Origin of the sequence: Streptomyces sp. VRA16 Mangrove soil (genome assembly GCF_017377775.1) — a bacterium.
Classification (GTDB): domain Bacteria; phylum Actinomycetota; class Actinomycetes; order Streptomycetales; family Streptomycetaceae; genus Streptomyces.
In genome coordinates, this window is sequence record NZ_JAFVLN010000008.1 from 115,343 (window position 1) to 346,028 (window position 230,686).

At 72.4% G+C, this 230,686-nt stretch carries 184 protein-coding genes, 1 tRNA gene and 4 pseudogenes (2 of these 189 cut by a window edge); 100 read left to right on the forward strand and 89 right to left on the reverse strand.

Going from position 1 to position 230,686, the window contains the following annotated elements; all coding sequences use genetic code 11:
• A protein-coding gene (locus tag J3486_RS22505; protein WP_207823023.1) for an aspartate-semialdehyde dehydrogenase crosses the window boundary here: on the forward strand, positions 1-431 show its 3' end. It extends 589 nt beyond the left edge of the window; only the last 431 of its 1,020 coding nucleotides appear in the window; the start codon falls outside the window, past its left edge; the stop codon is at positions 429-431.
• A gap of 59 nt (positions 432-490) precedes the next feature.
• Here the strand turns inward: J3486_RS22505 and J3486_RS22510 are convergent, their stop codons facing one another.
• A complete protein-coding gene (locus J3486_RS22510; protein ID WP_207823025.1) occupies positions 491-994 on the reverse strand; it encodes a DUF1203 domain-containing protein in 504 nt (167 codons plus the stop codon).
• A 123-nt stretch (positions 995-1,117) separates the two neighbouring features.
• Between J3486_RS22510 and pepN the strand changes: the two genes are divergently transcribed.
• Positions 1,118-3,691 (forward strand): aminopeptidase N, encoded by a 2,574-nt coding sequence (pepN, locus tag J3486_RS22515; RefSeq protein ID WP_207823027.1) that lies wholly within the window; start codon positions 1,118-1,120, stop codon positions 3,689-3,691.
• Between the two features lie 154 nt (positions 3,692-3,845).
• Here pepN and alc read toward each other — a convergent pair whose 3' ends face one another.
• Positions 3,846-4,973 (reverse strand): allantoicase, encoded by a 1,128-nt coding sequence (gene alc / locus J3486_RS22520; RefSeq protein ID WP_207823029.1) that lies wholly within the window; start codon positions 4,971-4,973, stop codon positions 3,846-3,848.
• Between the two features lie 76 nt (positions 4,974-5,049).
• The gene (locus tag J3486_RS22525; RefSeq protein ID WP_207823031.1) at positions 5,050-5,976 is read right to left on the reverse strand and encodes a LysR family transcriptional regulator; all 927 of its coding nucleotides are present in this window, start codon (positions 5,974-5,976) and stop codon (positions 5,050-5,052) included.
• A gap of 102 nt (positions 5,977-6,078) precedes the next feature.
• Here J3486_RS22525 and J3486_RS22530 point away from each other — a divergent pair, with 102 nt between their 5' ends.
• A complete protein-coding gene (locus tag J3486_RS22530; RefSeq protein ID WP_229378425.1) occupies positions 6,079-7,389 on the forward strand; it encodes an MFS transporter in 1,311 nt (436 codons plus the stop codon).
• Here the strand turns inward: J3486_RS22530 and J3486_RS22535 are convergent.
• From J3486_RS22535 to J3486_RS22560, 6 genes are read right to left on the reverse strand one after another with little or no spacing between them, the layout of a single operon-like run.
• Positions 7,346-8,329 carry an alpha/beta fold hydrolase gene (locus tag J3486_RS22535; protein WP_207823033.1) on the reverse strand — a complete coding sequence of 328 codons (984 nt, stop codon included), beginning with the start codon at positions 8,327-8,329 and terminating at the stop codon, positions 7,346-7,348. The two genes, J3486_RS22530 and J3486_RS22535, sit on opposite strands and share 44 nt — an antisense overlap.
• Positions 8,330-8,363: 34 nt before the next feature.
• Positions 8,364-8,948 (reverse strand): histidine phosphatase family protein, encoded by a 585-nt coding sequence (locus J3486_RS22540; RefSeq protein ID WP_207823035.1) that lies wholly within the window; start codon positions 8,946-8,948, stop codon positions 8,364-8,366.
• Positions 8,948-11,050: a hypothetical protein gene (locus J3486_RS22545; protein WP_207823036.1), complete on the reverse strand. Its 2,103-nt coding sequence runs from the start codon at positions 11,048-11,050 to the stop codon at positions 8,948-8,950. The genes J3486_RS22540 and J3486_RS22545 overlap by 1 nt, the downstream gene beginning before the upstream one ends.
• A gap of 50 nt (positions 11,051-11,100) precedes the next feature.
• Complete coding sequence (locus J3486_RS22550) at positions 11,101-12,036, reverse strand: DMT family transporter (RefSeq protein ID WP_207823038.1); 936 nt, start codon at positions 12,034-12,036, stop codon at positions 11,101-11,103.
• Positions 12,037-12,077: 41 nt separating this feature from the next.
• Positions 12,078-12,998 (reverse strand): EamA family transporter, encoded by a 921-nt coding sequence (locus J3486_RS22555; RefSeq protein WP_207823040.1) that lies wholly within the window; start codon positions 12,996-12,998, stop codon positions 12,078-12,080.
• A complete protein-coding gene (locus tag J3486_RS22560; RefSeq protein WP_229378426.1) occupies positions 12,995-14,236 on the reverse strand; it encodes an MFS transporter in 1,242 nt (413 codons plus the stop codon). The genes J3486_RS22555 and J3486_RS22560 overlap by 4 nt, the downstream gene beginning before the upstream one ends.
• 154 nt (positions 14,237-14,390) lie before the next feature.
• On the opposite strand from J3486_RS22560, the gene J3486_RS22565 reads away from it, so the two are divergent.
• Complete coding sequence (locus J3486_RS22565; protein ID WP_207823045.1) at positions 14,391-14,894, forward strand: MarR family winged helix-turn-helix transcriptional regulator; 504 nt, start codon at positions 14,391-14,393, stop codon at positions 14,892-14,894.
• 1 nt (position 14,895) lies between these two features.
• On the opposite strand, the gene J3486_RS22570 is transcribed toward J3486_RS22565, so the two are convergent.
• Genes J3486_RS22570 through J3486_RS22580 form a run of 3 tightly spaced genes read right to left on the reverse strand, consistent with a single transcriptional unit; the run spans position 14,896 to position 18,357 of the window.
• Entirely contained in the window at positions 14,896-15,540 is a 645-nt protein-coding gene (locus tag J3486_RS22570; protein ID WP_207823046.1) for a response regulator transcription factor, read from the reverse strand.
• Entirely contained in the window at positions 15,504-16,778 is a 1,275-nt protein-coding gene (locus J3486_RS22575) for a histidine kinase (protein ID WP_229378427.1), read from the reverse strand. The genes J3486_RS22570 and J3486_RS22575 overlap by 37 nt, the downstream gene beginning before the upstream one ends.
• Before the next feature lie 37 nt (positions 16,779-16,815).
• A complete protein-coding gene (locus tag J3486_RS22580; RefSeq protein ID WP_207823048.1) occupies positions 16,816-18,357 on the reverse strand; it encodes an FAD-dependent monooxygenase in 1,542 nt (513 codons plus the stop codon).
• 106 nt (positions 18,358-18,463) lie between these two features.
• Between J3486_RS22580 and J3486_RS22585 the strand changes: the two genes are divergently transcribed.
• Entirely contained in the window at positions 18,464-19,042 is a 579-nt protein-coding gene (locus J3486_RS22585; RefSeq protein WP_207823050.1) for a TetR family transcriptional regulator, read from the forward strand.
• An 84-nt stretch (positions 19,043-19,126) separates the two neighbouring features.
• Here J3486_RS22585 and J3486_RS22590 read toward each other — a convergent pair whose 3' ends face one another.
• Genes J3486_RS22590 through J3486_RS22600 form a run of 3 tightly spaced genes read right to left on the reverse strand, consistent with a single transcriptional unit; the run spans position 19,127 to position 21,695 of the window.
• Complete coding sequence (locus J3486_RS22590; protein ID WP_207823053.1) at positions 19,127-19,366, reverse strand: hypothetical protein; 240 nt, start codon at positions 19,364-19,366, stop codon at positions 19,127-19,129.
• Between the two features lie 20 nt (positions 19,367-19,386).
• Positions 19,387-21,486, reverse strand: a complete 2,100-nt coding sequence (malQ, locus tag J3486_RS22595; RefSeq protein ID WP_207823055.1) for a 4-alpha-glucanotransferase — start codon at positions 21,484-21,486, stop codon at positions 19,387-19,389.
• The gene (locus tag J3486_RS22600) at positions 21,483-21,695 is read right to left on the reverse strand and encodes a hypothetical protein (RefSeq protein WP_207823057.1); all 213 of its coding nucleotides are present in this window, start codon (positions 21,693-21,695) and stop codon (positions 21,483-21,485) included. Before J3486_RS22600 ends, malQ begins: the two co-directional genes overlap by 4 nt.
• A 281-nt stretch (positions 21,696-21,976) precedes the next feature.
• Here J3486_RS22600 and J3486_RS22605 point away from each other — a divergent pair, with 281 nt between their 5' ends.
• The 6 genes from J3486_RS22605 to J3486_RS22630 all read left to right on the forward strand — a co-directional run bounded on the left by J3486_RS22605 (position 21,977) and on the right by J3486_RS22630 (position 29,286).
• Positions 21,977-24,973 (forward strand): beta-N-acetylglucosaminidase domain-containing protein, encoded by a 2,997-nt coding sequence (locus tag J3486_RS22605; RefSeq protein WP_207823058.1) that lies wholly within the window; start codon positions 21,977-21,979, stop codon positions 24,971-24,973.
• Positions 24,974-25,048: 75 nt separating this feature from the next.
• The gene (locus J3486_RS22610) at positions 25,049-25,624 is read left to right on the forward strand and encodes an RNA polymerase sigma factor (RefSeq protein ID WP_207823060.1); all 576 of its coding nucleotides are present in this window, start codon (positions 25,049-25,051) and stop codon (positions 25,622-25,624) included.
• On the forward strand, positions 25,621-26,493 hold the full coding sequence (locus tag J3486_RS22615) for a zf-HC2 domain-containing protein (protein ID WP_207823062.1): 873 nt from the start codon (positions 25,621-25,623) through the stop codon (positions 26,491-26,493). Before J3486_RS22610 ends, J3486_RS22615 begins: the two co-directional genes overlap by 4 nt.
• Positions 26,490-27,287, forward strand: a complete 798-nt coding sequence (locus J3486_RS22620) for an ATP-binding cassette domain-containing protein (protein ID WP_307804897.1) — start codon at positions 26,490-26,492, stop codon at positions 27,285-27,287. Before J3486_RS22615 ends, J3486_RS22620 begins: the two co-directional genes overlap by 4 nt.
• On the forward strand, positions 27,284-28,675 hold the full coding sequence (locus J3486_RS22625) for a hypothetical protein (protein ID WP_207823064.1): 1,392 nt from the start codon (positions 27,284-27,286) through the stop codon (positions 28,673-28,675). Before J3486_RS22620 ends, J3486_RS22625 begins: the two co-directional genes overlap by 4 nt.
• On the forward strand, positions 28,672-29,286 hold the full coding sequence (locus tag J3486_RS22630; RefSeq protein ID WP_207823065.1) for a hypothetical protein: 615 nt from the start codon (positions 28,672-28,674) through the stop codon (positions 29,284-29,286). Before J3486_RS22625 ends, J3486_RS22630 begins: the two co-directional genes overlap by 4 nt.
• Before the next feature lie 75 nt (positions 29,287-29,361).
• On the opposite strand, the gene J3486_RS22635 is transcribed toward J3486_RS22630, so the two are convergent.
• Entirely contained in the window at positions 29,362-30,414 is a 1,053-nt protein-coding gene (locus J3486_RS22635) for a mechanosensitive ion channel family protein (RefSeq protein WP_307804898.1), read from the reverse strand.
• Between the two features lie 298 nt (positions 30,415-30,712).
• Here J3486_RS22635 and J3486_RS22640 point away from each other — a divergent pair, with 298 nt between their 5' ends.
• The 3 genes from J3486_RS22640 to J3486_RS22650 all read left to right on the forward strand — a co-directional run bounded on the left by J3486_RS22640 (position 30,713) and on the right by J3486_RS22650 (position 32,434).
• Positions 30,713-31,249, forward strand: a complete 537-nt coding sequence (locus tag J3486_RS22640) for an HNH endonuclease (RefSeq protein WP_207823067.1) — start codon at positions 30,713-30,715, stop codon at positions 31,247-31,249.
• A gap of 242 nt (positions 31,250-31,491) precedes the next feature.
• On the forward strand, positions 31,492-31,650 hold the full coding sequence (locus tag J3486_RS22645) for a DUF397 domain-containing protein (protein ID WP_307804912.1): 159 nt from the start codon (positions 31,492-31,494) through the stop codon (positions 31,648-31,650).
• A 1-nt stretch (position 31,651) separates the two neighbouring features.
• Positions 31,652-32,434 (forward strand): class I SAM-dependent methyltransferase, encoded by a 783-nt coding sequence (locus J3486_RS22650; RefSeq protein ID WP_207823070.1) that lies wholly within the window; start codon positions 31,652-31,654, stop codon positions 32,432-32,434.
• A gap of 43 nt (positions 32,435-32,477) precedes the next feature.
• On the opposite strand, the gene J3486_RS22655 is transcribed toward J3486_RS22650, so the two are convergent.
• Positions 32,478-32,807, reverse strand: a complete 330-nt coding sequence (locus tag J3486_RS22655; protein ID WP_207823082.1) for a hypothetical protein — start codon at positions 32,805-32,807, stop codon at positions 32,478-32,480.
• 479 nt (positions 32,808-33,286) lie between these two features.
• Between J3486_RS22655 and J3486_RS22660 the strand changes: the two genes are divergently transcribed.
• The 16 genes from J3486_RS22660 (at position 33,287) to J3486_RS22735 (ending at position 52,458) form a co-directional block, all read left to right on the forward strand.
• Positions 33,287-34,453 (forward strand): ROK family transcriptional regulator, encoded by a 1,167-nt coding sequence (locus J3486_RS22660; protein WP_207823084.1) that lies wholly within the window; start codon positions 33,287-33,289, stop codon positions 34,451-34,453.
• A gap of 50 nt (positions 34,454-34,503) precedes the next feature.
• Positions 34,504-35,841: an extracellular solute-binding protein gene (locus J3486_RS22665; RefSeq protein ID WP_207823085.1), complete on the forward strand. Its 1,338-nt coding sequence runs from the start codon at positions 34,504-34,506 to the stop codon at positions 35,839-35,841.
• Positions 35,842-35,851: 10 nt separating this feature from the next.
• Positions 35,852-36,787: a carbohydrate ABC transporter permease gene (locus tag J3486_RS22670; protein ID WP_207823087.1), complete on the forward strand. Its 936-nt coding sequence runs from the start codon at positions 35,852-35,854 to the stop codon at positions 36,785-36,787.
• A gap of 3 nt (positions 36,788-36,790) precedes the next feature.
• A complete protein-coding gene (locus tag J3486_RS22675) occupies positions 36,791-37,693 on the forward strand; it encodes a carbohydrate ABC transporter permease (RefSeq protein WP_207823089.1) in 903 nt (300 codons plus the stop codon).
• Between the two features lie 31 nt (positions 37,694-37,724).
• Positions 37,725-38,990: a 6-phospho-beta-glucosidase gene (locus J3486_RS22680; RefSeq protein WP_207823091.1), complete on the forward strand. Its 1,266-nt coding sequence runs from the start codon at positions 37,725-37,727 to the stop codon at positions 38,988-38,990.
• Positions 38,981-39,967: an N-acetylglucosamine kinase gene (locus tag J3486_RS22685; protein ID WP_207823093.1), complete on the forward strand. Its 987-nt coding sequence runs from the start codon at positions 38,981-38,983 to the stop codon at positions 39,965-39,967. Before J3486_RS22680 ends, J3486_RS22685 begins: the two co-directional genes overlap by 10 nt.
• Before the next feature lie 287 nt (positions 39,968-40,254).
• On the forward strand, positions 40,255-40,704 hold the full coding sequence (locus J3486_RS22690) for a DUF3995 domain-containing protein (RefSeq protein WP_207823094.1): 450 nt from the start codon (positions 40,255-40,257) through the stop codon (positions 40,702-40,704).
• Complete coding sequence (locus J3486_RS22695) at positions 40,697-41,197, forward strand: RNA polymerase sigma factor (protein WP_374194756.1); 501 nt, start codon at positions 40,697-40,699, stop codon at positions 41,195-41,197. The genes J3486_RS22690 and J3486_RS22695 overlap by 8 nt, the downstream gene beginning before the upstream one ends.
• A complete protein-coding gene (locus tag J3486_RS22700; protein WP_207823098.1) occupies positions 41,194-41,658 on the forward strand; it encodes a hypothetical protein in 465 nt (154 codons plus the stop codon). Before J3486_RS22695 ends, J3486_RS22700 begins: the two co-directional genes overlap by 4 nt.
• A 198-nt stretch (positions 41,659-41,856) precedes the next feature.
• Positions 41,857-43,257: a hypothetical protein gene (locus J3486_RS22705; RefSeq protein WP_229378471.1), complete on the forward strand. Its 1,401-nt coding sequence runs from the start codon at positions 41,857-41,859 to the stop codon at positions 43,255-43,257.
• Positions 43,258-43,271: 14 nt separating this feature from the next.
• Positions 43,272-44,342 carry a glutamate ABC transporter substrate-binding protein gene (locus J3486_RS22710; protein ID WP_207823102.1) on the forward strand — a complete coding sequence of 357 codons (1,071 nt, stop codon included), beginning with the start codon at positions 43,272-43,274 and terminating at the stop codon, positions 44,340-44,342.
• Positions 44,343-44,382: 40 nt separating this feature from the next.
• Positions 44,383-45,681, forward strand: a complete 1,299-nt coding sequence (locus tag J3486_RS22715; protein ID WP_207823104.1) for a hypothetical protein — start codon at positions 44,383-44,385, stop codon at positions 45,679-45,681.
• A 188-nt stretch (positions 45,682-45,869) separates the two neighbouring features.
• Positions 45,870-48,392 (forward strand): serine/threonine-protein kinase, encoded by a 2,523-nt coding sequence (locus tag J3486_RS22720; RefSeq protein ID WP_229378472.1) that lies wholly within the window; start codon positions 45,870-45,872, stop codon positions 48,390-48,392.
• Between the two features lie 31 nt (positions 48,393-48,423).
• Positions 48,424-49,755 (forward strand): PP2C family serine/threonine-protein phosphatase, encoded by a 1,332-nt coding sequence (locus tag J3486_RS22725; protein WP_229378428.1) that lies wholly within the window; start codon positions 48,424-48,426, stop codon positions 49,753-49,755.
• Positions 49,756-49,837: 82 nt separating this feature from the next.
• Entirely contained in the window at positions 49,838-51,181 is a 1,344-nt protein-coding gene (locus tag J3486_RS22730) for a VWA domain-containing protein (RefSeq protein WP_207823108.1), read from the forward strand.
• Positions 51,182-51,273: 92 nt separating this feature from the next.
• Positions 51,274-52,458, forward strand: coding sequence for an FHA domain-containing protein (locus J3486_RS22735; protein WP_207823110.1), 1,185 nt, complete (start codon positions 51,274-51,276; stop codon positions 52,456-52,458).
• 84 nt (positions 52,459-52,542) lie between these two features.
• Here J3486_RS22735 and J3486_RS22740 read toward each other — a convergent pair whose 3' ends face one another.
• Positions 52,543-53,517 carry a methyltransferase domain-containing protein gene (locus tag J3486_RS22740; protein WP_207823112.1) on the reverse strand — a complete coding sequence of 325 codons (975 nt, stop codon included), beginning with the start codon at positions 53,515-53,517 and terminating at the stop codon, positions 52,543-52,545.
• An 83-nt stretch (positions 53,518-53,600) separates the two neighbouring features.
• On the opposite strand from J3486_RS22740, the gene J3486_RS22745 reads away from it, so the two are divergent.
• Entirely contained in the window at positions 53,601-54,005 is a 405-nt protein-coding gene (locus tag J3486_RS22745) for a globin (protein WP_207823114.1), read from the forward strand.
• A gap of 48 nt (positions 54,006-54,053) precedes the next feature.
• On the opposite strand, the gene J3486_RS22750 is transcribed toward J3486_RS22745, so the two are convergent.
• The 5 genes and pseudogenes from J3486_RS22750 to J3486_RS44250 all read right to left on the reverse strand — a co-directional run.
• The gene (locus tag J3486_RS22750) at positions 54,054-54,740 is read right to left on the reverse strand and encodes a hypothetical protein (RefSeq protein WP_207823558.1); all 687 of its coding nucleotides are present in this window, start codon (positions 54,738-54,740) and stop codon (positions 54,054-54,056) included.
• A 5-nt stretch (positions 54,741-54,745) separates the two neighbouring features.
• The gene (locus tag J3486_RS22755; protein ID WP_207823116.1) at positions 54,746-55,180 is read right to left on the reverse strand and encodes a thioesterase family protein; all 435 of its coding nucleotides are present in this window, start codon (positions 55,178-55,180) and stop codon (positions 54,746-54,748) included.
• A complete protein-coding gene (gene ettA, locus J3486_RS22760) occupies positions 55,180-56,844 on the reverse strand; it encodes an energy-dependent translational throttle protein EttA (protein ID WP_207823118.1) in 1,665 nt (554 codons plus the stop codon). Before ettA ends, J3486_RS22755 begins: the two co-directional genes overlap by 1 nt.
• Before the next feature lie 282 nt (positions 56,845-57,126).
• The gene (locus J3486_RS22765; RefSeq protein ID WP_207823120.1) at positions 57,127-57,375 is read right to left on the reverse strand and encodes a hypothetical protein; all 249 of its coding nucleotides are present in this window, start codon (positions 57,373-57,375) and stop codon (positions 57,127-57,129) included.
• Between the two features lie 35 nt (positions 57,376-57,410).
• Positions 57,411-57,527 (reverse strand): annotated as a pseudogene (locus tag J3486_RS44250) (GntR family transcriptional regulator); the annotation flags it as partial.
• A gap of 10 nt (positions 57,528-57,537) precedes the next feature.
• On the opposite strand from J3486_RS44250, the gene J3486_RS22770 reads away from it, so the two are divergent.
• Complete coding sequence (locus J3486_RS22770) at positions 57,538-57,765, forward strand: hypothetical protein (protein ID WP_207823122.1); 228 nt, start codon at positions 57,538-57,540, stop codon at positions 57,763-57,765.
• On the opposite strand, the gene J3486_RS22775 is transcribed toward J3486_RS22770, so the two are convergent.
• The 4 genes from J3486_RS22775 to J3486_RS22790 form a co-directional block, all read right to left on the reverse strand.
• On the reverse strand, positions 57,766-59,220 hold the full coding sequence (locus J3486_RS22775) for a Cys-Gln thioester bond-forming surface protein (RefSeq protein WP_207823124.1): 1,455 nt from the start codon (positions 59,218-59,220) through the stop codon (positions 57,766-57,768).
• A 339-nt stretch (positions 59,221-59,559) separates the two neighbouring features.
• Positions 59,560-60,015 (reverse strand): single-stranded DNA-binding protein, encoded by a 456-nt coding sequence (locus J3486_RS22780; RefSeq protein WP_207823126.1) that lies wholly within the window; start codon positions 60,013-60,015, stop codon positions 59,560-59,562.
• Between the two features lie 178 nt (positions 60,016-60,193).
• On the reverse strand, positions 60,194-62,005 hold the full coding sequence (locus J3486_RS22785) for a YfjP family GTPase (RefSeq protein WP_307804900.1): 1,812 nt from the start codon (positions 62,003-62,005) through the stop codon (positions 60,194-60,196).
• A gap of 5 nt (positions 62,006-62,010) precedes the next feature.
• On the reverse strand, positions 62,011-63,651 hold the full coding sequence (locus J3486_RS22790) for a dynamin family protein (protein ID WP_207823128.1): 1,641 nt from the start codon (positions 63,649-63,651) through the stop codon (positions 62,011-62,013).
• 378 nt (positions 63,652-64,029) lie between these two features.
• Between J3486_RS22790 and J3486_RS22795 the strand changes: the two genes are divergently transcribed.
• The 4 genes from J3486_RS22795 (at position 64,030) to J3486_RS22810 (ending at position 67,737) form a co-directional block, all read left to right on the forward strand.
• Positions 64,030-64,102 (forward strand) — tRNA-Arg (locus J3486_RS22795).
• A 473-nt stretch (positions 64,103-64,575) separates the two neighbouring features.
• Positions 64,576-64,839, forward strand: coding sequence for a CopG family transcriptional regulator (locus tag J3486_RS22800; protein WP_207823130.1), 264 nt, complete (start codon positions 64,576-64,578; stop codon positions 64,837-64,839).
• A complete protein-coding gene (locus tag J3486_RS22805; protein WP_207823132.1) occupies positions 64,836-65,249 on the forward strand; it encodes a DNA-binding protein in 414 nt (137 codons plus the stop codon). Before J3486_RS22800 ends, J3486_RS22805 begins: the two co-directional genes overlap by 4 nt.
• A 157-nt stretch (positions 65,250-65,406) precedes the next feature.
• Positions 65,407-67,737 carry a hypothetical protein gene (locus J3486_RS22810; RefSeq protein ID WP_207823134.1) on the forward strand — a complete coding sequence of 777 codons (2,331 nt, stop codon included), beginning with the start codon at positions 65,407-65,409 and terminating at the stop codon, positions 67,735-67,737.
• A gap of 149 nt (positions 67,738-67,886) precedes the next feature.
• Here J3486_RS22810 and J3486_RS22815 read toward each other — a convergent pair whose 3' ends face one another.
• From J3486_RS22815 to J3486_RS22860, 10 genes and pseudogenes are all read right to left on the reverse strand, one after another.
• Positions 67,887-68,549, reverse strand: coding sequence for a DedA family protein (locus tag J3486_RS22815; RefSeq protein ID WP_229378431.1), 663 nt, complete (start codon positions 68,547-68,549; stop codon positions 67,887-67,889).
• Positions 68,550-68,659: 110 nt separating this feature from the next.
• Positions 68,660-69,319 (reverse strand): EboA domain-containing protein, encoded by a 660-nt coding sequence (locus tag J3486_RS22820; protein ID WP_207823136.1) that lies wholly within the window; start codon positions 69,317-69,319, stop codon positions 68,660-68,662.
• A 427-nt stretch (positions 69,320-69,746) separates the two neighbouring features.
• Positions 69,747-70,301 (reverse strand): annotated as a pseudogene (locus J3486_RS44255) (aminodeoxychorismate/anthranilate synthase component II); the annotation flags it as partial.
• On the reverse strand, positions 70,298-71,806 hold the full coding sequence (locus tag J3486_RS22830; protein WP_207823141.1) for an anthranilate synthase component I family protein: 1,509 nt from the start codon (positions 71,804-71,806) through the stop codon (positions 70,298-70,300). The gene J3486_RS22830 and the pseudogene J3486_RS44255, both read right to left, overlap by 4 nt.
• Before the next feature lie 9 nt (positions 71,807-71,815).
• Entirely contained in the window at positions 71,816-72,355 is a 540-nt protein-coding gene (locus J3486_RS22835; RefSeq protein ID WP_207823143.1) for a YbaK/EbsC family protein, read from the reverse strand.
• 15 nt (positions 72,356-72,370) lie between these two features.
• Positions 72,371-73,408, reverse strand: coding sequence for a 2,3-diaminopropionate biosynthesis protein SbnB (gene sbnB / locus J3486_RS22840; RefSeq protein ID WP_207823145.1), 1,038 nt, complete (start codon positions 73,406-73,408; stop codon positions 72,371-72,373).
• A gap of 85 nt (positions 73,409-73,493) precedes the next feature.
• Positions 73,494-74,456 (reverse strand): zinc-binding dehydrogenase, encoded by a 963-nt coding sequence (locus J3486_RS22845; RefSeq protein ID WP_207823147.1) that lies wholly within the window; start codon positions 74,454-74,456, stop codon positions 73,494-73,496.
• 10 nt (positions 74,457-74,466) lie between these two features.
• Entirely contained in the window at positions 74,467-75,471 is a 1,005-nt protein-coding gene (locus J3486_RS22850) for a 3-oxoacyl-ACP synthase III family protein (protein ID WP_207823149.1), read from the reverse strand.
• A 34-nt stretch (positions 75,472-75,505) separates the two neighbouring features.
• Positions 75,506-76,282 carry an SDR family NAD(P)-dependent oxidoreductase gene (locus J3486_RS22855; RefSeq protein ID WP_207823153.1) on the reverse strand — a complete coding sequence of 259 codons (777 nt, stop codon included), beginning with the start codon at positions 76,280-76,282 and terminating at the stop codon, positions 75,506-75,508.
• Positions 76,279-80,268 (reverse strand): non-ribosomal peptide synthetase, encoded by a 3,990-nt coding sequence (locus tag J3486_RS22860; RefSeq protein WP_207823154.1) that lies wholly within the window; start codon positions 80,266-80,268, stop codon positions 76,279-76,281. The genes J3486_RS22855 and J3486_RS22860 overlap by 4 nt, the downstream gene beginning before the upstream one ends.
• Positions 80,269-80,421: 153 nt before the next feature.
• On the opposite strand from J3486_RS22860, the gene J3486_RS22865 reads away from it, so the two are divergent.
• From J3486_RS22865 to J3486_RS22875, 3 genes are all read left to right on the forward strand, one after another.
• The gene (locus J3486_RS22865; RefSeq protein ID WP_207823156.1) at positions 80,422-81,339 is read left to right on the forward strand and encodes a TauD/TfdA family dioxygenase; all 918 of its coding nucleotides are present in this window, start codon (positions 80,422-80,424) and stop codon (positions 81,337-81,339) included.
• A gap of 139 nt (positions 81,340-81,478) precedes the next feature.
• The gene (gene sbnA / locus J3486_RS22870) at positions 81,479-82,474 is read left to right on the forward strand and encodes a 2,3-diaminopropionate biosynthesis protein SbnA (RefSeq protein ID WP_207823158.1); all 996 of its coding nucleotides are present in this window, start codon (positions 81,479-81,481) and stop codon (positions 82,472-82,474) included.
• Positions 82,475-82,582: 108 nt separating this feature from the next.
• Entirely contained in the window at positions 82,583-92,071 is a 9,489-nt protein-coding gene (locus J3486_RS22875) for a non-ribosomal peptide synthetase (protein WP_207823160.1), read from the forward strand.
• Positions 92,072-92,414: 343 nt separating this feature from the next.
• On the opposite strand, the gene J3486_RS22880 is transcribed toward J3486_RS22875, so the two are convergent.
• The 3 genes from J3486_RS22880 to J3486_RS22890 are packed head-to-tail and all read right to left on the reverse strand — an operon-like array spanning position 92,415 to position 94,824.
• On the reverse strand, positions 92,415-93,650 hold the full coding sequence (locus J3486_RS22880; protein ID WP_207823162.1) for an MFS transporter: 1,236 nt from the start codon (positions 93,648-93,650) through the stop codon (positions 92,415-92,417).
• Positions 93,647-94,615, reverse strand: coding sequence for an ornithine carbamoyltransferase (locus tag J3486_RS22885; protein WP_207823164.1), 969 nt, complete (start codon positions 94,613-94,615; stop codon positions 93,647-93,649). The genes J3486_RS22880 and J3486_RS22885 overlap by 4 nt, the downstream gene beginning before the upstream one ends.
• Positions 94,612-94,824, reverse strand: coding sequence for an MbtH family protein (locus J3486_RS22890; RefSeq protein ID WP_207823166.1), 213 nt, complete (start codon positions 94,822-94,824; stop codon positions 94,612-94,614). The genes J3486_RS22885 and J3486_RS22890 overlap by 4 nt, the downstream gene beginning before the upstream one ends.
• A 160-nt stretch (positions 94,825-94,984) precedes the next feature.
• Between J3486_RS22890 and J3486_RS22895 the strand changes: the two genes are divergently transcribed.
• Together J3486_RS22895 and J3486_RS22900 are read left to right on the forward strand one after the other, a co-directional pair.
• Entirely contained in the window at positions 94,985-95,725 is a 741-nt protein-coding gene (locus J3486_RS22895; protein WP_207823168.1) for an ABC transporter ATP-binding protein, read from the forward strand.
• Positions 95,719-98,193 (forward strand): ABC transporter permease, encoded by a 2,475-nt coding sequence (locus J3486_RS22900; RefSeq protein ID WP_207823169.1) that lies wholly within the window; start codon positions 95,719-95,721, stop codon positions 98,191-98,193. Before J3486_RS22895 ends, J3486_RS22900 begins: the two co-directional genes overlap by 7 nt.
• 103 nt (positions 98,194-98,296) lie before the next feature.
• On the opposite strand, the gene J3486_RS22905 is transcribed toward J3486_RS22900, so the two are convergent.
• From J3486_RS22905 to J3486_RS22915, 3 genes are read right to left on the reverse strand one after another with little or no spacing between them, the layout of a single operon-like run.
• Positions 98,297-99,019 carry a thioesterase II family protein gene (locus tag J3486_RS22905; protein WP_207823172.1) on the reverse strand — a complete coding sequence of 241 codons (723 nt, stop codon included), beginning with the start codon at positions 99,017-99,019 and terminating at the stop codon, positions 98,297-98,299.
• Positions 99,016-99,963: a TauD/TfdA family dioxygenase gene (locus J3486_RS22910; protein WP_207823173.1), complete on the reverse strand. Its 948-nt coding sequence runs from the start codon at positions 99,961-99,963 to the stop codon at positions 99,016-99,018. The genes J3486_RS22905 and J3486_RS22910 overlap by 4 nt, the downstream gene beginning before the upstream one ends.
• A complete protein-coding gene (locus tag J3486_RS22915; protein ID WP_207823175.1) occupies positions 99,960-101,279 on the reverse strand; it encodes a cation:proton antiporter in 1,320 nt (439 codons plus the stop codon). The genes J3486_RS22910 and J3486_RS22915 overlap by 4 nt, the downstream gene beginning before the upstream one ends.
• Positions 101,280-101,398: 119 nt before the next feature.
• Between J3486_RS22915 and J3486_RS22920 the strand changes: the two genes are divergently transcribed.
• The 11 genes and pseudogenes from J3486_RS22920 to J3486_RS22970 all read left to right on the forward strand — a co-directional run bounded on the left by J3486_RS22920 (position 101,399) and on the right by J3486_RS22970 (position 120,456).
• A complete protein-coding gene (locus J3486_RS22920) occupies positions 101,399-107,152 on the forward strand; it encodes a non-ribosomal peptide synthetase (protein ID WP_207823177.1) in 5,754 nt (1,917 codons plus the stop codon).
• 16 nt (positions 107,153-107,168) lie between these two features.
• Positions 107,169-108,128, forward strand: a complete 960-nt coding sequence (locus J3486_RS22925; RefSeq protein WP_207823179.1) for a TauD/TfdA family dioxygenase — start codon at positions 107,169-107,171, stop codon at positions 108,126-108,128.
• Positions 108,125-109,198 (forward strand): asparaginase, encoded by a 1,074-nt coding sequence (locus tag J3486_RS22930; protein WP_207823181.1) that lies wholly within the window; start codon positions 108,125-108,127, stop codon positions 109,196-109,198. Before J3486_RS22925 ends, J3486_RS22930 begins: the two co-directional genes overlap by 4 nt.
• Positions 109,199-109,232: 34 nt before the next feature.
• Positions 109,233-114,167, forward strand: coding sequence for a non-ribosomal peptide synthetase (locus J3486_RS22935; protein ID WP_207823183.1), 4,935 nt, complete (start codon positions 109,233-109,235; stop codon positions 114,165-114,167).
• Positions 114,127-115,269, forward strand: coding sequence for an acyl-CoA dehydrogenase family protein (locus J3486_RS22940; protein WP_207823186.1), 1,143 nt, complete (start codon positions 114,127-114,129; stop codon positions 115,267-115,269). Before J3486_RS22935 ends, J3486_RS22940 begins: the two co-directional genes overlap by 41 nt.
• Positions 115,266-116,759 (forward strand): amino acid adenylation domain-containing protein, encoded by a 1,494-nt coding sequence (locus J3486_RS22945; protein WP_207823188.1) that lies wholly within the window; start codon positions 115,266-115,268, stop codon positions 116,757-116,759. Before J3486_RS22940 ends, J3486_RS22945 begins: the two co-directional genes overlap by 4 nt.
• Entirely contained in the window at positions 116,756-117,022 is a 267-nt protein-coding gene (locus J3486_RS22950) for an acyl carrier protein (protein WP_207823190.1), read from the forward strand. Before J3486_RS22945 ends, J3486_RS22950 begins: the two co-directional genes overlap by 4 nt.
• Positions 117,019-118,347: an NAD(P)/FAD-dependent oxidoreductase gene (locus J3486_RS22955; protein ID WP_207823192.1), complete on the forward strand. Its 1,329-nt coding sequence runs from the start codon at positions 117,019-117,021 to the stop codon at positions 118,345-118,347. Before J3486_RS22950 ends, J3486_RS22955 begins: the two co-directional genes overlap by 4 nt.
• A 149-nt stretch (positions 118,348-118,496) precedes the next feature.
• A pseudogene (locus J3486_RS22960) lies at positions 118,497-119,462 on the forward strand (hydroxyacid dehydrogenase); the annotation flags it as partial.
• A gap of 38 nt (positions 119,463-119,500) precedes the next feature.
• A complete protein-coding gene (locus J3486_RS22965; RefSeq protein ID WP_207823195.1) occupies positions 119,501-119,686 on the forward strand; it encodes a hypothetical protein in 186 nt (61 codons plus the stop codon).
• Complete coding sequence (locus J3486_RS22970) at positions 119,683-120,456, forward strand: 4'-phosphopantetheinyl transferase superfamily protein (protein ID WP_207823197.1); 774 nt, start codon at positions 119,683-119,685, stop codon at positions 120,454-120,456. Before J3486_RS22965 ends, J3486_RS22970 begins: the two co-directional genes overlap by 4 nt.
• A 41-nt stretch (positions 120,457-120,497) precedes the next feature.
• Here J3486_RS22970 and J3486_RS22975 read toward each other — a convergent pair whose 3' ends face one another.
• The gene (locus tag J3486_RS22975; RefSeq protein WP_307804901.1) at positions 120,498-121,226 is read right to left on the reverse strand and encodes an AfsR/SARP family transcriptional regulator; all 729 of its coding nucleotides are present in this window, start codon (positions 121,224-121,226) and stop codon (positions 120,498-120,500) included.
• Between the two features lie 340 nt (positions 121,227-121,566).
• Between J3486_RS22975 and J3486_RS22980 the strand changes: the two genes are divergently transcribed.
• From J3486_RS22980 to J3486_RS22995, 4 genes are all read left to right on the forward strand, one after another.
• Positions 121,567-121,737 carry a hypothetical protein gene (locus J3486_RS22980; RefSeq protein ID WP_207823202.1) on the forward strand — a complete coding sequence of 57 codons (171 nt, stop codon included), beginning with the start codon at positions 121,567-121,569 and terminating at the stop codon, positions 121,735-121,737.
• Positions 121,734-124,004, forward strand: a complete 2,271-nt coding sequence (locus J3486_RS22985) for a TOMM precursor leader peptide-binding protein (RefSeq protein ID WP_207823205.1) — start codon at positions 121,734-121,736, stop codon at positions 124,002-124,004. The genes J3486_RS22980 and J3486_RS22985 overlap by 4 nt, the downstream gene beginning before the upstream one ends.
• Before the next feature lie 246 nt (positions 124,005-124,250).
• The gene (locus J3486_RS22990; RefSeq protein ID WP_207823206.1) at positions 124,251-125,327 is read left to right on the forward strand and encodes a sensor histidine kinase; all 1,077 of its coding nucleotides are present in this window, start codon (positions 124,251-124,253) and stop codon (positions 125,325-125,327) included.
• Between the two features lie 32 nt (positions 125,328-125,359).
• Positions 125,360-125,971 (forward strand): response regulator transcription factor, encoded by a 612-nt coding sequence (locus J3486_RS22995; RefSeq protein WP_207823208.1) that lies wholly within the window; start codon positions 125,360-125,362, stop codon positions 125,969-125,971.
• A gap of 173 nt (positions 125,972-126,144) precedes the next feature.
• Here J3486_RS22995 and J3486_RS23000 read toward each other — a convergent pair whose 3' ends face one another.
• Positions 126,145-126,852: an NADH oxidase gene (locus tag J3486_RS23000; protein WP_207823210.1), complete on the reverse strand. Its 708-nt coding sequence runs from the start codon at positions 126,850-126,852 to the stop codon at positions 126,145-126,147.
• A gap of 372 nt (positions 126,853-127,224) precedes the next feature.
• Between J3486_RS23000 and J3486_RS23005 the strand changes: the two genes are divergently transcribed.
• Both J3486_RS23005 and J3486_RS23010 read left to right on the forward strand, forming a co-directional pair.
• Positions 127,225-127,833 carry a hypothetical protein gene (locus J3486_RS23005; RefSeq protein ID WP_229378433.1) on the forward strand — a complete coding sequence of 203 codons (609 nt, stop codon included), beginning with the start codon at positions 127,225-127,227 and terminating at the stop codon, positions 127,831-127,833.
• Between the two features lie 169 nt (positions 127,834-128,002).
• The gene (locus J3486_RS23010; RefSeq protein WP_207823215.1) at positions 128,003-128,446 is read left to right on the forward strand and encodes a phospholipase; all 444 of its coding nucleotides are present in this window, start codon (positions 128,003-128,005) and stop codon (positions 128,444-128,446) included.
• Between the two features lie 25 nt (positions 128,447-128,471).
• Here the strand turns inward: J3486_RS23010 and J3486_RS23015 are convergent, their stop codons facing one another.
• Both J3486_RS23015 and J3486_RS23020 read right to left on the reverse strand, forming a co-directional pair.
• Entirely contained in the window at positions 128,472-128,909 is a 438-nt protein-coding gene (locus J3486_RS23015) for a VOC family protein (protein WP_207823217.1), read from the reverse strand.
• A gap of 92 nt (positions 128,910-129,001) precedes the next feature.
• A complete protein-coding gene (locus tag J3486_RS23020) occupies positions 129,002-129,523 on the reverse strand; it encodes a hypothetical protein (RefSeq protein ID WP_207823218.1) in 522 nt (173 codons plus the stop codon).
• 47 nt (positions 129,524-129,570) lie between these two features.
• Here J3486_RS23020 and J3486_RS23025 point away from each other — a divergent pair, with 47 nt between their 5' ends.
• The 5 genes from J3486_RS23025 (at position 129,571) to J3486_RS23045 (ending at position 134,734) form a co-directional block, all read left to right on the forward strand.
• Complete coding sequence (locus tag J3486_RS23025) at positions 129,571-131,058, forward strand: carotenoid oxygenase family protein (RefSeq protein WP_229378434.1); 1,488 nt, start codon at positions 129,571-129,573, stop codon at positions 131,056-131,058.
• Between the two features lie 328 nt (positions 131,059-131,386).
• Entirely contained in the window at positions 131,387-131,902 is a 516-nt protein-coding gene (locus tag J3486_RS23030) for a toxin-antitoxin system HicB family antitoxin (RefSeq protein WP_207823220.1), read from the forward strand.
• 104 nt (positions 131,903-132,006) lie between these two features.
• The gene (locus J3486_RS23035) at positions 132,007-132,849 is read left to right on the forward strand and encodes a DUF4097 family beta strand repeat-containing protein (protein WP_207823221.1); all 843 of its coding nucleotides are present in this window, start codon (positions 132,007-132,009) and stop codon (positions 132,847-132,849) included.
• A 137-nt stretch (positions 132,850-132,986) separates the two neighbouring features.
• On the forward strand, positions 132,987-133,967 hold the full coding sequence (locus J3486_RS23040; protein WP_207823562.1) for an ATP-binding cassette domain-containing protein: 981 nt from the start codon (positions 132,987-132,989) through the stop codon (positions 133,965-133,967).
• Positions 133,964-134,734, forward strand: coding sequence for an ABC transporter permease (locus J3486_RS23045; protein WP_207823223.1), 771 nt, complete (start codon positions 133,964-133,966; stop codon positions 134,732-134,734). Before J3486_RS23040 ends, J3486_RS23045 begins: the two co-directional genes overlap by 4 nt.
• Positions 134,735-134,884: 150 nt before the next feature.
• Here the strand turns inward: J3486_RS23045 and J3486_RS23050 are convergent, their stop codons facing one another.
• Together J3486_RS23050 and J3486_RS23055 are read right to left on the reverse strand one after the other, a co-directional pair.
• Positions 134,885-136,822, reverse strand: coding sequence for a long-chain fatty acid--CoA ligase (locus J3486_RS23050; protein WP_207823225.1), 1,938 nt, complete (start codon positions 136,820-136,822; stop codon positions 134,885-134,887).
• Positions 136,823-136,967: 145 nt separating this feature from the next.
• Positions 136,968-137,591, reverse strand: coding sequence for a TetR/AcrR family transcriptional regulator (locus J3486_RS23055; RefSeq protein ID WP_207823564.1), 624 nt, complete (start codon positions 137,589-137,591; stop codon positions 136,968-136,970).
• Positions 137,592-137,729: 138 nt separating this feature from the next.
• Here J3486_RS23055 and J3486_RS23060 point away from each other — a divergent pair, with 138 nt between their 5' ends.
• Positions 137,730-138,197 carry an SCP2 sterol-binding domain-containing protein gene (locus tag J3486_RS23060; protein WP_207823227.1) on the forward strand — a complete coding sequence of 156 codons (468 nt, stop codon included), beginning with the start codon at positions 137,730-137,732 and terminating at the stop codon, positions 138,195-138,197.
• A gap of 4 nt (positions 138,198-138,201) precedes the next feature.
• On the forward strand, positions 138,202-139,413 hold the full coding sequence (locus J3486_RS23065) for an acyl-CoA dehydrogenase family protein (protein ID WP_207823229.1): 1,212 nt from the start codon (positions 138,202-138,204) through the stop codon (positions 139,411-139,413).
• Here J3486_RS23065 and J3486_RS23070 read toward each other — a convergent pair.
• On the reverse strand, positions 139,376-140,002 hold the full coding sequence (locus J3486_RS23070; protein ID WP_207823231.1) for a putative glycolipid-binding domain-containing protein: 627 nt from the start codon (positions 140,000-140,002) through the stop codon (positions 139,376-139,378). The genes J3486_RS23065 and J3486_RS23070 overlap by 38 nt on opposite strands.
• A gap of 65 nt (positions 140,003-140,067) precedes the next feature.
• A complete protein-coding gene (locus tag J3486_RS23075; protein ID WP_207823233.1) occupies positions 140,068-141,612 on the reverse strand; it encodes an MFS transporter in 1,545 nt (514 codons plus the stop codon).
• A 95-nt stretch (positions 141,613-141,707) separates the two neighbouring features.
• Here J3486_RS23075 and J3486_RS23080 point away from each other — a divergent pair, with 95 nt between their 5' ends.
• Together J3486_RS23080 and J3486_RS23085 are read left to right on the forward strand one after the other, a co-directional pair.
• The gene (locus J3486_RS23080; RefSeq protein WP_207823236.1) at positions 141,708-142,631 is read left to right on the forward strand and encodes a LysR family transcriptional regulator; all 924 of its coding nucleotides are present in this window, start codon (positions 141,708-141,710) and stop codon (positions 142,629-142,631) included.
• Positions 142,628-143,131, forward strand: a complete 504-nt coding sequence (locus tag J3486_RS23085) for a hypothetical protein (protein WP_207823238.1) — start codon at positions 142,628-142,630, stop codon at positions 143,129-143,131. Before J3486_RS23080 ends, J3486_RS23085 begins: the two co-directional genes overlap by 4 nt.
• A gap of 31 nt (positions 143,132-143,162) precedes the next feature.
• Here J3486_RS23085 and J3486_RS23090 read toward each other — a convergent pair whose 3' ends face one another.
• The 3 genes from J3486_RS23090 to J3486_RS23100 all read right to left on the reverse strand — a co-directional run bounded on the left by J3486_RS23090 (position 143,163) and on the right by J3486_RS23100 (position 148,996).
• On the reverse strand, positions 143,163-144,704 hold the full coding sequence (locus J3486_RS23090; RefSeq protein WP_229378436.1) for a von Willebrand factor type A domain-containing protein: 1,542 nt from the start codon (positions 144,702-144,704) through the stop codon (positions 143,163-143,165).
• A 175-nt stretch (positions 144,705-144,879) separates the two neighbouring features.
• A complete protein-coding gene (locus tag J3486_RS23095; protein ID WP_207823240.1) occupies positions 144,880-145,770 on the reverse strand; it encodes an ABC transporter permease in 891 nt (296 codons plus the stop codon).
• 484 nt (positions 145,771-146,254) lie between these two features.
• Positions 146,255-148,996: an alpha/beta fold hydrolase gene (locus tag J3486_RS23100; protein WP_207823242.1), complete on the reverse strand. Its 2,742-nt coding sequence runs from the start codon at positions 148,994-148,996 to the stop codon at positions 146,255-146,257.
• Positions 148,997-149,221: 225 nt separating this feature from the next.
• On the opposite strand from J3486_RS23100, the gene J3486_RS23105 reads away from it, so the two are divergent.
• Positions 149,222-149,836 carry a GNAT family N-acetyltransferase gene (locus J3486_RS23105; RefSeq protein ID WP_307804902.1) on the forward strand — a complete coding sequence of 205 codons (615 nt, stop codon included), beginning with the start codon at positions 149,222-149,224 and terminating at the stop codon, positions 149,834-149,836.
• A gap of 129 nt (positions 149,837-149,965) precedes the next feature.
• Here J3486_RS23105 and J3486_RS23110 read toward each other — a convergent pair whose 3' ends face one another.
• The 8 genes from J3486_RS23110 to J3486_RS23145 form a co-directional block, all read right to left on the reverse strand.
• Positions 149,966-150,496: a hypothetical protein gene (locus J3486_RS23110; RefSeq protein ID WP_207823244.1), complete on the reverse strand. Its 531-nt coding sequence runs from the start codon at positions 150,494-150,496 to the stop codon at positions 149,966-149,968.
• Positions 150,496-152,781: a hypothetical protein gene (locus J3486_RS23115; RefSeq protein WP_207823246.1), complete on the reverse strand. Its 2,286-nt coding sequence runs from the start codon at positions 152,779-152,781 to the stop codon at positions 150,496-150,498. Before J3486_RS23115 ends, J3486_RS23110 begins: the two co-directional genes overlap by 1 nt.
• Before the next feature lie 51 nt (positions 152,782-152,832).
• A complete protein-coding gene (locus J3486_RS23120) occupies positions 152,833-153,282 on the reverse strand; it encodes a hypothetical protein (RefSeq protein ID WP_207823248.1) in 450 nt (149 codons plus the stop codon).
• A gap of 2 nt (positions 153,283-153,284) precedes the next feature.
• Entirely contained in the window at positions 153,285-154,613 is a 1,329-nt protein-coding gene (gene mycP / locus J3486_RS23125) for a type VII secretion-associated serine protease mycosin (RefSeq protein WP_307804903.1), read from the reverse strand.
• A gap of 59 nt (positions 154,614-154,672) precedes the next feature.
• Complete coding sequence (locus J3486_RS23130) at positions 154,673-156,376, reverse strand: hypothetical protein (protein ID WP_207823252.1); 1,704 nt, start codon at positions 156,374-156,376, stop codon at positions 154,673-154,675.
• A 37-nt stretch (positions 156,377-156,413) separates the two neighbouring features.
• Complete coding sequence (locus J3486_RS44735) at positions 156,414-156,881, reverse strand: DUF2563 family protein (protein ID WP_207823254.1); 468 nt, start codon at positions 156,879-156,881, stop codon at positions 156,414-156,416.
• A gap of 191 nt (positions 156,882-157,072) precedes the next feature.
• Positions 157,073-157,270 (reverse strand): hypothetical protein, encoded by a 198-nt coding sequence (locus tag J3486_RS23140; RefSeq protein WP_207823256.1) that lies wholly within the window; start codon positions 157,268-157,270, stop codon positions 157,073-157,075.
• A gap of 11 nt (positions 157,271-157,281) precedes the next feature.
• Positions 157,282-158,133, reverse strand: coding sequence for a helix-turn-helix transcriptional regulator (locus J3486_RS23145; RefSeq protein ID WP_207823257.1), 852 nt, complete (start codon positions 158,131-158,133; stop codon positions 157,282-157,284).
• A 267-nt stretch (positions 158,134-158,400) separates the two neighbouring features.
• Between J3486_RS23145 and J3486_RS23150 the strand changes: the two genes are divergently transcribed.
• Complete coding sequence (locus tag J3486_RS23150) at positions 158,401-158,913, forward strand: ATP-binding protein (protein ID WP_207823259.1); 513 nt, start codon at positions 158,401-158,403, stop codon at positions 158,911-158,913.
• Positions 158,914-158,933: 20 nt separating this feature from the next.
• Here J3486_RS23150 and J3486_RS23155 read toward each other — a convergent pair whose 3' ends face one another.
• Entirely contained in the window at positions 158,934-160,346 is a 1,413-nt protein-coding gene (locus tag J3486_RS23155; protein WP_207823261.1) for an APC family permease, read from the reverse strand.
• A 509-nt stretch (positions 160,347-160,855) separates the two neighbouring features.
• On the opposite strand from J3486_RS23155, the gene J3486_RS23160 reads away from it, so the two are divergent.
• Positions 160,856-161,701 (forward strand): hypothetical protein, encoded by an 846-nt coding sequence (locus J3486_RS23160; protein WP_207823263.1) that lies wholly within the window; start codon positions 160,856-160,858, stop codon positions 161,699-161,701.
• Between the two features lie 81 nt (positions 161,702-161,782).
• Here the strand turns inward: J3486_RS23160 and mmsA are convergent, their stop codons facing one another.
• From mmsA to iolC, 5 genes and pseudogenes are all read right to left on the reverse strand, one after another.
• The gene (gene mmsA, locus J3486_RS23165) at positions 161,783-163,300 is read right to left on the reverse strand and encodes a CoA-acylating methylmalonate-semialdehyde dehydrogenase (RefSeq protein ID WP_207823265.1); all 1,518 of its coding nucleotides are present in this window, start codon (positions 163,298-163,300) and stop codon (positions 161,783-161,785) included.
• A 38-nt stretch (positions 163,301-163,338) separates the two neighbouring features.
• A complete protein-coding gene (gene iolD, locus J3486_RS23170) occupies positions 163,339-165,249 on the reverse strand; it encodes a 3D-(3,5/4)-trihydroxycyclohexane-1,2-dione acylhydrolase (decyclizing) (protein WP_207823267.1) in 1,911 nt (636 codons plus the stop codon).
• Complete coding sequence (gene iolB, locus J3486_RS23175) at positions 165,246-166,067, reverse strand: 5-deoxy-glucuronate isomerase (protein WP_207823269.1); 822 nt, start codon at positions 166,065-166,067, stop codon at positions 165,246-165,248. Before iolB ends, iolD begins: the two co-directional genes overlap by 4 nt.
• 41 nt (positions 166,068-166,108) lie before the next feature.
• Positions 166,109-166,888 carry a deoxyribose-phosphate aldolase gene (locus J3486_RS45240; protein ID WP_374194761.1) on the reverse strand — a complete coding sequence of 260 codons (780 nt, stop codon included), beginning with the start codon at positions 166,886-166,888 and terminating at the stop codon, positions 166,109-166,111.
• Between the two features lie 333 nt (positions 166,889-167,221).
• Positions 167,222-168,193 (reverse strand): annotated as a pseudogene (gene iolC / locus J3486_RS44265) (5-dehydro-2-deoxygluconokinase); the annotation flags it as partial.
• Positions 168,194-168,319: 126 nt separating this feature from the next.
• Between iolC and J3486_RS23185 the strand changes: the two are divergent.
• From J3486_RS23185 to J3486_RS23195, 3 genes are all read left to right on the forward strand, one after another.
• The gene (locus J3486_RS23185) at positions 168,320-169,222 is read left to right on the forward strand and encodes a sugar phosphate isomerase/epimerase (RefSeq protein WP_207823272.1); all 903 of its coding nucleotides are present in this window, start codon (positions 168,320-168,322) and stop codon (positions 169,220-169,222) included.
• Positions 169,223-169,234: 12 nt separating this feature from the next.
• On the forward strand, positions 169,235-170,272 hold the full coding sequence (locus J3486_RS23190; protein WP_207823274.1) for an AraC family transcriptional regulator: 1,038 nt from the start codon (positions 169,235-169,237) through the stop codon (positions 170,270-170,272).
• A 364-nt stretch (positions 170,273-170,636) separates the two neighbouring features.
• On the forward strand, positions 170,637-170,837 hold the full coding sequence (locus J3486_RS23195) for an AlpA family transcriptional regulator (protein WP_207823276.1): 201 nt from the start codon (positions 170,637-170,639) through the stop codon (positions 170,835-170,837).
• A gap of 30 nt (positions 170,838-170,867) precedes the next feature.
• Here J3486_RS23195 and J3486_RS23200 read toward each other — a convergent pair whose 3' ends face one another.
• From J3486_RS23200 to J3486_RS23210, 3 genes are all read right to left on the reverse strand, one after another.
• On the reverse strand, positions 170,868-174,461 hold the full coding sequence (locus J3486_RS23200) for an ABC transporter ATP-binding protein (protein ID WP_307804904.1): 3,594 nt from the start codon (positions 174,459-174,461) through the stop codon (positions 170,868-170,870).
• Between the two features lie 204 nt (positions 174,462-174,665).
• Positions 174,666-175,703, reverse strand: a complete 1,038-nt coding sequence (locus J3486_RS23205; RefSeq protein WP_207823278.1) for a zinc-dependent alcohol dehydrogenase family protein — start codon at positions 175,701-175,703, stop codon at positions 174,666-174,668.
• A 54-nt stretch (positions 175,704-175,757) separates the two neighbouring features.
• Complete coding sequence (locus J3486_RS23210) at positions 175,758-176,975, reverse strand: cation:proton antiporter (RefSeq protein ID WP_207823281.1); 1,218 nt, start codon at positions 176,973-176,975, stop codon at positions 175,758-175,760.
• A 59-nt stretch (positions 176,976-177,034) separates the two neighbouring features.
• On the opposite strand from J3486_RS23210, the gene J3486_RS23215 reads away from it, so the two are divergent.
• The 3 genes from J3486_RS23215 (at position 177,035) to J3486_RS23225 (ending at position 180,659) form a co-directional block, all read left to right on the forward strand.
• Positions 177,035-177,997: a PrsW family intramembrane metalloprotease gene (locus J3486_RS23215; protein WP_229378437.1), complete on the forward strand. Its 963-nt coding sequence runs from the start codon at positions 177,035-177,037 to the stop codon at positions 177,995-177,997.
• Between the two features lie 74 nt (positions 177,998-178,071).
• Positions 178,072-178,386, forward strand: coding sequence for a heavy-metal-associated domain-containing protein (locus J3486_RS23220; protein WP_207823285.1), 315 nt, complete (start codon positions 178,072-178,074; stop codon positions 178,384-178,386).
• A 65-nt stretch (positions 178,387-178,451) separates the two neighbouring features.
• Positions 178,452-180,659: a cation-translocating P-type ATPase gene (locus J3486_RS23225; RefSeq protein ID WP_207823287.1), complete on the forward strand. Its 2,208-nt coding sequence runs from the start codon at positions 178,452-178,454 to the stop codon at positions 180,657-180,659.
• A gap of 464 nt (positions 180,660-181,123) precedes the next feature.
• Here J3486_RS23225 and J3486_RS23230 read toward each other — a convergent pair whose 3' ends face one another.
• The 3 genes from J3486_RS23230 to J3486_RS23240 form a co-directional block, all read right to left on the reverse strand.
• Positions 181,124-182,392, reverse strand: a complete 1,269-nt coding sequence (locus J3486_RS23230) for a citrate synthase (RefSeq protein ID WP_229378481.1) — start codon at positions 182,390-182,392, stop codon at positions 181,124-181,126.
• A gap of 229 nt (positions 182,393-182,621) precedes the next feature.
• Entirely contained in the window at positions 182,622-184,889 is a 2,268-nt protein-coding gene (locus J3486_RS23235; RefSeq protein WP_207823291.1) for an ATP-dependent RecD-like DNA helicase, read from the reverse strand.
• Positions 184,890-184,947: 58 nt separating this feature from the next.
• A complete protein-coding gene (locus tag J3486_RS23240) occupies positions 184,948-185,346 on the reverse strand; it encodes an Imm7 family immunity protein (protein ID WP_207823293.1) in 399 nt (132 codons plus the stop codon).
• 32 nt (positions 185,347-185,378) lie between these two features.
• Here J3486_RS23240 and J3486_RS23245 point away from each other — a divergent pair, with 32 nt between their 5' ends.
• From J3486_RS23245 to J3486_RS23255, 3 genes are all read left to right on the forward strand, one after another.
• Positions 185,379-186,161, forward strand: coding sequence for a nucleotidyltransferase domain-containing protein (locus J3486_RS23245; RefSeq protein ID WP_207823295.1), 783 nt, complete (start codon positions 185,379-185,381; stop codon positions 186,159-186,161).
• Between the two features lie 105 nt (positions 186,162-186,266).
• Entirely contained in the window at positions 186,267-186,482 is a 216-nt protein-coding gene (locus J3486_RS23250) for a DUF4287 domain-containing protein (RefSeq protein WP_207823297.1), read from the forward strand.
• Between the two features lie 78 nt (positions 186,483-186,560).
• Positions 186,561-187,220: a DUF5701 family protein gene (locus J3486_RS23255; RefSeq protein WP_207823299.1), complete on the forward strand. Its 660-nt coding sequence runs from the start codon at positions 186,561-186,563 to the stop codon at positions 187,218-187,220.
• Positions 187,221-187,322: 102 nt separating this feature from the next.
• Here J3486_RS23255 and J3486_RS23260 read toward each other — a convergent pair whose 3' ends face one another.
• Positions 187,323-187,901, reverse strand: a complete 579-nt coding sequence (locus J3486_RS23260; protein WP_207823301.1) for a hypothetical protein — start codon at positions 187,899-187,901, stop codon at positions 187,323-187,325.
• A 263-nt stretch (positions 187,902-188,164) separates the two neighbouring features.
• Here J3486_RS23260 and J3486_RS23265 point away from each other — a divergent pair, with 263 nt between their 5' ends.
• Genes J3486_RS23265 through rbsD form a run of 5 tightly spaced genes read left to right on the forward strand, consistent with a single transcriptional unit; the run spans position 188,165 to position 194,127 of the window.
• A complete protein-coding gene (locus J3486_RS23265; RefSeq protein WP_207823303.1) occupies positions 188,165-189,178 on the forward strand; it encodes a LacI family DNA-binding transcriptional regulator in 1,014 nt (337 codons plus the stop codon).
• A 41-nt stretch (positions 189,179-189,219) separates the two neighbouring features.
• Positions 189,220-190,758 (forward strand): sugar ABC transporter ATP-binding protein, encoded by a 1,539-nt coding sequence (locus J3486_RS23270; RefSeq protein ID WP_207823305.1) that lies wholly within the window; start codon positions 189,220-189,222, stop codon positions 190,756-190,758.
• Positions 190,745-192,691: a substrate-binding domain-containing protein gene (locus J3486_RS23275; protein WP_207823307.1), complete on the forward strand. Its 1,947-nt coding sequence runs from the start codon at positions 190,745-190,747 to the stop codon at positions 192,689-192,691. Before J3486_RS23270 ends, J3486_RS23275 begins: the two co-directional genes overlap by 14 nt.
• Before the next feature lie 57 nt (positions 192,692-192,748).
• A complete protein-coding gene (locus J3486_RS23280; protein ID WP_207823309.1) occupies positions 192,749-193,741 on the forward strand; it encodes a ribokinase in 993 nt (330 codons plus the stop codon).
• On the forward strand, positions 193,738-194,127 hold the full coding sequence (rbsD, locus tag J3486_RS23285) for a D-ribose pyranase (RefSeq protein ID WP_207823311.1): 390 nt from the start codon (positions 193,738-193,740) through the stop codon (positions 194,125-194,127). The genes J3486_RS23280 and rbsD overlap by 4 nt, the downstream gene beginning before the upstream one ends.
• A gap of 261 nt (positions 194,128-194,388) precedes the next feature.
• On the opposite strand, the gene J3486_RS23290 is transcribed toward rbsD, so the two are convergent.
• The 3 genes from J3486_RS23290 to J3486_RS23300 are packed head-to-tail and all read right to left on the reverse strand — an operon-like array spanning position 194,389 to position 197,542.
• Positions 194,389-195,186 carry a sugar phosphate isomerase/epimerase gene (locus J3486_RS23290; protein WP_207823572.1) on the reverse strand — a complete coding sequence of 266 codons (798 nt, stop codon included), beginning with the start codon at positions 195,184-195,186 and terminating at the stop codon, positions 194,389-194,391.
• Positions 195,187-195,230: 44 nt separating this feature from the next.
• The gene (locus J3486_RS23295) at positions 195,231-196,388 is read right to left on the reverse strand and encodes a dihydrodipicolinate synthase family protein (RefSeq protein WP_207823314.1); all 1,158 of its coding nucleotides are present in this window, start codon (positions 196,386-196,388) and stop codon (positions 195,231-195,233) included.
• A complete protein-coding gene (locus tag J3486_RS23300) occupies positions 196,385-197,542 on the reverse strand; it encodes a Gfo/Idh/MocA family protein (RefSeq protein WP_207823317.1) in 1,158 nt (385 codons plus the stop codon). The genes J3486_RS23295 and J3486_RS23300 overlap by 4 nt, the downstream gene beginning before the upstream one ends.
• Positions 197,543-197,794: 252 nt before the next feature.
• Between J3486_RS23300 and J3486_RS23305 the strand changes: the two genes are divergently transcribed.
• The gene (locus J3486_RS23305) at positions 197,795-198,844 is read left to right on the forward strand and encodes a LacI family DNA-binding transcriptional regulator (RefSeq protein ID WP_207823319.1); all 1,050 of its coding nucleotides are present in this window, start codon (positions 197,795-197,797) and stop codon (positions 198,842-198,844) included.
• A 577-nt stretch (positions 198,845-199,421) separates the two neighbouring features.
• A complete protein-coding gene (locus J3486_RS23310; RefSeq protein ID WP_374194757.1) occupies positions 199,422-200,132 on the forward strand; it encodes a cyclopropane-fatty-acyl-phospholipid synthase family protein in 711 nt (236 codons plus the stop codon).
• 13 nt (positions 200,133-200,145) lie between these two features.
• Here the strand turns inward: J3486_RS23310 and J3486_RS23315 are convergent, their stop codons facing one another.
• On the reverse strand, positions 200,146-201,081 hold the full coding sequence (locus J3486_RS23315) for an ornithine cyclodeaminase family protein (RefSeq protein WP_207823323.1): 936 nt from the start codon (positions 201,079-201,081) through the stop codon (positions 200,146-200,148).
• 75 nt (positions 201,082-201,156) lie between these two features.
• On the opposite strand from J3486_RS23315, the gene J3486_RS23320 reads away from it, so the two are divergent.
• The 5 genes from J3486_RS23320 to J3486_RS23340 all read left to right on the forward strand — a co-directional run bounded on the left by J3486_RS23320 (position 201,157) and on the right by J3486_RS23340 (position 205,868).
• Complete coding sequence (locus J3486_RS23320; RefSeq protein ID WP_207823325.1) at positions 201,157-201,978, forward strand: inositol monophosphatase family protein; 822 nt, start codon at positions 201,157-201,159, stop codon at positions 201,976-201,978.
• Positions 201,979-202,047: 69 nt separating this feature from the next.
• The gene (locus tag J3486_RS23325; RefSeq protein ID WP_207823327.1) at positions 202,048-202,611 is read left to right on the forward strand and encodes a helix-turn-helix transcriptional regulator; all 564 of its coding nucleotides are present in this window, start codon (positions 202,048-202,050) and stop codon (positions 202,609-202,611) included.
• 20 nt (positions 202,612-202,631) lie between these two features.
• A complete protein-coding gene (locus J3486_RS23330; protein WP_207823329.1) occupies positions 202,632-203,858 on the forward strand; it encodes an MFS transporter in 1,227 nt (408 codons plus the stop codon).
• A 232-nt stretch (positions 203,859-204,090) separates the two neighbouring features.
• A complete protein-coding gene (locus tag J3486_RS23335; protein WP_207823574.1) occupies positions 204,091-205,047 on the forward strand; it encodes a helix-turn-helix domain-containing GNAT family N-acetyltransferase in 957 nt (318 codons plus the stop codon).
• A gap of 17 nt (positions 205,048-205,064) precedes the next feature.
• On the forward strand, positions 205,065-205,868 hold the full coding sequence (locus J3486_RS23340) for a sugar phosphate isomerase/epimerase (protein ID WP_207823331.1): 804 nt from the start codon (positions 205,065-205,067) through the stop codon (positions 205,866-205,868).
• Here J3486_RS23340 and J3486_RS23345 read toward each other — a convergent pair.
• Positions 205,852-206,769: an EamA family transporter gene (locus J3486_RS23345; protein WP_207823333.1), complete on the reverse strand. Its 918-nt coding sequence runs from the start codon at positions 206,767-206,769 to the stop codon at positions 205,852-205,854. The two genes, J3486_RS23340 and J3486_RS23345, sit on opposite strands and share 17 nt — an antisense overlap.
• 100 nt (positions 206,770-206,869) lie before the next feature.
• Between J3486_RS23345 and J3486_RS23350 the strand changes: the two genes are divergently transcribed.
• The 3 genes from J3486_RS23350 (at position 206,870) to J3486_RS23360 (ending at position 210,828) form a co-directional block, all read left to right on the forward strand.
• The gene (locus J3486_RS23350) at positions 206,870-207,778 is read left to right on the forward strand and encodes a LysR family transcriptional regulator (RefSeq protein WP_207823335.1); all 909 of its coding nucleotides are present in this window, start codon (positions 206,870-206,872) and stop codon (positions 207,776-207,778) included.
• Between the two features lie 494 nt (positions 207,779-208,272).
• A complete protein-coding gene (locus J3486_RS23355) occupies positions 208,273-210,078 on the forward strand; it encodes a glycoside hydrolase family 3 protein (RefSeq protein WP_207823337.1) in 1,806 nt (601 codons plus the stop codon).
• Between the two features lie 126 nt (positions 210,079-210,204).
• Positions 210,205-210,828, forward strand: a complete 624-nt coding sequence (locus tag J3486_RS23360; protein WP_207823339.1) for a hypothetical protein — start codon at positions 210,205-210,207, stop codon at positions 210,826-210,828.
• Between the two features lie 7 nt (positions 210,829-210,835).
• Here J3486_RS23360 and J3486_RS23365 read toward each other — a convergent pair whose 3' ends face one another.
• Complete coding sequence (locus tag J3486_RS23365) at positions 210,836-212,233, reverse strand: S28 family serine protease (protein WP_207823341.1); 1,398 nt, start codon at positions 212,231-212,233, stop codon at positions 210,836-210,838.
• A 90-nt stretch (positions 212,234-212,323) separates the two neighbouring features.
• Entirely contained in the window at positions 212,324-212,746 is a 423-nt protein-coding gene (locus J3486_RS23370; protein WP_374194758.1) for a hypothetical protein, read from the reverse strand.
• 177 nt (positions 212,747-212,923) lie between these two features.
• Between J3486_RS23370 and J3486_RS23375 the strand changes: the two genes are divergently transcribed.
• The gene (locus J3486_RS23375) at positions 212,924-213,409 is read left to right on the forward strand and encodes a hypothetical protein (protein ID WP_207823343.1); all 486 of its coding nucleotides are present in this window, start codon (positions 212,924-212,926) and stop codon (positions 213,407-213,409) included.
• Here J3486_RS23375 and J3486_RS23380 read toward each other — a convergent pair.
• Complete coding sequence (locus tag J3486_RS23380; RefSeq protein ID WP_207823345.1) at positions 213,393-217,163, reverse strand: ABC transporter ATP-binding protein; 3,771 nt, start codon at positions 217,161-217,163, stop codon at positions 213,393-213,395. The genes J3486_RS23375 and J3486_RS23380 overlap by 17 nt on opposite strands.
• Before the next feature lie 144 nt (positions 217,164-217,307).
• Between J3486_RS23380 and J3486_RS23385 the strand changes: the two genes are divergently transcribed.
• Positions 217,308-219,509, forward strand: coding sequence for a glycosyltransferase family 39 protein (locus tag J3486_RS23385; protein WP_207823347.1), 2,202 nt, complete (start codon positions 217,308-217,310; stop codon positions 219,507-219,509).
• Positions 219,510-219,671: 162 nt separating this feature from the next.
• A complete protein-coding gene (locus tag J3486_RS23390) occupies positions 219,672-220,472 on the forward strand; it encodes an endonuclease I family protein (RefSeq protein ID WP_207823349.1) in 801 nt (266 codons plus the stop codon).
• Positions 220,473-220,502: 30 nt separating this feature from the next.
• Here the strand turns inward: J3486_RS23390 and J3486_RS23395 are convergent, their stop codons facing one another.
• Positions 220,503-221,417, reverse strand: coding sequence for a LysR family transcriptional regulator (locus tag J3486_RS23395; protein WP_207823577.1), 915 nt, complete (start codon positions 221,415-221,417; stop codon positions 220,503-220,505).
• Between the two features lie 103 nt (positions 221,418-221,520).
• Here J3486_RS23395 and J3486_RS23400 point away from each other — a divergent pair, with 103 nt between their 5' ends.
• Entirely contained in the window at positions 221,521-222,294 is a 774-nt protein-coding gene (locus J3486_RS23400; RefSeq protein ID WP_207823351.1) for an alpha/beta fold hydrolase, read from the forward strand.
• 43 nt (positions 222,295-222,337) lie between these two features.
• Positions 222,338-223,147, forward strand: a complete 810-nt coding sequence (locus J3486_RS23405; RefSeq protein ID WP_207823353.1) for an alpha/beta fold hydrolase — start codon at positions 222,338-222,340, stop codon at positions 223,145-223,147.
• A 17-nt stretch (positions 223,148-223,164) separates the two neighbouring features.
• On the opposite strand, the gene J3486_RS23410 is transcribed toward J3486_RS23405, so the two are convergent.
• From J3486_RS23410 to J3486_RS23420, 3 genes are read right to left on the reverse strand one after another with little or no spacing between them, the layout of a single operon-like run.
• Positions 223,165-224,844: a thiamine pyrophosphate-binding protein gene (locus tag J3486_RS23410; protein ID WP_207823355.1), complete on the reverse strand. Its 1,680-nt coding sequence runs from the start codon at positions 224,842-224,844 to the stop codon at positions 223,165-223,167.
• A 32-nt stretch (positions 224,845-224,876) separates the two neighbouring features.
• Positions 224,877-225,872, reverse strand: a complete 996-nt coding sequence (gene speB / locus J3486_RS23415; RefSeq protein ID WP_207823579.1) for an agmatinase — start codon at positions 225,870-225,872, stop codon at positions 224,877-224,879.
• A 26-nt stretch (positions 225,873-225,898) separates the two neighbouring features.
• Positions 225,899-227,371: a sodium:solute symporter gene (locus tag J3486_RS23420; protein WP_207823357.1), complete on the reverse strand. Its 1,473-nt coding sequence runs from the start codon at positions 227,369-227,371 to the stop codon at positions 225,899-225,901.
• Between the two features lie 205 nt (positions 227,372-227,576).
• Between J3486_RS23420 and J3486_RS23425 the strand changes: the two genes are divergently transcribed.
• Positions 227,577-229,004: a PucR family transcriptional regulator gene (locus J3486_RS23425; RefSeq protein WP_207823359.1), complete on the forward strand. Its 1,428-nt coding sequence runs from the start codon at positions 227,577-227,579 to the stop codon at positions 229,002-229,004.
• Between the two features lie 157 nt (positions 229,005-229,161).
• On the opposite strand, the gene J3486_RS23430 is transcribed toward J3486_RS23425, so the two are convergent.
• Both J3486_RS23430 and J3486_RS23435 read right to left on the reverse strand, forming a co-directional pair.
• Positions 229,162-230,010 carry a nitrilase-related carbon-nitrogen hydrolase gene (locus tag J3486_RS23430; RefSeq protein WP_207823361.1) on the reverse strand — a complete coding sequence of 283 codons (849 nt, stop codon included), beginning with the start codon at positions 230,008-230,010 and terminating at the stop codon, positions 229,162-229,164.
• Positions 230,011-230,143: 133 nt separating this feature from the next.
• A protein-coding gene (locus J3486_RS23435; RefSeq protein WP_207823363.1) for a DMT family transporter crosses the window boundary here: on the reverse strand, positions 230,144-230,686 show its 3' portion. Its footprint extends 423 nt past the window's final position; the window shows 543 of its 966 coding nt (coding positions 424-966); its start codon lies beyond the right edge, outside the window — the gene reads right to left on this strand; it ends in the stop codon at positions 230,144-230,146.

Here is a 230,686-nt window from a genome sequence, read left to right on the forward strand (position 1 = left end):
CGTACAACGTGCTGCCGATGGCGGGCTCGATCGTCGACGACGGTCTGAACGAGACGGACGAGGAGCAGAAGCTCCGCAACGAGTCCCGCAAGATCCTGGAGATCCCCGAGCTGAAGGTCTCCGGCACCTGTGTGCGCGTCCCGGTCTTCACCGGCCACTCCCTCCAGGTCAACGCCCGCTTCGCGCGGCCGCTGAGCCCCGAGCGCGCCACCGAGATCCTCTCCTCGGCCGAGGGCGTCGTCGTCACGGACGTGCCCACGCCGCTGGTCGCCGCGGGCAAGGACGACTCGTTCGTCGGCCGGATCCGCAACGACGAGACGGTCGAGAACGGCCTGGCGTTCTTCATCTCCGACGACAACCTCCGCAAGGGCGCCGCGCTGAACGCGGTGCAGATCGCCGAGCTGGTCGCCGAGGAGCTGCGCGCCCGGTAGGCACCGGCCCGACGGCGCGACGCCCCCGAAGCCATGAACGGCTTCGGGGGCGTCGTGCGTCAGGGGCGACGCACCTCGAAGTGCCAGCAGCCGTACTCCAGGGCCCTGACGTGCACGAGCACCACCTCCGGGTCGGCGAACGCCGCGTCGAGGGCAGCGTCGATCCCCGCCGTGGCGTCGGCCGGGATCTCCAGCAGGGCGCCGCCCGCGATGCGGCCGCGGGCGTCGTAGCGGCGGACGGTGCGCCGGGCGCCGGGGCGGTCGAAGGGGTAGCGGTCCCCGGGGACGTACCCGCCGCACTCGTCGGCGTGCAGGAAGACGGGTCCCTGCTCGTCGTACGCGCCCGGGTCCGCGCCGGTCCCCGCGGCCCAGCGGCGCAGGGGCGCGTAGGAGACGAGGGCGATGCGCTCACCTGCCTCGACGGGCTTGAGGCAGCAGCGCAGCGGGGAGCCCGCTTCGTCGTCCGTGGCCGTGTACGGGACCGTGGGGCGGCCTGCGTCGTCGGCGGTGCGGAGCTCCTTGAGGGCGGTCGGCTCGATGGGGCGTGCGATGTACCTGGTCATGGCTCCAGCGTCGCGCCGCGGATGTGTGTTCACCGGCGGAAAACAGACATCGCGTTCACGCCGTCCCACGTGGAAGGATGACCGGAAACGTCACGAACGTAGACCGCATTAGGAGATGACCGCGTGCCTGGCACCAATCTGACCCGAGAAGAGGCGCAGCAGCGGGCGAAGCTGCTCACCGTTGACTCGTACGAGATCGATCTCGACCTCTCCGGCGCGCAGGAAGGCGGCACGTTCCGGTCGGCGACCACCGTGCGCTTCGACAGCGCCGAGGCGGGTGCGGAGACGTTCATCGACCTGATCGCCGACGCCGTCCACGAGGTGGTCCTGAACGGGCGCTCGCTGGATGTCGCCGCCGTCTTCCGCGACTCGCGGATCGCGCTCACGCGCCTGGAGGCCGGGCCGAACGAGCTGCGGATCGTCGCCGACTGCGCGTACACGAACACGGGCGAGGGCCTGCACCGGTTCGTCGACCCGGTCGACCAGCAGGCGTACCTCTACACCCAGTTCGAGGTGCCGGACGCGCGCCGCGTGTTCGCCACCTTCGAGCAGCCCGACCTCAAGGGCACCTTCCAGTTCACGGTGAAGGCGCCGACCGGCTGGACCGTCATCTCCAACTCGCCGACGCCCGAGCCGAAGGACGACGTCTGGCACTTCGAGCCGACGCCGCGCATCTCCTCGTACATCACGGCGCTGATCGTCGGCCCGTACCACTCGGTGCACTCGTCGTACGAGAACGCGGAGACGGGTCAGTCGGTCCCGCTGGGCATCTACTGCCGGCCGTCGCTCGCCGAGTTCCTCGACTCGGACGCGATCTTCGAGGTGACGCGGCAGGGCTTCGACTGGTTCCAGGAGAAGTTCGACTACGCGTACCCGTTCGCCAAGTACGACCAGCTCTTCGTGCCGGAGTTCAACGCGGGCGCGATGGAGAACGCGGGCGCGGTGACCATCCGTGACCAGTACGTGTTCCGGTCGAAGGTGACGGACGCCGCCTACGAGGTGCGCGCCGAGACGATCCTGCACGAGCTGGCCCACATGTGGTTCGGCGACCTCGTCACCATGGAGTGGTGGAACGACCTGTGGCTGAACGAGTCGTTCGCCACGTACACCTCCATCGCCTGCCAGGCGTACGCGCCGGGCTCGCGCTGGCCGCACTCGTGGACGACGTTCGCCAACTCCATGAAGACGTGGGCGTACCGGCAGGACCAGCTGCCGTCCACGCACCCGATCATGGCCGAGATCAACGATCTCGACGACGTGCTCGTGAACTTCGACGGCATCACGTACGCCAAGGGCGCTTCGGTCCTCAAGCAGCTCGTCGCGTACGTCGGCATGGACGAGTTCTTCCAGGGCGTTCAGGCGTACTTCAAGCGGCACGCGTTCGGGAACACCCGGCTCAGCGATCTGCTGGGGGCCCTGGAGGAGACCAGCGGCCGTGACCTGAAGGCCTGGTCGAAGGCGTGGCTGGAGACGGCCGGCATCAACGTCCTGCGGCCCGAGATCGAGACCGACGAGCACGGTGTCATCACCTCCTTCGCCATCCGGCAGGAGGCCCCGGCGCTGCCCGCCGGCGCGAAGGGCGAGCCGACGCTCCGTCCCCACCGCATCGCCGTCGGCTTCTACGACCTCGACGACGCCAGCGGCAAGCTGCTGCGCGGCGAGCGCGTCGAACTCGACGTCACCGCGGGCGAGTCGACACAGGTGCCGCAGCTGGTGGGCAAGCACCGTCCGGCCGTGGTGCTGCTCAACGACGACGACCTGTCGTACGCGAAGGTCCGCCTCGACGAGCAGTCGCTCGCGTTCGTCACCGAGCACCTCGGCGACTTCGAGGCGTCGCTGCCGCGCGCCCTGTGCTGGGCGTCGGCCTGGGACATGACGCGGGACGCCGAGCTGTCCGCCAGCGCCTATCTGGACCTGGTGCTCAGCGGCATCGCCAAGGAGTCCGACATCGGCGTGGTCCAGTCGCTGCACCGTCAGGTGAAGCTGGCCCTGGACCTGTACGCGGCCCCGTCGCACCGGGACACGCTCCTCACCCGCTGGACCGAGGCGACCCTCACGCACCTGCGCACCGCCGAGGCGGGCAGCGACCACCAGCTCGCGTGGGCCCGCGCCTTCGCGGCGACGGCCCGCACCCCGCTCCAGATCGATCTGCTGGTCGCCCTCCTGGAGGGCCGCGAGTCGATCGAGGGGCTCGCCGTCGACACGGAGCTGCGCTGGGCGTTCGTGCAGCGGCTCGCCGCGACCGGGCGCTACGACGAGGCGGAGATCTCCGCCGAGTACGAGCGGGACAGGACCGCCGCCGGTGAGCGGCACGCCGCCACGGCGCGGGCCGCGCGCCCGACCGCCGAGGCCAAGGCGGAGGCGTGGGCCTCGGTCGTCGAGTCCGACCAGCTGCCGAACGCGGTGCAGGAAGCGGTCATCGGCGGGTTCGTCCAGACCGACCAGCGCGAGCTGCTCGCCTCTTACACCGAGAAGTACTTCTCGGCGCTGAAGGATGTGTGGGAGTCCCGCTCGCACGAGATGGCGCAGCAGATCGCGGTGGGGCTGTACCCGGCGATCCAGGTGTCCCGGGAGACGCTGGACGCCACCGACGCGTGGCTCGGTTCGGCCGAGCCCAGCGCGGCACTGCGGCGCCTCGTCTCCGAGTCCCGCGCCGGGGTGGAGCGCGCCCTGAAGGCGCAGGGCGCGGACGCGTAGCCCACTCGTCTGCCGGCAGCCGTTTCATCGCGGCTGCCGGCCGGTGGGGGCTGGTCGCGCCCACGCGGCGGAGCCGCATATCGATACAGCCCCGCGCCCCTGAGAGGCACACTCCGTGTGCCCCCAGGGGAAGCCCCGCCGTCGCAACCGGCCATCACCCGCGGCGGAACCGCTCCTCCAGCGCCGCCCGGCCCTCCCCGGTCAGCACGCCGTGCACGCGCATCCGGGCCACGCCCCCGTCGGGGAACGCGTCAAGACGCACGTGTGTGGCGACCGCCTGCGCCGCGAGCGGGAAGCGGTGCAGGGTGTCGGGCTGCAGCTTGGTGCGGGGGATGATCTCGAACCACTCGCCGTTCTCCCCGTTGCGCCCGCTGAGCGCGATCCACCCGGCCGAGTTGCCCTTGAGGTACGCGGTGTCGATCTCTACGGCGCGGATCGCCCCCTGTGCGGCGAGCCGGAAGCGGACCCAGTCGTTGGTGCCGTGGACGCGCCGTCGCCGGTTCTCCCAGCCGTCGTCCATCTTCCGCGAGGTCCCGGGCAGGATGATCTGCGTCGGCGACGAGTAGAACTTGTCGGACGCGTCCTCGTACGTACCGCCGTTGAGCACGGACGCGAGGTCGAAGGTGCCGAGCAGGTCGAGCCACGCGGGGTCGGGCACGACCTCGCCGTGCACGCGCAGCCGGGCGATGCCGCCGTCGGGGTGCTGGCGGACGCGGACGTGCGTGAAGCGGCGCTCGGAGGTCACGGCGAAGTGGTTGGCGGCGTGCCCGCGGACCTGGCTGACCGGGACGATCTCCTCCCACTTCACGTCGGCGGCGAGCAGTTCCTCGGGGCTCGGCGAACCCGGCACCGAGGTCGCCTGGAGGCTGACGCGCTGCGGGTAGTTGCCGCGGAAGTGGGCGGTGTCGACGACCACGCCGCGGACGACGCCGGGCGCGCCGAGCCGCACGATCGCCCAGTCGTGGTCCTCGGGGGCGGGGAACGGCGCGTCGGCGGTGCCTCGGCGGCGCCGGGTCTCCCAGCCGTCCATGACCTTGCCCTTGTGCCCGAAGTGCTCGGGGTCGAAGACGGCGCGCTCGCGGACCAGGAGGTTCTCCCGCTCGGCGAAGAACTCGTCGTTGGCGGCGACGACTCCGGCGCCCAGCCGCCGGTCGGCGAGGTCGACGAGCTCGGTGAAGGCGTCGCCGTCACCGAAGGTGTGGTAGTCGGCGTACGGGTCGCCGCCTCCGTAGGGGGCGGCGTCGTTGGCGTGCGGGTCGTCGGTCACGGGAGTCGAAGTCATGGCTCAACTGTCCGGCGCGGCAAGGCAGCAGGTCCATCGAAAGTTTCCGGGGTGGCTTTTCGGTTCCCCTTAACAATCAGGCGTCGTCGGCGGTCAGCGCCTCCAGTACCCGCCGCACCGCCGCCCCTTCTTCCGCCCCGCGCCGCACGGCGGCCACGACGTGCCGTACGGGACGGTCGGGGCCCAGCGCGCACATGACGACCCCGTCGCGGCGGGCGGCGGCCATGCGCGGGACGAGGGCGACGCCCATGCCCGCCTCGACCATGGCGAGGATCGCGGTCCAGCCGGCGGCGCTGTGCGCCTGCTCGGGGACGAATCCGGCGGCCTCGCAGGCGGCGGTGGTGATCTCGGACCAGGGCCCGGAGCCGCCGAAGATCCAGGGTTCACCGGCGAGGTCGGCGAGCCGGAGCCCGGACGTCCCCGCGAGCGGATGCCCGACCGGCAGGGCGACGTCGAGCGGATCGGCGAGCAGCGGGACCCGGGTGAACTTGGGGTCGCGGGCGGTCGGCGCGTGCGCGGCGAGGGAGAGGGCCAGGTCGACCTCTCCGGCCGCGAGCAGCTCGTACGCCTGGGCGGCCTCGGCCTCCCGGACGCGGACGGTGATGCCGGGCCGCTCGGCGCGCAGTTTCCGTACGGCGGGGACGACGAGCGCGGGCACGGCGGTGGAGAAGGCGGCGACCCGTACGACGCCGCTCTCCCCGTGCCGGTAGGCCGCCAACTCCGCGTCGGCGCGCTCCAGTTGGGCGAAGACGGCCTCGGCGTGGCGGAGCACGAGGTGCGCGGCGTCGGTGAGCCGGACGCGCCGCCCGTGCGCTTCGAGGAGGGGTGTGCCGAGCTGCTTGGCGAGGTTGGTGAGCTGCTGCGAGACGGCCGACGGGGTCATCAGCAGCGCCTGGGCGGTCGCGGTGACGGTGCCGCGTTCGCGCAGGGTCCGCAGGATCACCAGCTTCTTGATGTCCCATCGTTCGCGGCGCAGTTCGCTCCGCCCGTCGTCCTCGCTCATGCGGCCAACGTAAAGGGTCACCCGCGAAAAAATACCTTGACATCAAGATTCTTGATGGCGAGACTTTCGGGGTTCGCGGACGACGGGGAGGCGGGTTCCAGGATGGGGACGACAGACGGGGACGGGCTGCTGGCAGGGCTGCGGCGGCCGCCCGGTGGGCGCGACGCGCGGCTGATGCTGCTCGGGCAGTTCCTCGACCGGGCCGGGACCGGGGTGTGGGCGGCGTCCAGCGTGCTGTACTTCACGTTCGTCGTCGGCATGGACGGCGACCGGCTCGGCCTGCTGCTCGGCGCGGCCGGGGTCGCGGGCATCGCCGGTTCCCCGCTCGGCGGGCGGCTGGCCCAGCGCTTCTCCGTGCGCGCGCTGCTGGTGTGGTGCCACGCCCTGCGCCTGGCCGCCGTCCTCGCGCTGCTCACGCTCACGGACTTCTGGGCACTGCTCGGCGTGGTGGCGCTGATCTGCGCCGGGGACCGGGCGGCCAAGACGCTGGAGATGATCTTCGCGACGGAGGCGGCGGGCGAGCGCCGGGCGACGTACCAGGCGCTGGCGCGCAGTGTGGCGAACGCCGCGTACGGGGCCGGGGCGGGGGTCGCGGCGATCGGGCTCGCGGTGGGCACGACGACGGCCTACCACGCGCTGATCCTGGCGAACGGGGTCTCGTACGTCGCGGCGGCCCTCCTCGTGCTCCGTACGCGGACGAAGGCGCCGCACCACGGCCGCCCGGCCGGCCGCCCGGCGGACCCGGCGACGGGACCGGGTCCGGCCCCCGCGCCCTGGCGCGACCGCGGCTACCTCCTCTTCGTGCTCCTCGACATCCCGATGACGATCGACGGCGCGATCCTCGACGTGGGGCTGCCGCTGTGGCTGGTGCACCACACGGACGCGCCGCACGCGCTGATCCCGGCGTTCCTGGTGATCAACACGCTGATGGTGGTGCTGCTCCAGCTCCGGGTGACCGCCCGCTTCACGGACGCGTCCGGCGCGCTGCGCGCCCTGCCCCGCTACGGCGCCCTGACCCTGCTGGCCTGCGCGCTCCTGGCGGTCTCGGGAACGGGCGGCGCCTGGACGGCGTCGGCGCTCCTCACCCTCTGCACGGTCCTGATCACCCTGGCCGAACTGATGCGCTCGGTCAGCTCCTGGGAACTCGCGGTCCGCCTGGCCCCCGAGCACGCCAGGCCCGCCTACCTCGGCGTGGCCGGCATGTCCCAGTCCATCGAGAAGTCGGTGGGCCCACCGGTGCTCACGTCCGGGGTGATGGCGGCGGGACCGCTCGGCTGGATCGCGCTGGGGGCGGGCATCGCGGGCCTGTCCCTTGTCCAACGGCGGCTGTGCGCGGCCCGGTTGAGGGCCCGGGCGGCCGCCGCCCCGCTCAGTCCGGCAGCCCGCGCAACCACTCCACAAGCAGCCGGTTGACCTCGTCGGGCCGCTCCTGCTGGAGCCAGTGCCCGGCCCCGTCGAGGAGGTGCGAACCGACGAGTCCCGGCAGCGTCTTGGGGTACGCCTCGACGGCATCGGCGAGCCACATCGTGGAGGCGTCGCGGCTGCCGCCGATGAACAGGGAGGGCTGCACGACCGGGGCGCCGTCGTAGGGGGCCAGGTCCTCCCAGTCGCGGTCCATGTTCCGGTACCGGGCGAGCGCGCCGCGCAGGCCGCTGCGCTCGAACTCACCGGCGTAGAAGTCGAGTTCGTCCTCGCCGAGCCAGCCGGGGCGGCCCGCGGGGAACCGGTCCACGAGCCGGCCCCCGCCCCGGGTGACGAAGTGCGGGTCGGGGGCGCCGGGGCCCGGCATGGTGTCGGCGGACAGCGCGGCGTAGAACCCGGCGAGCCAGCCCCGCACGTCCGGCTCGATCTCGGCCTCGGCGCGGCCCGGCTCCTGGAAGTACGAGACGTAGAACTCCTCGTCCCCGCCCGCCATGTGAGCGAACACCTCGCTGGGGCGCGGTCCGCCGCGGGGCGCGTACGGCACGCTCAACAGCCCCACGGCGCGGAACACTTCGGGATGCGCCAGGGCCGAGGTGGCGGCGATGTTGGCGCCCCAGTCGTGCCCGACGACCACGGCCCGCTCCTCGCCCAGGGCGCGCACCACCGCGACGTTGTCCTCGACGAGCTCCAGCATCCGGTACGCGTCGAGCGCCTCGGGCTTCGACGACCGCCCGTATCCGCGTACGTCGACGGCGACGGCCCGGTACCCGGCCTCGGCCAGTGCCGGAAGCTGACGCCGCCACGAGTACCAGGACTCGGGGAACCCGTGCAGCAGCAGGACCAGGGGGCCTTCGCCCTGCTCGACGAGGTGGGTACGTCCGGCGGGCGTCGGGACGAGGCGGTGCATCGCTTCCTCCAGGATCTGCGGCATCGTGCGGCACTTCGATCCTGCCTCCACCAGGCGGCTACGGGCTGGATTCGTTGCCGTTCCGGCAAAAAGGCCGGCCCCGCACGAGCAGATACTCCCAGCCGGGCCGCCACACGAAGGGAGCGTCCACCAGCGCCTCCAGCGGCGCCCCGGTGAACAGATGGGCCAGGGCCCAGCGGTTGGCGGCGTGGGCGATCAGGAGAACGTGGCGGGCCTCCGTCGCCGCCAGGTCGTTCAGGAACTCCCGTGTCCGGTCGACGACTTGGCGATAGCTCTCACCGCCGCCCGGGAACGGCACCGCGATCCGGCGGCCCCGCTCGGCGGCCACCGCCTCGACCGGGGCGCCGTTCAGCGCCCCGTAGTCGCACTCCCGCAGGCGCGCGTCCCGGTGGACCGGGACGCCCGTCCCCGCGAACGCGATCTCGGCCGTCTCGACGGCCCGGCGCAGGTCGGACGTGTGGACGGCGTCGAGCCCGGTCCCACGCCTGCGCTCCCCCAACTCGACGGCCAGCACACGTCCGCGCCCGGAGAGCCGGCCGGGGAGCCGGCCCGTCGCGATGCCGTTCTCGTTGTCCTCGGTGACGGCGTGGGTCTCGTAGACCAGGCGGATGCGGTCCGTCATCACGAGGGGCGGCGGCGGACCGCCGTGGTGAGGCCGACGATGAACAGGGTGGCGAACATCCAGGCGGCGACCTGGGCGACCCAGGTCGCGAGAATGTAGATCAGGCCCGCCGTGCCCGAACCGGTGGTGCAGCCCTCCAGCTGCTGCATGCGCAGCAACGGCAGGCTGGCCTCGACGGCGCGGCCGATGCGCTGCACCCCGTGGCAGCCGCCGCCGGTGAGCCCGCCGCCCCACAGGGCGATCAGGCTCATCATGACGAAGATCCCGACGAGGCCGAAGACCGCGCGCCAGGGCTGGTGCCCGAAGCCGATGGTCACCCCGGCCAGTTTCTGCCAGACCCGCAGCAGCGGCCCCTGCCGGTCGGACCGCTTCAGCTGGTCGCGGTACTGGGCCATGAGGATCTGCCGCGCCTCGCGCTCGTCCCCCTGGTCCCGATAGCGGCCGGCGAGGTGTTGATAGGGCTGTGAGGTGTACGCGGGGGTGTCCTCGGCGAGCACCTTGATCCAGTCCCTGACCGTGATCCTGGGATCCAGGACACCGAAGACCATGTCGTCGAGGGCGATGAGTTTGCGCCGGGTGGCGGCCCGGTTGTCCTCGATGGTCCGCGGTGAGATCGCCAGCCGGCCGCGGACGCTGGTGTTGCGCAGGTCGATCATGGGCGGGGAGACGGGGTCCCTCGCCGATCCCCTGGCCGTGACCGTGAAGGCGTCGGCCCGGAGGTCGGCGAGGACCTCCATCGACCGGGCGGACAGCGCCGGTCCGCGCGTCGCCTCGAAGTGGGACGCGGTGACGTCCAGCACTCCGCCGATCCTGGACGCGTGCAGCCGCACCACACCGTCGTTGCCGCCGCCGGACGCCATGAACCCCGCGTCGAGCCGGAGGTCACCGGCGACCTTGAGCTGGACGGCGAACAGCGCGGTGCCCAGCTCGTTCACGATCCGGGTGCTGGACAGGGACATGTAGCCGCCGACGCGCGCGCTGAACACGTTGACCGCGGCGGCCCGGTCGGTGCGGCTGGTGAACGTGGAGTGGTCGAGGCGGACGTCACCGTCGACGGCGGCCTGCTGGGCGTCCGTCACACAGCCGCCCGTGTTCCGGTGCTCCGCCCCCGCGACGGACAGCGTGCCCGCCACCGACGAGTTGAACAGATTCACGGTGGGCCGCTCCCCGGTGCCGGAGATCCGGGTCTCGTCGAGGTCGAGGTCGCCCTCGACCTTCAGCCTGCTCGCGACCAGGGCGGGCCCCGCCGAGTTCTCGATCCGCGTCTGCTTCAGGTCGACCTTGCCGCCGACCGCCGCGTCGACCAGCGAGACGATGCCGTACTTGGCCGAGGCGCCGGTCACCGTGGCACCGCGGATCCGCAGCCCGTTGGTGGCCCGCATCCGGTCGGCCTGGATCGCCTGGCCCTGCTCGTTGTTGAGCACGGTGCCCGTGAGGTACATCCGGCCGCCGATCCGGGCGCCGCGCAGGGTCAGCGCCGCGCCCGGGTGACGGCCGACGACGCAGCCCCGGTCGAGATGGAAGTCGCCCTTCACCACGAGGTTCGTCGCGTCCACCGCGGGGCCGTGGGCGTGCCTGATGGTGATGCCCCCGGCGAACACGCAGCCGGATATCTCCGCCCCGTGCAGCGAGAGGGCGACCTGCTGGGCGTTGCCGAGGACATGGGCGCGGTCCATCCGGAGGTCGAAACGCAGGACGAGGTTCTCCGCGGAGACGCACGGCCCGGACCCGTCCTCGAAGAGGCTGCCACTCAGATCGAGCGACGACAGCTGCGCGTTGCGCAGGGACAGACCGTCCCGGAAGTGGCAGTCGAGCAGCCGCACGTTCGCCTCGGTCGTCAGGTAGTCGAGATCGAGGTGCCCCTCGATCGTCAGCCCCTGCAGATGCACGCAGTGCGAGCCGTCGGCCCCCGCGGCACGGAGCCGGAACGCCTCCCGGAGCACCGAGGCGCGGACCGTGCGGTCCGCGCCCCAGGTCCGCATCGCCTCCGGGAGTTTGGTGTCGGAGCGCAGCACGACGGCGCCGCCGTCCCCGCAGATGTGGGTGTGTACCGAGCTCTCGAGATCTGTAGGAGATGTACCGCCAGTTGATGCCCCCGTCATCCATCCACCATACGAACGCCGGCCCACAGCAGACAGATGTCGGCGTCCGTCTAGTCGCCGCGCCCGACCGACGCCAGCACCACCCCGCCGAGGATCAGCACCATGCACCCCACCCGCATCCACCCCATCGACTCCCCCAGGACCGCGTACGACAGCAGCGCCACGCACACCGGCTGGAGGTAGTACACGACGCCGGCGCGGGCCGCGCCGACGAGGGCGATCGCCTTGTTCCAGGCGAAGAAGGCGATCGCGGACGAGACCACGCCCACGTACGACAAGGGCCCCACCGTGCCGGGGCGGACCTCGAAGCCGCCCTGGGTCCACACGCTCACCACGTACGCGGGGAGCAGCATCAGCGTGCCGAGGACGAACGTCGCGAACAGGAAGGGGACGCCGCCGAGCTCCGGCGGGCGGCGGCGCAGCAGGGCGCTGTACGAGCCGAAGCAGACGGCCGCGGCGACCACCCACAGGTCGCCCGGCGCGAAGTCGGGGGTCAGCGAGCCCTTGCTGACCAGGAGGACGACTCCCGCGCAGGCCAGCAGAGTTCCGGTCACCCGGCGTGCCCCGAGGCGGGCGCCGCCCGCTCGCTCGTACACCGCCATGAGGACCGGCGAGGCGGCCATGATCATGCCCATGTTGCCGGCGGACGTCGTCAGGCCGGCCTGGTTGACGAGGGTGTTGTAGACGGTGACGCCGAGCAGGGCGGCCAGCGTCACGAACGTCAAGTGGCTGCGCAGCAAGGCCCGTTCACGCCACGCCGCCCGGATCCCGAACGGTGCCAGCGCCACGATCGCGATCACCCAGCGCCAGAACGCGTGCTGGACCGGCGGGACGCTGTCGTGCAGGCCGCGTGCGGTGACGAAGCTGCCGGACCAGACGACCGTGGCGAGCGCGGCGAGGGCGAGGCCCGCGCCGAGGCCGCCCGCCGCACGGCCGGGGGCCGCGCTCGGCTCGACGGGGGTACGGGTACGGTCCAGGACTGCCATCGGGATCCGGTGCCTCTCACGCTCGGGATGCTGTCTCCCCGCTACCGTCGCAGCGCCCCACCGATCGCGTCCATCGAAAACTTCCGCTGATAATGTTCAGCTTTGCCGAACGGTTTGGGGGTGTGCTGGCCGAACACCGTCGCCCCCAACGCCAGTCCCGTTCCGGCCAGTTGGAGCGGGGTGAGCGCCTGGCCGAGGGCCGCCCAGCCGATCACCGCCGCCGTCACCGGGGACAGCGGGCCGAGCAGCGTGACCTGCGTGGCCGTGAGCCGGCCGATGCCGCGGAACCAGAGCCAGTACGCGACCGCCGTGTTGGCCAGCGCCAGATAGCCGTACCCGGCCAGGGCCGGGGCGTCGAGCGCGGGCGGCGCGCCCTCCAGCGCCGCGGCGAGCGGTGCGATCAGGAGGCCGCCCGCAGTGAGCTGCCAGGCGGTGAGGGCCAGCGGGCCCGCACCCTCGGGGCGCCCCCACTTCTTCGTCAGCACCGTGCCGGCCGACATCGACGCCGTCGAGGCGAGCGCCGCCGCCATCCCCAGCGGGGCCGGGGCACCGGCCGCCCGCAGCACCACGAGACTCACCCCGAGCGCGGCCGCCACGCCCGTCAACAGCTGCCGGGCGGTGGGGCGTTGACCGAGAAGCGGCACCGCGAGGCCCGCCACGAACAGCGGGCCGACCGAGCCGACCACCGCCGCAAGACCGCCCGGCAGGCGGTACGCGGCGAGGAAGAGGAGCGGGAAGAACGCCCCGATGTTCAGCGCGCCCAGCACGGCCGACCGCCACCACCACGCCCCCGCCGGGAGGCGCCGCGCGAGGGCCAGCAGCACCAGGCCGGCGGGCAGGGCGCGCAGCGCCGCCGTGAACAACGGCCGTTCCGGGGGCAGGAGTTCGGTCGTCACCGCGTACGTCGAACCCCACGAGACCGGGGCGAGCGCGGTCAGCAGGACCGTCGGGGTGCGCCTCATGCCGCCCTCACCACCTCGCGCGCGGGCTCCGCCGAGCGGGCCACGACCACGGACTCCACCGGCAGGCGCCGCTCGACCCGCAGCAGCAGCGCGGCCGCCACCAGCGACGTACCGATCAGGAAGAGCCACGGCACCCGGCCGTCGACCGCGAGCAGACCGGTGAACAGGGACGGCGCGAGCGCCTTCGCGAGGGACCAGGAGAGCTGGTACGTCGCCATGTACCGGCCGCGGACCGCCTCCGGCGCCGCCGAGACGGCGAGCACCTCGGCCGACGGGCTGTGGATCAGCTCGCCGAGCGTGTAGAGGACGACCAGGGCGACCAGGACCGCCCCGATCGCCCAGGTGACGGTCGGACGGACCGCGGCGAACACGGCCAGACCGGCGAACGCCGTCGCGAACAGCGTGCCGCCGAGCGCCGCCGAGCGGGTGCGGCGGGCGCCCGAGCCGCGCACCCGGGCCGCGACCCACATCCCGACCACGCCGCACAGCACGGTGTTGACGGTGAACGCGGTGCCGGTGAGCGCCGCGGGGGCCCGCAGCCACTGCACGACGAAGAGCGGGAAGAGCACCGAAAGGGCCGAGTAGGACAGGGCGTTGAGGAAGTTCGCCGAGGTCACGATCAGGAAGGGGCGGTCGGCGGCGACCAGCCGGTACCCGGCGCCGCGGCGTGCGCCCGGCACCGCCCCTGCCGCCGTCGCCACCGTCCGGATCGGGCGCAGGGGGCGCAGCGCGAGGGCCGCCACCGCGAACGACAGCGCGTTGCCCCACGCCGCGTACGTGTAGGCGCCGCTGCCCGCCACCCCGATCACCAGCGTCGCGAGCAGCGAGCCCGCGCCGAGGCCGCCGTTGGTCAGCGCGCGCAGCGCCGCCTGGAGCCGGTCGCGGTCGGCGCCGCGCGCCACCTCGCCGATCAGCGCGGACTGCACCGCGGGGAAGGCCCGGTCGGCGGCGGCCGTCACCATGACCACCGCCGCGAAGGCGGGCAGCGCGTGGGCCGCCGGGTAGAGGAGGAAGCCGACCGCGCGGGCCGCGTACAGGACGTACTGGACGGGGCGCGCCCCGAACCGGTCCACGGCCGCGCCGGCGAGCGGCAGCGCACCCATCCCGATCAGGCCGGTGACCGTGAGGACCGCGCCGACGACCGGGAAGGACAGGCCCGTCACGGAGTGGAAGAAGACCAGCGTGAACGGGATGTACATGCCGTTGCCGATGCCGTTCACGGCTGCGGCGAAGGTCATGGACCGCTCACCGGGTATGCGCTGCGTCCGCACGGGGACCCCCCTAAGTAGCTCGATGGAAAGTAGCTTAGTCGTAAGCTACTTTTTTGCAAGCTACTTTCTTGCCTGAGAGTGAGTGCGGGCCGATACTCGGCACATGGCCGATACTCGGGACATGACTGACCACGACGCCGTCGACGCGATCATCGAGCAGTGGGCCGCCGTCCGCCCCGACCTCGACACCACCGCCATGGAGGTCTTCGGCCGGGTCTACCGGCTGGCCCGCGCGATGGGCGACCGCGTCGAGACGGCGTACGCGCGGATCGGCATCTCGCGCGGCGAGTTCGACGTGCTGGCGACGCTGCGCCGCGCCGCCGCCCCGTACACACTCTCCCCCCGCCAGCTGTCGGCGACGCTGATGCTGACGACGGGCGGCATGACGGGGCGCCTGGACAAGCTGGAGCGGCGGGGCCTGGTGCGCCGCTCGCCCGATCCGCACGACCGGCGCGGCCTCCAGGTCACCCTCACCGAGGAGGGACTGGCTCTCGTGGACGAGGCGGTGGGCGCCGGTCTCGACGTGCAGAAGAAGGCGGTGGAGGCGGCGTTCGACGGCGAGCAGGCGGAGCAACTCACGGATCTGCTGCGGAAGTTGCTGGCCACCACCGCGACCGAACGGTAGTTCAGCCCTCCAGGTAGGCGAGGACGGCGAGCACCCGCCGGTTGTCGCTCTCGCCGGGATACAGGCCGAGCTTCGTGAAGATGTTGCCGATGTGCTTGGTCACGGCCTTCTCGGTGACGAACAGGGTCTCCGCCACCCCGGCGTTGGACCGGCCCTGCGCGAGGAGGCCGAGCACGTCCCGCTCGCGGGCCGTCAGGGAGCCGAGCCGTTCGTCGCGCACCTTGCGGGCCAGCAGCTTGGAGACGACCTCGGGGTCCATGGCCGTGCCGCCGCAGGCCACCTGTCCGATGGTGCGCAGGAACTCCGCGCCGTCGGTGACCCGGTCCTTGAGGACATAGCCGACCGCGCCCGCGCCGTCGGCCAGCAACTCCCGCGCGTACAGCGGCTCCACGTACTGCGAGAGCAGCAGCACCGGCAGCCCCGGGACCTGTTGGCGGGCCGCCACGGCCGCGCGCAGGCCCTCGTCGGCGAAGTCGGGCGGCAGGCGTACGTCGACGACCGCGACGTCCGGCCGCTCGGTGACGAGGGCGGCCAGCAGCTCCGGGCCGTTGTCGACGGCGGCGACGACCTCGTGGCCGTACGCCGCCAGGAGCCGCATGAGACCGTCCCTCAGCAGGAAGTGGTCTTCGGCGACGACAATGCGCACGGCACCTCCATCGAGATCTGGGTCGGTCCGCCGGCCGGGCTGTGGACCACCATGACACCGTCGAAGGTGGCGAGGCGGCGCTCGATGCCCGCGAGGCCGCTGCCGCGGGCCGGGTCGGCGCCGCCGCGGCCGTCGTCGGTGACACTGACCCGCAGCGCCGGGCGCGCGGGGTCGTAGCCGATGTCGATCCACAGCCGCTCGGCGCCGTCCGCGTGCTTGGCCGCGTTCGTGACCGTCTCGGCGACCGCGAAGTAGACGGCGGACTCGACGGGCGGCTCGGGGCGGGCCGGGAGGTCGACGGTGACCTCCGCGTCCAGCGGGCTCAGCAGGGCCAACGACCGCACGGCGTCGGCGAGTCCACGGTCGGCGAGGACCGGCGGGTGGATGCCGCGGACCAGGTCGCGCAGTTCCTTCAGAGCGGCCGACGAGGAGGCACGGGCCTCGGCGAGCAGCTTCGCCGCCTCCTCCGGATCGCGCCGCATCAGGTGCTCCGCCGCGTCCAGGGTCATGCCCATCGCCACCAGGCGCGCCTGCGCGCCGTCGTGCAGGTCGCGCTCGATACGCCGGAGTTCGGCGGCCGAGGTGTCCACGGCGTCGGAGCGGGTCGCGGCGAGATGGGCGATGCGGGCCGCCATCAGCTCCTGGTCGCTGGGGGTGAGGGCACTGCGCACGAGCCGGCTGTGCAGATCCATGACGGCGGGCGCCATGGCCAGGCCCGCCGCCCCGATCAGCGCCGCGCCGACGGCCGCGAGCCCGGCGGTCGTGCCGTCGGTGACCTCGAAGCCGGTGTACCAGAGGCTGCCCTCCCAGGACCGGCCGCCGCGCGCCGACAGGGCCGGGCCGAAGGCGGCGAGGAAGAGCCCGTACAGGCCGTAGAGGACGAAGGAGAGCGGGACGCAGGCCAGCAGGCCCGCCGGGAGGGAGTGCACCGCCGTCCAGCGCCAGCCCCGCACGTCCTGCGGGTCGTTCAGCAGCCACTTCCAGCGGGCGGCGAGCCCGATCGGCGGTTCCCCCTTCGGGCCCGGCGGCCGGGGCGGCGCCTCGACCGGGGTGCCGGACCAGGCGCCGGCCAGCGCCCGCTGCCGGCCGGTGAGCCGGCGCATGCCCGCCACCGACCAGCGCATCAGACTCGGGAGGGGGATGAAGGCGGCGGTGGCGACGGTCGTCGTCCAGTGCATGGCCGCCAGCCACAGCCACATCTGCTCATGGCACCGCCGGATCGCCCGGAATCCTCGCATGACCCTCAACTCCCCTGTTCGCCGCGGTATTCGACTGTTACCGCAAGGAGTATCCGGCGAACTCCCAGGGCACGTCGGTGGACTTAACTCCCCCTTCCGGGACCGAGTCCCGCGCCCACGCCCCGTATCCGTCGGGCCGCACGAGCAGCGCCGTACGCCGTGTGCCCGCCCAGTGCGCGACCCGTACGGTCTCGCTCTTGAGGGTCTCCCCCTGGGGCAGGATCAGCACGAACTCGCCCGCGCGCAAGGCTTCGTAGAGCCGGGTGCCGCCCTCCAGCCGGACGTCCGGGATGCGCTTGCCGACGAGGGCGTGGGAGCCCTTGGGCGCCGGGTAGCTAAAGTCGATGCCGGTGATCTGGCCGACGGCGCGGTCGCGGGCGGGGCGCACCCGGCCGAGGAGCGTGGTCAGTGCGGCGCGGGCCGCGAGCGTCCAGGGGCGGTTGGCCATCGCCATCCGCACGATGCCGCCGCTGCTGCGCAGCACGGCCCTGCCGACGGGGTGGCGCTCGGCCTCGTAGGTGTCCAACAGGGCTTCCGCGGCGCGGCCGTTGAGGACGGCGGCCAGCTTCCAGCCGAGATTGGCGGCGTCCTGGAGGCCGGTGTTCATGCCCTGGCCGCCGGCCGGGGTGTGCACGTGCGCGGCGTCTCCGGCGAGCAGGACGCGGCCGACGCGGTAGGCGGGCGCCTGGCGCTCGTCGCTGTGGAAGCGGGACATCCAGCGCGCCTCGTGCATGCCGTAGTCACGGCCGAGGGCGAGCTTCGCGGTCGCCCTGACCTCGTCGAGGTCGAGGGGGTCGGTGTCGGGGACGTCGTGGGCGCGGTTCCAGGCGATGACGCGGTAGTAGCCGTCGCCGAAGGGAGCGATGAAGGCGAAGGCGTCCCCCACCGCGTTCACGGTCAGCAGGTTCTCCGGCTGCTCCGCGAGCTTCACGTCGGCGAGCACGACGGAGCGGATGACCGACTTGCCGGGGAAGGGCAGGCCGAGCGCCTCGCGCACGGAGCTGCGCATGCCGTCGGTGCCGACGACGTACGCGGCGCTCAACTCGCCCGCCCCGCCGCCCTCCTGGAGGTGCCTGACCTGGAGGGTGACGCCGTCCGCGCCCTGCACCAGGCCCGTCACCTCGGTCTCGTACGAGAAGGTGACCCCGGCCTCGACGGCGCGCCGCTCCAGGGCCTTCTCGACCTCGTACTGCGGCACGACGAGGAGGTGGTTGAAGCGGGACGGCAGGCCGCTCAGGTCGACGGTGAGGTGCCCGAAGAGGCGGAGCCGGTCGAGCTGCTGCCCGCGGCCCTCGATCTCGTCGGCGAGGCTCCGCGGAAGAGGTGCGCCCGCGGGGCGTCCGTCGAGGGCGGTGGTGGGAGACGGGCGGGCGTCGAGCTGCTCCAGGGTGCGGGCGTGCACGACGAAGGCCCGGGAGAGGTTGCTGATCTGGTGCGGGCGGCGCTCGACGAGGGTGACGGGCACGCCCGCGGCGGCCAGGTCTCCCGCGAGCAGCAGGCCGGTCGGGCCGGAGCCGACGACGATCACGTTGTGCGCGGTGCCGTTGTGCGTGCCGTTCGCGCCGTTCATGTCGTTCATGAGGGCCTCCTCGGGCCATCTGCCAACGCTTGTTGGTCAACGCTTGTTGGCAAAAGTAGAGCGGCAGCTATGGACTGTCAACAGGTGTTGGCCTACGTTTGTTGGCATGACGGAGAAGCAGCAGGTGAAGGGCGCCAGGAGAGCGGACGCCACGCGCGCGACGATCCTGGCCGCGGCCCGCGAGCGGTTCGCCGCGGACGGGTACGAGCGGGCCACGATCCGCGCCATCGCGCGCGACGCCCGGATCGATCCGTCCATGGTGATGCGCTACTTCGGCAACAAGGAAGGGCTTTTCGCGGCGGCCGTCACGATCGAGCTGCGGCTGCCCGACCCGCGGGACGTGCCGCGCGAGGAGATCGGCCGGACCCTGGTGGCCCACTTCCTGGACCTGTGGGAGCGCGACGAGGTGCTGACCGCCCTGCTGCGGGTCGCGACCACCAACGCGGCCGCCGCCGAGCGGATGCGGGAGGTGCTGCGCGACCAGCTGGTCCCGATCGCCCGGGAGGTCTGCCCCGACCCGGAGCAGGCGCCGGTGCGGGCGGCGCTCAGCGCGTCACAGGTGCTCGGGTTCGCGCTGACCCGGTACGTGCTGGGGTTCCCGGCGAGCGCGGCGCTGGGGCGGGACGAGGTCGTGGACTGGCTCGGCCCGGCCGTGCAGCGGTACTTGACGGCGAAGACGCCCTGAGAGGCAGACGCCCCGAGAACGCGTCGAGGGCACCCGCCGCGGCTCGGCCGCGGCGGGTGCCCTCGATCAGCGGGAGTGCGGGGCTCAGCCCTGCTTCTGCTGCTTGCGCGACTTGTCGCCCAGGATCACCAGACCGGCGATGATCGCGAACAGGGCGAGCGGGGCCACGACGAACAGACCGACCGTGTCGATCACGCTCAGGCCGGATCCCGGGTCGTCGCCGTCGTCGCGCGTGAGCGCGAGCGCGGGGGACGACATGAGCAGCATCATCAGCGTCGTACCGGCAGCCAGGGCGCCGGCGCGCAGGGCGTTCTTCTTGTCCACGGTGCCAACGTAGCGAACGCCTAAACGAGCCGCGCGTCCGGGGGGCCTGTAAGAGGCACATCCGTCCCGTCGTCCGCCCTTCCGAATCCCCGGAACACGTCGAGCAACGCGTGTGCGCGCGGGGATGCGGCCAGGTCCTCCAGGGTGACGGGGTGCCCCGCGGCATCGGCGACCGGGAGCCGCCAGTTGGGGTACTCGTCCCAGGTCCCGGGCAGATTCTGCGGGCGCCGGTCGCCGACCAGGTCGGGCAGCCAGACGCCGATCATCCGGGCCGGGGTGCGCAGCAGGAACCGGTGGACGGCACGGACCGCCTCCTCCTCGTCCTGGCTCCCGCCGGGCAGCAGCCCGAGCCGCGCGAACAGGCCGAGCCAGTCGGCGACCTCCGCCGCCGCCTCGGCCGCCGTGCCGGTGGACAGGCCGAGCCGCTCGCGCAGCCGGACGTCGTCGCCGGTGAGCCGGGCCGCGGTGGACGGCAGGTCGTGGGTGGTGGCGGTGGCCACGCAGTCCGTACGCCACTGCTCCGCGGGCACGGCCGGCTGTCCCGGGGCCTCCCAGTCCCGCTCGAACCACAGGACGGACGTGCCGAGCACGCCGTGCTCGCGCAGCGTCTCGCGCACGCCCGGCTCGACGGTCCCCAGGTCCTCCCCGATGACGTACGTGCCCGAGCGCGCCGCCTCCAGGAGCAGCACGGCGAGCATCGCCTCGGCGTCGTAGTGGACGTAGCAGCCCTCGGTGGGGGCCTCGCCCGCCGGGACCCACCAGAGCCGGAACAGGCCCATCACATGGTCGATGCGGACGGCGCCCGCGTGCCGCATCAGGTGGCGCAGGAGGCCGCGGAACGGGGCGTACCCGGTCGCGGCGAGCCGGTCGGGGCGCCAGGGCGGCAGTCCCCAGTCCTGGCCGCGGGCGTTGAACGCGTCCGGGGGCGCGCCCACGCTCATGCCCTGCGCGAAGACGTCCCGCTGCGCCCAGGCGTCGGCGCCGCCCGGGTGCACGCCGACCGCGAGGTCGTGGACGAGCCCGATGGGCATGCCCGCCTCGCGCGCGGTGCGCTGGGCGGCGGCGAGCTGGGTGTCGGTGAGCCAGGCGAGGCGGCAGTGGAAGTCGACGCGGTCCATCGACTCCTGCCGGGCGCGGGCGGTCTCCGGCGAGTGCGGGTCCCGGAGCGGGGCGGGCCAGGTGTGCCACTCGGGGCCGTGGCGCTCGGCGAGTGCCTGGTAGGTGGCGTGGTCCTCCAGGGCCGCGCCCTGCTCGGCGAGGTAGTCGCAGTAGGCGGCGCGGCGTCCGGGCGTGAGCGGGACGTCCCGGACGAGCGTTTCGAGGACGTCGCGCTTGAGCGCCCATACGGCGTCCCGGTCGATCAACTCCCCCTTGCCGAGCACCTCTTCACGCAGCATGGCGGCCTCGCGGGTGCGGGCGGGCACGTACGCGTACTCGGGAATGTCCTCGATCCGCAGGTGCACCGGGTCGGGGAAGCGGCGGGAGGAGGGGCGGTACGGGGACGGGTCCGTGGTGCCGCCGGGTGCGGCGGGGACGGCCGCGTGCAGGGGGTTGACCTGGAGGAAGCCGGTGCCGTGGGTGCGCGCCGACCAGGCCGCCAGATCGGCCAGGTCCGCGAGGTCGCCCATGCCCCAGGAGCGGGTGGAGAGCAGGGAGTAGAGCTGGACCAGGAGGCCGTGGGTGCGGGCCGCCGGGCGCGGGGCCTTTCGCGGGGCCGCTACGAGGTGGGCTTCCGCCGTGCGGCCGTCCGGTGTTTCGGCGGTCAGCCTGTGCACGCCGGGCGGGGGTTCACGTCCGGGCGTCTCCCACCCACCCACCCGTTCACCCTGTGATTCGAGCGTCAGGAACAGGCGCACTCCCTCGGGCAGTTCCGCGAGCCATCCCGGCCGCGCCCGGTCCCCGTCCTCGTCCCCGCCCAGCCACCACACCACCGTCGGCGGCAGCAGCCGCCCGGCGAGTTCGGCCTCGCGCGCGGCGAGCGCGTCCGGGTCCGCCGCGTCCACGCCGAGCGCCGCGAGCGCGGCCGTCAGCGCCGCGTCCGACGCCCGGACGGTTTGTCCCGGCGCCGGTGAGTAGGAAGGGGCCACGCCGTACAGCTCGGCGAGGCGGGCCAGGCTCACCCCGCGGCCAGGCCGCTCGGGGTGGGCTCGGAGGTGAGCGGCAGCTCGTCGGCGAGCGGCGGCTCCGAGGTGAGGGGCGCGTAGTCGGCGAAGGGCGGTTCGCTGGTCAGCGGGGACTCGCTGGAGCTGGTCGTCGTGGTGTCGACGAGGTCGACAAGGTCGACGGGTTTGGAGAGGGCCGAGAGCAGAAGCTGAGCCGATGCGGCCACGGGGGCCTCCTTCGTCAGAGGGTTTCGTGAATCAAAGGGGGTCGTGAGTCCACAGCCCTACCCAGTGGGTGCCGCTCCAGACCTCCCCGGCCGGGCAACGTGTTACTGGTCACATTGTGTACAGCGGAAGGAAATTGACCAGAGGGCCGGGAAAACCGGAAGACTTTCAGCGGCCTCGCCGCGCCCGTCAGGGCAATTGCGGCACAACGGCCACGGGCGTTGACACCCTGCCCCGGCGAGTGGTGGGCTGATCGCTCCCCTATTGACTTTGAGGAGTAGCGGTGCAGCTCCGGCGCAGGAAGAGGGCGGCCGCCGTCGCGGTCGCCGTCATCGCGGGGACGCTGGGGGGAGCCACCGGCGCGCTGGCCGCCCCGCCGGTCGCGGGAACCTCGTCCGGCGATCAGGAGTCGCAGTCCGGGCTGCCGTCGGTGTGGCCGCGGCCGCAGTCGATGCGGGCCTCGGACCACGGGGTGACGGTCCCCGTCTCCGCCGACGCCGCTTCCGGCGTCGTGCTCGTGGCACCGCAGGGCACCGATCCGTACGCCGTGGACGCGCTGCGCACGCTGCTGCGCGAGGCCGGCGCGCGCCAGGTCCTGCGGGTCACCGACGAGGCCGCCGTGCCGTCCGGTTCCGGGCTCGTCGTGCGGATGGGCTCCGCGACCCCGGAGCGTGCGGCGGCTGCCTCCGCCACCCCCTCGTACCGGGCCGACTCCGCCGACAGCGGCGCCGCTTCGCTGGACGCCCTGCTGCGCTCGCTGGGCGCCGCGGCCCGCCGCGACCTGCCCTCCGGGGGCTACCGGCTCGCGGTCGGGCAGTCCGCGGGGCGGCCGACGGTGGCGCTGGAGGGCATCGGCGACGACGGCCTGTTCCACGCGGTGCAGACGCTGCGCCAGGTGGTCGAGGGGCGCCGGATCGCCGGGGTCGTGGTGCGCGACTGGCCCGGTACGGCGGTCCGTGGTCTGACCGAGGGTTTCTACGGCACCCCGTGGACGACCGAACAGCGGCTGGCGCAGCTGGACTTCATGGGCCGCACGAAGCAGAACCGCTATCTCTACGCCCCCGGTGACGATCTGTACCGGCAGGCCCGCTGGCGCGAGACGTATCCGGCGGCGCAGCGCGCCGACTTCCGCGAGCTGGCCGAGCGGGCCCGGGCCAACCATGTGACGCTCGCCTGGGCGGTCGCTCCCGGCCAGGCGATGTGCATGTCGTCGCAGGACGACGTCAAGGCGCTCACGCGCAAGCTGGACGCCATGTGGGCGCTGGGCGTGCGCGCCTTCCAGCTCCAGTTCCAGGACGTGTCGTACAGCGAATGGCACTGCGCGGCGGACGCCGAGGAGTTCGGCTCGGGCCCGAAGGCGGCGGCGAAGGCGCAGGCGAAGGTCGCGAACGCGGTGGCGCGGCACCTGGCCGCCCGGCACCCGGGCGCCGAACCGCTCTCCCTGATGCCGACCGAGTACTACCAGGACGGCAGGACGGCGTACCGCACGGCGCTCGCGGACGGCCTGGACGACCGGGTCCAGGTGGCGTGGACGGGTGTGGGCGTGGTCCCGCGGACCATCACCGGCGGTGAACTGGCGGGCGCGCGGCAGGCGTTCGGCTCGTCGGGCACGGCGCACAAGCTGCTCACCATGGACAACTACCCGGTCAACGACTACGCGCAGGACCGCATCTTCCTCGGCCCGTTCACCGGCCGCGAACCGGCGGTGGCCTCCGGCTCGGCGGCGCTCCTGTCGAACGCCATGGAGCAGCCTGCGGCCTCCCGCATCCCGCTGTTCACGGCCGCGGACTACGCGTGGAACCCGCGCGACTACCGCCCCCAGGAGTCCTGGAAGGCGGCGATCGACGACCTCGCGGACGGGAACGCCGCGCGCAGGGCGGCGCTCACCGCCCTCGCGGGCAACGACGCGTCCTCGGTGCTCGGCGCGGACGAGTCGGCGTATCTGACGCCGCTCATCTCCGCGTTCTGGCAGGCCCGTACGACGACGGACGCGGCCGGCAACGCCGAGGCGGCGAAGGCGCTGCGGGCCGCGTTCACCCAGATGCGGCGGACGCCCGGCGCGCTCGACGACACCGAGCTCGACTCCGAAGTGCGGCCCTGGAGTGACAAGTTGGGCCGCTACGGGCAGGCGGGCGAGGCCGCTGTCGACATGCTGGACGCGGCGCGGCGCGGCGACAGTGCGGCGGCGTGGCAGGCCGCGCGCCGTCTGGAGCAGCTGCGCGCCCGGCTCGGGTCGAACCAGGTGACGGTCGGCAAGGGGGTGCTCGACCCGTTCCTGGTGAAGGCCGAGAAGGCGTTCGCGGCGTGGGCGGGCGCCGACCGCGAGGATGCGGCGGCGGGCTCCACGGCCCAACTCCCGCGCGTGCGGGCCCTGTCCACGGTCACGGTGCTGAGCACCCCCGGCACGCAGGGCTCCGTGGAGGCGCACGTCCCCGGCGAGGGCTGGCGGCGCCTGGGCGGCCTCGCGGACGGCGGTTTCACGGAGCTGGACGCCGGCAACACGCGCGTGGACGCCCTGCGGGTCACGGGCGCGTCCGGCGCGGCGATCGACCACCTGGTCCCCTGGTACGCGGACGCCCCCAAGGCCGCCTTCTCGCTGACCCGCACCGAGGCCGACGCGGAGATCGGCGGCCCCGCGCAGACGGTGACGGCCCGGCTCACCTCGCGGCGCCCCGGCGACGTCAAGGGCGAGGTGACGGCGAAGGCCCCGCACGGCATCAAGGTCTCCGCGCCCAAGGAGTCCGAACTCCCGCGCGGCACCCGGGTGGACGTCCCGGTCGAGGTCACCGTCCCGGCCGGCACCCCCGCCGGGACCTACGAGATCCCCCTCGCCTTCGGCGCCGAGACCCGCACGGTCTCGGTCCGCGCCTACCCGCGCACCGCGGGCCCGGACCTGGGCCGCACCGGCACGGCGTCGTCCTCGGCGGACGAGACCCCCGACTTCCCCGCGAAGGCCGCCAACGACGGCGACAGCACGACCCGCTGGTCCTCCCCCGCCGAGGACGGCGCGTGGTGGCAGCTCGAACTCCCGAAGCCGGTCCGGCTGGGCCGGCTGATCCTCCACTGGCAGGACGCGTACGCCTCCTCGTACCGCATTCAGACCTCCGCGGACGGCCGCACCTGGCGCACGGCGGCGACCGTGCGGGACGGGCACGGCGGGCGCGAGTCGGTGCGCATGGACGCGAAGGACGTGCGGTTCGTACGGGTCGTCGGCGACAAGCGGGCGACCGAGTACGGGATCTCGCTGTGGTCGGTGGAGGCGTACGCGGTGGCGGACTGACCGCACCGGTCCCCGCCGCCGTGAACCGGTCGCCGCAGGCCGGTCGATAGACGGGGTGTGAGACTGTTCCGGCCCATGGGGGCTGATCAAGACACCGGCGACGGGGCGCTGCTGCGGGCCGTCGCACGGGGTGACGCGGACGCCCTGGCCGCGCTCTACGACCGGCACGCCGGCTGGCTGCACGCCCGGCTGAGCCGGCGCTGCGCGGATCCGGAAGCGGTGCGCGAGGTGCTTCAGGACACGTTCCTCGCGGTGTGGCGCTCGGCGAGCGCGCACCGCGGCGGCGAGGTCGGCGGCTGGCTGTGGACGATCGCCGCCCGCCGCCTGGTCGACCAGCAGCGGGTCCAGGCGCGCGCCGAGCGGTTCGACCCGCCCGCGGCCGACGCGGCGCCGTCCGCCGAGGAGCACGTGCTGGCCGGGCTCCGGTACGGCGACGTGGGCACCGCCCTCGACCGGATCTCCCCGGAGCTGCGCGATGTGCTCCGGGCCACCGTCGTGGACGGCCTGACCACCCGGGAGGCGGCGCGGCTGCTCGGCATACCCGAGGGCACCGTCAAGACCCGCGCGTCGCGCGCCCGCCGTGAACTGCGCGCCGCACTGGCCGCGCTGGCGGCCTCCGGACCCCTGGAACCCACGGGAGGCACCGCATGAGCGGCACCGGCACCGAGTGGCACGTGACCGAGAGCGCCGCCGCTCAGTACGTGGACGGCGTGCTCCCCGAGCCGGACTGCTGGTCCGTGGAGCGGCATCTGGAGGAGTGCGGGCGGTGTGCCGTACGGGTCTCGCGCGCGGCACGCGCAGGGGCGGCGGCGCCGGTGCTGGCCGGCGTGCGGGCCGAACTGCTCGCCGCCGTGCGGGAGTCGGAACCCGTCTCGGCGTCCCGGGTGCGGCGCCCGGCCCGGCTGCTGTGGAGCGTGGGTCCCGCGCTGCGCGGGCCGTGGCTGCTGGCGCTGCTCGTGGTGGCGGCGGGGGCGGTGGGGCTTGCGTACGGCGCCGGGTTCGACGGGGCGCTGCCGCTGCTGCTGGCCCTCGCGCCGGTGGTGCCCGTGGCCGGGGTCGCGATGTCGTTCGGGCGGCACGCCGACCCGCTGCACGAGATCGCCGCGTCGACGCCGTCGGGCGGGCTGCGCCTGATCCTGGTCCGCACCCTGGCCGTCCTCGCGGTGAGCCTGCCGCTGCTGACCGTGGCCGGGCTCCTGCTGCCCACGCCGCAGCACGCCCAGGCCCCCGCACCGGCGGCCTGGTTGCTCCCCGGTCTCGCCCTCACCCTGGCCGCGCTGGCGCTCGGCGGGTACGTGGGTCTGCGCGCCGCGACGGGCGCGGTCGGGGCCGGCTGGGCGGCCGCGGTGGCGGTGCCCGCGGCGGGGCCGCCCGCGCTCCTGTCCGCCCGGCTCGCCGAACAGCTCTCGCTCTACCTCGACGGACCCGTGGCGCAGACCGGCTGGGCGGCGGCACTCGTCGCGTGCGCCGCGCTGATCGCCGTACGCCGGTCCGCGTACGACCACCTGGAGACGATGTGACGACCACGACCACCACCCGCGCGGCAGCCGTGCGGGTGTCCGGGCTGACCGTCCGGCACCGCAGGACCACCGCCCTGGACGCCGTCGACCTGGACTTCGACAGCGGCGTGCACGGGCTGCTCGGTCCCAACGGCGCGGGCAAGACCTCCCTGATCCGTGTCCTCGCGACCGTGGCCACCCCCGCCTCGGGCCGGGTGGAGCTGTTCGGCGGCGACCTGGCGAGCTCCCGAGACCGGCGCGCGGCGCGCCGCCGGCTCGGGTATCTGCCGCAGGACTTCGGCTACTACCCGGGGTTCACCGTGCGCGAGTTCGTGGCGTACGTGGCCTGGCTGAAGGAGATGCCCGCGCAGGCGACCGGGGCGGCCGTGGAGCGGGCCGTCGAGCGCGTCGGTCTCGCGGACCGCATCGACGCGAAGATCAAGACGCTCTCCGGCGGCATGGTGCGCCGCGTCGGCATCGCGCAGGCCGTCGTCAACGATCCGCAGCTGCTTCTGCTCGACGAGCCGACCGCGGGTCTCGACCCCGAGCAGCGCGTCGAATTCCGTTCCCTGTTGCGGGAGCTGGGCGAGCAGACCACGGTCGTCGTCTCGACGCATCTCGTCGAGGACGTCGCCGCCGCCTGCACCGAGGTCACCTTGATCGAGCGCGGCACGGTCGCCTACCGGGGCACCCCCGCGGCGCTCGCCGCCCTCGGCCGCGACGGCGACGAGGCGGACGGCAACGCGATCGAGCGCGGGTACACCACGGCCCTGCGGGCGCACCGCGACGGCCCGGGCCGGGGGGTGCGGCGATGACTGCCCTCCTCGACGGCCGCGGACCGGCGACCGGGGCCCCGGCGCCACCGCCACGCCGGGCGCCGGGCGCCTTCCGCACGGAACTGCGGCGCGGCTTCGCACCATGGGCCGGTGCGGCACTGTTCCTCACCCTGGCGTGGGCGCTGGTCGCCAAGTCGGACGGCTGGCAGGGAAGCTGGGCACAGACGACCGAGACGCTGCGGCTGTCCGGGGTGATGCTCGGCGGGCCGCTCGCGCTCGGCGCGGGGTGCTGGCAGGGCGGCAGGGAGCGGCGCCGCGGCACCGCCGACCTGCGGGCGACGTCCGCCCGTGCGCCGCTGGCCCGCTTCGGCACGGCGGCCCTGCCGCTCGTCCTGTGGCTGATGGCGGGCTATGCGCTGGCGGTCGGCGGGGCACTGCTCGCCACCTGGCCGTACGCCCTTCAGGACAGCCCGTCGCCGACCGCGCCCCTCGGCGCCGCCGGAGTCGTCACGGCGTGCGCGCTGCTCGGGCATGTGGTGGGCGCGACGGTGCCGTGGCGGCTCGCGGCTCCGGTGCTCGCGGTCGCGGGGTACGGCGTCTTCGGCGTGCTGATCACCAAGCTGTCGTCGTCCGCGGTCCGTCACCTCGGCCCCGTTCCGTCCTACGCCGTCGGCCGCGAGCTGCTGGCCTGGTGGGCGCCGCTGCTGACGGCCGGGTGGTTCCTCGCGCTCGCCTGCACGGCGGTCCTCGCCCACGCGGCCCGCCGCCGCTGGACCGCGCTCGGCCCGCTCGCCGTGGCCCTGGCCGCGGCGCTCACCCTCGTGCATTCCGGCGCCGACATGGTGCGCCCCGACCCGCGCCGCCACCACCAGGTGTGCACCACGTCCACCACCCCGCAGATCTGTGTGAACGCCACCCGCGCCGCGCTGCTGCCCGAGGTGACGCGGGCCCTGACTCCGCTGCTGGCCAAGCTGAAGGGCGTACGGAACCTGCCGACACGCTTCGAGGACCTGCCGGGCCGCCCCGGCGCGGACGAGGCGAAACTGCCGATGGTCGACCTGGGCTGGCGGGTGGTCCGCGGGAGGATCACCGACCCCGCCCAGTTCGCGTGGGAGGCGCAGATGGCCCTGCACGGCTACGACTGCCCGGTCGAGTCGGTGCGGCCGACGGCGGCCATGACGAGGGCGGACCGGGCGGTGGAGCGCTGGCTCACACCCCGGGGGTACGACGTCGAGTCCGACCGGCAGCTCCTCGACGAGGCCCGCCGGCGGGGCGACACCGAACGGGTCGCCGAGCTCAAGGCGGAGAACGCCGCTTACACCCGGCTCGCCTCGATGCGCCCCGCCGAGCGCCGCGACTGGCTGAGCCGCTACTACGCCGCGACCCAGTCCTGCGAGCGTGACCCGGGCGAGGTGCCGGCCCTGTGAACCTCCCGACGCTCCCCTGCGCGCTGTACGCCCGCTCCCGGGCGGCCGCGTCGACGCTGGCCGCGATCGTGGGCGCCGCGCTGTTCACCCTGTGGGCGGCGACCCTGTCCTCGGCCTTCGTCGACCCGTACGAACGGGTGCCGCTGATCGCGCTCGCCCCGCTGATCGCCTCGTCCGCGATCGGGGTGAGCCTGCATCAGTACGCCCAGGAGCTGGACCGCGCCGCGGCCCGCCCCTGGCGCCCGCTGCGGCTCGCCCATCTGCTGGCCCTGACCGCGCTGGCGGCGGCGCTGCTCGCGCTCGCCGTACCCGGCCACGGTCAGGAGTACGGCGCCGCGGCCATGGTCCGCAATGTCCTCGGGGCCACCGGCATCACCGCGGGCGCGGCGGCCGTCATCGGCGCCCGGCTGAGCTGGCTGCCCACGGTGCTGTACTTCTGCGCCGTCTACCTGTCGTACTCGGCGCCGTATCTGCACAGCGCGACCCTGTGGACCTGGTCGATGCAGCCGGGCCCGCAGCCGGGGGCCTGGGCCGTGGCGCTGACGGCGTTCGTGCTCGGGGCGGGGGCGTACGTGGTGCGGGGCCTTCCGGCGCGGCGGGAACCGGCCTGACGGGCCGGTCCCGGCCCAGCGGAAGGGGGCGCCCGGAGACGGATCTCCGGGCGCCCCCTTCGGCGTGACGAGTGCCTACTTCTGCAACGGCGACGCCGCCAGCGACTGCGGCGACGTCGTCGACGCGTACGCCGAGGGCGCCGCCATCCCGGCCGTCGGGTCGGCCGCCGGCTCGTCGAGGGCGGCCGGGGCGCCGCCCACGATGCGGATGCCGGCCTCGTCGAAGGCGCGCTTGATGCGCCAGCGCAGTTCGCGCTCGACGGTGAGGGACTTGCCCGGCATCGTCTTGGCGCTGACCCGCACCACCATCGAGTCGAGCAGGACGCTGTCGAGGCCGAGGACCTCGACCGGGCCCCACAGCATCTCGTTCCACGGCTCGGCCTTGCTCATGGTCTCGCCGGTCTCGGACAGGACCGACTTCACCTTGTCGAGGTCCTCGTCGGCGCGGACGATGACGTCGACCCCGGCGGTGGCCCAGCCCTGGGAGAGGTTCCCTATCCGCTTGACCTCGCCGTTGCGCACGTACCAGATCTCGCCCTCGGCGCCGCGCAGCTTGGTGACGCGCAGGCCGACCTCGATGACCTCGCCGGAGGCGACGCCGGCGTCGACGGTGTCGCCGACGCCGTACTGGTCCTCAAGGATCATGAAGACGCCGGAGAGGAAGTCGGTGACCAGGTTGCGGGCGCCGAAACCGATGGCCACACCCGCGACACCGGCGGAGGCGAGCAGCGGGGCCAGATTGATCTCGAAGGCGCTGAGGATCATCAGGGCCGCTGTGCCGAGAATCACGAAGGACGCCACGGACCGCAGCACGCTGCCGATGGCCTGCGAGCGCTGCCGGCGCCGCTCGACGTTGACGAGCAGTCCGCCGAGCGCGGTGCCGTCGACGGCCTGCGCGGTGCGGTTCATGCGCTCGATCAGCTTGGTGATGGCGCGCCGGATGGCGACGCGCAGCACGGCGGCGACGACCACGATGAGCAGGACGCGCAGCCCGATCGCCAGCCAGGCGGACCAGTTCTCCTCGACCCAGCTGGCGGCCTGGCCGGCCTGCTCCTGGGCGTCCTTGAGCGTGGGCTGCTGACTGCTTCCGGTGTCTCCACCCGCGGCCGGCAGGACGGACAAGATCACGGCAGGTACCTCCAGGCGTTGCCTCTGCCCGCCGCAAGGCGGCACGACTCGGGGACGGGAGCGGGCAGGCCCACCACACTAACGGGGCATTGTGTGCGGATCGTTGTCATGTTCTAGGGAGAGACGGTGCTCACCCTGGTCTTCGCGGTTCCCGCGGTGGGCATGAAGGAGATGTGGTCGAAAACACTCCCAGCCCGTTACGCGGACATGGTGGCGCCACGACCAGCCATGAGGGGAGACTGACTACGAGATCGTCCCGGCGCGAGCCACGCGCCGCCGGCGTACAAGGAGGCATTCCGTGCCGCATGTCCTGGTCCTCAACGCGTCGTACGAGCCCCTCGGCGTCGTACCGCTCCGCCGCGCGCTCGTACTCGTACTCGAGAACAAGGCCACGTGCCTCGAGGAGTCCGGCGCCTTCATGCACAGCGCCACACGTACCGTCGCCGCGCCCAGCGTGGTCCGCCTCAAGCGGTTCGTAAAGGTCCCCTACCGGGGCCCTGTCCCCCTCACCCGACGTGCGCTGTTCGCCCGTGACGGCGGCCGGTGCATGTACTGCGGTGGCGTCGCAACCAGCGTCGACCACGTCATCCCGCGCAGTCGCGGGGGTCAGCACGTCTGGGACAACGTGGTGGCGTCGTGTCGCCGCTGCAATCACACGAAGGCCGACCGCCACCTGGTGGAGATCGGCTGGCGCCTGCGCCACAAGCCCGCACCTCCGACGGGCCTGGCCTGGCGGATCATCGGGACCGGGCATAGGGACCCGCGCTGGCTGCCGTACCTGCAGCCATTCGGCGCGGACGAGGCACTGGCCCGGATCGAAGGCATTTCCGCCTGAACATCGATCCGGGTCTTTGTCGTTTCGCGGCCGTCCGTCCCCGGATGGGACGGGCGGCTGTCAGCCGTTCCGGCTGACCTGCACCATGACGACACGCTCGCCACGGACATCCGTCCGATAGCCGAGCATGAGCATCCGGTTGTCCTCGTGGAGGCGGGCGTTGGGGAGTTTCGCCACGTTCCGCCATAGGGCTCGTCGAGCGCGTCCGTCAGGAGTGGTAGACCTTGCCCGATTTCCGATTCATGAAGTCCAGCCACAGCACCTCCAGCGGCGAGTGCGTCGAAGTCGCCCGCAGCGTTCCGGAAGTCGTGGCGATCCGCGACTCCGAGGTTCCCCACGTTCAGCCCGTCCTCCGTGTCTCGCCGCGGAGTCGGACCGCGTTCACCGACTCCCGGCGCTGACATGGACCACGTCGACGATTCCTCCCGGCACGCGTCGTCGTTCGGCGCGGCGGCCCGCGCCTACGCCGAGCACCGGCCGGACTACGCGCCGGACGCGGTGCGCTGGGCGCTGGGGCGTGCGCCCGGGGTGCGGGTGCTCGACCTCGGGGCGGGGACCGGGAAGCTGACCGCCGTGCTCGTGGGGATGGGGTTCGAGGTCGTCGCCGTCGAGCCCGACGCGGCCATGCTGGGCGAACTGCGCGCGGCGGTGCCGGGGGTGCGCGCGTTGCACGGGAGCGCCGAGCGGATTCCGTTGCCGGACGCCTCCGTCGACGCGGTGCTGGCGGGCAACGCCCTGCACTGGTTCGACATGGCCGTCGCGGGGCCGGAGCTCGCCCGGGTCCTTGCGCCGGGTGGGGTGCTGGCCGGGCTGTGGAACCTCATGGACGACGAGGTCGGGTGGGTGGCCGGGCTCGCGCGGGCCGGCGGGAGCGCGGCGGTCGGGCCCCGGGACACGCCTGCCGCCTGGCGGGCCGCGACGGCCCGGCTGCACCTTCCGGGAGGCGGCGGTGACGCCCGGTTCGGTTCGGCGGAGCAGGCCGACTTCGCGCACGGACAGCGCCGCACCGCCGACTCGCTCGTCGCGACCCTGGCCACACGCGCGGGGATCCTGGTCATGCCCGAGCCGGAACGGGAAGCCCTCCTGGGGCGGATCCGGGGCTTCCTCGCGGGCACGCCGGAGACGGCCCACGGAACCTTCACCCTGCCGCTGCGGACCGGGGTGCTGCGGGCGCGGCGGCTGTGATCCAAGCCGAAAAGGACCCCTGGCCGGGGCCCGCCCCGCCCCGTCACCGTGTCCGTCGGTGCCGGCTGCGGCGGCGTACCGGGCCCGCGAACAGGATCGCCACGGCGGACGCCAGGGCCAGCACCACGCGGGCAGTGAGCGCCCAGTCGTGCGCGGCGAACCAGTCGTGGAACACGGAGAGTTGGGTGAGCAGCAGCACCGCCCAGCACAGCGACCAGGCGCCCCACCAGCGGGGCCGGCGTATCTGACCGCGTAGCCACGGCACCGCCGTCCTTCCGGTGACCAGCGTCCGGACCCCCACCACCAGGCCCCCCGCCCCCAGGACGACGAACACGACGTCGAACGCCCGCGTCACGGCATCCGTCCCCGACATGGTTGCCCCCGTTCCCCGGGCCCCGATCCCCGACCCCCGTTGCCCGATCCCCGTTCCCGTCGCGCCCGCGCGCGAAGGTGGGCGCAGTACACAGTCCCACCCCGCGCACCGGATTCACATCCCCTTCACAGCTGCCACACCTGCGAAAACGACGTCCACGCTGACGCGCACCGCGGACGTGGTGTTCGCCGACGTGGGCGCGTGCGTCCTGCTCTACCGCGGCACCACGTTCGCCACCGCTTGCAAGGTGCTGGGCCCGTACGACGAGTCCACCTGCACCGCGACTCCCTTTCCCCGCAGTTCAAGGCCAAGGGCGCCACCTCGTGCACGACGGTGAAGTCCGTGATCTCCGGGCAGCACCGCATAACGACTTGGCCGTGAAGGGGGCGCCATCTCTTGACGCCCCCTTCACGTGCGTCTTAGGTTCCTCGCACCAATAGGAAACCTTCCTAACAGTGCTGCGAGGAGGCAGACCGACGATGGGCGTCACCCCCGGCACCCCCAGCGTGCTGCGCGCCATGAACGACCGCGCCGCGCTCGATCTGCTCGTCGCGCACGGACCGCTCACCCGGACCCGGATCGGTGAGCTCACCGGGCTCTCCAAGCCGACGACCTCGCAGATCCTCGGGCGGCTCGAAGCCGCCGGGCTCGTGCGCACCACCGGGAGCCAGACCGGGCGGCCGGGCCCGAACGCCCTGCTCTACGAGGTCGCCCCGGACGCCGCGCACGTCGCCGCGCTCTCCGCCGACCCGACCGGCATCACCGCGGTCGTCGCCGACATCACCGGCACCGAGCGCGGCCGCCGCCGGATCGAGGCCGTCGCCGTGGCGGAGGACGTGCGCCACCGCACCGCGCAGCTCGTCGCCGAGGCCGTCGAGGGCGCCCTCCAGCAGGCCGGGCTCGGGCACGACGACCTGACCGCCACCGTCATCGGCACCCCCGGCGCCATCGACCCGCACACCGGCCAGCTGCGCTACGCCCCGCACCTGCCGGGCTGGCACTCGCGCACCCTGCGCGCCGAACTCGCCGAGGTGCTCGGCACGCCCGTCTCCATCGAGAACGACGTCAACCTCGCCGCGCTCGCCGAGCAGTACGAGGGCGCCGCCCAGGACCACGACGACTTCGTGCTCGCCTACGTCGACGAGGGCGTCGGTGCCGCCATCGTGCTGGGCGGCATGCTGCTGCGCGGAGCCACCGGCGGCGCGGGCGAGATCGGCTACATGCCGCTGCCCGGCGCCCCGCTGGCCCGCGGCGACGACTCCGTGCACGCCCGCACCGACGCGGGCGGCGGCTTCCAGAGCCTGGTCGCCGCGCCCGCCGTGCGCCACCTCGCGGGCGGCGTCAAGAACCTCGGCGAGGCGCTGAGCAGCCCCGGGGTGCTCGACGAGGTCGCCCGGCGGCTCGCCACCGGACTCGCCGCCGTCGTCGCCGTCGTCGACCCCGAACTCGTCGTGCTGTCCGGGCAGGTCGCCCAGGCCGGCGGCGACGCCCTGCGCGAGCGCGTCGAGCGGGAGCTCACCGGGCTCGCGCTGCCCCGGCCGCTGCTGCGCATCAGCGAGCTGGCCGACGACCCGATCCTCACCGGCGCCCTGCGCACGGCCCTCACCCAGGCCCGCGACACCGTCTTCGACACCAGCAACGCCTGACCCCTCTCCCAGAGAAGCCCCGACTCCCCCTCCACGTAAGGACGTTCGCCATGCCGCGATGGCGCATACCCCTGCGCGCACCCGTGGTGCTCGCCGCGGCCGGACTGCTGCTCGCCGGCTGCGCCAATCCGAGTACCGGCAGCGCCGACGACGACCCGGCCAAGCCCGTCACGCTGAAGTTCTGGCACGGCTGGTCGGCGCCCGGCGAGGTGAAGGCGATCAACGACTCGATCGCCCGCTTCGAGAAGCTGCACCCGAACATCAAGGTCGAGGCCACCGGCAACGTCTCCGACGCCACCGTCAACCAGGCACTGCGCGCGGGCGGCGGCGAGGCCCCGGACGTCGTCTCGTCGTTCACCACCAACAACGTCGGCCAGTACTGCGACTCCGGCATGTGGGCCGACCTCGACCCGTTCATGAAGAAGACCGGGCTCGACAAGACCAAGGTATTCCCCAAGTCCCTTCTGGACTACACGAGTTATCACGGCAATCAGTGCGCGCTGCCGCTGCTCGCCGACGCCTTCGGCATGTACTACAACAAGGACGCCTTCAAGGAGGCGGGGATCGAACGGCCCCCGCACACCATGTCGGAGTTCATCGCCGACGCGAAGAAACTCACCAAGAGGAAGGGGAGTTCGTACCAGCGCGTCGGCTTCATGCCGAACTTCCGGCTCTACCAGAACAGCCCCGACCGGCTGTTCGCGCAGTGGGGACCGACCTACTTCGACAAGGACGGGAAGTCGCGGCTCGCCAAGGACCCGGCGACTTACGACTTCTTCAAGACCTCGAAGAAGCTGATGGACGCGCAGGGCGGATACAACGCCCTGGAGAAGTTCCGCACCTCGTTCGGCGACGAGATGTCGAACCAGAACGCCTTTCTCAGCGGCAAGCTGGCGATGCATCTCGACGGTGAGTGGCGCGGTCTGATGCTCGACGAGTCGAAGGCGAAGTTCGACTGGGGCGTCGCCCCGCTGCCCGTCCCCGACGACCAGGCCGAGACGTACGGCCGCGGCTATCTGACGGGCACCGTCGCCGGTATCGCGCACAGCAGCAAGCACCAGAACGCGGCCTGGGAACTGGTGAAGTTCCTGACCGCCGACACCGACCAGGTCGTCAGCTTCGCGAACGCCATCCACAACGTGCCGTCGACGTACGCCGCGCTCAAGTCGCCGAAGCTGGACGCCGATCCGTCGTTCCGCGCCTTCCTCGACATCGCGAAGAACAAGTACAGCCAGGTCATGCCGTCGTCGACGAACGGCGGCATGTACATCGTGCAGCTGCAGGACTTCTCGTACACCGAGGAGGCCGGAAGGGTCCCGGATCTCAGGGCCGGCCTGAAACGCCTCGACACACTCATCGACGCCGACACGCTGCAGTCGCAGAACTGAGGACCGCGCCATGGCAATCGCTCTCTCCCGGCCCGCGCGGCGCAGACTGCGCACGCTCGGGTTCCTCTCCCCCTGGCTCAGCGGGTTCAGCGTCTTCTTCGCGTATCCGCTGCTGGCCACCGTCTACTTCTCGTTCATGCACTACAACCAGATCAAGGCGCCCACCTTCGTGGGGCTGCGGAACTGGAAGTACGTGTTCCAGGACATGCCGCTGTTCGGTCCCGCCCTGTGGAACACGCTGTGGCTGGTCGTCGTGATGGTGGCGCTGCGGGTGGTCTTCGGGCTCTCGCTCGGACTGCTCGTCACGAAGATCAAGAGCGGCGTCGGCTTCTTCCGCACCGCCTTCTATCTCCCGTACCTCGCCCCGCCGGTGGCGGCCACCGTCGCCTTCGTCTTCCTCCTCAACCCGGCGACCGGGCCGGTCAACGAGGTGCTGGCGAAGATCGGCATCGAAGGACCGAACTGGTTCAACGACCCCTCCTGGGCCAAGCCGTCCCTCGTCCTGCTGTCCCTGTGGGGCATCGGTGACCTGATGGTCATCTTCATGGCCGCGCTGCTCGACGTACCGAAGGAGCAGTACGAGGCGGCGGAGCTGGACGGGGCGGGCGCCTGGAGCAAGTTCCGGTACGTGACCTGGCCCTCGATCACCCCGATCGTGATGTTCGCCGTGGTCACCGGGGTCGTCCAGACCATGCAGTACTACACGCAGGCCCTGGTCGCCGGAAAGATCGCGTCCGGCGTCTCGATCGGCCCCGGCTCCGTCATCCAGCCCGGCTACCCCGACCACTCGACCCTCACGGTCCCCCAGCTCGTCTACTCGATGGGCTTCCAGAACTTCAACACCGGTGCGGCGTGCGTGCTCTCGCTCGTGCTGTTCGTCATCGCCATGGCCGTGACCATGCTGCTCATGCGCAAGCGCTCGGGCCTGCTCTCGGCGGAGGACTGATCCATGACCACGACGACCCTGCGCCCGGCCCCCGCCGTCGCCCCCACCGAACTCGGCCGGCCCGCCCGGCAGCGCGCCCGCCGCAAGGAGATCCTCCACTGGATCGCCGTGCACAGCATCGCCATCGCCGTGGCCCTGCTGTTCATCCTCCCCTTCGTGTTCGTCTTCCTGACGTCCGTGATGAGCGACGACCAGGCGATGAGCGGCGACCTGTGGCCGAACTCCTGGCACTGGGAGAACTACAAGGCGGTCTTCGAGACGGACGGCTTCCTCGACTGGTGGAAGAACTCGATCTTCTACGCGGTCGTGGGCACCCTGTTCACGGTGTGCTCGGCGATCCCGGTCGCCTACGCGCTCGCCAAGTTCCGCTTCCGCGGCCGCCGCACGGCGATGATCCTCGTCATCTCGACGATGATGCTGCCGCCTCAGGTCATCGTGATCCCGATGTACCTGGTGTGGGCGCAGCAGTTCCATCTGTCGGGCACGCTGTGGCCGCTGATCATCCCGATGGCGTTCGGCGACGCGTACTCGATCTTCCTCCTTCGCCAGTTCCTGCTGACGATCCCGAAGGAGTACATCGAGTCGGCGAAGGTCGACGGCTGCGGTGAACTGCGCACGCTGCTGCGGATCGTGGTGCCGATGGCCAAGCCGGGCATCGCCGCGATCGCGCTGTTCCAGTTCTTCTACTGCTGGAACGACTACTTCGGGCCGCAGATCTACGCGGCCCAGAACCCGGCGTCGTGGACGCTGTCGTACGGCCTCGAATCCTTCAAGTCCGCGCACAGCGTGAACTGGAATCTGACGATGGCCGCGACGCTGCTCGTGATGGCGCCGGTCTGTCTCGTCTTCTTCTTCGCACAAAAGGCCTTCGTCGAAGGCGTCACCCTCACCGGGGTAAAGGGCTAAGGCCCCAAGGGCTAAGGACGGTCATTCAGTCATGAAGCTTGCAGTGGTCGGCGGCGGGTCGACCTACACACCCGAACTCATCGACGGTTTCGCGCGGTTGCGGGACACCCTGCCCATCGAGGAGCTGGTCCTCGTCGACCCGGCGGCGGACCGCCTGGAGCTGGTCGGCGGCCTCGCGCGCCGCATCTTCGCCAAGCAGGGGCACCCGGGCGTCATCCGCACCACGTCCGACGTGGACGCGGGCGTCGCGGACGCCGACGCCGTGCTGCTCCAGCTGCGCGTCGGCGGGCAGGCGGCCCGTAACCAGGACGAGACGTGGCCGCTGGAGTGCGGCTGCGTCGGGCAGGAGACGACGGGCGCCGGCGGTCTCGCCAAGGCGCTGCGGACCGTGCCGGTCGTGCTCGACATCGCCGAGCGCGTGCGCCGCGCCAACCCGAACGCCTGGATCATCGACTTCACCAACCCGGTCGGCATCGTGACCCGGGCCCTGCTGCAGGCCGGGCACAAGGCGGTCGGCCTGTGCAACGTCGCCATCGGCTTCCAGCGCAAGTTCGCAAAGCTGCTCGACGTGACGCCGTCGCAGGTGCACCTCGACCACGTCGGGCTCAACCACCTCACGTGGGAGCTGGGCGTCCGGCTCGGCGGCCCGGACGGCGAGAACGTGCTGCCGCGGCTGCTCGCCGAGCACGGCGACGCGGTCGCCGAGGACCTGCACATGCCGCGCGCGATCGTCGACCGCCTGGGGGTCGTGCCCTCGTACTACCTGCGCTACTACTACCAGCATGACGAGGTCGTACGAGAGCTGCGCACCAAGCCGTCCCGCGCCGCTCAAGTGGCGCAAATGGAACGGGAGTTGCTGACCATGTACGGGGACCCGTCGCTCGACGAGAAGCCTGCGCTGCTCGCGAAGCGGGGCGGCGCCTTCTACAGCGAGGCAGCGGTCGACCTGGCCGCCTCGCTGCTGGGCGGAGGGGGCTCGCCGTACCAGGTGGTGAACACGTACAACAACGGCACGCTGCCGTTCCTGCCGGACGACGCGGTCATCGAGGTGCAGGCGGCCGTGGACGGCAAGGGCGCCCGCCCGCTGCCGGTGGCCTCCCTGGACCCGCTGTACGCGGGGCTCATCGCGAACGTCACCGCGTACGAGGACCTGGCCCTGGAGGCGGCGCTGCGCGGCGGCCGCGACCGCGTCTTCAAGGCGCTCCTCTCGCACCCGCTGGTGGGCCAGTACGCGTACGCCGAGCAGCTCACCGACCAGCTGATCGCGCACAACCGGGAGCATCTCGCGTGGGCCTGACCACCACCCTGCTCGCCATCGACGCGGGCAACAGCAAGACCGACGTCGCGGTGGTCGCGGCCGACGGCACCGTCGTCGGCGCGGCCCGCGGCGGCGGGTTCCAACCGCCCCGGGTGGGCGTCGAGGCCGCCGTGGACGTGCTCGCGGACCCGGTCGGCCGGGCGCTCGCCGAGGCGGGGCTCGACACGGTGAGCCATGTGTCGGCCTGCCTGGCCAACGCCGATCTCCCGGTCGAGGAGAAGGAGTTGGCGCTCGCCCTGCGCGGCCGCGGGTGGGCGTCGAGCGGCAGTGTCGACGTCCGCAACGACACCTTCGCCGTGCTGCGCGCGGGCCTCCTGGAGGACGCCGAACCGCGCGGCGTCGCCGTCGTCTGCGGCGCGGGCATCAACTGCGTGGGCATGCTGCCCGACGGCCGCACCGCCCGCTTCCCCGCGATCGGCAAGCTGTCCGGCGACTGGGGCGGCGGCGGGGGCCTGGCGGAGGAGGCCCTCTGGTTCGCGGCCCGCGCCGAGGACGGCCGCGGCGACGCGACCGCCCTGATGCACGACCTCCCGGCCCACTTCGGGCTCGGCTCCATGTACGCCCTGATCGAGGCGTTGCACCTGGGCCGGATCCCAGAGGCGCGGCGCCACGAGTGCACTCCGGTGCTGTTCGCCACGGCGGCGGCCGGGGACGCGGTGGCCCGCGCGGTGGTGGACCGGATGGCCGACGAAGTGGTGGCCATGTCGACGGTCGCGCTGCGCCGGCTCGACCTGCTTCCGGAGGAGGTCCCCGTCCTCCTCGGTGGCAGCGTGCTCGCCGCACGCCACCCACAACTGGAAGCACGCATCCGCGAGTTGCTGGCGGCCCGCGCCCCGAAGGCGGCGGTGCGGGTGGTCTCGGAGCGTCCGGTACTCGGCGCCGCGCTGCTCGGTCTGGACGCGGTGGGGGCCGGCGCCGAGGCGTATGTCCGGGTGCGGGAGCACTACGCGCCGTAGCTCCGGTGGTGCGTTGCCGGGTGCGGGTCCGGTGGGGGCTGGTCGCGCAGTTCCCCGCGCCCCTGAAGGCATGCGCTGACGCGCAGCCTTCCCCTGGAGGTAGCGCACGCAGTGCGCACCTCCAGGGGCGCGGGGAACTGCGCGACCAGCCATGACGAAAGCCGCACCCGGCAACAAACCCACCCCCTACGGCGGGACTCCCCGAAATCCCCGGGAACCTTTCCGTCCCGCACCGCCTCCGGAGGGTGCCGCACGAACAAAGCCGTGCGCACCCTACGGAGGCCCGAATGACATCGCCCCGAACCGCCGCAACCCTCGTAGCCGCCACCCTCACCTTCGACGGCCTGCTCCACGTCTACTGGTCCACCGGCTCCACCTGGCCGGCGAGGACCGAACCGGCGCTCTCCCAGGCCGTGCTGGGCCTGGACGCCCCGTTCACGCCACCCGTGGTGCTCCCCCTGGCCGCCCTCCTGTTCACCGCGTCCGGCGTCGTCGTCACGTGCGCCCGCCGCCCCGGAGCACGGCTGCCGCGCCTCGGGACGGCCGCCGTGGCCGCGGGGCTGGCCCTGCGCGGCGCGGCCGGCCTGTACTGGATCGCGGCGAAGGACCCGGGCACCGCCTTCTACTGGCTCAACCTGGGCCTGTACACGCCCCTTTGCGGCGCGCTCGCCCTCGCCGCGGCCCGGGTCGCGCGGCAGGACCGCGGGGCGCTGCGCGAGGATGCCGTACGTGCCTGAGGACGTCGACGCCGAGACCGTACGGGCCGCCCAGCGGGGCGACACCCTCGCCATGGCGGCCCTGCTCGACCGGCTGGCCCCGTACGTCGGGCGGATCTGCGGCCCCATCGCGCTCGACGACGGCGCGGACGCGGCGCAGGAGACGCTGGTGGCCGTCTTCAGATCGCTGCGCACGCTCAAGGACCCGGCCGCCCTGCGCGGCTGGGCCCGCGCCATCGCCGTGCGCGAGGCGGTGCGCGTCGCCCGCAGGTCGGCGCGCGCCGTCCCGGTGGACCTGAGCACGCTGCCCGCGCGCGGGGACGCCCAACTCGGCGCCGACATCCGGGACGTGCTGGACCGGCTCTCCCCCGAGCACCGTGCCGTGCTCGTCCTGCGCGACGTGGAGGGCCTGGACGAACGGGCCGCGGCCGAGCTGCTCGGCGTCCGCGTCGGCACCGTCAAGTCCCGGCTGTCCCGGGCCCGCGAGACCTTCCGAAAGGCGTGGACGTCATGAGCGAACGCACCGAAGTGCCCTGGCCCCGTGCCGACCTCGACCCGGTGCGGCGGCTGCGGGTGCTGGCCGCCGCGATCCCCGGCGCCGCCGTCACCGAGGGCCTGATCGACGCGCCGTACGCGCGCGTGGCGGCTCTGCTGGCCGATCTGGAGGGCGAGTTCGGGCAGGTCGTCACCGATCTGCACCGGATGCGTCTCGTGCGGCGCAGCGGCGAACGGGTCGAGCTGCTGGCCCGCAGCAGGTACGGGATGCGGGCCAGGCTGCGCGGGGTGCAGCGGCCCGGCTGGTGCTGGCTGCAGAGCCGGTTCCTGCTCGTGGGGGTGGCCGCGGCCGAGGACGCGGGCGGCACCCGGGTCGCGTTCACCGGCGGGGTGCGGGTGCCGGGCCGTGCGGCACTCGTGCCGCTGGGGGTGCGGCGCGAGGGACGCCGGGCCGTCGCCCGGCTCGGCACCCTGGTCTGAGGGGCCGCACGGGGAACCGATCCCCCCTCCGACACGTGTTCAAAGGCAGGGCCCGCAAACAAGATCCAGTGAAGGCCTGTGCGGATGTCAGTCGCGGCAGCGATACTTACCGCCGACGCACGACCATGGGGGAGGGTCGAAGTGACATACCCGCCGAACGGGAGCACCGCGCCACCGGGGCACGGCGCCGTTCCCACGATGCCCACCGTGCCGCCGCAACAGACCCGCGGCGGCGCGCCGTCGGGTCAGCCGCCGGCCGCCCCGGCGACGGCCCCGCGCCGCACGGCCTGGGCCGAGGGCGTCGACCGGCTGAAGGCGGCGGCCACCACCGAGCCGGGCCGGCTGCGCATCATCGGCGCCGTCCTCGCGCTGCTCGTGGTCGCGTTCGGCGCGACGACGGCCTGGCAGATGACGGACCGTTCCGCCGCGGCCGACGACGTGCTGCACTCCAGCCAGCCGCTGAGCGCCGACGCCGCCGACATCTACCGCTCCCTCGCGGACGCCAACACGGCGGCGTCCAGCGGGTTCCTGGCGGGGGGCCAGGAGACCGCGGCCGTGCGCGAGCGGTACGAGAAGGACATCCGCACCGCCGCCGACAAGCTCGTGACCGCCGCGGCCAGCACCGACCCGGGCAGCGCATCGGCCGACACCATCGCGAAGCTGAACACGCTGCTGCCCGAGTACAAGGGCCTCATCGAGCGGGCCCGTGCCAACAACCGGCAGGGGTACCCGCTGGGCGGCGCGTATCTGCGGTACGCGAACGAGAAGATGCAGACCGAGATGCTCCCGGCCGCCGAGGACCTGTACACGAAGGAGAACCAGCGGCTGCGCGACGACTACGACGCGGCGACACCGTACCCGTGGATCGCCGTCGCGCTCGGTGTCGTCGCGCTCGGCGCTCTCGCGTGGGCGCAGCGCCGCAACTACCGTCGGACGAACCGGGTGTTCAACCACGGGCTGCTCGCGGCGACGGCCGCGTCGACGGTGGTGCTGCTGTGGCTGGTGGTCGGGCACACGGTGGCGCGCAGCGGGCTCAACGCCTCGTACGACCAGGGCGTCCGTTCGCTGAACGTGCTGCACGACGCGAGCATCGCCTCCCTGAAGGCCCGCGGCAGCGAGAACCTGACGCTGGTCAGCCGGGGCGCCGAGACGGTGAACGTGGGCAAGCAGGTCGAGGACAAGTACGACGTCGACTTCCAGAAGCAGATGAAGACGCTGGCAGGCAAGTTGAAGGCGGCGAACGTCCTCGCCTCCGGTGACGCGACCGGTGAGGCACCGCTGACCAAGGCGAACGGCGCCATGAAGGAGTGGCTGAGCCGCCACACGGACGCCCGCAAGCAGGACGACGCGGGCAACTACCAGGGCGCGCTCGACAAGATCATCGGTTCGAAGGACGACAAACCGACGGGTGAGTGCTTCGATGCGGTGGACCAGAGTCTCGACACGGCGCTGGCGCACGAGCAGGCGCAGTTCAAGGCCGACGCCACCGACGGCCGCGCCGCGATGACCGGTCTCGTGGTCGGCGCGGCGGTGCTGGCGGTGCTCGCGGCGGCGGGCGCGCTGCTCGGCATCGGGCGCAGGCTTTCGGAGTACCGGTGAGAGGGGGTGCGGTGATGGAGGAGCAGGACGCGCGCAGGGTGAGTCTGCGCGGCTGGGGCGGCGTGGCGGCGATGGCCGTCGCCGTCGTCTGCGCCCTCGTGGCGGTGTTCACGGTGCTCACGCCCCTGTCGCACTCGGCGGGCGGTGACGGCAGCACGGGCCTGGGCTCGGGCGGTGTCGCCGACGGCGTGCAGGCCAGGGCCGACGACTGCGCCCCGGACGTGAAGGGCGAGGAGCCGGAGCGCAGCCTCGACCCGGGCAAGGGCAGCCAGAACGGCGACGCGGTGAAGGCGATCAAGGACCGCGGCTATCTCCTGGTCGGCGTCGACCAGAACAGCTACCGCTGGGGCTACCGCGACCCGAACAAGGGCCTGGACAGCGACGGTTCGGTGGGCAAGGAGGCCACCAGCGAGCTGGAGGGCTTCGACATCGACCTCGCGCACGAGATCGCGGGCGAGATCCTCGGCGACCCCACCTCGGTGCACTTCCGCGCCATCCCCACCAACCAGCGCATCCCGGCGATCAAGAGCGGCCAGGTCGACATGGTGGTCCGCACGATGACCATCAGCTGCCAGCGCCTCAAGGACGTCGCGTTCTCCACCGCGTACTTCCAGACCGGCCAGCAGGTGCTCGCCCCGAAGGCCTCGGACATCGACGGGTACGACACGTCGCTGGGCGGCAAGCGGATCTGCTCGGCGAAGGGGTCGACGGCGGAGCTGGCGCTCACCCACGACCGCGAGAAGGGCACGATCCCGAACAGCGCCGACATCGCCACGACGGTCCCGAACCAGCTGGACTGCCTGGTGCGCCTCCAGCTCGGCGAGGTCGACGCGGTGGTCACGGACGGCGCGCTCGCCGCGAGCCAGGCCGCGCAGGACCCGACGGTGGAGCTCAAGGGGAAGCCTTTCACCAAGGAGTTCTACGGCGTCGCCATGAAGAAGGGCGCGGACGACCTGGTGCGCCGGGTCAACCAGGTCCTGGAGGACTACCGCAAGTCGGGCGGCGGCTGGCAGGCGTCGTACGACAAGTGGCTGGAGCCGGCGCTCGGCCCGTCGTCGGGGCCGCCCGCACCGAAGTACAAGTGACCGCACACAGCAGAGTGTCGAGGAAAGCGAGAGGTGATCGATGGGCGTCGCGGGACCCCCTGGTCCGGTGATGGACCGGGACGAGGTGGACCGTGCCCTGGCCCGTCTCGGCGCCGAGCACGAGGCGATCGAGACGTCGCTGCTCGCGCTCCAGGACCACGCGGGACGCCGCCTGCTCGAAGGCGCACAGCTGACCGGGACGACCCGGGACCGCTGGTCGTCGGCCGAGCAGGCGATCACGCTGTTGTGGGCCTACTTCGACGCGTACGCGGGCGCGCTGCGCACCGCCCGTGGGATCCGCTCCCAGCGCCGCTGGCCCAGCAGGGACGACCTGGTGGAGCTGACGGACCTGCTGCGCGGCGAGGCCGTCACGATCGCCTCGGGCGCGAGCTCCGCCGGCACGTCGCCGTCGATCACCGGTCCGGCCAGGCTCTCCGAGCGCTTCACGCTGGCCGCGCTCGTGGAGCGGATGAACGAGCTGTACGCGTCCTCGCTCGACATGGTCGTGGCCGCCGACGCGGTCTGGTCGGCGCTGCCCGCCCGGATCGACCTGCTCTCCGCCGAGCTGGCCCGCACCCGCCAGCTGGCGCACTCCGTCGGGGTCCGCCCCGGCGAGCACCCGGCCGGTGACGACCTGGAGCGGATCACCGCCGAGCTGACCCGGCTGCGCGCGGAAGTGGTCTCGGACCCGCTCGCGTACTGGCAGAAGGCGCCCGGGAGTTCGGCGCCGGGCGGTGGCCGCCCGGACACCACGGCGTACGACCGTGAGGCGCGGGCCATCGAGGACGTGCGCCGTGAGATCGAGGCCGTGCTCACGGTGCGGCAGGACGCGGAGGCGCGTCTGGGCAAGCTGCGTGACGTGCTCTCGCGCGCGGACCGCACGCTCGCCGAGGCGAGATCGGCGCGCGGCGAGGTGCTCGCGAAGATCGCCGCGTCGGAGGTGCCGGCCGTCTCCGGACCGCCGACGGTGCTCCAGGAGCAGCTGGCGACGGCGGCGGAGTACCGCAGGCACGGCCAGTGGCACCGGCTCTCCCCGCTTCTGGAGTCGCTGGAGACGAAGGCCGAGGACGAACTGCTGCGGGCCCGCGAGTCGTTGACCGCGGTGACCGCTCCGCTGGCCGTCCGCGCGGAGCTGCGCGGCCGCCTCGACGCGTACAAGGCGAAGGTGTCCCGGCTCGGTTTCGCCGAGGACCCGCTGCTCGTCGAGCGCTACGACGCGGCGCGCCGGATGCTGTGGAGCGCGCCCTGCGATCTGCGCGCGGCGGAGGCGGCGGTGCTGCGGTACCAACGGGCGGCGGCGGACGTGCTGTCCGCGCCCACGGACCAGAGGGAGTCGTAGTCGTGGCGGGGGCTCAGAAGTGCACGCGGCCCGGGTGTACGGGCAGTTACGAGGACATGGGCGGGGAGCTGTACTGCGACACCTGCGGGCTGAAGCCGCAGGGCGCCGCTCCGGCCGCGCCCGCACCGGCGGCCGGTCCTGCCGCGTCCGCCTGTCAGCGTCCCGGCTGCGGCGGCAGTTACGAGGACATGGGCGGCGGCGAGCTGTATTGCGACACGTGCGGCCTCGCCCCGGTGGTGTCGCCGAACGGGATGGTGTCGTCGCCGCCGACCGGCGTCGCGGCGGGTGGTTCCCGCGGCTCGCAGAGCTCGGGTTCGGCGAGTTCCCGGGCGTCGGCGCGCTCGTCGTCGCGGTCCTCGCAGTCGCGCCGGTCGGTCTCGGGCCGGCTGTCGCGTTCGCTGTCGGGGGCCTCGACGTCCCGCTCCGTCTCCGTGCGCAGTTCGGGGGCGAGCGCGAGCAGTTCGGGCCGGGCGCGGCTCGGTGCCGGGCTCGTGCGGGTGCCGGACGTGCCGCGCCCCGACCCGCGCGCGATGGTGCAGGAGAATCCCGAGGTCCCCGAGCGGAAGCGATTCTGCTCGCGGTCCGACTGCGGGGCGCCCGTCGGCCGCGCGCGCGGCGACCGGCCGGGCCGCACCGAGGGCTTCTGCACCAAGTGCGGCCACCCGTACTCCTTCGTGCCCAAGCTGGGCGCGGGCGACATCGTGCACGGCCAGTACGAGGTCGTGGGCTGTCTCGCGCACGGCGGCCTGGGCTGGGTCTATCTCGCCATCGACCGTGCCGTCTCGGACCGCTGGGTGGTCCTCAAGGGCCTGCTCGACACCGGTGACCAGGACGCGATGGCGGCGGCCATCTCGGAGCGCCGCTTCCTCGCGGAGATCGAGCACTCCAACATCGTCCGGATCTACAACTTCGTCGAGCACCTCGACCAGCGCACCGGCTCCATGGACGGCTACATCGTCATGGAGTACGTGGGCGGCAAGTCGCTGAAGGAGATCGCCAACGAGCGGCGCACGGTCGACGGCCGACGCGACCCGCTGCCGGTCGAGCAGGCGTGCGCGTACGGCATCGAGGCGCTGGAGGCCCTCGGCCATCTGCACAGCCGCAACCTCCTGTACTGCGACTTCAAGGTCGACAACGCGATACAGACCGAGGACCAGCTCAAGCTCATCGACATGGGCGCGGTCCGCAGGATGGACGACGACGAGTCCGCCATCTACGGGACGGTCGGCTACCAGGCGCCCGAGGTCGCCGAGCTCGGCCCGTCCGTCGCCTCCGACCTCTACACGGTGGCCCGCACCCTCGCGGTCCTCACCTTCGACTTCCAGGGCTACACGAACGTGTTCGTGGACTCCCTGCCCGACCCCGACAACATCGAGGTCTTCCGCCGCTACGAGTCGTTCTACCGGCTCCTGGTGCGGGCCACGGACCCGGACCCGGCCCGCCGGTTCGCCTCCGCGCAGGAGATGGCCGAGCAGCTGACGGGTGTGCTGCGCGAGGTCGTGGCGCTGCAGACCAGCAGGCCGCGGCCCGCCCTGTCCACGCTGTTCGGGCCCGAGGTGAAGGTCACGGACACCGAGCTGTTCGGCCGTCTCGACGGGGACGTGTCGCGGTTCGGGGTGCGGGAGATCCCCGTACGCGCGCGGGGCAGGAAGCAGGCCGCGCTGCCCGCGGTCCCGGCCCAGCCGGTGCTGCCGCCGTCGCCCTCGGCCCTGGTGAAGCCGTTGGAGGCGAGGATCACAGCGCTGGCCCTGCCGGTGCCCCGGGTGGACCCGAACGATCCGAACGCGGGGTTCCTCGCGGGCCTGATGGCCTCGGCGCCCGCCGAGCTGATCACGGCCCTGCACGCGGCTCCCACCGGCTCTCTGGAGCTGCGTCTGCGGGAGCTGCGCGCCCGCCTGGAGATGGGCGAACTCGACTCGGCGTCGCGGGGGTTGGCGGCGCTCGAGGCCGATCACCCGGACGACTGGCGGGTGGTCTGGTACCGGGGCGTGGCCGCGCTCGCCCTCGGCGACCACGCGAACGCGGCGCTGTCGTTCGACGCGATCTACGACGCGTTCCCCGGCGAGCCGGCCCCCAAGCTGGCGCTCGGCGTGTGCGCGGAGGTCCTGGGGCAGTTGGACAACGCGGCGGAGTACTACCGCCTCGTGTGGACGACGGACCCGAGCTACGTCAGCGCGGCGTTCGGCCTGTCCCGGGTACAGCTCGCGGCCGGCGACCGGGGCGGCGCGGTGCGCACCCTGGAGTCGGTGCCGGAGTCCTCGATCCACTACACGGCGGCCCGGGTCGCCGCGGTCCGGGCCCGGCTGCGCGGCCGCGTCGCCGAGACCCCGCTCGCCGTGAACGGCACGAACGGACCGAGCGGCTCAAGCGGCCCGAGCGCCAACGGCGACCCGCTGCTCGGCGATCTGACGGCCGCCGCGGGACAGGTCGAGGCGCTCGACGCCTTCGGTCTGGACGCCGTGCGCCGCGAGCAGTTGTCCACCGAGGTCCTCGGCACCGCACTCGACTGGGTACTCTCCGGTAGGCAGGGTTCCGGTCAGCCGACAGGATCCGTACGCACGGTGGTGCTCGGCAACGACCTGGACGAGCGCGGCCTGCGCCTGGGCCTCGAGCGCTCGTACCGGACACTGGCCAGGCTCGCTTCAAGGGGCGAGGAGAGGATCGAACTGGTGGAGCGGGCCAACCGCTACCGCCCCCGGACGTGGGTGTGAGTTGATGTCGCAGACGCACCAGTCGACAGCAATGTCCGTATGTCCCAGCTGCGAGGAGCCGCTCGAAGAGAGCGACCGCTTCTGCGGGGCGTGCGGATACGACCTTTCATCGGCACCGCTGGCGCCGGTGCCGGACGACCGTCCGGCGTCGGCGACGACGCCACCCGTGCCGGACGCCGGACCGGACGCCTCCGTGGAGTGGCCGGCCGCCGCGGGTCCTTCTTCGGGTGACAGTTCGGACACCCCCGCGCCGGTGCACCTGCCGACCGATCTGGAGGGCACCGACTCCGGCGGCGGCGAACTGCCCACGTCGGGCGTCCGCTTCGACGGCGTACCGGACGCACCGGGCACGCCGGACGAGGTGGCCGAGGGCGACTTCCCGCTGGCCGCGCCCGATCCCCGTACGGCGACGCCCGAGGAGATCGAGGCCGCCACCCCGCCGGCCGGCACCAAGCTGTGCGTGGCCTGCCGGGCCGGGCAGGTCGACGCGGACGGCTACTGCGAGAACTGCGGGCACGCCCAGCCGCGCGAACGCGACCACATGGAGCAGGAGTTGGGCGCGGTCGCCGCCGTCAGCGACCGCGGCCTGCGCCACCACCGCAACGAGGACGCGTTCGCGATCTCCTCGGCCGCGCTGCCCGACGGCTCCCCCGCGGTCGTCGCGGTGGTCTGCGACGGGGTCTCCTCCGCGACCCGCCCCGACGACGCGTCCCTCGCGGCGACCCGTGCGGCGAACGAGTCGCTGCACGAGTCCCTGCCGCGCGGCACCCACCCGCAGCAGGGCATGCACGAGGCGATCGTCGCGGCCGCCGAGGCGGTCAACGCGCTGGCCGAGGAGCCCGCGACGGCCCGCGAGCACAAGCCGCACCAGAACGCGCCGGCGTGCACCTTCGTCGGCTCGGTCGTCACGCGCGAACTGCTCGTGGTCGGCTGGGTCGGCGACTCGCGCGCCTACTGGATCCCCGACGACCGCAGCGCGCCCGCGGCCCGGCTCACCGAGGACGACTCGTGGGCCGCGCAGATGGTGGCGGCGGGTCTGATGAGCGAGGCGGAGGCGTACGCGGACGAGCGGGCCCACGCGATCACGGGCTGGCTCGGCGCGGACGCGTACGAACTGGAGCCGCACACCGCTTCCTTCAAGCCGGACCGGCCTGGTGTGGTGGTGGTGTGCACGGACGGACTGTGGAACTACGCGGAGGCGGCCGAGCAGATGGCGCAGGTCGTACCGGCCGACGCCGCGACACGTCCGCTGCACGCCGCGCAGGTCCTGGTCGGCCACGCCCTCGACGGCGGGGGCCACGACAACGTAACAGTGGCGGTGCTGCCGTTCCCGGGGGCGTGGCAGGGGGCAGGATCGGCCTAGGCCGTCGCCCTGTCGGCCGGGGGTCCGGGGGTTGCCCCCGGGAATTCGCAGCAGCGTGCTTGTCCAGGGGGGACTCGTCAGCATGGCCAATTTCTCGAAGTCGAACGTGCCGCAGTTCTCGGTGGAGGTGTACCAGAACGAGTACCTGCCGGAGGGCGGCCGCGAGGTCAACGCGATCGTCACCGTGACATCCACGGGCGGCGGCACCATCGGCGGCGCCGTCGGCGCTCCGCACCTCTACAACGCGGGCGGCGGACCGGACGCCGCGGTCGCGCTGATGGTCGACTGCTCCGGCTCGATGGACTACCCGCCCACCAAGATGCGCGGTGCCCGTGAGGCGTCGGCCGCCGCGATCGACACCCTGCGTGACGGGGTGCACTTCGCGGTGATCGCGGGCACGCACGTGGCCAAGGAGGTCTATCCCGGCGGCGGCCGGCTCGCGGTCGCCGACTCCCACACCCGCGGCCAGGCCAAGACGGCGCTGCGCAAGCTGTCCGCGGGCGGCGGCACGGCGATCGGCACCTGGCTGCGGCTTGCCGACCGGCTGCTGCAGTCGGCGGACGTCGCGATACGCCACGGCATCCTGCTGACCGACGGGCGCAACGAGCACGAGTCGCCGGAGGACCTGAGGACGACGCTCGACGCGTGCGCGGGCCGTTTCACCTGTGACGCCCGCGGTGTGGGCACCGACTGGGAAGTGAAGGAGGTCACAGGCGTCGCTTCGGCCCTGCTCGGCACCGCCGACATCGTCGCCGACCCGGCGCACCTGGCCGACGACTTCACGCAGATGATGGAGACGGCGATGGGCAAAGAGGTCGCCGACGTGGCGCTGCGCCTGTGGACCCCGCTCGGCTCCGAGATCAAGTTCGTCAAGCAAGTGGCGCCCACCGTCGAGGAGTTGACGGAGCGTCGCACCGAGGCGGGCCCGCGCGCCGGCGACTACCCCACCGGCTCCTGGGGCGACGAGTCCCGCGACTACCACGTCTGTGTCCAGGTGCCGAACGCCGAACTGGGCCAGGAGATGCTGGCGGCTCGGGTCTCCCTGGTGATCCCGCAGCAGGACGGCTCGGCGCAGACCCTCTCGCAGGGCCTGGTCCGCGCGGTCTGGACGGACGACATGGCCGCTTCTACGTCGATCAACCCACAGGTTGCCCACTACACGGGCCAGGCCGAACTGGCACAAGTCATCCAGCAGGGCCTGGACGCGCGCAAAGCGGGCGATGTCGACGGGGCCACGGCGAAACTCGGCCGTGCGGTGCAGCTCGCGGCACTCTCCGGAAACGCGGATACGGCGAAACTGCTTTCGAAGGTGGTGGACGTGGTGGACGCCGCGGAAGGTACTGTTCGATTGAAGGCGAAGGTCGCGGAGGCCGACGAGATGACACTCGAGACACGGTCCACCAAGACGGTTCGCGTGAAGAAGTAGCGGTGAAGCAGCTGACAAGCGGCTCCACGCGCAAGCAGCCACGTACTACCGCAAGCCCGGCTTGCACCTGAAGGAGAGGGGGAAGCGCCGACATGCCGACCTGCCCGAACGGACACCAGTCGGGTTCCGACGACTGGTGCGAGGTCTGCGGTCACCGCATGGCCGGTGCCGTGCCCCCGCCCCCTCCGCCGCCGCCTCCGGCCGCCGGTTACGGCTACCCCCAGCAGCCGCCCGCGCCCCAGGCGCCGCACGGCGGGGGCGGGGCGCCCGAGCTGTGCCCGCAGTGCCGTACGCCGCGTGAGGGCGGCGCCCCGTTCTGCGAGGAGTGCCGCTGGAACTTCCTCACGAACACGGCGACGTCGTACACCCCGGCGGCCCCGAACCCGCCGCTGCCCACGTCCGGCGGCGGCCCGCAGGGCCCGAACCCGGCGCTGCGCTTCCAGCAGCCGCCGCAGAGCCAGGACCCGTACGAGTACCAGGGCTCGCGCCCCTCGCAGGTCAACCGGCCCGCCGAGCCGATCCCGCCGAGCCCGTTCGGCAGCGAGCCCTCGGGGCCCGCGCCGTTCCCGCCGGGTCCTGGCGGCACGGGCGGCGGCGTCCCGCAGGCCTTCCAGCAGCAGCCGGCGGCTCCGGCCCCCGCGCCTCCGGGCCCGCCCGGACCGATGCAGCCGGGTCCGATGCAGCCGCCTCCGCCCCCGAACCCGTCGTTCGGCGGCCCCGGCACCAACGGCGACGACTGGATGATCTCCCCGCCGTCGACGCCGTCGGCGCCCTCGACCGCGCCCGAGGGCCCGCAGCAGGGCTACCAGCAGCAGCCCCCGCCGGCCGGCTACGGCTACCCGCCGCAGCAGCCCCAGCAGCCGCAGGGCCCGGTGACGTGGTCGGCGACGATCGGCCCGGACCGCGACTACTTCATGGCGATGATGCAGCGCAGCGGCCCCGAGGCGTCGGGGCTCAACCTGCCCGCGTACTCCCCGGAGCAGCAGCGCACGCTGGTCGGCAACCAGATCACGATCGGCCGCCGCCGCCACTCCACCGGTGACACCCCCGACATCGACCTGTCGGTGCCGCCGGAGGACCCGGGCGTCTCGCACCAGCACGCGGTCCTGGTCCAGCAGCCGGACGGCACGTGGGCGGTCGTCGACCAGAACTCGACGAACGGCACGACGGTCAACGGCGGTGAGGAACCGATCCAGCCGTTCGTCCCGATCCCGCTCCAGGACGGCGACAGGGTGCACGTCGGCGCCTGGACGACGATCACGATCCACCGGGGCTGACAGCCCGTTTCCCGCGCCCCGCGAAGGGCGCGGGAAACGGCGGCGAGCAGCTCCGAAGGTCCGCGGGCTCACCCCCCCACCCGCTCACGCCTCCCCCAGCCCCCACACATAGGGCCCGCCCGGATCATCCAGCCAGGCCCAGCCCCGCCCGTCACTGACGGTCACCCCGTACCGCTCCCGCACCGGCCGCTCCTCCCGCTCCCACAGCGCGAGCGCCTCACGGGGATCCATGCGCCCCGCGGTCAGGGTCAGCAGGAACCGGAACGACTCGTCCTGCACCACGCGCCGGGGCAGCCCCCCGGTGGGCACCGCCGCCCCACCACCGCCACTCCCGCGCAGCGCGACGAAGTACGCGGGCGTCCGCAGGAACCGCCCCTCGGCGACCCCGCCCTCCTGCACGTCGAGAGCGAGCAGCCCGGTCGACAGCGGCGTCAGGATCCGCGCCCCGGGCACGCACTGCTCAAGCCAGGCCCCCGGCACGGCCCGCAGCGCGCAGGTGGCCATGATCCGGTCGTAGGGCGCCCGCTCGGCGCACCCGCGGGCCCCGTCCCCGGTGACGACGGCGGGCCGGTACCCGGCGGCGGCCAGATGCGCGCGGGCGGACTCGGTGATCTCCGGTTCGAGGTCGACGGTCGTCACGTACCGGTCGCCCAGCCGGTGCGCCAGCAGCGCGGCGTTGTACCCGGTCCCGGCCCCGATCTCCAGCACCCGGTCCCCGTCGCGCACATCGAGGTCGACGAGCATCCGGGCCATCAGCGACGGCTGGCTGCTGGACGAGACGAGCTCCCCGTCCCGCAGCCGGGTGGCGAGCGGCTGATCCGCGTAGGCCCCGCGCAGCCACCGGTCGCGCCGCGACGGATCGGGGTCCTGCGCCCAGAGCCGTTCGTAGCCGCCGGGCACGCCCACGAAGTAGTACGGCACGAAGAGATGGCGCGGCACCCGCTCGAACGCCGCGCGCCAGCGCGGGTCCCCGGCCCAGATCCCGCTCTCGGCGATCTCCCGGACGAGCGCGGCCCGCGCCCGTGCGGCCAGTTCCTCGGCTCCCCGCTCTGCACCCATATGTCCACTGTGCTGCGCGCGCGCCGATTCAGCGAGGTCCTACGCCCCAAGTCCTGGACCGGTCCGTCTGAGACCATGGAGGGGTGACTGAGACCCCGCGCGACACACTCCAGGAGCAGACCTTCTACGAGCAGGTGGGTGGCGAGGAGACCTTCCGCCGCCTCGTGCACCGCTTCTACGAGGGCGTCGCCCAGGACCCGCTGCTCCGCCCGATGTACCCGGAGGAGGATCTGGGCCCGGCCGAGGAGCGGCTCGCCCTGTTCCTGATGCAGTACTGGGGCGGCCCGCGCACGTACAGCGACCACCGCGGGCACCCGCGGCTGCGGATGCGGCACGCCCCGTTCCAGGTCGACCGCGCGGCGCACGACGCGTGGCTGAAGCACATGCGGGACGCGGTCGACGAGCTCGGCCTCTCCGAGGAGCACGAGAGGACGCTGTGGAACTACCTGACGTACGCGGCGGCGTCGATGGTCAACACGGCGGGCTGAGACCAGGCCCCGGGCGGCCGGGGCTCAGGCGGGCACTCAGGCAGGCGCTCAGGCAGGTGTGACGGCGAGCCCGCCGAGCCCGGAGGCTCCGGCGGCACTGCGCCGGACCGCGACGGAACCGTAGGCCGTACGCAGCCGGACCCAGGGCCCCGAGGCGAGCAGGTCCACGGACGGCCCCCGCAGAAATCCGAGCGAGACCGCGGCGTGCGCGATGCGCACCGGTGCTCCGCTCGCCCCGATCTCGCGCGACCAGATGGTGCGGCCGATCCGGTCGAGCTCGGTGCGGGTGCGCGCCTCGGGCGCCAACTCCTCGACCCGCGCCCGGAATTCACCCACGGCGGCCTTCACGAGGCCGCGCAGCTCATCGGCGCCGGGGAAGTCCTCGACCCGCTCCCAGCCGCCGCGCGGGGGCAGCACCCCGGCCCACGGCGGACCGGTGACGGCGGCGGGGACCAGGGCACTGGCCGCGCTCTCGTCCACGGAGTCGAGCAGCTCCCCCGCGGACACGGTGACGTCCAGGGAGTCGTCGATCCCGTTCTCGTACGGCTTCAGCAGCCGGGCCGCACGGATCGCCAGCACCTCGAACGAAGGCGGCCGCCCGAACACCGCGAGCGCCTGCCCACCGGCCTGCGCCTGCAGCCGTACGGCGGCCGCCTTGTCGTAGTGCAGCAGCCGACCCAGGAAGGCGGCGAGGTCCGCCGCCTCCCCGGCATCGGCGAAATACAGCACGGGCACGCTGCTCATGCGGCGAGCGCCCCCGCGTCACCCTCGGCGTCGTCCTTCACGTCGTCCCGGTACTCCTCCAGGAACTCGCGCTCCTCGGCGGTGATCCGCCGGGGCCGCTGCGCCTCGAAGTCGAAGGGCACGATGACGGTGGACGCGCGCACGTACACCACGTCCTCGTCCTTCACCTCGTAGGTGAGGGTGAACGAGGCCGCCCGTATCTCGGTGACCCACAGCTCGATGGCCACCGGGCGGTGCCGGTGGACCAACTGCCGCTTGTAGTCGATCTCATGGCGCGCCACGACGGACCCCTGCTGGAAGTCCTTGTCCGGACGGAACAGGAAGTCGATGCGTGCTTCTTCGAGGTACCGAAGAAAGACCACATTGTTGACGTGGCCGTACGCGTCCATGTCCGCCCAGCGCAGGGGGCAGGCGTATACGTGGCGAGCCATCAGCCGCGGGTCAGCTTCTTGTAGGTGGCGCGGTGCGGACGGGCGGCGTCCGGGCCGAGCCGCTCGATCTTGTTCTTCTCGTACGACTCGAAGTTGCCCTCGAACCAGAACCACTTGGAGTCACCCTCGTACGCGAGGATGTGCGTGGCCACCCGGTCCAGGAACCAGCGGTCGTGGGAGACGACCACGGCCGCACCCGGGAACTCGAGAAGCGCGTTCTCCAGGCTGCTGAGGGTCTCGACGTCGAGGTCGTTGGTCGGCTCGTCGAGGAGCAGCAGGTTGCCGCCCTGCTTGAGGGTCAGCGCCAGGTTGAGGCGGTTGCGCTCACCACCGGAGAGCACCCCGGCCGGCTTCTGCTGGTCCGGGCCCTTGAAGCCGAAGGCGGAGACGTACGCCCGCGACGGCATCTCGACCTGCCCGACATTGATGTAGTCGAGCTCGTCGGAGACGACCGCCCACAGGGTCTTCTTCGGGTCGATGTTGGCGCGGCCCTGGTCGACGTAACTGATCTTGACGGTCTCGCCGACCTTGATGGAGCCGGAGTCCGGCGTCTCAAGGCCCTGGATCATCTTGAACAGGGTGGTCTTACCGGCACCGTTCGGACCGATGACGCCGACGATGCCGTTGCGCGGCAGCGTGAACGACAGGTCGTCGATGAGCACCTTCTCGCCGAAGGCCTTGCTGAGGTTCTGGACCTCGACCACGATGCTGCCCAGGCGCGGGCCCGGCGGGATCTGGATCTCCTCGAAGTCCAGCTTCCGCATCTTCTCGGCCTCGGCGGCCATTTCCTCGTAACGGGCCAGACGCGACTTGGACTTGGTCTGCCGCCCCTTGGCGTTGGACCGCACCCACTCCAGCTCTTCCTTGAGCCGCTTCTGCCGCTTCTCGTCCTTCTTGCCCTCGACCTTGAGGCGCTCGGACTTCTTCTCCAGGTACGTGGAGTAGTTGCCCTGGTAGGGAATGGCCCGCCCGCGGTCGAGCTCGAGGATCCACTCGGCGACGTTGTCGAGGAAGTACCGGTCGTGGGTGACGGCAACGACGGCGCCCTTGTACTGGGCGAGGTGCTGCTCCAGCCAGTTCACGGACTCGGCGTCGAGGTGGTTGGTGGGCTCGTCGAGGAGCAGCAGGTCGGGCGCCTCGATGAGGAGCTTGCAGAGCGCGACGCGGCGCTTCTCACCACCGGAGAGGTTGGTGACGGGCCAGTCGCCGGGCGGGCAGCCCAGGGCGTCCATGGCCTGCTCCAGCTGACCGTCGAGGTCCCACGCGTCGGCGTGGTCGAGGTCCTCCTGGAGCTTGCCCATCTCCTCCATGAGCTCATCGCTGTAGTCGGTCGCCATGAGCTCGGCGACCTCGTTGAAGCGCTTGAGCTTGCCCATGATCTCGGCGGCGCCGTCCTGCACGTTCTCCAGAACGGTCTTGGACTCGTCGAGCTTCGGCTCCTGCATGAGGATGCCGACGCTGAACCCGGGGGTGATGAACGCGTCACCGTTCGACGGGTGCTCAAGACCCGCCATGATCTTCAGGACCGTCGACTTACCGGCACCGTTCGGACCGACGACGCCGATCTTCGCTCCCGGCAGGAAGTTCAGGGTGACGTCATCGAGGATCACCTTGTCGCCGTGCGCCTTGCGCGTCTTGCGCATGGTGTAGATGAACTCAGCCAAGAGAAACCGTCCGGCAGTCGAAGTGTGGTCGCGTAAGGGGCCCGCGTACTGCGGTCTCCACCGCGTGAGGGCAGATACACCCCATCTTGCCGCATCGCCAGTGCCAGGCGAAAACGCGTATCGCCCTGTGGCCCTGAGCTGGGGGTTCGGGGCGAACGATCGTAGCGGGTCTGTCACTGACGGTCGCTGATTGTCGGCCTCGGCCAACGTCGCACGGCCCACGGACGGCCCAGGAACGATCTTCGTGACGCCAATCCGCACCCCTTCACCGCCGCCCCTGGATCACTCGTAGACGGTGGCCGCCCGCAGAGCTCGCGCGAAGAACCGCCAGTCACCATCGGCAGGCAGCTCGCGGCCGGCGTTGTCGTACCAACCGCCCGCGTCATCGATCCACGCGGCCAGAGCCTCCAGGAAGCTGGGGAGGTCCGCGTTCTCCCAAGCACTCCTCTCTTCGGCATGGCTGCGAAGCAGGGCGCGAACGAAGGCCGCCAGATCTTCACGGCTGTCGACGGATTCAGGCGTAGAGGTCACTCGCGAGAACCTACTTGGAGGGCGGACGCCCGTGCCTAGCGAGGATTCGGATTGACGAGGATCTCGTAAACGATCTCGCACAGGGCGGCAGGCACCACGATGTCCGCGGTCTCTACGGGCCTGCCCTGGTCGCTGTAGTACGTCCGCCGACTCTGCGGCTTCGTGGAGGAGGGCCGTCCCGAGCCTGACGACCTCGAAGCGGAGACGATCCCCCTGCACGGCTTCCGCGTGCGGGATGCAGGGGATGTACGGGACGCCCAGGGCTCCGCCCCCGAAATGACTCCGGCGGCGGTGGAAGCCCGGTTGCGCACAGCCCTGAAGGCCATGGGCCCGCCCCGCTGCTACTCCGTGGGGCCCGACGGCACCCTCATCGAGCGGGACGGCCCCTGATCACTCCTCGCCGGGGGTTCCGGCCGCCCCGTCCGCCGGTGTCTTCTTCCTGCGTACGAAGATCAGCGCGGCCCCGCCGAGCAGGACGAGGACGATGGCCGCGCCCGCGATCAGCGGGGTCGCGTTCGACGCGCCCGTCTCCGCCAGGTCCGTGCCGGAGGCGCCCGTGCCGCCGACCGATGCGGGGCTCGGCTGGGTCGTCGTCTGGGTTCTCAGGCCGTCGTCGGTGGTGGCCACCGCGGACGTCGTGCGGCAGTCGAGGATGCCGCGCAGCCGCTTCTCGAAGCCGTGCGGGCCCTCGATCGTGAAGTCGTAGGCCTGGTCCTCCTGCAGCGGTATGGTCACCGTCCGCGTCGCCTCGGCGGGGACGGTGTGCCGCGTGCCCATCAGGCGGAACGTGAACGGCTTGTCCCCCGTGTTCGCCACCGTGATGTCGATGCCGCTCTTGTCGCAGTTCTTGTGTGCGGACAGCGCGGGCACGGCGCCCTGCCGCGCCCAGGTCGCCGTCGCGCTCGCGGAGACCGTGGACTCGCTGGAGCCCGCGAGGATCTGCGTCTGGCTGCGGGTGTCGGAGGTGAAGGCGCGGCCAACCGGCACGGTCGTGGAGGCCTGCACGGCGAGTTCGGCCGAACCCGCGTCCGCGTCCTCGGGTATGTCGAAGTAGAGGCTGCTGCCGTCGACCGCGGCCGTGACCGGCTCACCCTTCTTGTCGACGATCCGCACGCCCTCCGCGGCGGCCTCGGCGGGCGGCGTCACCCCGACGGCGTCGGCGTTCGTGCGCACCCTGACCGGGCCGAGCCGCTCCCCCGGACGACCGGAGACCGCCTGCGGCGTCAGCGTCAGCGAGGCCCGCGGCTCGGCGAGGGGACGCGCGCTGTGCTGCAGATAGTCGGCGAGCTTCTCGGCGGCGGGACTGACGGCCTCGACGTCGGCGTCGTCCGAGTAGCGCCAGATGGCGACCTGGGTGCCGGCCGCGGCGTCCGCCTCGGTGAGGCTCCTGGCCCCGGCCTTGCGCGCCAGCGCGGCGAGATCGTTGACCTGCGGGTACGAGTTCTGCAGGATCCAGCGGATCCGGCCCGCGTCCTTGTTGCCGCTCAGCGAGGTGCCGCTCCAGGAGGTCTCCTGGTACCTGGCGTCCGTCTGCGTCGGGTTGTGGATGTCGATGCAGTACGTCTGGAGCATGCCGCCGCCGTCGACGGTCATCCGGAAGAGGCCTGCGGTGACCTTCTCGTCCGTGCCGTTCTCGTGCACGACGGCCGTCCCGTGCACGTCCAAGCCGCTGATGACGGCGCTCGCGCCGCCCTGCTCCTTGACTCCGTCGACGCCGTCGAGTGCCTGGGCCGAGCCCGCGCCGGATATCGCGCCGGCCGCCACGAGCCCCGACACCAGGGCCGCCGCGGCGATCCGGGCGGTGGACCGCCCGCGCCGGGCAACCCGCGTGAACACTGAAAACACGTAATTCCCTTTCAGGCAGGACGTGTTGACACATGGGGGGTGGTGTCCCGCCGGCAGAATCAATGCCAACCACTGCGACTCGGCTGGCTCTTGAGCCCCTGAAGCCCGTGAAGCCCGTGGAGCTCTCGGAGCCCGTGAAGCCCCTGGAGCTCCAAGAACTCGCGGAGTCCTAGGACGCATCTTCGAACCCAGGAACTCCGCCCGCATCCTATGGACGTGGGCTGTGCCGACTCACAGAGCTGCCGCCCGGCGGGCGATCCGACTCGGAATCGTTATCGCCGAAATCGCATGTGAAGCAGGCTTATCGCCACATCACCGACACCACCGTTCCCCCGTGCTTCACCCCACCGGCTCCGGCTCGATCTCGAACGACGGCTCGTCCAGGGCCTCTTGCTCCCCACGTGCCTGTGCCTGCTCCTCGGCCGCGGTCACCGCCCGCCGGACGGCCCGCCGGAACGCCGACGTGCCGCGGGACAGGTCGTGCCCCACCGCGCTCGCCTGAATGTCCGCCGAGGTCCAGTGCTGGCCGCCGCGCTCCTCGTCGCGCACCTTCAACCGGCCCTGCACGATGACGGGTTCGCCGATGGTGATGGAGCCCTGCACATTGGCCCCGAGCGGGCCGTTGGCCCACACCGTGAAGAAGTTGGTGTGGCCGTCCACCCATTCGTTGCGCACCCGGTCGAAGCGGCGTGGGGTCACCGCGAGCCGGAAGCGGGACACCGGCCCGGTCGGCAACTCCCGGTAGACCGGCGTCGTCGCGACGTTCCCCACCACTGTCAACAGCGTCTCGTTCATGGCGTACGCCCCTCCCCTGTTCCCACAACGTGTCCGAACACGCCGGTCACGCCTGGTCCTGCCGTGCCACACCAGGCCACGAACATCCTGTTCACGCCTGGTCAGCGCGGTCCGGGCCGTTCCCGAACCGCGCTCCCCAGACTGCCCCCGCCCCGCGATCCCCGCCGACGCCTGTGGCCTACCGCCCGGTTGTGGAAAACCCGACCACCCGTGCGTACTGCTCCCGCACCTCCCGGTACCGCAGCAGCTCCGCCGCGACCGGGTCCAGCACTCGGGCCCTGCCGCAGGCCGCCGCCGCGTCCCGCAGGCGCCGCTCCGCCTCCTGCCCGTACCGCCGGGCGGGCCCCTTCGCCGCGAACCGGCACGCCCACTCCACGCACGGCCCGCCCACGATCCCGGCGAGCATCATCAGCACCGGCACCCCGAGGTTGGGTGACAGGACCCCGAGGATCTGCCCCAACAGCCAGAGCCCGCCCAGGATCTGAAGAATCGTCATGGAGGCCTGGGCGAGGACCGCGACCGGCCACCACCCCGGCCGCGGCGGACGCCCGCCGAGCCCCGCACCGACGCCAGCACCGATGCCGGCCCCGGCACGTGACCCGGTCGACCCCGCCGACCGGCTCCCCGCGTCCGGCGCGCCCGCCGTCACCGCCAGCTCGTCGAGCGCCTGCGGCAGCCCCTCGGCGCCGCGCACGGCGGCCTCCCGCACGGCCTGGGCCCATGCGTCGGGCAGCCCGGTCGCCGCCGCGTCACCGACGGCCCGTACGGCGTGCTCGACGCGCTGGCGCGCCGTGGCCTCCTCGTCGGCGGGCGGCACGGTGGCCGGAGTGCTCGCGGTGGCGGCGCGCTGGGCCTCGTACCACCGCCAGAGCCTGAGCCAGGGTGTGCCGCACGCCTTGTTGGCCCCGCGCGCCCAGGCCCGTTCGGCGGCCTGTCCCGCGGCCGCCGCGCCGACCGCGTCGGCGAGCCGGTCGGCGAACTCCTCTCGGGCCGCCTCGCTCAGTCCGACCTGTCGTCCGGCCGCGTACACGGGCCGCAGCCGGATCGCGGCGGCGTCCACGTCGGCGCCGATCCGGCGCGCCGCGGCCTGCCGCTCGGTGACGAACTGGTCGAGGGCGTCGCGCAGTTCGCCGACTCCCTCGCCGGTCAGCGCGGACAGCGGCAGCACGGTGGCGCCGGGTTCGCCGTGTTCGCCGAGCGCGATGCCGTCCTCGTCGAGGAGGCGTCGTAGGTCGTCGAGGACCTGTTCGGCGGCGTCGCCGGGCAGCCGGTCGACCTGGTTGAGGACGACGAACATCACCTCGGCGTGGCCCGCCATGGGCCGCAGGTAGCGCTGGTGGAGCATCGCGTCGGCGTACTTCTCGGGGTCGACGACCCAGATCACCGCGTCCACGAGGGCGAGCACCCGGTCGACCTGCTCGCGGTGGGCGGGCGCCGCGGAGTCGTGGTCGGGCAGGTCGACGAGGACGAGCCCTTCGAGCGGCGCGTCCCCGATCTGCCCCTGCAGCGGGCGGCGCCGCGAGCGCCCCGGGATGCCGAGCCGGTCGAGCAGCCCCGCCGCGCCGTCGGTCCAGCTGCAGGCGATCGGCGCGGAGGTGGTGGGCCGGCGCAGCCCCGTCTCCGACAGCGGTACGCCGGCGAGGGCGTTGAACAGGGTCGACTTTCCGCTCCCCGTGGCCCCCGCGACGGCCACCACGGTGTGCCGCGCGGAGAGTCTGCGCCGGGTGGCGGCCTCGTCGAGCACCCGCCCCGCCTCGGCGAGGGTCGCCCCGTCGAGCCGCGTACGGGACAGTCCGACGAGTTCGCGCAGTGCGTCGAGGCGCTGCTTCAGGTGGGTGTCGTCGGACGTTCCCGGGCCCGCCGGCGCGTGCGGTGCCTCCAGGAGGTCGCCCGGCTGCCCGGCGGCGCGCCGCGCGATGAGCCCGTCGTCCCAGGCGCCGCCCTCGGGGCCCCCGGTGTGGTCGGTGTCGTGATCCGTGACGGCGGTCACCGCCTTCACCTCTCCTTCTGCAGCAGCGAAAGGGCCGCGATCAGTTCGGCCTGTGGCTCCGGGGTGACGCCGAGCCCGTCGAGCGGCGCGAGCCGGCGTTCGCGTTCCGCGCCGAGCACGGTGTCCAGGTACTCGCTGAGCAGCCGCCCACCGCGGTCCCGCAGGCGCAGGGCGCCCTGGGCGCCGATCCGCTCGGCGAGGTTCTCGCCGGCGGCCCTGGCCCGGCGACCGCCGAGCAGCGCGGTGGCGACCAGGGCGGCGACGACCTCGGGCTCGGGCGGCGTGGCGCCCTGCAGCTCGCCGACGGCCCGCACCTCTTCCTCGGCGTACTCCTCCAGGACCCGCCGCCACCGTCGTACGGCCATCCCGATGCGGTGCTCCGCGCTCTCCAACTCCGGGTCCCGGTCGGCCAGCTCGGGCGCGCCACCACCGGGTTCGCGCCGCCAGGCCTCGTCCACGCGCGCGTCGGCGGCGCTCACCGCGCACACCAGCAGGGCGCTCAGGCTCCCCACGAGCGCGTCGAGCAGCTCCCCCGCCGAACAGTCCAGGGGATAGCTGCGCCACCGCTTGAGGGCGTCTCCCGCGAGCACCCCTCCTGCTTGCAGCCTGTTGCGCACGCGCGCGTGCTCGCTCTCGTACGCCTCCTCGACCGCGGTGGTGAGCCGTACGGCGGCCGAGTGCTGGGCGGCGACCGCGGCGGCCAGCTCCGGCATCCGGGCCTTGAGCGAGTCGAGGACGCCGCGCGCGGTACGGCTCACGGCGAGGGCGCGCGCGTCGGGGTCCTGGGCGCGGTGGGTGAGCCAGGCGCGCAGGGGCGCGACGGCGGTGGCGGGCAGCAGGCCGCCGTTCCCGGTGGATTCGGGCAGCTCGGGAACGGTGAACCGCGGCACCTCGCCGAGCCCGGCCTTGGTGAGCAGGGCCCCGTACTGTCGCGACACTTCGGTGACGACCTGGTGCGGCACCCGATCGAGCACGGTCACCAGGCTGGCGTCGTACTCCTTGGCGGTACGCAGCAGATGCCATGGCACGGCGTCGGCGTACCGGGACGCGGTGGTCACCATGATCCACACGTCGGCGGCGCTCACGAGCCGCGCGGCGAGCAGCCGGTTCTCGTCCACCAGGGAGTCGATGTCGGGCGCGTCGAGCAACGCGAGCCCCTGCGGCAACGTCCCCGCGGTCTCGACCCTGAGCACCCGCTCCCCGTCCTCCAGTACGGGCGTCAGCGCGTCGTCGTCCTCGTCCTCGGGCCCCTCGCCCTCGACCTGCCGGGGCACCCACACGCGCGTGAGGTCGGGCAGGACGCGCATCCCGGAGAACCAGTGGTGGTCGTCGGGGTGGCAGACGAGCACCGGGGTCCGTGTGGTCGGCCGCAACACCCCGGCCTCGCTCACCACGCGCCCCACGAGCGAGTTCACGAGTGTGGACTTGCCGGCGCCCGTGGACCCGCCGATCACGGCCAGCAAGGGCGCTTCGGGGGCCTGCAACCGGGGCACCAAGTAGTCGTCGAGCTGTGCGAGCAACTCGTTTCTGTTGGCACGCGCGCGTGGCGCCCCTGCGAGGGGGAGCGGGAAGCGCGCGGCGGCGACACGGTCGCGCAGCGCGGTAAGTGCGTCGAGCAGCTGAGGCCGTACGTCCAAGGTCACCACATGCGAAGAATGCCCAATTTTGGTGTCTTTCTGAAGCATATGAGCGCACCTGCGCGCCGATAAGACGCCAGAACACGCCAGGAGGACCATCGAAGGCGCCCCGAAAGGGGCGCGATACGTCACAGGAAGCGCACAGCGGGACGGAAGGGGAGAGAGGGGGCGCAGGCATAACGAGTGCACAACACCCGGGGCGTGAGTCGCCAAAAGCGATGCACGATTCGCACCTACCTGCGATTATCAGTTCCGCTTCACTGAACCTCCACATCGAGCCACGGAGGCGAAGCAGCAAGGACAGGGACCCGGGAGCCCTATCCTTGTCCCCGGCAAGGTCACGGATCACCCCCACATCCGCCCGTCCAAGCCAACGGCCACACACCGGCCCCCGTAGCTCAGTGGATAGAGCAGGCGCCTTCTAAGCGCTTGGCCGCAGGTTCGAGTCCTGCCGGGGGCGCCCAGAACATGGCTGGTCTGCGGGCGCGTCGCCGGATGGCGGCATGACCGTTGCGGTCCATGCAGAGCAGATGCGGAGTGGGTGCCGGAGACGCTCTCGTTGTACGGGCGCTCAGAACGCGCGCAACCCCGTCGGCGCACCAGTTCCAGCGAGTTCGAGGTCTGTGACCTGCCCGCCAAGGACGGCACCCTGGAGTCCACGGAGAAGCGCCCGGCGAGGTCGGCCTTTACGTCAGCGGCCCAGTCATCGCCAACCGCTCTTCCCTTTATTCGGAACACAGTGCGCAGGTCCGTTCCCGTACGCCACTGCAGATCCACCACACCCGCGGGAACTCATGCAACCGGGCACGCCCACCACGACAACAAGTAGCCCTGACCTAGATAAAACTGCAGGTCAGGGCCAATAGTGCAGACGGGTCAGGTTACTCGTCCGATTCTGCACTCTCGGGGAGTATGCAAGGTAGGATCGGTGGCATGAGCGAGCCTACTGGTAAGTACTCGATCACCATGCCGCGCGACATCGCGGAAGCCGCCCGAACCCGCAGCGGCCCCTCCGGACTGTCCGCCTACGTCGCTGCGGCCGTCGCCCGCCAGATCGAGCGCGACAACCTCAATGAACTCATCCAGGTCGCCGAGGCCGAACACGGCCCTATCACGGACGACGAGATCCAGGCGCTGCGCGATCAGCTTCACCAGGCCCGGCAGGAGCAGAACCGCGGCGGGGCCAACGCCGCATGAACCGCTCACCCGCAGCCCCCGGTGGCACCCTCGTCCTGGACAGCGAGGGACTGACCAAGGCCGTCTTGCGCGACCGGACGGTCACCACGTGGCTCGCCCTGGCCCGCGCCGACGACCTCCGTGTCATCACCTCCGCCGCCACTCTCGTAGAGGTGGTCCATCCCCGCATCAACCGGCCGGCTCTGGAATGGACGTTGTCCCGCCTGATTGTCGAGCCGGTAACCGAACCGATCGCCCGCCGAGCCGCTGGACTTCTGGCCGACGCAGGGCTGCACGGGCACAAGTACGCCATTGACGCCATGCTCAGCGCCACCGCCCTGGCCGCCCCCGGACCCGTCACCATCCTGACCTCGGACCCCGAAGATCTCGCCGCCCTGTGCGGGGCGCGCGTCACCGTCATCAAGGTCTGAGCCCAGCTCTCCACAGCACTGCGGCGTTCCCACCGCTTCTGCCCCATCCCGACCCCCACGCCCCGTCGGCAGCCCCACCACCGTCGGTGCTTGGACCCGCACCCCAAAGCCGTACGCAGGTCACCCCACGGGCCGCACCGAACTGCGAGGCAGACCCATGTCGACGACCCAGCACGTTCTCGACCACCGCCGCGTACAAACCGCCGTCATCGGACACAAGAACTCCGACCACCCGGTCATCCTTCCGATGGACGCCCACGAGCTAGACCTCTGGCGCAAGGCACACCCCACCTACAGCTACTGGTGCGGGCATCAACTGGGTGGATGCGGAGCCGAGTTGAGTGATCGTCGCTACACCGAGAAGGTCTGCCACTTCGCCCACCACCCCAGCGCTCCCGTCTGCCACCGCGCCGCCAACGGCGAGTCCAGCGCGGACCACCTCTTCATCAAACGCGGCATGCAACGGCTGCTGAGCAAGCAGCACATACGTGGTGACATACAGACCCGCGACCTCGGGACCGGGCCCGGCGACGCTGTCGACGTCTACCTTCCGCATACCAGCCGCATCATCCGCTTCCAGCTCACCCATTGCGACTATCCCGCCTGGCGCCGCCACACCGACGCCCTGCGTCCGAAGGCCCCCGGCGGTGTCGACTGGGTGTTCAGATCGGACGTCCCGGCCACCCGCGAACTCCTCGACTGCGACGCCTATTTCCTGCGTGTACGCCTCGAAACGGTCGGCGGTGAGCGCCACGTCCACATCGGCACGGAGGCCCGGGACCGCAGTGTCACCTGGACTCCGTTGGGCGACTGCACCCTCACGTCCACCGGACTGTCCACGCCTCGCGTCGAAACCATCCGCATATCGCGCCCGCGACCGCAGCTCCCCTCGTTCCCCCTCGCGGGCGGGCTCGTCTTCCGGCCCATCGACGAGGCCAGGCCCCTCCTGGACACACCCTTCGCCGCCACGGGCCGCCGTCTCATCACCGCCGATGTACGGCCGACCGACAGTCCCATTGTCAGAGCCGCACTCTCTCTCCCCGCAGACAGCGGCCCGCCATCGGCCGACCACGTGTACGGCGTGCCCGACTCCGCTCGGATGCTGGTGCTTGAGGACGGCCAGGGCTGGGTCGTAGAGGTGAACCGCTGCCTGCGTCTCAACACCCGCGAGGCCGAGCGGACCGGGCTCTGGACACCGCCTCAGGGAGCGCCGACCGCGCCGGTGCCCGCCGAGCCCGCCCTCGTCGTGCCCACACCCTCGCCGACCAAGCCGCGCGTTCTCACCCATGTCGACATGGTCACCGAAGTCCGCACGGCCCTGGCCGACTTCGCCCGGTTGGGTGCGACCACTACGTGGGAGGAACTTGCCTCTCGCCTCGGCGTGACAGCCTCGCAGCTCTCCGATACCGAACGCCGTGACCTCCTTGTGGATGTGGACTCACCGCTGTCCGAGTATCTGCCGGTGCGCTCGGCCCTCGTCCTCGACGGCGACGCCCCGCTGCCCTACCTCGGCGAGATCCTGCACCGACTCGGAATTCCGTACGCCAAGACCTCCACACGCCTTCACCAGTGGGCCGCAGTCGAGCGCGAGCGCGCCTACGCGGCATTCGGTCAGCCGTCCCGGGCCATGGGCCCCCGACTCGCCCTGACTCCCGCACGGCCTGCGCAGAAGAACCTCGTCAAGAAGGCGTTCAGGGGAAGCACAACCCTGTTCAACAGGCGTGAGGACCCCCGCCTCAGTGAGTTGCTCACCACCCTTCGTCGCCTCGGACCTCATCCGGTCAAGGCCGTGCGCCAGCAGATCAACACAGCCATGCACGGGGCGTCGGTCTGGCTCGGCCAGCAGCCCACTGGAGGGAACCGCAAGTGGATCGAAGCGGCCAAGCAAAGTCGTGACCATCACATTCACGAGCTGGAACAGGCACTGATCGCTCACCGGACGTCGACACCCACCAGACCCACCGGCCTTCCACCCACCGTGGAGAAAATGCAGAAGAAGGGGAAGAAGCCGAGCCTCAGAAAACTCCAGAACGAGTTCTTGGCACGGTACGAGGCACAGCAGAAGGCGACGAAGGCGGAGCTGAGGAAATCCATCCCGACCCAGCTCTCGTCAGCGCCGCAGAACACAACACACCGTCCGGTCGAACAGCTCACTCGTCAGCTGATCCACGTCGCGGCCCAGGGGCGGACCATCTCCATGGCAGAACTGGAGAACAGCGGGATCACGCCTGCCGTCCTGCACATGCGGCTGGCCTTGATCGACCGCAGGCTTGCGGCCGATACGCCGATGCTGTCTGCCCTGGTAACCACTCTGGCGGGTGGACCGGTCCCATTCTTCCGGACGATCCTCAAGCAACTCAGCCTGGCCGTGCCGCAGACCGACGAAGCCCTCATGGCCATCTGGCGCCGAGAGCAGGAGCGCGCACATGCGGCGTACGCGAACCCGCCCCGTGAACTGCCGCCGCGGCTCGTCCCGTTGTCTGGGTAGGACGGTCGCAGGGGTCCGCTTCGGCGGGGCCGTTTTGCTGGGCTGGGCAGGGCTAGGGTGCGCGCGAGGGCGCGGACGGCGGTTGGCGGTCAGCGGTTGGCGGAATGTTGGGGTGGGGGTGTCGGCTGGCGCGCTCGCCCTTGGTCCCGCTAATCAACCCCTGCCTCATTCAATTCCTCCGGCACCACCCCCTCCACCCTCTCCGCCCCCCGGCGCTCCTCCCTCCGCATCACCACGCGGGACGCCGCCGTAGGGCCCCTTCGGCGGCGGAGGATCCATTGGGTGGTGGCTACCGCTGTGGCCACCGTGGCTGAGACGGCGAAGGCCAGGAGGACGCCTCGGGGGCCCTCGCCCGCTGTGGTGCCGCCGAAGTAGCCGAGGCCCACCGTGTACGTGACCCAGACCGACTCCGCGGCGGCGGACGCGTACAGGAGGCGGCGGAGGCGGAAGTGGACGAGGCCGGCCGCGGACATGCCGATGGTGCGGCCGCTCGGGGTGAAGCGGGCCGCGATGATGAACGGGATGCCGTAGCTCTCGATCCGGGCCGCGGCCCACTCCAGGGCCTTCTGGCGGCGTGGGCCGCGGTTGAGGCGGCGTACCAGGCCGCCGCCGAAGCGCCGGGCGCCGCCGTAGATCAGCAGGTCGCCGAGGATCGCGCTGCACACGGCCACCGGGAGCACCGCGGCAAGACTCAGGCGGCCCGTCGCCGCCAGGGCGCCGGCGGTCACCAGCAGCCAGGAGTTGGGCACCATCGGCGGCACCACGGTCAGCACGATCAGGGCGTACAGCCAGTTCCCGCTCCAGTCGGCCATCCGTCTCACCGTCCTTCGTCACCCAGGACATCTTCCGTAACCAGAAACTGACACGTAACAGGGAGATTCAACCGTTTCGGAGTGAAGGTCAGGGAAACCCCCGGGCTCCCCTAGGGGAGGGCGCCGGCGATGAGCCAGAGGTCGTCGGGGACGGGGCCGCGGGCGGCTCTGCGGCCGGCCGCGAAGTCCTGGGCGAGGCGGGCGAGTCCGGGGTCGCGACGGTCCGCGAGCCGGTCCACCCGGGTCAGGGCGACCCCGGCGGACAGGCAGGCCAGGACCGCCCGGCGCCAGCTGTCCTGGTCCAGGTGCCGGCCCGCGTACGGGCCGAGGGCGACCGCGAGCAGCCGGGGGTCGCCGGAGCGCACCGCGTCCTCGACGATGCCCACCGCGGCGTCGCCGACCGGCAGGAAGGGCAGGGCGAGGAGTACGGACTTGCGCTCGCCCGGCGCTCCGCGCGCGTAGCTGCGTTCCGCTTCCTCGGCGAGGGCCGTGCCGGTCAGCGGCAGTGCGGCGAGGAGCCGGGTGCGTACGGCGTCGGGGACCGACCAGCCGGCCCAGCCGGGCAACGGGGCCCGCCCGTAACGGAGTTCGGCCGCAAGGAAGTGCTCGTCCAGCGGTCCGGGGCCGCGTTCGGCCACGGTGCGCAGCTGGGTGTCCAGGGTGCGGCGCAGACGCTCGGGCAGGGCGGACGCCAGCCGCTCGCGCAGGGTGCGGCGGATCAGTTCGCTGTGCACCGGACCGACGGCCGGGGCGAGGGGCGGGTTGGTCATGCGCGTACGGTCTCCTTCTGCCGCTGGGCCGTTCCTCCGCCGCAAAGAGGCCGGCCCTCCGCGGCCGGGGGCCCGTCGGCGTGGTCGCCGTCGGGCACCGGGCCGAAGAGGGCCGGCAGGACGCGGCGCAGGAGGGGGGAGCTCCGCGGCGCGTCCTCGGAGAGGCGCTGTCCGTTCGCACCGGCCGTCACCGTGCTGTCGCCGTGCTGTCGCCGGGTCAGGCCACTGTCGCCCCGGGGGCTATGCGCGTCCTATACGGCGGATGCGACGTGGCAGATTCGGCCGACGCGCCAGGTTCAGCCAGCGTGCCAGGTTCGGCCGACGTGCCGGGTTCGGCCAACGCGCCACAGTCGGCCAACGCGCCGGGTTCGCTCGACGCACCAAGGTCGTTCGACGTGCCGGGATCGTCCGGCGTGCCGACCGTGCCGAGGAAGTTCTCGATGAGCCGCATCCCGTGGTCCGTGGCGATGCTCTCGGGGTGGAACTGCACGCCGTGCACGGCCAGGCTGCGGTGGCGCAGCCCCATCACCGCGCCGTCGTCCTCGGCGTGCGCGGTCGCCGTCAGGGGCGGCGGCAGTTCGGGGGCGACGACGAGGGAGTGGTAGCGGGTGACGCGCGTGCCTTGTCCGATGCCCGCGTAGAGCGTGGAGGCGTCGTGGCGCAGCGGGCTGGTCTTGCCGTGCCTGGCCCGTTCCGCGACGTCCACCCGGCCGCCGTACGCCAGCCCGATCGCCTGGTGTCCGAGGCAGATCCCGAGCAGTGGCACCCGGCCCGCGAAGGCGTGGACGAGTTCGACGTGTCCGGACTCGCGCGGATGGCCGGGCCCCGGGCCGAGGACGACCGCGTCGGGCTGCCGGGCGAGCAGTGCCCGCGGGGTCAGGGTGCGTGACCGTACGACGTCGGTGTCGGCTCCCAGCATGCGCAGGTACTGGTCGATGATGTGGGTGAAGCTGTCGTACGCGTCGACGAGCAGCACGTTCACGGCAGCAGCTCCTGACCGGTCAGCGCCCAGTGGGCGGCCCCCATCTTGTGCAGCGTCTCGCGCCACTCCGCCGCCGGTTCGGAGTCGGCGACGATGCCCGCGCAGGCCTGCGTCCGGTAGCCGATGCCGTCGTGCACGACCGTGCGGATGCACAGGGCGAGCCGGCTCGGGCCACGTACGTCGATCAGGCCCACCGCCCCCGCGTACATGTCGCGCGGCGTGTGTTCGAGCTCCTCGATGAGCTCCATGGCGCGGATCTTGGGCGTGCCGGTGACGGTGCCCGCCGGGAACACCGCGCGCACCGCCGCCCAGACGTCGGTGTCCTCGGCCAGTTCGCCCTCGACCACCGACACCAGGTGGAAGACGTGCGAGAAGGTCTCCACCGTCTGCTGCACGGGGACGTCGAGGCTGCCCGTGCGTGCCACCCGGCCGATGTCGTTGCGGCACAGGTCGACGAGCATCACGTGTTCGGCGCGCTCCTTCTCGCTGGCGCGCATCCGGGCCACCTGCGCGCGGTTGACGTCCTCGTCGGGGCCGCGGGGTGCGGTGCCCGCGATGGGGCGCATCTCGATCCGGGAACCGTCGATGCGGAACAGGAGTTCGGGGCTGGCGCCGATCAGGGTGTCCCCCGCCCGTGGCACCAGGTACAGGTGCGGGGACGGGTTGCGGGACCTGAGCCTGCGGTAGACGTCCGTGGGCGACAGCGGGGTGCGGACGTCGATGCTGTGGCCGATCTGGATCTGGTAGATGTCGCCGACCCTGATGTGCTCGAGACAGCGCTCGGCCCGGGCGAGGAACTCCTCGCGGGTCAGGCTGTCGTGGACCGACCGCGGTACGGGTGCCCGCGGTACCCCGGCGCTCTCCCCCACGGCCTCGATGCCGTCCGCCGGGTCGAAGCGGCAGGGCTCGAAGTCCGCGGATTGCGCGCGCAGATGGCGTACGGAGCCGTCCGGCGCGTAGTGCACGGTGTCGCTGAACAGCGTGAGCACGATGTCGGGCCCGGAGGTCTCCCGGGCCGGCAGCTGCTCCATGTGCCAGGCGGCCCCGTAGCCGAACGCGGCGAGGAAGCCGAAGCTGAACTCCCCCTCGGGGCGGGTGGTTTCGAGGGTGAAGCCCTGCTGGGCGGCGCGCAGCAGCTCCCAGACCTGGTCCGGGGCGGCGATCGCGCGGCTGTCCGGGCCGAGGGCGGGCATGCCGATGCGGTCGGCGGCGCGCAGCACCGCGCCGGTGACCGCCTCGGTGCCGCTGACGGTGACGGACCGGGCGTGCACCTGGATCTCGGCCAGGCGGCCGAAGCCGACGACGGCGGTGCCGCTGTCCCGCCAGGGCCCCTCGGGGCTCTCGAAGAGGTAGACGTCGGGGCCGAGGCGGCGGCGTGCCGTGGTGTACAGGTCGAGCGGCGCGTGGGCGGGCAGCCTGCGTTCCCGGATCCGGACGCCGATCCGCGGAGGTCTTGGCGCGTGTGCGGCCGGTGGCCCGGCCGGTTGCTCCTGAACGACGGTCATGGCGCCCCGTCACCTTCCGCCGGCCGCGCCGCCGGGCACGACGACGGTGGCCCGGCGCGCCTCGGCGACCGGGGCGAACAGGGGCTCGGCGAGGGCCGCCCAGTCGCGCGGGGACATCGCCAGGGACCGGTCGAGGCGGGCCGCGTTGAACCAGATCTCGTCCTCGTCGAGGAGTTCCGGGTCCACCACGAGCCGCAGCCGGTCGTCGAAGGAGAACGGCACGATCGCCCCGCTCACGCAGCCGGTGAGCCGCTCGGCGGAGGCCCGGTCGGCGAAGTCGGCGCGGGTGCCGCCCGCGGTGCGGGCGACCTCGGCGAGGTCGACGCGGCGGTCGCCGGGCACCACCGCGAGCACGTAGGCCGAGCGCTTCCGGCCGAGGGCGACGCGCAGGACGATGGACTTGGCGGACTGACGCAGTGGGTGTCCGCGCAGCAGGCTGGCCATGTCGGTACGGCCTTCGGCGCGGTGGGCGATCTCGCGGTAGGCGCAGCCCGCGCCGTCGAGCAGGGCGAGCACCCGTTCGTAGGTGGTCGTCGTGTGCACTGTCATCGCGATCGGGCCCTTTCAGCCGTAGCGGCGGGTCTCGTGGAAGAAGCCGTCCACCACGTCGAGCCGTCCGCTCTCCCGGACGGTGTCGTGGACGTACTTGCCGAGCGCCAGGTCGAGGACGCCGAGGCCGAACGGGGAGAAGATCACCGGCTTGTCGGCCGGGACCTCGGCCGCGCCGGTGAGGACGTCGTAGAGGGTGCCGTCGAGGAAGTCGCGGTGGCCGAGGCGCTGTTCGGCCAGATGCGGGGAGGTGTTCGCCTTCAGGCAGTGCTCGATGTCGTCGACGAAGTTGGCGGCGCTGAGCACCACGTCGGTGCTCAGGTCGCGCAGCGAGACGTGCAGCACCAGCGGGTTGTGGTCGAACCAGGCGGGCTGGTCGACGTGCGGCGCGGGGGCGACGGTGGCGAAGACGATCAGGTCGCTGCCGCGGATCAGCGATTCGGCGCTGTCGTGGACGGTGACCCGCGCGTCGCCCGCCCGGTCGCCGATGGTGTCGGCGAACTGCTCGGCGTACTCGGCCTTGAGGTCGTGCACGCCGATCTCGTCGAACTCCAGGCCGTTGGCGGCCAGGTAGGCGTGCACGTACCGCGCGATGAGCCCGGTCCCGATGAACCCGAGGCGGGCCGGGCGGCTGCCGCGGGCCTCGCTCAGCGTGCGTGCGGCGAGCGCGGCCGACGCGGCGGTGCGGGAGGCGCTGATGATGGAGGACTCCATGCAGGCCAGGGGGTATCCGGTGGCGGGATCGTTGAGGATGAGGACGGCGGACGCGCGCGGCAGGCCGGTGGCGATGTTGCCGGGGAAGCTGGATATCCACTTGATGCCGTCCACGGCGTTGTCACCCCCGACCGAGGCGGGGAGCGCGATGATCCGCGCGTCGGGACGGTCGGGGAAACGCAGGAAGTACGAGGGCGGGTTGACCGTCCCGCCCGATCCGTGGAGTCGGTAGGCGTCCTCGATGATCCCGGTGACCTCGCGGTGCCGTCCGGCGAGCGCGCGGTCGACTTCGGCTCCCGAAATCACGGCGAAGGTGGGTGTCTGTGTGTGGGTCGACATGAACCAGGACGCTAAGGACGCCCCCTATAGCCCGGATATCAAGTGGTCCGGAGTGCACGCCGGCCCGCCGCATCGCGGGAGCCGCTCAGACCGTGAAGACGATCTTTCCGAAGTGTGCGCCGGACTCCATGCGCCGGAAGCCGTCCCGGGCGCGGTCGAGGGGCAGCACCTCGTCGACGACCGGCCGGACGCCGGTGGCGGCGCAGAAGGAGAGCAGGCCCTGGAGTTCGTCCTTGGTGGCCACGGTCGAACCGACGACGGTGATCTCCCGGTAGAAGATGCGGGTGAGTTCCGCGTGCGCGGGGCGGTCCCCGCTCGTGGCGCCGGAGATGACCAGGGTGCCGCCGGGGCGCAGGGACTTGACCGAGTGGGACCAGGTGGCGGCGCCGACGGTCTCGAGGACGGCGTCCACCGGGTGGGGCAGCCGCTCCCCCGGCTCCAGCGCGGCGACGGCGCCGAGTTCGCGGGCCCGCCGGCGCCGGTGGGCGTCGCGGCTGGTGGCGAGGACGCGCAGTCCGGCCGCGCTGCCGAGCACGATCGCGGCCGTCGCGACGCCGCCGCCCGCGCCCTGGACGAGCACCGAGTCCCCGGGCCGCGTACCGGACTTGGTGAAGAGCATGCGGTACGCGGTCAGCCACGCCGTCGGCAGGCACGCGGCCTGCGCGAAGGAGAGCTCCGGCGGCTTGGGCACGAGGTTCCCCGTGGGCACGGCGACCTGTTCGGCGAAGGTGCCCTGGTACTTCTCGGTGAGGATGGAGCGGGTCTCCCCGGGGGCGAGCCCGTGACCGGTCAGGCCGATCACCGGGTGCACGATGACCTCGTTGCCGTCCTCGTCGACGCCCGCGGCGTCCGTGCCGAGGATCATGGGGAGCCGCTCCGCGGGGAGTCCGACCCCGCGCAGTGACCACAGGTCGTGGTGGTTGAGGGAGGCGGCGCGCACCTCGACCCGGGTCCAGCCGGGCCGGGTCCCCGGCGCCGGGCGGTCTCCGAGCCGCAGCCCCCGCAGCGGCTCGCGCGGTGCGATGTCGGCGGCGTAGGCGGCGAACATGAAGGGTCCTTCACCACTCTCGCTGGGGGAAGTTCGCGTCGCCGCACCAGTGGACGACCGTTCCCGCGTAGCTCATGCCGGCGCCGAAACCGAGCAGGAGGACGGCGTCGCCGGGGCTGAGCCGGCCGGTGCGCTCGGCCTCGGCGAGCGCGATCACCACGCTGGAGCCGCTGGTGTTGCCGAACCTGTCGGCCACGACGACGGCCTTGTCGGCCGGCTGGCCGAGGAGGCCGACAAGGTTCCGTACGAGGGTGGGGTTCGCCTGGTGCGTGACGATCAGTTTCACGTCGTCGAGGCCGATGCCCGCCGACTCGGTCACCGTGTCCACGAAGCCGGGGACGACGGAGAGGGCGAAGTCCTTGACCCCCTTGGCGTCCATCCGTGTCACGTTCGCGCCGCTGAAGCGGTTCAACTGGCCGTCGACGTCGATGCGTTCGACGAGGGCGGTGTCGTAGCGCTCCGGGTCCGTGCCGAGCAGGGTGCGGCCGATGCCGGGGCTGTCCGTGCAGTGCTCCAGGAGGTAGCAGGCGGCGCCGTCCCCGAAGATGGCGTGCTGGGTGCGGTCGTCCGGGTCGTTCAGCTGGGCCACGGTGTCCGCGACGACCACGGCGACCCGGCCGTACTGTCCCGACTCCATGTACTTGTGGCCGACGTCCAGGGCGAAGAGCCCGCCCGCGCAGCCGCCGGCGTTCACGTCGAAGCCGGGGACGCCCCGGATCTGCGCCTTGCGCAGGATCATCGCGGCCACGGCCGGGATCATGTGGTCGGGGGTGGCGGTGCAGCAGATCAGCAGGTCGATGCTCGCCGGGTCGGTGCCGGCCCGCTTGCACGCGTCCTCCAGCGCGCCGAGCGCGAGGTCGGAGGTGAACTCGTCGGGTCCGGCGATCCGGCGGCTGAAGATGCCGAGCCGTTCGCGCATCCAGGCGTCGCTGGTGTCGAAACGCTCGACGAGTTGTGCGTTGGTGACCTCGTTCTCCGGTACACAGACGCCTATCGAGCGGATGCCCACACTCATGGCAGATTCACCTTCCGGGTTCGGGCTGAACGTTTCAGGAGCTGCGGGGCCGCCGCCCGGGAGACATCCGGACCGCGCCGTCGATGCGGATCGTCTCGCCGTTGATCATCGGGTTGCCGATGATGTGCGCCACCAGGTCCGCGAACTCCGCCGGATCCCCCCAGCGCCGGGGGTGCAGCAGATCGCGGTCCAGCTCCCGGCGGGCCTCCTCGGGGACGGCGGCGACGGCGGGCGTCTCGAAGAAGCCGGGGGCCACGGTGACCACGCGGATGAGGGAAGCGGCCAGTTCGCGGGCGAGGGGCAGCGTCATGGACACCATGCCGCCCTTGGACGCCGCGTAGGCCGCCTGCCCGATCTGTCCGTCGAAGGCGGCCAGGGACGCCGTGTTGACGATGACGCCGCGCTCCTGTTCCAGCGGCGGGTTCGCCATCATCCGCTCGGCGGCCAGGCGCACGACGTTGAAGGCGCTCACGAGGTTGGCCGTGACGACGTCCGTGAAGTCCCGCAGCGAGTGCGGTCCCGCCCGGCCGACCACCTTCGCCGCGTGGGGCGCTCCGGCGCAGTTCACGACGGCGCGCAGGTGCCCCCGCTCCGTGGCGACGTCCAGGGCCCGGGCCACGTCCTGTTCGCCCACGGCGTCGCCGCGGACGAAGAGGGCCGGGCCGCCCAGCGTCTTCAGGGCGTGCCGGCCGCGTTCCTCGCTGCGGCCGAGGATCACCGGGGTCACGCCGTCGCGCAGGAGGCGTGCGGCGACGGCGAGTCCCAGTCCCGAGGTGCCGCCGGTGACCAGGGCGACCGTGGCGGACGTCATCGGGTCTCCTCGTGCGGCGTCGGTGTTCCGAGGCGTCCGGCGATGATCGCGGCGAGTTCCTCCGGCCGGTGGCCGACGAAGTAGTGTCCGGCGCCGGGAATGACGGCCAGTTCGACGTGGGCCGCGTAGTGCTTCCAGTTCCGGTACGCCGTCTCGTGGCCCCGTGTCGCGGCGTCCTCGTCGCCCGCGACGAGCACGAGCGGAGTGGCCAGGGGCCGGTGCCCTTCCTTCTCCGCCGCCAGCTGGAACCGCAGGCCCTGTGTCATGTCGTGCCGCAGCACGTCGAGGACGGTCCGCAGATCGGACTCCTCCAGCGCCCCGTCGAATCCGCCGAGCGCCTTCATGAACTCGTACAGGGATTTCGCCGGCCAGTTCTCCGCGCGTGCCAGTTCCTGTTCCGGTGCGGTCGACGGCAGGGCGGCGCCGATGTACAGGACGGCGGGCCGGCGCCCCTGCCGCTCCAGGCGCTGGGCGACCGCCACCGCGAGCGCCGACCCGGCGCAGTGCCCGTACAGGGCGAGGGGGCCGCCGATCAGGCCGTCGATCTCCGCGGCGATCCGTTCGGCGGTGTCGTCCAGGGCGAGCAGGGGTTCCGCGGGGTGGGTCGGGTCGTGTCCCGGCAGGGCGGCGCTCCAGGTCGCGATCCCGGGGGCCAGGGCCGCGGCGAGGCGGTGGTAGGCCGCGGCGGTGCCGCCTCCGTAGGGGATGCAGACGAGGCTGACGGCCGCGTTCTCGTCGCCGGCGAGCCGTCGCAGGATGCGGCGCTGTTCCGTGCCGTCCGGCGCGTCGGGCGGCCGGTGCGTCGCGCGCAGCTGTTCGACGCGCAGCTCCTCGACGCGCAGGGCCAGGCTTCCCGGGGTGGGGTTCTGGAACACGTCGAGGACCGTGGTGCCGTGGCCCAGGCGGCGGGCCAGGCGGACCGCTTTGAAGGAGTCGCCGCCCAGGTCGAAGAAGTCGTCCGCGGTGGAGGTCGCCGGGACGCCGAGGGCGTGGCCGAAGGCGTCGATGACGGTCCGCTCGGCCGGGGTCGGCTCCGCGGTGGCTCGTGAGGTGCGGGGGCGGTGCACCGGATCCGGCAGGGCGCGCCGGTCGAGCTTGCCGTTCCGGGTGAGCGGTATCCGGTCGATCGCCGTCACCGTGGCCGGGACCAGGTGGGCGGGCAGCCGGCGCGCGAGGCGGTGGCGCAGGGCGGCGGTGTCCGTGGCGGACGGGTCGGTGAGCACCGCGTAGGCCGCGAGGACCTCGTCGCCCACCGCGTCCCTGCGGACGACGACACAGCAGCTCTCGACCTCCGGGTCGGCCCGCAACTCGGCCTCGATCTCGGCCGGTTCGATGCGGAACCCGCGGATCTTGACCTGGTCGTCGGCGCGGCCCTCGTAGTGCAGCAGGCCCCGGGCGTCGCGGCGGGCGAGGTCGCCGGACCGGTACATGACGGAGCCGGGCGGGCCGAACGGGTCGGGGAGGAAGCGTTCGGCGGTGAGGTCCGGGCGGTTCAGGTAGCCGCGGGCTGTCTGGCCGCCGGCCACGTGGATCTCGCCGGTGACCCCGGGCGGCACGGGCCGCAGGTCCTCGTCGAGGACGTAGAGCGCGAGGCCGGGCAGGGGGCGGCCGATCGGGCTCCCGCCGCGGGCGGTGGGTCCGGGGCCGGTCAGCGGCAGATGGCTGGAGTGCACGGTGGTCTCCGTGATCCCGTACATGTTGATCAGCGACGGGCCGCCGTCACCGTGCAGTTCGTACCAGGGCGCGAGCCGTCGGACGTCGAGCGCCTCACCGCCGAAGACGACGTGGCGCAGCGCGAGTCGCCCGGTGAGTGCGGGCTCGTCCTGGAGCGCCCGCAGCAGCTGGTGGAACGCCGAGGGGGTCTGGCTGAGCACGGTGACGGATTCGTCCGCGAGCAGGCGCAGCAGCCGGTCGGGCGAGCGGCGCGTCGCCGTCGGGACGAGGACGAGGCGTCCGCCGTGGAGCAGTGCTCCCCACAGCTCCCAGACGGAGAAGTCGAAGGAGAACGAGTGGGCCATGGTCCATACGTCGTCCGCGCGCGGGTCGAGGAGTTCCCGGGTCGCGGCGAACAGCCTCAGGACGTTCCCGTGCGTGACGACCACGCCCTTGGGCCGTCCCGTGGAGCCCGAGGTGTGGATGACGTAGGCCGCGTTGTCCCGGGTGAGGGCGGTGAGGCGTTCTCGCGGACGCAGGTCGTCCGCGGGCAGGGCCGCCAGGTCGCGAAGGACGGCCGCGGAGTCGGTCTCCATGGTGACGACGGCCGCCCGGGAGGGCCGGGGCGCCGCGCCGGAGGTGGTGAGCAGCAGCAGCGGCTCCGCGTCCTCAAGGAGGAAGTCGATCCGGTCCTGTGGGTACTCCGGGTCGATGGGCAGGTACGCGGCTCCGGACTTGAGGATCGCCAGGAGCGCCACGACGAGGTCGGCGGTGGGCGGCAGGCAGACCGCGACCCGCCGCTCGGGCCCCGCGCCGTGCTGGACGAGGAGCCGTGCGAGCCGGTTGGCCCGCGCGTTCAGCTCCGCGTAGGACAGGGCCTCGCCCTCCCCCCGCACGGCCGTGGCCGCGGGGCTGCGGGCGGCCTGCGCCTCGAAGGCGTCCACGAGGGTGCCGGACGCGTCGGCCCCGGCACGCAGCGGACGCGCGGTCAGGAACGCGCGGCGCTCGGCGGCGGTGAGCACGTCGATCTCGCCGAGGGGCAGTCCGGGCCGTACGAGGACCTGCCGCAGGAACGCGTCGAACCGGTCCCGGTGGTCACTGAGGTCCTCGGCGCTGTACAGGCCCGCGTTGGCGTCGATGGTGAACGTCGTCTGCCGGGGCGTCGTGTAGACGCCCAGCATGAAGTCCTCGATCGGGCCCGGGGCGAGATTGCGGTGCTGGGCGGGGCACCCGCCGAAGGCCGGCTCCGCGTCGAGCGAGATGACGTTGACGGTGGGGCCGAAGACGCGCGCGGTGCCGCGTCGGGTCCGCTGGTCGCGGCGGATGTCCTCGAAGCGGTACCGCCGGTGCGGCCGCGTCCGCCCGATGCTTTCGGCGACCCGTTCCAGCAGGCCGAGGAAGCCGCCCGCGCGGTCGACGGGGACCCGCAGCGGAATGATGTTGGAGACCATGCCGGGGGTCGTCGCGGCGGCCTCGGTGTGGCGGTTCGCCACCGGGAGGCCGACCACGGGCTCGCGCGTACCGGTCATCCGGCTGACGTACGCGACGAACGCGGCGATCAGCACATGGGACCGCTTCACGCCGTGGCCGGCCGTGAACTCGTCGAGGAGAGCGCCGAGTTCACGGTCGGCGTACCAGGTCCGCCGGAGCGCCACACCCGTCGGCGCCGTCGTCTGCGCGGTGAAGCCCGGTACGTGTTCGAGGTCGGCGAACGTGTCGGCCCAGTGGCGGCGGTCGTCCCGGAAGGCGGCGGACGCGCGGTAGTGCAGGTCCTCCTCGACGAGGGCGGCGAGGCTGCCGAAGGGCGTGGCGGGCGGGGTCCGGCCGGCGGCCAGCGCGTCGTGGATCTGCGCCGCGCGGCGGGCGAGCAGCTGGGAGCCCACGCCGTCGGAGACCAGGTGGTGCAACTGCCAGAACCACAGGTGCCGTCGGGGCGCGAGGCGCAGTACCGCGTGGCGCTGGACCTCGCCCGCGGCCGGGTCCAGCGGGGTGCCGATGCGGGCGCGCATCCAGGCGTCGGCGGCCTGCGACGGGTCGGCCTCCGCGGTGAGGTCGACGAGCGGGACGTCCGGGTCCCGGTCGGCGTCCACCCGTTGCCAGGGGCCTTCCGCATCCTCGCCGAACGTCGTGCGCAGCGCGTCCGCCTCCCGCACCACCCGGCGGACCGATTCCTGGAGCAGCCCGGGGTTTATCGGGCCCTGGATGTCGAGGAGTTCGGCATAGGAGTGGGCGAGCCCGGAAGGGTCCAGCTGCCGGCCGTACCAGATTCCGGCCTGGCCCTCGGTGAGCGGAAACCTGGACGAGTCGTCGGAATGCACGGGTGAAGCTGTCACGTCGGGCCCTCTCGTCGCAGGACGGCACTTCCTTTCAAGTCCCGGGGAAAGTAGACCGTTTTCCTATGGTGAACCTATTGCGACCGCTTCCGACAAGGGCCGCGGGCGGCCGTCGATAGGGGCCGTATAGCTTGCGGCGGGATTCTCGTGCTCATGACGGAAACCATCACCTGGGCCCCCGCGGAGATCACGCCCGCGGACGGGCCGCTCCTCGACCACCTGACCGGGCGGCTCGACGACCTGCTGCTCGCCGAGGGAGCCGTGGTGTTCCGCGGCTTCGGCATCTCACCCGCGTCGCTCGACGGCGTACTCGACCGGGTGCTGCCCAACCGGCTGGCGTACGTGCACGGGAACTCGCCGCGCAGCCACGTCGGCGACCGGATCTACACGTCCACCGAGTACCCCGCCGACCAGACCATCTCGATGCACAACGAGCTGTCGTACTCGGCGAAGTGGCCGTCCCGGCTCGCCTTCTACTGCGAGACGACCCCGGGCTCCGGGGGCGCGACGCCGGTCGTCCCCGGTGACGCCTGGCTGGCGGCGCTCTCGCCCGGACTGCGGGAGGCCTTCGCCGACGGCGTGCGCTACACGCAGAACCTGCACGACGGGCACGGCTTCGGAAAGAGCTGGCAGGAGACCTTCGAGACCTCCGACCGCGCCGAGGTGGAGGGCCACTTGGCGGGGATGGCCGGCACCACCTGGGAGTGGAAGCGCGACGGCGGGCTGCGGATCGCGCAGCTGCGTCCGGCCGTCGTCACCCACCCCGTCACCGGGACGGAGGTGTGGTTCAACCAGGCCGACCAGTGGCACCACGCCGCGCTCGGCGACGAGACCGCCGCCGCCCTGGCCCGGATCATGCCGGAGGAGGACCTGCCGCAGCACGTCACCTACGCGGACGGCTCGCCGATCCCCGCCGAGCACGTCCTGGAGATCCGCGACCGGGGTCTGGAGACCGCGGTGAACGTCGACTGGCAGGCCGGGGACCTGATGGTCATCGACAACGTGCTGGTCGCCCACGGCCGCCGGCCGTACGCGGGACAGCGCCGGGTCCTGGTGGCGATGTCCGACTGAACGGCCCGCGACGGACGAAGGCCCGGCCCCGGTCCGCGGGGGCGGGCCTTCGCTCATTTCTCCCGTGTGCGCTCCCGTATAGGGGCCCTATAGCCCTCGGACCAACCGTTGAGGCAGGTGTTTTCGAAGAGGAGTGGCTATGAAGGAAAAAGCTGCAGGCGGCATCCTCGGAACGGTCGGGGGAACGCCCCTGGTGGAACTCAGCAAACTGGCGCCGGACTTCCCCGGAAGGGTCTTCGCCAAGATAGAGGGCTTCAATCCCGGGGGCAGCATAAAAGACAGAACCGCGGTGAGCATGGTCCTCGACGCGATAAAGAGCGGTGAAATCGACCCGGTCCGCTCGGTGGTGGTCGAGTCGAGCTCCGGCAATCTCGCGGTCGGTATCGCTCAGCTCTGCCGCTACCACGGCATCCGGTTCATCTGCGTGGTCGACGCGAAGACCTCGCGCCAGAACCTGGCGATCCTGCGGGCCTACGGAGCCGAGATCGAGGAGGTGACCGAGCCGGACCCGGTCAGCGGCGAGTACCTGGAGCGCCGGCTGCGGCGGGTGCGGCACCTGGTGGCGACCCTGCCGCACGCGTTCTGGCCCAACCAGTACGCCAACCCGCAGAACCCGGCGGCCCACGAGCGCACGATGCGCGAGATCGCCGACGCCCTGGACGGCAAGGTCGACTACCTGTTCTGCGCCACCAGCACCACCGGGACGCTCCAGGGGTGCGCCCAGTACGCCAGGGAGCACAGCCTCGGCACGACCATGGTCGCGGTCGACGCCGTCGGCAGCGTGCTCTTCGACGACCGCGGCGAGAAGGTCACCCGGCTCATCCCCGGGCACGGCGCGTCGGTGCGGCCCGCCCTCTTCGACCCGACGGCCGCGGACCGGGTGGTGCACGTGACCGACCTGGAGACCGTGGTCGGCTGCCGGCGGCTCGTCGGCCGCGAGGCGGTGCTGGCGGGCGGCTCGTCCGGCGCGGTGGTCGCCGCGTTCCAGCAGATCAGCGGCTCGATCCCGGCCGGCTCGCACTGCGTCCTGCTCTTCCCCGACCGGGGCGACCGCTACCTCGACACCATCTACGACGACCGGTGGGTGAGCGAGCGGTTCGGCGAGATCTCGCAGCTGTGGAAGACCGGGAGCTGACCGCTCCCACCCCCATCACCTCACGTCAACCACCCGAATATGGAGCGGGTATGGCGGCCCTCGCCAGCATCGGCAGGCTGTTGAATCCGTAACTGGGGAGAGGCCGAAATGACCCCGAGAGAATCCACGATGACGCCGCCCGCCGACGATGTACGTGCCCGGCTGCTGCAACAGCGACTGGCCGGAGGGGGGCGGCGGGCGCGGGCGGGCATCGAGCCGGCCGACCGCTCCGGCACGCTGCCGCTCTCCTTCGGGCAGGAACAGATGTGGTTCCTCAGCCGGCTCGACCCGGGAAGCACGGAGTACCTGGTCCCGGTCTCGTTCCGGCTGAGCGGGCCGCTCGACGAGGCGGCGCTCGGGCGGGCCTGGGACGCGATGGTCGAGCGCCACGAGATCCTGCGCACCCGCCATGTACTGACCGGCACCGAACCCGAGCAGGTCATCGACGCTCCCCGTCCGGGCACCCTCGCCGTCACCCGCGCCGTGGACGAGGCGGAGGCCCGCGAGGTGGTGGAGGGCGAGTGCGCCCAGCCCTTCGACCTGGCGACCGACTGGCCGACGCGGGCGACGCTGGTCCGGATAGCGGCCGACGACCACGTACTCCTGCTGGTCTCGCACCACATATCCTGCGACGCCTGGTCGACCGGCATCCTCATGTCCGAACTGGCCACGGCCTACGGTGCGTTCGCCGAGGGCCGGGAGCTCCCGCCGGCGCCGCCCGCCCTCCAGTACGCCGACTTCGCCGCCTGGCAGCGGGGGCAGGCGTCCGGCGACCGGTTCGCTCGCCAGCTCTCCTACTGGAAGTCCCACCTCTCCGGTCTCGAACCGCTGGAGCTGCCCCTGGACCGCCCGCGACCCGCGGTGCGCGGCCACGGGGGCGCCGAGGTCGACCTCGTCCTCCCCGAGGCCGTCGCCGACCGGGTCAGGGCCGTCGCCGACGCGCAGGACACGACGGTCTTCACCGTGCTGCTCGCCGCGTACCAGCTGCTGCTCGGCCGCTACACCGGCCGGCGGGACGTGGCGGTCGGCACCATCGTCTCCGGACGCAACCGCCCCGAACTCCAGGGCATGCTCGGCTACGGCGTCAACACCCTTGTCCTGAAGGCCGGTTGGCACGCGGGCGACTCGTTCGCCGAGCTGGTCGCCGCGGCCAGGCGCGGCAGCCTCGACGCGTACGACAACCAGGCCGTCCCCTTCGCCCGGGTCGTCGCGGAGGTCGAGCCCGAGCGCGACCTCTCGCGCACCCCGGTGTACCAGGCGGTCTTCACGCTGCACGAGGGCGGCGGCGCGGGACCCGCGCTGCCCGGCATCACGGCCGAGCCGTTCCTCGCCGACGGCGGCGTGGCCCGGTGCGACCTGGAACTCCAGGTGCGCGACCAGGGCGCGGGGCCGCTCGTCGGCCGGCTCATCTACGCCACCGATCTGTTCGACCGCGCGACCGTGGCCCGGATGGGCGGCCATCTGGTCCGGCTGCTCGACGAGCTGACCGCGGCGCCCGCGCGCCCGCTGTCCGCCCTGGAACTCCTCGACGACGGCGAGCGGCAGCGGTTCCTCGCCGCGGGCCGGGGCGCGCAGGGTGCCCCGTACCGTTCCGCCCTGGAGCGCTTCACCGAGCAGGCCGCGGCCACCCCGGACGCCCCCGCCGTCACCGGCGCGGGAACGGCGTCCTTCGGGGAGCTCGACGACCGCGCGGGGATCATCGCGGGCCGGCTCGCCCGCAACGGGGTGGGCGTGGAGTCCGTCGTCGGCGTGCTGCTCGACCGCGGTCCCGAACTGCTCGCCGCGATGCTGGGCGCCTGGCGCGCGGGCGGCGGCTATGTGCCGCTCGACCCGGAGTACCCGGCCGAGCGCTGGCTCTCGCTGCTCGCCGACTCCGGCGCCGAGGCACTCGTCACCGACCGCGCCCGGGCCGCCCTGATCGCCCCGGACTTCGACGGCACGATCGTCGTCGTCGACGAAGAAGACGCCGCCGCCGACGACGACGCGGCGGACGCACCGGGACCGCGGGTGCTGCCCGACCCCGACGCGCTGGCGTACATCATCTACACCTCGGGCTCGACCGGCCGCCCCAAGGGCGTGCAGATCTCGCACGCCTCGCTCGCCGTCCACCTCGACTGGGTGCTGGCCGAGTACATCGGCGACGCGCGCCGCGGGCCCGACGGGCCCGGCCGGCACAGCACCGGCGCCCCGCTGTTCTCCACGGTGTCCTCGGACGTCGTGGTGCCCGTCCTGTACGCGCCGCTGCTCGCCGGGCTGCCGGTGCACATGCTGCCGCAGGACCTCGATCTCGCCGATCTGGGCGGGCAGTTGAGCGCGGGCGCGCCGTACGCGTTCGTCAAGCTCACCCCCGGGCATCTCGAAATGCTCGGCCACCAGCTCGCCGACGACCAGGTCGACGGTCTCGCGCACGTGGTCGTCACCGGGGGTGACGCGCTGCTCGGGCCGGCCGCGGAGCGCTGGGACCTGCGCCTGGGCGCGGGCCGGCTGATCAACGAGTACGGCCCCACCGAGATCACCGTCGGCAACTCGACGCACCCGGTGGCCGGGCCGCAGCGCGAGGTCGTCCCCATCGGCCTGCCCATCCCCGGCACCACCATGTACGTGCTCGACGAGTCGCTGAACCCGGTGCCGCCCGGCGTCGTCGGCGAGGTGTGCGTCGGCGGCACCGGGGTGGCCCGCGGCTACGCGGGCCGGCCGGACGCCACCGCCGAGAAGTTCGTGCCCGACCCCTTCGGCGCACCGGGCTCCCGCATCTACCGCACCGGCGACCTCGGCCGCGTACTGGCGGACGGCAGCGTCGAGTTCGCGGGCCGCGTCGACCGGCAGCTGAAGATCCGCGGCTACCGGGTGGAGCCCGCCGAGGTCGAGGCGGCCCTGACCGCGCACCCGGGCGTCACCGAGGCGCGGGTGCTCGCCGTCGACGGGCGGCTCGCCGCGTACTACGTGCCCGCGGGCGCCGAGCCGACGGCGGCCGAGCTGCGCGACTGGCTCTCGCGGACGCTGCCCGACTACATGGTGCCCGGCACGTTCCAGGCCCTGGAGCGGATCCCGCTCACCCCGGTCGGCAAGCTGGACGTCGCGGCGCTGCCCGCCCCGGGCCCCGCGCCCGACGCGGTCACCACCGCGCCGCGCACCCCGCTGGAGGAGCAGGTCGCCGCGGTGTGGGCCGAGGTGCTCGGGGTGGCCGAGGTCGGCGTCCACGACTCCTTCTTCGACCTGGGCGGCGACTCCATCCGGGCCGTCGCGCTGGTCGGCGCGTTGCGGGAGGCGGGGCACGACGTCTCGGTACGGGACGTGTTCGCCCACCACTCGGTGGCGGCGCTGTGTGAACTGCTCGCGGCCCGGCCCGCGTTGGCCGCCGGCCAGGACGAGGGCGTCGCCCCGTTCGCGCTCGTCTCGGACGAGGACCGGGCGCGGCTGCCCGAGGGCGCCACCGACGCGTATCCGCTGTCGCAGAACCAGATCGGCATGCTCGTCGAGATGCTCGCCGACGAGCAGAACAGCTACCACAACGTCACCTCGTTCCGGATCAAGGACCCCAAGCCGTTCTCGCTGGACGCCTGGCGCGAGGCGGCCCGGATCGCGGTCGCGCGCCACGAGATCCTGCGCACCTCGCTGCATCTGTCCGGCTATTCGGTGCCGATGCAGGTGGTGCACGGGCAGGCGGTGATGCCGGTCGGCATGGAGGAGCTCGGGCCGCTGCCCGAGGACGAACTGCAGCAGGCGCTCGCCGCGTACGCGGCCCGCGACCGCGCGGAGCTGTTCGACCTGAACACCCCCACGCTGATGCGGGTGTTCGCCCATGTCACCGACGACGGCGGCTACTGGCTGTCGATCACCGAGTGCCACCCGATCCTGGAGGGCTGGGGGCACCACACGCTGATCATGGAGCTGCTCGATCTGTACGACCGGCTCAGGGACGGCCGCGAGGTCAAGCCGTTCGAGCACCCCGCGGTCCGGTTCGCGGACTTCGTCGCGGCGGAGCTGCGGTCGATCGACTCGGACGAGGACCGCGCCTACTGGAAGGGCGTCACCAGCGGTTACGCGCCGATGCGGGTGCCCGCGGGCTGGGGCGACCCGGCCCTGCCGGTCGGCTCCCGGTACCTGGTGCGCCGCACGCCCTGGTCGCATCTGGAGGACGGGCTGCGCAGGCTGGCCTCGGCCGCCGACGCCTCGCTCAAGAGCGTGATGGTCGCCGCCTACACCAAGGTGATGAGCCAGCTGACCGACGAGGCTGCCTTCCACACCGGGCTGATCTGCGACGCGCGTCCGGAGGCCGTCGGCGCCGACACGGTCTACGGGATGTACCTGAACACCCTGCCGTTCCCCGTCGACCGCGGCGCCCGCACCTGGCGCGATCTGGTCGCCCGTACCTTCGCCCGCGAGGTGGAGCTGTGGCCGCACCGCCGCTTCCCGCTCGCGCAGATCCAGCGGGACGTGCCCGGCCGGCAGCGGCTGGTCAACATCTACTTCAACTACCAGGACTTCCGGCAGGTCGACACCGATCTGGTCGGGATGGCCGGGACCGACGACTCGCCGACCGAGTTCCCGCTGACCGTCTCCTCGCGGGTCGGCCACATCTGGGTGACCGCGGACCCGCGCTTCGTCGACGAACGCAACGCGGACCGTATCGCCGCGATGTTCGCCGAGGTCCTGGAGTCGATGGCGGCCGACCCGGAGGGCGACGCGCAGGCCATCCGGCTGCCCGAGGGGGAGCGCGAGCAGCTCGCCGCGTGGACCGCCAAGGTGCGGACCCCGCTCACCCTCGACGTGCCGGAGGAGATCGCCGGGTTCGTGCGGCGGACCCCGGACGCGCCGGCGCTCACCGACGACACGGGCACGCTCACGTACCGGGAGCTCGACGAGCGGGCGGGGCGGCTCGCCCGCCGGTTCGCCGACGCGGGCGCGGGTCCCGAGACGGTCGTCGCGCTGTGCATGGACCGCTCCGCGGAGCTGGTCGTCGCGGTGCTCGCCGTCCTGAAGGCGGGCGCGGCCTGGCTGCCGCTCGACCCGTCGCTGCCGGTGGACCGGCTCGGCTTCATGCTCGCGGACTCCGGTGCCGGTCTGCTCGTGACCGGGCGCGGCGCGCCCGAGGGCCTGAGCGCCGAACACGTTCTGGGCCACGAGGCGTTGACGGGTCTCGACGACGGCCCCGTCCTGGCGGGCCGGCCCGTGGACCCCGGCCATCTCGCCTACGTCATCTACACGTCGGGCTCCACCGGCCGGCCCAAGGGCGTGCAGGTGCACCGGCGCGGCATGGGCAACCACCTGCTCGCCAAGATCGAGGACCTCGGTCTGACCGCCGCCGACTCCACGGTGCAGAACGCCTCGCAGGGCTTCGACATCTCCGTGTGGCAGATGCTCGCGGGCCTGGTCACCGGAGGGGTGACCCGGGTGGTGGACCAGACGGTGGTGCTCGACCCGAAGGCCCTGTTCGACCTGGCCGACGACGAGTCCGTCACCGTCCTCGAAGTGGTGCCCTCGCTGCTGCGGGCCGCGCTCGACCTGTGGGACCTCAACACTCCCGCGCCCGGGCTCGGCGCGCTGCGCTGGCTCGTGGTCACCGGTGAGGAGCTGCCGCCGGACCTGTGCGTCCGCTGGTTCGCCCGTTTCCCGGAGATCCCGCTGGTCAACGCCTACGGCCCGACCGAGTGCTCCGACGACATCACGCACGCGATCCTGACGTCGCAGGACGCCCCGGCGGACCGGGTGCCCATCGGCAAGGTGGTCCGCAACACCGAACTGCACGTCCTCGACGGCGAGCTGCGGCCCGTTCCGGCGGGCGTCGCGGGCGAGTTGTACGCGGGTGGCGTGGGCGTGGCACGGGGCTACGGCGGCCGTCCGGCGCTGACCGCGGAGCGGTTCGTCCCCGACCCGTTCTCCGGGCGGCCCGGCGACCGGCTCTACCGCACCGGCGACCTGGCGCGCTGGCGCGCCGACGGCAGTCTGGAGTACCTGGGGCGGATCGACGACCAGGTGAAGATCCGCGGGCACCGGGTCGAACTCGGCGAGATCGAGACCGCGATCACCGCGACGGGGCTGGTCAGGAACGCCGTGGTGGCGGTCCGTGAGGGGCAGCCGATCGCGTACGTGGTGGCCGACGAGGAGGTCGACCCCGCGGCCCTGAAGGCGGCGCTGGCCCCCACCCTGCCCGAGTACATGATCCCGGCCGCGTTCGTGGTCCTGGACGCCGTCCCGCTCACCCCGAACGGGAAGGTCGACCGCAAGGCCCTGCCGGCGCCCGGCTCCTCGGCGTTCACGCAGGAGGCGTACGTGGAACCGCGCACCGTGCTGGAGCGCCGGGTCGTCGCGGCCTGGCTGGACGCGCTGCCGGTCGACCGGGTCGGGGTGGAGAACGCCTTCTTCGACCTGGGCGGCGACTCGATCCGGGCGGTCACCCTGGTCGGTGTGTTGCGGGCCGAGGGCCTGGACGTGACCGTGCGGGACATCTTCCAGCTGCGGACCGTCGCCGCGCTCTGCGCCGCCCTGGAGGAGCGGCCGCTGCTCGACGAGGCCGCGCAGCAGGTGGTCGCGCCGTTCGCGCTGCTGCCCGACGAGGACCGGGCGCTGCTGCCCGACGGGCTCACCGACGCCTATCCGCTGGCGCAGAACCAGATCGGCATGGCCGTGGAGATGCTCTCCGGGGACGGCCGTGACAGCTACCACGACGTCACCTCGTTCCGGATCAAGGACGAGTCGCCGTTCGACGCGGACGCGTTCCGCCGGGCCGTGGACGAGCTGACGGCGCGTCACGAGATGATGCGCACCTCGGTCCATCTGACCGGCTGGTCGGTGCCGCTGCAGCTCGTCCACGAGCGGGCGCACATCCCGGTGGAGGTGCGCGATCTCCGCGGCGCCGCCGCGGGCGAGGTCGAGGCGGTGCTGCTCGGGATGGCCGGGCAGGGCGACCTGTTCGACCTCACGCGGGCGCCGCTGATGCGGATGACCGTGCTGCTGGAGCCGGACGGGCACTGGACCGTCGTGTTCACGCAGGCCCATCTGATCACCGAGGGCTGGACCTACCACCGTCTCCTGATGGAGCTGGTGACCTGCTACCGCCGGATCCGCGACGGGCTCGCACCCGAGCCGTACCGGGCGCCCGCCGTGCGCTACGCCGACTTCGTGGCCGAGGAGCTGACCTCGCTCGCCTCGGCGGACGACCGGGCGTACTGGGAGGACGTGCTGCGTGACCGGGTCCCTTTCGTCTTCCCCGACAGCTGGGGCGGAGCCGGGGAGGACGACGCGGGTGACACCGGGGACGTCGTCGTCGGTCTCGCGGATCTGCGGCCCGCGCTGCGGCAGCTCGCCGCGGACTCCCAGGCGTCGCTGAAGAGCGTGCTGCTCGCGGCGTTCGTCACGGTCATGGGGGCGCTCACGGACGAGCGTGACGTCCATGTCGGCCTTGTCTGCGACACCAGGCCGGAGCGGATCGGCGCCGACCGGGTGCACGGGATGTACCTCAACACCGTGCCGTTCCCGGTGGACCGGGACGCGAAGTCCTGGCGCGACCTGGTGCAGTCGGTGTTCCGGCAGGAGGTCGGGCTGTGGCCGCACCGCCGCTACCCGATGTCGGCGCTCCAGCGCGGCTGGCGGGCCGGACGGCTGATCGACACCATCTTCAACTTCGTGGACTTCCACGGCGTGGACACGGAGATGGTCGACGGCGGCCGCGGCGGCAGTCTGCGCACCGAGTTCGGGCTGAACGTGATCGCCCGCCCGGACCGGCTCGGGCTGAGCCACGACCCGCGGGCGGTGTCCCGGGAACGGACCGAGCTCATCGGGCGGATGCTCCGTGCCGTGCTGGAGGCGATGGCCGCGGACCCGCTGGGCGACGCCCAGGTTCCGCTGGTGGCCGGGCCCGGCCCGGTGGCCGAGCCTGCCGCGCCGGCCGTGGCCGTCACGGCGACGCTGCACGAGCTGGTCGGGGAGCGGGCGGTCCGGCACCCGCGGCGGACCGCGGTGGTGGCGCAGGGCGTCACCCTGCCGTACGCGGAACTCGACCGGCGCGCGGACCTGGTGGCCGGGCGGCTGGCCGCACGCGGGGTGCGCGCGGGCGACGTGGTCGGGGTGCACGTCGAACGCGGCGCCGATCTCGTCGTCGGGCTGCTCGGCGTGCTGCGCTCCGGCGCCGCCTTCCTGCCGCTCGACCCCGCCCTGCCCACGGCCCGGCTCACCGCGTACGCGGTCGACGCGGGTGCCCGGGTCGCGGTGACCGGGCCCGGCCTCGGTCTGCCGGGGCTCGTCGGGGTGTCCCCGGCCGACGGCGACGGGCCCGTGCCCGCGGTCGCCGCGCGGGCCGGTGAACGGGCGTACGTGATCTACACGTCCGGCTCGACGGGGCACCCCAAGGGTGTCGCGGTCGGGCACGCCCAGGCCGTCTCGGTCGTGACGGCCGCCCTGGAGCGGCTCGGGGTGGCGGAGGGCGACGTGTGGGCGATGACGCACTCCCCCGCGTTCGACGTGTCGGTCTTCGAGGTCTTCGGCGCGCTGCTCTCGGGCGGCACCCTGGTCGTCCCCGACCTCGCGACCACGCGCTCGCCGCGCGAACTGCTGGCCCTGATCGGGGAACACGGTGTGGGCGTGCTGTGCCAGACGCCCACGGCGCTGCGCGGGCTGACCGAACTGGTCGCGCAGGGCGCGCAGCCCGGTCTGCGCACGGTGGTCCTGGCCGGCGAGAAGGTGCACTTCGCCGAACTGGCCCCGTGGGCGGGACGGCTGGAGCACACGGCGTTCTTCAACCTGTACGGCCCCACCGAGGCGACCGTGTACGCGACGGCGCACCGGATCACCGCCGACGACATCGCGGGCAACCGGCGCAGCGTCATCGGCCGGCCGCTGCGCGGTGTCCTCGCCGAGCCGCGGGACGCCGCGGGGCGTCCGGTGCCCGACGGGGTGCCCGGCGAGCTGTATCTCGGGGGCGTCGGCGTGGCCGAGGGCTACTTCGGTGACACGGCGGCCACCGCCGAGCGGTTCGTCACCGGCGCGGTGGACGGGCCCGCGGGCCGCTGGTTCCGTACCGGCGACCGGGTGCGCCGGCTCGCCGACGGCGCGCTGGAGTTCCTCGGCAGGTCCGACGACCAGGTGAAGATCCGCGGGCACCGGGTGGAGCCCGGCGAGGTCACCACGGCGCTGCTCGCCACCGGCCTGGCCACCGAGGCGGCCGTGGTCGCGGTCGACGGTGAGCTGGTGGCCTACGTGGTGGCCCCGGGCGCCGGCCCGGCAGAGCTGCGCGCGGCGCTGGCCCGGGTGCTGCCGGAGCCGATGATCCCGGCCGCCTACGTGCGCGTGGAGCGCGTGCCCCGCACGGTCACCGGGAAGGTCGAGCGGCGCGGGCTGCCGGCGCCGGGCCCCGAGGCGTACGCCAAGGCGGCACGGGTCGCCGCGCGCACGCCGCTGGAGGAGCGGGTCGTCGCCGCCTGGCGCGCGGTCCTCCCGGTGGCCGAGGTCGGCGTCGAGGACGACTTCTTCGACCTCGGCGGCAACTCGATCCGCGCCTACCGGGCGACGGAGGCGCTGCGCCGCGAGGGCGTGGACGTCACGGTCCGCGAAGTGTTCACGTACCGCACGGCGGCAAGGCTCTGCGCGGCCCTCGCCTGAGCCCCACCCGCACGACACCGCCGGGCCGTCCCTTTCGGGGCGGCCCGGCGGTGTTCTGTGCGCCCGGTGCGCCGGACGGCGGTGCCTTCCGCGCGAGTTCCGGTGGCGCGCCGCATGCGCCCGGTGCGCCCGACAGCGGTGCCTTCCGCGCCTGTTCCGGTGGCGCGCCGCACGGCGGTCTCCGGCGCAGGCCCACCCCGTACGAGGCAGCGGGCGTCGTCCCCTGGAGGGGCGGGGCGGGCCCCAGGTCGGGCGGCGTGCGCATCGGCCCGTCCGCACGGCACGCCAAGAGGCCCCCTCCCGTGGTGCGGGAAGGGGGCCTCTTTGTGCGGGGCCGGGGCCGTTACGGGCGGCGGATCGACGGGCTCAGGGCCGCTGCCACCGTGCACAGGACCAGCACCGCCGCGACGCCGAGCAGGACGGTGCCGGTGGTGAAGGCGGCGAGGAGGAAGCCGGCTGCCAGGGCGCCCAGGGAGTTGGCGCCCCAGGAGGCGAGCATGACGGCGCTCATCGCCTTGCCGTGGATCTCGTCGGGGACCAGCTGGGCCATGTACGCGCCGGCGCCGACGTTGAGCGCCGCACCGGCCGCGGACATCGCCGCGTACAGCACGAGCATCGCCCAGTACTGCGTGGTCAGGGCGACGGCGGGGACCAGGACCGACCACATGGCCAGGGTGCCGATCAGGATGTTCGGCAGCCGGACCCCGGTCAGGAGCTTGCCGCCCGACAGCGCGCCGACGACCCCTCCGATGCCCGACACAAGCCCGATCAGGCCGACTTGGGCCGCCGAGCCGCCCTGTTCCTTGATGACGATGAACGGGGCCATGTTGACGATCTGGAAGAGCAGGTTGGTCACGGCGACCACGCCGATGGCCGCGCGCAGGAACTTCTGGCCCCACAGCCAGGACAGCCCCTGCCTCACCTCCGCCTTCCAGTTCCGCTCCCCCGGCTCGCGCTCCTCCTGGAAGGGTGCCTTGACCAGACGGAGGTTGATCAGGGACGTCAGGTGTCCGGCCGCGACCACCCCGAAGGGCAGCCAGCCCGCGACCGCGAACGCGGCGCCGCCGACCGGCTGGCCGAGCAGTCCCGCGGCCCGGCCCCGCGCCTCGTTCTGGGCGAGCGCGGACGGCAGATGGTCCTCGTGGACGACGTTCCTGACCGCCGTCCGCTCCGCCAGCTGGTAGAAGATCGTCGCCGCTCCGTCGACGAAGGCGACCGCGAGGATGTGCGGCAGCCACACCGCGTCGGCCACGACCGCGGCCACCACGCTGAGCATCGCCACGAGGCCGACCATGTTGCAGATCAGCATGAGGCGGCGCCGGTCCCAGCGGTCGACCATCACCCCGGCGGGGAGCTGGAGGACCAGCATGGGCAGCAGCCCGGCGAAGGCGACGAGTCCGGCGTCCGCCGCCGTGCCGTTGCCCCACAGGACGAGCAGCGGGTAGGCGATCACGCCGACGCGCGCGCCGAACTGGGCGGCTCCCGCGCCGGTCCACAGGAGCAGGAAGTCGCGGTTGCGCCGCAACGGCGGCGGCGCGCCGGCCGGGGCCGACGCGCCGCTGGGGGTCGTCGTGGTCACAGGAGAGACACCTCCTCCGCTCCGACGGGGTCCGCCATCGGGGCCCCGTGACACCACTCCAGTACCGCCATGGCGCTGTGCATCTTGTTCTCGGCCTGCTGGAACGCGATGCTCATCGGGCCGTCGAGGACCTCCGCGGTGACCTCCTCGCCCCGGTGGGCGGGCAGGTCGTGCAGGAAGACGGCGTCCGGACTGCCCTTCCACAGCGACCGGTTGACCTGGAACGGCCGGAAGATCTCCGGCCAGTTCGCGTCGGCCTTGGCGGTGCCGGTGGTCTGCCACCGCGTGGTGTAGATGACGTCGAAACCGCTGGGCGCGGGGTCCATCGTGTGCCGTTCGGTGATCTTGGCGCCGTACCGCTCGGCGTGGCCGCGAGCCCGCTCCAGGATCAGCGGGTCGAGGCCGTACCCGGGCGGGGTGCGCAGTTCCAGTTCCGCGCCGGGCGTGCGGCCGAGGGCCAGGGCCAGCGCGGCCGCGGTGTTGTTGCCCTCGCCGACGTACAGGATGCGCAGTCCGTCGAGCGAGCCGAAGTGGCGGCGCAGCGTGGTGAGATCGGTGAGCCCCTGGGTGGGGTGCTCCTCCGCGGTCATCGCGTTGACCACCGGCATGCCGTGCCGGTCGGCCCACTCCTGGAGCTCCGCGGTCGGCCGCCCGGTGCGGGCGACGAGCAGGTCGAGCATGCTCCCGAGGACCCGGCCGGTGTCCCCGGAGGACTCACCGGTGTTGGTCTGGAGGTCGCCGGGCCCGAAGTTGATCACCTGGGCGCCGAGCCGCAGCGCCGAGGACCAGAACGCGGTCCTGGTCCTCGTCGACGTCATCGCGAAGTAGATCCCGACCACCTGTCCGGCCAGCGGCTGCCGGTGGACGGAGGTGCCCGCGCTGTGCGAGACGCCCCGGCGGACGATCCGCTCCAGGTCCTCGTCGCTCAGGTCCTCGACGGACACCAGCTTGCGTGCGGAACTCATCGGGCGGCTGCCATCCGGCGGCGCAGGCTCGCGGGGCGCAGGTCGGTCCAGATCCGGCCTATGTGCTCCAGGCACTCGGCCTTGCTGCCCTCGGTGCCCTCCTGGTGCCAGCCGGCCGGCAGCTCCCGGTCGGCCCACCAGATCGAGTACTGCTCCTCGTCGTTGAGAACCACGAGGTAACGGCGGTCGTCGGTTTCCTCAGCGTGCATTTCGTGCCTCCGGTGAACAAGGGATCCATGCAAGGACGGACCCTGCCGAGTCTTCGGAGGCTGCAATAGCGGATCCATATTCGCCGTACATCGCGGGCCGCCCGACGGCCCGCGCGCGCAACATGGTTTGCGTATAGATCCGACACCTAGCGTTCCGGATATGCATAAGGGATCGACGATGGTGCGGCTCGAAGCCGTCAGTAGAGGATTCGGCAAACGAGACAACAGGGTCAACGCCCTCGACGAGGTGACGGTCGACTTTCCCGAGGGGGTCTTCACTGCGGTGATGGGCCCCTCCGGCTCGGGCAAGTCGACCCTGCTGCAGTGCGCGGCGGGCATCGACCGGGTGGACTCCGGCGAGGTCGAGCTGGCCGGCGCCAAGCTGGCCGGCCTGAGCGAGGCCGCACTGACGAGACTGAGGCGGCAGCATGTCGGCTTCGTCTTCCAGACGTTCAACCTGATCCCGTCGCTGACGGCTCGGCAGAACGTGGCGCTTCCGCTGATGCTCGCGGGCAAGAAGCCCCGCCGCAAGGACGTGGACGGCGCACTGGACCGGCTCGGCCTCAGCGAGCGCAAGGGGCACCGGCCGGGCGAGATGTCCGGCGGTCAGCAGCAGCGCGTCGCGATCGCGCGGGCGCTGCTCACCCGCCCGAAGGTGCTGTTCGCCGACGAGCCGACCGGCGCCCTGGACTCCAAGTCCTCGCGCCAGGTCATGGAGCAACTGCGCGAACTGGTCGACCGCGACGGGCAGACGATCATCATGGTGACCCACGATCCGGTGGCCGCCTCCGTGTCCGACCGGATCGTCTTCCTCGCCGACGGCAAGCTCGCCGGCTGGCTCGAGTCGCCGACTCCCGAGCTGGCCGCCGAACGCATCACCAAGCTGGAGCAGTCATGGTGAGGCTGGCGCTCGCGACCGTGCGGGCTCGTGTCGTCTCCTTCGCGGGAGTGTTCGTGGCGCTGGCGCTCGGCGTCGGCGTCATCGCCATGATGATCCTCGCCCTGTGGTCCGTGGGGACCAGCGTCTCGTCGGGCGCGCAGCGCTATGCCGACGCCCCGGTCGTGGTGACGAAGCCCGTCGTCTACCAGCTGACCGACGCGGACGACGGTGACGTGCGGAAGTTCCCGATCGTCCGTCCGGGCAACCTTCCGGAGCAGACCGTCACCGCGCTGGCCAAGACCGGCAGGACGGTCGAGGACCGGTCGTTCTCCGCCCGGGTCGAGGACGGCCCCGGCGACCAGGTCGGCCACGCGTGGTCGTCGGCCGCCTTCACTCCGTACCGGCTCGCCGCGGGCCACGCCCCGCGGGCCGCCGACGAGATCGTGGTCGGCGGCGGCGAGCCGTCCCTCGTGGGCCGGACCGTCGGCGTCACCGTGGCCGGCGAGGTCGGCCACTACAAAGTCGTCGGTGTCACCGATCTGGTCTGGTTCGAGGACGCGGTCTTCTTCACCGACGCCCAGGCGAAGAAGCTGTCGCCGGGCGTGCAGGCCGTCGTGGCATACGGGAAGGCCGACCGGATCCGCGCCGCGGCGCCCGGGACGAGCGTGCTCACCGGCGACGACCGGCTCTTCGCCGAGGTCCAGCAGGAGGGCGGCCGCGAGCAGTTGCTCGACGCCGAGGGCATGGCGGGCACCTCGCTGCTGATCGTGGCCTTCGTCGCGGTCTTCGTCGTGGTGGCCACCTTCGCGTTCGTGGTGGACCAGCGCCGCCGGGAACTCGCCCTGTTCCGTTCCATCGGGGCGACCCCCGGGCAGGTGCGGCGGATGGTCATCATGGAGGCGCTGCTGCTGGCGGCGTTCGCCTCCGCGGTGGGCTGCGCGATCGGTTCCCAGGGCACCGGGCCGCTGCGCGATTTCATGATCGACAAGGGCATCGCCCCGGCCTGGTTCCAGATCGACTTCGTCTGGCCGCCGCTGATCATCGCCTTCGCGGTCGGTCTGGTCTCCGCGCTGGTCGGCACCGCCGCCGTGTCGTGGAAGGCGGGCCGGGTCAAGCCCGCGGAGGCGCTGCGCGAGGCGACCGGCAAGCGCCGGGTGCTGGCCCCCGTCCGTATCGTGCTGGGCCTCGTCGTGCTGGGTCTCGGGCTGCAGAAGGGCCTGTCCGCGATGGACAGCCCGCTCACCGCGATGAGCATGCAGAGCTTCTTCCCGGTGCCGGTGCTGATCGTCGGCGGGTGCGCACTGCTCACTCCGCTGCTGCTGCGGCCGGTGCTGTTCCTCGCCTCCTGGCCGCTCAGCAAGCTGGGCGCGGGAGCCATGATCGTACGAGAGGGCGTGCTGTTCGCCAGCCGTCGCACCTCGTCGGTCGCGGCGCCCGTCGTGCTCGCCATCGGGCTCGGCGGCGCGCTGCTGACGGCGCCGCTCGCCGCGGGAGCCGCCGGTGACGCCGATCTGCGGGCGCAGACCAAGGCCGACTACACGGTGGTCGCCGAGGACGGTACGAGCATCAGCCCGGCCGCGGCGCAGAAGGTGCGCGAGGTGCCGGGGACCGAGTCCGCCGTGCTGACCTTCGGTGAACTGCGCCTGTCCGACGCGCAGAAGCGGTACATCGGCACGCTGTCCACCTGGGCGGTGGATCCGAAGGCGCTGCAGGCCACGCATGCGCTCAAGGTCGTCTCGGGCTCGATGAACGGGTTCGGCAAGCAGCAGTTGGTCCTCGACAAGGAGACCGCCGACGAGTTCGGGATCGCGACCGGCGACAAGGTGCGGGCCGGGCTCCCCGACGGGACGACCGTGAACCTGACGGTCGCGGCGCTGACCGGGCACTCGGTGCTCGGTGAGACGGGCTATGTCTCGGCCGATCACGCGGCGGGCGGCGATCCGACCAGGATCGACGTCAAGGTCACCGGGGGCGGCGACGCGGCTGCGGTGGCCGCCGCGCTGCGCAAGGCGGTCGCCGGTCAGCCGGCCGAGGTCTCGCCCATGGGTGAGTACCTGGACCGGATGCGCGCGCAGAAGCAGGACCAGGCCCAGCTCGCGACCCGGATCGTGTTCGGGCTCGCCATGGGCTATGCGCTGCTGTCGATCGCCAACACCCTCGTGATGGCGGCGCCTGGCCGGCGCAGGGAGCTCGCGGCGCTGAATCTGACGGGTGCCACCCGGGGCGACGCCCTGAAGTTCGTCGCCGCGGAGACCGCGGTCGCGGCGCTCGCCGGGGCGATCCTCGGCGGGATCGCGGCCACGTTGGTGGTGCTGGCCCAGCGGGTCGCGCTCACCGAACTGGCCGACAACTTCGCCTTCTCGGTGCCGTGGGCGTCCGTCATCGGCATCGCCGCCGCCTGCGGGGCGGTCGCGGTGACCGTCGCGGTCTTCGCCACCCGCTTCTTCCTGCGGGGCCGGCTGCTCGACCTGATCGGCAAGGGCGAGTAGGCGCGGGCCGCACACCGCCGCACACCGAAAGGGGGCGGGATCCTCACCGGGATCCCGCCCCCTCTTCTTTCCGTTGTTCCGTCCGCCGCGTGCCGCTGCCGGCTCAGACGCCTTCCTCGATGATCCGGCACAGTTCGTCGGTCGGGTCGTCGATGAAGTAGTGGTCGCCCTTCACCTCCTCGATGTCGAAGCCGCCGAGGGTGTGCGCCGCCCAGCGGCCCATCTCCTCGACGCCGCAGCCCCGGTCGGCGCTGCCGGCGACGGCGGTGACCGGGCAGGCCACCTTGGCGCCGGGGCGCCCCTGGTAGGTCTCCGACATCGTGAGGTCCGCGGCGAGCGAGGGCGCCGCCAGCATCCACAGGTCGGGGTCGGACGCGGCCTGCCGGGCCGCGTCACTGGCGTTGCGCGCCCAGGCGCGCAGCACGGCGTCGTCACGGAAGTCGCGCCCGCTCGGCCGGTGGTCGGCGGGCGCCTTGCGGGCGGAGACGAACAGCCGGGCCACCGGCGAGGGGAACCTCGGCAGCATCCTGCGCGCCACCTCGAACCCGACGGTGGCGCCCAGGCTGTGCCCGAACAGCGCCACCGGGGGCCCGTCGAGGGTGGTCAGTTCGGCCGCGATCCGCTCCGCCAGGACCTCCAGGTCGTCGACCGGGGCCTCGGCCCGCCGGTCCTGGCGGCCCGGGTACTGCACGGCCACGACCTCGATGCGGGGCGACAACTGCTGGGCCAGCGCGCGGTAGAGCCCCGCGCCGCCGCCTGCGTAGGGCAGGCAGACCAGGCGGACGCGGGCCTCGGGGCGCTCGACGAACGTACGGAACCAGCTCACTTCAGACCTGCCGGGACGAGCGGCTCGGCCATGGCCACGGCTATCTTCCGCGGGCCGGTGAACGGCTCGCGGCCGTGCGCCGCCAGCATGTTGTCGACGAGGAGCACGTCGCCGCGCTCCCAGTCGAACCGGCGGGAGGCGGCGCGGTAGCAGTCGCGCAGATGGGCGATGACGTCGTCGGGGATGGTGCCGCCGTCCCCGTAGTAGCTGTTGGTGGGCAGTCCGCGGTCCCCGAACAGCTCCAGCAGACCTTCGCGGACGTCCTCGGGGAGCGTGCTGTTGTGGAAGAAGGTGATGTGGTTGAACCACACCTGCTCGCCGGTCACCGGGTGCCGGTGGACGGCGCTGCGCACGCCCTCGGTGCGGAGCACGTCGCCGTCCTCCCAGGACCAGCGCAGTTCGCGGGCCTCGCAGAGCCGGGCGATCTCGGCCTTGTCCTCGGTGCCGAACGAGGTCCGCCAGTCGACGCCGAAGCGGGGCCGGTAGTTGCGTACGACCATCCAGCCGCGCTCCTCGAACTCCGCGCGGACCGCCGGGTCGATCGACCGGTGGATCTCGCGGATGTCGGCGAGCGGTGTCGCGCCCTGGGTGAGCGGCGCCTCGACGCAGGTGAAGAAGAGCACGCCCGGCCAGGAGGCCTGGTAGGAGTTCTCGTTGTGCAGGAAGATCTCCTCGTCCGGCGGGTAGTCCGTCGAGGTGTAGATGTTCCCCTTCAGGGCGGTGCGCGGGGACGACTGCTCCGCGTACTCCAGGGGCGGTCCGGAGAAGGCCCGTACCGTCGCGTCGACGTCGCGCAGGAGATCGGGGCCCGTCGCGAAGCCCCGCAGCAGCACGGCGCCGTGTCGGGTCAGCCGTGCCCGCAGGGCGTCGCGGTGGTGTGCGGCGTACTCGGGCAGGGACGGGCCGTCGGGCCCGCCTTCGATGACGTGGGGCAGCTGGCTCATGAGATCTCCGTCTTCTCTTCCTTGTGAGGGGCCGGCCCGTCCTGAGTGCCCTGGGCCGGCGGCCAGTTGAGGCGCAGTTGTTCCTCGGCGGTGTGCTCGACCCGCTTCATGGCCATGCGCAGCACCGGCGGGGCCATCAGGGAGGTCACGATGGCGACGAGCACGATCGAGGTGTAGGCGGCGCTGTTGAGGACGCCGAGCCGCAGGCCGGCCATCGCGACGATCACCTCGATCACGCCGCGGGCGTTCATCCCGGCGGCGCAGGCCAGCGCCTCCCACCGGGTGAGGCCGCTGGCGAGGGCGCCGAGTCCGGCACCGAGGAACTTGCCGACGACGGCGAGGATCAGGATGCTCGCGGCGACCGCCGCGACCTTGACGTCGGCGAGCGCGGTCAGGTCCATCCGCAGTCCGGCCAGGGCGAAGAACAGGGGCGCCAGGACGGTCAGGACGACCTTGCGCAGCGGCGCGAGGGCCTCCGGGTTCGGCAGCACCGAGGCGATCACGACACCGCAGACGAAGGCGCCGAACACGGCCTCGATGTCCAGGGCCTGGGTGCCCGCGGCCCCGAGGATGATGATCACGACCGTGGTGCCGAGCACCGGGCCGCGGCGCAGCGCCACCCGGGCCAGCGGCCGCACCACGAACGCGGCGACCAGCACCACGGCGACGATGGTGACGACCGAGCCGACCACGGTCCCGGTGCGCAAGCCTGTGGTGGCCATCGCGGACACCACGGACAGCATCATCCAGCCGAAGATGTCGTCGATGACCGACGCGGTGAGCGTCAGCTGGCCGACGGTGCGGTGCAGCAGGTTCATGTCGAGCAGCGTCTTGGCGATGACGGGGATCGCGCTCACGCACATCGCCACGCCGAGGAACAGCGCGACGACCGTGCGGTCCGCGCCGTCGGAGAGCAGCGACAGCGGGATGACGAACCCGGCCGACACCCCGAGGGCGAGCGGGATCAGCAGTCCGCCGATGCTGATCTTCGCGGCGACGCCGCCGCGCTTACGGACCATCCGCAGGTCGAGCTCGGTCCCGGAGCAGCCGACGAGCAGCAGGACGCCGAACAGGCCCGCCGCGTCGAGGAGATGCAGCTGTTCGGTGTTCGGGCCGTCCCAGACGCCCAGCGCGCCGAGCACCGAGGGGCCGAGCAGCACCCCGGTGCCGAGTTCCCCGACGATCGCCGGCAGACCCATGCGCTGGGCGAGTCTGCCGAGCACCACGGCGACGGCGAGCAGCACGCCCGCCTGGAGCAGAAAGGCCAGTACCGCGTCCGAAGAAAGGGGCGCCACCGGCGCCACAGCTATATTCATCGGCCGAGCGTCGGTTCTCGGACAATCGCCCGCCCATACTTCATCCATATTGCCGGGGCGCACCGCCGGGATCGTTTCTCTATAGGCCACTGATAGCCGGTCCCCGCACGATCTCGGCCATGGAATACGAACTGCGGCTACCGCTCTCGCCGGCTCAGCAGGGCATCTGGTTCGCCCATCAGCTGGACCCGTCGGGTCAGCGCTACAACTGCGGTGAGCACATTGACATCCGCGGTGACCTGGACCCTGAGGTCCTCAGGCAGGCCTGGGTCCGGCTGTGCGCCGAGACCGAGGTGCTGCGCGTGTCGTCGATCGGCGAGGAGGACGGGGAGCTGCGGCAGTACGTCGCCGCCGCTTCTTACGAACCCCCGCCCCTCATGGACATGAGCGGCTTCCCCGATCCGGAAGAGGCCGCCCGTACCTGGATGTACGCCGATCTGGCGCACTCCATGGATCTGGAGAAAGGCCCGCTCTCGCACGCGGTCGTATTCCGTCTCGGCCCGGAGCGCCTCTTCTTCTATTACCGAATACACCACATACTCGTGGACGCCTACGCGGTGCACCTGCTGCGCGGCCGGCTCGCCGAGCTGTGCGGCGCGCAGCCGGGACCGGCCGGCTTCGAGCCGTTGCGGACGCTCCTGGACGAGGAGGCGGGCTACCGCGCGTCGCCCGAGTTCGAGGCCGACCGCCGCTACTGGACCGAGCGCTTCGCCGACCGCCCCGAACCCGTTCTGCTGCCCGGCGTGCCGCCGGTCGGCGAGCGGCCGCTGCGGCTGCGTCTCGAGCACCCGGTGGCGGCGGCCGGCCGCACCGCGCTCGAAGCGGCCGCCCAGACCGTCGGCACCACCTGGCAGACCCTGCTGGTCGCCGCGACCGCCGCGTACGTGAGCCGGCTGACCGGCCGCACCGACGTGACGCTCGGCCTGCCGGTCTCCGGGCGGCGCGGCCCGCGCTCGCGGCGGGTGCCCGCGATGGCCACCGGCACGGTCGCGCTGCGCCTCGACGTCCCGTCCGGGGCGAGCCTCGCCGACCTGGTGCCGGTGGTGACGGCGGAGGTCGGTGCCGCGCTGCGGCACGAGCGCTACCGGCACGAGGACCTGTGCCGCGAACTCGGCCTCACCGGCCGGGAGGGCGGTCTGCTCGGCACGCTGGTCAACTTCATGCCGTACGAGCGCACGCTGGACTTCCACGGCGCCACCGGCCATGTCACCAACCTCGCCTCGGGGCCGGCCCCCGATCTGTCCGTGGCGGTCAGCGGCCGGGCCGACGGCTCGCCCGGCGCCCTGCTCTTCGACGCGAGCCCCGAGCTGCACGACGCCGAGGGCCTCGCGCTGCACGCCGCCCGCCTCGCCGCGTTCGTGCAGCAGGCGGCCGCCGCCCCGCACACGCCCGTCGGCGCCCTCGGGCTGCTCGCCCCGTACGAGCGCGCGACGCTGCTGCCCGAGCGGGTGCCCGCGCTCGGCGAAGGCGTCGACGTGCCCGGTCTGGTCGCCGCGCGCCCGGCGGACGCGCCCGCCCTGGAGTGCGGTGCGACCACCCTCACGTACGGCGAACTGAACGCCCGCGCCGACGCGTTGGCCGCCCGGCTGCGCGAGCGCGGCGCCGGACCCGGCACCAGCGTCGCGCTGCTCATGCCGCGCACCGTCTCCCTCGTCGTCGCGATGCTCGCGTGCCTGCGGGTCGGCGCCGCGTACCTGCCGATCGACCCCGGCTATCCGCAGGAGCGGATCGACCACCTGCTGACGGACGCCGCCCCCGTGTGCGTCCTCACCGAGGAGGGCGGGGCGGCGGCCGGGCACGCCGGGACGTTCGCCGCCCCGGACCCGGACACGGCCGCGTACGTCATCTACACCTCGGGCTCGACCGGTCTGCCCAAGGGCGTGGTCATCGCGCACGGAGGGCTGACCAACCTGGCGCTCGACCACGCCGAGCGGTTCGGGCTCGGCCCCGGCAGCCGGGTGCTGCAGTACCTCTCGACCGGCTTCGACGCCGCGGTCGCCGACATCTGGCCCGCGCTGGTCTCGGGGGCCACGCTCGTGCTCGCGCCGGACACCTCGGCGCTCGCCCCCGACGACCTCGCGGTGCTGCTGCGGGACGCGCGGATCACGCATCTGGCGCTGCCGCCCGCGGTCCTGTCGGGCCTGCCCCCGCTCGAACTGCCCGATCTGCACGTACTGATCGTCGGCGGCGAGGCGGTCGACGAGGCGCTGGTCGCCCACTGGTCGCGCGGCCGCCGGATGTTCAACATGTACGGCCCGACCGAGGCGACCGTGGCGGCCACCGGCAGCGACCCGCTGACCGGCACGGGCGGCCGGCCGCCGATCGGCCGCCCGATCGCGGGCGCCCGGGTGTACGTCCTGGACGAGCGGCTCGAACCCGTGCCCACCGGCTGCCCCGGCGAGCTGTACCTCGCGGGTGCCGGGGTGGCCCGCGGCTACCACAACCGTCCGGAGCTGACCGCGGAAAGGTTCCTGCCCTGCCCCTTCGGCCCCGAAGGCGACCGGATGTACCGGACCGGGGACCGCGCCCGATGGCGTCCGGACGGGCAGCTGGAGTATCTCGGCCGCGGCGACGGGCAGTTCAAGCTGCGCGGGCTGCGGATCGAGGCCGGCGAGATCGAGGCCGTCCTCGGCCGGCACCCGGCAGTGCGCGCGGCCACCGTGACCGTGCGCGAGGACCGCCCCGGGACCAGGCGCCTGGTCGGCTATCTGACCGCGTCCGGTCCGCTGGACACCGCCGAGGTGCGCGAGCTCGCCCGGCGCGCGCTGCCCGAGGCCATGGTGCCCGCGGCGCTCGTCGTCCTCGACTCGTTCCCGCTGACCGCGCACGGCAAGGTCGACCACCGGGCGCTGCCCGCGCCCGCCGAGGAGCACGAGGAGCCGGCCCTGCCCGGCACCCCCCTCGAGCAGACGCTGTGCACGCTCTTCGCCGAGGTGCTCGGCCTGGAACAGGTGGGCACCCAGGCGTCGTTCTTCGACCTCGGCGGCGACAGCATCATGGCGCTGCAACTGGTCAGCCGCGCCCGCAGGGCCGGTGTCGAGTTCACCTCGCGCGAGGTGTTCCTGCATCCGACCGTGACCGCCCTGGCCGGGGTCGCCGGGGAGCTGGGCGAGGACACGGCCGCCGAGCCGGAGGGCGCGGGCGTCGGCGAGCTGCCGCTCACGCCGATCGTGGCCTGGCTGGCCGAACAGGACGTGCCCAGCTCCCGGTTCAGCCAGTCGGTGCTGCTGCGGACGCCCGCGGACCTCTCGTACGAGACGCTCCTTGCCGGGCTGCAGAGGCTCGTCGACCACCACGACGCCCTGCGCCTTCGGCTGCACGACGGCCGGCGGCCAGGTGGGTCGCGAGAAGAAGAGGCACATCCCCACGCCGCCCTTCTTCCCCCGACCCGCCTGGAGGTCGGCCCGCCCGGCACCGTCGCGGCGCGGCTGACCGTCGCGGAGCCGGGCGCGGTCCCGTCCACGGAGCACCGCGACGCGGCCCGGGACCACCTCGACCCGGAGACCGGCGTCCTGCACCACGCCGTCTGGTTCCCCGGCGCCGCCGGGACGCCCGGCCGGCTTGAGCTGACGCTGCATCACCTGGCGGTCGACGGGGTCTCCTGGCGGATCCTGATGCAGGACCTGGCCACGGCGACGGCCGGTGAGCCGCTGCCCGCGGTGGGCACCTCGCTGCGCACCTGGGCCGCCCGGCTCACCGAGGAGGCCCCGCGCAGGACCGGTGAACTCCCGCTGTGGGAAGGGATCGCCGCGACCGCCGACCCGCGTGCGGGGGACCGCGACCTCGACCCGGCCACCGACCTGTTCGCCACCGCCCGCACCCTCGACCTGACCCTCTCCCCCGAGACCACCGGGGCGCTGCTCACCGAGGTGCCGGCCGCCTTCCGCGCGGGGGTCGCCGATGTGCTGCTGACCGGTCTCGCCCTGGCCTACCGCCGCTGGCGCGGCGCGCAGGGCCCGGTCCTGTGCGACCTGGAGGGCCACGGCCGCGAGGACCTGTTCGCCGGTGTCCGTCTCGACCGTACGGTGGGCTGGTTCACCAGCATGTACCCCGCCCGCCTCGACCCGGGCGAGGTGGCGTGGCCGGAGGCGGTGGCCGCGGGCCCGGCCCTGGGGGACGCGCTCAAGCGGGTCAAGGAGCAGCTGCGGGCCCTGCCCGACCACGGCATCGGCCACGGCATGCTGCGCCACCTCGACGCGGCCTCGCGCGACCGGCTCGCCGCGTTCCCCGCACCCCGGATCGGCTTCAACTACCTGGGCCGCTTCGCCGCGGGGCAGGACGCCGACTGGGCGCTGGCCGAGGGCGGCTTCCACGCCGACGCCGACGCCCGGATGCCGTTCGTCCACGAACTCGAACTGGTCGCGGCCACCTTCGACGGCCCCTCGGGGCCCGCGCTGACCATCACCGTGCACTGGCCCGAGGGCCTCTTCGACGAGGAGCGGATCGCCGGGCTGACCGCGCTGCTGCGCACGGCGCTCGAAGGGCTGGCCCGCTGCGGCACCCGGCCCGGCGCCGGCGGCCTCACCCCGTCCGACGTGCCGCTGGTCGAGCTCGCCCAGCCGGAGCTCGACGAACTGGCCGAGACGTACGGCCCGTTGGCCGACGTGCTGCCGCTCTCGCCGCTGCAGGAAGGGTTCCTCTTCCACAGCATGCGCACCGAGCAGACGCTCGACGTGTACGCGGCCCAGCTGAGCGTCGATCTGGAAGGGCCGCTCGACCCGGCCCGGATGAAGGCGGCCGCGGCGGCCTGTCTCGACCGGCACACCAACCTGCGGGCCGCGTTCTTCTTCGGCGACCTGGACGAACCGGTCCAGGTGATCCCCGAACGGGTTCTGCTGCCCTGGCAGGAGACCGATCTGTCCGCCCGCCCCGACGCGGACGCGGCGGCCCGGCGGCTCGCGGCCGCCGACCGCAGGGCCCGCTTCGACCTGGAGGAGCCGCCGCTGCTGCGGATGCGCCTGGTGCGGCTCGGCGAGGACCGGTACCGCCTGGTGCTGACCGTCCATCACATCGTGTGGGACGGCTGGTCGACCTCGGTGCTCGTCCAGGAGCTGTTCGCCCTGTACGCGGGCGCGCAGCTGCCGGCCGTGACGCCGTACGGGCAGTACGCGACCTGGCTCGCCGACCGGGACCGCGACGCGGCGGCGACGGCGTGGGGCGAGGCGCTCGCCGGGCTCGAAGGGCCGACCCTGGTCGGCACCACGGGACCGTCCGAGGTGGCGCACGAACTCGTCGTGCGCGAGCTGGACGAGCCGGCCACCCGGGCGCTGACGGCGTGGACCGCCGCGCACGGGCTGACGCTGAACACCGTCGTCCAGGGTGCCTGGGCGGTGGTGCTCGGCGAGCTGACCGGCAGCCACGACGTCGTCTTCGGCTCCTCGGTGTCCGGCCGCCCGCCGGAACTGCCGGGCGTGGAAGGCATGGTGGGGCTCTTCACGAACACCGTGCCGGTGCGGGTGCGGCGCTCCCCCGGCGAACCCTTCGCCGACGTGGTGCGACGCCTCCAGCACGAACAGGTGGCACTGCAGCCGCACGACCACCTGGGCCTGGCCGAGATCCAGCGCGCGGCCGGTCTGCGCACGCTCTTCGACACGACGACGCTCTTCGTGAACTACCCGATGGACCCCTCCGCGTGGGACGCGGCCCTGGACGGGCAGCTGCGGATGGGCGCCTTCGAGGCCGCGGACGACACCCACTTCCCGCTCCGGCTCGCGGCCGTGCCCGGGGCCCGGCTCTCACTGCGGCTCGGGCACCGGCCCGACACCTTCAGCCACGCAGAGGCACAGCGCCTCGCCGACCGCTGCGCGCAGGTGCTCGAAACGGTCGCGCGCGGCGCGGACCCCCTGCTCGCCGAGCCGTCCGAATCCGTCTGAGAAAGGCACACCCACCATGACCGAGGACCACATATTCACCCTCACCGAGGCGGAGAGGGAGCGGACGAGGGCCGTCGCGACGGCGCTCACCGCCGTGGAGTCCGGCCTCGTCGACGACCGGGCCTGGCTCGACGCCTGCCGGGGCATGTCCGAGCAGCTCCCGGAGCGGCTGCGCCGCCGGCTGCGCGACTTCCGGCACGACCCGGACCTCGACGGCATGCTCCTGGTCCGCAACCTGCCGGTGGCGCCCGCCCTGGCGCCGACCCCCACCGTCCCCGAGTCGGTCGAGCGCCGGGCCACTCCGGCCGCCGGGACCACCGCCCTGGTGTCGATGCAGATCGGCGAGGTGATCGCGTACCGCGACGAGAAGAGCGGCGCCCTGGTGCAGAACGTGGTGCCGGTGGCCGGCCGTGAGGAGCAGCAGAGCAACGCCGGTTCGGTGCCGCTCGAACTGCACGTGGAGAACGCCTTCCACCCGCACCGTCCCGACATGGTGGCGCTGTTCTGCGTCCGCCCCGACCACGAGGGCGGCGCCGGGCTGCGGGTCGCCTCGGTGCGGCGGGCGGTCGAGATGCTCCCGCACGACATCCGCAAGGTGCTCGGCGAGGACCGCTTCCGCACCGAGGTGCCGCCGTCCTTCGGTGGCCCCGACGGGCCCGCGCCCCAACACCCCATCCTGAGCGGCGACTTCGACGATCCGGACGTCCGCGTCGACTTCCACGCCACACACCCCGAGGACGAGCAGGCCGCCGAGGCGATGGCCGTGCTGCGGGCCGTGCTCGACACCATCACGCGCGCCGTGCACCTGCGGCCCGGCGACCTCGCGATCGTGGACAACCGCGTCGCCCTGCACGGCAGGACCCACTTCGTGCCGCGCTACGACGGCGAGGACCGCTGGCTGCACCGCACCTTCATCCACCTCGACCACCGCCGCTCCCGGGCCGTGCGCTCCGGCAACGGCCAGGTGCTGTCATGAGACGGACGCTGCTCGTCGTGGCCGCGCTGCTCGCGGGCCTGGTGCCCACGCTGCCGGCCGCCGCGAAGACGGACGACGGGAAGCCGAAGGTGGCCGTGATCGGCACCGGCGGCACCATCACCGGCGTGGCCGGGAACCGGGCCGACTTCGAGGAGTACGAGGGCAGTTCGCTGCCGATCTCCGACATCGTGCAGGGCCTGCGTCCCGAGCTGGACGCGGTGGCCCGGGTGACCACGTCCGAGGGCCCCGACAAGACGGCCATGACGGACTACTACGACCTGTCCCGCCAGGTCGACCGGCAGCTGCGCACGGCGGACGCGGTCGTGGTGACGGCCGGCACCAAGTCCCTCGAAGAACTGGCCTACTTCCTCGACCTGACCGTCCGCAGCTCCAAGCCCGTGATCGTGACCGGGTCCATGCGGCCGTCCAACGCGTTCAGCGCGGACGGGCCCGCGAACCTCTACAACTCGATCGTGCTCGCCGCGAGCGGACGCACCCACTGCTTCGGCACGGTCGTCATGCTCGACGACGAGATCCTCGCCGCCCGCGAGGCCACCAAGACCAGCACGCTGCGCCTGGACACCTTCCAGGCCAGGGAGCAGGGCGTGCTCGGCACCGTCGACGGTCCGCGGGTGCGGCTGCTGCGGGCGCCCGCCCGGATCCAGAAGTGCGGCGAGGACGACTGGCGCACTCCGTTCGACGTGTCGAAGATCGACCGGAACTCGCTGCCCCGCACCGAGATCGTCGCCTCCTATCCGGACTCCGGCGGCGAGGCGATCACCGCCTTCGCCGACGCGGGGGCCAAGGGCATCGTCGTGGCCGGCGACCCGTCGCCCGGCGAGGCGACCGCGCTGCGCGGCGTGCTCGGCAAGGGCGTGACCGTCGTGGCCGCGGCGCGCACCGGCTCCGGAGCCGTGTACGACGCGGGCGCCCCCGGCGTCGTACCGGCCGAGGACCTGCTGCCGCAGAAGGCCCGGATCCTGCTGCTGCTCACGCTCGCCACCACCCGGGAGCCCGAGGACATCGCGAAGCGGTTCGCCCGGTACGGCGTCCCGCAGTTCACGTCCTGATCCGTCCCTTGAACCACCCGAAGGAGAACCTGTCATGAGTGCCCCGATGCTCCTCCCCGAGCTGGTGGCCCGGCAGGTCGCGCTGACCCCGGACCGGCCGGCTGTGGCCGCGGCCGGCAGCCAGCTGACCTACGCCGAACTGGACGCCAGAGCCGATGCCTTGGCCCATCGCCTCGTCACCCGTGGCGCGGCACCCGACCAGCCGGTGGGCGTGCTGCTGCCCCGCGGCGTCGACCTCGTGGTCGCGCTGCTCGCCGTGTGGCGGGCGGGCGCCTGCTATCTGCCCCTGGACCCGGGCCACCCACAGGCCCGCCTCGCCGGCCTGGTCGAGCGGACCGGACTCGGCCTGGTCGTCACCGACACCGCCCGGCACGACCTGGTCACGGCGGCCGGTGCCAAGCCGGTGCACACCGACGACCTCGCCCCGGCCGGCACGTTCGAGCGGGTCGCCGTCGCACCGCACGGCGCCGCGTACGTCATGCACACCTCGGGTTCGACCGGGCACCCCAAGGGTGTCGTCGTCGACCACGCGGGCCTCGCGAACCGGGTCCGGTGGGCGGTCGGGGAACTCGCGCTGACCGCCGCCGACCGGGTGCTGCAGAAGACGCCGGTGACCTTCGACGCGGCCGGCTGGGAGATCTTCGCGCCGCTGATCGTCGGCGGCACGGTCGTGCTCGCCCCGGACGGCGCCGAGCGGGAGCCCGCCGCGCTGCTGAAGGCCGTCGCCGACGAGGGCGTGAGCGTCCTCCAGGTGGTGCCCTCCGTCCTGCACGAGCTGCTCGAAGTGGACGGCTGGGAGCGCTGCGGGGCGCTGCGGGCGCTGTGCTGCGCCGGTGAGCCGCTCCACGCCGAGCAGGTGCGCAGGGCGCTGGCGCTGGCCCCGGGCGAGCTCGCGGTGTGGAACACCTACGGGCCGACCGAGTGCTCCATCGACATCACCGCCCACCGCTTCGACCCCGCGCAGCAGACCGGGCCCGTCCCGATCGGCCGGCCGATCACCGGCATGCGGGTCCTCGTGCTCGACGCGGACGGCCGGCCGGCCGACGAGGGTGAGCTGTTCGCGGGCGGACCGGGTGTGGCGCGCGGCTATCTCGGCCGCGCCGATCTGACGGCCGAGCGCTTCGTGCCCGACCCGTCGGGGCCGGCCGGGGCGCGGCTGTACCGCACCGGTGACCGGGTACGGGTGCGCGCCGACGGCAGCCTGGAGTACCTCGGGCGGATCGACCGCCAGGTCAAGGTCAACGGCGTCCGCATGGAGCCGGGCGAGATCGAGTACGCGCTGGAGAGCCACCCGGCGATCGCCGGCGCCGCGGTCGTCGCGGTCGCCACCCCGGCCGGCGGGACCGCGCTGGCCGCCTATGTGCGGGCCGCCGCGGTGCCGGACGGGCTGCGCGAGTATCTCGGCGAGCGGCTGCCCGCCACCCATGTGCCCTCGGTGCTGATCGCCGTCGAGCGCTTCCCGACCACGCCGAACGGCAAGCTGGACCACGCGGCGCTGCCGGCGCCCCCCTTCGCGGCCGCGCCCGCGCGACAGGCGTCCGCGGCCGAGGAGACCGTGGCCGAGGTCTGGCGCAAGCTGTTCAAGACCGACGACATCGCCGCCGACGCCGACTTCTACCAACTCGGCGGCACCTCGCTCCAGTTCACACGGCTGGTGAACCGGCTGCGCAAGGCGACGGGCCGGGACCTGGCCCTCGCGGATCTGCTGAACGCGACGACCATCGCGGACCAGGCGCGGCTGCTCGACGGCTCGGACGAGCAGCAGGACGGCCCGGCGGAGCAGGCCGGGGACGGCCTCGTGCCGCTGCCCCGCACCGGCCCGCTGCCGCTCTCCTTCGGCCAGCGGCGGCTGTGGGTCGTCGACCGGATGCAGCCGCGCAGCCGCGAGTGGGTGTCCGCGCTGTTCCTCCCGGTGCCGGACGGGGCCGACGCGGCCGAGATCGGCGCCGCCCTCGACGGTCTCGTCGAGCGGCACGAGGCGCTGCGCACCGCCTTCGTCGTCCGGGACGGCGAGCCGATGCAGCTGATCCGGCCGACGGGTTCGCTGGAGCTGACCGCCGTCGACGTGGCCGGGCACAAGCTGCCCGGCGTGCTCGACCGGGAGCTGGACCGCGGCTTCGACCTCGACGGCGGCCCGCTGGCCCGCGCGCTGCTCGCCCGCGATCCCGCGCCCGGTGGCCGACAGGTCCTGATGCTCTCCGTGCACCACATCATCTGCGACGGCTGGTCCTCCTCCGTCCTGGAGCGGGAGTTCACCGAGATCCTCGACGCCCTGCGCACGGGCCGGGCACCCCGGCTCGCCGCTCTGCCGGTGCAGTACGCGGACTTCGCGTCGTGGCAGCGCGAGCGGATCACGCCCGAGACCGTCGAGCGGGAGCTCACGCACTGGCGGCGCACGCTGTCCGGCGCGGCCCCGCTGGAGCTGCGGGCCGACCGGCCGCGGCCCCGGGTGCGGGACGCCAAGGGCGCGATGGTGCCCGTCGAGCTGTCGCCCGAGGTCACCGAGGCGCTCACCGAGATCGGCCGGCGTCACGGCGCCAGCCCGTTCATGACGCTGCTCACCGGGTTCGCCACGCTGCTCGCCCGGCAGACCGGTCAGTGGGACGTGGTCCTCGGCACCCCGGTGGCGGGCCGCGACCGGCCCGGGACCGAGGGCGTCGTCGGCTTCTTCCTCAACAGCCTGGTGCTGCGGCTCGGTCTGGAGCGCGGTCTGTCGTTCACCGCGGCCGTCGAGCGGGTCAGGGACGTGTGCCGGGAGGCCTTCGCCCATCAGGAGCTGCCCTTCGAGCAGTTGGTCGCCGACCTGGCGCCCGAGCGCGACTCCGCCCGCACCCCGCTCTACCAGGTCGCCTTCGACCTGCACGACGAGGAGCTGACCGGATCGGCCGCCGACGGGGCGGACTTCGCGACGCTGATCGAGGTGTCCCGGATCGCGAAGACCGATCTGACGCTGTATCTGCGGCGCCGCGCCGACGGCGGGATGTCCGGTGGTCTGGAGTACGCGACCTCGCTGTTCGACCGGGACACGGTCGAGCGGATGGCGGACCAGCTGGTGCTGCTGCTCCAGGAGGCGTCGTCCGCGCCGGCCGCCCGCCTCGACGAGGTGGACGTGCTGCCGCCGGCCGAGCGCGACGAGCTGCTGCGCTGGAGCGCCACCGCCGCGCCCGCGTACACGCTCGACGCCCCGGGCCGCTTCGAGCGGCAGGCCGACGCCACCCCCGGCGCGGTCGCGCTGCGCACCGGGCAGGGCGAGGTCACGTACGGCGAACTCGACGTCCGGGCCAACCGGATCGCCCACCGGCTCCAACAGCTCGGCGCCGGCACCGACACGGTGGTGGGTGTCCTCGTCGACCGCGGCGCCGACCTGATGGCCGCGCTGCTCGGTGTGTGGAAGGCGGGGGCCGCGTATCTGCCGATCGAGCCGGGCACCCCCGCCGAGCGGATCCGGTACATGCTCACGGACGCCGGGGCCACGCTCCTGGTGTCCGACTCCGGCGGCCTCGACGGGATCACCACGGTCCCGCCGCACGTGCCGGACGCGGGCGACGACCGGCCGGCGCGCTCCGCCGATCCCGAGCGGCTCGCGTACGTCATCTACACCTCAGGTTCCACCGGCCGCCCCAAGGGTGTCGAGATCACGCAGGCCGGTCTGACCGGCCATCTGAGCTGGGCGGTCGCGGAGTTGGCGCTCGCGGCGCCGGGCGGCGCCGCGGTCTTCACCTCCGTCGCCTTCGACCTCGGCGTCCCCAACCTGTGGGCGGGCCTGCTCGCGGGCCGGCCGACCACGCTGCTGCCGCAGGACCTGGACCTGACGGAGCTCGGTGACCGCCTGGTCGCCGCCGCGCCGCTGGCGTTCCTCAAGCTCACCCCCGGCCACCTGGAGATCCTCTCCGGGCTTGCGGACGAGCGGATCGCCGGGCTCGCGGCCCGCATCGTCGTCGCGGGCGAGGCCCTGCCGGTCGCGCTCGCCGACCGCTGGGCCGCGCTCCTCGGACCGGGCCGGCTGATCAACGAGTACGGGCCGACCGAGGCGTCCGTCGGCACCTGCGTCCACCCGCTGACGGCGCCGGTCGGCCGCGAGACGGTACCGATCGGACGGCCGCTGCCGGGCGTGCGGATGCATGTGCTCGACGCGTGGCTGCGGCCCGTGCCGATCGGCGCGGTCGGTGAACTCTGCGTCGGCGGCGCGGGAATCGGACGCGGCTACACCGGCCGTCCCGAACTGACCGCGGAGAAGTTCGTGCCGGACCCGTACGGGATTCCGGGCGAGCGGCTCTACCGGACCGGTGACCTGGCGCGGGTCCTGGACGGCGGGGCGGTGGAGTTCCTCGGCCGCTCCGACACCCAGGTCAAGATCCGCGGCTACCGCATCGAACTCGCCGAGATCGCCGCGGTGGTCACCGAGCATCCGCAGGTCAGGCAGGCCGTGGCCACCGTGGACCAGGGGCAGATCGGGGTCTGTTACGTACCCGAGGGCCAGGCGCCCGACGCGCGGTCGCTGCACACGCTGTGCGCCGAGCGGCTGCCCGAGTACATGCTGCCGGTCTCGTTCACGGCGCTGGACGCGATCCCGCTGAACGCCAACGGCAAGGTCGACCGGGCCGCGCTGCCCGGACCGGCCTCGCAGCCCCAGGAGCTGGTCGCCCCCGACGGCATCGTCGAGGAGCGCGTCGCGGAGATCTTCGCGGAGTTGCTCGCGGTCCCGGTGGGCGCGGACACCGGCTTCTTCCGGGCCGGCGGCAACTCGATCCTCGCCATCCGGCTGGTCGCCGCGCTCCAGGACGCCTTCGACATCGACCTGCCGATCCGGGCCGTCTTCGAGGGACCCACCGTGGCCGAACTGGCCGCCCTGATCGAGGAACTGGTCCGCGCCGAACTCGACGAGCTGTCGGACGCGGAACTCGACGCCTATGGAAAGGAGGACGGCAGTGGACTTCGCCTTGACGAGCGAGCAGAGGCAGCGTCATGACCGGCTGCTGAGCGCGCTCAAGGAACAGCTGCCGGGGCGCCGGCGTACGGACCCGGGCGACCACTTCGACCGGGACGACTGGGGCAGGGCCGCGGACCTGGGGTTCACCGGGCTCTGTCTGCCCGAGGAGTTCGGCGGCGGCGGGCTCGGCGCGCTCGACACGGCGCTGTGCCTGGAGGCGTTCGGCCAGGGCTGCCTCGACACGGGCCTCGCCTTCGGTGTCGCGGCCCATCTGCTGGCCTGCGCCGTGCCGATCCGGGACTTCGCCGGCGACGAGGTGCGCGGGCAGCTGCTCAAGGGCATGGCCGACGGTTCGCTGATCGCCTCCAACGCGATCACCGAGGACTCGGCCGGCTCCGACTCGGCCCGCCTGGAGATGACCGCGCGGCGCGACGGCGACGTGTACGTGATCGACGGTGTGAAGTCGTTCGCGAGCAACGCCCCGCTGTCCGACGTGATCGTGACCTACGCGGTCACCCAGCCCGAGGCCGGCTTCCTCGGCACCAGCGGCTTCGCGATCCCCCGCGACCTGCCGGGGCTGAGCGTCAGCGGGCCGATGGAGAAGATGGGCCTGCACGGCTGCCCGGCCGGCCGGATCACCTTCGACGGGGTGCGGGTGCCCGCCCGGTACCTGCTCGGCACCGAGGGCCAGGGCCGGATGATCTTCCAGCACTCGATGGGCTGGGAGCGGGCCTGTCTCTTCGCCCTCTACCTCGGGGTGATGAATTACCAGCTGGAGCGGTGCGTCGCCCATGTGCGCTCGCGCCGCCAGTTCGGCCGCAGGCTGGCGGACTTCCAGGCCGTCTCGCACAAGATCTCGGTCATGTCCGAGCGGCTCGAAGGGGCCCGGCTGCTCCTGTACCGGGCCTGCTGGCTGACCGATCAGGGCGACGTGGGAGCGGGCGCCGTGTCGCTCGCCAAGGTCGCGGTCTCCGAGGCCGCGGTCGCCAACGCCCGGGACGCCGTGCAGGTCTTCGGCGGCATCGGCTATCTCGCCTCGACCGGTATCGAGCAGCAGTTGCGCGACGCCGTGCCGAGCACGCTCTTCTCCGGCACGACGGAGATCCACCGGAACGTCATAGCGAGGGAGAGAGGACTGTGAACCTGCACGAGCTGGTCATCCGCTCCGCCCAACAGCATCCGGACCGCACGGCCGTCGCCGCCGTGGGCCGCGAGCTGACCTACCGCGAACTCGACCGCGGCGCCGACGAGTTCGCCCGGCTGCTGGCCGCGGCGGGCGTCGGCCGCGGCGACCGCGTGGTCATCTGGGGCGACAAGTCGCCCGAGGTCATCGTGGCGATGCAGGCGGCGCTGCGGCTCGGCGCCGTCTACGTACCGCAGGACGGGACCGCGCCGGTCGGCCGGATCGTCACCGTCGCCGGGGACTGCGCGGCGCGGGTGGTGTGCGCGACCGGGGACCGGCTGAAGGAGGTCACCGCGGTGCTCGGCACCGTCCCCGCGCTCGACCTGGCGCAGGCCGCCGCGCCCACCGGCGCGGCGCCCGCCCCGGCGGTGCACACGGAGACGAAGCCGGACGAGCCCGCGTTCATCCTCTACACCTCCGGTTCCACCGGGACGCCGAAGGGCGTCAGCATCAGCCACCGCAACGCCCGCGCGTTCGTGGACTGGGCGGTGGAGCTGCTCGGCGCGGGCCCCGACGACCGCTTCGCGAACCACGCGCCGCTGGTCTTCGACCTCTCGGTCCTCGACCTGTACGCCGCCTTCTCGGTCGGCGCCTCGGTCCGGCTCGTCCCGGCGGCGCTGGCCTACGCACCGGGCGAACTGGTCGCGTTCCTGCACCGCGAGGCGATCACCGTCTGGTACTCGGTGCCCTCGGCGCTGATCCTGATGATCCGCGGCGGCGGGCTGCTCGACCGGCCCGCTCCGCAGGGTCTGCGGGCGGTGCTCTTCGCGGGCGAGCCGTTCCCGATCGCCCACGTCCGCCGGCTCGCGGCGTGGACCGACGCCCGGCTGCTCAATCTGTACGGGCCGACGGAGACCAACGTGTGCACCTGGCACGAGGTCGTCCCGGCCGACCTCGAACGCGAGCGGCCGGTGCCGATCGGCCGGGCCGCGAGCGGCGACGAGGTGTGGGCCAGGACCGACACCGGCGCCGTCGCGGCCCCCGGCGAGCAGGGCGAACTCGTCGTCAGCGGGCCGACGGTGATGCTCGGCTACTGGGGCCGGGGCCCCGCGTCGGAGGCGTACGCCACCGGCGACATCGTCACCGTGCTCCCTGACGGCGGCTTCGACTACGTGGGCCGCCGCGACCACGCCGTGAAGGTCCGCGGCCACCGGATCGAACTCGGCGAGATCGAGACCACGGCCAACGCGCACGCGGACGTCGAGACCACGGCCGTCGTCGTGGCGGGCGAGGGGATGGACGCCCGGCTCGTCGCCTTCGTGGTCCCGGCGGCCGGCGCCCGGCCCGGCCTCCTGGCGCTGCGCCGCCACCTGGCGGAGCGGCTGCCCAGCTACATGATCGCCGACCACATCCATCTCCTTCCCGACCTGCCGAGAACGCGCAACGGAAAGATCGACCGACCGGAACTGGTCCGGCGGCACCTCACCCTTTCGAAAGGACGCTCATGAACACCGACGCCGTGACCACCCGGCTCCTCGACTTCATCCGGGTCGAATTCCTCTGGTCCGACGAGGGCCGTGAGCTGGACGCGAGTACGCCGCTGCTCGAATGGGGGATCATCGACTCCCTCCGGATCGCCCTGCTCCAGTCGTTCATCCTCAACGAGTGGGACGTCCCCGTGCCCGCCGCCATGATCGACGCGAAGAACTTCAAGAACGCCGCCTCGATAGCCGCCATGATCTGCGAGCTGGACAAGGAGACCGTCCGATGAGCGCCACCGACTTCGACATCGCCGTGATCGGCGGCGGGCCTGCCGGTTCGACCGCCGCCTCGTACCTGGCGCGGGCCGGGCTCTCCGTGATCGTCTTCGAGAGCGACACGTTCCCCCGCCCGCACGTCGGCGAGTCCCTGGTGCCGGCCACCACGCCGGTGCTCCTGGAGATAGACGCCCTCGACAAGATCGACGAGGCGGACTTCCCGCGCAAGTACGGGGCCTCCTGGACCTCGGCCGAGTCCCGCGACATCCCCCGTCTCGGCTTCAGCGGTCTCCAGCACGACTGGACCGCGGACATCCAGTTCGTGGAGCGCGACCAGCAGGGCGTGGACCGCGACTACACGTACCACGTGGACCGTTCGCGCTTCGACTCGATCCTGCTGCGGCACGCGCAGGAGCAGGGCGCGACCGTCATCAACGGCGCCCGGGTCCTCGGGGTCGACTTCGGCGACCCCGAGGTGACGGTCCGCACCCGCATCGCGGGCAAGCCCGTCGAGTACACGGTCGGGATGGTCGTGGACGCGTCCGGCCGGCAGACGATGCTCGGCCGCCAGCTCAAGACCAAGGTGCCCGACCCGGTCTTCGACCAGTACGCGGTGCACGCCTGGTTCGAGGGCCTGGACCGGGAGGCGCTGTCCACCTCGGCCGCCCAGGCCGAGCACATCTACGTGCACTTCCTGCCCATCAAGGACTCCTGGGTCTGGCAAATCCCGATCACCGACAAGATCACGAGCATCGGTGTGGTGACCCAGAAGAAGCGCTTCAAGGAGGGCAGCGGCGATCTGGACGAGTTCTTCTGGGAGTTCGTGGGCAGCCGCCCCGAGCTGTACGACGCGCTGAAGGGCTGCCGCCAGGTGCGGCCGCTCAAGGCGGAGGGCGACTACAGCTACTCGATGAAGGAGATCACCGGCGACCGCTACGTCCTGATCGGCGACGCCGCCCGCTTCGTGGACCCGATCTTCTCCAGCGGGGTCAGTGTGGCGCTGAACAGCGCGCGCATCGCCTCGCAGGACATCATCGCGGCGCACGCGGCCGGCGACTACGGCAAGGACCGGTTCAGCGGGTACGAGACCAAGATCCGCCGTGCGGTGAAGTACTGGTACGAGTTCATCTCCATCTACTACCGGCTGAACGTCCTGTTCACCGCGTTCGTCCAGGACCCGCGGTACCGCAAGGACGTCCTGAAGATGCTCCAGGGCGACGTGTACGACGGCGAGGAGCCGAAGGCGCTCATCGCGATGCGGGAGGCGGTCGCCGCGGTCGAGGCCAACCCGGACCACCTCTGGCATCCGTACCTCGGCACGCTCAAGGCGAGCGGCTGACGGGTCCGCGGGACTCCGTCACCACGGAACGGGGCCAGGACCGGCACATCCCCCAGCCGGTCCTGGCCCTTCCGCATCAACCCCTCTTCGCCTTCACCGTCTTCACCGTCTTCATCGTCTTCATCGCGGTCGTTCCAGAGAGGCAGATCATGGCAAGCAATCCCCTGGGTCCCGGCGCGGCGCGTCCGGTCGTCCTGCTCGCCGAGGAGTTGTCGCCCGCCGCCGTCGCCGTGCTCGGCGCGGACGTCGAGGTGCGGTCCGTCGACGGCACCGACCGCGGCGCGCTGCTCGCGGCGCTGGCGCACGCCGACGCGATCCTGATCCGCAGCGCCACCCGCATGGACGGCGAGGCCGTCGCCGCCGCTCCCCGGCTCAAGGTCATCGCCCGCGCGGGGGTCGGCCTGGACAACGTGGACGTCGCGGCCGCCACCGCGGCCGGTGTCCTCGTGGCCAACGCGCCGTCCGCCAACACCACGAGCGCCGCCGAACTCGCCTGCGCGCTGCTGCTCGCGACGGCCCGTCATGTCCCGCAGGCCGGCGCGGCGTTGAAGGGCGGCGCGTGGCAGCGCTCGCACTTCACGGGCGTGGAGCTGTCCGGCAAGGTCCTCGGCGTCATCGGGCTCGGCCGCATCGGCAGCCTCGTCGCCCGGCGGATGGCCGCCTTCGGCATGGCGGTGGTGGGGTACGACCCCCAGGTGACGGCGGCCGACGCGGCCGCGGCCGGGGTGCGGGTGCTCCCCCTCGACGAGGTCCTGGAGCAGGCCGACTTCCTCACCGTGCACGTACCGCGCACCCCCGCGACCACAGGCCTGATCGGCTTCGACGCGCTGCACCGGGTGAAACCGTCCGTGCGCATCGTGAACACCTCGCGCGGCGGCGTCATCGACGAGAACGAGCTCTACGCGGCGCTGAAGGAAGGGCGCGTGGCGGGCGCGGGACTCGACGTCTTCGCGACCGAACCCTGCACCGACTCCCCGCTGTTCGAACTGGAGAACGTGGTGGTCACCCCGCACCTGGGCGCGAGCACCCACGAGGCCCAGATCAAGGCGGGCACCGCGGCCGCCCACTCGGTACGACTCGCCCTGGCGGGCGCCCCCGTACCCGAGGCCGTCAACGCACACGCCCTACCGCCAGCACGGAAGGAGACCACCGGATGATCACCGCACGACACGTGCCCGGCGCGGGCAACGACATCCACCGCGGCACCACCCTCCACCCCCACCCCACACCCGTCACCGCACACGCCCGCCCGGCACGGCCCGGCCCGGCAGGCGAGCGCGTACCCGAGGCCGTCAACGCACACGCCCTACCGCCAGCACGGAAGGAGACCACCGGATGATCACCGCACGGCACACGCCCGGCGCGGGCAACGGTGTCGATCGCTTCGGTCGCAGTCATGCCGTCCATGTGTGGCACGGCCGGGTTCCCGACGTCCCCGACCCGGACGACGTCGCGCTGCTCGACGCCGCCGAACTGCGCACGTACCAGGGCCGCAGCGCGCCGTTTGACGGCCACTACGCGGGGGCGCACGCCGCGGTGCGCCGGATTCTGGCCGATCAGTACCTCGGCTGCCCGCCGTCCGCGATCCGGTTCGGCCGGCACGCGTGCCCGCGGTGCGCCGACGCCACGCACGGCCGGCCCCGGGTCGTCGCGCCCGCCACCCGGCTCGACTTCAGCCTCTCCCGGTCCGGGGCGTACTGGCTGCTCGCGGTCACCGCGGGCGGCCAGGTGGGCATCGACCTGGAGGTCCACGGCGGGCTCGACCTCGCCGGGATGGCCGAAGTCGCCCTGTCCGCGGGCGAGTTGGCGGCTCTCGACACCCTCGGGAGCGAGCCGGAGCGGGAGGCGTTCTTCCTGCGCTCCTGGACCCGCAAGGAGGCGATCCTCAAGGCGGCCGGCATCGGGATCGTGGCCGAGCTGCGCAGTCTGGACGTCTCGCCCCAGCGGGACGGCCAGGTCAGCGTGGCCTGCACCGACCCGGCGGTCCGCGGCGTCTGGCGCGTCGAGGACCTTCCTCTGGGCCCCGGCCTGTCGGCGGCCGTGGCCCGCAGGCACGGGGATCCGGGTCCGGTGCTGCTCCGTTCGTCGACGGCGGCGCTCGCCGCCTGAAGGGCGGCGCAGCGCCACGGGGGCGGGGCTCCTGGTGATCCTCACGCGGTGACCATGAGCCCACCCCTCCCCGGCAGGGCGGGCTCGAGCCCTTCCTCCAGGATCGTCTGGTGCGCTCCGCGCAGGGCGGGACCGGGGTCGACCCCCAGTTGGTCGCGGAGCAGCCGGCAGCCCTCGCGGAACGTGTCGAACGCCTCCGCCTGCCGGTCGCTCCGATGCAGGGCGATCATCAGCTTCGCCCGGAAGGTCTCCCGCAGCGGGTGCGCGGCGACCAGTTGGGAGAGCTCCCCGACGAGCGCGTGGTGCCGGCCGAGGCGCAGCTCGGCCTCTATGCGGCTCTCCAGCACCTCCATCCGGGCCAGGTCGATACGGGACCGCTCGTTGTCGATCAGCGCATCGGTGACGCCGGTGAGCGTGGGGCCGCTCCACAGGTCGAGCGCGGTGCGGAAGCGCGCCGCGGCGCCGGCCACGTCCCCGGCCCCCATCAGCGTCTGGCCCTCCTTGGACAGGCGGTAGAAGTCCTCCAGGTCGAAGCGGGCGCCCGCCCGCTCGATCCGGTAGCCGCGCCCGCAGCGGGTGATCGTGACGCCGTTGCCGAAGTGACCGCGCAGACGCGAGGCGTAGGTGTAGATCTGGGCCTGGTACGTGGCCGGGGGCTTGCGCTCCCAGAGCACCGAGCCGAGATCCGCATCGGAGACGACCCAGCCGTCGGCCAGCAGGAGGGTCGCCAGGATGGTCCGTTGCTTGCAGCCGCCGAGCGAGGCTTCCACTCCTGCGTACCGCATTCCGACGGGCCCGAGAACACAGAACTCATACATGACCGGCTGTCAGCTCCCATCCAGGTCGACTGGCCTGATTCCCCCGGGACCAGCCCCGGTGTAGCGAGAGTGCCAAGCCGGCGGGGTCCGCGCCCAGTGCGTCGATACCGAACCGCGGGTGCATCCGTCAGGGTCCGGGACGTGAAAAATGCACATGCCGGGACGTGCTCGGGACACGGCATGAAAAGTTCACCCCAGGGTGGTGATTCCGGCACTGTGTGCGCTTGCCCCGACTTCGCAAAATCTTCCCCGTACTCAATGAGTCGTCACTGTGATGAAGGGGTCGATCAGAATGAACCCGAACTCCGCACAACCCGCCACGCTCTCGCACATACCGGCCGACATGGCGTCGGGCGCCCAGCTCGTGATCGAGAACCTGGACGTTCCGGCCGACCAGGACGGCGTGCTGTTCACCGTCACCTACGCGCTCGCCGTTCCGGCGCTGGTGGACTCTGTCGCATGACCTCCGGGGGCAGACACGGCGCAAGCACCGGGTTCATCGGCTTCAAGAGCCACTTTCAGGTCACGGTGGTGCCCGGGGAGGCCGCCTACCTGTTCTCCCAGCTCGGTGTCACGGCGCTGCGGGGGCGCTCCGCGGAGGTGCTCGCACCCCTGCTCGACGGGACCAGGGACCGGCAGGCGGTGCTGCGCGAAGCCGCCTCGGCCCTGGAGCCCGCCGCGGCCGGGGCGGCCCTCGCCGCACTGGAGTCGGCGGGGCTGCTGCGGCTGCGCAACGCCACGGCGCTCCCCGACGCCGAGGCGTACTGGGATCTCGCCGGGCTCGACGGCGGCAGGGCCGCCCACGAGGTGGCGGCCGCCCAGGTGCGGGTGGTGGCGCTGCCCGGCACCGATCCGGCCCGGCTGCACACGGCGTTGACGGAGTCCGGGATCCGGGTCGCGGCGGCCGGCGAGGAGGCCGCCTTCGCCCTCGTGCTCTGCGCGGACTATCTCGACCCGGCGCTCGGCCCCGTCAACGCCGCGCTGCGCGCCGAGGGTCTGCCCTGGCTACTGGCCCGCACCGGCGGCGCCGACCCGTGGGTGGGGCCGGTGTTCCGGCCGGACGCCGGGCCCTGCTGGGCCTGTCTCGCGCCCCGGCTCCGCGGGCACCGCCGCTCCGAGGCGGTGCTCCAGCGCCACCTCGGGCTCGAAGGACCGGTCGGCAGGCCGGCCGCCGGGCTGCCCGCCGGGGCGTCGGCGGCCGCCCAACTGGCCGCGCTGGAGACGGCGAAGTGGCTGGCCGGGATCCGCAATCCCGGCCAGAGCGCGGTGCACGTCCTGGACACGCTGCGGCTCACCACGGACGCGCACCCGGTGGCGACACTGCCGCAGTGCCCGGTCTGCGGCGATCCGGAGCTGGTCGCCCGGCAGGTGCGCGCCCGCTTCGTACCGGCATCCAGGCCCAAGGCCGAACAGGACTCCGGCGGCCACCGGGCGCTCACCCCGCAGCAGATGCTCGACCGCTACGGCCACCTGGTCGATCCGGTCACCGGCATCATCAAGGAGATCAACCGGGCCCGTAACTGCCCGGACTTCATGGAGTGCTACCTCTCGGGCCAGAATCTGGCCATGGGCGCCGCCTCCCTGGCCGGCCTGCGGGCCGGCCTGCGCGCGCTCAGCGGCGGCAAGGGCGTCACCGAGACCGACGCCAGGACCAGCGCGCTGTGCGAGGCGGTCGAGCGCTACAGCGGCACCCGGCACGGCGACGAACCGGTGGTGGTGGACAGCTACCGCGCGCTCGGGCCGGTCGCCGTGCATCCGCGCGAGTGCCAGCTGTACGCCGACCGGCAGGTGCGCGACCGGGACACGTGGAACGCGGCCGGCTCCTGGCTGACCCACGTCCCCGAGCCGTTCGACGAGGACCGCCCCACCGAGTGGACGCCGGTGTGGTCGCTGACCGGCGACACCCAGCGGCTGCTGCCCACTTCGATGCTCTACTTCAGCCAGGGCCCGGCCCCCGACGGCCTGTCCGCCGACTCCAACGGCAACGCCGCGGGCAGCAGTCCCGAGGACGCGCTGCTCCAGGGTTTCCTGGAACTGGTGGAGCGGGACGCCGTGGCCCTGTGGTGGTACAACCGGCTGCGCCAGCCGGCCGTGGACCTGGACCGCGCGGACGACCCCTACGTCGACCGGGTGCGCGCCGGCTGCCGGCGGGCCGGACGCGAGGTGTGGGCGCTCGATCTCACCTCCGACTTCGGCATCCCGGTGGTCGCCGCGCTCTCCCGGCGCATCGACTCTCCTGTGGAAGAAGTCGTGTTCGGATTCGGCGCGCACTTCGACCCGCGGATCGCACTGCGCAGGGCGCTCTCCGAAATGGGCCAGTTGCTGCCCGCTGTCGCTCCCGGGCGCAACGGCAGCGAATACGCCATCTCCGATCCGGAACCGGTGCGCTGGTGGCGAAAAGCGACCGTCGCTAATCAGCCATATCTGGCTCCGGATCCGGATGCCGAGCCTGACCCGGTGTTCCGCAACCGCTTCACGCCACGCACCGATCTGCGCGACGATGTGACGGCGGTCACCGAACTGGTCCGTGAAAGGGGCATGGAACTGCTGGTGCTCGATCAGACACGTCCGGACCTGCGGCTATCCGTGGTGAAGGTGATCGTGCCCGGGATGCGTCACTTCTGGCCACGGTTCGCGGACGGTCGGCTCTTCGATGTCCCGGTCGCTCAGGGACGGCTCTCCGAGCCGACGCGCTACGCCGATCTGAACCCCATACCTGTGTTCGTATAGCCCGCCACATCGGAGCGCTCGGCCCTGCCTTGACCTATGATCTCAGTGCGCTTAGACCCGTGGGCGAGCGAGGGGGCCAGAAGATTGATATCGGCACAGCAGGGTCCGGAGCACACGAATGCCGGACCCGTCGATTTTCCGGAACAGACGGACGACTTGCCGCACTTGGGGCACTCCGAACCTCCCGCACCCCGTCTCGCCCGAGCCATTCTGCTCGCCGCACTGTGCAGCTTTTTGGTCATCGCCATGCTCAATGTCCTCGCCGCCAAACTGAGCGTCGGCATGAGCGCGTTGGCGCTGATCTGCCTGTGCGCCATCTTCGGGCTGCAACTCAGGCACTCGCGCTCCGATGCGGTCCGGGCCCCCAGGTGGCAGAAGGTCGTCACCCTGGGGGCCCAGACCCTGCTCACCTATTTACCCATCCTGCTCTTCCAGGCTCAGTGGGGCGGCATGGCCGGCTTTCTCGCCGGTTCGCTGCTGCTCCTGCTGCCCGCCCGGATCGCCTGGCCCTCGTACGCGGCCGTGGGCCTGTCGATGCTGCTGCCTCCGCTCCTCAACGGCCTGTCGCTGCTGGACAGTTTCTATCTGTGCCAGTCCACGCTGCTCACCGGCGTGATCGTGTTCGGCCTCACCCGGCTCGCCGATCTGGTGCACGTCCTGCACGACACGCGGGGCCGGCTCGCCCGGATGGCCGTCACCAAGGAACGGCTGCGCTTCGCCCGCGACCTGCACGACCTTCTCGGCTACAGCCTCTCCGCCATCACGCTGAAGAGCGAGCTCATTCACCGTCTGCTCCCAGGTAATTCACAGCGTGCTCTCACGGAAATTCGCGAAGTCCTCGCCATTTCCCGGCAGTCGCTCGCCGACGTGCGCACCGTCGCCAGCGGCATGCGCGACATGTCCCTCGCGGAGGAGATCAACGCCGCCGAGGGGCTGCTGGTCGCCGCGGACATCAACACCCGCGTCACGCTGCGGCAGGGCAGCATGAGCCAGCAGGTCAGCACCGTCCTCGCGGCCGTCCTGCGCGAGGCGATCACCAACCTGCTGCGGCACTCCAAGGCCGACAGCTGTGTGATCGAGGCCGTGCAGGAGGGTGGCCGGGTCCGGCTGGTCGTGGAGAACAACGGCGCGCAGCCGGACTACCGGGACCCGTCCGCGCACAGCGGCAGCGGCCTGGGCAACCTCACGTCCAGGATGCGCGAGATCTCCGGGGACCTGCGCACCGAGCGCGGCCCCGACGACACCTTCCGGCTCATCGCCGAGACCCCCGCCTTCCCCGAACGTCGCCAGTCCTCCGCCGACGCCATGGCCCCGGCCGCCTGAGCAGCGGCCCACCTTCCGAAGGAGATCCGTACGTGGCCATCCGCCTCCTCCTGGCCGAGGACATGCACATGGTGCGCGGCGCTCTGGTCGCCCTGCTCAGCCTGGAGAGCGACCTCGAGGTGGTCGCGGAACTGGCGCGCGGCGACGAGATCGTGCCCACCGCGCTCGCGTGCCGCCCCGATGTCGCGGTCATCGACATCGACCTGCCGGGCCTCGACGGCCTCAACGCCGCGGCCCGGCTGCGGGAGAAGCTGCCCGAGTGCCGGACGCTGATCCTCACCAGCCTGGGCCGCCCCGGCACGGTGCGCCGCGCGCTCACCGCGCAGGTCAACGGCTATCTGCTCAAGGACGCCCCGCCGCACGAACTGGCGGACGCGATCCGCCGGGTGGTGGCCGGCCAGCGCGTCATCGACCCGCAGCTCGCCCTGGACGTGTGGGGCGCGGCGGAGAACCCGATGACCGAGCGGGAGACCGAGGTGCTGCGGCTGGCGGCGGAGGGCCTGGAGGCCGGGGAGATCGCCAAGCAGCTTCAGCTGGCCCACGGGACGGTGCGCAACTACCTCACCTCGGTGGTGACGAAGCTCCTGGCCCGCAACCGGGTGGACGCGATCCGGATCGCCCGGGACGCGGGGTGGCTGCCGTAGCGGGTGCCGTGCGGGCGGGTGGCTGCCGTAACGGGTGCCGTGCGGGCGGGTGGCTGCCGTAGCGGGTGCCGTGCGGGCGGGTGGCTGCCGTAACGGGTGCCGTGCGGGCGGGTGGCTGCCGTAGCGGGTGCCGTGCGGGCGGGTGCCGCGCCGTGGCGGGTGCTGACGAGGGGTCAGGCCCGCTCGCCGGATCTGGCCCGGTCGAGGAGTTGCGGGCGCGGCCGGTCGTCCTCCGCCTTGGTGGCCATGCCGGCCGCCGCGAGATAGGCCAGGATCCGCTCGGTCACCCCCGCGGGCAGCGCCAGCGCGGCCGACGCCTGGTCCGGGGTGACCGGCCACACCAGCAGCCCGAGCACCCACACCGCTTCGGGGCGGTGCACCTGTACGCGGTACGAGGCGTCGGGCGCCTGTACGCAGACGCCGTCGCGGCCGACGGAGATCGAGACCCCGCCCGGCAGCCGCACCAACTCCCGCCCCGGCAGCGGCGCGAGAGCGAAGTGCGCGACCGGGGACACCGGCATCGCCGAGAGCAGTGGCCCGCTCAGATCGTCGATGCCCAGGGTCCGGACGATGAGGTGCGACAGCCGCTCCAGCTGGAGCAGCAGACAGGGTCCTTCGCCGTGCTCCGCCGTCGTCTGCCCCGCGGTGCCCGGCGCCCCGTCCGCCTCGGGTTCGAGGTCCGGTTCGAGGTTCGCGAGCCGCACCGGGCCCAACTCCATGCGGCGCAGGGCCTCTTCGAACGTGGGATGCGGGGCGGAGACCCGTTCTCTCCCCCACGGTCCCGCGAGCACCAGCTCGCCCTCCCGCTCGCCCTGCTCGACGACCACGTCCTCAGCCAGTGACCATAGGTCGACGGTGCGACCGTCGACATCGTCCGGCATGGAAGCCTCCTCCTGACCCCTTTCGCGCGAACGCCGAGCGGCGTTCACCGTGCGTCTCGATTGTGGCCGCGCACCAGTTCCGCAGAAACCGATCCCCTCACAGGCTCGGCATGAAGTTTTCACCCCCCGGACCCCGGGGCCCCCGAGGGGCCCGACGGCCCGTCCCCTAGGGGGTGTTCGCGGGAGGTCCGGCCCGTGACGGCGCGCTCCGGCCCGTCCCCGCAGGAAGATGCAGCGGCCACACACCCGCGCGCGACACGGACAGCGAACCCCTGCCCATGGGTCGCGCGGGGCTCCCCTACGGCCCGCCTCCGGGTGTGGTCAGGGTTGAACCCGATGGTCCGGAGTGTCCCGCTCCGCGACGGTGGATCCATGACAAAGACAGCGCGCACCCCCCGCCGCCTCGCCGTCCTGATCCCCGTCCTGCTGCTCTGGTACGGCGTGCTGCGCCTGATCGACGGCATGGACGGGGAGCACGGTCCCGGCCTGGCGTGGAACCTCGGACACGTGAGTTTCCTGGGCGCTTTCGTCCTCCTGGGCGCCTTAGTCGTGGCGCTGCGGCGTCTGGTCCCCGAGACCACCGCGCGAAGGCGCGCCGTCGCCGACACCGCCATGGTCGCCGGTCTCTCGGGGGCCGTCTGCTTCCTGTGGGTCATCCTCGGCGACCTCAGCCCGGCCCTCTCGGACGCCGCCCCGCTCCCCGCCCCGCTGCAGCTCGCCGGCCCGCTCGCCTTCCAGGGCGGCCTGCTGACGCTCCTGACGCTGCTGGCGACCGCCCGCCCGCGGCGACTCCCGGTCCGCACCCCGGTCCTGACCTTCGTCGCGTTCGCCCTGATCACGGTCAACCTGGACCTGCTCCCGGTGGCGGCCCTCACCCTGCTGGCCGCCCTCGCCCCGCTGACCTCGCTGCGCCCCGCCCCCGACTCCGGGGCCCGGCAGGAGAAGCGGGACACCGCCCGGACGCAGCTCGAACGCCGCTGACAGCTGACAGCTGACATCGGGACCCTTCCCCCGGACCACCGGCAGGTGATCCGGGGCGCGCCGCGCACAGCGCGGTATATCCTCCGCGAAGTTTTCGCATAACCGGTCCTTCCAGTCTTGGGCCTGCCGCGCCGGGAGACACCCGGCGCCCGCCCGCTGGAGGACTCAGATGCGTCGTCGCGTCGCGACCCTGCTCGCCACCGCAGTGTCCGGAATCATCCTTGCCGCCTCGCCCGCCACCGCCGCCCCGGCGGACAAGGCCGAAGTGCTGAGCAGTTGGACGCAGACCAGCGCGACCAGCTACAACACCTGGCTGTCGGCGCGCAACAACCAGTCAGCCTGGTCGGCGTACGCCTTCGACTGGTCGACGGACTACTGCAGTTCGTCCCCCGACAACCCTCTGGGCTTCCCCTTCAAGATGTCCTGTGCGCGGCACGACTTCGGTTACCGCAACTACAAGGCGGCCGGCACCTTCAGCGCCAACAAGTCGCGCCTCGACGACGCCCTGTACGCGGACCTCAAGCGGGTGTGCGCCGGGTACTCCGGGGTGTCGAAGACCTCGTGCGACTCGACCGCGTGGACGTACTACCAGGCCGTGAAGGCCTTCGGCTGACGGACGGGAGCGGGGACCTGGCCCGTCAGTCCAGCTGCTGGGCCAGTCCGACCATGAAGCCCTCCGGGGCGCGGAGATAGCAGAGCAGAAAGCTGTCCTCGTACCGGGCGATCTGTCCGACGAGTGCGGCGCCGTGCGGGCGCAGCCGGGCGACGGTGTCCTCGATGTCGTCGACGGCGAACATGACGCGGTGCATGCCCAGCACGTTGTGCGGCGGGTTGCGCGGCCCCTTGATCACCTCGGGGCTGAGGTACTTCGAGAGCTCCAGGCGGCCGTGGCCGTCCGGGCTCCTGAGCATCGCGATCTCGCAGTGGACACCGTCGAGCCCGGTGCACCGGTCGGGGACGAGGCCCTCGACCTCGGTCCTGCCCTCCAACTCCATGCCCAGTTCCACGAAGAATGCGACGGCGGCGTCCATGTCCTCGACGACGATGCCCACGTTGTCCATCCGCTGAATCGCCATGCGGGTCTCTCCTGCTCTCTCGTACGACCTCGTACGGCCTCGTCCTCGTACGACCTCGTTCTCGTTCTCGTCCTCGTGCGGCCGGGCGGTGGTCAGAGCTTCCCGATGACCACCCCGCGCCATGTCCACCCGGACCCCAGAATCGCCTGCCGCAGCGGGTCCCGCAGGTCGGCGCTGTCGAAGCTGAAGGTCTCCGTCGCCTCGATGCGGCCCTCGTCGTTGCGGCCGAGGGTCCACTGCTTCGAGACCGTGCGGCCCGGCCCGCGGCCCGCCTCGGCGGAGACGGAGAGGGTGGGGACGCCGCGCACCCAGGTGACCTCCAACTGCTGCTCCACCACCCGGACCTCGTGTTTGTCGGGCACCAGACGCATCCGGAACCTGAGGACGTGGCGGACGTCGGTGCGCGAGAAGAAGCCGTGCCACGTCGGTTCCGTGACCCGCCACTCGGCCACCAGGTCCGCGTCGTCGTCCCCCGCGTCACGGCCGTACCGCACCGCGTAGGGGACGTCCGGGCCGTTGAGGGCGAGCAGCGCCGCGCGCACGTCGGCGGTGGAGCGCGGTTCCACGCCGTCGTCGGGGTGCTTGGTGCCGGTCAGCTTGTCGAGGAGTCCCATGGGGTCAACCTAGGCCCTGGGGGTCGACCGGGACCACGTACCGCTGGATGGTGGAGGGCGGGAACGGCAGCGTTCACGTCGTCGAGAGGGCCGTGGTCATGGCCGATCAGGAGCAGCGGAGGAACCCGTATCTGCAGGGGGTGTTCGCTCCCGTCCGGGACGAGGTCACCGCCTACGACCTGCCCGTCAGCGGGCGGATCCCCGAGGGCCTCGAGGGGAGGTTCCTGCGCAACGGGCCCAATCCGCTGAACATCGAGGACCCGGCCGCCCACCACTGGTTCAGCGGCCCCGGCATGGTGCACGGGGTGCGGCTGCGCGGCGGGCGGGCCGAGTGGTACCGCAACCGGTGGGTGCGCAGCGACGCGATGGCGGCCGCCCTCGGGGACAAACCGGTGCACGGGCCACGCCACCTCGACATGGACTTCGCGCCGAACACGCACATCCTGCGGTTCGCGGGCCGCTACTTGGCGACGGTCGAGGGCGGGCCGCTGCCGTACGAGCTGGACGGCGCGCTCGACACCCTCGGACCGTACGACTTCCAGGGCACGCTGCCGGGCGGGTTCGCCGCGCACACCACCCTCGACCCGGTGGGCGGGGAGCTGCACGCGGTGGCGTACTGCTGGGCTCATCCGTATGTGCAGTACCTGGTGGTGGGGGCCGACGGGCGGGTGCGGCGCAGTGTCGACGTTCCCGTCGACGGGCGCCCGATGATGCACGACTTCTCGCTCACCGCGTCGTACGTGCTGCTCTACGACCTGCCCGTGGTCTTCGACACCGGCTTCGCCTCGTCGCCGTCCTCGCTGCCGTACGTCTGGGATCCCGCGCGCCCGCCACGGCTCGGCGTGCTGCCGCGCGAGGGGCGGGCCGAGGACGTGCGGTGGCTGGAGGTCGAGCCGTGTTTCGTCTTCCACCCTATGAACGCGTACGAGGACGGGGCCGGGCTCATCACGGTTCATCTGGTGCGCTACGACCGGGTGTTCGCGGGCCGCGGCAGCCAGGGGCCCGACGAGACGCCGCCGCGGCTCGTGCGGTGGACCGTGGATCTGGACGCCGGGGTGGTGCGGGAGGACGGCATCGACGAGCGGGCCGTGGAGTTCCCGCGCGTCGACCCGCGGCGGGCCACGGGTGCGCACCGGTACGGGTACGGGGTCCTGGAACCCGACGACGGGTACGGCGCCGACCGCGCCCGCCGGCATCTCCTGTCCCCCACCGATCCGGCTCCGGACCTGGACCGGCTGGGCGTGGGGCTCGTGAAGTTCGATCTGGAGCGGGGCGGCAGCGAGGTACACCGGTTCCCCGCGGGCTGCGACGTCGGCGAGGGCGTGTTCGTGCCGGACGCGGGCGCGAACGGCGCTGCCGAGGACGACGGATGGCTGCTGGCATACGTGTTCGACGCCGAGCGCGGGGCCAGCGATCTCGTGATCCTCGCCGCGCAGGATCTGGGCGGCCCGCCCGTCGCCCGGGTGCATCTTCCGGTACGGGTGCCGGTGGGGTTCCACGGCAACTGGATCCCTGACGGCACGGGTGGGACCTGAGAAGGCCCGAGAAGACCTGAGAAGACCTGATGCGACCTGATGAGACCTGGTGAGGCCTGGTGAGACCTGGTGGCGCTGGCTGAGACCCGTCGGCGCCACCTGGCATCAGCTGGCACCAGGTGGCACCAGCTGATGCCTGATGGCGCCAGGTGGCGCCATTTGGTGCCACTGCGCCGCCACGCACCCACCCCACCTCCCCTTGGCGCCAGCCTGACATTCTGCGACGCCATCACGTTTCAGCAGTTCAGAGGCGGTATAGCCAGGAGCGGGACAAACCCTTCCCCGTAAAGGCTTGCGCATGGCGCCAAAGTGGTGCCACTATGACGTCATGGACCTCACGCCGTATGTCGACTCTCTCCGCCGGGAACTCGCGGTGGCCGCCGAAGCCGGGGGCGACGACGCCCGCGAGCTGGCCGACCGGCTCACCGCCCCCCTGGAGTCGGCGACCCGACTGACCATGCTCAACGTGCTCTCCGCCGCGATGGACGAGATCACCCGCGAGCTCGCCCCCGGCTCCGTCGACGTACGGCTGCGAGGACTCGACCCCGACTTCGTGGTGACGCTGCCGGCCGCCGACGGCGACACCACCGCGGAGCCGGCCGCCGCCCCCGCCGAGTCGTTCAAGGCCCTGGCCGAGAGCGACGAGGGCGGCACCGCCCGCGTCAACCTGCGACTGCCGGCCCACCTCAAGGCCCGCGCCGAGGAGGCCGCGAGCCGCGAGGGCCTGTCGGTCAACGCGTGGCTGGTGCGGGCCGTGTCGGCCGCGGTCGACGGCGGCGCCGCACCGAAAACACCGCAGAAGAGCCGCACCGTCGGACAGAGCTTCACGGGCTGGGCGCGCTAGCGGCACCCCGCACCAGAGCACCAGAGCACAGCACCCGCTCCACGTCACCCACACCACGTCCCACCAGCGGGGACGCCCCACCGACCCAAGAGGACGGGACAGCCATGCCTTCTTACGACACTCCCGAAGCGATCTCGGTCGACGCGCACATCGGCGCCGGTTCCCTCCAGTTCGCCGCGAGCGACCGCGCCGACACCGTCGTCGAGGTCCGGCCCGCCAACCCGAAGCGCGACAAGGACGTACGGGCCGCCGAACAGACCGAGGTCGGCTACGTGAACGGGGTTCTCGGCATCCGCACGAAGGAACGCCGCATGATCGGCCCCAGCGGCAGCGTCGACGTGACGGTCGCGCTGCCCGCCGGGTCGCACGTCGACGCGAACGGCTCGGTGACCCATGTGATCAGCGAGGGCCGGCTCGGCCAGGTCCGCGTGAAGACGTCGGTGGGCGACGTGCGGCTCGACACGACGGGCCCCCTGTTCCTGTCCGTCTCGCACGGCTCGATCATGGTGGACCACGTCGAGGGCCACGCGGAGATCACCACCAGCTCCGGCAGCATCCGCGCCGGCCTCCTGGACGGCCCCGCCGTCCTGAAGAACTCCCACGGCAGCACGACCGTCGCGGCCGCCACCGACGAACTGCAGGTGAGCGGCGCCAACGGGCCGATCGACATCGAGCGCGCCGAGGGTTCGGTCAGCGCGACCACCGCCCACGGCACCCTGCGCGTCGCCGACGTGGTCCGCGGCACCGTGCACCTGGAGACCAACTACGGCGCCATCGACATCGGCGTCCGCTCGGGCACGGCCGCCTGGCTGGACCTCAGCTCGGCCAAGGGCCAGGTGCGCAACGCGCTCACCGCCTCCGACAGCCCCGACGAGACCGAGAACACCGTCGAGGTCCACGCCCGTACCCGCTACGGCAACATCGACGTCCGCCGCACCAAGGGCTGAGCACCGGCCCCTCCCGGGGGCCCTTCCCTCTCCCCCCTCCTGCCTCTTCACCCTCCTCCCTCTGCCCCGCTCTCCTTCCTCCTCTCCTTCCCGTCCCCTTCAGCCTCCGATCGGAGAGCTCCATGCCTTCCTCTGTCATGTCCACGTCCAAGAAGGGCGACGGTGGCGCGCCGCCCGCCGCCGTCTCCGCCTCGGGTCTGCGCAAGTCCTACGGCGACAAGGTCGTCCTCGACGGCATCGACCTGTACATCCCGGCCGGCTCGATCTTCGCGCTGCTCGGTCCGAACGGCGCCGGCAAGACCACCACCGTGCAGATCCTGTCCACGCTCATCTCCGCCGACGCCGGACAGATCCAGGTCGCCGGTCACGATCTCGCCGTCGACGCGCAGAAGGTGCGCGCCGCGATCGGCGTGACCGGTCAGTTCTCCGCCGTGGACGGGCTGATCACCGGCGAGGAGAACATGCTCCTCATGGCCGACCTGCACCACCTGCCGAAGGCGGAGGGGCGCCGGGTCGCCGCCGAACTCCTGGAGCGCTTCGACCTCACCGAGGCCGCCAAGAAGCCCGCCTCCACCTACTCCGGCGGCATGAAACGACGCCTCGACATCGCCATGACCCTCGTCGGCAGCCCACGGATCATCTTCCTCGACGAACCGACCACCGGACTCGACCCACGCTCCCGGCACACCATGTGGGGCATCATCCGCGAGCTGGTCCGCGACGGCGTCACCGTCCTGCTCACCACCCAGTACCTCGAAGAAGCCGACCAACTCGCCGACCGCATCGCCGTGCTGCACGACGGGAAGATCGCCGCCGAGGGCACCGCCGACGAACTCAAGCGGATCGTCCCCGGCGGACACATCCGCCTCCGCTTCACCGACCCCGACGCCTATCGGGCCGCCGTCTCCGCACTCCAGGTGGCCACCCGCGACGACGACGCCCTCACCCTCCAGATCCCCAGCGACGGCAGCCAGCGCGAACTGCGGTCCGTCCTCGACTGGCTGGACTCGGTCGGCATCGAGGCCGACGAACTGACCGTGCACACCCCGGACCTGGACGACGTGTTCTTCGCCCTCACCGGCGGCACCGACGACAAGACCAAGGAGACCGTCCGATGAGCACCCTGACCCTCGCCGTCCGCGACTCGTCGACGATGCTGCGCCGCAACCTGCTGCACGCCCGCCGCTACCCGTCGCTCACCCTGAACCTGCTGCTCACCCCGGTGATGCTGCTGCTGCTCTTCGTCTACGTCTTCGGCGACACGATGAGCGGCGGCGCGGGCCGCGACGCCTATCTCGCCTATCTGCTCCCCGGCATCATGCTGATGACCGTCGGCTCCACCACCATCGGCACCGCCGTCTCGGTCGCCATGGACATGAGCGAGGGCATCATCGCCCGGTTCCGCACCATGGCCATCCATCGCGGCTCGATCCTGGTCGGGCATGTGATCGGCAGCGTCATCCAGTCCGTGGCCAGTGTGGTCCTCGTCGGCGCGGTCGGCGTCGCCCTCGGCTTCCGGTCCACCGACGCCACCGCCCTGGAGTGGCTCGCCGCCTTCGGGCTGCTGGTCCTCTTCTCGCTCTCCCTCACCTGGATCGCGGTGGGCATGGGCCTGGTCAGCCCGAACGCCGAGGCGGCGAGCAACAACGCGATGCCGCTGATCTTCCTGCCGCTGATCTCCAGCGCCTTCGTACCGCTGCACTCGATGCCCGGCTGGTTCCAGCCCATCGCCGAGTACCAGCCCTTCACCCCCGCCATCGAGACCCTCCGCGGACTCCTCCTCGGCACCGGGATCGGCCACAACGGCTGGCTCGCCCTCGGCTGGTGCGTCGGCCTCGCGGTCCTCGGCTACTTCTGGTCCGCCGCCAAGTTCAACAAGCAGTGACACCCGGCCCCCATCGGGACTGAGGAGGGAAGTGCGGGCGGTGGCGGCGGCTCGCAGAAGCGCAGGGCGGCGACGGAGCCGCCGGCTCCGGATCCGGGGCCGGCGGCGATGACGTCGAAGTCGACGCCGCCACGGTCCCCGCCGGCGGTCTCAGGCGCCGTACAGCTCCTCGATCTCCCGCGCGTACGCCGCCGTGACCGCCTGCCGCTTGATCTTCAGGGACGGCGTGAGGAGTCCGTTGTCCTCCGTGAACTCGCCCTCGACCAGGGTGAATCTGCGGATGGACTCGGCGCGCGAGACGGCCTCGTTGGCGTAGTCGACGGCCTTCTGGACGTCGGCGACGATGCGCGGGTCGCGGATCACCTCGCTCATCGGGGTGTCGGCGGGCATCTTGCGCACGTTCAGCCAGTGGGCGACGGATTCGGGTTCCAGGGTGATGACGGCGGCGATGTAGGAGCGGTTGTCCCCGACGACGAGGCACTGGCCGACGGGCGAGCGGCTGCGCAGCCGGTCCTCCAGGACGGCCGGGGAGACGTTCTTGCCGCCGCTCGTGACGAGGATGTCCTTCTTCCGTCCGGTGATGGTCAGATGGCCCTCGTCGTCGAGCGCGCCGAGGTCACCGGTCGCGAACCAGCCGTCCGCGTCGAGGACTTCGGCGGTGGCGTCCGCGTTGTTCCAGTACGCGCCGAAGACGATGCCGCCCTTGATCAGCACCTCCCCGTCGTCGGCGATCCGGACGGCGGTGCCGGGCACGGGGGCGCCCACGGTGCCGGGGCGGGGCCGCAGCGGCGGGGTGATGGTGGCGGCGGCGGTCGTCTCGGTGAGCCCGTAGCCCTCGTAGATGACGATGCCGGCGGCGTAGAAGAACAGGTTGAGGTTGCGGTCGAGCGGGGAGCCGCCGCTGATCGCGTAGCGCAGCCGGCCGCCGAGTTCCTTGCGGACGCGGCGGTAGACGAGGAGGTCGTACAGGCCCGCGGCGAGCCGCAGCCCGAGCCCCGGCCCCTCCCCCGTCCCCAGGAACCCGGCGAGGTACTGCTCGCCGAACCGCACGGCGATCCGGTCGGCCCGGTCGAAGGAGGCGCCGCGGCCGATCTTCTCCGCGGTGGCCCGCCCGGTGTCGTGGATCTTCTCGAAGAGATAGGGCACGCCGACCACGAACGTCGGCCGGAACGAACGGAGTTCGGGCCGCAGCTCGTCGGGCTTGATGCTCGCGCAGTGGCCGAGCTCGATCCGGGCCAGCAGGCACGCCACCTGGATGGTGCGGCCCAGGATGTGCGCGAGCGGCAGGAAGAGCAGCGTCGAGGCGACCTGCCCCGTGACGGCCTTGAAGATCGGGTGCAGCAGCTCGACGGTGTTGGCGGCCTCGGCGTACAGATTGCCGTGGGTGAGGACGCAGCCCTTGGGCCGGCCGGTGGTGCCGGAGGTGTAGCAGACGGTGGCGATGGTGTCGGGGGTGAGGGCGGCGCGCCGCTTGTGCACCTCCTCGTCGGGTATCTCCCGTCCGGCGGCGGCGAGTTCGGGGACGGCGCCCTCGTCGAGCTGCCAGATGCGGGGGCGGTCGTCCGGGTCCGGGAAGGCGGTCTCGGCGGCGGCCTGGTTCTCCGGTGTTTCCACGATCAGCAGCCGGGCGCCCGAGTCACGGACGATCCACTCGATCTGCCCGGGCGACGACGTGGCGTAGATCGGCACGGTCTGGCCGCCCGCCGCCCAGATCGCGAAGTCGAGGACCTCCCACTCGTACCGGGTACGGGACATGAGCGCGACCCGGCCGCCCGGTTCGAGGCCGGCCGCGATCAACCCCTTGGCGGCGGCGGTCACTTCACGGGCGAAGGCGGCCGCGGTGACCGGCCGCCAGCCCGCGGGGGCGCTCGCCTCCTTGCGCTTGAGGACGACGGTGTCCGGTGCCTCGACGGCGTTCACGAAGGGGATGTCGGCCGGTGTGGTGACGCCGTCGCCCGGCGGCGCGGCCAGCGGGGCGGTGCGGGCCTCGCGCACCACGCCCCGTTCGTCCCTGACGAGTTCGACCTGCACACGGTCGGCCAGGTCGCTGCGCTTCCTGGCCCGCTTCAGATCCTTGCGTACGCCCATGACGGCTCCCGGTCGCGCGGCTGCAGTACTCCGGTGCTTGCTCGTACTTACTGGAGAGTCAACTTACTCACGCGTAAGCAAAATTCAATGGGTCGGGCGGCAATGGGGCCCGACAAGCGCCGGATCCAGGCAGGGGCGACAGCTCCTACGGCGTCTCCGGCAGCCACGCCTCGCCGTCGAGGACGTCCCGCATCCCCACCCACACCATGTTCATCAGCCGCAGGGCGACGGCTTCCGGGGACTGGCCCGGGTGGTGCTCCGTCCAGTCGGTGAGCGAGTCGGCGGCGCCGACCAGGGCGTGCGCGACGAAGTCCGCCTCCTGGGCGCCGAGCCGGGCCCCGCGGCCGCTCTCGGTGATCCCGTCCTGGATCAGCCCGGCCACCTCGGCCATGACCGCGCGGCGGGCCTCGGCGACGGCGGCGGCGATGGCCTCGCTCAGCTCGGACGCCTGCCGGTGCAGCACGACCCAGCTGTCGCGGTGCTCGGCGACGAAGGCGAAGAACGCCGAGAGCCCGGCGTACAGGCGCAGTTCGGGCGCGGCGCCCGCGCCCCTCGCGGCCTCCTGGAACGCGGCGACGAGCCGCTCGGCCTCCCGCCGCAGACAGGCGAGGAAGAGGCCCTCCTTGGAGTCCAGGTAGAGATAGACCATCGGCTTGGAGATCCCGGCGAGTTCGGCGATCTCGTCGACGGACGCCGCGTGGTAGCCACGCTTGGCGAAGACGGCCACCGCGACGTCGATGATCTGCTGCTCGCGCTCCTGGCGCGGCACACGCTTGCGCCGTCCCGCCGTGCGCGCTGCCGTGCGCCCTTGAGCCGCTCCCGATGTCCCCGTCACTCTTGTCAGCCTACCTACCTCACCGTAACCTTACCAATTAGTAAGCTTACCGATCAGTAAGGAGCTGGGTCCATGAGTGGTGCCGACGACATCGCCGCCCTCGACTTCGCGAGCGTCACGCCCGAGGAGTTCGCCCGGATCGTGAAGGGCCTGTCCGCGAAGGAGATCAACGAGATCGCGCAGGACGGCGCGCTGCGCGCCCGGGTCCTCAAAGAGGTGTTCGCGCGCATGGAGCGGCAGTTCAAGCCGGATGTCGCGGGCTCGCTCGAAGCACTGATCCGCTGGAAGGTGACCGGACAGGACGGCGTCGACGACGCGGTCTACGAGACGAAGATCTCGAACGCCACGTGCACGGTGACCGAGGGCCGCTCGGACGCGGAGCCGCGCGTGACGCTGATGATGGGCGACGCCGACTTCCTGAAGCTGGTCTCGGGCAACTCCTCGCCCGTCACGATGTTCATGATGCGCAAGGTGAAGATCGCGGGCGACGTCGCGCTCGCGGCGGGCCTGACCCGCTACTTCGACATCCCCAAGGCGTAACGCCATGGCCTTCTCTCTCGAACTGGACGAGGAGCAGCGCGAACTGCGCGACTGGGTGCACGGCTTCGCGGCGGACGTCGTCCGTCCGGCCGCGGCCGAGTGGGACGAGCGCGAACAGACGCCCTGGCCGGTGATCCAGGAGGCGGCGAAGATCGGCCTGTACGGGTTCGAGTCGCTCGCCGAGCTGTTCGGCGACCCGAGCGGGATCTCGCTGCAGATCGCCAACGAGGAGCTGTTCTGGGGCGACGCGGGCATCGGCATGGCGCTGTTCGGCACGTCGCTCGCGGTCGCGGGGATCTTCTCGTCCGGTACGCCCGACCAGTTGGCGGAGTGGGTGCCGCAGTGCTTCGGCGACGAGGACGACCCGAAGGTGGCCGCCTTCTGCGTCTCCGAGCCGCAGGCGGGTTCGGACGTGGCGGCGATGCGTACGCGCGCCCGCTACGACGAGGCCAAGGACGAGTGGGTGCTCAGCGGCCAGAAGGCGTGGATCACCAACGGCGGCATCGCGAACGTGCACGTCGTCGTCGCCTCCGTCGACCCCGCCCTCGGCTCGCGCGGGCAGGCGGCGTTCATCGTGCCGCCGGGGACGCGGGGCCTCGAAGGGGCCAAGAAGATACGCAAGCTGGGGCTGCGCGCCTCGCACACGGCGGACGTCTTCCTCGACGACGTACGGGTGCCAGGGCACTGCCTGCTGGGCGGCCGCGACCGGCTCGAAGGGCGCCTGGCGCGGGCCCGGGAGGGCGGCCGTGCCAAGGGACAGGCGGCCATGTCCACCTTCGAGGTGAGCCGTCCGACGGTCGGCGCGCAGGCGCTCGGCATCGCGCGGGCGGCGTACGAGTACGCCCTGGAGTACGCGGGCGACCGGGAGGCGTTCGGCCGCCCCATCATCGAGAACCAGGCCATCGCCTTCGCCCTGGCCGATCTGCGCACGGAGATCGAGGCGTGCCGTCTCCTCATCTGGCAGGCGTCCTGGATGGCCCGCAACGACAAGGTCTTCGACGCGGGGCAGGGCTCCATGTCGAAGCTGCGCGCCGGTGAACTGGCCGTGGCCTCCACCGAGAAGGCGATCCAGGTGCTCGGCGGGGCCGGGTACAGCCGGGAGCACCCGGTGGAGCGGATGTACCGGGACGCGAAGATCTACACCATCTTCGAGGGCACCAGCGAGATCCAGCGGCTCGTCATCGCCCGGGCGATCTCGGGCCGGCAGATCCGCTGACCCCGGACGCCGGGTGGCGGTGGGCGAGCCGCGGATAGTCGACGACCAGGCCCTCCGCGTCGAACTCCACGTCGGCGCGGAAGGTCCCGGACGCATAGCGCACCCGGGCGCCGCCGTTCTCGGTCGGGCCCAGGTGCGTATAGGTCTGCCGTGACGGGGTGACGGTGAGCTCCGGCACGGCGACCCAGGCCATCAGGAACGTCCGCTCGCCCGGGGCCCGGTGCAGTGCGTGCCGGCGCACCGGCATCGTGTTGGTCAGCGGGCACAGCCCCAGATCGCAGTCGAGCGCGCCGTCGAGACCGGCCAGCACCCGCCCGTTCCCGGACCACTGACCGCTGTCGGCGTCGCGCAGCAGCTCCAACTCCCGCACCCCGTCCGCGTCTTCGACACACACGCGCAGCCGCCGGGTCACGTACTGCTCACCGGTCTCCAGTTCGTACGTGACCCAGTACGGCCCGGGCCCGACCCCGAAGGCCCGCCCGTGAGCCCGCAGCGCCCCGTCACCCCACTCCACCCAGGCGGTCTCGCACCCGGAGCCGGCGGTCACGGTCCAGGTGCGTACGGCTGTCGTCCCGATGGTGCCGGTCATGTCGGTCACTCCCTTCGCCCGCACGACCGTAACGCCCCCCACTGACAACCGGCCCCGACCCGCCCTCACCCCCGCCCGTCCGGCCGTGCGGTCGCTATCGCCAGTACCGCTGCCGCGCCGACCGCGATGAGCACCGCGCCCGCCGCCGGCAAGGAGGCGAGGGTGCCGAGGACCGCCACGCCGAGGGCCGAGCCCGCCTGGCGTACGCCGTTGAGGGCGCCCTGGGCCGTGGCGGCGTGAGCGGGCGGGGCCGCGACGGCCATCTCGGCGGCGGCGCCGGGGACGGAGAGGGTGCCGGTGGCGGCGAGCGCCAGTTCGGCGAAAAGCAGCAGGGGCAGCGGCGGGCGGTCGCCACCCGCGCACAGCAGCAGCGCCCCGGCCAGGACCGAGGCCGCCATCCCCGCGAGCAGCACCGGGCGCGCGCCCCGCCGGGCGACCAGGCGGCCCGTGAAGAACGGCATCACGCACACCGGGAACGTCAGGGGCAGCGAGGCGAGCCCGGCCGCCAACGGCGAGAGGTCGTAGGCGCGTTGGAACCAGCTGCCCAGGACGTACAGCGCACCGAAGAACGCGAAGCACGAGGCCGCGGCGGCGACCATCGCGGCCCGCACGCGCGGCAGGGCGAGCAGCGTGGGCGGCAGGACCGGGGCGGGGACGCGGCGTTCGGCCAGGGCGAGGGCGAGGAACGCGGCGCAGGCGACGCCGAGCGGGACGAGCGCGTACGCCGAGCCCCAGCCCTGCGTCCCCGCCTCGACCAGGCCGAACGTGAGGGCGCCGAGACCGCAGGTGGAGAGCAGCAGACCGGTGCGGTCGAGACGGCCCGTGGCGGCGGGACCGCTGGCGCCTGTCTTCCATCTCCCTCCTGTCTTCCATCTCCCTCCTGCCCCGCGACGCCTGGCACGCTCCGCCGGCCTTCGGCCGGGGAGACTTCCTGAGCGCACGTACCGGACGCCGCGCGGCCCGCCCTCCGGGCTGACGGAGGGAGATTGAAGACGGGCCCTGGGCGGCGCCGGGGTCCTCCTGGCCAGCAGCAGCGCGGCGAGGGCGATCGGCGGGTTGACCAGGAACACGAGCCGCCAGCCGCCGAGTTCGACGAGCCCGCCGCCGAGCACGGGGCCGGCCGCGGCGCCGAGTCCGCTGACCGCGGTCCAGGCGCCGATGGCACGAGTGCGGCGCGCGGGGTCCGGGTTGAGCTGGATGAGCAGGGCGAGGGAGGCGGGCACGAGCCCCGCGCCCGCCGCGCCGAGCAGGGCCCGGCCCGCGATCAGCGCCCCGGTGCCGGGCGCGGCGGCGCACAGCAGGGAGAGCACGCCGAAGGCGCCGAGGGCCGCCGTGTACAGGCGCCGCGCACCCCACCGGTCGGCGAACACGCCCCCGGCGAGCAGCAGCCCGGCGAAGACGACGGTGTACGCGTCGACGGTCCAGGGCAGTGCGGCGGCCGACGGGTGCAGGGAGCCACGGACGTCGGGGAGGGCGACGTTGAGGACGGAGGTGTCCAGAAGGACGAGGAGATTGCCGGCGGCGAGGCCGAGGAAGGCCAGGCGGCGCGTGGTGGTGGTCGGGGCCGGGCGGGCCGTGCCCGGCGGGGGCGCCAGGGGTGTCGTCGTCATGACGGCAAGATCGCCCCGAGTGGCGGGGCCGCGCGACGCCGTACATCCGATGCCCCCATCGGAGAGTCCGATGGGGGCCGGTTAGGGTCGGCGGCATGGACACCCGCTATCTGCGCGCCCTGGTCGCGGTCGCCGACCGGGGCGGCATCTCGGCCGCCGCGAAGGAGCTGGGCTACGCCCAGTCCAGTGTCAGTGCCCAACTGCAGCGCCTGGAAGCCGACCTGGGCATCGCGCTGCTCCTGCGTACGGGGACGGGCGCGACCCTGACGGACGCGGGCCGCCGCGTCCTGCCGCATGCGCGGGAGGCCCTGGAGGCGGAGGACCGGATGCGCCGGGCGGCCCTGGGCGGGCGGCCGCGGCTGCGGGTCGGGGCCCAGGAGTCCCTGGCGCACGCCTGGCTGCCGGAGGTGCTCGCCGCGGTGGAGTACGCGGACGCGGCGCCCGGCATCGACGTCGAGCTGACAGTGGCCGCGCGCAGCATCCTCGAACGGGCCTATGCGGCGGGCGAGTTGGACCTGACGCTGCAGTACGACAACGGGTCGGGGCCCGCCGGTCCGCACGCGGTGATCGGCCATGACCGCACGGTCCTGGTGGCGGGCCCGGGACACCCCCTGGCCACGGGCGCGCCGGTCGCCCCCGAGGCCCTGCTCGCGTACGACTTCCTGGTGGCGGAGCCCGACTGCACCTCGCAGATGCTCGTGGACCGGATCGGCCGCGATCTGCTGTCCGGGGCGCAGCTCTCCATGGTGACGGGGTCGCTGTCGGCGCTCATCCGGCTGACCGGGCACGGCCAGGGCGTCTCCCTGCTGCCCCACCTGGCGGTCGCCCACGAGCTGGACGCGGGCGAGCTGGTCCGGCTCCCGCTCACCGAGCCGCTGCGCCCCGTCAGCATCGTCGCGCGGTGGCGCGAGCGGCTCGGGCCGGCCGAGGAGGCGGTCCGTGCGCTCCTCGACGTGGGGCGGCGCGCGGATCCGCTGCCCGAGGTGACGCCGCGCGCGCAGGGGAGCGGGGCCCGGTGAAGGAGCGGGAGAGCGACCCCGCCCTGACCGAACTCCGCGCCACAATGCGCCAGTTGGAGCGGGGCGGCGCCTGGACGCGCTGCGGACGGCTCGACGCACCGGCCGGTCCGGACACCTGGCTCGACCGGATCGCGCCGGAGATCCACACCGTCGTACGGCGGGCGAACGAGGAGTGGGCGCCGCAGGACTCGTACGTGGAGGCGCCGGCCACGCTCGCCGAGGTCGCGCCGCACATGCGCGGGATCGGCCCGGACGAGGCCGTCGCCCACCTGACCCGGTTCGCCGCCGAGTGCCTCTGCTGGCGGGTCCCCCTGATGGACCGGCAGGCCGCCGGGGAGCACGCCTCGCGCGTGGCCGGCCTCCTCGGGCCGCGGGCCCGCTGGTGGACCAACCACGAGGAGCACGGCTGGAACGGCCTGACCGGCTGCACCTTCGACGGCGTCGTCGCGGGCACGGACGGCGTCCGCTTCACCGTGCTCGTCCAGGCCACGGTGGACTGAGCAAACCGGCATGCCTTCGCGCCGCCCGGGCTCAGCGGGCGTCGTTCAGCTTCGCCGCCTCGCGCACCGCGTCGGCCAGCGCGGTGACGTCGGAGTCCTCACTGGAGTCCGCCGCCTTCCGGGCGTGGCGGGTCAGTGCGTTCAGGTCCGGCTCTCCCGGGTACGGCACCTCGGCGCCGGCCTCCAGCCGGTGCGCGAAGTAGGCGGCGACGGCGTCCACCCGCAGCCGGGGCGCCGTGTCGTCGGACCACAGGTCGCGGCCCAGCGCGGAGACCGCCACGTCGCCGGAGGCCTCGCGGGGCGCCCGGCTCTCCGGGTCGAGCCAGCGGACCGTCGCCTTCGCCACGTGCCCCTGCGCACCCTCACGGAGCTTGACCGCGTACAGCGCCGTCACCGTGTGTCCGGGCCCGACCTCGCCGCCGTCGACGCTGTCGTCCCGGAAGTCGTCGTTCGCGACGCGCCTGTCCTCGTAGCCGAGGAGCTTGAAGTCGGCGACGGTGTCCTCGTCGAAGACGACCTGCGCCTTGGCGTCGCGCGCCCTCAACTCGACGTTCTCGGGCAGCTGTTGGACGAACACCTTGCGGGCCTCCGCCTCGGAGGAGACGTAGGTGGTGTGGCCGTCGCCCTTGTCGGCGAGGCGTTCCATGAGCGCGTCGCCGTAGTCGCTGCCGACGCCCACCCCGAAGAGGGTGATGCCGTGCTCGCGCCGCCCGTCGGAGATGTGCTTGAGGATCGCGTCGGCGTCGGTGTCCCCGGTGTTGGCGAGGGCGTCGGAGAGCAGCACGACACGGTTCGTCGCGCCGGACCTGGCGCCCTTCACCGCGGTGGCGTACCCGGTGGTGATGCCCGCCTCCAGGTTGGTGGAGTCGGTGGGCTCCAGGGTGTCGATGGCGTCCTGGACCCGGCCGCGGACCTCGCCGCCCTTGCTGCCGAGGCGGGTCATCGGGAGCACCGTCCGCGCCTCGGCGCTGAAGGTCACCAGGGCGATCGAGTCGTCGGCGCGCAACTGCCCGGTGAGCGTCGACAGGGACTTCCTGACCAGGTCGAGGCGGCCGGGCTCGCCCATCGAACCGGAGATGTCGACGACGAACGTCAGCGCCGCGGGCGGGCGTTCACCGTCCGCCGGGGCCTGTGCGGTCGCCAGTCCCACCCGCATCAGGCGCCAGGCGTCGCCGTCGGCGCGGGCGCCGTCGACCGTGACCGAGAAGCCGTTGCCCGACGGGCGCTCGTAGTCCTGCCGGAAGCTGTTGACGAACTCCTCGGGCCGCACCGTGCCCGGATCGGGCAGCCGCCCTTCGGAGAGGGAGCGGCGCGCGTAGTTGTAGGAGGCGGTGTCGACGTCGAGGGCGAACGTGGACCGGTAGTCGGTCGGCCCGCCCTTGCCGCCGTCCGGCGCGACGGAGGCCGCCGGCCCGTTCACCCCCCGCGCCTTGTCCGCCGACATGCCGCCCGCCGAGTCCGTCCCCGCGCACCCCGTCAGCAGCAGCCCGCCGGTGAGCACCGCGGCGAGCAGTCCCCCGCCGCGGCGCCCGAGGCGCATCCGGTGCCCGCCGCCCTGTTGTCCGCTCCCCATGCCGGCCCTCCCGCTCTGCCCCGCACCGGTGGTGTACCGGCGCCTTGTGACTGTGACGCGCGGGACGCCCGCGGTGTTCGACCCGCGCGATTGCGCCTTGGCCTCAAACCGGTCACAGGGAGCGGCAGTTGTGACCGGTGGGTGATCTTCCAGAGACCTGCCGGTCACAGCGGCCCTACGACACCACGTCCTTCCGTGCGAACCCGCGGAACGCCAGCGCGAACAGCACCACCGCGTACGCCACCGACACCGACGCGCCCTGGATCATGCCGCTCCACTCGGGCTGCGGCTGGATCACGTCCGCCCATGCGAACTGCCAGTGCGCGGGCAGGAAGTCGCGCCAGTGGCCGAGCGCGGTCACCGCGTCGAGGACATTGCCGACGATGGTCAGGAAGACCGCCCCGCCGACCGCGCCCAGCGGGTTGTCCGTCTTCGTCGACAGCCAGAACGCGAGCCCGGCCGTGACCAGTTGGGACAGGAAGATGTACGCGATGACGACGAGCAGCCGCTGCGCCGCCGTCCCGGCCGCCAGCGCGCCGCCGGTCGGGATCTCCAGCGGCCCCCAGCCGTAGGCCACCGTGCCGACGGCGAGCGCGACGACCGGGAGCAGCACGATCGCGGCGAGGCTCAGGCCGAGCGCGACGGTCAGCTTGGACCACAGCAGCCGGGCCCGGGGCACGGGCGCCGCCAGCAGATAGCGCAGGCTGGACCAGCTCGCCTCGGAGGCGACGGTGTCCCCGCAGAACAGGGCGACCGGGATGACGAGCAGGAACCCGGCGGAGACGAACAGGCACGTCGCCGCGAAGTTCGCGCCCGACGCGGTGGCCGTGTCCATCAGCGTCACCCGGCCGTTCCTGCCGCCCGGGTCCCCGCCGATGGCGAAGGCGATGACGAGCACGAACGGCAGCAGCGCGAGCACGGCCCCCATGACCAGGGTCCGCCGCCGCTTCACCTGCCGGGCCAGCTCGACCCGCAGGGGCAGCGTACGACCGGGCCGGTACCCGACGGCCCGCTCCACAGCAGCGGCCTCCGGCCCGGGACTTGTTCCGGTTCCGGTGACGGTCATACGTGTCCTCCGCTCACGAACGAGTACGGCTGCCCGCCCCCGCTGCCTCGGGCAATCTGCCACCCACCACGGCCACCTCGGGCAATCTGCCACCCACCATGGCCACCTCGGGCAATCTGGCGCCCACCATGGCCGCCTCGGGCAATCTGCCGCCCACCACGGCCGCCTCGGGCAATCTGGCGCCCAGCACGGCCGCCTTGGGCAATCTGCCGCGAGCCACAGCCGCCTTGGGCAATCTGCCGCCCAGCACAGCCGCCTTGGGCAATCTGCCGCGAGCCACAGCCGCCTTGGGCAATCTGCCGCCCAGCACGGCCGCCACGGTTGGTCCGCCGCCCGCCCCCGCCGCCTTGGGCAATCTGCCGCCAAGGGCGGCAGGGTGGGCAAGGCGGCACCCCGGCGCCGGGCAGGCGCCCCAGCAGGCCCCCGCCCACGGCCCGGTCCCCGCCCACGGCCCCGAGCGGCAGGCACACCTCGGTCACGCTCATCACGGCGCACCCCCGATCAACGTGAGGAACGCGTCCTCCAACCGCCGGTGCGGCCCAAGAGACTTCACCGGCACATCGAGCCGCACCAACTCCACCAGCAACCGCGCGGCGGCATCCCCACCGGCCCCGGCCCCGGCCCCGGCCGCAGCCGTACCCGACCCCGGAGTCAGCCGAACCAGCAACCCGTCCTCGACCCGTACCGCGGACTCCACCCCGGCCAGCGCCGAGACCTTCTCCACGACCGGCTCGGAGACCTCCCCGGCGACCCCGACCAGCAACGTGTCCCCGGAACCGACGATCTGCTCGACCGGCCCCGCCTGCACGAGCCGCCCCCGGTCCATGACGACCAGATGCGTACAGGACTGCTCGACCTCGGCGAGGAGATGGCTGGAGACGATGACGGTGCGGCCACCGCGCGCGTACCGGATCATCACCTCGCGCATCTCACGGATCTGCGGCGGATCCAGCCCGTTCGTCGGCTCGTCGAGGATCAGCAGGTCCGGCAGGCCGAGCATGGCCTGGGCGATGGCGAGCCGCTGCCGCATGCCCTGCGAGTAAGTGCGCACCGCGCGGGCCAGCGCGTCCCCGAGACCCGCGATCTCCAGGGCCTCCTCCATGTGCGCGTCCTCGGACGGCCGCCCCGTGGCCCGCCAGTACAGCTCCAGGTTCTCCCGCCCCGACAGATGCGGCAGGAACCCCGCGCCCTCGACGAACGCGCCCACGCGGGAGAGCACCGGCGCCCCCGGCCGGATCGCGTGCCCGAAGACGCGGATCTCCCCCGCGTCGGGCGCGATGAGCCCCATGAGCATGCGCAGGGTCGTCGTCTTGCCCGCCCCGTTCGGCCCGAGCAGGCCGAGGACCTGGCCCTTCTCGACCCGGAAGGAGAGGTCACGGACGGCGTACCGGTCCGTCGACTTCGCGTACCGCTTGCTCAGATCGGTGATCTGCAACGGGACGTCGGCGAGCGCCGGATCGGGCGCGGGCGCCGTCGTGCGCCGGCGCGCGGTCAGCAGCAGGCCCGCCGCGACGGCGACCGCCGCCAGCGGCAGCCACCACACCCAGGCGGGCAGCGGCGCGGCCGCGGTCTCCACGTCGGGGGCGACGGGCAGGCTCAGGCCGCTGTCCTTGAGGCTCACCCGGTACGTGGCGGGCCGGTCCGGCGACGCGTACCCGAGGTCGGTCGCCGACAGGACGAGGCGCAGCGTGTGCCCCTTCTGCACCTGGTGGTCGACGGCGGGGAGCGTGAGGGTGACGTCCTTGCCGGCGCCGCCCGCGCCCGTCACCCTTACCGGCGTGACCAGTTGGGAGGGGAGCACCTGGCGGTTGCTGCCGCCGGGCCCGCTGTCGTAGACCTTCGCGAACAGGACGGCCGTGCCGGTGGACGACTGCACGTGGACCGTGGCCGTCGGCGACCCGGTGATGCGCACCGACTTCTTCAGCGGCGCCGAGTCGAAGCGCGCGAACTGGCCCGGAAAGTCCAGGGAGGCGCTGACGCCGAGGGACGACAGGGAGGACAGCGAGCCGAGGCCCGGCACCGACGAGATCGACGGCGGGCCGCCGCCCGGCGGGTTCTGGAACGTCTCCGTGCCGGACTTCAGCGGCACCGCGACCTGCTTCTCGCCGCGCAGCCCCGGATACCGGTCGCCGCTCGCGCCGCGCAGGGTGGCCGCGCCGTCCGTGGAGTCGACGCCGCCGGTGCGGGTGACGCGGAACGCGGGGCCGGTGTCGACGCCCTTCTCGTCCTTCAGGTAGCGGTCGAACCAGGAGGTCACCCGGCCGCTGAGCCGGTCGGTCTCCATGTCGCCGCCGTCGTGCCCGCCGTTGATCCAGTCGACGTCGACGGGCGCGTGGTTCGCCGTGATCCGGCGGGCCATGGCGTCGGCCTGCCCGAGCGGGAACAGCGAGTCGGTCTGGCCCTGCGCGATCAGCGTCGGCACCTTGATGCGGTCGCCGACGGCCGACGGGCTGCGCTCCTCCAGCAGCTTCCGCGCCGCCGCGTCCGGCTCACCGGCGACGGCCACCCGCTGGTACATGTCGCACAACTGCTTCTGGAACCGGCCGCACTCCAGGCCCGCCTCGCTCGTGCGCGAGCCGATGTCGGCGGAGCCCGAGGTGAAGAAGATCCCGGCCCACAGCTTCTTGAACACCCCGTCCGGGAACAGGGCGTCCGCGAGGTTCCAGTACGTGATCTGGGGCGCGATGGCGTCGATCCGCTTGTCGTGACCGGCGGCGAGCAGCGAGACCGCGCCGCCGTACGAGGCGCCGGTCATGCCCACGCGCGGGTCACCCGCCCGGTCGAGCTGCACCTCCGGGCGCTTCGCCAGCCAGTCGATCAGTCGCGACACATCGGCGACCTCGCCCTTGGGGTCGTTGAGACCGATCTTCCCCGTGGACTTCCCGAAGCCGCGCGCGGACCACGTGAGCACCGCGTACCCGTGCCGGGCCAGCTTCTCGGCCTCGCTCCGCACATCGGCCTTGCTGCCGCCGAAGCCGTGCGTGAGCAGCACCGCGGGACGCCGCTTCGCGCTGTCCCCCGCCGTGAAGTACGAGGTGTCGATCCGGACCCCGCCGCCCATCGGCATCATCCGGTCCTGCCGGTGCACGGCCGGACCGGCGCCGGAGGATGCCGCGGCGGACCAGGTCCCGGCGCCCGCGAGCACCACAAGGACGGCCACGACGGCGATCCACCATCGCGGCTTTCCGCGTACTCGCTCGCGCCATACACGCAGTCGTCGATCCATGTCTCAACGGTAGGGGTCGCCACCGACAGTCACCGCCGTCCCCGGTCTGAACCGGCAGACCTCCCCGGGGAGTACGACGCCGACCGCGCCTACCGCAGGCGCGGTACGACTGTCCCGGCCCGTCCCGGGCGCGGGTCACTCGCGCCTGCCCCCAACCACGCCCCGAAAACCGTGCGTGGGCCCCATCACCATGCCGGTCACGATGCCCGTCACCCGCCGGTCACCATGCCCGTCACCAAGCCGGTCGCCGCACCCGTCACCAAGCCGGTCGCCGCACCCGTCACCACGCCGACCGCCGCACCCGTCACCACGCCGACCGCCGCACCCGTCACCACGCCGACCGCCACGCCTACGACCGCGGCCGGGGTCCTTTCCCACCGGGCCGCCGTGCTGTGGACTTCCCCCATGCGTATCGTCCGAGCCACCACGACCGCCCAACTCCTCGCGGCGAGCCCCCTGTTCGACGCCCCGGCCCGCGAGGGCTGGGCCGCGGACTTCCTCGCCGCTCCCGGCCACCACCTCTATCTCGCGTACGCACAGGGCGGCGCCGGGGAGCCGGTGGGCTTCATCAGCGGCGTCGAGACGGTCCACCCCGACAAGGGGCGCGAGATGTTCCTCTACGAACTCGCGGTCGCCGAGCCGTACCGGCGGCGCGGCATCGCCCGTGCCCTGATCCGCACGCTCGCCGACGTGGCGGCCGGGCTCGGCTGCTACGACATGTGGGTCGGCGTGGACACGGACAACGACGCGGCGCTCGCCGCGTACCGCAGTGCGGGCGGCACGGACGAGGGCCCGTGCCAAGTGATCACCTGGGCCTTCGGTGGCGCCCCGGCCGAGTGATCGGCACAGACTCCGTGCCCACTCTGCAAGCGCTCGCAGAGCTGCGCCAACCCCGGGTCGGGGCGCTGGCGCTGGCCGTGGAGGTGGCGGGGAATGAGTCGTTGCGGGTGGGGAGGGTGGTGGAGACGGTCATGCCGTGCAACCAAACTTCTTCGTCTGCGCGGGAACGAAGTCATTGACGAACCGTTGAAGCTTCTTGTAACCCTTCGGGGATTCGTCGATGCCCTCCCCGCTCAAGCGGATGTTGAAGTCCATGTACGAAGAGCCCTTGTCGCAGTGCGCTTCCACGATCGCCCGGTCACTGCCGATAACGCCTGCACCGGGGAAGGGCATGTCCCTCGTGGCGGCGTTCCCGTACTTCTTCGCGACGGCAGGCCAGTCAACCGGTTCGGGTTTCTTTTCGTACTTCAGAATCGTCGCGGAGATCACGACTTTTCCGTCCACCTTCACCAAGCAGGTCGCACCTGTCTGGCTCTGGAGCGTCTCGTAGCTCTGCTGCAATTCGTCGCCGGACGGCAGGAGCGGGGACAGCGCGGACTTTGAAACAGGGATCTTGCACAGCTCGTTGGGTATAGCGAGATCCTCGCTGCTGCAGCCAGCGGCTCCGGCGCAGATGAGGACACCGAGCGCGAACGCGCTGCCTCGCTTCGTGACCTTCACTACTGATCTCCTGCCAGCCCGTCCGCGAGCTTGTTGCCATCGTTGGCAGCTGCGGCGATTTGCTTGTACACCCCGTCGTCGGGAGAGTAACCGGTGTGTGTCGACGCCCAGTCGGTATTGGCCGCATGCCACTGGTCCGCGATCGCATTGAGCTGGTTCTTGCGTGTCTCGTACGTCGCTTGGTTGTTGTCGGTGAGCTCGTCGGCCTGATGCTGTTGCTCGTCCATGATCCAGGCAGTGGTGACCACGTCGGCTCCGCGTTGGGCTATGTCGCCCACACCTGGGATGAAGTTCAGCAGTGCGCCGGACGCGTGGTAGCTCCACGCCTTGTCCCAGGTGTAGTCGTGCTGGTCGCCCTTGAGGGCGTTGTAACGGGCCTCCTCCATGAAACCGACGGCGTAGCCGGCCGAGTTCAGTGTGTCCTCGGGCGCTCGCGAGGCGTCGTTGATGTCCGAGGTGATGGCGTAGTTCATCCCCTCGTGCAACAGACCGTAGGAGTGCTCACTCCGTGACACCTGCTTCGTGACCTCCATGACCTGCCCGGGGTCCAGGTTGACACCACTGGCATCAAGACGTTTGCCGCTCGGATCGCTCATCGCGACGTAGACCTCGTCACCATGGCTGGTCATGATTTTGGCCATGCTGTCGCGGAGGTTGGCGGGCATGTCATCGCCCTGATCCGCGAACGTGGACAGCGCGGAGCGGAAGATGCGGTCGTTGGTCGCGGTGTGGTGATCGGGACCGGGCGCGTTGCTGTTCGGGTCGTGGCCGGTTGCGGCCGCGGTGAGGGCGTCGCCCAAGCCCCTGCGGTTGTCATCGTCCAGTTTCGCTCCGGCGTCCACTTCGACGTTGCCGCCGATACCTTCGCCGCGGGTCTGGTTGATGAGGTCCCAGTCGCGGCTGCCCTCCCCGTTGCCAACGAGGTAGTCGAAGTGTTCCTTGCCGTAGGCGGTGCCGGTGTCAAGGTAGTGGGCCGCGCCCTCAGGGGTACGGGACATGACTTCGAGGGAGGCGTCGACGGGGTCGTTGGCGAACCAGCCGCCGTTGTCCTTGCCGGTGAACCCGGCTCCGTACAGGTTCCAGATTCCGGGCTGTTCCTTCTCCATCCGGATCATGTCGTCAGTGACGGCCGAGGTGAACTCCGGGTCGAAGTCGTTGTGCCCCTGCTTCATCATCGTCGCCAACAACTGGTAGCCACGGACCTGTTGACCGTGTCCCTTGGCTGTGGGACTGCTGATGGCGTCGCCGGCCACCTTCAGGTCGTACTTGTCGTCGCCGACCTCCCGCAGTCCATCGCGCCAGGAGCGATAGAACTTCGAGTCGTCGCTCTGGAGCCAGTTGAGCATCGCATCGTTGTAGGCGCGGCTCCCGTACTTCAACGTCCTGCCGTTCGCATCCCTGAAGTCCGGGACGTTCGTGGCAGTAGCCAGGGAATCGGCGATGCCGCCGTTGATCGTGAGGTAGGTCTTCTTGTTGCCTGTGTCGTCGGAGTAGGCGAGGTCGTCGAGACCGGCGGTCAGCTTCAGCGCCTTGTCCGGGCCGAGGGAGTCGAGGAAGGTCTGGCTGAAGATCTTGTCGTCGGAGTTGTCGCGCATCAAGCGCTCCCACTCCGCCGGGTCGCTCGGCTTCTTGCCCGCCAGGATCTCGTCGGCGTACGCCTTGGCCTCTCGGGCCTCGTACACCTCGATGTCGCCAACTGCTTTGCCGTTGAACGTGTGCCCCTGTCCCAGGGCAGCGTCTGCCATCCGCCCGAACAGGTCCTTGATCCCGGCCGCCTCCCGCAGGGCGAGTTTCACGCCCTGATCAGCGTCGTCGACGGCCCGTACCGCTTCCTTGATCTTCTTGGTCCAGGCTTCTTCGGCCTTCTTGGCCTTGGAGACGTACTCGCCGTAGTTCTCGTCGTGCCGGTACGGGGTCAGCTTGCTGTAGTCGTAAAGGGCTTCGCCCTGCGCATTCACCGTCAGATCGTTCTTCCCCGCCCCCTCAACGATGCGCTTGACCTCGTTGATGAGGTGCGTGAACTGGCCGTGGGCATCGCGCAGCAGCGAGGCGATGGCGCGGGCTTCCTTCTGGGCGTCCTGGTACTGCCGGCTCGTCGCGGCGAACTGGGCGTGGGCTGCTGTGGCGGCCTCACCCTTCCAGGTTCCGCCGGTGGCCACCTTCAACACCTTGCTGTTGTAGACGCCCTCAACGTCTTTCAGGCCATCGGCCATGTCGTCCCACGCTGTGGCCGTCGTGGTCAGCGCGCCGATGTTGATGGTGGTGACGTCCTGGTAGGTGAGCATGCCCGCCCCGATTCCCCGTTCCCCGTTGCCGCGTTACTGGTTGCTGCTGATTCAGGCTTCGCGTCGTGCTGCACGTCCCGGGGCGACCTGTGCGATCTCGGTCATCACACCGGTGTCGACGTAGTGGAACTCGTCGTTGGCCCTGGCCAGCGCCGACTGGTCGTTCGCCAGACGGTCCTTGAGGTTCTTGACCTGGCGCTGCCACTCCTGGTGGGCGTCCGCGAGGCCGTCGGCGGTGGCCCAGCCGGAGAAGGTGCGGACGGTGCTGCCCGATGGCTCCTGAGCGCGGTCCCCGGCCGTGTCCGTGTCCGGGCGAATCGTTTGCTCCAGGGCGGTGACAGCCGCCTTCTTACCGGTCGGATCCGTTTGCAGGGGTGGCACGACTGCGGCCGGTGCGGCCCCGCCGCCGTCGGGAACGCTGTTCAACCGCGTGTGCTGCGACGCCTCTCCCGCGCGGCCCCGAGCGTCCGCTTTCAACTGCTCCCACTCATCCCACGCCATGGCTAGGGCCTCCCCGTGTGGTTGTTCTCCTGCTGATACGGCCACTGCTGTCCGCCCGGAGCCGGAGAACCGGTCGGTCCTGGCCCACTCTGCGGCCGTCCGCCCACGTACGGCTGCTGGGCCGACGGCTGCCATCCCGGTGCGGCCGCCGACGCGGTGGTGTTCTGTCGTCGGCGGCTGCGCAAGGCGGCTACGACCAGGCCGCCCCCGACCAGCGCCACGGCCCCGACTCCGCCCAGAATCCACGGCAAGGGGTTCATGCCCTCGTCACCGGCGGCCACGGCCGGTGACGGATCGTTCTTGGGCGGCTTGGCAGCTGAGCCCTCCGACGCCGTCGAGCCCCCGTACGAGAAGTCGGGCAGCGGGTACTGGTCCGCCGGGCCCGGCTCGCCGGGGTCGCTGAGTGCGATGCGCGGGCGGATGGCGCCGTAGCCGATCTCGTCGGTCCGCTTCTTACCGCTGACCGGGCCGCTCGCCGTGTTGAGCATGACCCGGAGAACCTGGTTGTTCGTCCAGTTGGGGTGCTTGGACCAGATCAGGGCGGCGGAGGCGGAGGCGAGGGCGGTGGCGTCGCTGGTGCCGTGGGATTTGCAGAGGCCGGTTTTGCCGTTGCAGGTACGAATCATTTCGTCGCCGGGAGCGACCACGTCAACCTGCGGGCCGTGCTGGGACTCGGCGGTCCTCTTGAGGTCTTGACCGATGGCGCCGACACCCACGACGCCAGGCGTGGCTGCCGGGTACTCAACGTCGTTGGCGGCATCGCCCGAGTTACCCACACCAGCGAAAATCAGTTTGTTCTTCGACAGCGCATAGGCGACGGCGTCGTCCAACTGGCTCGACGTCTCCGCCTTGGCCAGCGAGACATTGATGACCTTGGCATCCGTATCAGCGGCATAGTGGATGGCCTTCGCGATGGCCGTCGCGTAGTTGTCCTGGTTGCCGTCCTCGCGGTTCCGTTCCATGTAGTCCGGGACGCGTACGGGAAGAATCTTCGCTCCCGGAGCCAGTCCGTACGATCCGGACGCAGCACCCTTCTTCCCCGTCCCCGCGATGAACACGGCCATGCCCGTGCCGTGGCCGTTGTAGTCCGTGTGCTCGTCCCCGGCCAGGGTCGAGAAGTCCTTTCCCGGCAGCACCTGCCCGCGCAGGTCAGGGAGTTCAGGGTCAACGCCCGTGTCCAGGACTGCGACCGTGACCCCCATGCCCGTGCTCGTCTTCCACATCTGCTCCGCGCGCATGGCGTCCAGGTACCACTGACGGTCACGGACGGTCTCGGCCTGCGCAGCCGGTACGGCGAAGCCCGCGAGCGCAAGCCCGGTGAGGACCGGCACGAGACACAGCCGACGGACCTGCTTGGTACGGGAACCCATGGTCATCCTTTGTGTCACGGTTAATCGGCGGGCAGGCCCGGAAGGCGCGGCGGAGGCAGTGGGCGCTGGTTCTGCTCCGCCTCTGTTTCCTCGCTCGCGGCACGCTCGTCCCGCGAGCGCTCCGCGGGCTCATTGCGAGCATCATCCTTTCGCGAGGTGCCGACCGAGCCGCGAGCGGGTGCGCCGACACGCTGCGTATGAGCCGCATCGCCCGCGGCACCGTGCAGGAGACCCGCCCCTCTGGTCGCAGGCGGCTGATTCCGCCGCGTTTTGGATGCCTGGGGTTGCCCTCCAGCGACGCCGTCCGAGTGCGCAGGCAAACGTGCCCCGTCCGAGGCCGCCCCACGCCCTTGCGCGTACCCGGACCCGCGAGCGAAGTTTGCCCCCGCTCTCGGAGCTCCCTCCGCAGCAGCACCGCGGGCACCGGGCGTCGACTGAGTCGGGGTACCTCCGACCACCGTGCCTCTGGACGGCGCGGTCGCCGGACGACCTGCCTGCGGCGTGGTCGGACGGCCGCCGGAGATACCGTTGGCCGCCCGCCCAGGGCTGGCGCCCCCGGGCCCTCGGACTGATGAGGGAGCTCCACTCGGTGTCCCCTGCCGTCCCGACAGCCCCGGAACGCCTCTTCCCTGCGCCGTTCCACGGGGCGTGCCGGGCGCCCCAGTTTCGCCGGGGCTTGCCGGCGTGCCCAGGGGACCGCGTGGCCCGAAGGCGGACGGAGTTTTGGCAGCCCCTGCCCCGCGCGGTGGGACACCTGTGCGACTGGTCGCCCCACCGAAGACGGGCGGCGGTGCTCCCGTGGTCGGGGCGCTGAGCCCCGAGGTACCACCCTGCAGTGAAGGCGTTGCGGGAGGTGCTGTGGCCGGTACCGAGGGGGAGGGAAGCGTGCCGACCCGGTCGAGGGAGGTACCCGTACCTCCCGTGGTGAAGTCGGGCACCACCCGTGCCGCATGGGCAGTCGAGGGTGCGGACGCACTGGAGTTGCCATAGGCCAAGGATGAACTTCGCGATGCCTCGCCGATCGCAGCGGCGCCCACCGCGGCAACGCCGACTCCACCCACGACAGCGGCAGTTCCGGTGTCCTGCGACGAGTCGTAGACATCTTCGTCGCCGTCGACGATCTCCGGCACAAATCGAGTCGGCAACACCGGAAACTCCGGCGCCTTCAACGCCTCGATCTGCTCCGTAGACGCGTTGTACGACTGCGCCAGCTTCATCATCAGCTGGGCGGCCTCCGCCTGGTCGCCGCCGGCCTGTTTCTGGGCCGACTCCACCTCGGTGGTCGACGGGCCCCCGTCGTGGTTGCCGACGTCCGTCGCCTTGGCGGCATGCGCGTCGAGGACCTTCTGCGCCGCGAGGCTGGAGTCCTTCAAGGTCTCCAGCTGCGGCTTGACCTCGTGGAGGGTGTCCGCCGCGTGGCCGAGCCACTTGCCCGCCGTCTCGCTGTAGTCGCCCAGGCTCAGCGTCGCGAGCGAGGTCTCGTGGATCCACTTGCGGAAGGCGTCGCCGCCCTCGCCCTCCCACTCGACCGCCGTGCTGTGCGTCTTGAGGTCGTCGCCGATCTCCTTGATCGTGGTCGAGGCCTGCGTCAGCAGCCGTCCGAGATCCGCCGCCGTCGCCCCGTTCGCCGGTTCGACCATCGCGTACAGGGCCTCCGGGGTGTGCGCGGCGAACCGGGCCGTCTTGGCCGCGCTCCACATGTGGGCGCCCCAACCGCCGCTCATGCCATGCCTCCGTTGTCGTCCGCGTTGCCGTACCGCATCACAGTCCGCCCGCCTCGCCGTCCGTCGGCTTGGGAGCCGGCTCGTCCTTGCCCGTGGCGGGCTTGTCCCCGGCGGGCTTGCCCGCGGCGGGCTGCGTCAGGGCGTTCGCCTCGCTCCTGATGCGGCGCAGTCGGGCCGCCACCTCGTGGTCGAGGTTGTGATAGCCGGTCTTCGCCGCGTCCACCGTGACGACCAGGCTCTCGATCTGCAGCGCCAGCATCTTGGACAGGTTCTCCAACTGGCTGTGCACCTGCGTGTACGCGGAGTGCAGCGCGTCCGCCTCGTCAAACGAGCCAAGGCGCCCGGTGGGCATCGTCCCGTTCGCGATCGTCTTCGGTGCCGCCTGCGAGGACTCCAGGTCCTTCAGCAGGCCGTCGACCCGTCGTTTGAAGGCCGACAGCGTCTCGCTCTCGACCCGCAGCGCCTGCACCGCGGCGGCCCCGCCGCCCCCGCTGTCCGGAATCACGGCCGCAGTCTCCTCCCCCGTCCGCACCGGCCACCGCGACCGGGCTGTCGTTCCCATCTGTAACAGAGGCAACCTCAGCACGGTATCGAGGGCCGCTGACAGGCACAAAGCCTTGACGAGCGCGGACCGGCTATGTGGCCGGAAAGTGTCCCGCGCACGCAGTCAGGGACGCAGCGTGACTCCGGTTCGGTTCAGAGCAGGTGGTCGGCCTTTCCCGCCTTGATGTCCGAGATCAGTGCGCGGAGCGCGTCCCGCGAGTCGGTGACGTAGGTGTCCTCGGACCCGGCCACGGCGATGTAGGCGTTACCGACCGCGTCGACGCCGAGGCGGAAGCAACTCGCCCCCTCGCCGCAGAAGGGGTTCTCCCAGGTGATGCCGTTGCCCTCCATCAAGAAGCTCCTCACAGGTGGATAGCGATGTCGTAAATGAAGTCGCGTGACGCGTCGGGTGACAGCGCGATGCGCTCCATCCAGTCCAGATGCGCTCGGTACTTCGACAACTGCGCCTCCTCGCCCAGGAATTCCGGCCCATGGGAGCTGTCCACCTGCACCGTGTCCAGTTGAGGCACCACGCCCTCCAGATAGTTCACGGTCTGCCCCGCCCCCGGAAAGGCCCCTGCCTCGAAGGTGACGATGCGCACGTCGATGTGGTCGTGCTCGGAGACGGCCATGAGGTGTTCAAGCTGGCTTCGCGCAATGCGCGGTCCGCCGAACTGCATCCGCAATGCGGCCTCATGGATGACACACACGTACTCCGTCGGGTTCGGGCCATCGATGATCTGCTGGCGCTCCACTCTGTAGGCGAGGCGCAGCGCCACCTCCTGATCGGGCAGAGGAGGAAGGACGACCCGGAACAGTTCCAGCGCGTGGTCACTGGTCTGCAGCAGGCCGGGGATGTGCGCGGTGTGCGCGGTACGCATCCGGGTGGCATACGACTCGAGTTCCGCGATGTCCAGGAGGCCCGGCGAGAGCGATCCCCGGTAACGCTCCCACCAGCCACGTCCGTTGGGGCGGGCCATGCCGACCAGCCCGTCGACGTAGGCCTGATCCGAGCAGTCGCAGTTGCAGGCCAGCGTTCGCAACCGTTCGGGGCTGATGGTTCGAATCCCGGTCTCTATGTTGGAGATCTTCGCCCGGTCGAGGCCCAGCAGGCCTGCGGCCTGGTCAGCCGACATCCCAGCAGCCGTGCGCATCTTGCGCAGCTCGCCGCCCAGGCGGCGCTGGCGCTGCGTAGGAGTAGTCCTCGGTGGCATGGCTCCCCTTTCCCGCGTGCGTCAGCAGTCTGCCGCGAAGCCCCCCTCCCGATCCACGTACGGGTCAATTTCACGATCGAGGTGGCAATTGAACCAAGCGAGACCTTACAGTCAGTAACGCACAAGCTACACACGGCAGTTGGCAGTGCATCGCGCAGGCCTGCCCGCACCCTCCTGCCCTGGGAGAGGTGGGCCCGCGCCAGGGAGACGAGCCACCGGCTGCCGCGGCATTCACCCTTCACCACCCCATACGCAAGGGAGTTCGCCATGCCCGCAACCACCACACCCACCGGTCCCGTCGCCTGCCCGCCACGCCCCGACGACCGACCGCCCTCCCCCGACAGCCTCGCCTACAGCGTCACCCTCCCCGCGGCCCTCAGCTCACCCGCCCTCGCCCGCGCGGCGACCCGTGCCTTTCTCACCGCTCACCGCCTCGGCGACATCCTCGACCCCGCCCTTCAGGCGGTCGGTGAACTCACGGCGGCCGCCTGCATGTTCGCCCCGGGCGCCGACATCTACGTATCGCTGCGCCAGCGCGACGGCGCGCTGCGCGTCACCGTCCACGACGGCCACCCCGTCCACGCCAACCGACACCTCGCCGCGGCCTGCGACACCCGGCGCCGCGCCGCCCTCCGGCTCCTCGCCTGCGTGGTCCGGGCCTGCGACGGCGACTGGGGATTCGGTGCCGCGCACGCCCCCTCCGGAGGGACCCGGATGTGGGCGACTCTGCCCCTGGCCGGCGCGACGGCGTACGGCGCGGCAGTTCCCCAGGGGGAATGAACCGCGCCGCCTCTCACCGGTTACGCCTGCGCGTCCTCCGGCACCGACACCAGCCACCGCGTGTCCTTGCGCGGCCGCAGGTAGAAGGCCCAGTACAGGGTCGCCGCCGCCGTGATGCCGCCGGTCCAGAGCAGGTACGTGACGTCCTGCTCGACCAGGATGTACGCCATCACCGCGATCAGCAGGACCGGGACCGCCGGCCACAGCGGCATGCGCCAGGCCGACGTCTCGCGGTGGGAGCCGCGGCGGGACAGGAGGGCGGCCACGGCCACCAGGAGGTACATGCCGGTCACCGAGACGCCCGTCACGCCGTACAGGGTGTCGAGGTTGACGAAGCAGAGGGCCGCGCCGGGGACGCCGACGACCAGCGTCGCGACCCAGGGGGAGCCGAAGCGGCCGAGCTTGGCCAGGCCGCGGTTGACCGGCTCGGGCCACGCCTTGTCGCGGGCCGAGGCGAACAGGACGCGGGAGTTCTGGATGACCATGACGATGCCCGCGTTGATGATCGCGAGGGCGACGCAGAGGGAGACGAAGGTGCCGACCGCCGAGTTCGACCAGGCCTCGACCATGCCGCTGATGTCACCGGACGACAGGGCGGCCAGGTCCGGGGCGCCCATCGTGATCGCCGCGACCGGGACGAGGATGATCACCGTGGAGATGGCGAGCGTGGCCAGGACGGTGCGGGCCACCGACTTGCGGGGGTTCTCCAACTCCTCGGAGAGGTAGACGGCCGTCGAGAAGCCCTGGGTGACGAAGAGGGCGATGGCGAGTCCCGAGACCACCAGCATCGCCGTGACCGTGTCCTTGTGGCCGCCGTCGCCCGCGACCTGCATGGAGACGAGGGAAGCCGCGCCGCGCTCGGAGTGCGCGAAGCCGAGGACCGCCACGACGGCCGCCGCGATGACCTCCAGGACCAGGAAGATGCCGGTGATCCAGGCGTTGGCGCGGAGGTCCAGCAGACCCGCGAGCGTGGCCAGGAGCATCACGCCCGCGCCCGCCACCGACGGGTCGAGGTGGACCAGCGGTGCCAGATAGTCCGCCGTGCCCATCGCGATCACCGGCGGGACGATCATCACCACCAGGAGGGAGAGCACGAAGACCAGCCAGCCGGCCAGGCGGCCCGCGAGCGTGGTGACCATCGCGTACTCGCCGCCCGCGCTGGGGATGAGGGTGCCCAGCTCCGAGTAGCAGAACGCGACGCCGATGCAGAGCAGGGAGCCGATGGCGATGGTGAGGGCCGTCGCCGTGCCGAGGTCGCCGAACAGGTCGGGGACGACGACGAAGAGCGTGGAGGCGGGCGTCACGCACGAGAGCGTGAGCAGGGTGCCGCCGACGACGCCGATGGAACGCTTGAGCTTCTGCGGGCCTTGAGGGGACGCGCCGGGCGCCGTCAGGTCCTCGGGGACGACGGTCGGGCGAAGCGTGTCGGTCATGGAGCGGTTCCGATCGACTCGTGAGGCAGAGGGTTCGGGCGGGAGCGCTATCGCCTCCGAAGGCTGGTCAGGCTGATGAGGATGAGGGGTGTGCATCGCTCCCGGCCGGTTATCGAACATCGCCGATAACCGGAACGTCAACGGCCGTTTCCCTACGGAATCCGTACGCGCCGCCCTCGCCAACCGCCCTCTCATCTTTAGCTGTTCGCAAAGTCGGCCGACTTCTGCATAGCGATCTCGAAAGTTGACCTTGTTATCCAAGGTCAAGTGGGCGGCCCGCCTGCAGCACCCGATTCATCCCGTGTGCACGGGAACCGCAGCCGCCCCCGCGAGATTCATCGAAAGTTGTCCGGAGTCCGGACAGCCGACCCGTCCCGGTCGCACCCCGATCGACCGGTTTGTCCGTCGAGATGTGTTCATGCGCCCCGTCCCGCTAGAGTCCGCCCCTCATCGGACACACAGAGAACGCACAGCGGTACAAACAGCGGTACAAGGGGTGGGTTGAACACATGAAGCAGCTGAGGACCGCGGTCTGGGCGGGCATCGCCGTCGCCGCGCTGACCGCGACCAGCGCGTGCAGCGCGGAGACCGCCAAGAAGACGGCCGACGCGGTCGGGCACGCCGGTTCGGTCATGGCGGCGCTCACGCGCGCCTCCGACAAGGCGTCGAAGCTCGGCTCCGCCGAGGTCGAGACGGTCACGCGGCTCGACGCGACGGGCGGCAAACCGGTCTCCATGAACGGCACCTACTCGTGGGGCGGCGGCGCCGCGATGGACGTCGAGATGGACACCGCGAACGCCCAGATGACAAGCCTGCAGAACGACCCGACCATGCAGGTCAAGATGGTCGACGGGGCCTATTTCTACGAGATCGACCCCCAGCCGCGCGGCCCCCTCGCGGGCAAGCACTGGATGCGTATCGACGTCTCCGCCGTGATGGGGCAGGCGGGCGCCGACAACATCGCGAACAACGCCGACCCGACCGCGGGCCTGCGCTACATCGGCGCTTCCAAGAACGTGCGGGAGATCGGCGAGCAGACCGTCCGCGGCAAAAAGACCACGCACTACCGGGGCAGCGTGGGGGCGGAGCAGATCAAGGACTCCAAGTTCACGGCACAGGAGAAGAAGGCCGCCCTCAAGGCCCTGAACTCCAGCGGCGGGAAGATCACGTGTGACGTCTGGGTCGACGGCCAGGACCTGCCCGTGCGCATGAAGCAGCAGGGCGGCGGCATGACCGTGACGATGGACTTCCTGAAGTTCGGCGCCACGAAGCCGATCACCGCCCCGCCCGCCTCCGACACCGGCGACCTCACCGACGAGGTCAAGAAGCAGCGGGACCAGTCGCTGGGGCAGTGATCGCCCCGGACCACGCGGGAAGGCGCCCCGGCCGTCGTGAGACGACGACGGCCGGGGCGCCTTCGCGCGGGTACGGCGGGCTCAGTGGTTGCGCGGGAAGCCCAGGTCCACGCCCGAGGGGGCCTCGGACGGGTCCGGCCAGCGGGTCGTGACGACCTTGCCGCGGGTGTAGAAGTGCGTGCCGTCGTTGCCGTAGATGTGGTGGTCGCCGAAGAGGCTGTCCTTCCAGCCACCGAAGGAGTGGTAGCCGACGGGCACCGGGATCGGGACGTTGACGCCGACCATGCCGGCCTCGATCTCCAGCTGGAACCGGCGGGCGGCGCCGCCGTCACGGGTGAAGATCGCGGTGCCGTTGCCGAAGGGAGAGGCGTTCATCAGCGCCACGCCCTCCTCGTACGTGTCCACGCGCAGCACGCAGAGCACGGGGCCGAAGATCTCGTCGCGGTAGGCCGCAGCCGACGTCGGCACCTTGTCGAGCAGCGACAGGCCGACCCAGTGGCCGTTCTCGAAGCCGGGGACGCGGTAGTCGGAGCCGTCGAGGACGACGTCGCAGCCCTCGGCCGCCGCGTTCTTCACGTACGAGGCGACCTTGTCACGGTGGGCGGCCGTGATGAGCGGGCCCATCTCGGAGGCCGGGTCGTTGCCGGGGCCGATCTTGATGGCCTCGGCGCGCTCCTTGATCTTCGCGACGAGCTCGTCGCCGATCGAGCCGACGGCGACGACGGCCGAGATGGCCATGCAGCGCTCGCCCGCCGAGCCGTACGCGGCCGAGACAGCGGCGTCGGCGGCGGCGTCCAGGTCGGCGTCGGGCAGCACCAGCATGTGGTTCTTGGCGCCGCCGAGGGCCTGCACGCGCTTGCCGTTGGCGGAGGCGGTGGTGTGGATGTAACGGGCGATCGGGGTCGAGCCGACGAAGGAGACACCGGCGACGTCCGGGTGCTCCAGGAGTCGGTCGACAGCGACCTTGTCACCGTGGACGACGTTGAAGACACCGTCGGGCAGACCGGCCTCGGCGAGCAGCTCGGCGATCTTCACGGACGCCGACGGGTCCTTCTCGGACGGCTTGAGCACGAAGGTGTTGCCGCACGCGATGGCGATCGGGAACATCCACATCGGCACCATGGCCGGGAAGTTGAACGGCGTGATGCCGGCCACGACACCCAGCGGCTGGCGGATCGAGGAGACGTCCACGCGGCTGGCGACCTGCATCGACAGCTCACCCTTCAGCTGGACGTTGATGCCGCAGGCCAGGTCGACGATCTCCAGGCCGCGGGCCACCTCGCCGAGCGCGTCGGAGTGCACCTTGCCGTGCTCGGCGGTGATCAGCTCGGCGATCGCGTCACGGTTGGCGTCGAGCAGCGCGCGGAACCGGAAGAGGATCTCGGTGCGCTTGGCGAGCGAGGACTGGCCCCAGGTCGCGTACGCCTCCTTGGCGGCGGCGACGGCCGCGTCCACCTCCTCGACCGAGGCGAAGTCGACGTGCGTGGTGACCTCGCCGGTCGCCGGGTCGGTCACCGGGCCATAGTTGCCCGACGCGCCCGCACCGTTCTTAACGGGCTTACCGCCAATCCAGTGGTGGACCAACTTCGTGTCAGACATGTGGGCAACTCCTGTTGTGACAGTTACGTCCGGTGGTTCTAGAGGTGGCGGCGGCGTGCGGTGACGTGCCGCTCGTACTCCTCGCGGGCCTTGGCGGTCGACGGCGAACGGTCGGCGTCGGACGTCTCGGCCACGGGCACATCCCACCACGCCTGTGCCGGGGGCGGGCCCGACACTGTGTCTGCCGTTTCGGTCTCGACGTAGACACATGTGGGGCGGGTCGCTCCGCGGGTGGCCGCGAGTGCCTCGCGCAGCTCACGGACGGTCTTCGCGCGGTGCACGTCCATGCCGAGGCTGGCCGCGTTGGCGGCGAGGTCGACGGGGAGCGGGGCGCCCGTGTACCCGGCCGCGCCCTGTACCGGATACCGGTACTGCGTGCCGAAGCCCTCCGCGCCGACGGACGCGGACAGGCCGCCGATGGACGCGTACCCGTGGTTCTGGAGCACGACGACCTTGACCGGGATGTTCTCCTGCACCGCCGTGACCAGCTCGGTCGGCATCATCAGGTACGTGCCGTCGCCGACCAGCGCCCACACCGGGCGTCCGGGCGCGGCGAGAGCGACGCCGAGGGCGGCCGGGATCTCGTAGCCCATGCAGGAGTAGCCGTACTCGACGTGGTACTGGTCGCGCGAGCGGGTGCGCCACAGCTTGTGCAGATCGCCGGGGAGGGACCCGGCCGCGTTGATGAGGATGTCGTCGCCGGACACCAACTCGTCCAGAACGCCCAGGACTTGGGCCTGTGTCGGGCGTACGAGGTCGTCGTCGGCGGCGTAGCAGGCGTCGACGCGGTGCTCCCAGCGCTCCTTGTCGTCCGTGTACGCGGTGACGTGGGCGGGCTCGGCCCGGTACCGCTCGCCGAGTGCCTCGCCGAGCGCGGTCAGCCCCTCGCGGGCGTCGGCCACCAGGGGCAGCGCGGCCAGCTTGTGCGCGTCGAAGGCGGCGATGTTCAGGTTCAGGAAGCGGACGCCCGGGCCCGCGAAGAGGGTGGCGGAGGCCGTGGTGAAGTCGGTGTAGCGGGTGCCGACTCCGATGACCAGGTCGGCGGTGCGGGCCAGCTCGTTCGCGGTCGCGGTGCCGGTGTGGCCGATGCCGCCGACGTCGGCCGGGTGGTCGTACGGGAGCGAGCCCTTGCCGGCCTGCGTGGACGCGACCGGGATCCCGGTGGCGTCGGCGAAGGCGGCCAGTGCCTGCTCGGCGCCGCTGTGGTGGACGCCGCCGCCCGCGACGATCAGCGGACGCCGGGCCTGCTTCAACGCCCTTACCGCTGCCGCGAGTTCGGTGGCGTCGGGGGCCGGGCGGCGTACGCCCCACACCCGCTCGGCGAAGAACTCCTGCGGCCAGTCGTACGCCTCCGCCTGGACGTCCTGCGGCAGCGCGAGCGTGACGGCTCCGGTGTCGACGGGGTCGGCGAGGACCCGCATCGCCTGGAGCGCGGCGGGGATCAGCTGCTCAGGGCGGGTGATCCGGTCGAAGTACTTCGACACCGGCCGCAGGCAGTCGTTGACGGACACGTCGCCCGCGTACGGGACTTCGAGCTGCTGGAGCACTGGGTCGGCGGGGCGGGCCGCGAACACGTCGCCGGGGAGGAGGAGGACGGGGAGGTGGTTGACGGTGGCGAGGGCGGCACCGGTCACCAGGTTCGTCGCGCCGGGGCCGATGGAGGTGGTGACGGCGTGGGCGGACAGGCGGTCGCTCTGCCGGGCGTATCCGACGGCCGCGTGCACCATCGCCTGCTCGTTGCGGCCCTGGTGGAACGGCATGTCGTCGGCGTACTGGAGCAGTGCCTGGCCGAGCCCGGCGACGTTGCCGTGGCCGAAGATGCCCCAGGTGCCGGTGATCAGGCGCTGCCGGACGCCGTCGCGCTCCGTGTACTGGCGGGAGAGGAAGCGGACGAGGGCCTGCGCCGTGGTGAGACGCACGGTCGCTGTCGTAGCTGCCGTCGGGGTCATCGGTATCCCTCCGTCACATGATCGGGGTGGAAACAGATCTTCCATTCCCGCTCCTCCCCCGGTCCCGCCATCACATTCAGGTAGTACATGGCGTGTCCCGGCTGGGCGATCGACGGGCCGTGCCAGCCGTCGGGGACCAGCACGGTGTCGCCAGTGCGGACCTCGGCGAGCAGATCGGTGCCGCCGGGCCGGGAGGGCGAGACCCGCTGATAGCCGTATCCGCCCTCCCCTTCGATCTCGAAGTAGTAGATCTCCTCCAGCTCCGACTCGGTCCCCGGGCGGTGCTCGTCGTGCTTGTGCGGTGGGTACGAGGACCAGTTCCCGCCGGGCGTGATCACTTCGACGGCGATGAGCTGGTCGCAGTCGAAGGCGTCGGCGGCCGCGAAGTTGCGGACCTGCCGGGCGCTGGTGCCGCTGCCGCGGTGCTCGACGGGAACCTCCGGCGCGGGGCCGTAGCGGACGGGGAGTCGTCGTCCGCACTTCGCTCCTGCCAGGGCGAAGCGGCCTCCCGCACCGGAGGCGATCTCTGCGCGGGCGTCGCGCGGCACGTACGCGAAGTCGCTCGCGCCGCTGAACACGCTTTCTCTGCCCGCCAGTTCGATGATCCGCCCGGAGACGTTGACGGAGCAACCACCTGCGAGCGGCAGCACGATCCATTCACTCTCGCCGGTGTCGAAGGCGTGCCGCTGCCCGGGCTCCAGTTCGACGATGCGCAGGCCCGCGCGGGACCAGCCGACCTTGTCGGGGTCCACGTGCAGGGCGTAAGGACCGTCGGCTGCGCTGCCCCTGGGCAGATGTGTCCTGGATCGATGCGTCATCCCGCCACTCTCCTCCCTCTCCCCCGCGTACCGGTGGTGCCTCAGAGCAGTCCGACGGCCGTGTCGACCGCCGCCGCGACGTCGCCGTCCGGCGGGTACAGCAGTGAGCGCCCGACCACCAGCCCCTGGACGGTGGGGAGTTGGAGCGCGGCCCGCCATTTCTCGTACGTGGCGTCCTGGTCGCCGTCCTTGATGTCGCCGCCGAGCAGCACGGCCGGCAGGGTGGACGTCTCCATGACGCGGGCCATGGTGTCGGGGTCGTCGACGACGGGGACCTTGAGCCAGGTGTAGGCGGAGGTGCCGCCGAGCCCGGAGGCGACGGCGATGGACCGGGTGACGGCGTCGGCGCTCAGGTCGTTGCGGAGCACTCCGGTCGTGGGGTCGCGGTGCGAGAGGAACGGCTCGACGAACACCGGGAGCCGGTGCTCGGCCATCGCGTCGACGGCGCGGGCGGCGGCCTCCAGGGTCCGCACCGAACCCTCGCCGGGCTCGTCGTACCCGATGCGCAGCAGCAGCTTCCCGGCGTCGAAGCCGATCCGGTGCAGGTCCTGGGCCCGGTACCCGGTGAACCGGTCGTCGAGCTCGAAGGCGGACCCGGCGAGTCCGCCCCGGTTCATGGACCCGATGACGACCTTGTCCTCCAGCGCGCCGAGCAGCAGCAGGTCGTCCAGTACGTCGGCGGAGGCGAGGACGCCGTCCACGCCGGGCCGCGACAGAGCGAGGCAGAGCCGGTCGAGGAGATCGGCCCGGTCGGCCATGGCGAAGGCCCGCTCCCCGGCCCCGAGCGCACCCCGCGCCGGATGATCGGCGGCGACGATCATCAGCCGCGACCCCGGCCCCGCCACCAGCGCCCGCCGCGCCCGTCGGCCGGCGGCCTCGGCCACGGCGTCGGGCCGCTCGGCCCGCAGCCGGGCAAGACCGGCGATACCGACCTTGGCCCCACGGCCAAGGTCGGGAGCGGTCGCCGAACGGCCCCCCGCGACCTCAACGCCCGCCGACGCCACAGCCCCTCCGGCACCACCCGCCGCCGGGCGGGCGGCCCCCGCCGTCCCCACTGCCCGGACGGCCTCGGGCCATCTGCCGCCCGGGGCGGCTGGGTGGGCAAGGCGGCCCCCCGGCGCCGGGCCGCTGTCCGGCGGGCGGGCATCCGGGGAGACGCGCCCCGCGGCGAGCGCCGCCTGCACCTCCTCCGCTCGCGGCATCGCCGACGAACACTCCAGCCGCGACGCCACGATCGCCCCGGCCGCGTTCGCGTACCGCATCATCCGCTCCAGCTCCCACCCGTCGAGCAGCCCGCGGCACAGGGCCCCGCCGAACGCGTCCCCGGCCCCGAGCCCGTTCAGCACCTCGACCGGCAGCGGCGGCACCTGCGCCACCTCCCCGCCGGAGGTCATCGCCAGCACCCCGCGGGGCCCCTGCTTCACCACGGCGAGCCGCACCCCGTAGGACAGCAACTTCCGTGCCGCGGCGGCCGGTTCACGCTCCCCGGTGGCGATCTCGACCTCGTCGACGTTCCCGACGGCGACGGTCGCGTGCCGCAACGCCTCCCGGTACACGTCCCGGGCGGCCGCAGGGTCCTGCCGGGCCGCGTCTCCCCAGAACATGGGCCGCCAGTCCAGGTCGAAGACGGTGTGCTCGCCCCGCGACCGGCACGCGAGCGCCGCCAGCGTCGCCCCCCGGCTGGGCTCGGCGCTCAGGCCCGTACCGGTCATCCAGAAGATCCGCGCGGCCCCGATCGCCGCGAGGTCCAGTTCGTCCGCGGCGATCTGCAGATCGGGCGCCGAGGGCCGCCGGTAGAAGTAGAGCGGGAAGTCGTCCGGCGGGAAGATCTCGCAGAAGGTGACCGGCGTCGGCAGCCCGTCGACCGGCGTCACCCAGCGCTCGTCGACCCCGAACTCCCGCAACTGGTGCCGCAGATACTCCCCGAACGGATCGCGCCCGGTCCGGGTGATCGTGGCGGTGCGCAGCCCGAGCCGGGCCGCCGCGACGGCGACGTTCGTCGAGGACCCGCCGAGGAACTTGCCGAAGGACGACACCTCCGCGAGGCCCACACCCGCCTGCAACGGATACAGATCCACCCCGATCCGGCCCATCGTGATCAGGTCGAGCTCGGTGCGGGCGGCCATACCGGTTCCCTTCGACGCGATCCAGTGGCTCCGGTCTAGCCCCGCCCCCGCCCCCCTGTCAACATTTTGTCCGGACATTCGGACCAAGGCTTGACACCCTCTCCCGGGGGCCGAAGGGTGATTCCCATGACGACGCTGTCACCCCGCATCCGCATCGGCTCCGCCCCCGACTCCTGGGGCGTCTGGTTCCCGGACGACCCGCGCCAAGTCCCCTGGCGGCGCTTCCTCGACGAGGTCGCCGAGGCCGGTTACGAGTGGATCGAGCTGGGCCCGTACGGCTATCTGCCGACGGATCCGCGCACGCTCGGCGAGGAGACCGGGCGGCGCGGCCTGAAGGTCTCGGCCGGCACGGTCTTCACGGGGCTGCACCACGGCCCGGCCGTGTGGGAGAAGACCTGGGAGCACGTGTCGTCGATCGCCGCGCTGACGCGGGACATGGGCGCGGGGCACCTCGTCGTCATCCCGTCCTTCTGGCGCGACGACAAGACGGGAGAGGTCCTGGAGGACTCGGCCCTCACCGCCGAGCAGTGGGGGCACCTGGCCGGCCAGACCGAGCGGCTCGCCCGCGAGGTGGGCGACCGGTACGGGCTGCGGGTCGTCGTCCACCCGCACGCCGACACGCACATCGACTCCGAGGAGAACGTCGCCCGTTTCCTCGACGCCACCGACCCGTCCCTGGTGTCGCTGTGTCTGGACACGGGCCACTACGCGTACTGCGGCGGCGACAGCGTCAAGCTGATCGAGACGTACGGGGAGCGCATCGGCTATCTGCACCTCAAGCAGGTGGACCCGGCCGTGCTGGCCGGCGTGCGCGCGCAGGGCACCCCCTTCGGACCGGCCGTCGCGCAGGGCGTGATGTGCGAACCGCCGCGCGGGGTACCGGAGTTGGAGCCGGTGCTCGCCGCCGCCGCGCGCCTCGACGTCGACCTGTTCGCGATCGTCGAGCAGGACATGTATCCGTGTGAACCGGAACGACCGCTGCCGATCGCCCGCCGCACAAGGGGCTATCTCAGGTCGTGCGGCGTATAGCAGTATCGGCGGATGAGTTCTCGTGTCCCTCGCACCCCGAGTTCCGCACGGCCTCCCATCCGACCCGCACGCTGCCCGAACGGCACCTGGGAGACGGCCTCCGCCCGACCGCACGCACGCCTGCGCCCCGGTGTCATCGGCTACCGCGGTTTTCGGCTCGCCTTCCCCGGGCCGCGGGCCCGCCTGGAGGCGCCGATCGGCGCGGTGACGCTGATGCTGGGGTTCGAGGGCGCGGTGCGCATCACGGAGGCGACCGGCGGCTGGGTCGGCGTGGGCGGAAGGGGCGGGCAGGGGGGCGCGCGTCCGGACGGTCTGCGCACGGCCGAGCTCTCCGTGGTGCTGTCCGGCATGTCGACCACGCCGGTACTCGGCGAGCACGGCGGCCGGCTCGCCGGGGTGGAGGTGCTGCTGACGCCGTGGGCCGCGTTCACCCTGTTCTCGGTGCCGCTGCACGAGCTGTCCGGCTGGCGGGTGCACCCCGACGCGCTGGGAGCGCTCCCTGACGCGGCGGTCGCCCGACTCGCCCATGAACTGGGCGAGTTGTCGTCGTGGCGGGCCCGTTTCCAGCTTCTCGACACGACCCTGGCACGCTGGCTGGAGGCGGGTCCGCCGTGCGCGAGCGGCACGGTGCGGGCCTGGTACGCGCTGACGCACAGCGGGGGCGCGGCGCCGGTGACCCGGATCGCCGATCAAGTCGGCTGGAGCGTACGGCACTTGGAGAACCGGTTCCGGGAGCAGATCGGGATCAGCCCGAAGGGGGCGGCCCGGGTGCTGCGCCTGCAGCGGGCCCGCCGGCTGCTGTGCTCCGGCGCCACCCAGGCCGAGACGGCCGCGGCCTGCGGTTACTACGACCAGGCGCATCTGAGCGGCGAGTTCAAGGCGATGACCGGGTGCACGCCCCGGGAGTTCTTCCTCGCGCGCGGCGTCCACGTCGACCCGGGCGGTCCGCCGGCCACCGACCGGCTCGCCGGGGAGGCGACGAGCCTGGTCCTGCGCGGCAGGACCCGCACCGGCAGTGCGTCTTTCTCCAAGACCACCGGTGACCACTGAGGCACCCTTGTGCCTTCGGGCCACTCGGCCGGGGGGATGCGGGGAAGGCGGGCCGGGTCTGGCGCAGCAGACCCGGCCCGCCCTGCTCGGCCCTTGCCCGGCCCTCGCTCAGCGCTCGGCGCGCGTCCGCCCCTCCCCTGCCGTACGCCGGTGCATGCGCCGCCTCTGCGCCCCCTTTGCATCACTCACGTCACAAACGCCCCTTTACTGTCACGCTTGTCCGCCCTACGCGGGTTCTGCGTCACAGGCGTCCCACAGCCCCTCCCTTCCTCTCGGTGCACCTCGTTCTCCGGGCACAGGGTGGGTGATCACCGGCGGCCACCCCCGAGCCGCCGAGCGACACCCGCCAGGGAAGGAGCCACTCATGGCCGACCACAGGCTCTGGTCGTACAAAGACATCGCCGCGCACATCCGCGTCCAGCCCGACACCGTCCGCTCGTACCGCAAGCACGGCCTGCTGCCCCCGCCGGACCACGTGGAGAGCGGAAAGCCCTACTGGTACGCGGACACGGTGCGCAAGTGGGTGGCCTCCCGCCCCGGCAACCGGGGCCGCACGACCGGCTGACCCCGGCCGCCGCACCGGGCGGCCCGTGCGTCAGGCCGGGATCACCCCGTCCTCGTACGCGGACCACAGCTGCGCATACGGGCCGCCCGCAGCCAGCAACTCGGCATGCTCCCCCTCCTCGACCAGCCGGCCCCCGTCCAGGACCAGCACCCGGTCCGCCTTCGCGGCCGTGGTCAGGCGGTGGGCGATGACGAGGGTGGTGGGTGTGCCGGAGTCGGTGGTCATCGTCGCCACCGCCCGTCCGACCGCCGCCTCCGTGGCGAGGTCGAGGGCCGCCGTCGCCTCGTCGAGGAGCAGCAGGTCGGGGCGGACCAGGCGGGCCCTGGCCAGGGCGATCAACTGGCGCTGGCCGGCCGAGAGGTTGCGCCCGCGCTCGGCGAGGCGGTGTCCGTAGCCGCCGGTCAGGCCGGTGATCATCCGGTCCGCGCCGACCTCGGCGGCGGCCTCGCGGACCTCCGTCTCGGAGGCGCCGGGACGCCCGTACGCGATGGCGTCGCGCACCGTCGCCCCGAACAGGTACGCCTCCTGCGGCACGAGCCCGATCCGGCTGCGGTAGGCGGTGCCGGACAGTTCGCGCAGGTCCACCGAGTCGACCTCGACGGCGCCCCGGGTCGGCAGATACATCCGGGCCACCAGCTTGAGCAGCGTCGATTTGCCGGCACCGGTCTCGCCGACGACGGCGACCGTCTCGCCCGGCCCGATGCGCGCGGTGACGCCGTCCAGGGCGCGCTTCTCCCCGCCGGGGTACGCGTAGTGCAGATCCCGCAGCACCAGCTCGCCGCGCATCCGGCCGGCGCTGCCGAACGCGGGCAGCGGCAGCGGGCGGTGCGGGTCGGTGACGGTGGGCCGCTCGCGCAGCAGTTCCCGGCAGCGGCCCAGGCCCACGCGGGCGCGCTGATAGCCGTCCAGGAGCTGGGAGGCGTTGCGGAACGGGACGAAGACGAGGCCGACGTAGAGCAGGAACGCCACCACGGTGCCGGTGCTGAGCCCGTCGTGCGCCACCCGCCAGGCGCCGACGCCGAGGACCAGCGCGGTGGCGGCGTCGGAGAGGAACTCCACCGCCGAGAAGAACAGCGACAGATAGCGCTGCGAGCGCATCTGGTGGACGCGCTGCTCCTCGGCGAGCGTGTGGAAGCGGGCGGCGCTGCGCTGCTGTCTGCGGTACGCCTGCGTGACGCGCACCCCGTCGATGGCCTCCTGGAAGGCGCTGTTGACGAGGCCGAGGTGGGTGCGGTTGACGTCGTACTGGCGCCTGGAGACCCGCCCGTACCACCAGGCGACGGCGACGAGCACGGGCATGACCGCGAGGACGGTGAGGGTGAGCCCGAGGTCGAGGGAGAACATGACGGCGACCACGCCGACGACGAGCAGCACGCACACGACGGAGTCGAGCAGGCCGTGCTGCACGAAGTCGCCGATCGCGGCGATGTCGTTGACCATGCGGGTGACGGCCCGGCCGCCGGACTCCCGCTCGAAGTAGTCGAGGCCGAGCCGCTGCAGATGGGCGAACATCTTGACGCGCAGCTCGTACAGGACGCGTTCGCCGGTGCGGGCGATGGCCCTCATCTCCGCGGTGAACACCAGCCAGTTGGCGACCGTGGTGGCGAGCAGGGCGAGGGCGACGACGGTCAGGGCCGCCGTGTCGTGGCGCCGTACGCCCTGGTCGACGGCGGCGCTGACCAGCTGCGGCGCGAGCATCAGCAGCACGGTGTCGAGCACGAGCATCGCGCCGATGGCGTACAGCCGGGCGCGGTAGGGCCGCAGCAGGCGCGGCAGGGTGAAGCCGGGGTCGACGGCGCGGGCCCGCGCCTCGTCGACGCCGGGATCGAGAGCGGGCACCGCCGCCGCCTCCGCGGGCCGCTGCGCCGTCTCCTGCGGCGCCGCGGCGTCAGGCACGCACCCGGCGCTCCCGTCGTCCGTCAACTCCCCCAGCACGAGCGCCCGGTAGCGCGCGCTGCGCCCGGTCAGTTCCTCGTGCGTACCGGTGTCGACGACCCGCCCGCCCTCCAGGACGGCGATCCGGTCGGCGAGCCGGAGGGTGGAGCGGCGGTGCGCGACGAGCAGTACGGTGCGGTCGGCCAGCTGCCGGTCCAGGGAGGCGTGGATGGCCGCCTCGACCTTCGGGTCGACGGCGGACGTGGCGTCGTCGAGGACGAGGACGCGCGGGTCGGTGAGCAGCGCGCGGGCCAGCGCGAGCCGCTGCCGCTGCCCGCCGGACAGGGTCAGCCCCTGGGCGCCGAGGACGGTGTCGTACCCGTCCGGCAGCGCCTCGATGAAGCCGTGCGCGTGCGCGGCCTCGGCGGCGGCCCGCACCTCGGCGTCCCCGGCGTCGGGCCGACCGAACCTGATGGTGTCGCGCACGCTCTCGGAGAACAGCACGCTCTCCTCGAAGACGGTGCCGACGGCCTCACGCACCGAGTCGAGCGTCAGTTCCCGTACGTCGGTGAGCGCGTCGGCGGGGCCGATCCGGACGGCGCCCGCGTCGACGTCGTACAGCCGCGAGAGCAGCGCGCCGACGGTGGACTTGCCGGATCCGGAGGCCCCGACGAGGGCGAGGGTCTCGCCGGGGGCGATGGTCAGGTCGAGCCCGTCGAGGGCGGGCGGCGCGCCGTCGACGTGCGTGAAGGAGACCTGCTCGAAGACGACGGCGAGCGCCCCGGCCGCGACGGCGCGGGCCCCCGGCCGCTCGGTGACCTCCTGCTCGGCGTCGGCGAGTTCAAAGATCCGTACGAGTCCGGAGCGGGCCTCCTGCGCCTGTCCGACCATGTTGGACAGCATGCGGACCGGGCCCATCATGGCGGCCAGGTAGGTGGTGAAGGCGACGAAGGTGCCCAGCGTGATGTCGCCGCGCACGGCGAACCAGCCGCCGAGCAGCACGACCCCGAACCGGGCGACGCCCGGCAGCAGTTCACCGAGGAGTCCCGCGTAGCGGGCGGCGAGCCTGCGGCGCTCGACACGGGCGGCGAACATCCGCCGGGCGAGGCTCGCGTAGCGGTCGGTCTCGGCGTCCTCCTGGGCGAAGCCCTTGACGACGCGGACCCCGGCGATGTTGGACTCGACGGCCTCGGACGCCGCCCCGGTGCGTTCCTGCACGGCCTGGTCGACGGGGAAGATCCGGTCCCGTGAGCTGCGGGCGAGCAGCGCCATCGGCGGTACGACGGCGAGCGCGACCAGGGCGAGCAGCGGCGAGAGGTACACCATCACGGCGAGGGTGAGGACGAGGGTCAGGCCGTTCTGGGCGAGCAGCGGCAGCATGCCGGTGAGGTCGCGCACGACGGCGACGTCGTTGACGGCGCGGCTGAGCACGTCGCCCGAGCGCAGCCGGTCCAGGCGCCGCCCGTCGATCCGCTGGACGGCGTCGTGCAGCAGCAGCCGCAGATCGCGCTCGACGCCCCACTGCACCTTCCCGGCCCACCACCGCCGGGTCCAGGAGGCCCCGAACTGGGCGCAGGCCAGAGCGAGCAGCACCACGAGCCAGGCCCCGGCGCCCCCGTCGATGACCTGCCGGACGACCAGGGGGGCGGCGACGGTGAGCAGCACCCCCGCCACGGCCCCGCCGCAGGCGAGCACCACGGCCCGAGGCCGCGCCCCACACATCCCGATGAACCGTCGCAGCCACGTCACGCCACGGAAATCTGGCAGCACCGAATCCGCCGGGCAACTGATTAAGCCCCGAAAGGGGCGCGGGGAACGGCGCGAGCAACCATCCGCGACACGCACCCGACAACGAACCAATGGGGGTCCGGGGGCGCAGCCCCCGGGGACGGGACGGGAAGGGGCGGCGGGGGCGACTCCCAAGAGCGCGCACCCCCACCACCCGCACGCCCCTCAGACGAACGGCGTCACCACGGTGGCCCCGGCCCCCGCCGCCCCGCTCCCCATCGCGGCGAGCGCCCCGGGCGCGTCATCGAGCCCGATCACGGAGGTCACGAGCAGATCGGGCCGCACCACCCCGCCCCGCACCAGTTCCAGCATCCCCGGATAGGCGTGCGCGGCCATCCCGTGACTCCCGATCAGTTCGAGCTCCAGCGCCACGGCCCGCCCCATCGGCACCACAGGATCCTCCGCCAGCAGCCCCACCTGCACGTGCCGCCCCCGCCGCCGCAGCCCGCCCACGGACGCCGCGCACGTCACGGCGGACCCGAGCGCGTCCAGCGACAGATGGGCGCCCCCGCCGGTCGCCTTCCGCACCGCCTCCGCGACGTCCGCCACGCCCCGCGCGTCCACGCAGGCCACGGCCCCGAAGCTCCGGGCCAGTTCGAGCGCCCCTGCGCTGACGTCGACGGCCACGACCCGCGCCCCGGCCGCCGCCGCGATCATCACGGCGGACAGGCCGACCCCGCCGCATCCGTGCACGGCGACGAACTCCCCGGCCGCGACCCGGCCCTGCTGCACGACGGCCCGGTAGGCGGTGGCGAACCGGCAGCCGAGTCCGGCGGCCGTGGTGAACTCCATGTCGTCCGGCACCGCCACGAGGTTCACGTCGGCGTGGTCGAGCGCCACGTACTCGGCGAACGAGCCCCAGTGCGTGAACCCGGGCTGCGTCTGCCGCTCGCACACCTGCTGGTCCCCGGCCGCGCACGAGGCGCACCGCCCGCAGGCGCACACGAACGGCACGGTGACCCGGTCGCCGACGCGCCGGCCGCGGACGTCCGCGCCGACCTCCGCCACGACCCCGGCGAGCTCGTGCCCCGGCACATGCGGAAGGACGATGTCCGGGTCGTGCCCCATCCAGCCGTGCCAGTCGCTGCGGCACACGCCGGTCGCCTCGACGCGGACGACCACCCCGTGCGGCGCGGCCACCGGGTCCGGCACCTCCCGGACCTCGGCGGGCTCCCCGAACCGTTCGAACACCACCGCGCGCATGAGCCCGCCCTTTCCGTCACCCGACTGATCACGGCCTACGTTAAGGGCGCGCCGTCACCAGGACTCGGCCCCCCGCACCGGCCCCTGCGGCAGCGCCCGCCGCCCCTTGCCGGCCCGCAGCTTCAGGCCGAGCAGCGGGAAGACGAGCACGGAGACCATCGCGGCGCCGACCAGGGCGGCCGCGACGTCGGTGGGCAGCGCGCCGTCCTGGACGCCGATGGTGGTGATGGCGACGACGAGCGGCAGCGCGGTCGAGGAGAAGAGGGTCAGGGCCCTGCGGTCGCGCGGTCCGAGGTCGCGCGGCGCCAAGAAGTAGACGGGCAGTCCGCGTACCACCAGGAACAGCACGAGGAAGAGCGGCAGGAGCAGCAGCGCGGTGCCGCCGTCCAGGAGGGACTTCAGGTCGAAGTCGATCCCGGTGACGACGAAGAAGATCGGCACCAGGAAGCCGAAGCCCATCGCCTCCACCTTCTCCACGACCTCGTGCGCGCTGTCGGGCGCGGCCCCGTGCAGCACGAGCCGGACCACCATCCCGGCGGCGAACGCGCCGAGCAGGGTGTCGACGCCGAGCGCGTACGAGGCGCCCAGCATCAGGGCGAGCAGCAGCACGACGAGGCGTACCGCGAACTGTCCGCTGCTGTGCAGGGTCTTGGCGATGACGTTCGCGAACCACGGCGGGCGCGGCCGCAGGGCCCAGAGCACGGCGAAGGCGATGACGACGGCGAAGGCGAGCAGCACCAGCGCGGAGTCGAGCGGGGAGCGCCCGCTGAGCAGCAGCGCCATCGCGATGATCGGCCCGAACTCGCCGACCGCGCCGAACGCCAGCATCACGTCGCCGAACCGCGAGTGCAGGTCCCCGGAGTCGCGCAGCACGGGCAGGATCGTGCCGAGGGCGGTGCTGGTCAGGGCGGTGCCGACGTAGACGCCCTTCGCGTACGACCAGCCGGCGAGGGCGATGGCGAGGGTGAGCCCGAGCACGAGTGCGATCAGCCAGGCCCAGGCGGACCGGCGCAGGGTGTCGCCGCGGACCTTGCCGAACTCGATCTCGTACCCGGCGAGGAACATCAGCATGGCCAGGCCCAGGTCGGAGAGGGCGTCGATGCTCTCGCCGTGGCTGGAGGCCCAGCCGAGGGCGTCGGGGCCGACCAGGATGCCGAGCAGAATCTCGAAGATCACGAGCGGGACCGGCAGCCAGCGCCCCACTCCGTAGGCCAGCAGAGGCGCGGCCACGGCGATGGCCATGATCAGAATGAGCGTCCCGGACTGCGACATAGCGGGTGTCTACCATAAACTTCCGACAAATCACCCATAACCACCACCAGTTCAAGGGAATGCCGGAGGCGACCGCTGTGACGAACCCTCAGCCCTTCGGGGCGCCCCAGGCCCGCATCCCCCAGCAGCCACCACCGCCAGGGCCGCAGATCCGCCCCGGCGTCTGGAAGCGCTGCCTGTGGGGCGGCCTGACCCTGTGGGTCCTCACGGCGCTGGTCACGTACGCCACGAAGAACACCACCCTGCTGCCCACGCTGATCCTGCTGGGCAGCTTCCTGGTGCCGACGGTCTTCGTCCTGTGGGCCTACGAGCGTCACGGCCGCGACCTGGGCGTCAATCTGATCCTGGGCTGCTTCATGGTCGGCGGCATCCTCGGCGTGCTCGGCGCCTCGGTGATGGAGTACTACCTCCTGCACCCCTCGGTCTGGATGTTCGTCGGCGTCGGCCTGATCGAGGAAGCGGTCAAGCTGCTCGCCCTCATGTACGTGCTCCATCGCTATCCGCGCGTCAGCGGTCTGCGCGCGGGACTCGTCCTGGGCGCCACGGTCGGCTTCGGGTTCGCCGCCTTCGAGAGCGCGGGGTACGCCTTCAACGCCGCGATCACCATGGACGGCATCGACCTGCGCTCCCTGCTGGAGACGGAGGTGCTGCGCGGACTGCTCGCACCCTTCGGGCACGGCCTGTGGACGGCGATCTCCGGCGCGGTGCTGCTCGCCTTCCGCCGCCCGAACGGCCGCTACCGCTTCGCGGGGCCCGTGGTCCTCACCTACATCGGGGTGTCCCTGCTGCACGCCCTGTGGGACTCGATGCACGGCATCGCGATCTGGCTGGTGGCGCGGCTGACCAGCACCGGGCTCGACCGCTCGCTCTTCGCGCAGGGGTACATCCCCGAGCCGACCGACGCCCAGAAGCATCTCTTCACCCTGTTCTCGGTGGGCGGCCTGATCCTCATCTCCCTCCTGGGCCTCGCCTGGGCGCGTTCCCTCGCCCGCCGCGACCCGTCTTGGAGAAATACCCCCTAGGGGTATAGAGTCGGTGACGTCAGGGAGTGCCGGGGAAACCCGGTACTCGCTCCACGTCCTTTTAGGAGAACGACATGAGCGCCCACACCGAGCTCCCCCAGGTCGACACCGAGCCGGCCGCCGGTTCCTGCTGCGGCGGTTCCTGCCACACGGACGCCGCCCCTGCCGCCGAGGGCGCCGTCACCACGGTCTACCAGGTCAAGGGCATGACCTGCGGCCACTGCGAGGGCGCGGTCGCCGGCGAGATCTCCGAGATCGAGGGCGTCTCCTCGGTCAAGGCGGTCGCCGCGAGCGGCCAGGTCACCGTGGTCTCCGCCGCCGCGCTCGACGAGGAGGCCGTGCGCGCCGCCGTCGACGAGGCCGGGTACGAGCTGGTCGGCCGGGCCTGAGTTCCCGTACGGGCACAGGGGCCGGGACGCCGTCCCCGCCCCTGCCCTCGTAGGCTCGCAGCACCATGAAGGACGACGCACCGGCCACCGGCCCCACCACCCCCGCCTCCGGGCCCGCCGAGATCGACCTCGCCATCGGCGGCATGACCTGTGCCTCCTGCTCCGCCCGCATCGAGAAGAAGCTCAATCGCATCGAGGGCGTCACGGCGACGGTCAATCTGGCCACGGAGAAGGCGAAGGTCATGTACCCGGACGGGGTCACCCCGGACGATCTGATCGCCACCGTCACCAAGCTGGGCTACACGGCACAGGCGCTGGCCGAGGAGGCTCCCCCCGCCGAGGAGCCCGCCGCCGGGGACACCCCGGTCGCCCGGCGTCTCGCGGTCTCCGCGGCGCTCAGCGTCCCGGTGATCCTCCTGTCGATGATCCCCGGCCTGCACTTCCCCGGCTGGGCATGGGTCGCGCTCGTCCTGGCCACCCCGGTGGTGCTCTGGGGCGGCGCCCCGTTCCACCGCGCGGCCTGGACGAACGCCCGGCACGGCGCAGCCACCATGGACACCCTCGTCTCCGTGGGCACCCTCGCCGCGTACCTGTGGTCGCTGTGGGCGCTGTTCCTCGGCGGCGACGACCGGCACATCTATCTCGAAGTGGCCTCGGGCGTCGTCACGTTCATCCTGGTCGGCCGGTATCTGGAGGCGCGGGCCAAGAGGAGTGCGGGCGCCGCCCTGCGCGCGCTGCTCGAACTCGGCGCGAAGGACGTCAGCCTGCTCGCCCCCGACGGCACCGAAGTGCGCGTCCCCGCCGGCCGGCTGACGCCCGGTGACCGCTTCGTCGTACGCCCCGGCGAGAAGATCGCCACGGACGGCACGGTCGTCGAGGGCTCCGGCGCGGTCGACGCGTCCCTGCTCACCGGCGAGGCGCTGCCCGTGGACGTGACCGTCGGCGACGCCGTCACCGGCGCGACCGTGAACGCGGGCGGGCGGCTCGTCGTCGAGGCCACCCGGGTCGGGTCCGACACCCAGCTGGCCCGCATGGCCAAGCTCGTCGAGGAGGCGCAGACCGGGAAGGCGCAGGTGCAGCGGCTCGCCGACCGGATCTCGGCGGTGTTCGTCCCGGTCGTCCTCGTGATCGCGCTCGGCACCCTGCTGGCCTGGCAGCTGACCACGGGCGACACCACGGCGGCCTTCACCGCGGCGGTCGCGGTCCTGATCATCGCCTGCCCGTGCGCCCTCGGCCTCGCCACGCCCACCGCGCTCATGGTCGGCACGGGCCGCGGCGCCCAGCTCGGCATCCTCATCAAGGGCCCCGAGGTCCTGGAGTCCACCCGCGCCGTCGACACGGTCGTCCTCGACAAGACCGGCACGGTGACCACGGGCCGGATGACCCTCGACGCGGCACACCCGGCGGACGGCGTGGAGGAGAAGGAGCTGCTGCGGCTCGCGGGCGCCCTGGAGCACGCCTCCGAGCACCCGGTGGCCCGCGCCGTCGCCACGGCCGCCGCCGACCGGCACGGCACACTCCCCCGGGTCGACGACTTCGCCGACGTTCCCGGGCTCGGCGTGCGCGGCACGGTCGACGGCCACCGCGTCCTGGTCGGCCGGGCCCGGCTGCTCGCCGATGCCGGGATCACGCTCCCGCCCGCCCTCGAAGAGGCACTGAGTGCCGCCGAGGCGACGGGCGGCACCGCCGTCACGGTCGCCTGGGACGGCGCGGCCCGCGGGGTCCTCACCGTCACCGACACGGTCAAGGAGACCAGCGCCCGCGCCGTGGCGGAGCTGCGCGCCCTGGGCCTGACCCCGGTCCTGCTCACCGGCGACAACCGCGCCGCCGCCGCGTCCGTGGCCCGCGCGGTGGGCATCGCCCCGGACGACGTGATCGCCGAGGTGCTCCCGGAGGACAAGGTCGCCGCGGTCCGGCGCCTGCAGTCGGCGGGCCGCAGCGTGGCGATGGTCGGCGACGGGGTCAACGACGCGGCCGCGCTCGCCACCGCCGATCTGGGCCTGGCCATGGGCACCGGCACGGACGCGGCGATCGAGGCCGGTGACCTGACGCTCGTACGAGGTGATCTGCGGGTGGCCGCCGACGCGATCCGACTCTCCCGGCGCACCCTCGCCACCATCAGGGGAAACCTCTGCTGGGCCTTCGGATACAACGTCGCCGCGCTGCCGCTGGCCGCGGCCGGTCTCCTCAATCCGATGATCGCCGGGGCCGCGATGGCCTTCTCGTCCGTATTTGTGGTGACGAACAGCCTGCGGCTGCGCAAGTTCACCTAGAAGCGCCTGGACCTCCACACAATCCACACGGCACAATTGCACTACTCCCACGCAGGAGCCGATATCCCCATATCGGGCCTCTTGCGTACGCACGGGACATATGCAAGAGACGCAGATCACATCGATCGGAACGTAACCCTTTGCAGGTCTCGTGAGTCTAAGGAGGCGATGCAGGAACGTCTTGGGGGGCGTTTTTGTGTCGCGCGGGCCCGTCTTGGGGGACGGACCCGACTGCGTTGGCCGAGGCACGTGCCCCGGGGAGCTTGAGCGGCCCACCCCGTACGTACGTGCTTCGGCGACCGACGCACCCATGAACGCCCGGCCGGATCCCGTGGGGGGAATCCGCACCGGGAAAAGGAAAGCGCCCCGACTGCCGGCCCGTGGGGGGACCGGCAGCGGGGCGCTTTCTCTATGCCCTGCTCCGCTCACCGCCCCGCGTGGGGCGGCTCAGCGAGGGAAACGGCTCAGCGAGCCTCGACCGGCACGAAGTCGCGCTCGACGACGCCCGTGTAGATCTGGCGCGGGCGGCCGATACGGGAGCCCGGCTCCTTGATCATCTCGTGCCACTGGGCGATCCAGCCCGGCAGACGGCCGAGGGCGAACAGGACCGTGAACATCTCGGTCGGGAAGCCCATGGCCCGGTAGATCAGGCCGGTGTAGAAGTCGACGTTCGGGTAGAGCTTGCGCTCGACGAAGTAGTCGTCGGCCAGCGCGTGCTCTTCCAGCTTCAGCGCGATGTCGAGCAGCTCGTCGCTCTTGCCGAGCGCCGAGAGGACGTCGTGCGCCGCCGCCTTGATGATCTTCGCCCGCGGGTCGAAGTTCTTGTAGACGCGGTGCCCGAAGCCCATGAGCTTCACGCCGTCTTCCTTGTTCTTCACCTTGCGGATGAAGGTGTCGACGTCGCCGCCGGAGTTCTGGATGCCTTCCAGCATCTCCAGGACCGACTGGTTGGCGCCACCGTGCAGCGGACCCCACAGCGCGGAGATACCGGCGGAGATCGACGCGAACATGTTGGCCTGCGACGAACCGACCAGACGCACGGTGGACGTCGAGCAGTTCTGCTCGTGGTCCGCGTGCAGGATGAGCAGCTTGTCGAGCGCGGAGACGACGACCGGGTCGAGCTCGTACTCCTGCGCCGGCACGGAGAACGTCATGCGCAGGAAGTTCTCGACGTAGCCGAGGTCGTTGCGCGGGTAGACGAACGGGTGGCCGACCGACTTCTTGTACGCGTAGGCCGCGATCGTCGGAAGCTTGGCGAGCAGGCGGACCGTCGAGAGGTGGCGCTGCTTCTCGTCGAACGGGTTGTGGCTGTCCTGGTAGAAGGTGGACAGCGCCGAGACGACCGACGACAGCATGGCCATCGGGTGGGCGTCGCGCGGGAAGCCCTTGTAGAAGTTCTTGACGTCCTCGTGCAGCAGGGTGTGCTGCGTGATCTCGCTCTTGAACGTGGAGAGCTCGTCGACGGTCGGGAGCTCGCCGTTGATCAGCAGGTACGCCACCTCGACGAAGGAGGAACGCTCGGCCAGCTGCTCGATCGGGTAGCCGCGGTAGCGGAGGATGCCCTCTTCGCCGTCGAGGTAGGTGATCGCGGATTTATAGGCGGCGGTGTTGCCGTATCCGCTGTCGAGGGTCACCAGTCCTGTCTGGGCCCGGAGCTTCCCGATGTCGAAGCCCTTGTCGCCGACGGTGCTGTCGATCACCGGGTAGGTGTACTCGCCATCGCCGTACCGCAGTACTACAGCCTTGTCGTTGTGCTCGCTCACGTCTTGTCCCTCACCGACGTAGTGCCTCTTCTTCGAGGTGCCCTGACTGTCTCTACCATCCCCCACTTGGCCCAGCAGAGTGCACTCGGGGTCGCTCATTGGACCAATTGGCGGCACTCAGTGCCTCCAGCCTGCCCATCCTGCCCCCGATCACCCGGTTCCGGAAGTGCCCTGTGAGGTTTGCGACTCGTTTGATCGATCAAATCTTTTGAAGGGTTGCGCCCGCAAGCCGGAAATCCAGCGCTGTACAGCGTCTACCCGCCGAAACCGTGCGCACGGCCTGCGCCAACGCCTTCCTCGACCCGACCAGCACGACCAGCTTCTTCGCCCGGGTCACGGCGGTGTAGAGCAGGTTGCGCTGGAGCATCATCCAGGCGCTCATGGTGACCGGGATCACCACGCACGGGTACTCACTCCCCTGGGACCGGTGGATCGTGACGGCATAGGCGTGCGCGAGCTCGTCCAGTTCGTCGAACTCGTACTCCACCGACTCGTCCTCGTCGGTCAGGACCGTGAGCTTCTGCTCCTCGGTGTCGAGGGCGGTGACGACGCCCACCGTGCCGTTGAAGACACCGCTCTGTCCCTTCTCGTAGTTGTTCCGAATCTGGGTGACCTTGTCGCCGACGCGGAAGACCCGGCCGCCGAACCGCTTCTCGGGCAGCTCGGGGCGGCCCGGGGTGATGACCTGCTGCAGCAGCCCGTTGAGATTCCCCGCTCCGGCCGGGCCGCGGTGCATGGGGGCCAGTACCTGGACGTCGCGCCGCGGGTCGAGGCCGAACTTGGCCGGAATACGGCGGGCGGCGACATCGACGGTGAGCCGGCCCGCCTCCTCCGTGTCGTCCTCCACGAAGAGAAAGAAGTCGTCGAGCCCCTGGGTCAGGGGCGGGGTGCCGGAATTGATGCGGTGCGCGTTGGTGACGACGCCGGACTGCTGGGCCTGGCGGAAGATGCGGGTGAGACGGACGGCCGGGACGGGGCTGTCCGGCGCCAGCAGGTCGCGCAGCACCTCGCCCGCGCCGACGCTCGGCAACTGGTCCACGTCACCGACGAGGAGCAGATGGGCGCCGGGCGGGACGGCCTTCACCAGCTTGTTGGCGAGCAGCAGATCCAGCATGGACGCCTCGTCGACCACGACCAGGTCGGCGTCGAGCGGCCGGTCCTTGTCGTACGCGGCGTCGCCGCCCGGCTTGAGTTCGAGCAGCCGGTGGACGGTGGAGGCCTCCGCCCCGGTCAGCTCGGCGAGCCGCTTGGCGGCGCGCCCGGTGGGAGCGGCGAGGACGACCTTCGCCTTCTTGGCGCGGGCCAGCTCCACGATCGACCGCACGGTGAACGACTTGCCGCAGCCGGGACCGCCGGTGAGCACGGCGACCTTCTTCGTCAGGGCGAGCCGGACGGCCTCCTCCTGCTCGGGCGCGAGGCTCGCCCCCGTCCGGTCGGCGAGCCAGGCCAGCGCCTTGTCCCAGGCCACGTCCCGGAAGGCGGACAGCCGGTCGTCGTCCGTGCGCAGCAGGCGCAGCAGTTGGGCGCAGAGCGAGAGCTCGGCCCGGTGGAAGGGGACGAGGTAGATCGCGGTGACCGGCTCCCCGTGCTCGCCGGGGACCTGCTCGCGCACCACCCCCGGCTCGCCGCTCTCCTCGTCGGGCAGGGTCAGCTCGGCGAGGCACTCGATGACGAGCCCCGTGTCCACCTGGAGCAGCTTCACCGCGTCGGCGATGAGCCGCTCCTCCGGAAGGAAGCAGTGCCCCTGGTCGGTGGATTGCGAAAGGGCGTACTGCAGACCGGCCTTGACGCGCTCGGGGCTGTCGTGCGGGATGCCGACGGCCTGCGCGATGCGGTCGGCGGTCAGGAAGCCGATGCCCCACACGTCGGCGGCGAGCCGGTACGGCCGGTTCTTCACGACGCCGATCGAGGCGTCCCCGTACTTCTTGTAGATACGGACGGCGATGGAGGTCGACACACCCACCGACTGGAGGAAGACCATGACCTCCTTGATGGCCTTCTGCTCCTCCCACGCGTCGGCGATCTTCTTGGTGCGCTTCGGGCCGAGCCCCGGCACCTCGATCAGCCGCTTCGGCTCCTGCTCGATGATGTCGAGGGTGTCGAGCCCGAAATGCTGGGTGATGCGGTCGGCGAAGACCGGTCCGATGCCTTTGACCAGGCCCGATCCGAGGTAGCGGCGGATGCCCTGAATGGTGGCGGGCAGCACCGTCGTGTAGTTCTCCACGGTGAACTGCTTGCCGTACTGCGGATGGGAGCCCCAGCGGCCCTCCATCCGCAGCGACTCCCCCGCCTGCGCCCCGAGCAGCGAGCCGACGACGGTCAGCAGATCGCCGGCGCCTCTGCCGGTGTCCACGCGCGCGACCGTGTACCCGGTCTCCTCGTTCGCGTATGTGATCCGCTCGAGGACCCCCTCCAGCACCGCCATGGGGCGCGCCCCCGCCGCTTGCTCCGTCTGCCCCTTCGCCATGATCCGACGGTAGCGGTGCGCACTGACAGCGCGGGAGGGGCCGGGGAGCGCGAGCGGCTCAGGCGTCCTCGACCACGGGGACGCACGGGGACAGCAGTGGCTCGGTGTGCCGGGTGAGGGTGCCGCGGGCGAGGCGGAGCACGCGGAGCTCGTTCGCGTGCTCCGGGTCCTCGTCGTCGCGCAGGTGCAGCAGCCCGTACGCGCCCGGGGCGACGGCCGCGACCTGCTCGTACAGGGCGACGACGTCCGCCTCGGAACCTGCGGGCGGGCGGTGGTTGGTGTGGCCACCGACATGGAGAAACGCCTCGCCGTTCAACCAGCGCAGGTCCGCGAGGTACGGGCTGCCCAACCCGTCGACGCGGGACCGGAGTTCGTCGACGACGCGGGGCAGTCCCGTCTCGTCGGCGTCGGCCTCCGGGCTCTGCCTCAGGGTGATCCAGCCGTGGTACTCGAACATGCCGCCCCCCGCCGTGAACGTAGAGTTCCAGCATGAACGATCCCGCTCCTCAGATCACGGTCCCGGTGAGTGTGCGGCGTGTGCTGCCCGATCTGCTGGCGGCGGTGGCGGCGGTGGCCGGGGAGCGGCTCGTCGGGGTGTGGCTGTACGGGTCGGCGGCCACGGGCACCTTCGACCGCGGGGTCAGCGACATCGACGTACTCATCGGGGTGGAGGGCGAACTCGATCTGGACGCGGGCGCGTTGGCGGCCGCCCACGCGCGCGTGCTGCGGGCGCATCCCGGGTTCAACGACCGGCTCGACGTGACCTGGGCGCCGGCCGCCGCCCTGGCCGGCGGGCTGCTCCAGCCGCTCTTCGCGGTCTCCCCGGGCGAGCCGCTGCACACGGTGCGGGTGACTCCGGCGTGGGCGCTGACGCGAGCCCTCGTGCGGGAGACAGGGCTGACGCTGCAGGGGCGGCCGGCCCGGGAGGCGCTGGCCCCGGTGGGCGGGCAGGAGCTGCGGCGGGCGCTCGTCGACTCGGTCGCGGGGCTGCGGAATCGGGCCCCTCAGGTGCGCCATCGGGGCGGTCACGCGTATGTGGCGCTCACCGCGTGCCGGACCCTGCGCACCCTGACGACGGGCGAGCTCGTGGACAAGGGGGAGGCCGCGCGCTGGACGGCCGAGCGGTGGCCCCGGATGCGGCCCCTGCTGGAGTCCGCGCTCGTGTGGCGACGGACGCAGGCGGTGCGGGACGAGACGCCGCTGCCGGAGGAACTGGCGGCCCTGATGCGCGAGTTGCTGGATCTCACGGCGGCCGCGGCGCTGCCCGAGTGACGCGGGTCACAGGCGGAATCCGATGAGCTCGGCCCCGCCGCCCCGTCTTCATCGGTGAATCGCCTGACGCACGCCGCGCCGCGCCGCACAGAACAGGACGCCACCATGACCGCACCCGTCAAGGGCCCCGCCGCGTACTTCCCCTCCATCGAGAAGAAGTACGGGCAGCCGATCTCGTACTGGCAGGACCTCGTCCGCTCCTGGCTGCCGGCCAAGCACATGGAGCTGGTGGGTCGGCTCAAGACCGAGCACGGCCTGGGGCACGGGCACGCCAACGCGCTGGTGGCGCACACGCTCGCGGAGCCGCGCCAGGGGCGGTGATTGGGACTCAGGGAACTCACAGGAACGGCGCGGCGTTGTGGTCGTGTCCCCCGCCCGCTCCGCGCCCCAGGGAGATCCATGTCCGACATCGCACCGGCCCGCGCCCTGCTCCCGCTGCCGTCCCCGACCGCCCAGGCCGAGCGTCTCGTGGAGCTCGGGGTCCACGAGATCGCGGGGCTCGACGCCGCCGAGCTGCGCGCCTTCGCCGAGGAGGCCGAGGGCGCGGGTGAACGGGACGTGCTGCTCACCGTCCACCCGGACCGTGCCCCCGCCTCGGCGCTCGCGCCGCTGCTGCGCCGCGGGGACAAGGCCGGGTTCGTGGTCGTCGACATGACGGACGTCGACGACTTCGCACCGCTGGACGGGCTCACCGTCCCCGACGGGCCGCTCCACCTGCTCTCCGCGGTGGACCGTGGCGACGACATGGCCGACTGGAGCCCGGACGAGGCGCTGCCCGCCCTCGCCAAGCGGGGCCGCACCCCGCTGCTGCTCACCGAGGGCATCCACTGGGTGCTCCAGCAGCCCGCGGCCCTGGAGCGCAACCACTGCTTCATGGCCATCGGCTCCCGGCTGCGCAAGGCCGACGGCTCGCTGGACGCCCGCACCCCGGCGATCTGGATCAGCAACGGCACGGGCCGCGACGGCCGCGAGCGCCGCGACGCTCCGAAGGTCGGCTGGTGCTGGGCCGGCAACCGGCACACCTGGCTCGGGTTCGGCTCGGCGGCGGGGCGGGCCTGAGCCTCGGCGGCACGGGGCGGTGCCCGCCCGCCGCCCCGCCCGGCGCCGGGCGGCCGGGCCCGGCCGCGGGTGCGAGCAGCCCCCGAAGGGGCCGCGGGGCGCCTACAGGCCGCCCATCGGCTCCGGATCCACCCGCACCGGCGTCCCCCACACCCGCACCACCTCGTAGTCCGTGAACTCGTGGACCAGTCGGTACGCCATCGCCGCGTCCGGGCGGCGGCGCTGGGCCGCCAGGTACAGGTCCGCCTCGCGGCGGTCGTGGCGAGGGGTGCCGCAGAGCTGCCACACCTGCCCGTTCCACATCTCCGGGATCCAGCGCTGCTGGGGCTGGGGGCGGTCCTCGCGCGTGCCGTAGCGGGAGAGCACCGGGGCTTCCGGGGAGGCCGGGCGCGGGCCCCCGTAGTCACCGGAGATCTCGGAGCGGCGGGCCTTGCGGCGGCGGGTCTCGCAGAGCAGGCACAGGTCGGGAGCGGACTTCTCCACCGGCCCGTACGGATGCTCCTTGCAGCGGGTCGTCGGCTTCTGGCCCGTCGTCGCGTCGTCCAGCTGGCCGAGGGCGCGCGTCAGGTCGTCGCGCACCTCGTGCAGCACGTCGTCCGGGGTGTCCGCGGTGAGCTTCTCGCCGTGCTCCCCGAGCACGCGCAGGGTGCGGCCCAATGCGGTGAGCTGCGCGTGGTTCACGATCTGTGCTCCCTGTTGTCCGAGACGTCTCAGCGGGGCGGGGGAAGGAGAGGTGCGGGAACGCACCTCTCCTTCCCCCGCCCCGCTCAGCTTGCGGTTTCCACCATCGCACGCCCCACCGACAACTCCCCCACTCCCATCACGATCGGGTCACGAGAAGCGGAACCCCCCTTGCCAGCACCTCATGTAATCGATTCCAATCACTCGCACCAGTAGATGTAATCGATTCCATGCAGTCGTACGCCACAAGGAGGTGGCCTGTGATGTCTGCGAACGCGAGCATCAAGGACGTCGCGGCCGCGGCCGGGGTCTCCGTCGCCACGGTCTCCCGTGTCCTCAACAGCCATCCGTCCGTGAGCCCGGACGCCCGTACCCGCGTGCTGGCCGCGGTGGAGTCGCTGGGCTACCGGCCCAACGCCGTCGCCCGGTCCCTGCGCACCGACCAGACCCGCACCCTGGGCCTCGTCATCAGCGACGTGCTCAATCCGTACTTCACCGAGCTCGCCCGCTCCGTGGAGGAGGCGGCGCGCGGCCTCGGATACAGCGTGATCATCGGGAACGCCGACGAGCAGCCGGGCCTCCAGGACCACCACGTCCAGAACCTGCTCGACCGGCGCATCGACGGGCTGCTGGTCTCCCCGACCGACGGCGGCTCCCCGCTGATGCTGGACGCCGCGCGTTCCGGCACCCCGATGGTCTTCGTCGACCGGTGGATCCCGGGCGTGGACGTGCCGGTGGTGCGTTCCGACGGGCGCGGGGCCGTACGGGACCTCGTCGCGCATCTGCACCGGCTCGGGCACCGCCGGCTCGCCATCATCGCGGGCCCGGCGGCCACCACCACCGGCAGCGAGCGCGTCGACGCGTTCCGGGAGGCACTCGCCTCGTACGAGATCGAGCTGCCGGACGCGTACATCGGGCAGGGCGACTTCCAGGCGGAGAGCGGGCGCCGGGCGACCGAGGGGTTCCTCGACCTTCCCGAGCCGCCCCAGGTCGTCTTCGCCGCCGACAACCTGATGGCGCTGGGCGCGCTGGACGCGATCCGCGCGCGCGGGCTGCGCGTTCCGGACGACATCGCGCTCGCCGCCTTCGACGACATCCGCTGGTTCGTGCACACCGATCCGCCGATCACGGCGATCGCCCAGCCGACCAAGGAACTGGGGCGGGCCGCGGTGCGGGCCCTCGTGGACCGCATCGAGGGACGTGCGCCGGACTCGGTCACGCTCCCCGCCCATCTGGTCGTCCGCCGCTCCTGCGGCGCCCCCCTCCACCAGCCCTGAAAACCCCCACCACCGCGTACCTCAATGGAGAGGAGCAACGCATGAGCAGCTCGGACGAGTTGCTGCGTATCGAAGGGATACGGAAGACCTTCCCCGGGGTCGTCGCGCTCGACAGCGTCGACTTCGATCTGCGCCGCGGGGAGGTGCACGTCCTGCTCGGTGAGAACGGGGCCGGCAAGAGCACGCTGATCAAGATGCTCTCCGGCGCCTACACCCCCGACGAGGGCCGCATCACCGTCGGCGGCGAGCAGGTCCGTATCCACGGTGCGCAGGACGCCGAACGGCTCGGCATCGCGACGATCTATCAGGAGTTCAACCTCGTTCCTGATCTGACCGTCGCCGAGAACATCTTCCTGGGGCGCCAGCCGCGCCGCTTCGGTCTCGTCGACCGCAAGAAGATGGAGGCCGACGCCGCAGCGCTCCTCGCGCGCGTGGGCGTGAACGTGTCGCCACGCGCGCGTGTCCGTGAACTCGGCATCGCCCGCCTCCAGATGGTGGAGATCGCCAAGGCGCTCAGCCTGGACGCGCGCGTGCTCATCATGGACGAACCGACCGCCGTGCTGACCTCCGAGGAGGTCGACAAGCTGTTCGCCATCGTGCGGGCGCTGCGCGAGGACGGGGTCGGCATCGTCTTCATCACCCACCACCTCGAAGAGATCGCCGCCCTCGGTGACCGCGTCACCGTCATCCGCGACGGCCGCAGCGTCGGGCAGGTGCCCGCCGCCACCCCCGAGGACGAGCTCGTACGGCTCATGGTGGGGCGGTCGATCGAGCAGCAGTACCCGCGGGAGCGGCCGGCCACCGGAAGCGCGTTGCTGAAGGTGGAAGGGCTCACGCGCGACGGCGTCTTCCAGGACGTGTCGTTCGAGGTGCGGGCCGGTGAGGTCGTCGGCATCGCCGGGCTCGTCGGCGCCGGGCGCACCGAGGTCGTGCGGGCCGTCTTCGGGGCCGATCCGTACGACAAGGGGTCCGTCGAGGTCGCGGGGGCCCGCGTCCCCCGGCACGACGTGAACGCCGCCATGGCCGCGGGGGTCGGGCTCGTGCCCGAGGACCGCAAGGGGCAGGGGCTCGTCCTCGACCAGTCGGTGGAGGAGAACCTGGGGCTCGTGACGCTGCGCGCCGCGACCCGTGCCGGGTTCGTGGACCGGCAGGGGCAGCACACCGCCGCCGAGCGCATCGCCTCCCAACTGGGCGTCCGCATGGCCGGGTTGGGGCAGCACGTGCGCACCCTGTCCGGCGGCAACCAGCAGAAGGTCGTCATCGGCAAGTGGCTGCTCGCCGACATCAAGGTGCTGATCCTCGACGAGCCGACGCGCGGCATCGACGTCGGCGCCAAGGTCGAGATCTACCAGCTCATCAACGAGCTGACCGCCGCCGGGCACGCCGTCCTCATGATCTCCAGCGATCTGCCCGAGGTGCTCGGGATGAGTGACCGCGTCCTGGTGATGGCGCAGGGCCGCATCGCCGGTGAGCTGGACGCCGCCGACGCCACCCAGGACTCCGTGATGGCGCTCGCCGTCAGCACCAGCACCCCCACCTCTGAGAAGACCGACAAGGAGGCCGGCCGTGGCCGCCACTGACACGCTCAAGAACGACTCGGGCACCGGTGGTGCCACGTCGCTGCGCAAGCTGCTCCTCGACAACGGCGCGCTGACCGCGCTGATCGTCCTCGTCATCGCCCTGTCGGCGCTGTCCGGGGACTTCCTGACCACCGACAACCTGCTCAACATCGGTGTCCAGGCGGCCGTGACCGCCATCCTCGCCTTCGGTGTCACCTTCGTGATCGTCGCGGCGGGCATCGACCTGTCGGTCGGTTCGGTGGCCGCGCTCTCGGCGACCGTGCTCGCGTGGAGCGCCACGCAAGCCGGGGTGCCGGTCGTCCTCGCGGTCGTCCTCGCCGTCGCGACCGGCATCGTGGCCGGTCTCGTGAACGGGTTCCTCATCGCGTACGGGAAGCTGCCGCCGTTCATCGCGACGCTCGCGATGCTGTCGGTGGGCCGCGGTCTGGCGCTGGTGATCTCGGACGGTTCGCCGATCCCGTTCCCCGACTCGGTCTCGCACCTCGGTGACACGCTCGGCGGCTGGCTGCCGGTGCCGGTCCTGGTGATGGTCGTGATGGGCCTGATCGCCGCCGTGATCCTCGGCCGTACGTACATCGGCCGCGCCATGTACGCGATCGGCGGCAACGAGGAGGCCGCGCGCCTGTCCGGGCTGCGCGTGAAGAAGCAGAAGCTCGTCATCTACGCCCTGTCCGGCCTGTTCGCCGCCGCCGCGGGCATCGTGCTGGCCTCCCGGCTCTCCTCGGCGCAGCCGCAGGCCGCCGACGGGTACGAGCTCGACGCCATCGCCGCCGTCGTCATCGGCGGTGCCTCGCTGGCCGGCGGTACGGGCAAGGCGTCCGGCACGCTCATCGGCGCGCTGATCCTCGCCGTGCTCCGCAACGGCCTCAACCTCCTGTCCGTGTCCGCCTTCTGGCAGCAGGTCGTCATCGGCGTCGTCATCGCGCTCGCCGTCCTCCTCGACACGCTGCGCCGCAAGGCCGGTGCCTCTCCGGTGTCCGGCGGTGGCGGCGGCAGCAAGGGCAGGCAGGCCGCCACGTACGGGCTCGCGGCGGTCGTCACCGTCGCCGTCGTCGGCGCCACCTCCTTCCTGCACGGCGGTTCGTCGGCGTCCGACAAGCCGAAGGTGGGCCTGTCGCTGTCCACGCTCAACAACCCGTTCTTCGTGCAGATCCGGGCCGGCGCCCAGGCCGAGGCCAAGAAGCTCGGCGTGGACCTGACCGTCACCGACGCGCAGAACGACGCCTCGCAGCAGGCCAACCAGATGCAGAACTTCACCAGTTCGAGCCTGGACGCGATCGTGCTCAACCCGGTCGACTCGGCCGCCGCGAGCAACTCGGTGGCCGCCGCGAACAAGGCCGGCATGCCGGTCGTCGCCGTCGACCGCGGGGTGGAGAAGGGCAAGGTCGCCACGCTCGTCGCCTCCGACAACGTCGCGGGCGGTGAGCTCTCCGCCAAGACCATGGCCGAGAAGCTGGGCGGCAAGGGCAAGATCGTCATCCTCCAGGGCCAGGCCGGTACGTCCGCCGCCCGGGAGCGCGCGGCCGGGTTCGAGAAGGGCCTCAAGCAGTACCCGGGCATCAAGGTCGTCGCCGAGCAGCCCGCCGACTTCGACCGCACCAAGGGCCTCGACGTGATGTCGAACCTGCTCCAGGCGCACCCGGACGTCCAGGGCGTCATCGCCGCCAACGACGAGATGGCGCTCGGCGCGATCAAGGCGCTCGGCTCCAAGGCCGGCACGTCGGTGCCGGTGATCGGCTTCGACGGCGAGGCCGACGGCATCAAGGCGGTGAAGGCGGGCACGATGTACGCCTCGGTGGCGCAGCAGCCGCGCGAGCTCGGTGAGATCGCCGTGCAGAACGCGGTGCAGGCGGCCGAGGGCAAGCGGATCGCCCCGGCGGTGAAGGTGCCGGTGAAGGTCGTGACCTCGAAGAACGCCGCCGACTTCGAGTGACCCGGGTGTCGGTGACGCCCCGTACCCTCTGCGGTGACCTACGAAGAAAGGCTGAGCATGAGCACGTATGACCTCCTTGTCGTGGGGTCGGCCAACGCCGACCTGGTGGTGGGCGTCGACCGGCGCCCCGGCGCCGGGGAGACCGTCCTCGGCTCCGACCTGGTGGTCCACCCGGGCGGCAAGGGCGCCAACCAGGCGGTCGCCGCGGCCCGGCTGGGCGCGCGCACCGCGCTGCTCGCGCGGGTCGGCGACGACGGGCACGGGCGGCTGCTGCGCGACTCGATGGAGTCCGCCGGGGTGGACACCTCCGGCGTGCTGGTCGGCGGGGCGCCCACGGGCGTCGCGCTGATCACCGTGGACCCGTCGGGCGACAACTCGATCGTGGTGTCGCCGGGGGCGAACGGGCGGCTGACGCCCGAGGACGTCCGGGCGGCGGGCGAGCTGTTCGCCGGCGCCGAGGTCGTCTCGGTGATGCTGGAGATCCCGCTGGAGTCCGTCGCCGAGGTCGCGCGGTCGGTCGCCGACGGGGCACGCCTTGTGCTGAACCCGTCGCCGCCCGCGCCGCTGCCGGACGAGGTCCTCGCGGTCTGCGACCCGCTGATCGTGAACGAGCACGAGGCGAAGGTCATTCTCGGTACGGAGCTCAAGGCGTCCCCCGAGGAGTGGGCCGGGCAGCTGCTCGCGCTCGGCCCGCGCTCGGTCGTCGTCACGCTGGGCTCCGAGGGTGCGCTGGTCGCGGACGCGCAGGGCACGCAGCGGGTGGCGCCCGTGAAGGTGAAGGCCGTCGACACGACCGGTGCGGGTGACGCGTTCACGGCGGCGCTCGGCTGGCGGCTCGGTGCCGGTGAGTCGCTCGCCGACGCGGCGGCGTACGCGGCCCGGGTCGGCGCCGCCGCCGTCACCAAGGAGGGCGCGCAGGCCTCGTACCCCACCGCCGAAGAGGTCGCCGCCCTGTGCTGTGCCTCTCCGGGGGACAACCCCCGGACCCCCGGCCGGAAGAACGAGGGCGCCACGACGGGCGGCGATGAGGAGCAAGGTCCCCTCCTGTGAAGCGAGCCGGAATACTCAACCGCCATCTGGCGGGCGCCCTCGCCGAGTTGGGGCACGGGGACGGGGTCCTCGTGTGCGACGCGGGGATGCCGGTGCCGGCCGGGCCGCGCGTCGTCGACCTGGCGTTCCGTGCCGGGGTGCCGTCGTTCGCCGAGGTCCTCGACGGACTCCTCGACGAACTGGTCGTGGAGGCGGGGACCGCGGCCGAAGAGGTGCGCGCGGCGAACCCGGAGGCGGCCGGGCTGCTCGCGGCCCGCGTCCCGGGCCTCTCACACGTCCCGCACGAGGAGCTGAAGGCGCTGTCGGCGTCGGCGAAGCTCGTCGTACGGACCGGGGAGGCGCGGCCGTTCGCCAATGTGCTGCTGCGGTGCGGGGTGTTCTTCTGACCCGTACGGTCATCCGAAACCGACGAGGGGCCCGGTCCGCGGACCGGGCCCCTCGGGCCTTCCCCCTCCTGCGCCGGAACCCCTCGATCCCCCCAGATCTCCCCCCTCCAGGGTTCCGACGCAAGATACGACCGTCATGGAGCGGCAAAGGTTGCACGCGGTTGCCGAGATTTCTTGCCCGAGGGGCAACGGCCGGGAGCGCGAGGCGCACAAGGGGCGCAAGTCCGACCACTTGCGCCCCCGTGCGTCCCTGACGGAGGCTCACACCGCGTGACGTGTGAACCTCTCGGCGGTCTCCGCGAGCACCTCACGGCCGTCGCGCGCCCACAGGCCGTCGTTGAACAGCTCGACCTCGATGGGCCCGGTGTAGCCCTGCTTCTCCACGAGGCCGCGCCAGTGGCGCATGTCGATCGCGCCGTCGCCGATCTGGCCGCGGCCGTTGAGGACGCCCTCGGGCAACGGCGTGGTCCAGTCGGCGAGTTGGAACGTGGCGATCCGGCCCTGGGCGCCGGCCCGCGCGATCTGCGCGGGCGCCTGGTCGTCCCACCAGATGTGGTACGTGTCCACGCAGACGCCGACCTGTTCGGCGGGGAACCGCTCGGCGATGTCCAGGGCCTGGGCCAGCGTCGACACCACGCAGCGGTCGGCCGCGTACATCGGGTGCAGCGGCTCGATCGCCAGCTTCACACCGCGCTCGGCGGCGTACGGGGCGAGCACACCGATACCTTCGGCGATCCGCTCCCGCGCGCCCGCCAGGTCGTACGAGCCGGCGGGCAGGCCGCCGGAGACCAGGACGAGGACGTCCGTGCCGAGGGTGACGGCTTCGTCGACGGCCCGCTTGTTGTCCTCGATCGCGGCGGCACGCTCGGCCTCGTCGATCGCGGTGAGGAAGCCGCCGCGGCAGTGCGTGGTGACGTTCAGGCCCGCGTCGCGCAGCAGCGCGGCCGCCTTCTCGACGCCGTACGCCTGGACGGGCTCGCGCCACGTACCGACGTGACGGACCCCCAACTCGGCGCACGCCGCGACGAGTTCGGGCAGACTGAGCTGTTTGACCGTCATCTGGTTGATGGAGAACAGCGGATCGGCCGCGAAAGAGGGGGTCGTCACTTGATCACTCCGTACAGGGCGAGCAGCTGCTTCATCCGGGTCTCGGCCAGCTCCGGGCTCGGGAACAGGCCGAGGGAGTCGGCGAGTTCGTAGGCGCGCGCGAGGTGCGGCAGCGAGCGCGCCGACTGGAGGCCGCCGACCATCGTGAAGTGCTCCTGGTGGCCGGAGAGCCAGGCCAGGAAGACGACACCGGTCTTGTAGAAGCGGGTCGGCGCCCGGAACAGGTGCCGCGACAACTCGACCGTGGGGTCGAGGAGTTCACGGAACCCCTGCACGTCGCCGGTGTCCAGGACCCGGACGGCCTGCGCGGCGAGCGGGCCCAGCGGGTCGAAGATGCCGAGCAGGGCGTGGCTGAATCCGCGGTCGTCGCCCGCGATCAGCTCGGGGTAGTTGAAGTCGTCGCCGGTGTAGCAGCGCACGCCCTGTGGCAGGCGGCGGCGCAGGTCGACCTCGCGCTGGGCGTCCAGGAGCGAGACCTTGATGCCGTCGACCTTGTCCGGGTGCGCGGCGATGACCTCCAGGAAGGTCTCGGTCGCGGCGTCCAGATCGCTGGAGCCCCAGTAGCCCTCCAGGGCCGGGTCGAACATCGGGCCGAGCCAGTGCAGGACGACCGGCTCGGCGGCCTGGCGCAGCAGGTGGCCGTAGACGTCGAGGTAGTCCTCGGGGCCCTGCGCGACGGCGGCGAGGGCGCGGGACGCCATGAGGATGGCCTGGGCGCCGACGCCCTCGACGAGCGCGAGCTGCTCCTCGTACGCGGCCTTGACCTCGGCCAGATCCTTGGCGGGGGCGGTGAGTTGATCGGTGCCGACGCCGCAGGCGATGAGCCCGCCGACGGCCTGCGCCTCGGCCGCCGACCGCTTGATCAGCTCGGCGGCCCCGGCCCAGTCCAGGCCCATGCCGCGCTGCGCGGTGTCCATCGCCTCGGCGACCCCGAGGCCGTGCGACCACAGGTGGCGGCGGAAGGCGAGGGTGGCGTCCCAGTCGACGGCGGCCGGCGAGTCGGGGGTGGTGTCGGCGAACGGGTCGGCGACGACGTGGGCGGCGGAGAAGACGACACGGGAGGCGAGCGGAGCGCCGGTGTCGAAGGCGAGGGGCTCGGCGCGCGGCTCGTACGCCCTCAACTCGCCGCCCGCGGACGGAAGATGGATGGTCACAGCGAGATCTCCGGAACGTCGAGGCGGCGGCCCTCGGCCGACGACTTCAGGCCCAGCTCGGCCATCTGCACACCACGGGCGCCGGCGAGCAGGTCCCAGTGGTAGTCGGCGCCCGCGAACACGTGCTTGAGGAACAGCTCCCACTGGACCTTGAAGCCGTTGTCGAACTCGGTGTTGTCCGGGACCTCCTGCCACTGGTCGCGGAACGAGTAGGTCGCCGGGAGGTCCGGGTTCCAGACGGGCTTGGGGGTGGCGCTGCGGTGCTGGACGCGGCAGTTGCGCAGGCCCGCGACGGCGGAGCCCTCGGTGCCGTCGACCTGGAACTCGACCAGCTCGTCGCGGTTGACGCGCACGTCCCAGCTCGAATTGATCTGGGCGACGATGCCGCCCTCGATCTCGAAGATGCCGTACGCGGAGTCGTCGGCGGTGGCGTCGTAGGGCTTGCCGTGCTCGTCCCAGCGGGTCGGCACGTGGGTGGTGGCCAGCGCGTTCACCGAGGTCACGCGGCCGAACAGCTCGTGCAGGACGTACTCCCAGTGCGGGAACATGTCGACGACGATGCCGCCGCCGTCCTCGGAGCGGTAGTTCCAGGAGGGGCGCTGGGCCTCCTGCCAGTCACCTTCGAAGACCCAGTAGCCGAACTCGCCGCGGACGGAGAGGATCCGGCCGAAGAAGCCGCCGTCGATGAGCCGCTTCAGCTTGAGGAGCCCCGGCAGGAACAGCTTGTCCTGAACGACACCGGACTTGACGCCGGCCTCGCGCGCGAGCCGGGCCAGCTCGATCGCGCCCTCCAGGCCGGTGGCGGTCGGCTTCTCGGTGTAGATGTGCTTCCCGGCGGCGATCGCCTTCTTCAGGACCTCCTCGCGGCCGGAGGTCATGGCGGCGTCGAAGAAGATGTCGATCGAGTCGTCGGCGAGGACGGCGTCCACATCGGTGGAGATGTTCGCCTCGTCCAGACCGTGCTTCTCGGCGAGCGCCTTCAGGGCGTGCTCGCGGCGGCCGACCAGGACCGGCTCGGGCCACAGGACCGTGCCGTCGCCCAGGTCGAGTCCGCCCTGCTCGCGCAGCGCGAGGATGGAGCGGACGAGGTGCTGGCGGTAGCCCATGCGCCCCGTCACACCGTTCATGGCGATGCGCACCGTCTTGCGTGTCACGTGAGTCCCTTCGTCCAGCTTTCCCGGCTCCCGAGGCGTGCGGCGACCGGGCCCGGCGTACGCGAAACAGCGCCTGCGGATGTTCGATATCCCGTAGCAAGCGCTTTCTACCTGAGAAGAAGCTAGCCTCTGCACAGCCGCTCGGACAAGAGCGGATCCCGGGCGGATCCCGGGCCGAGACCAGTCAGACAGCAGCCGGGCGGCACTCGCACAGCAGCCGGCCGGCCACCGGACCCAGCGGAGGACGACTCGATGACCGTGACCTTGGCGGACGTGGCAGCCCGCGCGCAGGTGTCCCCCGCCACCGTCTCGCGCGTCCTGAACGGCAACTACCCCGTCGCCGCCGCCACCCGCGAGCGGGTGCTCAAGGCCGTGGACGAGCTGGACTACGTGCTCAACGGCCCGGCGAGCGCGCTCGCGGCGTCCACATCGGACCTGGTCGGGGTGCTGGTCAACGACATCGCCGACCCGTTCTTCGGGATCATGGCGTCCGCCGTGCAGTCGGAGATCGTCGGACCCGGTGGGCGCGCGGGCGGGGAGCGGCTCGCGGTGGTGTGCAACACGGGTGGTTCACCGGAGCGCGAGCTGACGTATCTGACGCTGCTTCAGCGGCAGCGGGCGGCGGCCGTGGTGCTCACGGGTGGGGCGATCGAGGACGAGGCCCATGTCGCCGCCGTAGCAGGGAAGTTGCGGCGGTTGTCGGAGGCGGGGACGCGGGTGGTGCTGTGCGGGCGGCCGCCGGTGCCGGACACGGACGCGGTGGCTCTGACGTTCGACAACCGTGGCGGAGGGCGGGAGTTGACGGAGCATCTGCTCGGGCTCGGGCACCGGCGGATCGGGTATGTGGCGGGGCCGGAGGAGCGTACGACGACGCGTGACCGGCTTGAGGGACACCGGGAGGCGTTGACCGCGGCGGGGGTGACGGACTCGGACGGGCTTGTGGTGCACGGACCCTACGACCGTGAGGCCGGGTATGCCGCGACGGTCGAACTTCTGCGCAGGGATCCGGAGTTGACCGCTGTGGTCGCCGCCAATGACACGGTGGCGCTGGGGGCGTGTGCGGCGTTGCGCGAGGCGGGGCTGCGGATTCCCGAGGACGTCTCGGTGGCGGGGTTCGATGATCTGCCGTTCAGTGTGGATGCGGTGCCGGCGTTGACGACGGTGCGGTTGCCGTTGGCGGAGGCGGCGGCTCGGGCGGGGCGGATCGCCATGGGGCGGGAGGCTGCGCCGGCGGGTGGGGTTGATGTGGTGGGTGGGGAGTTGATGGTGCGGGGGTCCACGGGGGTGCCTCGGGGGGTTTGAGTTGGGCCCTGCCTGGGGGCGGGGTTGTGTGTGAACCCCGCCGTGGGCGCGGGGCTGTGTCGATGTGCGGCTCCGCCGCGCGGGCGCTACCAGCCCCCACCGGAGCTGTACTCGGCGATGGCGGGGGCGGGACCGGGCTGGAGGCCGGTCGGAGCGCTCGCCCCGCGCCGGGGTGCCTCCCCCAGACTCCGTCCGGGGGGACCCCCGGCCCACCCTGCCGCCCATGGCGGCAGATTGCCCAAGGCGGCGGGGGCACGCGGCGGGTTGCCTGAGGCGGCGTGGGACGGTGGGCGGCTGCCCAAGGCGGCGGGGTGGGACGGCGGCGGCAGATTACCCAAGGCGGGGACGACCGGCGGCGGGTTGCCTAAGGCGGGGTGGGACGGCCGCAGATTGCCCAGGCGGGGTGGGACGGCGGCGGGTTGCCTGAGGTGGCGCGGTGCGGGGCGGGTTGCCCGCGGCTTCGGGTGGATAAAGGCGTGCTCGGGGTGGGCATGTGCACGTAGCGTTTCGCCTCATGACTGCTGCTGACACATCAGACCTTCCTCCTCGCCTCACCCGCCTCACCTTTCACGGACCGATGTCCGAGGCCCGGGTCGAGCGGATGATCGGGCGGCTGGCCGGGCCGTCCCCCGTCACGGTCGTGGACATCGGCTGCGGATGGGGCGAGATGATGCTGCGGATGCTCGACGCCGTGCCCGGGGCCACGGCGCGCGGCATCGACATCAACGCCGAGGACCTGGCCAGGGGCCGGGCCGACGCCGAGGCGCGCGGCCTCGCCGGTCGCGCGGAGTTCGTCGAGATGGACGCCAAGAAGGCGGCGGACACCCCGGCCGACGTCGTGCTGTGTCTGGGCTCCAGCCAGGCCCTCATCGAGGAGGACACCACCGAGCCCGTCGTCGACGCGCTGCGCGCCCTGCGCAGGATGGTCAATCCGGGCGGCCGTGTGCTACTCGGCGAGGGCTACTTCGAGCGGCCCCCGACGGACGAGGAGCTGGCCGTGATGTGGCCGGGCGCCTCCCGCGACGACCACACCGACCTGGCCACCCTCGTGGACCTGGCGGTCGAGGCCGGGTTCCGGCCCGTCTGGATCGAGACGGCGAGCCAGGAGGAGTGGGAGGAGTTCGAGTCCGGCTACCAGTCCGACACGGAGGAGTGGCTGGCGAACCACCCCGGCCACCCGCTCGCCGAGCAGACCCGCGAGCGCCTCGACAAGCACCGCACCAGCTGGCTGCGCGGCTATCGGAACGTGCTCGGGATCGCCTATCTGACGCTGGTGCCGGTGGCCTGACGGGCGGCGCGCGTCACCCCAGCAGATTCACCTCTCCCCCGAGCCCGCGCCGCTCCGCCTCCTCGTACGCCTGCCACGCCAGGGCCAGGTCCTGCCAGGGCAGTCCCACCGGGGCGTAGACGGTACGGGCGCCGGGGGCGGCGGGCGCGGTTCCGGCCTTCAGCGCTTCCCCCAGGGTCGGGGCAGCACCGGCGCGGTTCAAGGACCCCAACACCCCTGATACCGAAGCCAGTTCGCGGTCGTCGACGAACAGGCGTGCCGCCTCCAGCAGATCGGGCGCCAGTTCCAGTTTCCCCGGCTCGTCCGCGCCCAGCGTCGTGAAGTGCTGCCCGGGACGGCTGTCCGCGAGGCCGAGCAGCGGGGTGCGGGACCAGGTGGCGAGCAGGACGATGTCGGCGGCTTCGGCGATCGCCGCGGGGCTGGACAGCGTACGGGCGTCGTGGCGGGCGGCGAACTCCCGGGCCCGGGACGGCGCCACGTCGTGCACCCAGACGTCGCCGGTCTGCCGCAGCGCCTTGAGCCCGCGCAGCATCAGCTCGGCCTGCGCGCCCGCCCCGATCACACCGACCGTCGTCGCGTCCGGGCGGGCCAGGACGTGTGTACCGAGCGCGGCGGCGAGCCCGGTGCGCCAGGCGGTCACCGTCGCCGAGTCGAGCAGGGCGAGGAGTTCCCCGTCGGTGCCGCTGTGCAGACAGACGACGCCGCGCAGGGCGGGCGCGGCGCCGGGGAACTTGGCGTTGACCTTGACGGTGTAGGCCGGGACGCCGGGCAGGACGCCCGGGATCAGGGCGGTCGCGGTGCCGGGGAAGGGGAGTTCGGCGACGACCCGGTGGGCCGGGGTGGCGCCTTCGCCGTCGGCGGTGGCCCGGAAACCGGCGGCGAGCACGTCGACGCAGGCGGCCGGTTCCAGGAGCGTGAGCAGGTCGGTGCGGGTGAGGACACGGGTCACCGGGCGATCATCTCAGCCGGGCGCGGACGGCACGGGGCCGGAACTGCGCATCCCCCTGCCGATTACCCTCCCTCCATGGTGATCAGCGATGTCTCCGTTTCCGACGACCCTGGGCTCGCCCTGACCGCCGCCCTCGCGGGCGCCCGCGTCATCCGTTCCCTGTACGGGGACGACCTGCCCCGGTTCGACAAGGGCGGCGGTGACTTCGCGACAGCCGCCGATCTCGCGGCCGAGGAGGCGATCCTCGGCGTGCTGCGGGCGGCGCGGCCGCAGGACGCCGTGACGGGTGAGGAGAGCGGGGCGAGCGGCGACGCGGGGGCAGCACGGCGGTGGCTGGTCGATCCGCTCTGCGGGACGTTGAACTACGCCGTGCGGAACATGCTCGTGGGCGTGAACGTCGCCCTGAGCGAGGGCGGGACGATCACGGCCGCCGCCACCGCGGACCCGTTCTCCGGGGAGGTGTTCTGGACGGACGGGAAGCGTTCGGCAGTCCGGTGCGAGGAGCAGGGCCAGGCACGGGACACCCCTCTGGTCCCCTCCGCGCTCTCACGGCTCGTCGACATCAACCTCGACGCCCCCGACCCGTATGCGCCCGACTTCCGGGCCGCGCGCCTCATCGCCGACCCGGGGTTCGCCGTGCGGTTCCGGCCGCGGGTCGTCTCCACGACGCTGGCGGTGGCCTGGGTCGCGGCGGGGCGCAGGGCCGCGTACGTCACCGACGGCGATCTGCGCGACAGTGTGCACTTCGCCGCCGGGATCGCCCTGTGCCGGGACGCCGGGTGCGTGGTGAGCGGGATCGAGGGACAGCCCCTGCACACCGGGGCGGGCGGCCTGATCGTGGCGGCCGACGCGGAGACGCATGGAGCGCTGGTGGAGCTCGTCCGGCGACAGGGGTAGCGAGCGCGACGAGCGCGGATGTCCGCCCGACTATTGAGAATATTTCTTTGCATAGCTATCTTCTCATTCATGACCGAACCTTCGACTCCCCGTGTCCTGACGGACGTAGAAGCCCTGAAGGCCCTCGCGCACCCGCTGCGCCAGCGGCTGCTGACCCGGTTGCAGCGGCAGGGGGCGGCGACCAGCGCCGAGCTGGCCGTGGAGTTCGGGGAGGACCGCGGCGGCACCAGCTATCACCTGCGGCAGCTCGCGCGGTTCGGGTTCATCGAGGAGGACACCGAGCGGTCCGCCGGGCGGCGCAAGTACTGGCGGGCCGTGCCGCAGGACGTGCGGTTGCCGCGGCGCGCCCCCGCCGGGTCCGAGGCCGGGGTGGCCGCCGCGGAGATCGGGCGGCAGTGGCAGCAGCGGGCCGAGGCCGATCTGGCCGAGTTCGCCGGGGACCGGGAGGCGTACGGGGCGTTCGGCGAAGCCGCTCTGCACTCCTACGGCGGGACGCATCTGACCGCCGAGGAGCTGAGCCGGTTCGGCGAGGAGTACGTCGCGCTGCTGTCGAAGTGGCACCGGAGGGCGGACGACGCGCCGCCCGGCGCCCGGCACGTCAGTGTCGTCTTCCACGCGTTCCCGACGCCGTGAGCGCGGTGGAGGCCACCGGGGTGCGCCCTCAACCCCTGTGGCGCAACCGGCAGTTCACGGCCCTGTGGGGCGGGCAGGTCGTCTCGGCGCTGGGGTCGACGGGCAGTCAGACCGCGATGCCGCTGCTCGTGCTCGCGTCGGGCGGTTCGGCCGCCGACGCCGGGTTCGTGGCGGCCGCGGGGTCGCTGCCGCACCTCGTCGCCCAGCTGCCGGCGGGTTCCCTGGTGGACCGGTGGAACCGGCGGCGGGTGCTCATACTGAGCGAGGCGGCGGCGGGGCTCGCGCTCGCCACCGTGCCGTTCGCGATATGGGCGGGCGTCGTCACCGTCTGGCACCTGGCCGTCGTCGCGTTCGCGCAGGGGCTCGGGTTCGTCTTCTTCGGGCTCGCCGAGCACGCCGCGCTCCCGCACATCGTCCCCGCCTCCCAGTTGCCCACCGCCGTCGCTCGCAACGAGGCCCGCAACCGCGGCGCCGCCCTGGCCGGACGGCCGCTCGGCGGAGCGCTCTTCGGGATCGCGTCCGCCGTCCCGTTCCTGGTCGACGTCGTCTCGTACGCGATCGCTTCGGCGGGCCTGCTGCTGTTGCGCGGTGAGCTCAAGGGGGCGACGGACAAGGAACCGGCGCCGCTGTGGCGGGCCACCACCGAGGGGCTGCGCTGGGTCTGGCGGCACCCCCTGATCCGGGCGGCCGTCCTGCTCGTCGCCGCCAGCAACCTCGTCTTCCAGGCCGTCGGGCTCGTCATCGTCGTACGGGCGCAGCAGCACGGCGCATCCTCCGCCGCGATCGGCACCATGCTCGGCGTCTACAGCACCGGCGGGCTGCTCGGCGCGTTCGCCGCGGCGCGGCTGCACCGGCACTTCACGCCCAAGTCCGTGATCATCGGGGTCAATTGGGTGTGGGCGGGGCTGCTGCCGCTGTTCCTGCTGACCACCGATCCGCTCGTCACGGGGCTCATCGGCGCGGCCACGTCGTTCGTGGGACCGCTGTGGAACGTCGTCATCGGCAGCTACATGGCCCTGCTCGTCCCGGACGAACTGCGCGCCCGGGTGAGCAGCGCCGGGATGACCCTGTCCTGGGGCGTCATGCCGGTCGCCGCGCTCGGCGCGGGCTGGCTGCTGACGTCCGTGGGGCCGCAGCGCACCCTCGCCGTGCTGGCCGCGATCACCTTCGCGACCGCGGTGGCGGCGGCCGTGAGCCCCGCGGTGCGCAGGGCCCCGACGCTCACCACGGACGCGTACGAGGCGTGAGGGTCATCCGGTCCCGGAACGGGCGGGCGGTTTCCCTCGCGCCCCGGGGTGTCCGATGCGGCGTGGACGGTCCGATGCCCCGCACGATCACACGGACTTGAACCGGCCGTGCACCGCCGCACCGTTCCATGGACGGGCCCCGGGGCCTGTCGTACGCTGGGCGCACGTCGAACCTCTGACTGAGTCAACTGTCCGCGCCTCAGAGCGACTTCGAGGTGACCGCGAGGTGACCATGACCGTGCACGAGATCCGGTCCTTCAACCGCTTCTACACGAACGTCATCGGCGCGCTCGACTACAGCCGCCATCTGTACGCCCCGTACACGCTCACCGAGTCCCGCGTCCTGTACGAGCTGGCGCACCCGGCCAGGGGGGAGCACGTCGACGCCGCCGACCTGCGCACGCGGCTCTCGCTGGACGCCGGGTACCTGAGCCGCATCCTCGGCAAGTTCGAGCGGGAGGGGCTGGTCGAGCGCGGATCGTCCGACAAGGACTCCCGGCGCCGCCGCATCACCCTCACGGCGCGCGGCCGGGGCGCCGCCGAGCTGCTCGACGAGCGCTCGCGGGAGGCGGTCGGCACCCTGCTCGCGACCGTGCCGCCCGCCGACCGCGAACGCCTGGGCGCCGCCCTGCGCACCGTACGCGAGGTGCTGGGCGACGGCCGCGCCGCCGCGCACCCGGGCCCCGGCCCCGACGACGTGCTGCTGCGCGAGCCCGGCCCCGGCGACCTCGGCTGGATCGTCGCGCGCAACGCCGCGGTGTACGCGGCCGAGTTCGGCTGGAACACCGACTACGAGGGCCTGGTGGCCCGGATCGTCGCCGACTTCGCCCAGGACCACGACCCGCACCTGGAGCGGGTGTGGATCGCCGAGCTGGACGGCCGCCCCGTGGGCTGCGTGATGTGCGTACGGGACGAGGCGCCCGGCACGGCCCGGCTCCGCCTGCTCCTGGTCGAGCCGGAGGCGCGCGGCCTGGGCATCGGCGACCGGCTGGTGCGCGCGGTCATCGACTTCGCGCGCGGTGTCGGCTACCGCGAGCTGGTGCTGTGGACGAACGACGTCCTGAAGTCGGCCCGCTCGATCTACCAGCGCCACGGCTTCGTCCTCGTCGGCGAGACCCCGCACCGCTCCTTCGGCGCGGATCTGATCGGGCAGGACTGGAAGACGACCCTCCATAGGGCGGCGGAGTGACGGGTAGGGTCCGCAGCATGAAGCTGGCGTTCTCCACCCTCGGTGTCCCTGGCCTTCCCCTCGACGAGGTCCTGCGTCTCGCGACGACGCACGGCTACCACGGCGTCGAACTGCGCGCGCACCCGGAGGAACCGGTCCATCCGGGCATCACCCCGGCCGAACGGGCCGACGCCGCCGCGCAGTTCAAGGAGGCGGGCGTGGAGATCCTGGGAGTCGCCGGGTACGCGCGCGTGGCCGCACCCGCCGCCGACGACGGTCCGGTGCTCGCGCAGGTCCGCGAACTGGTCGATCTGGCGCGGGACTTGGGAGCGCCGTACGTCCGCGTCTTCCCCGGCGGCGGTGACGAGCAGAGCGCCGAGGAGGCCGACGCCACGGCCGCCCGCCGGCTCGGGGTCGCCGCCGAGTACGCGGCCGACCGCGGCGTCCGCGTTCTGCTGGAGACCCACGACTCGCACCGCACCGGCGCCGCCGCCTCCCGCGTCGTGGGCCCCGTCGGGCACCGCAACGTGGGCGTCCTGTGGGACGTCATGCACACCTGGCTCGGCGGCGAGCAGCCCACGGCCTCGTACGCGACCCTCTCCCCCTACCTCGGATACGTCCAGGTCAAGGACATCGCGGGGCCCGACGACACGACGCCGCTGGCGCTCGGCGCGGGGGTGCTGCCGCTCGCCGAGTGTGTGGAGGTGCTCAGCCGGGAGGGCTGGGACGGGTGGTTGTGCTGGGAGTACGAGGCGCGGTGGTATCCGTCCGCCGCACCGCTGCCGGAGCTGCTGGGCGCGGGGCGGGAGTTGCTGGGCAGGCTGCTCAACGAGTCGGCGTGAGTCCGGGGGCCGGGGCCGTGTCGGCCGGCGCGGTCCCGCGCCCCTTCAGGGCCCCTCCGAACGACGTCAGCCCCACCCCCGCCACCAGCAGCGCCGCCGCGCACCACCGCAGGCCGCTCACCGGCTCGCCCAGGAACAGGGCAGCCGAGGACATCCCGAACACCGGGACCAGGAGCGAGTACGGGGCGACCGTCGAGGCGTCGTAGTGGTTCAGGAGGCGGCTCCAGGCGCTGAAGCCGAACAGGGTCGTGACGAGGGCCACGTAGACGATCGCGCCCGCGCCGGGCAGGTCCAGGGAGGCCAGGGCGCGGGCGTCCGTCGACGGGCCCTCGAAGAGCAGGGAGAGCACGAGGAGCGGGACCACCGGGACCGCGCTCGACCAGACCATGAAGTTGAACGGCGCCGCCGGTGACGCCTTGCGGGTCAGGACGTTCGAGACGCCCCAGAACGCGGCCGCCACCAGTACCAGCGCGAACGCGCCGAGCGGCCCCGAGCCGCCCTCGTCGACCGCCGCGACCCCGATGCCCGCGAGCGCGACGCCCATGCCGAGCACGCGCACCGGGCCCGGCCGCTCCCCCAGGAACGCGAACGCGATCAGCGCCGTGAACACCGCCTGCACCTGGAGCACCAGGGACGAGAGCCCGGCGGGCATCCCCGCGTTCATCCCGATGAAGAGCAGGCCGAACTTGCCGACGCCGAGCGCCAGGCCCACCCCCACGATCCAGCGCCACGGCACGCACGGCCGCCCGACCAGGAACACCGCGGGCACCGCCGCCAGCAGGAAGCGCAGGGCGCAGAAGAGCAGCGGCGGGAAGTGGGCGAGGCCGATGTCGATGACGACGAAGTTCACGCCCCACAGGGCGGCGACGAGGACGGCGAGGCCGGTGTGCGCGGGTTTCATGCGTCGAGCATCACGCCCCGGACCATGTAGCACCAGCGAAGATTGCTGCATGGTTGGATGAAGCAACGCTAACCAGAGACCGCCGACGAGAGGGCCGGGGATGTTGGATCTTCAGCGGCTGCGCGCCCTGCACGCCGTCTCCGTGCACGGCACCGTGGGCGCCGCCGCGGCCGCGCTCGGCTACACGCCGTCCGCCGTGTCGCAGCAGATCGCCAAGTTGGAGCGGGAGACCAGGACCGTACTCCTCGAACGGGAGGGGCGCGGGGTCAGACTCACCGAGGAGGCCCGCCAACTCGCCTCGGCCGCCCAGGAGTTGCTGACCGTCATGGAGCGTGCCGAGACCGAGCTCGAACAGCGGCGCGGGGTGCCCGCGGGGCGGCTGACCATCGCCGCGTTCGCCTCCGCGGCGCGCGGTCTGCTGCCCGGCGCGCTCGCCGCCCTCGCGGAGCGGCACCCGGCCCTCGACACCCGGCTCACCGAGGTCGACCCGCATCTGTCGGTCGACCTCGTGGCGAAGGGCGCCGTCGATCTCGTCGTCGCCCACGACTGGGACATCGCGCCGCTGCCGGCTCCCGCCGGGGTCGAACAGGCCGTCATCGGGGACGACCTGTGCGATCTGCTGGTCCCGGCCGGGCATCCGCTGGCCGGGCGGGAGGGGGTGCGGCGCGAGGAGCTCGGCTCGGAGCGGTGGGTGTCGCAGCCGCCGGGGCGGGTGTGCCACGACTGGCTCGTGCGGACGATGCGGGCGGCCGGGTTCGAGCCGGACATCGCGCATCAGGCCGACGAGAACCCGACGCTGGTGGCGCTGGTCGCGGCCGGCCTCGGGGTGGCGGTGATCCCCCGGCTCGGGCGGGGGCCCCTGCCGGACGGGGTGGCGGCGGTGGGACTCGATCCGATGCCGCGGCGGCGGCTCTACGCGCTGTGGCGGGGCGGGACGTCTCGGCGGCCTGCGATCGTCGCGGCTGTTCAGGCGCTGCGCGATCAGGGGCGCGTCTGCCTGGTGCGGTGAGTTCGCCGGGTGCGGGTCCGGTGGGGCTGGTCGCGCCCCGCGGCGGAGCCGCTGATGGACATCGCCCCGCGCCCCTGAAGGCATGCGCTGCGCACAGCCTTCCCGATCCGCGCCCGGCCAACCCCACCCACCACCCCACCCTCTCCCCGTCACCTCCACACCAACTTCCCGGAACCTTCAAAAACCGGGAACCCATGGCGAGGCCCGCCCGTCCAAAGGACACGCTGTCGGTGAGTCTCCGCAGTGCGGTGTCGGCCTCGCTGCTGGCTGCGAACGCTGACCACCCTCTCCGCCGCATGCGGCCGGCAGCATGCCGTCACCGGCGCGCCCCCCTCCAACAGCGCCGGTGACGGCCCCTCAGGTCGCGATCACTCTCGCCAACTCCCTTGACCGGCAGAAACTTTCGCCATATTCATAACGCGCGGAAGTTTCCTTCAACGTGCCCGCACGCCGCATGCCCGTGCCCCGCCGCCCTCCCTCCGGAAGGAGCGCAAGTGCACCACCTCTCCAGACGTACGCTGCTCGCCGCCGCCACCGCTGGTGTCGCCGCCACCGCCCTGAGCACCGCACCCGCCCGGGCCGCCGCCCAGCCCTCGGACCAGGCGCTGAAGAAGATCATCTCCGGGATGTCCCTGGAGGAGAAGGTCGGCCAGCTCTTCGTGATGCGGGTGTACGGCCACTCGGCCACCGCCCCGGACCAGGCCGACATCGACGCCAACCTCAAAGAGATCGGCGTCCGCACCGCGGCCGAGATGATCGACAAGTACAAGCTCGGCGGCATCATCTACTTCGCGTGGGCGCACAACGTCCGCGACCCGCACCAGATAGCCGACCTCAGCAACGGGATACAGCAGGCGGGCAGCCGGCAGCCGTCCCGGATACCGCTGTTGATCGCGACCGACCAGGAGCACGGGATCGTCTGCCGGGTCGGCAAGCCCGCCACTCTCTTCCCCGGCGCGATGGCCCTCGGCGCGGGCGGCTCGCACTCCGACGCCCGCAAGGCGGGGCAGATCGCCGGCGCCGAGCTGCGCGCCATCGGCATCGTCCAGGACTACGCGCCGGACGCCGACGTGAACGTCAACCCGGCCAACCCCGTCATCGGTGTCCGCTCCTTCGGGGCCGACCCGCAGGCCGTCGCCGGGATGGTCGCCGCCCAGGTCAAGGGCTACCAGTCGGCCGGGATCGCCTCAACGGCCAAGCACTTCCCGGGACATGGCGACACCGCGACCGACTCCCACACGGGCCTGCCGGTCATCACGCACACGCGCGAGCAGTGGGAGCAGCTCGACAAGCCGTCGTTCCAGGCCGCGATCGCCGCCGGGATCGACTCGATCATGACGGCCCACATCGTCGTACCGGCCCTGGACCCGGCCGAGGACCCGGCGACGCTCTCGCACCCCATCCTCACCGGCATCCTGCGCGAACAGCTCGGCTACGACGGCGTCGTGATCACCGACTCGCTCGGCATGGAGGGCGTCCGGACGAAGTACGGCGACGAGCGCGTCCCCGTCCTCGCGCTCAAGGCGGGTGTCGACCAGCTCCTCAACCCGCCCACCCTGGACGTCTCGTGGAACGCGCTGCTCAACGCCGTACGCAGCGGTGAGGTGACCGAGGCGCGGCTGGACGAGTCGATCCTGCGCATCCTGCGGCTCAAGGCGAAGCTGGGGCTCTTCAAGGACCCGTACGTCACGCACCGCGGCGTCGACCGGACCGTCGGCACCCCCGGGCACCTGGCGGCGGCCGACCGGATCGCCGAGCGCACCACGACGCTCCTGGTGAACAAGGACGGGCTGCTGCCGCTGAGCCGCCGCACCCACAAGAACGTCCTCGTGCTCGGCGCGAACCCGGCCTCGCCCTCGCTCAGCGACGGCCCACCGACCACCGTGCTCGGCGCCGCCCTCACCGAACTCGGCTTCTCCGCCACGGTACTGGCCACCGGCACGGCACCGACCCAGGCCGTCATCGACCAGGCGGTCGCCGCCGCCGCGGGCCAGGACGCCGTCCTCATCGGCACGTACAACGTGGCGGCGGGCAGCGCCCAGCAGAAGCTGGTCAACGCGGTCGCCGCGACCGGCGTTCCGGTCGTCACCCTGTCGATGCGCAACCCGTACGACGTCGCCCAGCTCTCCGCGTCCGACGCCCACGTGGCGGCGTACTCGTGGATCGACGTCGAACTGCGCGCCGCGGTCCGGGTGCTGGCCGGTGCGGCCGAGCCGCGGGGCAAGCTGCCGGTGGCGGTGCAGAAGGCGGACGACCCGACACAGGTGCTGTATCCGATCGGGTACGGCCTGCGGTACTGATTCGGTCGTAGGGGGCGTACGCCGCATCGCTCGCGCACTCCCCCCAACTGACGCAAAGCCCCCTGCACATCTGGCGTGCGCCCGCCCCGGCGGGTCACGCTGGATGGGCATATCGGGGGGATTGCCATGCATGCACGGATGGTCGGTGCGGTGTGCGCGGCGCTGTTGCTTGCGCTCGCGCTGACCGGATGTCAGGCGCTGTCGGGCTCGTCCGGCGGGTCCTCGCGGGCGGCGTCCGCGAGCCCCTCGCACACGCCGTCCGGGTACGGGGCGGTCTTCCTCGCGGTGGACGAGTGCAGTTCACGGGGGCGGACCTCGTTCACCGAGGTGCCGTGCCGCAGCGAGAGCGCCGTCGCACGGGTCGTCGCGCGCTACGAGGGCAGTTCGACGGACGGCCCGGCCTGCCCGGCCCGCACCGACTTCGTGCTGCACATCAGCGAGAACCGCCCGGCGACGGACGAGAACGGCGACGGGACGGTGTCCCAGGGCTACGCCTGCATGCGCAATCTGGAGCCCCCGCACCCCGGCGACCCGGGCGGCGGCGGCGGTCCGCGCACCATCGTCGGCGACTGCGTGTACGCGGCGGGCAAGGGCCAGGTCCGCGAGACGGCCTGCGACGGCTCGGGCGAGCGGGCGCCGCAGTACCGGGTGCGCAAGGCGGTGAAGGCCCGCTCCGGATGCCCGTCGGCCACGGCGCTCTACGTGTCCCTGGGCGGGCCGGCGCCGGTGGGCTGCGCGGTGAAGCTGTAGCCCCGGGTCACGGACGGAGCTTCAGCGCGTGCGCCGTGTCCGGACGGTCGAGCTTCGCGTCGTAGGACGCCTGCGCCGTCGCGCCGGACAGACCCGCCCAGGCGAGGATCCGCTCGGTGGCGAGCGCCTTGTCGTCGGCGTTCAGCGCGGCGACGTTGGCACCGTGGTTGGCGTGCGGCGCGGTCATCACGTACGCGTCGCGGGCGCCGGCCCCGAGGCGGAAGCGCTCGGCGCCCCACGGGTCGTCGGCGCCGTACACGTACAGCATGCGCGTGGCGTGCTGCCGCACCCAGGTGTCGACGTCGCGCATCGCCCAGGGCTGGAACGTCATGGGGATGGAGCGCGGCACGAAGTTGCGCGGCGGCTGGTAGCCGTAGCGCGACAGGTCACCGAGCCAGGGCTGCTCGATGTCGGGCGAGCCGAGCTGGGTGCCCGCCTGGTAGTAGTACGGCGTGTACCGCTCCAGGCCCTGATCGGCGTAGGAGGACCAGCCGCCGATCTCGTCGACGTAGTCGAAGAGCGCCTGGTCGCTCACCGTGGCCGCGTCCGGGACGTCGGCGCACGCGGACTCCGGCTGGTACTGCCAGAAGCCCCACACGAGGTCGAGCACGGTCGCCTCGTACGCCTTGTCCAGCGAACCGACCGTGTTGACGGTGTAGTCGTTGGCGGCCAGGTACTCCTGGTACTTCTTCTCCAGCGCGTCCCTGCGCACCAGCGTCTCGCGCTGCACCTTCTGCAGGGCGATCCGGCAGTCCTTCGGGCCGACGGTGGCGAGGAAGCGGTCGTGCGCGGAGTCCTCCTTGTCGACGACGTCGTTCGGGGCGACGTAGGCGACGACGCCGTCCATGTCCCGCGGGTAGAAGCGCTCGTAGTACGTGGCGGTCATGCCGCCCTTCGAGCCGCCGGTGGTCAGCCAGTTCCGGCCGTAGATCGGCTTGAGCGCCTGGTAGATGCGGTGCTGGTCGCCGGCCGCCTGCCAGATGTCGAGCTTGGACCAGTCGGCGGGCTGCGGCCGCGACGGGGTGAAGAAGCGGTACTCGACGGAGACCTGGTTGCCGTCCACGATCCGGGTCGGCTCGCTGCGCGACGGGTTCGTGGAGACGTTGTAGCCGCTGGTGAACATGACCGTCGGGCGGCTGACGTCCTTGTGCAGCACGGTGATGCGCTGCTGGAACGTGCCCTGGGACGGGTGCCGGTGGTCGATCGGCTGGGTGTAGTTCAGGACGAAGTAGCGGTAGCCGCTGTAGGGCTTCTCCTCGATCAGGCTCATGCCGGGTACGGCGAGGAGCCGGTCCTTGATGTCGGTACTGGTGGTGTCGGCGGCGGTGGCCGTGGCCGGAGCGGCGACCGCCACCGTGCCTATCAGCACCACGAGCGACAGCAGCCATCGGAGCGTTCTGCGCATGCACCCTCCCCTGGAGACACACGAAATGACACAGGCGCCCCGGAAACTATCGGAGCAACGCGTGTACCACCAGAGGGACTTGGTGTCCGCTCAGCACAAGATCCAGCCGGAGCTGACCGATCGCGAGCCGACTTTCCCGGTCACCCGGACGCAGCGGTGTCCGGCGTGCACGGTGACCGGTCCCGCGTGGTGGGTGTAGCGGCCCTCGTCGACGACGGGGCGGTTGCCGCGGGCCTGGACGCCGACCGACATGTACTGGCGGGCGCCGCCGCGCTTGGGGTAGGTGACGGCGCAGACATAGCTGCGGCTCTTGTAGACGACCGTCCTGCCGGTCGCGAAGGTGAGGGTGCGGACCTTGTGGCCGCCGCAGAGCGCGGCCGCCTGGGCGCTGCCCACGGCCGGGCCGCCGATGACGAGCAGCCCCGTGCCGAGCAGCGCGGTCACGGCCAGCACGAACCGTCGGCGCGGCCCGCGTCGTATGCCGGCGCCCGCCTCACCGTCTCTTCGCACCACAGCCCCCTCCCGTCACCTCAGCATCAGCGTACTGATGAACGGACGCGACACGCGGCCCGCACGGTTGCGCGATACCGGTGCCGATACCGCATTCTTTGCCATGTTTGGGACAACCCTGGCTGCCCACCCGACGTCCAACACGGCAGACAGGACAGAACGCGAAAGGCGGGTCCCGTCATGAGGCACACCCAGCACGCCAAGTACCTTCTCGCCGCCGGCCTGCTCATCGCCGCCGTCGCCGTTCCCACCGCCGCCGCCGCGCCCACCGCCCCCGCCGGGAACAGCCCCTCGGGCGCACCCTCGCGCAGTGGCGACCCGGACGCGGTCTACGACCGGGTGGCGCACTTCTACGGCGCGTACATCGACGTCGCCCACGACAGCGGGGACAACGCCCTGGCCGGGCGGCTGCGGACGTTCTATCTGACCTCCGCGCTCCGCTCGCGCCTGCTGACCTGGGAGAAGCGGCACGAGGCGGACGGCGTGCTGCGCGCGCAGAACGTGCCGAACGCCTGGAAGGTGACGGCGGGCGACAGCGGCATGGGCAGGACGCGCTCGACGGTGCGCCTGACCTGGGGCACCGGCAAGCACGCCACGTACACCTACCTGACGGTGTACTCGGACCTGGCGACCAAGAAGATCACCGACATCACGTCGAAGTACTGACCGACGGACCGACACCGGCCGACTCGTCCTCCCCGATGAAGGTCCGCCACAGCGCGGCGTAATGGCCACCCCGTCGCAGCAGTTCGTCGTGCGTCCCGTCCTCCGCGACCCGGCCGTGATCCATCACGATCACCCGGTCCGCGCGGGCCGCCGTCGTCAGGCGGTGGGCGACGACCAGGGTCGTGCGCTTGCCCGCGAGGCGGTCGGTGGCCTGGTTGACCTGGGCCTCCGTGGCGAGGTCGAGGGCGGCCGTGGCCTCGTCGAGGAGCAGGATGTCGGGGTCGACGAGTTCGGCGCGGGCCAGGGCGATCAGCTGGCGCTGGCCCGCGGAGAGGTTGCGGCCGCGCTCGGCGACCTCGTGGAGGTAGCCGCCGTCGAGCGTCGCGATCATCTCGTGCGCGCCGACCGCGCGGGCCGCCGCCTCCACCTCGGCGTCGGTGGCGTCCGGGCGGCCGTAGGCGATGGCGTCGCGGATCGTGCCGGGGAACAGGTACGCCTCCTGCGGGACGACGCCGAGCCGGTGCCGGTAGGCGGTCATGTCGAGGTCGCGCAGATCGGTGCCGTCGACGGTGACCCGGCCGCCGGTCGGGTCGTAGAACCGGGCGACCAGCTTGACCAGCGTCGACTTGCCCGCGCCCGTCTCACCGACGAACGCGACGGTCTGCCCCGCGGGGATGTGCAGCCGTACGTCGTTCAGGGCCGCCTCCCCCGCGTCCGCGGCGCCGTACGCGAAGTCGACGTCCTCGAAGGCGAGCTCGCCGCGCAGCGAGAGCACGTCCAGCGGCTCGGCGGCGCCCTTCGTCGAGGTCGGCTCGCGCAGGAGTTCCTGGATGCGGCCGAGCGAGACGGTGGCCTGCTGGTAGCCGTCGAAGACCTGGGACAGCTGCTGCACCGGCGCGAAGAACAGGTCGATGTAGAGGAGGTACGCGACCAGGGCGCCCGTCGTCAGCGTGCCCGCCTCCACCCGGTGCGCGCCCACCATCAGCACGGACGCGGCGGCCACCGCCGACAGCAGCTGCACGAACGGGAAGTACACGGAGATCAGCCACTGGCCGCGGATCCGGGCGGCCCGGTAGCTCTCGCTGCCCGCCGCGAACCGCTCGCCGCCGTCCTTCTCGCGCCGGAACGCCTGCACGATGCGCAGCCCGGCGACGGTCTCCTGGAGGTCGGCGTTGACGACGGAGACCCGCTCGCGCGCCAGCTCGTACGCCTTGACGCTGGAGCGGCGGAAGAAGAACGTGCCGACGATCAGCGGCGGCAGCGTCGCGAAGACGACGAGCGCGAGCTGGACGTCGATGACGAGCAGCGCGCCCATGATGCCGAAGAAGGTGACGACGGAGACGAACGCGGTGACCAGGCCCGTCTGCAGGAACGTCGACAGCGCGTCGACGTCCGTCGTCATCCGGGTCATGATCCGGCCGGTCAGCTCGCGCTCGTAGTAGTCGAGGCCGAGCCGCTGCAGCTGGGCGAAGATCTTCAGGCGCAGCGAGTACAGGACGCGCTCGCCGGTGCGGCCGGTCATCCGGGTCTCGCCGATCTGCGCGACCCACTGGACCAGGACGGCGACCAGCGCGAGCAGTGACGCCGCCCAGACGGCGCCGAGCGCCATCTGGGTGACGCCCTTGTCGATGCCGTGCCGGATGAGGACCGGCAGGAGCAGGCCCACTCCGGCGTCGACGGCGACCAGCGCGAGGCTGATCAGCAGCGCCCCGCCGAAGCCGCGCAGCAGCCTGCGCAGCCCGTACGAGTCCTCGGCGCGGACGGCCTGCGTCTCGTCGATGTCGGGGGTGTCGGTGGCGGGCGGCAGCGCGTCGACCTGGGCGAGGAGTTCGGGGGTCGCGGGCATCCCGGACAGCGCTGGATCTTTTGCGTTCTTCGGCTCGCGGTCGCCGGTCCACAGCCTGGGGGTGACGCCCCGCTCGGCGTCGAACTCGGCGTCGAGCTCGTCCCGTACGGAGGTGTCCTCGGCCGGGGCCGTCGGCAGGGCGTGTCCCGGGGAGACCCCGCCCAGCTCGTCCGGGTCGGTCAGCAGCCGCCGGTAGAGCGGGGAGGACTTCTCCAGCTCCTCGTGCGTGCCGATGGCGGCGAGCCTGCCGCCGTCCAGGACGGCGATGCGGTCGGCGAGGTTCAGGGTGGAGCGGCGATGCGCGATGAGCAGGGTGGTGCGGCCCGCCATGACCTGCTTGAGCGCCTCGTGGATCTCGTGCTCGACCCGCGCGTCCACGGCGGACGTGGCGTCGTCGAGGACGAGCAGGCGCGGGTCGGTGAGGATGGCGCGGGCGAGCGCGACGCGCTGGCGCTGGCCGCCGGAGAGGGTGAGCCCGTGCTCGCCGACCTTGGTGGCGTACCCCTCGGGCAGCTCGGCGATGAACCGGTCGGCCTGCGCGGCGCGCGCGGCGGCGTCGATCTGCTCGTCGGTGGCGTCCGGGACGCCGTACGCGATGTTGGCGCGCACGGTGTCGGAGAAGAGGAACGAGTCCTCCGGTACGAGTCCGATCGCGGCCCGCAGCGAGGAGAGGCTCAGCTCGCGCACATCGTGGCCGCCGATGAGGACGGCGCCGCGCGTGACGTCGTAGAAGCGCGGCAGCAGCAGCGAGACGGTGGACTTGCCGGAGCCGGAGGAGCCGACGACGGCGAGGGTCTCACCGGCGCGGATCTCGAAGGAGAGGCCGTCGAGGACGGGGCGGTCGCCGCCCGCGTACTCGAAGGCGACGTCGTCGAACTCGACGGTCGCGGGCGCGTCGGCGGGCAGGTCCTTGGTGCCGTCGGTCAGGGACGGCTCGGTGTCGATCAGTTCCAGGACGCGCTCGACACCGGCCCGCGCCTGCTGGCCGACGGTCAGCACCATGGCGAGCATCCGCACCGGGCCGACGAGCTGCGCGAGGTAGGAGGAGAAGGCGACGAAGGTACCCAGGGTGATCTGGCCCTTCACCGCGAGCCAGCCGCCGAGGGCGAGCATCGCGACCTGGCCGAGCGCCGGGACGGCCTGGAGCGCGGGGGTGAACCTGGAGTTCAGCCGGATCGTGCGCAGCCGTCCCGCGTACAGCCGGCGCCCGACCTCCCTGAGCTTCCCGGTCTCCTGGTCCTCCTGCCCGAAGCCCTTCACGACGCGGACGCCGCTGACGGCCCCGTCGACGACCCCCGCCACGGCGGCGGCCTGCGCCTGCGCGTACCAGGTGGCCGGGTGCAGCCGGGAGCGGCTGCGCTTGGCGATGACCCACAGGGCCGGGGCGACGGCCAGTGCGACCAGGGTCAGCGGCAGCGAGAGCCACGCCATGATCACCAGGGATATGAGGAAGAGCAGCAGGTTCCCGATGGTCATCGGGAGCATGAAGAGCAGGCCCTGGATGAGCTGGAGGTCGCTGGTGGCGCGGCCGACGACCTGCCCGGTGGACAGCTCGTCCTGGCGGCGGCCGTCGAGCCGGGTGATCGTCCCGTACATCTCCGTGCGCAGATCGTGCTGCACGTCGAGGGCGAGCCGTCCGCCGTAGTAGCGGCGTATGTAGGTGAGCACGTACACGACGACGGCCGCGGCGATGAGCGCACCCGCCCACGGGCCCATGGACTTCGAGTGGTCCCCGATGACGTCGTCGATGATCACCTTGGTGATCAGCGGGACCAGCGCCATGACGGCCATGCCGCCGAGCGAGGCCCCGAGCGCGAGCACGACGTCCTTGGGGTACCGCCACGCGTACCCCGCGAGCCTGCGCGCCCAGCCCCGTTTCTCCGCCACGCCCGTGCCTCTCCTCGCCATGAACCTGTGACCTGCCGAAGGGCCAACACGGGCGGGGGCGGATTTCATCCCGCCGCCGCCCCATGGGGAACCCTTGCCCGGATCCACAGGCAACCCCCAGGCTCGGCACAGTCCGCGCTCACCTGGACGGGCCAGCGTGCCCTGGTGACCTCTGCGACCGAACCGCTCCCCCACGCCCCCGCCCCGCCGCCGCCGACGGCAGCGCCGACCGCGCACCGCACGCCGCGCTGGTCACGGCCCGCGCTGCTGGCGACCCTCGTGCTGGCCGGGGTGCTGTACGCCTGGAACCTCTCCGGCAGCGGCCTCAACAGCTTCTACAGCGCCGCGATCTACAGCGGCACCCAGAGCTGGAAGGCCTGGTTCTTCGGCTCCATCGACGCCGGGAACTTCCTCACGGTGGACAAGCCACCGTTCGCCCTGATGGTGATGAGCCTGTTCTGCCGGATCTTCGGTTTCGGCACCTGGCAGATGATGGTGCCGCAGATCGCCGCCGGGCTCGGCTCGATCTGGATCCTGCACTCCTCGGTGAAGCGGGTGTGGGGCCACGCGGCCGCGGCGATCGCCGCGCTGGTGCTCGCGCTGACCCCGATCACCGTCGCCATCAACCGGGACAACAACCCGGACACCCTCCTGGTGCTGCTCATGGTCGGCGGCGCCGCGCTCGCGCTGCGCGCCACCCGTGACGAGAAGCTGCTGCCGCTGCTCGCTTCGGCGGCCTGCTTCGGCCTGGCGTTCAACACCAAGATGCTCCAGGGCTACATCGCGCTGCCCGTGGTCTTCGCGGTGTACGTGTACGCGTCCCGCCCGGGCTGGAAGAAGAAGGCCCGCAATCTGGCGCCGGCCGCCGTCGTGCTCGCCGTCTCCAGCTTCTGGTGGGCGGTCGCCGTCTCCCTGGTGCCCGCGTCCGAGCGCCCGTACATCGGCGGCTCGACGGACGGCTCCGCCTGGGACCTGATCATGGGCTACAACGGCCTGGGCCGGATCTTCGGCGGCGAGGGCAACGGCGGCGGGGGCGGCGGCGGCTTCTCCGGCACCGCGGGCCTCGGCCGGCTCTTCAACGACACCCTCGGCGGGCAGATCTCCTGGCTGATCCCGTTCGCGGGTGCGGCGCTCGTCGGCGGTCTGGTGCTGCGCGGCCGCGCCCCGCGCACCGACCTCACCCGGGCCGCGCTCGTGCTGTGGGGCGGCTGGCTGCTGCTGCACTACGTCACCTTCGCGACCGCCGAAGGCACCATGCACCCGTACTACACGACCGCGGTCGCCCCCGGCATCGCGGCGCTGTGCGGTGGCGGCGGCGTGATGCTGGTGCGCGCGCTGCGCGAGGACAAGCGGTGGGCGTGGGTGCTGCCGGTCGCGCTCGGTGTCACCGGGCTCTGGTCGATCGTGCTGCTGCGCCGCGCGTCCGGCTGGAACAGCTGGCTGTGGCCGCTGATCGCGCTCGTCATGGCGGCGGCGATCGCGGGCCTGCTCGTCTTCCGTACGGCGTCGGGCGCCCGGCTGCGGCTGTTCGCCGCGGCGGTGGCGGCCGCGGTCGTCGCGTCCGTGGCGGGCCCGGCGGCGTACGCGGGGGCCACGACGTTCGCCTCCGGTGGCGCCGGTGGCGGCATGGGCGGCTCGAACCCGACGGCCGGCCCCACGACGGGCGGCGGCATGGGCGGTCCCGGCGGGGGCGGCGGGGGCGGCTTCCCCGGCGGCGGTGAGATGGCCGGCGGCGAGATGGCCGGCGGCGAGATGCCGGGCGGGGAGATGCCGGGCGGCCGGCAGGACGGCACCCAGCAGGGCGGCCCCGGCGGACAGCAGGGCGACCAGCAGGGTGGCGGCTTCCCGGGCGGCGGTGAGATGCCGGGCGGCCGGTCGGGGGGCGGCTTCCCCGGCGGTGGTGAGATGCCGGGCGGTCAGGCCGGTGGCGAGATGCCCGGCGGTCAGTCGGACGGCGGTTCGCGCGGCGGCGGCCTCGGTGGCGGCGGCATGGGCGGCGGCGTCGACAGCGACATGATCACGTACCTGGAGAAGCACCAGGACGGCGCCACGTGGCTGCTCGCGGTCTCCGACTCGCAGTCCGCCGCGCAGATCATCCTCAGCACCAAGAAGCCCGTCATCTCCATGTACGGCTTCACGGGCAGCGACAACGGCATGACCGTCGCCAAGCTCAAGAAGCTGGTCGAGAGCGGCGAGCTGCACTACATCCAGGTCGGCGGAAGCGGCATGGGCGGCGGCAACAGCGCCTCGACCGCCGTCACCGAGTGGGTGCGGGAGCACGGCACGAAGGTGAAGGCGAGCGCGTACGGCGGCACGTCGAGCGACTCCTCGTCGCTGTACCGCCTCGACCCCTCCGACCTCGGCTAGCGGCACAGACCCCAATACACCACCACAGAAGGGCCCCTGACATGACGTCAGGAGCCCTTCTTCGATACCCGATCGACTCACGACGTTCACCCAAAAACCACGTGTCCATGTCACGCTCCGGGTTACCCAAGTCAACCCGCGTAGAACGGACGGACACCCCACATGCCCGCAGCCCACATACGCACGCGCACGCTCGCGCTCACGGCCGCCGCACTCCTGGCCGCCGTGGCCCTGCCCGCCGCGGCCGCGTCCCCGGCGGCCGCCACCACGACCGCGTACGACGACACGTACTACGCGAACGCGATCGGCAAGACCGGCACCGCGCTCAAGTCCTCGCTGCACACGATCATCAGCAGCCAGACGAAACTCTCGTACGACGCCGTCTGGAACGCCCTCAAGGTCACCGACCAGGACCCGAACAACAGCAGCAACGTGATCCTGCTCTACAGCGGCATCTCCCGCGCGAAGTCCCTCAACGGCGGCGACTCCGGCGACTGGAACCGCGAGCACGTGTGGGCCAAGTCCCACGGCGACTTCGGCACCGCGACGGGCCCCGGCACGGACCTGCACCACCTGCGCCCCGAGGACGTCGCCGTCAACAACGTCCGCGGCAACCTCGACTTCGACGAGGGCGGCTCCGCCTTCACCAACAGCGGCGGCAGCAAGGTCGACTCGGACTCCTTCGAGCCGCGCGACGCCGTCAAGGGCGACGTGGCGCGCATGATCCTCTACATGGCCGTCCGCTACGAGGGCGACGACGGCTTCGCCGACCTGGAGCCGGACGAGAAGGTGAACAACGGCACCTCCCCGTACATCGGCAAGCTGTCGGTGCTGAAGAAGTGGAACGACGAGGACCCGCCGGACTCCTTCGAGGAGAACCGCAACCAGGTCATCTACACGACGTACCAGCACAACCGGAACCCGTTCGTCGACCACCCGGAGTGGGTCGACGCGATCTGGTGACGGACCCGGTGCCGCCGCGCGCGGGACGGATCAGGCGTCCAGCGCCCCGTCCTGCGCGTGGCACGCGTCCAGCAGCGCCGCGAGCCGGCGCGACGGCGGGCCGGGGCGCACCGCGAGGTACGTCCGCAGGCCCGGCGCCGTGTCCCGGTCGGCGAAGGGGCGGAACGCGATCCGGTGCGCGGGCTGCACGGCGGCCTGCGCGGCGAAGTAGACGGTCCAGCTCGGCCGGCCCGCGGCGATCGCGGCGAGGGTGTCCTGGTCGGTGGTGAAGGCGGGCCCCATGACGGGCTCGAACCCGGCGGCCCGGCAGGCGTCCAGGACGGCATCGACCAGGGCCGGGTGCGCGGCGCGGGGCGCGATCCGCAGCGGCAGTTCCGCCAGGTCCGCGAGGTCGACCCGGTCCCGCCCGGCCAGCGGGTGCGCGGCGGGCAGCGCGGCGACCAGGACGTCGCGCCACAGGGGCAGCAGTTCGAGGCCGGGAGCGGGGTCGGGGTCCGCGTCGGGGCCGCGCAGGAAGGTGGCGTCGAGCTCGCCGTCGCGGACCTGCTGGAGCCGGGTCGCGCCGGGGCCGCTGACCAGCTCGACCAGCAGCTGCGGGGCCCGCTCGGACAGGACGGTCAGCACACCGTCGAGGCGCAGTCCGAGCCCCACGTTGGTGCCGACGCGCAAGGTCGTCTCCTGTTCCGCACGCACCCCGTCCATCGCCTCGGCCGCGGCCCGTTCGGCGGCCAGGATCGCGCGGGCGTGCGGCAGGAAGGCCCGGCCCGCCCCGGTCAGCCGCACCGAACGGCTCGTGCGGTCGAAGAGTTCGAGCCCGAACTCCCGCTCCAGGCGGCGCACTTGCTGGCTGACGGTGGGCTGCACGATGTGCAGCCGCTCGGCCGCCCGCCCGAAGTGCAGCTCCTCGGCCACGGCCACGAAGTACTTCACCTGACGCAGCTCCACGCCCCACCCCCGGTCCGGGAAGACCCCGTCGATCACGATGCGTGATGAGTCTAAGAGCGGATCACTCCTTGGTCGGCGGCCGTCCGGCCGCTGGAATGGGCGCATGCCTTACGCCACCGTGAACGACACCACGCTCCATTACGAGGATCTGGGCTCGGGCCGCCCGCTGGTCCTGCTGCACGGATGGGGCACCAGCGGCCGGGTCTGGGACGCGCAGGTCGCCGGTCTGTCGGCCGACCACCGGGTGATCACTCTCGACTGGCGTGGCTGCGGCCGCTCGGACCGCCCGGCCGGCGGGTACACCATCGCGCAACTCGCCTCCGACGTACTGGAGTTCATCGACGTACTGGACCTGGACCGGCCCGTGCTCGTGGGGTCGTCGATCGCGGGCGCGTTCGTGATCGAGGCCGCGCTGCGGGCGCCCGGACGGATCGGGGCGGTCGTCCCGGTGGGCTCGGGGGTGCAGCACTTCAGCACGCGGCCCGGGGCGAAGCGGGCGGCGGCCGGGCTGCTCGCCGATCTGCGGGCCGACCGCGCCGGCACGCTGGCCGGGTTCGTGCCGCACTGGTACGCGCCCGGCACGAGCCGGGCGCTGATCGACTGGACGGTCCGGCAGGTCCTCGACGCGACGCCCCGTATCGACGCGCTCGCCACCGACCAGGCCGCGTACGACCCCAGGGACCGGCTGCCCGCACTGCGCGTCCCGGTCCACTTCCTGCACGGCGCACTGGACACCGAGGTCCCGCTGTCGGTGCCGCGCGGGCTGCTCGACCTGATACCCGGCGCCCGGCTGACGGTGATCGAGGGCGCCGGGCACATGGCGCAGCAGGAGCGCCCCGAGCGCTTCAACCAGGCGCTGCGCGCGGCCCTGAACTGACGCCCTCACCGTCAACACCCCACCCACACACAGGAGTTACGCCATGCCTTACGTCGACGTCGCCGTGTCCGGCGGTATCAGCAAGACCCACTACCTGGTCGCGGGCAGCGGCCCGGGCCTCGTCCTGGTGCACGGCACCGGCGCCACGGCGGCCGCCAACTGGACGCCGCTCATGGAGGCCCTCGCGGACCGCTTCACGATCGTCGCCCCCGACCTTCCCGGTTCACCCGAGACGACCGACCCGGGCGGCCCGATCACCCTCGACGACATGGTCGCGCCGGTCGTGGCGGCGGCCCGGGACGCGGGGCTCGACCGGTTCCACGTCGTCGGCCACTCGCTGGGCGCGGTGGTGGCGACGGCGACCGCGGCCCTCCACCCCGGCCTGGTCAACTCCCTCACCGCGCACGCGGGTTGGGTGAAGGCGGACGCGTACATGAGGTACCAGTTCGACCACTGGCAGCACCTGGCCGCCACCGACCCGGCCGCCCTGGCCCGCACGATCATCCTCTTCGCCCTGGGCAAGGACACCCTGCGCGACTGGGACGACGCCACCTTCGACGAGGTGACCGCCGCCTTGACCGAGCAGCTCACCACGGGAGCCGACGGTTTCGCCCGCCAGTCCGCGGCCGACGCCGCAGTCGACCTCACCGACCTGCTCCCGCGCATCACGGCCCCGACCCTGCTGATCTCCAGCGCCGACGACCGCATGGTGCCCCCGCACCACCAGCACGACCTGGCCGAACGCATCCCGCACGCCCGGCTGCTGCGGGTCCCGGGCGGGCACGGGCTGCCCGCCGAGAACCCGGACCTGCTGACCGCGAAGGTCGCCGAGCACCTGGCCGAGGTGGGCTGAGGCTCAGGGCCTGTGTCTCAGCCCAGATGCGTGGGCGCGAACATGCGCAGCACCGCCGGGAGCACGACCACGCGCGGGCCCGGCGCCGCGAGCGCCGACGACAGGTCGTCCTTGAGCGTCTCCGGCGTCGTGCGCACGGCGGGGACGCCGAAGGACTCGGCGAGGGCCACGAAGTCGGGGCGGGTCAGCTCCGTGGCCGTGGCCTGGCCGAACGCGTCGTTCATGTACTCGCGCAGGATGCCGTAGCCGCCGTCGTCGACGATCAGCCAGGTGACGTTCAGGGACTCCTGGGCGGCCGTGGCGAGTTCGGCGATCGAGTACAGGGCGCCGCCGTCGCCGGAGACCGCGAGGACCGGGGTCGTCGGGTCGGCCGCCGCGGCGCCGAGGGCCGCGGGGAAGCCGTAGCCGAGGCCGCCCGCGCCCTGCGCCGAGTGCAGCGGGCCGGGCCATGCCGACCAGGCCCAGTAGGCGAGGATCGTCATGTCCCAGAAGGAAGGGGACTTGGGCGGGAGCGCGGCGCGGACGGAGGCCAACACATCCTGTTCCAGGGTGAGTTCCTGGGAGGCGATGCGGTCCCGTACGGCCTTCAGGGTCTCGGCGACGCGGGGCGCGGCCTTCTCGTCGGGGCGCTCCTCGACCGTCTCCACCAGCGCCTGCAGCGCGAGGCGGGCGTCGGCGTGGATGCCGAGCGCCGGGTGGTTGGACTCCAGCTTGCCCGCGTCGGCCTCGATCTGGACGACCCGGCCGCGGGGCTTGAACGTGTGGTAGTTCGAGGAGACTTCGCCCAGGCCCGAGCCGACGACGAGGAGGACGTCCGCGTCCTCCAGGAAGTCGGTGACGTACCGGTCCTCCATCCAGGACTGGAGCGAGAGGGGGTGCTCCCAGGGGAAGGCGCCCTTGCCGCCGAAGGTGCAGACGACCGGGGCGTTCACCTTCTCCGCGAGCGCGAGCAGCTTGCCGGAGGCGTCCGAGCGGACGACGCCGCCGCCCGCGATGATCGCCGGGCGTGCCGCCCTGGACAGCAGGTCGGCTGCGACGGCGGTGAGCTCGGGGCGCGGCGGCAGCTCGTGCGGGGTCGCGTCCATCGCCGTGACGACCGGCAGGGACGCCGGGGCGAGCAGCACGTCCTGCGGGATCTCCACGTAGACCGGGCCGTGCGGCGCGCTCAGCGCCGACTCCCAGGCCGCGGCGACGGCCGACGGGATCTGCGACTGGGTACGGACCGTGTGCACGGACTTCACGATGTCGCGGAACGAGGCCTGCTGGTCGCGGAGTTCGTGGAGGTACCCGTGCCGGCCGCCGCCGAGCCCGGCCACCGGCACCTGGCTGACGATCGCGAGGACCGGCGCGGACGCGGCGGCCGCCTCCTGGAGAGCGGGCAGCGAGGTGAGCGCGCCGGGGCCCGTGGACAGGAACAGCGGCGCGACCTCTCCCGTCACCCGGCCGTACGCGTCCGCCGCGAACCCGGCGTTGTTCTCCACGCGCAGCCCGACATAGCGCAGGTCGGAGCGGCGCAGCGCGTCGAAGAGGCCGAGCGCGTGCTGGCCGGGCAGGCCGAACACGGTGGACGCGCCGAGCCCCGCGAGAGTCTCCACGACCAGGTCGCCGCCCGTCCGCCCCGGGGGCGGGTTGAGGGCTGCTTCGGTCTGGGCCCGTGTGGGCCGCAGTACGACGTCGTGGCCGTGGTCGTGGGTCATCGCGGGGCTCTCCTGGGTGGTGCGTGGTGCGGTCAGGCGGTGCGGGACGCCGCGATCTGCCGGGACATGATCGTCGTCAGCTCGTACGCGGTGTGCGAGGCGGCGACGGCGGTGATCTCCGCGTGGTCGTACGCGGGAGCCACCTCGACGACGTCCGCGGACACCAGGTTGCACGATGCCAGGCCGCGCAGGATCTCCAGGAGCTCCCGCGAGGTCATGCCGCCGGCCTCGGGGGTGCCGGTGCCCGGGGCGTGCGCCGGGTCGAGGCAGTCGATGTCGATGGAGATGTACAGCGGGCGGTCGCCGATGCGCTGGCGCAGCTGGTCGGCGACCTCGTCGGCGCCGCGCCGGTAGACGTCGGCCGAGGTGACGATGCCGAAGCCGAGCTTCTCGTCGTCGGTGAGGTCCTGCTTGCCGTACAGCGGGCCGCGGGTACCGACGTGGGAGAGGGCGGAGGTGTCGAGGATGCCCTCCTCGACGGCGCGGCGGAACGGGGTGCCGTGGGTGTACTCGGCGCCGAAGTAGGTGTCCCAGGTGTCGAGGTGCGCGTCGAAGTGGAGCAGCGCGACCGGGCCGTGCTTCTTGGCGACGGAGCGCAGCAGCGGCAGCGCGATGGTGTGGTCGCCGCCGAGCGTCATCATGCGGGCGCCGGAGCCGAGCAGCTCGTCGGCGGCGGCCTCGATGGTCTCGACGGCCTCGTTGATGTTGAACGGGTTGGCGGCGATGTCACCGGCGTCCGCGACCTGCGCGAGGGCGAACGGGGACGCGTCCTGCGCCGGGTTGTACGGGCGCAGGAGGCGGGAGGCCTCGCGGATCGCGTTGCCGCCGAAGCGGGCGCCGGGCCGGTAGGAGACACCGGTGTCGAAGGGGACGCCCACGACGGCGACGTCGGCGGAGTCGACCTCGTCGAGGCGGGGCAGGCGCGCGAAGGTCGCAGGCCCCGCGTACCGCGGGATGCGGGAGGAGTCGACCGGACCGACAGCACCGGTGGGACCGGCGGGAACGCGGGGCGTCTCGAAGCTGTTCATTGCGCGCATGCCTTCTTTCTACGGGGTTACTGCGGTACGGCGACGGGAGCCGGGTCGGGCTCGGGGGCGCCGCGGCCGGCGAGCCGCTCGCGCCAGTTGGCGAGGACGGCGGCGTCGGTGGGCTTCGTGGCCAGGGAGACCACGAGGTAGACGACGAGGGACGCGGACAGGCCGTAGTAGACGGGCTCGTTGGCGAGGATCCCGTACTTCCACATCAGGCCGAGGACGGTGAGACCGCCGACGACGACGGAGGCGAGCGCACCGGTTCCGGTGCCGCGCTTCCACACCAGGCCGCCGAGGATCGGCACGAGCAGCCCGGCGACGAGCAGGTTGTAGGCGACGGTGAGCGCCTCGACCACGTTGTTGAGGACGATCGAGATGACGATCGCGGCGATGCCGAGGACCAGGATGAACAGGCGGTTGCCCTTCACCTCGTCGTGCTCGCCCTCGGCGCCCGCCTCCGGCTTGACGCCGCGCAGCCGCTTCCAGATGTCGTTGTTGGCGACGGTGGCGCAGGCGATCAGCGCGCCGGACGACGTCGACATCACGGCGGCCAGCGCGGCGGCGAGGACCAGGCCGCGGACACCGACGGGCAGCTCGTCCTTGACGATCTGGGCGAACGCCTCGTCGGCCTCGCCGAGGCCCTTCGGGTAGAGGACCTTGGCCGCGGTGCCGATGACGGCGCCGCCGATCGCGTAGACCAGGCAGTAGACGCCGGAGACCGTGCCGCCCCAGCGGGCCACCTTGTCGGTGCGGGCGGTGAACACGCGCTGCCAGATGTCCTGGCCGATGAGCATGCCGAACGTGTAGATCAGCACGTACGTGAAGATCGTCTCGCCGCCGATGCCCAGCGGGTCGAAGTACGAGGTGGGCAGCGCGGCCTTCATCTCGCTGAAGCCGCCAGCCTTCACGACGGCGACGGGCAGCAGGATCAGCAGCACACCGATCGTCTTCACGACGAACTGCACCATGTCGGTGATGGTGATCGACCACATGCCGCCGAGCGTCGAGTAGGCGACGACGATGGCGCCGCCGATGACGATCGCCAGCCAGCGCGGCACGTCGAAGAGGACGTCGAAGATGGTGGCGTACGCGATGGTCGAGGTGACCACGAGCATCAGCGTGTACGCCCACATCACGATGCCGGAGATCATCCCGGCGCTGCCGCCGTAACGCAGGTCGAGCATCTCCGAGACGGTGTAGACCTTCAGCCGGGCGATGCGCGCCGAGAAGAACACCGACAGGGCGAGCAGGCCGAAGCCGATGGAGAAGACGAGCCAGGCGCCCGACAGGCCGTACTGGTAGCCGAGGCCGACGCCGCCGATGGTGGAGGCGCCGCCGAGCACGACCGCCGCCATGGTGCCGGAGTACATGGCCGGGCCCAGACGCCGTCCGGCGACCAGGAAGTCGCTCTTGGACTTGGCGCGGCGCATGCCCCACCAGCCCATGGCCAGCATGCCGGCGAGATAGACGACGATCACGATGTAGTCGACGGCCATGGGACGCCCTCCTTTGCACACCTCAGTGGCGTGTCGTGCATGGATTGTCCGGTTGTGAGGTCCCTGGGAGAGGGCCGTCGGCTGCGGGGACATACGCCCGTACCCGCGCCCACCGGTCGGAATGAATCTAGGTGGCCGAATAGCGACGCTGAAGTGTACGTTTCCGATACTTACGGGGATCGCAGTAGAGGAATCATCCAGCATCATGCCGATCGAGCCGACCGAGCCGCTCACCCCGCCGGTGCCGCCCGTCCTGCTGAGCGCCCTGCTCGCGCAGGAGGAGCTCGGCCTGCGCCAGCTGGCGGGGCCGCCCGCGCGGTCGGTGCAGCTGTACGCGGCGCACCCCACGGAGATGGCGGACCCGTACCCGTATCTGCTCGGCGGTGAGCTGCTGCTGACGGCGGGGCTGCACATCACCGAGGCGGTCGGCGACCCGGACGCGTACTTCGAGCGGTACGTGTCGCGGCTGGCGCAGGCGGGCGGCGCGGCCCTCGGTTTCGGGCTCGCGCCGGTGCACGACACGGTGCCGGCGGCGCTGGTCGCGGCGTGCGAGCGGCACGGGATGCCGCTGGTCGAGGTGCCGCCGAGCACCCGGTTCAGCGCGGTGGTGCGGGCCCTGTGGAGCCTGATGGCGGCGGTGCGCCATCTCGAACTGCGCCGGGTCACCGAGGCCCAGCAGGGTCTCGCGACGGCGGCCGCGCGCCCGGACTCCACCTCGGCCGTACTGCGTCAACTCGCCCAGCGCACCGGCGGGTTCGCGGTCCTGGTCGGGCCCGAGGGCACCGAGCTGCACCGCGCGGGGACCGCGCCGTCCGACGCGGTCGGGGCGGCGCTCGGCGCCCTGGTGCGGGTGGTGCGGCCCGCCACGACCCGGCTCTTCCCGACCCCGTCGTCCGCGTCCGACGAGGTGGACGGCGTGCAGCTGTCGGCGTACGCGCTCGGCGGCCCGGGCGGCCGCGCCCTCGGCCTGGCCACGGCGGGCCGGGCGCCCGGCGACCACACCATCACGGGCGTGGCGGTGGTACTCCTCTCCCTGCTCCAGGGCGAGCACCAGTCGGCGGGCGACGCGCGGCGCTCGGCGGCGCTGGTGCGGCTGCTGCTCGGCGAGCGCCCCGAGGACACGGCCGGGCTGCTCGGCCCCGACGACACCTGGCGGGTGGTGCACGCCCAGCCGCTGGGCGCGCAGCCCGCACCGTCCCTGGGCACCCCGCTGGTCGACGCCACGGACACGCTCGTACGGGCGCTGGTCCCGGCCGGGCAGGAGATCACCGCGCACGACGGCTGGGCCCTCGGGGTCAGCGCCCCCGCCGCGCCCGGCGAGCTGCGCACCGCCGACACCCAGGCCGCCCACGCCCTGTCCCGCGCCCGCACCCTGCGCCTGCCCCTGGCCCGGCACCGCGCCGACACCCCCGCCCCGGCCCTGGCCGCGCTGGCCGACCGCCCGGAACTGCGGCACACCCTGCGCACCTGGCTCTCCCTGCACGGCAGCTGGGACCGGACCGCGGGTGCGCTCGGCGTGCATCGCAACACGGTGCGGCAGCGGATCGCCAAGTGCGCGACGCTGGTGGGGGCGGATCTGGACGACCCGGATGTGCGGATGGAGTTGTGGTTCGGGCTGCGGGATCTGGGGTGAGGGGTTGTCGGTCGTCGTTCGGGGGCGGGTGCGTGGGGGCTGGGCGCGCCCCGCGGCGGAGCCGCATGTCGATACAGCCCCGCGCCCCTGAAGCATGCGCTGCGCGCAGCTTCCCCGATGAAACGGGGCCGTGGACGAACGAAAACCCGCTCCGCCCTCAGTACAGCTCGGGCCGCCGGTCCCCGAAGACGTCGTTGTGCTCGCCCAGCGACTTGTCGCGCGCCTGCGCCAGATCGCAGGGGGCCAGCAGCAGGGCGGGACCCTCGGTCGGGGTGTGCCCGGCGAGCGGGAACCCGTCGGGGTCGACGATCACGGAGCCACCGGTCCAGGAGACCCCGCGCTCGTCACCGGCCCGGTCGGCGACGGCGACGTACATCCGGTTCGCGGCGGCAGCCGCCTGCGCCTTGGTGACCTCGGCGGGGCGCTCCCCCTCCGGGCGCGGGAAGCGCGGCCAGTTGACCGGGGCGCACAGCAGCTCGGTGCCGGCGAGGGCGGCGCGGCGGACCCACTCGGGGAACTCCAGGTCGTAACAGACCATCACGCCGAGCCGGCCGACGCCCTCGATGTCGACGGTCGGGGGCAGCCCGTCGCCGGGGACGAAGAAGTCCTTCTCGGTGCCGAAGAGGTGCGCCTTGCGGTAGACGGCGCGCAGGGCGCCGGACGGGTCGATGACGACGGCCGAGTTGCGCACCCGGTCCTCGCCGTCGAGCTCCGCGAGCCCGGCGACCAGGGTGACGCCGTGCCGGCGGGCGGCGGCGGACCAGGCGGTGACGGTCGGCCCGTCGAGCGGCTCGGCGAGCGCGCGGGCCTCGGCGACGGTCTCGAAGACATAGCCGCTGTTGGCCAGCTCGGGCAGCACGACGACGCGGGCCCCGGCGCGGGCGGCGGCCTCGATCGCCTCCTCTGCGGCGGCCAGGTTCTCGGCGACGTCCCCGACCCCGAGGGCGAGCTGGGCGCAGGCCACGGTGGTCATCGGCCGGTCGTCCCGCTCCGTGGAGACGTTCATCGCGGAGCCCTTCCTCGCGCCGTACGGAACGCGCGGTCGCACGCCCCTGACGGCTGGACCCTAACCCCGCGCCCCCTCCGCCCGTCTGCGCCGCAGCGGCCAAAAGGGAATCCGGCACCTGGACACGGCGGAGTCAGCTCCCCGTCGTGGTGCTCTCCTCCTGCACGGGGGCCGTCGCGACGACCCGGGAGGCGGCGCGCGCCCGCGACCTCGACACGGCCACACCGGCGAGGCACAGCACACCGCCGAGCAGCGTCAGCCAGCCCGGCACCTCGTCGAGGAAGAGCCAGCTGAGCAGGACCACGATGGCGGGCACGGCGTACGTCGTCGCGCCCATCTTCCCCGCGGGCGTGCGGGCCAGCGCGTACGTCCAGGTGGTGAAGGCGAGCGCGGTCGGTACGACGCCGAGGTACAGCATGTTGAGGGTCGCGGACGCGGGGGCGTCGGCCACCTCGGAGAACAGCTGTCCGGAGAACGGCAGGCAGGCCACCGTCCCGATCAGGCAGCTGAACGCGGTGACCTGGAGCGGCGAGCCGTGGGAGAGCGCGGGCTTCTGGGCGACGACCCCGACCGCGTACGCGACGGCGGCGAGCAGGCAGAGCACGACACCCAGCAGCGAGGTCGAACCGCCGTCCCGGGACGAGCCCGCGGACCCGGCGGACATCGACAGGCCGAC

Bases quoted from the DNA above. Each gene is read 5' to 3' on its own strand.
- J3486_RS22510 (WP_207823025.1), bottom strand. From the start codon at position 994: ATGACCAGGTACATCGCACGCCCCATCGAGCCGACCGCCCTCAAGGAG.
- alc (WP_207823029.1), bottom strand. From the start codon at position 4,973: ATGACTTCGACTCCCGTGACCGACGACCCGCACGCCAACGACGCCGCC.
- J3486_RS22525 (WP_207823031.1), bottom strand. From the start codon at position 5,976: ATGAGCGAGGACGACGGGCGGAGCGAACTGCGCCGCGAACGATGGGAC.
- J3486_RS22530 (WP_229378425.1), top strand. From the start codon at position 6,079: ATGGGGACGACAGACGGGGACGGGCTGCTGGCAGGGCTGCGGCGGCCG.
- J3486_RS22535 (WP_207823033.1), bottom strand. From the start codon at position 8,329: ATGCCGCAGATCCTGGAGGAAGCGATGCACCGCCTCGTCCCGACGCCC.
- J3486_RS22540 (WP_207823035.1), bottom strand. From the start codon at position 8,948: ATGACGGACCGCATCCGCCTGGTCTACGAGACCCACGCCGTCACCGAG.
- J3486_RS22545 (WP_207823036.1), bottom strand. From the start codon at position 11,050: ATGACGGGGGCATCAACTGGCGGTACATCTCCTACAGATCTCGAGAGC.
- J3486_RS22550 (WP_207823038.1), bottom strand. From the start codon at position 12,036: ATGGCAGTCCTGGACCGTACCCGTACCCCCGTCGAGCCGAGCGCGGCC.
- J3486_RS22555 (WP_207823040.1), bottom strand. From the start codon at position 12,998: ATGAGGCGCACCCCGACGGTCCTGCTGACCGCGCTCGCCCCGGTCTCG.
- J3486_RS22560 (WP_229378426.1), bottom strand. From the start codon at position 14,236: ATGACCTTCGCCGCAGCCGTGAACGGCATCGGCAACGGCATGTACATC.
- J3486_RS22565 (WP_207823045.1), top strand. From the start codon at position 14,391: ATGACTGACCACGACGCCGTCGACGCGATCATCGAGCAGTGGGCCGCC.
- J3486_RS22575 (WP_229378427.1), bottom strand. From the start codon at position 16,778: ATGCGAGGATTCCGGGCGATCCGGCGGTGCCATGAGCAGATGTGGCTG.
- J3486_RS22580 (WP_207823048.1), bottom strand. From the start codon at position 18,357: ATGAACGACATGAACGGCGCGAACGGCACGCACAACGGCACCGCGCAC.
- J3486_RS22585 (WP_207823050.1), top strand. From the start codon at position 18,464: ATGACGGAGAAGCAGCAGGTGAAGGGCGCCAGGAGAGCGGACGCCACG.
- J3486_RS22610 (WP_207823060.1), top strand. From the start codon at position 25,049: ATGGGGGCTGATCAAGACACCGGCGACGGGGCGCTGCTGCGGGCCGTC.
- J3486_RS22615 (WP_207823062.1), top strand. From the start codon at position 25,621: ATGAGCGGCACCGGCACCGAGTGGCACGTGACCGAGAGCGCCGCCGCT.
- J3486_RS22625 (WP_207823064.1), top strand. From the start codon at position 27,284: ATGACTGCCCTCCTCGACGGCCGCGGACCGGCGACCGGGGCCCCGGCG.
- J3486_RS22645 (WP_307804912.1), top strand. From the start codon at position 31,492: ATGAAGTCCAGCCACAGCACCTCCAGCGGCGAGTGCGTCGAAGTCGCC.
- J3486_RS22650 (WP_207823070.1), top strand. From the start codon at position 31,652: ATGGACCACGTCGACGATTCCTCCCGGCACGCGTCGTCGTTCGGCGCG.
- J3486_RS22655 (WP_207823082.1), bottom strand. From the start codon at position 32,807: ATGTCGGGGACGGATGCCGTGACGCGGGCGTTCGACGTCGTGTTCGTC.
- J3486_RS22660 (WP_207823084.1), top strand. From the start codon at position 33,287: ATGGGCGTCACCCCCGGCACCCCCAGCGTGCTGCGCGCCATGAACGAC.
- J3486_RS22665 (WP_207823085.1), top strand. From the start codon at position 34,504: ATGCCGCGATGGCGCATACCCCTGCGCGCACCCGTGGTGCTCGCCGCG.
- J3486_RS22670 (WP_207823087.1), top strand. From the start codon at position 35,852: ATGGCAATCGCTCTCTCCCGGCCCGCGCGGCGCAGACTGCGCACGCTC.
- J3486_RS22675 (WP_207823089.1), top strand. From the start codon at position 36,791: ATGACCACGACGACCCTGCGCCCGGCCCCCGCCGTCGCCCCCACCGAA.
- J3486_RS22680 (WP_207823091.1), top strand. From the start codon at position 37,725: ATGAAGCTTGCAGTGGTCGGCGGCGGGTCGACCTACACACCCGAACTC.
- J3486_RS22690 (WP_207823094.1), top strand. From the start codon at position 40,255: ATGACATCGCCCCGAACCGCCGCAACCCTCGTAGCCGCCACCCTCACC.
- J3486_RS22700 (WP_207823098.1), top strand. From the start codon at position 41,194: ATGAGCGAACGCACCGAAGTGCCCTGGCCCCGTGCCGACCTCGACCCG.
- J3486_RS22705 (WP_229378471.1), top strand. From the start codon at position 41,857: ATGCCCACCGTGCCGCCGCAACAGACCCGCGGCGGCGCGCCGTCGGGT.
- J3486_RS22710 (WP_207823102.1), top strand. From the start codon at position 43,272: ATGGAGGAGCAGGACGCGCGCAGGGTGAGTCTGCGCGGCTGGGGCGGC.
- J3486_RS22715 (WP_207823104.1), top strand. From the start codon at position 44,383: ATGGGCGTCGCGGGACCCCCTGGTCCGGTGATGGACCGGGACGAGGTG.
- J3486_RS22720 (WP_229378472.1), top strand. From the start codon at position 45,870: ATGGGCGGCGGCGAGCTGTATTGCGACACGTGCGGCCTCGCCCCGGTG.
- J3486_RS22725 (WP_229378428.1), top strand. From the start codon at position 48,424: ATGTCCGTATGTCCCAGCTGCGAGGAGCCGCTCGAAGAGAGCGACCGC.
- J3486_RS22730 (WP_207823108.1), top strand. From the start codon at position 49,838: ATGGCCAATTTCTCGAAGTCGAACGTGCCGCAGTTCTCGGTGGAGGTG.
- J3486_RS22735 (WP_207823110.1), top strand. From the start codon at position 51,274: ATGCCGACCTGCCCGAACGGACACCAGTCGGGTTCCGACGACTGGTGC.
- J3486_RS22740 (WP_207823112.1), bottom strand. From the start codon at position 53,517: ATGGGTGCAGAGCGGGGAGCCGAGGAACTGGCCGCACGGGCGCGGGCC.
- J3486_RS22755 (WP_207823116.1), bottom strand. From the start codon at position 55,180: ATGGCTCGCCACGTATACGCCTGCCCCCTGCGCTGGGCGGACATGGAC.
- J3486_RS22780 (WP_207823126.1), bottom strand. From the start codon at position 60,015: ATGAACGAGACGCTGTTGACAGTGGTGGGGAACGTCGCGACGACGCCG.
- J3486_RS22800 (WP_207823130.1), top strand. From the start codon at position 64,576: ATGAGCGAGCCTACTGGTAAGTACTCGATCACCATGCCGCGCGACATC.
- J3486_RS22805 (WP_207823132.1), top strand. From the start codon at position 64,836: ATGAACCGCTCACCCGCAGCCCCCGGTGGCACCCTCGTCCTGGACAGC.
- J3486_RS22810 (WP_207823134.1), top strand. From the start codon at position 65,407: ATGTCGACGACCCAGCACGTTCTCGACCACCGCCGCGTACAAACCGCC.
- J3486_RS22815 (WP_229378431.1), bottom strand. From the start codon at position 68,549: ATGGCCGACTGGAGCGGGAACTGGCTGTACGCCCTGATCGTGCTGACC.
- J3486_RS22820 (WP_207823136.1), bottom strand. From the start codon at position 69,319: ATGACCAACCCGCCCCTCGCCCCGGCCGTCGGTCCGGTGCACAGCGAA.
- J3486_RS22830 (WP_207823141.1), bottom strand. From the start codon at position 71,806: ATGACCGTCGTTCAGGAGCAACCGGCCGGGCCACCGGCCGCACACGCG.
- J3486_RS22835 (WP_207823143.1), bottom strand. From the start codon at position 72,355: ATGACAGTGCACACGACGACCACCTACGAACGGGTGCTCGCCCTGCTC.
- sbnB (WP_207823145.1), bottom strand. From the start codon at position 73,408: ATGTCGACCCACACACAGACACCCACCTTCGCCGTGATTTCGGGAGCC.
- J3486_RS22845 (WP_207823147.1), bottom strand. From the start codon at position 74,456: ATGTTCGCCGCCTACGCCGCCGACATCGCACCGCGCGAGCCGCTGCGG.
- J3486_RS22850 (WP_207823149.1), bottom strand. From the start codon at position 75,471: ATGAGTGTGGGCATCCGCTCGATAGGCGTCTGTGTACCGGAGAACGAG.
- J3486_RS22855 (WP_207823153.1), bottom strand. From the start codon at position 76,282: ATGACGTCCGCCACGGTCGCCCTGGTCACCGGCGGCACCTCGGGACTG.
- J3486_RS22865 (WP_207823156.1), top strand. From the start codon at position 80,422: ATGACGGAAACCATCACCTGGGCCCCCGCGGAGATCACGCCCGCGGAC.
- sbnA (WP_207823158.1), top strand. From the start codon at position 81,479: ATGAAGGAAAAAGCTGCAGGCGGCATCCTCGGAACGGTCGGGGGAACG.
- J3486_RS22875 (WP_207823160.1), top strand. From the start codon at position 82,583: ATGACCCCGAGAGAATCCACGATGACGCCGCCCGCCGACGATGTACGT.
- J3486_RS22885 (WP_207823164.1), bottom strand. From the start codon at position 94,615: ATGAGTTCCGCACGCAAGCTGGTGTCCGTCGAGGACCTGAGCGACGAG.
- J3486_RS22890 (WP_207823166.1), bottom strand. From the start codon at position 94,824: ATGCACGCTGAGGAAACCGACGACCGCCGTTACCTCGTGGTTCTCAAC.
- J3486_RS22895 (WP_207823168.1), top strand. From the start codon at position 94,985: ATGCATAAGGGATCGACGATGGTGCGGCTCGAAGCCGTCAGTAGAGGA.
- J3486_RS22900 (WP_207823169.1), top strand. From the start codon at position 95,719: ATGGTGAGGCTGGCGCTCGCGACCGTGCGGGCTCGTGTCGTCTCCTTC.
- J3486_RS22910 (WP_207823173.1), bottom strand. From the start codon at position 99,963: ATGAGCCAGCTGCCCCACGTCATCGAAGGCGGGCCCGACGGCCCGTCC.
- J3486_RS22915 (WP_207823175.1), bottom strand. From the start codon at position 101,279: ATGAATATAGCTGTGGCGCCGGTGGCGCCCCTTTCTTCGGACGCGGTA.
- J3486_RS22920 (WP_207823177.1), top strand. From the start codon at position 101,399: ATGGAATACGAACTGCGGCTACCGCTCTCGCCGGCTCAGCAGGGCATC.
- J3486_RS22925 (WP_207823179.1), top strand. From the start codon at position 107,169: ATGACCGAGGACCACATATTCACCCTCACCGAGGCGGAGAGGGAGCGG.
- J3486_RS22930 (WP_207823181.1), top strand. From the start codon at position 108,125: ATGAGACGGACGCTGCTCGTCGTGGCCGCGCTGCTCGCGGGCCTGGTG.
- J3486_RS22935 (WP_207823183.1), top strand. From the start codon at position 109,233: ATGAGTGCCCCGATGCTCCTCCCCGAGCTGGTGGCCCGGCAGGTCGCG.
- J3486_RS22950 (WP_207823190.1), top strand. From the start codon at position 116,756: ATGAACACCGACGCCGTGACCACCCGGCTCCTCGACTTCATCCGGGTC.
- J3486_RS22955 (WP_207823192.1), top strand. From the start codon at position 117,019: ATGAGCGCCACCGACTTCGACATCGCCGTGATCGGCGGCGGGCCTGCC.
- J3486_RS22965 (WP_207823195.1), top strand. From the start codon at position 119,501: ATGATCACCGCACGACACGTGCCCGGCGCGGGCAACGACATCCACCGC.
- J3486_RS22970 (WP_207823197.1), top strand. From the start codon at position 119,683: ATGATCACCGCACGGCACACGCCCGGCGCGGGCAACGGTGTCGATCGC.
- J3486_RS22980 (WP_207823202.1), top strand. From the start codon at position 121,567: ATGAACCCGAACTCCGCACAACCCGCCACGCTCTCGCACATACCGGCC.
- J3486_RS22985 (WP_207823205.1), top strand. From the start codon at position 121,734: ATGACCTCCGGGGGCAGACACGGCGCAAGCACCGGGTTCATCGGCTTC.
- J3486_RS22990 (WP_207823206.1), top strand. From the start codon at position 124,251: ATGCTCAATGTCCTCGCCGCCAAACTGAGCGTCGGCATGAGCGCGTTG.
- J3486_RS23000 (WP_207823210.1), bottom strand. From the start codon at position 126,852: ATGCCGGACGATGTCGACGGTCGCACCGTCGACCTATGGTCACTGGCT.
- J3486_RS23005 (WP_229378433.1), top strand. From the start codon at position 127,225: ATGACAAAGACAGCGCGCACCCCCCGCCGCCTCGCCGTCCTGATCCCC.
- J3486_RS23010 (WP_207823215.1), top strand. From the start codon at position 128,003: ATGCGTCGTCGCGTCGCGACCCTGCTCGCCACCGCAGTGTCCGGAATC.
- J3486_RS23015 (WP_207823217.1), bottom strand. From the start codon at position 128,909: ATGGCGATTCAGCGGATGGACAACGTGGGCATCGTCGTCGAGGACATG.
- J3486_RS23020 (WP_207823218.1), bottom strand. From the start codon at position 129,523: ATGGGACTCCTCGACAAGCTGACCGGCACCAAGCACCCCGACGACGGC.
- J3486_RS23025 (WP_229378434.1), top strand. From the start codon at position 129,571: ATGGTGGAGGGCGGGAACGGCAGCGTTCACGTCGTCGAGAGGGCCGTG.
- J3486_RS23030 (WP_207823220.1), top strand. From the start codon at position 131,387: ATGGACCTCACGCCGTATGTCGACTCTCTCCGCCGGGAACTCGCGGTG.
- J3486_RS23035 (WP_207823221.1), top strand. From the start codon at position 132,007: ATGCCTTCTTACGACACTCCCGAAGCGATCTCGGTCGACGCGCACATC.
- J3486_RS23040 (WP_207823562.1), top strand. From the start codon at position 132,987: ATGTCCACGTCCAAGAAGGGCGACGGTGGCGCGCCGCCCGCCGCCGTC.
- J3486_RS23045 (WP_207823223.1), top strand. From the start codon at position 133,964: ATGAGCACCCTGACCCTCGCCGTCCGCGACTCGTCGACGATGCTGCGC.
- J3486_RS23050 (WP_207823225.1), bottom strand. From the start codon at position 136,822: ATGGGCGTACGCAAGGATCTGAAGCGGGCCAGGAAGCGCAGCGACCTG.
- J3486_RS23060 (WP_207823227.1), top strand. From the start codon at position 137,730: ATGAGTGGTGCCGACGACATCGCCGCCCTCGACTTCGCGAGCGTCACG.
- J3486_RS23065 (WP_207823229.1), top strand. From the start codon at position 138,202: ATGGCCTTCTCTCTCGAACTGGACGAGGAGCAGCGCGAACTGCGCGAC.
- J3486_RS23070 (WP_207823231.1), bottom strand. From the start codon at position 140,002: ATGACCGGCACCATCGGGACGACAGCCGTACGCACCTGGACCGTGACC.
- J3486_RS23075 (WP_207823233.1), bottom strand. From the start codon at position 141,612: ATGACGACGACACCCCTGGCGCCCCCGCCGGGCACGGCCCGCCCGGCC.
- J3486_RS23080 (WP_207823236.1), top strand. From the start codon at position 141,708: ATGGACACCCGCTATCTGCGCGCCCTGGTCGCGGTCGCCGACCGGGGC.
- J3486_RS23090 (WP_229378436.1), bottom strand. From the start codon at position 144,704: ATGGGGAGCGGACAACAGGGCGGCGGGCACCGGATGCGCCTCGGGCGC.
- J3486_RS23095 (WP_207823240.1), bottom strand. From the start codon at position 145,770: ATGACCGTCACCGGAACCGGAACAAGTCCCGGGCCGGAGGCCGCTGCT.
- J3486_RS23100 (WP_207823242.1), bottom strand. From the start codon at position 148,996: ATGGATCGACGACTGCGTGTATGGCGCGAGCGAGTACGCGGAAAGCCG.
- J3486_RS23105 (WP_307804902.1), top strand. From the start codon at position 149,222: ATGCCCGTCACCAAGCCGGTCGCCGCACCCGTCACCAAGCCGGTCGCC.
- J3486_RS23115 (WP_207823246.1), bottom strand. From the start codon at position 152,781: ATGCTCACCTACCAGGACGTCACCACCATCAACATCGGCGCGCTGACC.
- J3486_RS23120 (WP_207823248.1), bottom strand. From the start codon at position 153,282: ATGGCGTGGGATGAGTGGGAGCAGTTGAAAGCGGACGCTCGGGGCCGC.
- J3486_RS23130 (WP_207823252.1), bottom strand. From the start codon at position 156,376: ATGAGCGGCGGTTGGGGCGCCCACATGTGGAGCGCGGCCAAGACGGCC.
- J3486_RS23140 (WP_207823256.1), bottom strand. From the start codon at position 157,270: ATGGAGGGCAACGGCATCACCTGGGAGAACCCCTTCTGCGGCGAGGGG.
- J3486_RS23145 (WP_207823257.1), bottom strand. From the start codon at position 158,133: ATGCCACCGAGGACTACTCCTACGCAGCGCCAGCGCCGCCTGGGCGGC.
- J3486_RS23150 (WP_207823259.1), top strand. From the start codon at position 158,401: ATGCCCGCAACCACCACACCCACCGGTCCCGTCGCCTGCCCGCCACGC.
- J3486_RS23155 (WP_207823261.1), bottom strand. From the start codon at position 160,346: ATGACCGACACGCTTCGCCCGACCGTCGTCCCCGAGGACCTGACGGCG.
- J3486_RS23160 (WP_207823263.1), top strand. From the start codon at position 160,856: ATGAAGCAGCTGAGGACCGCGGTCTGGGCGGGCATCGCCGTCGCCGCG.
- mmsA (WP_207823265.1), bottom strand. From the start codon at position 163,300: ATGTCTGACACGAAGTTGGTCCACCACTGGATTGGCGGTAAGCCCGTT.
- iolD (WP_207823267.1), bottom strand. From the start codon at position 165,249: ATGACCCCGACGGCAGCTACGACAGCGACCGTGCGTCTCACCACGGCG.
- iolB (WP_207823269.1), bottom strand. From the start codon at position 166,067: ATGACGCATCGATCCAGGACACATCTGCCCAGGGGCAGCGCAGCCGAC.
- J3486_RS45240 (WP_374194761.1), bottom strand. From the start codon at position 166,888: ATGATCGTCGCCGCCGATCATCCGGCGCGGGGTGCGCTCGGGGCCGGG.
- J3486_RS23185 (WP_207823272.1), top strand. From the start codon at position 168,320: ATGACGACGCTGTCACCCCGCATCCGCATCGGCTCCGCCCCCGACTCC.
- J3486_RS23190 (WP_207823274.1), top strand. From the start codon at position 169,235: ATGAGTTCTCGTGTCCCTCGCACCCCGAGTTCCGCACGGCCTCCCATC.
- J3486_RS23195 (WP_207823276.1), top strand. From the start codon at position 170,637: ATGGCCGACCACAGGCTCTGGTCGTACAAAGACATCGCCGCGCACATC.
- J3486_RS23205 (WP_207823278.1), bottom strand. From the start codon at position 175,703: ATGCGCGCGGTGGTGTTCGAACGGTTCGGGGAGCCCGCCGAGGTCCGG.
- J3486_RS23210 (WP_207823281.1), bottom strand. From the start codon at position 176,975: ATGTCGCAGTCCGGGACGCTCATTCTGATCATGGCCATCGCCGTGGCC.
- J3486_RS23215 (WP_229378437.1), top strand. From the start codon at position 177,035: ATGCCGGAGGCGACCGCTGTGACGAACCCTCAGCCCTTCGGGGCGCCC.
- J3486_RS23220 (WP_207823285.1), top strand. From the start codon at position 178,072: ATGAGCGCCCACACCGAGCTCCCCCAGGTCGACACCGAGCCGGCCGCC.
- J3486_RS23225 (WP_207823287.1), top strand. From the start codon at position 178,452: ATGAAGGACGACGCACCGGCCACCGGCCCCACCACCCCCGCCTCCGGG.
- J3486_RS23235 (WP_207823291.1), bottom strand. From the start codon at position 184,889: ATGGCGAAGGGGCAGACGGAGCAAGCGGCGGGGGCGCGCCCCATGGCG.
- J3486_RS23240 (WP_207823293.1), bottom strand. From the start codon at position 185,346: ATGTTCGAGTACCACGGCTGGATCACCCTGAGGCAGAGCCCGGAGGCC.
- J3486_RS23245 (WP_207823295.1), top strand. From the start codon at position 185,379: ATGAACGATCCCGCTCCTCAGATCACGGTCCCGGTGAGTGTGCGGCGT.
- J3486_RS23250 (WP_207823297.1), top strand. From the start codon at position 186,267: ATGACCGCACCCGTCAAGGGCCCCGCCGCGTACTTCCCCTCCATCGAG.
- J3486_RS23255 (WP_207823299.1), top strand. From the start codon at position 186,561: ATGTCCGACATCGCACCGGCCCGCGCCCTGCTCCCGCTGCCGTCCCCG.
- J3486_RS23265 (WP_207823303.1), top strand. From the start codon at position 188,165: ATGTCTGCGAACGCGAGCATCAAGGACGTCGCGGCCGCGGCCGGGGTC.
- J3486_RS23270 (WP_207823305.1), top strand. From the start codon at position 189,220: ATGAGCAGCTCGGACGAGTTGCTGCGTATCGAAGGGATACGGAAGACC.
- J3486_RS23280 (WP_207823309.1), top strand. From the start codon at position 192,749: ATGAGCACGTATGACCTCCTTGTCGTGGGGTCGGCCAACGCCGACCTG.
- J3486_RS23290 (WP_207823572.1), bottom strand. From the start codon at position 195,186: ATGACGGTCAAACAGCTCAGTCTGCCCGAACTCGTCGCGGCGTGCGCC.
- J3486_RS23305 (WP_207823319.1), top strand. From the start codon at position 197,795: ATGACCGTGACCTTGGCGGACGTGGCAGCCCGCGCGCAGGTGTCCCCC.
- J3486_RS23310 (WP_374194757.1), top strand. From the start codon at position 199,422: ATGTCCGAGGCCCGGGTCGAGCGGATGATCGGGCGGCTGGCCGGGCCG.
- J3486_RS23320 (WP_207823325.1), top strand. From the start codon at position 201,157: ATGGTGATCAGCGATGTCTCCGTTTCCGACGACCCTGGGCTCGCCCTG.
- J3486_RS23325 (WP_207823327.1), top strand. From the start codon at position 202,048: ATGACCGAACCTTCGACTCCCCGTGTCCTGACGGACGTAGAAGCCCTG.
- J3486_RS23335 (WP_207823574.1), top strand. From the start codon at position 204,091: ATGACCGTGCACGAGATCCGGTCCTTCAACCGCTTCTACACGAACGTC.
- J3486_RS23340 (WP_207823331.1), top strand. From the start codon at position 205,065: ATGAAGCTGGCGTTCTCCACCCTCGGTGTCCCTGGCCTTCCCCTCGAC.
- J3486_RS23345 (WP_207823333.1), bottom strand. From the start codon at position 206,769: ATGAAACCCGCGCACACCGGCCTCGCCGTCCTCGTCGCCGCCCTGTGG.
- J3486_RS23350 (WP_207823335.1), top strand. From the start codon at position 206,870: ATGTTGGATCTTCAGCGGCTGCGCGCCCTGCACGCCGTCTCCGTGCAC.
- J3486_RS23360 (WP_207823339.1), top strand. From the start codon at position 210,205: ATGCATGCACGGATGGTCGGTGCGGTGTGCGCGGCGCTGTTGCTTGCG.
- J3486_RS23365 (WP_207823341.1), bottom strand. From the start codon at position 212,233: ATGCGCAGAACGCTCCGATGGCTGCTGTCGCTCGTGGTGCTGATAGGC.
- J3486_RS23375 (WP_207823343.1), top strand. From the start codon at position 212,924: ATGAGGCACACCCAGCACGCCAAGTACCTTCTCGCCGCCGGCCTGCTC.
- J3486_RS23380 (WP_207823345.1), bottom strand. From the start codon at position 217,163: ATGGCGAGGAGAGGCACGGGCGTGGCGGAGAAACGGGGCTGGGCGCGC.
- J3486_RS23390 (WP_207823349.1), top strand. From the start codon at position 219,672: ATGCCCGCAGCCCACATACGCACGCGCACGCTCGCGCTCACGGCCGCC.
- J3486_RS23400 (WP_207823351.1), top strand. From the start codon at position 221,521: ATGCCTTACGCCACCGTGAACGACACCACGCTCCATTACGAGGATCTG.
- J3486_RS23405 (WP_207823353.1), top strand. From the start codon at position 222,338: ATGCCTTACGTCGACGTCGCCGTGTCCGGCGGTATCAGCAAGACCCAC.
- J3486_RS23410 (WP_207823355.1), bottom strand. From the start codon at position 224,844: ATGACCCACGACCACGGCCACGACGTCGTACTGCGGCCCACACGGGCC.
- speB (WP_207823579.1), bottom strand. From the start codon at position 225,872: ATGAACAGCTTCGAGACGCCCCGCGTTCCCGCCGGTCCCACCGGTGCT.
- J3486_RS23420 (WP_207823357.1), bottom strand. From the start codon at position 227,371: ATGGCCGTCGACTACATCGTGATCGTCGTCTATCTCGCCGGCATGCTG.
- J3486_RS23425 (WP_207823359.1), top strand. From the start codon at position 227,577: ATGCCGATCGAGCCGACCGAGCCGCTCACCCCGCCGGTGCCGCCCGTC.
- J3486_RS23430 (WP_207823361.1), bottom strand. From the start codon at position 230,010: ATGAACGTCTCCACGGAGCGGGACGACCGGCCGATGACCACCGTGGCC.